The sequence below is a fragment of the Pseudomonas fulva genome (assembly GCF_023517795.1).
GTDB lineage: Bacteria > Pseudomonadota > Gammaproteobacteria > Pseudomonadales > Pseudomonadaceae > Aquipseudomonas > Aquipseudomonas fulva_D.
Map to the genome: position 1 here is coordinate 4,870,726 of NZ_CP082928.1, position 223,894 is coordinate 5,094,619.

Genomic DNA, 223,894 nt, shown 5'->3' on the forward strand with positions numbered 1-223,894 from the left:
ATTGGGCGTGGGGCGGTTTGGCTCGATCCTGGGACCGCTGTTCGGCAGCATGCTGCTGGCGATGCATATCCCGGTGGAGCAGATTTTCTTCTTCTGCGCGATACCGGCGGTGATCGCGGCATTGTTGATCATCCAGGTGCGCTCGCCGCAATAAAATAACCCCGAAAGTAGGTGTTCAATGCGCGACTGAATTGAGTGGCAGGTGCTAGGCGGCCGGAGGTGCTGGCATTGTCCAATTCCGGCACCGCCTCGGCGTCGACCAGTGCCGCGAGCCGGGTATCATTGGGAAGGTGCAATTGCCTCAATGTGCTAGAGCTGGCTAGTACGCGATCACCTGCTATGCGCCTTTCGCGCAAGCTCCTAGCTTTGCACGCTAAGATAGCTCTTCAAGCCGTGGAGAGGACATATGACACCTGACAAAGCGGAAGTCACCATCACCTATTGCACCCAGTGCCAATGGCTGCTGCGCGCCGCCTGGCTGGCTCAGGAGCTGCTTTCCACTTTCGCCGATGACCTGGCCAGGGTCAGCCTCGAGCCCGCCACGGGTGGCACCTTTCGCATCCAGTGCAATGGCGTGCAGATCTGGGAGCGCAAGGCCGATGGTGGCTTCCCCGAGGCCAAGGTGCTCAAGCAGCGGGTCCGCGACCAGATCGACCCGGCTCGCGATCTGGGCCATAACGATCGCTCGGCCGGTAGCTGAAGTCGAACAGCCCGGCACTGCAGCTCAGGCCAGGCGCGCGCCGTTGGGCAAGGGTTTGTCGAAGCTGGCCAGTACCACCTTGCCGTCGCTGTCATAGACACCCGTGACCAGCACTTCGGAGCGAACACCGGCGATGCGCTTGGGGGCGAAGTTGCATACGCACAGCACCTGGCGTCCCAGTAACTCCTCGACGCCGTAATGGGCGGTGAGTTGTGCGCTGGAGGTGCGGATGCCCAGCTCGCCGAGATCCACCTGCAGCACATAGGCGGGTTTCAGGGCTTTCTCGTTGGGTGCTGCGCTGACCAGGGTGCCGACGCGCAGCTCGACGCGTTCGAAATCCTGCCATTCGATGATCTGCATAGTGCTCTCCTGTTTAGGCCGCACTCTAACGGGCCAAAACGAGAGAAGCTGTCGCGCGATTGGCGTTATTTGTCGCCAGGCTGGCGCTCACGCAGCACCCGGGGCGTTTCGCCGAATTGCCGGGAGAGGGCGGCGGTGAAGGCGCTCTGCGAGGTGTAGCCGACCCGGGCGGCGATCTCGCCGACGCTCAGGCGGCTGTTGTGCAGCAGCTGACGGCCCAGACGCAGGCGTTTGTCGCGCACGTAGGCCATGGGCGTGAGCCCGGTTTCTTCGACGAAGCGGTGGTGGAAGCGCGCCGCGGAAAGCCCGGCGAGGCGGGCCAAGTCCGCCACCTGGATGGGGTGGGCCGCATGCCGCTCGATATAGGCGTTCAGCATGCTCAGCGGCAGGCCCAGAGTGGGACGGGGGGCCGCTTGTGCGTTGAGGCTGGCCAGCAGCAGGATGGAGCCCTGGCGGGCGATCAGCGGGTCGTTGAACGCGCTGGCGGCCAGCCAGTTGACCAGTCCGCTCTGGCTGGCCGACAGTTCGACCCTGAGCGGCGCCTCCAGCAGCCGGCGGCTAGCATCGGCATGATCTCCCAGGCTCCGCTCCAGCCAGTCGCCGGCCGGTACGTCGAGCACCAGGCATTCGCTGCCGTTGCGGCTTTCGCAGGCGTGGCGGGCGCCGGCCGGCACCACCGCCAGGCTTTGCCGGCTGACGTGGCTCCCCAGGCCCGCCACCTCGAACTGCAGGTGGCCGCTCAGGCCGAACACCAGCTGGGCGTGGTCATGTTCGTGGCAGACGATCTCCTGGTGGTAGTGGCGTACAGACAAGAGCGCTGACATGGCGAGTTCCTCGAGCAGTGAGGCCAGTTTACGCCGTGGATGGCTCTTTGCACGCACGGGCACTTCAGTGGGTGGCCAGAGTACGGTCGTCATCGAATTGCCATGGCCCGTTCACAATCATTTCACCGCCTTCGCGCATGCTCGGCCAAAATCTGCCGGAGACCGCCCGATGAGCATCGAACCCCTGGTAAGGCCGAGCCGCAAGCAGCGTGTACGCACACTGTGGATCTCCGACGTGCACCTGGGCACGCGCGACAGCCAGGCCGAACACCTGGCGGCGTTTCTCAAGCGCTACCAGGCCGAGCGGATCTACCTGGTGGGCGACATCATCGATGGCTGGAAGCTGCGCGGCGGCATCTACTGGCCCCAGGCGCACACCAACGTGATCCGCCGTCTGCTGACCATGAGCAAGCGCGGGACCGAAGTGATCTACGTCACCGGTAACCACGACGAATTCCTGCGCCGTTATTCGAAGCTGCTGCTGGGCAATATCCAGCTGGTCGACGAAGCCGAGCACGTGACCGCCGATGGCCGCAGGTTGCTGGTGATCCATGGCGACCAGTTCGACGTGATCACCCGCTACCACCGCTGGCTGGCGTTTCTTGGCGACTCGGCCTACACCGTGACCCTGGTGCTCAACCGCTGGCTCAACCACTGGCGGCGCCGTTACGGCTATGGCTACTGGTCGCTGTCGGCCTACCTCAAGCACAAGGTGAAGACGGCGGTGAACTTCATCAGCGACTTCGAGGAAGCCATCACCCACGAGTGCGCGCGCCGGGGGTTCAATGGCGTGGTCTGCGGGCATATCCACCATGCCGAAATCCGTAAGCTGGGCGACGTCGAATACCTCAACTGCGGCGACTGGGTCGAGTCCTGCACGGCGCTGATCGAGCACCCGGACGGGCGCATCGAACTCTACCGGCTGGCCGAGGAACAGCAGCGGCTGGCGCAGCTGCAGGCCGCCAAGGTGGCGGTCATCGAGCCGGCGGCGTGAGGCTGCTGATCGTCAGCGACGCCTGGGCGCCGCAGGTCAACGGTGTGGTCACCAGCCTGCAGGCGCTGGTCGGTGAGCTGCGCGCCATGGGGCATCAGGTCGAGGTGCTGTCGCCGCAAACCTTCCGCTGCATACCCTGTCCGGGCTATGGGGAAATTCCCCTGGCGTGGAACCTGTGGCGCGTCGGCCCGGCCATCGAAGCCTTCGCCCCCGACGGTGTGCACCTGGCCACCGAAGGGCCGCTGGGTTGGGCCGCCAGGCGCTGGCTGCTGCGTCGCGGCCTGGCGTTTTCCAGTGCGGTGCACACGCGCTTTCCCGAATACCTGACGGCGCGCTGCGCCTGGGTCGGGCTGGGCGTGGGCTATGCCTGCCTGCGGCTGTTCCATCGGCACAGTCAGGCGGTGCTGGTCAGTACCGAGCGGTTGCGCGCAGGGCTGGCCCAGCGTGGATTGAGGTGCCTGATGCTATGGCGCAAAGGAGTGGATACGAGGCTGTTCACGCCAGGACAAACCGTTGCCGTGCCGGTTAGTGCGGTGTTTCTCTATGTCGGGCGCCTTGCGCCGGAGAAGAACCTGCAGGCGTTTCTCGATCTGCAGCTGCCCGGTGAGAAATGGGTGGTGGGCGACGGCCCGCAGCGGCAGGTGCTGGAGCAGGCTTATCCGCAGGTGAAGTTCTTCGGCTACCAGCAGGGTGAGGCGCTCGTCGATTTCTACCGGCGCGCCAGTGTGCTGGTGTTTCCATCGCTCACCGACACCTACGGCCTGGTGATGCTCGAAGCCCAGGCCTGCGGCACGCCGGTGGCAGCCTTTGCCGTGGCCGGGCCCCTGGATGTGGTGGTGCCGGGCGTTACCGGCGTGCTGGCCGAGGATCTGCGTGATGCCTGCCTGGCCGCGCTGGAACTCGATCGCACGCGCTGTGCCGGGGAGGCCGCAAGGCAGTCGTGGCGGGCTTCGGCGGTGGAGTTTATCGCCAGCCAGCCGCTGCTCGATGGCGCCCCGGCCTGTAGCGAACGCCTGGCGACCGCGGCGCGCAGCTGCTGAGCAACCGCAGGCGTCACATGATGATCTTGTCGCGCAGCTTTTCGGCGGCCTGCTGCAGGGCCTGAATGACCCGCTCCTTGTCGAAGTTCTGGATACCATTGGTGTCCAGGTACATGGAGAAACCGGGCAGTTCGTGCTCGACGTAACTGGAGCTGGCACCCAGGTCGCGGCGGAAGTCCACCACCTGGTAGATCTGCACCGGACGGGTGAAGCCCTTGACGTTGATCTGGCCCTTGTCGCGGCACATGATCACGTCCTTGATCAGCGAATAGGTCTCGTGGGAGATCAGGATCTCCCCGGCCTCGGCGGCGCTTTCCAGGCGGCTGGCGAGGTTCACGTCGCGGCCGATGATGGTGTAGTCCATGCGCGTGTCGGCGCCGAAGTTGCCCACCGTGCAGTAGCCGGTATTGAGGCCCATGCGGATCTCCAGCGGCTTGGTGATGCCCTGGGCGCGCCAGTGCTGGCGCAGCACCTTCATGTGCTTGCGCATGGCGATGGCCATCGACACCGCGGCCATGGCGTCCTTCTTGGCGCCCTGGCTGCTCGGATCGCCGAAGAACACCATCACGCTGTCGCCGATGAACTTGTCGATGGTGCCGCCGAACTTCATGCAGATCTTCGACATCTCGTTGAGGTAGGTGTTGAGCAGGTCGGTCAGGGCTTCGGCTTCCAGCTCTTCGGACAGCTCGGTGAAACCGCGGATATCGGAAAAGAACACGGTGAGTTTCTTGCGCTGGGTCTCCAGGCGCACGTGTTTCTTGCCGCTGAAGATCGATTCCCACACCTGGGGCGACAGGTATTTGGCGAGGTTGCGGGCCAGGCGTGCGGCCTTTTCCTGCTCGCCCTTGATCTGGTTGCGCACCTGGGCGAGACGGATGCCCTGTTGATGCACGAAATAGGCGGATATGCAGATATACAGGATGGTGAACGCGATGCTCACCAGGGCCACCAGCGCCGGTGTTTCCGGGGCCACGTGCAGGTTGGTGAGCGAGGCGGTGAGCAAGGTACCGCTGAACGCGACCAGCAGCGCCAGGCCCATGTCGCGCAAGCCGCCGACGATCAGGGTGCTGAAGCTCAGGGTCAGCAGGAACATCAGGCTGGGCACCACCGAGAAGCCCAGCAGCGCGGCAAACGCGCCACAGTGCAGGGCATCGACGAACAGCAGGGTCATCAGGGTGCGGTGCCGGTGGCCGTCGCGAAACCGCTTGCTCAGCCAGTGGGCCAGGTGCGGGTAGAGCAGCGCATAGGGCACGATCCACAGCAGGCTGTGGCTGAACACCTGCACGTAGGTGCCGGCGGCGACGCTGGCGGCCACGGCGAGATAGGCCAGCATGCGCGAGTAGTATTCGCGGGTGAGCAGCGAGGGCAGGCCATTGGGGACGGCGGAAAGAGTGGTATTCATGCGCTAACGGCGACCCTGCTGAAAGTCCGACTGCATGACCGATCGCCAGGCTGCAAGCGGCGTGCGGACGGGGCCAGCGGAAAACTCGGATCATATACGCTGCAAGGCCGGGCGGCAAAGGCGCAATCCCTGTGACGCCGGCAATCGCGCTGGGCAGGCGTGGCAGGTGCCGCGCCTGAGAACCGATCAAAAACGGATGCGGCCGGTGAGCATGTCCTTGAGCATCACCCAGTCGCCCATCAGCGAGTACAGCGGATACTGGAAGGTGGCGGGGCGATTGCGTTCGAAGGCGAAGTGACCGACCCAGGCGAAACCATAGCCGATCACCGGTACGGCCAGCAGCCACAGCCATTGCCCGCTGATCAGGGCATAGCCGAGCACCATCAGCACCAGCAGGCTGCCTAGGTAGTGCAGGCGCCGACAGGTCGGGTGGCGGTGCTCCTCCAGGTAGTAGGGATAGAACTCGGCGAAGGAGTTGAAACGTTCACTGGGCTGGCTGCTCATCGGCGGTTTCCTGTTGTTATGTCAGCAGAGTCTAGGCCGGGATCCGCTGCAGCAACAGGGTCAGTGCCGCCAGAACGCCGGCATCAACAGCACCAGCACGGTGAGGATTTCCAGGCGGCCCAGCAACATGCCCAGGGTCAGCAACCATTTGGCCATGTCCGGCAGGCTGGCATAGGTGCCGGCCGGGCCGATGATCGGCCCCATGCCCGGGCCGACGCCGGCCACGGTACTGGCGGCGCCGCTCAGCGCGGTGATCCAGTCCAGACCGCAGAGGGTCAGGGCCAGGGCCAGCACGGCGATGATGATGGTGAAGAAGAACGAGAAGGTCAGGATCGAGCGGACGATATCCTCGTCCAGGCGGTGGCGGTTGTACTGCTGCTTGATCACCGCACGGGGGTGCACCAGTTGCATCAGGTTGGCCTTGAGCAGGATGTAGGCGACCTGGAAACGGAAGATCTTCAGGCCGCCCGCCGTGGAGCCCGAGCAGCCGCCGATGAAGCCCAGGTAGAAGAACAGCATGCCTGCGAAACCGCCCCACAGCGAGTAGTCGCCCAGGGCGAAGCCGGTGGTGGTCATCACCGAGGTGGCGTTGACCGCCACGTGGCGCAGGGCATCGAGCCAGTGCAGGTCGGTGGTGAAGTAATACCAGGTGCCCATGCTCAGCCAGACGCTCAGCAGGATGCCGAGAAAGCCGCGCACCTGCTGATCGCCCAGCACGGCGCCGTAGTTGCCACGCAAGGTCGAGACATAGAGCACGAACGGCAGGCTGCCGAGAATCATCAGCACCACGGCGACCCAGTGCACGGCCGGCTGCGTCCATTTGGCCAGGGACAGGTCCGAGGTGGAGAAGCCGCCCGTGGAAATCGCCGACATGCTGTGGTTGATCGCATCGAAGAAACTCATGCCGGCCAGCCAGAAGGCCAGGCAACCGAGCAGGCTGATGCCGAAATACGCCACCGCCATGTACTTGGCGACCATGTGCGAGCGCGGCATGACCTTGTCGGAGCGGTCCGAGGACTCGGTCTGGAACAGGCGCATGCCGCCGATGCGCAGCATCGGCAGAATCGCCACCGCCATGGCGATGAAGCCGATACCACCGAGCCAATGCAGCATCGAGCGCCAGATCAGGATGCCCGGCGACATGTTGTCCAGGCCGATCAGCACCGTGGCGCCGGTGGCAGTGATGCCCGACATGCTTTCGAAGAAGGCGTCGGTGTAGCTCATGTGCTGGGTGAACATGAACGGCAGGGCGGCGAAGATGCACACCATCAGCCAGCTCGACACCGTCAGCAGGTACATGTCGCGGGGGCGCAGGTGAACGTCCCTGGGCCTGCCGCGGGCGATCATCGACAGCCCGGCGATAAAGGTGATCAGGCTGGACCAGGCGAAGGGGCTCACCTGCTCGGCACGGTCGAAGACGAACAGGGTGAACATCGGGCCGATCATACCAATGGCCAGGGTGATCAGGAAAATCCCATTGATGAACGCGATGAGTCGTAGGGTCGGCCAGGCCATCGGTTTTATCCGCGAAAAAGTGGCGCCATTCTACCTGTGCCTGCACCGCTGTAAACCTGCCAGCACGCCCGTCGTCAGGCGCTTTCAGGCCTCTTTACAACGGGCTGGCAGTGCATAGAATACGCGGCCAGGTGCCGGCCCTTGCCGGTTTCTGAGCCCTCTCATCATGTCCGAAAGCAATCCTTGTCTCACGTGCGGCGCCTGCTGCGCGTATTTTCGTGTGTCCTTCTTCTGGGGCGAGTGCCAATCCGCCGGCGGCAGCGTGCCGGACGAGCAGGTCATCCAGATCACCCCCCATCGCGTTGCCATGCGCGGCACCGACGTCAAGCCGGCACGCTGCAACGCGCTGCTCGGCGATGTCGGCCAGGGCACGCGCTGCACGCTGTACGAGCAGCGCTCCAGCACCTGCCGCGAATTCGAGGCGTCCTGGGTCAATGGCGTACACAATCCGCGCTGCGACGATGCCCGCAAGGCCTATGGCCTGCCGCCGCTGACGCCGCCCTTGCAGCCGGAGCTGTCACCGGATCGGGTGGCCTAGGGTCTGTTGCCGTTTCACGCACGGCCGCGCCGGAGCCCGTTTTGCCGCGAGGCAAGGCACGAGCCGCGAAGTTTAGCGGGCTAAATGAGCCGGCGAGAAACGCCGCATCGCGACAAAACGGGCCCGGCCCTACGGGTTGTGCGGGAAATCTCGCCATGCGTCGTTGGAGGACTTGGCAAGGGAAAACGCGGACGGCTAGTCCATTACCTGCGTCCTCCGCCTAGCCTGGCGAGATTTCTCGCGGCAACGCGGCTCGCGTTGAAACGGCAACAGACCCTAGTGTGCTGGCTTCATTGCCTTGATCGCCGTTATTTGTAGCCCGGGTCGAGCGCAGCGACACCCGGGAAAACGTCCTGGGTATCGCTTCGCTCAACGTCAGGCTACGGGCGAGCTGTGGTGAGCGAGGCTGGCATGGCTGGTAGAATCCCGGTTCTTTTCCCTGGAGGTGAGCCGATGGATGCCCTCGAAGCGCTGATCAACCGTGTTTCCGCGCCGCGCCTGATCGAACCGGCGCCGACCGCCGAGCAGCGCGAGCGCCTGTTCCAGGCGGCACTGCGTGCGCCCGATCATGGTCAACTGCGCCCCTGGCGGTTTCTCACCGTCGAAGGGGACGCGCGCCATGCCCTTGGCGCGCTGTACGCCGAGGCGATAGCGAGCAAATATCCCGATGCTGACGAAGAGGCGCTGGCCAAGGCGCGCAACATGCCGCTGCGCGCGCCCTTGATGATCGTGGTCATCGCCCGCCTCCAGGAACACCCCAAGGTGCCGGCTCAGGAGCAGGTGCTGGCCGCCGGCTGCGCCGCCCACGGCATCCTGCTCGCCGCCTACGCCCAGGGCATCGGTGCGGTGTGGCGCACCGGCGAACTGTCCCACGATGCCGTGGTGGACGCCGGCCTGGGCCTGGCGGCCAACGAGCAGGTGATCGGCTATCTGTACCTGGGCACGCCGCAGCGCGAGTTGCGTGAGGCGCCGGCAGTGAATGTCGATGAGTTCGTCAGCGGCTGGGTGGCCAAGGCCCAGGCCTGATTTCCAGCCCGCTTTGTACCGGGTGAAATGCATTGGCGACCCTTTGTGGGCGCGCGCCATGCGCGCGAATTCGCGGGCATGGACTGGGCGTCCCCGCCCGCACCCACAGGGGGTGCCGAGCGGTAGCTACCTCTGCTAGCAGGCTATCGATAAAAGGTTAACCCGCTGCTTCCAACGGCAGGATCAGCTTGGCGCTGAAACCGCCGTCCGGGTGGTTTTGCAGCTGCAGGCGGCCGCCATGGCGTTCCGCGGCGCGGCGGGTGATCGCCAGCCCCAGGCCGTGGCCGGCTGCCGCCTGGCCGGGGGCGCGGAAGAACGGTTCGCCCAGTTGGTCGAGGTATTCGCCAGCCACGCCGGGGCCATGGTCGCGAACTTCCAGGTGCGCTTCGTTGCCGCGGCGCACGACATTCAGTTCGATCGGCTGGCCGTCCGGGTTGAAGCGCAGGGCATTGCGCAGCAGGTTATCCAGGGCGCGCTCGATCATCGCCGGCCAGCCGTGCAGGTGCATGCCCGGTTGCAGGCTGACATCCAGCTGCTGGGCGGGGTGGCTGAGGGTCATGTCCTCACGCAGCTTGGCGGCCAGTTGCGCCAGGTCGATGGGCTGGGCGCCGCCGGGCTCGGCGTCGAGTCGGGCGAGGGCGAGGATCTCGCTGATCAGGTCTTCCAGGCGGTCGCATTCACGGGTCAGCCGTGGCCACAGCCTCTCCCGTTCGGCGGGCTCGGCGCGCTCGGCCAGGGCCAGGGCGATGCGCAGGCGGGCCAGCGGCGAGCGCAGCTCGTGGGAAACGTCACGCAGCAACTGGCGCTGGCTGGCGATCAGGTCCTGCAGGCGGGCGCCCATGCGGTTGAAGTCATTGGCCAGCACCCCCAGCTCGTCGCGCCGGCTGGCCAGGCGTGCCAGGCTGTGCTGCTGGTAGGCGGTCTGTCCCAGGTCGTGCACCGCACCGCGCAGGCGATCCAGCGGGCGGGTGATGGACAGGGTCAGCAACAGGCTCAGCAGGGTCAGCACCACCAGGGCGATACCCAGGGCGCTGAGCGGCCACAGCAGGCTGCCGCGGTGCCAGGCATCCAGTTCCGGGTGCGGAATACGGTAGATGAACAGGTAGGTTTCGCCGCTTGTCGGGCTGGTGTAGTCGGTGGTCAGGCGCCGCCAGGGCAGGCGTTTGTCGCCTTTGTTACGTTCTTCCATGGCGGCGGCACGGGGCGGGAAGGTCCCGCGAATCGCCGGCTGGCCGGCGTCGGTCAGTACCTGGGTGTCGATACGAAAGCGCCGTTTGCGTTGCTCCAGCAGATCCTGCGCCGCCTTGGGGCCGGCTTTCTCGAAGGCCTGCACCCATTCGGCCGGCAGGCCTTCCAGGCCCGGGTGCTGGTTGAGGATCCAGGCATCCTGATTCAGGGCGCGGCCGAGCAGCATGGACAGGCCGGCGACCAGGGCGATCGCCAGCCAGAAACTGCCAAAGATTCGCCAGAACAATGAGCGCACAGGAGACTCCTCAAACGGCAAAAGCCTGCGCCAGGTGAATGGCGCAGGCGGGTAACGGGCTGGCCGCGATCACAGCCAGCGCCAGGGCAACAGACCCTAGGTCAGCCGGCTTTCTTGTGCTCGGCCTTCCAGGCTTCGAAGGCTTCGCGGTCGGCCTTGCGTTCCTTCATCTTGGCGACCTGCTCGTCGAAGGTCTTCTGCTGCTCGGGCGTCAGCACGGCGCGAATGGCGCTTTGCTGCTTCTCGCGGGAGGCCTTGCGCTCGCTTTCCAGGGCCTTCTTGTCGGCTTCGGGCAGCTTGTCCAAGTAGCGCTGGGTCAGTTCGCGGTCGTTCTTTCTCTGCTCGCCCATCAGCTTGTGAACCTGGCGTTGCTGTTCCTTGCTCAGGTCCAGCTCATGGAACATGCGTGGGCCGAGGCCCGGGCCGCCTGGGCGGTGATCGCCACCGGGAGCGGCCATGGCCAGGGTCGGCAGGGTCATGGCGAGGAGCAGGGCGGTCATGGTCTTGCGCATGGTGTTTCTCCTTGTCTCGAAACCGGCCAGTTGCCGGATGTGCCCAGATTAGGGCGTTCAAGGTAAGGCGCAGTCAGCCAAGGTAAAGGCAAGGTAAAGAGAGACCGTACTGTGTAAATGCTCAGCTCGCGTAGTAGTAGCCACGGCCACGCAGCGCCACGATACGCGGGCGACCATCGGCGTGCGGGCCGATCTTCTTGCGCAGGTTGCTGACGTGCATGTCCAGGCTGCGGTCGTAGAGGGTCAGCTTGCGGCCCAGGGCCAGTTGGGCGAGCGCCTGCTTGTCCACCGGCTCGCCGGGCTGCTTGAGCAGCGCTTCGAGCACCCGGCTTTCCGAGAGGGTCAGCACGATCTCCTGACCCTCGGCGCCCAACGCCGCCACGCCACGGGCCGGGCTGAAGCGCAGGTCGCCCAGCTCGATCTGGCTGGATACGGCCGGTGGCAGGCTGCGCCGTAGCACGGCGCGCAGGCGCGCGGTCAGCTCGCGGGGGTCGCAGGGTTTGGCCAGGTAGTCGTCGGCACCCAGCTCCAGGCCGAGAATGCGGTCCAGTGGCTCGCCACGGGCCGAAAGCATCAGCACCGGCAAGTCCGGGTGCTCGCTGCGCAGCTGCTTGAGCAGCTCCAGGCCGCTGCCATCGGGCAGCATCACGTCCAGCACCACGGCGTCCGGGGTGTTTTGTGCCAGTGCCTGGCGCGCGCCCTGGCCATCGTGACAGGCGGTGACCTGGAAGCCTTCCTGGGTCAGCCAGCTGGCCAGCAGGTCACAGAGTTCGACGTCGTCGTCGATCAGCAGCAGCTCATTCATGGCAGCGATGACGATTCCCGGTTACGGCAGTACGTGCTTGAAGGGCTTGACCACCACCTCGGCGTAAACCCCCGCGGTGCGGAACGGGTCGGCGTTGGCCCAGGCTCTGGCGGCTTCCAGCGACTCGAACTCGGCGACGATCAGGCTGCCGGTGAAACCCGCCGGGCCCGGGTCGTTGCTGTCGATGGCCGGGTTGGGGCCGGCCAGTACCAGGCGGCCTTCGCTTTTCAGCTGCTCCAGGCGGGCCAGGTGAGCGGGGCGAACGGAGAGGCGAAGCTCGAGGGAGTTTTCCACGTCGGTGGCGATGATGGCGTAAAGCATGTCGGTCCTTGTGGGCCAGGCGGTGAGCCGCGAGAAAAGAAGCGAGAAACAGCGCGATAGCGGGGCAGGAATCTGCCGGCCGCGGCATAATAACAAACATGAATCGTCGGGAAAGCGCCCCTTATGCAGGTTGATCTTCATTGCCACAGCACCGCTTCGGATGGCGCCCTGCCGCCTGCCGAGGTGGTCGCGCGGGCACACGGGCGCGGCGTCACCATGCTGGCGCTGACCGACCACGACACCCTCGAAGGGCTCGCTGAAGCGCGAGCCACGGCAAGCGAGCTGGGCGTGCAACTGGTCAATGGCATCGAGCTGTCCTGCACCTGGGGCGGCGCGACCATCCACGTATTGGGCTATGCCTTCGACAGCGAGGCGCCGGCCTTGCGCCAGGCCATCGCCGACCTGCACCAGGGGCGCTGGCTGCGCGCCGAGGAGATTTCCCGGCGCCTGGCGCTCAAGGGCATGGAGGGCGCATTGCAAGGGGCACGGGCCATCCAGCAGGCCCAGGGCGAAAGCGATAACGCGCCGGCGCGCCCGCATTTCGCGGAGTTCCTGGTGCGCGGCGGCTTCGTCAGGGATCGCGCCGACGCCTTTCGCAAATGGCTGGGCTCCGGCAAGCTCGGCGACGTCAAGCAGCACTGGCCCACATTAGATGAAACGCTCGAGACGCTGCGCCAGTCCAACGCATGGATCAGCCTGGCCCACCCCTGGCAGTACGATTTCACACGCAGCAAGCGCCGCAAACTGGTGGCCGCATTCGCCGCGGCAGGCGGCCATTCGCTGGAAGTGGTCAATGGCATGCAGCCGGCCGAGCAGGTCGGTGGCCTGGCGATCCTGGCACGTGAGTTCGGCCTGCTGGCCAGCGTCGGCAGCGACTTCCACGCCCCTGGCGACTGGTCGGAGCTGGGCTTGTACCGGCCGTTGCCCGATGACCTTTCCCCGTTATGGACGCGTTTCGGCTGCGCGCCCTCGTACGAAGCCGTTTGAGAGTGGTTAGCCATGAGCCAGTTTTTTCAGATCCACCCGGAAAGCCCCCAGGCCCGTCTGATCAAGCAGGCGGTCGACATCATCCGTAATGGCGGCGTGGTGGTCTACCCGACCGACTCGTCCTACGCGGTGGGCTGCCAGATGGGCGCCAAGAACGCCATGGAGCGTATCCGCCGCCTGCGTCAGCTCGATGACAAGCACAACTTCACCCTGGTGTGCCGCGACCTGTCGCAGCTCAGCACCTTCGCCAAGGTCGACACCGCCGCCTTTCGGCTGCTGAAGAACCACACGCCGGGGCCCTATACCTTCATTCTCAACGCCACCCGCGAAGTGCCGCGCATGCTGCTGCACCCCAAGCGGCGCACCATCGGCCTGCGTGTGCCCAGCCATCCGATCGCCGCGGCGCTGCTCGAAGAACTCGGCGAGCCGATGATGAGCGTCAGCCTGATCCTGCCCGGCGAAGACCTGCCGATGAGCGACCCTTACGAGATGCGCCAGATGCTTGAGCACCAGGTGGACCTGATCATCGATGGCGGCTTTGGCGGCCTGGAGGCCTCCACGGTGATCAGCCTGCTGGACGACGAGCCCGAGGTGATTCGCGTCGGTTGCGGCGATCCGTCGCCTTTCGAGTCGCGCTGATTCGATGGCCAGCGAGACCATCGACAGCCAGGCCGGCGCCCAGCAGGAGCTGCCGTTCGCCATGGTCTATGGCGAGGCGCTCACCGAGCTGCCCGTCGACCTGTACATCCCGCCGGATGCCCTGGAGGTGTTTCTCGAAGCCTTCGAGGGGCCGCTGGACCTGCTGCTCTACCTGATCCGCAAGCAGAACATCGACGTGCTGGACATCCCGGTGGCGGAGATCACCCGCCAGTACATGGGCTACGTCGAGCTGATGCACACGGTGCGCCTGGAGCTGGCTGCCGAGTACCTGGTGATGGCCGCCATGCTCGCCGAGATCAAGTCGCGCATGCTGCTGCCGCGCTCGGCCGAGGCCGAAGAAGAGGAGGACGACCCGCGCGCCGAGCTGATTCGCCGCCTGCTCGAGTACGAGCGTTTCAAGGCCGCCGCCGAAGGCATCGACGCTCTGCCGCGGGTCGGCCGCGACCTGATCGTGCCGCGGGTCGAGGCGCCCGAGGCGCGGGCACGCAAGCTGCTGCCGACGGTGGACCTGCAGGAATTGCTGGTCTCCATGGCCGAAGTGCTGCGCCGCGCCGACATGTTCGAAAGCCATCAGGTCAGCCGCGAGGCGCTGTCCACCCGCGAGCGCATGGGCGAGGTGCTCGACCGCCTCAAGGACGGCGCCTTCGTACCGTTCGTGCAGCTGTTCACCGCCGAGGAAGGTCGCCTTGGCGTGGTGGTGACCTTCATGGCGATTCTCGAACTGGTCAAGGAGTCGCTGGTCGAGCTGGTGCAGAACGAAGCCTTTGCCGCCGTGCACGTGCGCCTGCGCGTGGCAGGCGTGGAAGAGGGCGACAGCGCGTTCGAATGAACTGCTAGACTCGCCGCTTTTACGGCCGCGCTCGGTATGTCCCGTCCATGAATCTGTCCGATCCCAAACAACTCTCCACCTTGCTCGAAGGCCTGCTGCTGGCGTCCGGCAAGCCGCTGTCGTTCGAGCGGATCATGGAATTGTTCGAGGAAGCCGAGCGCCCCGAGGCCGATGTGTTTCGCAAGGCGCTGGCGATTCTCGGTGGCAGTTGCAAGGGGCGGGCCTTCGAGCTCAAGGAGGTGGCCTCCGGTTATCGCCTGCAGATTCGCGATACCTTCTCGCCCTGGGTCGGCCGCCTCTGGGAAGAGCGCCCGCAGCGCTACTCCCGAGCCATGCTGGAAACCCTGGCACTGATCGCCTACCGGCAGCCGATCACCCGCGGCGAGATCGAGGAGATCCGCGGCGTGGCGGTGAACAGCCAGATCGTCAAGACCCTGCAGGAGCGCGAGTGGATTCGCGTGGTCGGCTACCGCGACGTGCCGGGCCGGCCCGCCATGTTCGCCACCACCAAGGGCTTTCTCGATCACTTCAACCTGAAGAACCTCGACGAGCTGCCGCCCCTGGCGGCGTTGCGCGAGCTGGAGCCCGAGCCGATCCTGGCCCAGGACGACGATGACCCGGCCGTGCCACAGAGCCTGCAGGCGCGCGCCGATCTGGCCCTGGCGGACGAGGATTCAGAGCCTGAGACCGACGCCCAGGGCAAGGCCGAAACCAGCTTTGGCTCGCTGCTGGCCGAGCTCGATGCCATGGAGCAGGGCCTGAAAACCGACTTCGATGACCTGGCGCGCGAGGCCGATGAGTCGAACCCCGATGCGCCGGAAACGGTCTCTAACGCTGCGGATGACCCGTCCACCAGCGAGCGCGAATAGACTTCATGAAAGACCCCTGCATCAGCGTCTGCAAATTCGATGACGGCATCTGCCTGGGCTGCGGGCGCAGCAAGGCGGAAATCAAGGCCTGGAAGAAGCTCGACAAGGCCGAGCAGCGCCTGGTCGCCGCCGAGGCCGACATGCGCCTGCTGGCCATGGGCAGCAAAGCACGTCGCAAGCGCTAGCCGCCGACCAGCGGTCAGGCGCTAGACCGCTCGCCGGCTATGCTCTGCTGCCAGGTGCGTGCCGCGGCTGATCCGCGTATGATGCGCGCCCCTTCGACGACTTGGTCGTCCCATCACCAGAAAACACCGGGAGGTGCCCAGATGAGTGAAACCGAAGAATACAGCCCCGCTGGCGAAAAACTGCAGAAGGTCCTGGCTCGCATGGGCCTGGCCTCGCGCCGCGAAATCGAAGCCTGGATCGCCGCCGGTCGCGTCAAGGTCAATGGCAACGACGCCAGCCTTGGCCAGCGTGTCGATCTGCATGACGCCATTTCCGTCGATGGTCGTCTGTTGCGCCGCGAAGAAGCGACGGAGACCGTGCGCCGCGTGCTGATCTACAACAAGCCCGACGGCGAGATCTGCACCCGTGACGACCCGGAAGGTCGCCCCACCGTGTTCGACCGCCTGCCACGCCCGAAGGAGGGCCGCTGGATCAATATCGGCCGCCTGGACATCAACACCACCGGCCTGTTGATGTTCACCACCGACGGTGAGCTGGCCAATCGCCTGATGCACCCGTCCTACCAGATGGACCGTGAATACGCCGTGCGCGTACGCGGTGAGGTGGACGAGGAGATGATCGAGCGCCTCAAGGCGGGCGTGATGCTCGAAGACGGCCCGGCCAAGTTCACCGACATCAAGGAAGCGCCGGGTGGTGAAGGCTTCAACCACTGGTACCACTGCGTGGTCATGGAAGGCCGTAACCGCGAAGTACGCCGTCTGTGGGAATCCCAGGGGCTGGTGGTCAGCCGCCTGAAGCGCGTGCGCTTCGGCCCGGTGTTCATGACCTCCGACCTGCCCATGGGCCGTTGGCGCGAGATGAGCCAGCGTGAAGTCGACATCCTCAGCGAGGAGGTCGGCCTCAAGCCGGTCGCCCTGCCGGAAATGAAGGAAAAGACCCGCGACAAGCTCGACCGCCTGCAGCGCAAGGCCGCCAAGCCGGTTGGCCGTGGTGAGCGCCCGGCGCGCAGCCTGCGCCCCGCCAATGGCGGGCCGGCGCAGCGTAGTTCGCGTGACGAGCAGGGCGAGCGCCCCAGCCGTGCACCGCGCTCGCCACGCAGTGACTCGCCCCGTGGTACGCCGGTTGCCGAGCGCCCGCGCGATGTCGGCAGGAAGCCGGGCAAACCGCGTGGCGAGCGTGCCGAGCCCGCTGAGCGGGGGCCACGCAAGCCGGCCGGTGGCGACAATCGCCGGAGCCGCCCGGCAGGCGATGGCCAGCGTCCGGGCTTCGGTCGCGGCAGCCGCAAGCCGCAGTGAAACGCTGAAAGCTCGTGTAAACCCAGGGGGCAACCCCTTCGACAGGGGGAGCACACAGGTCAAGCTGGAGGAGCGGCTTTGGCCGCGATACCCTGCGAAGGGCTCGCGGCTGCAGTCGCTCCCACGGGTGCCATGCCACCAGCTAGCGGATAAAAAAGGGCCCCAGTCCTCACGGATGGGGCCCTTTTTCGTGGTTCGCTGCCGGGCCCGTCAGACGGCCATGGCCAGGCAGTTGCGGCCGCTGCGCTTGGCGCTGTACAGGGCCTTGTCGGCGCGGTTGAGCAGACCGTCCGCCGACTCGCCGCGTTCCAGGGTGGCACAGCCCAGGCTGATGGACATCTTCACCGTCCGGCCCTGTGCCACGCACTGCAAACCCAGTACCGCTTCACGCAGGCGCTCGCCGACCAGCTGCGCGCCTTCGCGCGGGGTGCCTGACAGCAGCACCAGGAACTCCTCACCGCCATAGCGAAACACCATATCAATGTTGCGCAACTGATCCTTGATGGTGGTGGCGACGGCCTTGAGCACTTCATCACCGGCGCTGTGGCCGTGCTCGTCGTTGATGCCCTTGAAGTGATCGATATCCAGCATCAGCAGCGACAGGGGCTGGCCATTACGACGCGCCAGTTCGATCTCGCGGCCCAGCACCTGATCCATGGCGATGCGGTTGCCGGTGTTGGTCAGCGGATCGCGCAGCGCGCTCTGAATCGCCACGCGGTAGAGCAGGGCATTGCGCAGCGGATACATGAGGCTGGCCAGCAGGGATTCGAGCTGCGCCAGTTCGTGATCGGAAAAGCGCTGGCGCCGCCGGAAGGTCAGCTCGCCCAGGTACTCGCTCTCGTGGCTGAGGCGGTAGGTGGCCGAGTGATTGGCCTGCTGGCCGAAGTCCAGGCGCAGGTCGCTGCTCGAGTGCTGATAGCCCAGCGCGTCCACCGGAACCAGGTGCTGCAGCTCGCGAAAGAAGAGGGCGAGGATGCGCTCGGCGTCCAGGCTGGTCTGCAGCTGCAGGCCAAGGCGCTGGCGCAGCTGTGCCAGGCTGACCGGGCGGGTCTGCTCCTTGCGGGGTGAGAAACCGAGGCGCTGTAGTTTGGCAGCGTCGAAATCGATCGTGTTTTTCTGGCTGGGTGGGACCATTTTTATAAACCTCTGGCGCTTCGTTGCAGCTTGTGAGCTACAGAGCTAATTTCGTGCCAGTCTTTTAGGCTCGCCTGAAAGCCTTCAGGTTCAATGGGTTGCGACGATTGGATGCAGGCAGAGAGCCAGTAGTGGCAAACGGCCGTCAGAATGACGGCAAGCAATTGCCGATTCCAAGGTGGCTGCGACAAATTAATGTCGCAGCCACCGTCGATGAAAAAAGGAATGCCAAAGCGGCTGCAGAGCACCAGCCGCAGCGGTTACTGCGCGTCGAATGCCTGGCCGTTGATGCCCTGGCTGTCCGGCCCCATCAGGTAGAGATAGACCGGCATGATGGCCTCCGGAGTCGGCCGGGTCTGCGGGTCTTCACCCGGGTAGGCCTGGGCGCGCATGTCGGTGCGGGTGCCGCCCGGGTTGACGCTGTTGGCGCGAATCGCGGTGATGCCCTCGATTTCATCGGCCATCACCTGCATCAGCCCTTCGGTGGCGAACTTGGACACCGCGTAGGCACCCCAGTAGGCGCGCCCCTTGCGGCCGACGCTGCTGGAGGTGAACACCACCGAGGCATCGGTGGACAGCTTGAGCAGCGGCAGCAGGGTGCTGGTCAGCATGAACATGGCGTTGACGTTGACCTGCATGACGCGCATGAAATTATCGCCCGACAGCTGCTCCAGCGGCGTGCGCGGGCCGATGATCGAGGCGTTGTGCAGCAGGCCGTCGAGCTTGCCGAATTCTTTCTCTACCATCGCCGCCAGCTCGTCGTACTGGTGCGGCAGCGCTGTTTCAAGGTCGAAGGGAATCACCACCGGCTGCGGGTGGCCCGCCTGCTCGATGGCGTCGTAGGTGCGCGCCAGGTTCTCTTCGCTCTTGCCCAGCAGCAGCACGGTGGCGCCGTGGGCCGCGTAGGTACGCGCCGCGGCGGCGCCGATTCCCCGGCCGGCGCCGGTCACCAGGATCACGCGATCCTTGAGCAGGTCGGGGCGGGCGCTGTAATCGAACATGGTAAGAGTCCTTCGGATTTCTGGGTGTGAGTTGGCGGACGAAGCCCGCCGTCACTCTGGCGGGATTAATCCTAAACAGCGGTGGGTGGTTGGCTGCTGATCGCTATCAATGAAGCAGCGGTGATCCCGGAACCTGCTCACGATTTTTATGTGCATTCAGCGGCAGCTACAAGACAGAAGAGGGCATCGGGCGCTTTTGTAGGGTGGACGACGCTTCATCCGTCCACCGCTTCGAAACCGCGATGGTGGATGAAAAAAGCGTCATCCACCCTACGTCCGCTTCCGTCCCTTAGCTGCCAAGATTGAAAGATTATGAGCAGGGCCTCAGCAGCTGCACAGCGCCTGATCGAGCACCTTGCGCAGCTCCAGCGGATGATCGACCACCACGTCGGCGCCCCAGTGGCGGGGGTTGTCGTCGGGGTGGATGTAGCCGTAGGTGACCGCCGCGGTCTTGGTGCCGGCGTCGCGGCCGGATTCGATGTCGCGCAGGTCGTCGCCGACGAACAGCACGCTGGCCGGGTCGAGCCTGAGGGTCGAGCAGGCCAGGAGCATCGGCTCGGGGTCCGGCTTGCTGCGCGTCACGTGGTCCGGGCAGATCAGGATCGAGGAGCGCTCGGCAAGATCCAGGCGCTGCATGATCGGCTCGGCGAAACGCAGCGGCTTGTTGGTCACCACGCCCCAGATCAGCTTGGCCCGCTCGATGTCCTCGAGCAGCGGCTCGATGCCCTCGTAGGGCCGGGTCAGCACCGCGCAATGGTCCTGGTAGCGCTCCAGGAATTCCAGGCGCAAGGCTTCGAAACCCGGGCTCATCGGGTCGATGTCGAAGGCATTGAGAATCATCGCCCGGGCGCCGCCGGAGACGTGGTCGCGAATCAGCTTTTCTTCCACCGGCGGCAGCCCGCGCTCGGCGCGCATGGCCTGGCAGATGGCGATGAAGTCCGGCGCGCTGTCGAGCAGCGTGCCATCCATGTCGAAAAGAACCGCGCGCAAGCGCATCAGGCCTCCTTGGAATTCGAGTCTAGCGTTGGCGTGTGCCCGCACTGGCGTGGGCAACGGGCATGAAGCGCATGTTGCCAGTTTACGATGCCCGATGGGGCGGCACAGGTGCTCCTACTGTATGTCAGTTTGTCGCAGCGTGCAGCCGCTCAGCTCATCAGGCTGACCTGGGCGGCAACGATGCGCCACCGGCCGTCCAGCTTCACCCAGCTCTGCTGCTGGCGGCCGATGCGCTGGCTGCCTTCGCGGGTGAACTCGGTGCTGCATACGGCGAAGTCCTCGCCGTAGGTGGTGATCACCGTATTACGCAGCTCGCGGTACAGGCCGGCGGCTGGTCGCGCGGCGCGGAATGCACGGATCTCGTCGATGCCGTAGAGGTTCTCGGCGGCCCCCAGGCGAACCGTGCGCGCATCGTGCCAGAACAGCTCGTCGAGCACGGCGATATCATTGCTGATCAACGCCTGTTCGTAGCGCTGGAAGGCAGCGGTGACTTCTGCCTGCACGGCGGGCAGGTCCAGTTGTTCAGGGTTCATGGCTTCACTCCAGATTCACGGCTTGGGCTTGCGCGATGCCCATGCGCTCCAAGGCTGCGGCAGCACGCAGGCATGCGTCTTCGCGAAAGGGCGCGGCGATCAGTTGCACGCCGATCGGCAGGCCGGCGGCTGTGCGCAGCGGCGCGCTGACCACCGGCAGGCCGAGAAAGGAAATCGGCTGCGCCAGCATGCCCATGCTGGCGCGGGTGGGCAGGTCGACGCCATTGAGGCGCAGGGTTTCCTGGCCAATGGGCGTCGCGCTGGTGGGCGTCGCCGGGGCGATCAGCACGTCGATATCGTTGAAAAGCGGCAGTACCTGATTCTGGAAATGCCGCCTGAAACGCTGCGCCTGGACGTACCAGGCGGCGGGAATCATCGCGCCGGCCAGGAGGCGCTCGCGCGACAGCGGCTCGAACACCTCCGGTGAGCTGCGCAGTGCCGGCAGGTAGGCGTTGCCGCCTTCGCTGGCGCTGATGATGAACGCCGACGTACGCGCCAGTTCGGCGTCGGCCAGGGTGATTTCTTCGCTGGCGTTCAGGGCCTTGGCGGCCCGGGCCACGGCGTCGCGGGCGCTGTCGTCGCACCACTGCTGGAAGTAGCCACCCAGCACGCCGACGCGCAGGCCACCCAGATCCTGCTCGAGACTCTCCGATACGGCTTGCGGCGGCTGGCTGGCCTGGAAACCGTCCGCCGGATCATAGCCCTGCAGCGCGTCGTAGACCGCGGCAAGGTCGGCGCTGCTGCGCGCCAGCGGCCCGATATGGTCGAGGCTGCCCACGAACGGGTGCGAGCCGCTGCGTGACAGCCGGCCGAAGGTGGGCTTGAGGCCGAAGATTCCGCAGAGCGAGGCGGGCACGCGAATGGAGCCGTTGGTGTCGCTGCCCAGGGAGAAGTTCACCAGGCCGGCTGCTACCGCCGCCGCCGAGCCGCCGGAGGAACCACCGGCGATGCGCGACAGGTCATGGGGGTTGCGGGTCGCGCCGAAGTGGGTGTTTTCCGTGGTGAACCCGTAGGCGTAGGCATCCATGTTCAACATCCCCGAGAGCAGGGCGCCACTGGCCGACAGCTGGCGCACGGCCCAGGCGTCGAGCTGCGCGGCCGGTCGGTTCTGGAACAGCCGCGCGCCGGCCAGGGTCGAGTAGCCGGCGACGTCGAACAGGTTCTTCACTGCATAGGGCACCGCTGCCAATGGCGGCAGGGGCGAGCCTTCCCGTCGCTGGCGATCCAGCCGCTCGGCCTCGTCGCGCATGCGCTGCCCGGTGATCTGCGTCCAGGCGTTGATCGCCGGATTCTGGCGCTCGATGGCTGCCAGGCTGTGCTCGGTAATTTCCCCGGCGCTGAGCTCGCCCGCCGCCAGGGCCTTACTGAGTTCGCTGATGGAAAGCAGGGCCGGATTCATGCCTGGTACACCCCGGCGACTTCCAGTCGATCATCGAGCGGGAAGGCCATCAGCGGCGCTGCCATCGCGGCGATGCGGCTGAACTGGGTAAGCAGCTCCTGGCGCCGGGCGTCGTCCAGCTCCAGGGCCAGAACCTGTTCCATCTGGGCGACATAGGCAGCGCAGTCGGGGGTGATCGGGGTCATGGTGTTCTCCTCGCGAAGGTGGCGGCTCGGCACCTCGGTGCGCTTTTAATGAATTGAGGCGTGGCGATTTCAGGCAGATGAGTACTTCCTATATCATCGACCGAATGAAACGAAAGTTACAAGGCGCCCTCCATGACTCGACTCGATGAACGTCTGCGCTGCCACTATGCACAGCTCGCGCCACAGGAGCAGCGCATCGCTGACTTCGTGCTCGACCACTACGATGACCTGGTCAGCTACAACAGCGCCGAGCTGGCTCGGCTCGCCGGGGTCTCCAAGGCCACCGTCAGCCGGTTGTTCAAGCGCCTGGGCTACGAGAAATACAAGGACATGCGCGAGGAACAGCGCAACCTGCGCCAGAGCGGGCTGCCGGTGGCCGACAACCGCGACGTGGTGCAGGGCAACACCCTGCTGGCCCGCCATTACAAGCAGGAGATGGCCAACCTTGCCCAGTGGGTAAATGCCATCGATGCCGAGCAATTCGGTGAGGTGGTCCGGGCGCTGGGCAGTAGCAGGCGGGTCTTCGTGGTCGGTATGCGCAATGCCTTTCCCGTGGCCCTGCACCTGCGCCAGCAACTGCTGCAGGTGCGCAGCGGGGTGCAGGTGTTGCCGCAGCCGGGACAGACGCTGGCCGAGGAACTGGTCGACCTGGCCGGCGACGACCTGGTGGTGGTGCTGGGCTTCAGGCGGCGCCCACGGGTCATTCGCCCGCTCCTGCAAGCCCTGCAGGCCCAACAGGTGCCCACCCTGGTGATCTGCGAGCCCCAGGCCCAGGGCGTCATCGAACTGGCCCGCTGGCATCTGTGTGCGCCGCTGGACAGCGTGTCGGCATTCGACAGCTATGCCAGCGCCAACAGCCTGATCAACCTGTTGGTCAATGCGCTGTTGCACGAGCAACTGAGCCACGGGCGTCAGCGCATTCACCAGATTGCCGGGCTGTATGGGCAGCTGGACGAATTGGAACAGCGTTAGTGCGCCTTTGTGGTGCGAAGCAGTATGAGGGCGCCAGATGGCGCCCTTTTTTGTGGCGTTCTATGCGCGTGTTTCGCCTCTTTATCGTGCTCGTGAAGCGCTAGCACTCGCTCGCAATGCCCATGGTGGTTGGCTTGCAGGCCGCTCTGGCAGGCGTTGTCAGGAAAAAGCATGGCCAGAAAATGCTCTGGCACGTTGGTTGCAGATTCGAAAATTACGAATCTTTTGTTTCATGACTGACGATGATGGGGTGAAGCCGATGAAGAAGGGATTGATTGCACTGCTGACCGCTGGCCTGCTGTTGACCCAGGCGGCCACCGCGCTGGCCGACCAGTTGCAAGAGATCGAAAAGCGCGGGGTGATCCGTGTCGCCGTGCCTCAGGATTTCCCGCCCTTCGGCTCCGTGGGCACCGACCTGCAGCCCCAGGGCTATGACATCGACATGGCCAGGTACCTGGCCAAGGAGATGAAACTTAAGTTGCAATTGGTGCCGGTCACCAGTGCCAACCGGGTGCCGTACCTGCAGACCGACAAGGTCGACCTGGTGATTTCCAGCCTGGGCAAGAATGCCGAGCGTGAACAGGTGATCGATTTCAGTGCGGCCTATGCGCCGTTCTTCCTTGGCGTGTTCGGCGCCAAGGACAGCACCCTGGAGAAGGCCGACGAGCTGGTCGGCAAGTCGATTGGCGTGACCCGCGGCGCCGTGGAGGACATGGTGCTCACCGAGGTGGCACCCGCAGGTGCCCAGGTCAGGCGTTACGAAGACAACAACACCACGCTGTCGGCGTACCTGTCCGGGCAGGTGGAGTATGTGGCCACTGGCAACCTGGTGGTCGCCGCCATCGAGCGCCAGAACGCTGCCCGCGCGCCCGTCGCCAAATTCATGCTCAAGGATTCGCCCTGCTACATCGGCCTGCGCAAGGGCGAAGCGGCGCTGAAAGCCAGGGTCGACGCGCTGATCGAGCAGGCCAAGGCCGATGGCACCCTCAATGGCCTCTCCGAACAGTGGCTGAAGGCGCCACTGCCGGCGAATCTGGGCGCGTAAGGGCTGACGATGATGGCGCAGCTGAATTTTTCCGCCCTGTGGCCCTACTGGCCGGAGCTGCTCTCCGGCCTGTGGGTGACCATCCAGCTCACGGTGATGGCGACCGTGGGCGGTGTGGCCCTGGGCATTCTTGGCGCGGCCCTGCGCAGCGGCCGGCCGAGCATGCTCGGTCGCCTCTGGGGCGTCTACGTCGAGCTGATTCGCAACACGCCGTTCGTGGTGCAGCTGTTCTTCATCGTCTTCGGCCTGCCCAACCTGGGGGTGAAGCTGACGGCGGGGGAGGCGGCGTTGCTGGCCATGCTGATCAACCTGGGGGCCTACAGCACCGAGATCATCCGCGCCGGTATCCAGGTCACGCCCCGTGGCCAGTGGGAGGCCGGCCGCGTGCTGGGCCTGAGCCGCACGCAAACCTTCGTGCGGGTGGTGTTGCCGCCATCGCTGAAGCGCATTTATCCGGCGCTGGTCAGCCAGTGCATCATCGTGATGCTTGGCTCGTCGGTGGTTTCCCAGGTGTCCCATGAGGAACTGACCTTCGCCGCCAACCTGATCCAGTCGCGTACCTTCCTGAGCTTCGAGGTGTATCTGGTGACCACCCTGATGTACCTGGCGCTGTCCATCGCCATGCGCCAGTTGCTGCTGGCGGTCGGGCGCAAGTGGTTTGGAGAGCAGCCATGATGACCACCTTCACCGACTGGGACATCCTGCGCAACCTGCTGCTGGCTGCGCGCTGGACCGTTCTGCTGTCTCTGACCGCATTCATCGGCGGCACCCTGGTGGCCATTCCGCTGGTCATGGCGCGACTGTCCAAGCGCGCCTGGCCGCACTGGCTGGTTCGCGGCTACACCGAGTTGTTCCAGGGCACGCCGCTGCTGATGCAGCTGTTCCTGGCATTCTTCGGCGTGGCCTTGCTGGGCATCGATGTGTCGCCCTGGACCGCAGCCTCGCTGGCGCTGACCCTCTATACCAGTGCGTTTCTGGTGGATATCTGGCATGGCAGCATCCGCGCGCTACCCCGTGGCCAGTGGGAAGCCTGTCGCTGCCTGGGGCTGGACGTCGGGCAGACCCTGTTTCGCGTCATCCTGCCCCAGGCGCTGCGCATCGGCATCGCGCCCACCGTGGGCTTCGCCGTGCAGGTGATCAAGGGCACCGCGCTGGCGTCGATCATCGGCTTCGTCGAGCTGACCAAGGCCGGCACCATCCTCAACAACGTCACCTACGAGCCCTTCAAGGTGTTCGGTCTGGTGGCGCTGGGCTACTTCCTGATGTGTTATCCGCTGTCGCGTTACAGCCAGTATCTGGAGAAGAAATTCAATGCCGCTCATCACCATTGATCAGGTACATAAGTACTACGGCGACAACCACGTGCTCAAGGGGGTCGATCTCGATATCGAGGTCGGCGAGGTGGTGTCGATCATCGGCCGCAGTGGCTCGGGCAAGAGCACCTTGTTGCGCTGCATCAATGGGCTGGAGGGCTACCAGGACGGCAGCATCAAGCTTGGCGGCATGACCGTCACCGATCGCGACTCCCAGGCCCGGGAGATCAGTCGCTCGGTGGGCATGGTGTTCCAGAGCTTCAACCTGTTCCCGCACATGACCGCCCGTGAGAACGTCATGCTGGCGCCACGCCGCGTGCTGAAGAAGAGCGATGCCGAGTGCCGTGAGCTGGCGGCGCGCATGCTCGAGAAGGTGGGCCTCGGTGATCGCCTGGACTATTACCCGGCGAGCCTTTCCGGCGGCCAGCAGCAGCGCGTCGCCATTGCCCGGGCGCTGGCCATGTCGCCCAAGGTGCTGCTGTGCGACGAAATCACTTCGGCGCTGGACCCGGAGCTGGTCGGCGAGGTGCTCAAGGTGCTCGAGCAACTGGCCAAGGAGGGCATGACCCTGATCCTGGTCACCCACGAAATGAACTTCGCCCAGGAAGTCGGCGACCGCGTGGTGTTCATGCACCAGGGGCGGGTATGGGAGCAGGGCCCCAGCCGCGAGCTGTTCGCCAACCCGCAGAGCGCCGAACTCAAGCAATTCATCTCGTCCGTACGCGGACTGAACTGAGCGTCACCAGAACGAGAACCAGCAGATGAACACGACTTTCCTGCCCGTCAATCCGCCCCAGCGCCTGCTCATGGGCCCTGGCCCGATCAATGCCGACCCGCGCGTGCTGCGCGCCATGTCCAGCCAGTTGATCGGCCAGTACGACCCGGCCATGACCGGCTATATGAACGAGGTGATGGCCCTGTATCGCGGCGTGTTCCGCACCGCCAACGCCGCCACCCTGCTGGTCGACGGCACCTCGCGGGCCGGCATCGAGGCGATTCTGGTGTCGGCGATTCGCCCGGGCGACAAGGTGCTGGTGCCGGTGTTCGGCCGCTTCGGCCATCTGCTCTGTGAAATCGCCCGGCGTTGCCGCGCCGAGGTGCACAGCATCGAGGTGCCCTGGGGTGAAGTGTTCACCCCAGGGCAGATCGAAGATGCCATCAAGCAGGTGAAGCCGCGCCTGCTGCTGACCGTACAGGGCGATACCTCGACCACCCTGCTGCAACCGCTGGCCGAGCTGGGTGACATTTGCCGCCGCCACGGCGTGCTGTTCTATACCGATGCCACCGCTTCCCTGGGCGGTAATGCCCTGGAGACCGATGCCTGGGGGCTCGATGCGGTGTCCGCCGGCCTGCAGAAGTGCCTGGGCGGGCCGTCCGGTACGGCGCCGATCACCCTGAGCGCGGCGATGGTGGAGGTGATCCGCCGCCGGGCCCATGTGGAGGCCGGCATCCGCACTGAGGCCCACCAGGACGGCGACGACGAGATGATCTACTCCAACTATTTCGACCTCGGCATGATCCTCGACTACTGGGGCCCCGAGCGCCTCAACCACCATACCGAAGCCACCTCGGCGCTGTTCGGTGCCCGTGAGTGCGCCCGTGTGTTGCTCGAAGAAGGCCTGGACGCCGCCATCGCGCGCCACAAGCTGCATGGCGACGCCCTGCTCAAGGGCATTCAGGGCATGGGCCTGGAGACTTTCGGCAACCTCGAGCACAAGATGAACAACGTGCTGGGCGTGGTGATTCCCGACGGCATACACGGCGAGCAGGTGCGCCAGATCCTGCTGCAGGACTTCGGCATCGAGATCGGCACCTCCTTCGGACCGCTGGCCGGCAAGATCTGGCGCATCGGCACCATGGGCTACAACGCTCGCAAGGATTGCGTGATGCAGACCCTCAGCGCCCTGGAAGCGGTGCTCAACCGCCTTGGCCTGCGCACCACCCAGGGTGCGGCCATGCAGGCGGCCTGGGATCACTATGGCGAGCGCGGCTGATGGGCGCCCTGGACAATCAGCAGGCCGCGGCGCGGGTCATGGCGCGCTGCGACGAACTGGCGGCGATCAGCGAGTCCGCCGAGGGCCTGACCCGGGTCTATCTGTCGACCGAGCACCAGCGCGCCAATGCGCTGGTGGGCGAGTGGATGCAGGCGGCCGGCATGCGCACCTGGCAGGACGCCGTCGGTAATATCTGCGGCCGCTATGAGGGCCAGCGTGCCGGCGCCCAGGCGTTGCTGCTCGGCTCGCACCTGGACACCGTGCGCAATGCCGGGCGCTACGACGGCATGCTCGGGGTGGTCGCCGCCATCGAGGTGGTGCAGCGCTTTCATGATTTGGGCATGCGCCTGCCGCTGGCCATCGAGATCGTCGGGTTCGGCGACGAGGAGGGCACGCGCTTCGGTATCACCCTGCTGGGCAGCCGCGGCCTGACCGGCCATTGGCCAAAGGAGTGGCTCACCCAGGCCGATGCGGATGGCGTCAGCGTCGCCCAGGCGATGACAGCCTGGGGGCTCGATGGCTCGGCTATCGCCAGCGCCGCCCGCCCGACCGGGGATTTCGCCGCCTATCTGGAACTGCATATCGAGCAGGGCCCGTGCCTGGAGCGCGAGGGCCTGGCGCTCGGTGTGGTCACGGCCATCAATGGCGCGCGCCGGCTCAATTGCCGCTTCGTCGGCCAGGCCGGGCATGCCGGCACCGTGCCGATGAGTCATCGCCAGGACGCCCTGGCCGCCGCCGCGCAGTGGATGGTGGCGATCGAGGCACGGACCCGGCAGCACGGCCCGCAGCTGGTGGCCACCGTGGGCCGCCTGCAGTGCCATCCGGGGGCGGTGAACGTCATTCCGGGGGAGGTCGAGTTGACCCTGGATGTCCGTGGCCCGGAGGATCGCGCCCTGGCCGAGCTGCTCGACGATCTGCTCGACGAGGGCGAGGCCATCGCCCGGCAGCGCGGGCTTGGCTTCGCTGCCAGCCAGTATTACGGCATTTGCGCGACCCGTTGCGATGCCGCCATGCAGGCGTCGCTGGCGCAGGTGTTGAGTGAGGTGCAGGGGCGCAGCCTGGCATTGCCCAGTGGCGCCGGCCATGACGCCATCGCCATGGCCGAGCGTTGGCCGGTCGGCATGCTGTTCGTGCGTTGTGCTGGCGGCATCAGCCATAACCCGGCCGAGGCGGTGGCCGTGGAGGACGTGGGGCTGGCGGTCGAGGCCTACGCGCGGTGGATCCAGGCGCTGGCCCAGCGGCCGCCCGTTTCGGCGGCCTGAGGCGAGGGCAGGTCGATCAGTCGGCCTTGCGGGTGTGCACCATGTAGTTGACGTCGACGTCGTTGGCCAGCTTGTAATGCTTGGTCAGCGGGTTGTAGGTCAGGCCGATGATGTCCTTGACCTGCAGGCCGGCGTCGCGGCTCCACGCGCCCAGCTCGGAGGGGCGGATGAATTTCTTGAAATCATGGGTGCCACGCGGCAGCAGGCGCAGGATGTATTCGGCGCCGATCACCGCGAACAGGTAAGCCTTGGGGTTACGGTTGATGGTGGAGAAGAACACCTGGCCACCGGGCTTGACCAGCTTGTGGCAGGCGCGAATCACCGAGGACGGATCCGGTACGTGTTCGAGCATTTCCAGGCAGGTGACCACGTCGAACTGGCCGGGCATCTCGTCGGCCATGGCTTCGGCGGTGATCTGCCGGTAATCCACTTCCACGCCCGACTCCAGCTGGTGCAGGCGGGCCACGGCCAGGGGCGCTTCGCCCATGTCGATGCCGGTCACGCTGGCACCACGCTGGGCCATGGCTTCGCTGAGAATGCCGCCACCACAGCCGACATCGAGCACCTTCTTGCCGGCCAGGCCAGCGCGCTCGTCGATCCAGTTGACGCGCAGCGGGTTGATCTCGTGCAGCGGCTTGAACTCGCTTTCCTTGTCCCACCAGCGATGGGCGAGGGCTTCGAATTTGGCGATTTCAGCGTGGTCGACGTTGCTCATGGTTTTCCCTGAATAAAGCGAATGCGTATGACAGGACGCGATAGGCGCCCATGTTGCCAGTTTTGCGCGCCCGCCGGGGCGGTTTGCTGGCCGTTGCCCTGTGACAGTTTGCCGGAGGTGGTGATCAATGTGCCGGACGTCCGGCTATTTTCGCGCCCCACTGCTGGGTGGTGGCAATGATGCGTTGTTCGTCCAGGCGCGTCAGCCGGCCCTCTTCGAGCAGCGGTTTGCCGGCCACCCAGAGGTGCTCCACGCAGTGCCGTGAGGTGGCGTAGATCAGTTGTGATACCGGGTCAAAGACCGGTTGCTGGGCCAGGCCGCGCAGGTCGAAGGCGACAATGTCGGCCGCCTTGCCGAGTTCCAGCGAGCCGATCTCGCCCTCCAGACCCAGGGCGCGGGCACCGTTGAGGGTCGCCATGCGCAAGGCACGGTGTGCATCCAGGGCGCTGGCCGAGCCGGCTACGGCCTTGGCCAGCAGGGCTGCGGTGCGGGTTTCGCCGAGCAGGTCGAGGTCGTTGTTGCTGGCCGCGCCGTCGGTGCCGATGGCCACGTTGACACCGGCCTGCCAGAGCTTCTCGACCGGGCAGAAACCACTGGCCAGCTTGAGGTTGGATTCCGGGCAGTGGATCACGCTGCTGTTGGTGGCCACCAGCAGGGCGATGTCCTCGTCATCAATCTGGGTCATGTGCACGGCCTGGAAGCGCGGGCCCAGCAGGCCCAGGCGGTTCAGCCGCGCCAGCGGGCGCTCACCGTGGTGTTCCAGGCTCTGCTGCACTTCGAAGGCGGTTTCATGGACGTGCATGTGGATGCCGGCGTCCACTTCCTCGGCGAGGATGCGCAGCTTTTCCAGATTCGCGTCGCTGACCGTATAGGGCGCATGGGGCCCGAAGGCCACGCTGATGCGCGGGTGATGCTTCATGTCGTCGAGCAAGGTCACGCCCTTGCGCAGGGCCTCGTCGGCATCCCGGGCACCGGGAATGGCGAAGTCCAGCACGGGGATGCTGATCTGTGCGCGCATGCCGCTGGCGTGCACCCGCTCGCAGGCCATCTCGGGAAAGAAGTACATGTCGGCAAAGCAGCTGATGCCGCTCTTAATCTGTTCGGCGATGGCCAGTTCGGTGCCGTCCTGCACGAACTGTTCATCGACCCATTTGGCTTCCGCCGGCCAGATGTGCTTTTCCAGCCAGGTCATCAGTGGCAGGTCATCGGCCAGGCCGCGGAACAGGGTCATGGCGGCATGCCCGTGGGCATTGACCAGGCCGGGGGTAAGCAGGCGGCCGGGCAGTTCGCGAATCTCCGTCGCGCCACGGCGCAGGGCTTCGGCGCGCGGTGCGATCAGTGCGATACGGCCGTCGCGAATACCCAGGCCATGGTCGTGCAGCACGACGCCGGCAGGCTCGACCGGCACCAGCCAGGTGGGCAGCAATAAAAGGTCGAGCGGGGCGTCGGCCATGGGGGGCTCCCTGAGCGAAAAACCCGAGTCTATAGAGGAACGCGGCAGTCTTGAAGGTGCTGGCGTGCGGCGCGTTGCCTGCCAGGCGTATACTGGCCGGCTTTCTTGGATGGAGTAGGTGATGCGCGAGCGTTTGCTGGCTGCCGAGCAGGTCGTGGGGTTCGTCTGGCGCAAGGGTGTGCTGCACGTGCTCGATCAGCGCCGCCTGCCTGGCGAGCAGGTCTGGCAGGCCTGTCATTCGGTGTCGGCGGTGGCCGCGGTGCTGGCTGAAGGCGCGCTGCTGGGCGCTGCCGCCCGGCTGATCTGCAGCGGCTACGCCCTGGTGCTCGGTGCCCGGCAGCGTGTGGACGAGGGCGCTGATTGGCGCGCCGGGCTGCAGGACGACCGCGATGCGCTGTGCGCGGCCGGTCTGCCACCGCAAGAGGGCGAGCGCCTGCTGGCGCGCATGCAGCAGCGCCTGGCGGTGATGAAGCCCGGTGCGCAGGCCCTGGCCGTGCTGGAGGATGAAGCCCGTGGTGCCCATCAGCGTGACCGCGAGGCCAATCTGGCCATGGCCCAGCTGGGCGTGGAGCTGATCCGCGGGTTTCAGGGCAACCTGCAGAACCTGGTGAGCTTCGGCTGTGCCGGCGCGCTGGCCGGTGGCGGCATCGGTACGGCCCTTGGGGTGGTGCGCGCGGCCCAGCTCGAAGGTCTGCTGGAGCGCTGCTACCTGGGCGAGAGCCGGCCGTCTCTCGAGGGCGCGCACCGGGCTGCCTGGGAACTGCAGCGCGAAGGCATCGCCGCCGCATTGAGTGCCGATGCGGCGCTCGCCCATGTGATGAAGGAACGGGGCATCACCTGGGCCGTCGTCGGCGCCGAGCGGATCGCCGCCAACGGCGATGTGTTGGCCGTGATCGGCACCTATCAGCTGGCCGTGGCGGCCATGCACCATGGTGTGCGGCTGATGGTGGTGGCGCCGAGCGCGCTCATCGACCTGCAGCAGGAGAGCGGCGAAGAGGGTTTTCACGACCTGGGCCACGGCCCGCTGGCCTATTCGCCCCATGAGCGCATCACGGGCGTGGATGAGGTGGCACCGCGCTACGACGTGACCCCGGGCGACCTGGTGGATTTCCTGGTCACCGAGCGCGGGGTGATCGAGCGCCCGGACGCGGCCAAGCTCACTCAGCTGATGTGCCGCAAACGGCTGCATTGAGCACCCGGCTTCATAAGCGGCGGGGATAGGTGCAGGGCGCGCTTTGTGGTAAGCTCCGGCAGTTTTCAGGGGCGCCGCCTGCGGTTGCCGTCACTGCTCGAATGCATGACATAACGTATTGATTTGTCGTGAGTCGTCGCTGGCCTGATGCCATTGCGACGCGCTTCGCCCGACTGCAGATGAGCCGGGCGGAGTTTCATCAGAAAAAAGGAATCAGGCTACTCATGGGCGAACTGGCCAAAGAAATCCTCCCGGTCAACATCGAAGATGAACTGAAACAGTCGTACCTCGACTACGCGATGAGCGTGATCGTCGGGCGTGCCTTGCCGGATGCGCGCGACGGCCTGAAGCCCGTGCATCGCCGGGTGCTGTTCGCCATGAGCGAGCTGGGCAACGACTGGAACAAGCCCTACAAGAAATCCGCCCGTGTGGTCGGTGACGTGATCGGTAAATATCACCCGCATGGTGACACCGCCGTCTACGACACCATCGTGCGGATGGCCCAGCCATTCTCGCTGCGCTACCTGCTGGTCGACGGCCAGGGCAACTTCGGTTCGGTGGACGGCGACAACGCCGCGGCCATGCGATACACCGAAGTGCGCATGACCAAGCTGGCCCACGAGCTGCTGGCCGACCTGCACAAGGAAACCGTCGACTGGGTGCCCAACTACGACGGCACCGAGCAGATCCCGGCGGTCATGCCGACCAAGATCCCCAACCTGCTGGTCAACGGCTCCAGCGGTATCGCCGTGGGCATGGCCACCAACATCCCGCCGCACAACCTGGGCGAAGTGATCGATGGCTGCCTGGCGCTGATCGACAACCCGGAGCTGACCGTCGATGAGCTGATGCAGTACATCCCGGGTCCGGATTTCCCGACCGCGGGCATCATCAACGGGCGCGCCGGCATCATCGAGGCCTACCGCACCGGCCGTGGCCGCATCTACATCCGCGCCCGCGCCGAAGTCGAGGACATCGACAAGGTCGGCGGCCGCCAGCAGATCGTCGTCACCGAACTGCCGTACCAGCTGAACAAGGCCCGCCTGATCGAGAAGATCGCCGAGCTGGTCAAAGAGAAGAAGATCGAAGGCATCACCGAGCTGCGCGACGAGTCCGACAAGGACGGCATGCGCGTGGTCATCGAGCTGCGCCGCGGCGAAGTGCCGGAGGTGATCCTCAACAACCTGTACGCCCAGACCCAGATGCAGAGCGTGTTCGGCATCAACGTGGTGGCGCTGATCGACGGCCAGCCGAAGATCCTCAACCTCAAGGACATGCTCGATGCCTTCATCCTGCACCGTCGTGAGGTAGTTACCCGCCGCACCGTGTTCGAACTGCGCAAGGCCCGCGAGCGTGGCCATATCCTCGAAGGTCAGGCGGTCGCGCTGTCCAACATCGACCCGGTGATCGCCCTGATCAAGGCCTCGCCGACGCCGTCCGAGGCCAAGGAAGCGCTGATCTCCACGGCCTGGGAATCCACCGCCGTGGAGGCCATGGTCGAGCGCGCCGGCGCCGACTCCTGCCGCCCGGAAGGCCTCGATCCGCAATACGGCCTGCGTGACGGCAAGTACTACCTGTCGCCGGAACAGGCCCAGGCGATCCTCGACCTGCGCCTGCACCGCCTGACCGGCCTGGAGCACGAAAAACTGCTGGCCGAGTACCAGGAGATCCTCAACCAGATCGGCGAGCTGATCCGCATCCTGACCAGCGCCGTGCGCCTGATGGAAGTGATTCGCGAGGAGCTGGAAGCGGTCAAGGCCGAGTTCGGCGACAAGCGCCGCACCGAGATTCTCGATTCGCGTCTGGACCTGACCCTGGGTGACATGATCCCGGAAGAAGAACGCGTGGTGACCATTTCCCACGGCGGCTATGCCAAGACCCAGCCGCTGACCGCCTACCAGGCCCAGCGCCGTGGCGGCAAGGGCAAGTCGGCCACCGGCATCAAGGACGAGGACTACATCGCGCACCTGCTGGTCGCCAACAGCCACGCCACGCTGCTGCTGTTCTCCAGCAAGGGCAAGGTGTACTGGCTCAAGACCTACGAAATTCCCGAAGCGTCCCGCGCCGCCCGCGGCCGCCCGTTGGTCAACCTGCTGCCGCTGGAGGAGGGTGAGTACATCACCACCATGCTGCAGATCGACCTCGAGGCCCTGCAGCAGCAGGCCGGCGCCGACGACGTGGACGACAGCGACGACGCCGTGCTCGAAGGCGAGATCGTCGAAGCCGAAGAAGTGGCTGAAGTGGCCGAGGTCGAGGAAGTCGAAGGCGAAACCGCCGAGCTGGTGGCCGAGCCGACTGGCGCCTACATCTTCATGGCCACCGCCTCCGGTACCGTGAAGAAGACCCCGCTGGTGCAATTCAGCCGTCCGCGTTCCAACGGCCTGATCGCCCTGAAGCTGAAGGAAGGCGACACCCTGATCGCCGCCGCCATCACCGACGGTTCCAAGGAAGTCATGCTGTTCTCCAGCGCCGGCAAGGTGATCCGTTTCGCCGAGAGCGTGGTTCGCGTCATGGGCCGTGGCGCCCGTGGTATCCGCGGCATGCGCATCGGCAAGGACCAACGCCTGATTTCCATGCTGATCCCGGAATCCGGTGCGCAGATCCTCACCGCTTCCGAGCGTGGTTTCGGCAAGCGTACGGCCCTCTCCAAGTTCCCGCGTCGTGGTCGTGGCGGCCAGGGCGTGATCGGCATGATCACCAAGGAACGTAACGGCCCGTTGATCGGCGCCATCCAGGTGCAGGACGGCGAGGAAATCATGCTGATTTCCGACCAGGGCACCCTGGTGCGCACCCGTGTCGACGAAGTCTCCAGTTCCGGCCGCAACACCCAGGGCGTGACCCTGATCAAGCTGGCCAAGGACGAGAAACTGGTCGGCCTGGAGCGTGTGCAGGAGCCGTCCGAAGAAGACATCGAAGTGGAGCTGGACGAAGAGGGCAACCCGATCGTTGTCGCCGAAGCCGATGAAGCTGTTGCAGGCGAGGAGCCGGCAGCGGAAGGTGACGAGCCAGCAGAAGAAGATCGCGACGCCTAACCGCGCCGCTCTGCCTGCGGTGTTACGGCACTGCAGGCAGCATTTCGCCAGATAGATGTAGCAGACAGTCAAGCGAGAGTGAATTGTGAGCAAGCGAGCCTTTAACTTCTGCGCCGGCCCGGCCGCGCTTCCCGAAGCCGTTCTGCAGCGTGCCCAGGCCGAGTTGCTCGACTGGCAGGGCAAGGGCCTTTCCGTCATGGAAATGAGCCACCGCAGCGACGACTACGTGGCTATCGCCGAAAAGGCCGAGCAGGATCTGCGCGACCTGCAGAGCATTCCCTCCGACTACAAGGTGCTGTTCCTGCAGGGCGGCGCCAGCCAGCAGTTCGCCGAGATTCCGCTCAACCTGCTGCCCGAAGACGGCACCGCCGACTACATCGACACCGGCATCTGGTCGAAGAAGAGCATCGAGGAGGCGCGCCGCTACGGCAACGTCAACGTCGCTGCCAGCGCCAAGCCCTACGATTACTTCGCCATTCCCGGCCAGAACGAGTGGCAGTTGTCGAAAGACGCCGCCTACCTGCACTACGCCAGCAACGAAACCATCGGTGGCCTGCAGTTCGACTGGATTCCGGAAACCGGCGACGTGCCGCTGGTGGTCGACATGTCCTCGGACATCCTGTCCCGTGAAGTGGACATCTCCAAGTTCGGCCTGATCTACGCCGGCGCCCAGAAGAACATCGGCCCCAGCGGCCTGGTGGTGGCGATCATTCGCGAAGACCTGCTTGGTCGTGCGCGCAGCAGCTGCCCGACCATGCTCAATTACAAGATCGCCGCCGATAACGGCTCGATGTACAACACCCCGGCGACCTTCAGCTGGTACCTGTCCGGCCTGGTGTTCGAATGGCTGAAGGAGCAGGGCGGTGTCGCCGCCATGGAGCAGCGCAACAAGGCCAAGAAGGACCTGCTGTACAAGGCCATCGATGCCAGCGAGTTCTACAGCAACCCGATCGCCAAGAACGCCCGCTCGTGGATGAACGTGCCGTTCCGCCTGGCGGACGAGCGCCTCGACAAGCCGTTCCTGGCCGGCGCCGATGCCCGCGGCCTGCTCAACCTCAAGGGCCACCGTTCGGTGGGCGGCATGCGCGCCTCCATCTACAACGCCGTGGGCCTGGACGCGGTCGAGGCGCTGGTCGCCTACATGGCGGAGTTCGAGAAGGAGCACGCCTGATGAGCAACGACGCCAATACCGACCAGGCCCTGCAGGCCCTGCGCCTGCGCATCGACAGCCTGGACGAGAAGATCCTCGAGCTGATCAGTGACCGTGCGCGCTGTGCCGAGGAAGTGGCGCGGGTGAAAATGGCCACTCTGGCCGAAGGCGAGGTGCCGGTGTTCTACCGCCCCGAGCGTGAGGCGCAGGTGCTCAAGCGCGTCATGGAGCGCAACCGCGGCCCACTGGGCAACGAGGACATGGCGCGGCTGTTCCGCGAGATCATGTCCTCCTGCCTGGCCCTGGAGAACCCGCTCAAGGTCGCCTACCTCGGCCCGGAAGGCACCTTCTCCCAGGCGGCGGCGATGAAGCATTTCGGTCACGCGGTGATCAGCCAGCCCATGGCGGCGATCGACGAAGTGTTCCGCGAGGTGGTGGCCGGTGCCGTCAACTTCGGCGTGGTGCCGGTGGAGAACTCCACCGAGGGCGCGGTCAACCACACCCTCGACAGCTTCCTCGAACACGATCTGGTGATCTGCGGCGAAGTGGAGCTGCGCATCCACCACCATCTGCTGGTCGGTGATGCCACCAAGACCGACCGCATCACCCGCATCTATTCCCACGCCCAGTCCCTGGCCCAGTGCCGCAAGTGGCTGGATGCCCATTATCCGAACGTCGAGCGCGTGGCGGTTTCCAGCAACGCCGATGCGGCGCGCCGGGTGAAGAGCGAGTGGAACTCGGCGGCGATTGCCGGCGACATGGCCGCCAACCTGTATGACCTGACCCGCCTGGCCGAGAAGATCGAGGATCGCCCGGACAACTCCACGCGCTTTCTGATCATCGGCAACCAGGAAGTGCCGCCCACCGGCGACGACAAGACCTCGGTGATCGTCTCGATGCGCAACAAACCCGGTGCCCTGCACGAGCTGCTGGTGCCGTTCCACCAGAACGGCATCGACCTGACCCGCATCGAAACGCGCCCGTCGCGCAGCGGCAAGTGGACCTACGCCTTCTTCATCGATTTCGTCGGCCACCACCGCGACCCGCTGATCAAGGACGTGCTGGAAAAAATCAATGGGGAAGCCGTGGCGCTCAAGGTGCTGGGTTCCTATCCCAAGGCAGTACTTTAACTGCGGCTCCAGGCCGCGGGTTGCGGGCGACAGGCAACAGGCTTGTGCTCGCTGCCCGGGCCTGCAGCCTGAGGCCTGACTATGAGTTGTGATTTCATCGCCCTGGCCCAGCCAGGCGTACAGAAGCTGTCCCCCTACGTGCCAGGCAAGCCGGTCGACGAGTTGGCCCGTGAGCTGAACATGGATCCGGCCAGCATCGTCAAACTGGCCAGCAACGAAAACCCCCTGGGCCCGAGCCCCAAGGCGCTGGCGGCGATCCGCGCCGAGCTGGATGAGCTGACCCGCTACCCCGACGGCAATGGTTTCGCCCTGAAGACCCTGCTGGCCGAGCGCTGCGGCGTGACCACCGCCCAGGTCACCCTGGGTAACGGCTCCAACGACATCCTCGAGCTGGTCGCCCGCGCCTACCTGGCACCCGGCCTGAACGCGGTGTTCAGCGCCCATGCGTTTGCCGTCTACCCGATCGCCACCCAGGCCGTCGGCGCCCAGGCCAAGGTCGTACCGGCGGTGAATTTCGGTCATGACCTGCCGGCGATGCTGGCGGCCATCGATGCCAATACCCGCGTGGTGTTCATCGCCAACCCCAACAACCCGACCGGTACCTGGTTCGGCAAGCAGGCGCTGGGCGACTTCCTCGCCGCCGTGCCGGAAAACGTGCTGGTGGTGCTGGACGAGGCCTATATCGAATACGCCGACGGCGACGAGTTGCCAGACGGCCTGGATTACCTGGCCGATCACCCCAACCTGCTGGTCTCGCGTACCTTCTCCAAGGCCTACGGCCTGGCTTCGCTGCGCGTCGGCTATGGCCTGAGCCGGCCGGACGTGGCCGACGTGCTGAACCGCGTCCGCCAGCCGTTCAACGTCAACAGCTTCGCCCTGGCCGCGGCCTGCGCAGCCTTCGACGATACCGAGTACCTGGCACGCAGCCGTGAAATCAACACCGCCGGCATGCTGCAGCTGCAGGAAGGCTGCCGTGAACTGGGCCTGAGCTGGATTCCGTCGAAGGCCAACTTCCTGGCCATCGACTTCGGCCGTGACACCGCGGCGATCAATCAGGGCCTGCTGCATGAAGGCGTGATCGTGCGCCCGGTCGCCGGCTACGGGATGCCCAACCACCTGCGCGTTTCCATCGGCCTGCCGGCCGAGAATGCCTGCTTCCTGGAAGCGCTGCGCAAGGTGCTGAACGCGTGACGCAACGCACTGCAGTCCTGCAGCCGCTGGTCGAGCGCCTGGTCGTCGTTGGCCTGGGGCTGATCGGCGGCTCCTTCGCCAAAGGCCTGCGTGCCCGTGGCGTGTGCCGTGAAGTGGTGGGCGTCGACCTGGATGCGCAGTCGCGGCGTCTGGCCGTCGAGCTGGGCGTGGTCGACCGTTGCGAAGAAGCACTGGCCGCCGCCTGTCAGGGCGCCGACGTGATCATGCTGGCCGTTCCCATCCTGGCCATGGAGCGCGTGCTCGGCGAACTGGCCAGGCTGGATCTGGGCGACGCCATCCTGACCGATGCCGGCAGCGCCAAGGGCAATGTAGTGCGCGCTGCCAGCGCGGCGTTCGGTGGCGTGCCGGCGCGCTTCGTGCCGGGCCACCCGATCGCCGGCTCCGAGCAGAGCGGGGTGGAGGCGGCCAATGGCGAGCTGTTCAAGCGCCACAAGGTGATCCTCACGCCCCTGGCGCAGACCGATGCGCGAGCGCTGCAACGTGTCGACCAGCTGTGGCGCGAGCTGGGCGCCGATGTCGAGCACATGCAGGTCGAACACCACGACCAGGTGCTCGCCGCCACCAGCCACTTGCCCCATCTGCTGGCCTTCGGCCTGGTCGACTCGCTGGCCAAGCGCAACGAAAACCTGGAGATCTTCCGCTACGCCGCCGGCGGCTTCCGCGATTTCACGAGAATCGCCGGCAGCGACCCGGTCATGTGGCACGACATCTTTCTCGCCAACCGCGAGGCCGTGCTGCGCACCTTGGATGTATTTCGCGACGACCTCGACGCCTTGCGCGACGCGGTCGACGCAGGGGACGGGCATCATCTGCTGGGCGTATTCACCCGCGCCCGGGTGGCCCGCGAACATTTCAGCAAAATACTGGCCCGCCGGGCCTATGTGGACGCTATGCACTCGAACGATTTGATTTTCCTGGCAAATCCTGGCGGCAAGGTCGCCGGTCGCATCCGCGTACCGGGCGACAAGTCCATCTCGCACCGCTCGATCATGCTCGGCTCCCTGGCCGAGGGCACGACCGAGGTCGAGGGTTTCCTGGAGGGCGAAGACGCCCTGGCGACCCTGCAGGCCTTTCGCGACATGGGCGTGGTCATCGAAGGCCCGCACCATGGCCGCGTGACCATCCATGGCGTCGGCCTGCACGGCTTGAAGCCGCCACCTGGTCCGATCTACGTCGGCAACTCCGGCACCTCGATGCGCCTGCTCTCCGGCCTGCTGGCCGGCCAGCCGTTCGACGTGACCATGACCGGCGACGCCTCGCTGTCCAAGCGCCCGATGAACCGTGTGGCCAACCCGCTGCGGGAAATGGGCGCCGTGGTCGAGACCGGCCCGGACGGCCGTCCGCCGCTGACCATCCGTGGCGGCAGCAAGCTCAAGGCGCTGACCTACACCCTGCCGATGGCCAGCGCCCAGGTGAAATCCTGCCTGCTGCTCGCCGGCCTGTACGCCGAAGGCGTCACCACCGTGACCGAGCCGGCGCCGACCCGCGACCATACCGAGCGCATGCTGCGCGGCTTCGGTTATGCGGTCGAGTCCAACGGCCCGGTGGCCTCCCTGCAGGCCGGCGGCAAGCTGACCGCCACCCGTATCGAAGTGCCGGCGGACATTTCCTCGGCGGCGTTCTTCCTGGTCGCGGCGTCCATCGCCGAAGGTTCCGACCTGCTGCTCGAGCATGTCGGCATCAACCCGACCCGTATCGGCGTGATCGAGATCCTGCGCCTGATGGGCGGCGACATCAGCCTGGAAAACCCGCGTGAAGTCGGCGGCGAGCCGGTGGCCGACCTGCGCGTGCGCGGCGCCAGGCTCAAGGGCATCGAGATTCCCGAGGAGCTGGTACCGCTGGCCATCGACGAATTCCCGGTGCTGTTCGTGGCGGCGGTCTGCGCCGAAGGCCGCACCGTGTTGCGCGGCGCCGAGGAGCTGCGGGTGAAAGAGTCCGACCGTATCCAAGTCATGGCCGATGGCCTCACCAGCCTGGGCGTCAAGGTCGAGCCGACTGCGGACGGCATCATCATCGACGGCGGCCAAAGCATCGGCGGCGGCGACGTGTACAGCCACGGCGATCACCGTATCGCCATGGCCTTCAGCGTCGCCTCGCTGCGCGCCACTGCGCCGATCCGCATCCACGACTGCGCCAACGTCGCCACCTCGTTCCCCAACTTCCTGGCCCTGGCCGAGCAGGTGGGCATGCGTGTCGCCGTGGAGGGCAAGCAATGAACCTGAATGCGCCGGTGATCACCATCGACGGGCCCAGCGGCTCGGGCAAGGGCACGGTAGCCGGCCTATTGGCCAAGCATCTGGGCTGGAACCTGCTCGACTCCGGCGCGCTGTATCGCCTGCTGGCGTTCTGCGCGGGTAATCATGGCGTCGATCTGAGCAACGAAGCGTCGCTGAAACTGCTGGCCGCCCATCTGGACGTGCAGTTCCTCGCCGCCGGCGACGGCAAGCCCCAGCGCATCATCCTCGAGGGCGAGGAGGTGACCGACGCCATCCGCAACGAGACCGTCGGTGCCGGGGCCTCCCAGGTTGCCGCACTGCCCGCCGTGCGCGAGGCCCTGTTGCAGCGCCAGCGCGCCTTTCGCGAAGCGCCGGGGCTAATCGCCGACGGGCGGGATATGGGCACGGTGGTTTTCGAAGACGCGCCGCTGAAGGTTTTTCTCACCGCCAGCGCCGAGGAACGTGCCAATAGGCGTTACCTGCAGTTGAAGGCCAAGGGCGATGATGTTAATCTCGCGAGTCTTCTCGATGAGATCCGGGCGCGCGACGAGCGTGATACCCAGCGTGCGGTGGCTCCGCTCAAGCCGGCAGCCGACGCAATCCAGCTGGATTCCACCCAGCTGTCTATCGAGCAGGTGCTGGAAAGAATCCTGAGCGAAGTCGCCAATCGCGACCTCGCCGGTTGAAAAGAGCCAATTTCGGCTCGCAAGGGAGGCATACGGGAGACCAGTCCCAGTCCCGTAGGCCTCTTTTTATATGAATAAACCCGCATTGTCTGGAATGCGGAGCAGGGCGAATCCCCGCCCGACCCTACAGGAATCAACATGAGCGAAAGCTTTGCAGAACTTTTTGAAGAAAGCCTGAAGTCCCTCGACATGCAGCCGGGTGCCATCATCACCGGCATCGTGGTCGACATCGACGGCGACTGGGTTACCGTTCACGCTGGCCTGAAGTCCGAGGGCGTCATCCCTCTGGAGCAGTTCTTCAACGAACAAGGCGAGCTGACCATCAAGGTCGGTGACGAAGTACACGTAGCGCTGGACGCGGTCGAAGACGGCTTCGGTGAAACCAAGCTGTCCCGCGAAAAAGCCAAGCGCGCCGAGTGCTGGATCGTTCTGGAAGCAGCTTTCGCCGCCGAGGAAGTGGTCAAGGGCGTTATCAACGGTAAGGTTAAGGGCGGCTTCACTGTCGACGTTAACGGCATCCGTGCGTTCCTGCCAGGTTCCCTGGTCGATGTCCGTCCGGTGCGTGATACCACTCACCTGGAAGGCAAAGAGCTCGAGTTCAAGGTCATCAAGCTGGACCAGAAGCGCAACAACGTTGTCGTTTCCCGTCGCAGCGTCCTGGAAGCCGAAAATAGTGCCGAGCGCGAAGCGCTGCTGGAATCGCTGCAGGAAGGCCAGCAGGTCAAGGGTATCGTCAAGAACCTCACCGACTACGGCGCATTCGTGGATCTGGGTGGCGTCGACGGCCTGCTGCACATCACCGACATGGCCTGGAAGCGTATCAAGCATCCGTCCGAGATCGTCAACGTTGGCGACGAGATCGACGTCAAGGTTCTGAAGTACGATCGCGAGCGTAACCGTGTTTCCCTGGGCCTGAAGCAACTGGGCGAAGACCCATGGGTTGCCATCAAGGCGCGTTACCCGGAAAGCACCCGCGTCATGGCGCGCGTGACCAACCTGACCGACTACGGCTGCTTCGCAGAGCTGGAAGAAGGCGTGGAAGGTCTGGTACACGTTTCCGAAATGGACTGGACCAACAAGAACATCCACCCGTCGAAAGTCGTTCAGGTTGGCGACGAAGTGGAAGTCATGGTTCTGGACATCGACGAAGAGCGTCGTCGTATCTCCCTGGGTATCAAGCAGTGCAAGACCAACCCATGGGAAGACTTCTCCGGTCAGTTCAACAAGGGTGACAAGATCTCCGGCACCATCAAGTCGATCACCGATTTCGGTATCTTCATTGGTCTGGACGGCGGCATCGACGGCCTGGTTCACCTGTCCGACATCTCCTGGAACGAAGTCGGCGAAGAAGCCGTACGTCGCTTCAAGAAGGGCGACGAGCTGGAAACCGTCATCCTGTCGGTCGACCCGGAGCGTGAGCGCATCTCCCTGGGCATCAAGCAACTGGAAGAAGATCCGTTCTCCGACTACGTTGCTGTCAACGACAAAGGCACCATCGTTCGCGGTACCGTGAAGGAAGTTGACGCCAAGGGCGCCATCATCACTCTGGCCGACGGCATCGAAGCCACTCTGAAAGCCTCCGAAATCAGCCGTGACCGCGTTGAAGACGCGCGCAACGTTCTGAAAGAAGGCGAAGAAGTAGAGGCCAAGATCATCAGCGTCGATCGCAAGAGCCGCGTGATCAGCCTGTCCGTCAAGTCGAAAGACGTCGAAGACGAAAAAGAAGCCATCAAGGAAATGCGTAAGCAGGAAGTTGAAACTTCCGGTCCGACCACCATCGGTGATCTGATTCGTGCGCAGATGGAAAACCAGAACTAAGTTCGGGTGATCCACAAAAAGGGCGACTTCGGTCGCCCTTTTTTATGCCTGTCATTTTGGGAAAAACGCCCCCCGCAAGCCGGATTCAATGACCGATTCTGGCGGTTTTCCGTGCTCGCCGAAACGCACTCAGCCTCGGACCTGCCGGCTGAACGAGCCGTGCAGAATCTGGATAGCGATCTGCAGTAAACGGCTATTGCCCATTCGTACCCGCTCTTAATCTGGCCCTGCCTGATACGCCCCCTGTGGCGTTGCCTGATAAGAACAACGGAGGGTACGACCCCATGACCGGCACACTCGATCGCCTTGCCCGGCAGCTCACTGAATCCGTTCAGGAGGATCCTGCCAAGGGTATTTTCCGCTGCCGCCGCGACGTCTTTACCGACCCGGATCTGTTCGAACTGGAGATGAAGCACATCTTCGAGAGCGGCTGGGTCTACCTGGCCCACGAGAGCCAGATCCCCGAGATCAACGATTACTTCACCACCCATATCGGCCGCCAGCCCGTGGTCATCACCCGCGACAAGGGCGGCGAGCTGCATGGCCTGATCAACGCCTGTGCCCACCGTGGTGCCGTGCTGTGCCGGCGCAAGCAGGGCAACAAGGGCTCGTTCACCTGCCCATTCCACGGCTGGACTTTCAGCAACGTCGGCAAGCTGCTCAAGGTCAAAGACGCCAAGACCGGCGGCTACCCCGACAGCTTCGACTGCGAAGGTTCCCACGACCTTACGCGCCTGGCGCGCTTCCAGAGCTACCGGGGTTTCCTGTTCGGCAGCCTCAGCGACGCGGTGCCGGCGTTGGAAGATTACCTGGGCGAAACCCGGGTGATCATCGACCAGATCGTCGACCAGGCGCCCGAAGGCATCGAAGTGCTGCGCGGCAACTCGTCGTACTTCTACGATGGCAACTGGAAGCTGCAGATCGAGAACGGCGCCGACGGCTATCACGTCAGCTCCGTGCACTGGAACTACTCGGCGACCATGCAGCGCCGCAACTACGAAGCCGAAGGCACCCGCACCGTGGATGCCAACGGCTGGTCGAAGAGCGTCGGCGGCTTCTATGCCTACGACCACGGCCACATCCTGTTGTGGACGCGGCTGATCAACCCCGAAGTACGCCCGGTATTCGAGCATCGCGACGAACTGGTGGCCAAGTTCGGTGAAACTCGCGCCGACATTATCGTCGGCCAGACCCGCAACCTGTGCCTGTACCCCAATGTGTACCTGATGGATCAGTTCTCCACCCAGATCCGAGTGGTACGCCCGATCGCCGTCGACAAGACCGAAGTGACCATTTACTGCTTCGCGCCCAAGGGCGAAAGCGACCAGGCCCGGGCGCTGCGTATTCGTCAGTACGAGGATTTCTTCAACGTCACCGGCATGGGTACGCCGGACGATCTGGAAGAGTTTCGCGCCTGCCAGACCGGCTATGCCGGCCAGGCCGCACAGTGGAATGACCTCAGTCGTGGCGCCAGCCACTGGATCGAAGGAGCTGACGACAACGCCAGGGCCATGGGCATGCAGCCCTTGCTCAGCGGCGTGAAGTCCGAGGACGAGGGGCTGTTCGTGCGTCAGCACGCCCACTGGGCGCAGGTGATGAGCAAGGCCATCGATAGCGAGCGTGCGAAGCTGATCGCCACCGACGGGGAGTGCGTAGCATGAGCGCCAATCGACAGCTGATCCTCGATTTCATCTACCGCGAAGCGCGCCTGCTCGACGACCGTCAATGGGACGAGTGGCTGGAGTGCTATTCGAGCAAGGCGGTGTTCTGGATGCCCGCCTGGGACGATAACGACGGGTTGACCGAAGACCCGCAGCGGGAAATCTCGCTGATCTACTACCCCAACCGCGAAGGGCTGGAGGACCGGGTGTTTCGCATCAAGACCGAGCGCTCCAGCGCCAGTACGCCGGAGCCGCGCACCGCGCACTTCATCGCCAACCTGGAGGTGCTCGAGGAGAGCGCCGAGCAGGTACAGGTGCGCTTCAACTGGCAGACCCTGAGCCATCGCTACAAGAGCACCGATGTCTACTTCGGCACCTCGTTCTACCACCTGGACATGCGTGGCGATCAGCCGTTGATCACCCGCAAGAAGGTGGTGCTCAAGAACGATTACGTGCACCAGGTGCTCGACATCTACCACATCTGAGTCGATGCGCTGCCGCTTAGCTTCCGTGCCCGGTGGCAGCGCCGAGGTATTGCCATGACGTACACCATCGCCCTGAGTTTCGAAGATGGGGTCACCCGCTTCATCGACTGCAAGGCCAACGAAAAGGTGCTGGATGCCGCCTACCGCAACCGCATCAACCTGCCCATGGACTGCTCCGACGGCGTGTGCGGCACCTGCAAGTGTCGCTGCGAAGACGGCGAGTATGACCAGGGCGAGGACTACATCGAGGACGCCCTCAGTGACGACGAGGCCGCCCAGGGCCTGGTGCTGACCTGCCAGATGGTGCCGGCCTCGGATTGCGTGATCGCCGTGCCGGTGCCGTCCACCGCCTGCAAGACCGGCACGGGCAGCTTCGAAGGCGAGTTGGTGTCGATCACCCCACACGCCGATGCGGCCCTGGAGGTCGCCTTCGATATTGCCAGCGGCGCAGTAGCGCCGAGTTTTCTGCCGGGGCAGTACGTGAATATCGGCGTACCTGGCGGTACTCAGACCCGTGCCTATTCGTTCAGCAACAAGCCCGGTGAGTCGCGCTTCGGTTTTCTGATCAAGCGTGTGCCGGGTGGGCTGATGAGCGCCTACCTGGATCAGGCGCAGCCGGGTGAGCGCCTGCAGTTCACCGGGCCGCTGGGCACCTTTTACCTGCGCGAAGTGCGTCGCCCGTTGCTGTTGCTGGCTGGCGGCACCGGCCTGGCGCCATTCCTGTCGATGCTCGAAGTGCTGGCCGAGCGCGGCTGCGAGCAACCGATCAGCCTGATCTACGGGGTCACCCGGGATCTCGATCTGGTACTGGTCGAGCGCCTCCAGGCCTTGGCCGAGCGCTTGCCGACCCTGGTGTTCATCACCTGTGTGGCCGAGCCGCAGTCCGGGCACCCACGCAAGGGCTACGTCACTCAGCACATGAGCGCGGCGATGCTCAACGACGGCGATGTCGACGTCTACCTGTGCGGGCCGCCGCCGATGGTCGATGCGGTGCGCCAGCACTTCACCGAGCAGGGCGTCACGCCAGCGAGTTTCCATTACGAGAAATTCACCCCGACCCAGGTGCTCAGCACCGATCGGCACGCCCTGACGGCCTGAGGAGAGCGCCATGCACAAGCGATTCGACAACAAGGTGGCATTGGTCACCGGGGCAGCGCAGGGCATTGGTCGGCGGGTGGTCGAGCGCCTGGCGACCGAGGGCGCGCGCATCGTCGCGGTGGACCGTGCCGAGCTGGTTCATGAACTCAACGGCGAGCTGGGGCAGGGCGCCGAGCTGCTGACGCTGGCCGCCGACCTGGAGCGCTACGAGGACTGCCAGCAGGTGATGAGGCAGGCCGTGGAGCGTTTCGGTCGACTGGACATTCTGATCAACAACGTTGGCGGCACCATCTGGGCCAAGCCCTTCGAGCATTATCGCGAAGCGGAAATCGAAGCCGAGGTGCGCCGCTCGCTATTCCCGACCCTATGGTGCTGCCACGCCGCCTTGCCGGTGATGCTGGAGCAGGGCAGCGGCGCCATCGTCAACGTGTCGTCCATTGCCACCCGCAGCCTCAATCGCGTGCCCTACGGCGCGGCCAAGGGCGGCATCAATGCGTTGACAGCCTGCCTGGCGTTCGAGAACGCGCAGCGGGGGATTCGCGTCAATGCCACCGCTCCGGGTGGCACCGAGGCGCCGCCGCGGCGCATCCCGCGCAATGCCGCCGAGCAGAGCGAGCAGGAAAAGGCCTGGTACCAGCAGATCGTCGACCAGACCCTCGACAGCAGCCTGATGAAGCGCTACGGCACGCTCGATGAGCAGGTCGGTGCAATCCTGTTTCTGGCCTCCGACGAGGCCTCCTACATCACCGGCGTGACCCTGCCGGTCGGTGGTGGTGATCTGGGCTGAAGGCTTCATAAGAGTTCAACAGGACGGCAACGCCGGCCACGGCTTCACAACAACAATAAGAGACCCATGCCATGCGTAACCTCGACGTCAACGACGTGATCGACAATGCCCGTTTCAATTCCTTCCACTGGCTGGTGATGTGCCTGTGCGCCTTGCTGCTGATCTTCGACGGCTACGACCTGTTCATCTACGGCGTGGTGCTGCCGGTGATCATGCAGGAGTGGGGGCTCACTCCGCTGCAGGCCGGTGCCCTGGGCAGCTACGCGCTGTTCGGCATGATGTTCGGCGCACTGCTGTTCGGCAGCCTGGCCGACAAGATCGGCCGCAAGAAGGGCATCGCCATCTGCTTCGCGCTGTTCAGCGTGGCGACCATCGTCAACGGCTTTGCCACCAGTCCCACCGAGTTCGGCATCTGCCGCTTTATCGCCGGCCTGGGCTGCGGTGGGCTGATGCCCAACGCCGTGGCGCTGATGAACGAATATGCGCCGAAGAAAATGCGCAGCACCCTGGTGGCGGTGATGTTCAGCGGCTATTCGTTGGGCGGCATGCTGTCGGCCGGTGTGGGTATCTTCATGCTGCCGCGTTTTGGCTGGGAGTCGATGTTCTTCGCCGCCGCGCTGCCGTTGCTGCTGTTGCCGGTGATTCTCTGCTACCTGCCCGAATCCATCGGTTTTCTGGTGCGCCGCGGCGAGCATGACAAGGCCCGCGCCTTGCTCAACCGTCTTGACCCCGCCCAGGGACTGGATGCCGATGTGCAGTTGACCATCAACGAGCGCAAGGGCGGCGGCGTCTCCGTGCTGGAACTGTTTCGCAACGGCCTGGCGGTGCGCACCCTGGCGATCTGGGTGGCGTTCTTCTGCTGTCTGCTGATGGTCTATGCGCTGAGTTCCTGGCTGCCGAAACTGATGGCCAGCGCCGGTTATAGCCTGGGTTCGAGCCTGTCGTTCCTGCTGGCCCTGAACTTTGGCGGTATGGCCGGAGCGATTCTCGGCGGCTGGCTGGGCGACCGCTTCAACCTGACCAAGGTCAAGGTCGGCTTCTTTATTGCCGCGGCGGTGTCGATCAGCCTGCTTGGCTTCAAGAGCCCGATGCTGATGTTGTACCTGCTGATCTTCATCGCCGGAGCAACGACCATCGGCACGCAGATCCTGTTGTACGCCGGCACCGCCCAGCTGTACGGCCTGTCGATCCGCTCCACGGGCTTGGGCTGGGCCTCGGGCATCGGCCGCAACGGCGCCATCGTCGGCCCGCTGCTCGGCGGTGCGCTGATGGGCATCGAACTACCGCTGCAGCTCAACTTCATGGCCTTTGCCATCCCGGGCGCCATCGCGGCCCTGGCCATGCTGGTGTTTGCCCTGAATAGCGCCAGTGTCGACAAGCTAGGCCTGCAACCCAGCAAAGCCTGATCGCTACCTCCCATCCGTACTCTGATCCATCCCTGTCCACCTCCTCGGTGGACGGGGAGCGGCTGCGGCCGCCTGCTTGATGGAGCGATGCAATGAAGTTGTTCAAGGACATGTCGCTATCGGCGCCCGTCGCCGGCTTTATCGCCACGGTGATTTCCTATGCCGGCCCGCTGGTAATTATCTTCCAGGCGGCGCGCACGGCCGGTCTGCCGGCCGAGCTGCTGTCGTCGTGGATCTGGGCGATCAGCATCGGCAGTGGCGTGCTGGGCATCGTGCTCAGCCTGCGCTACCGGGCACCAGTGGTGATCGCCTGGTCGGCGCCGGGCTCGGCGTTGCTGGTCAGCCTGTTGCCGCAGGTGAGTCTCGGCGAGGCGGTGGGCGCGTACCTGGTGGCCAACCTGATCGTGCTGGTGGTGGGCCTCAGCGGCGCCTTCGACAAGCTCGTCGCCCGCTTACCGCTGTCGGTATGCGCGGCGATGCTGGCGGGCATTCTGTTCAACTTCGGCAGTGCGCTGTTCACCTCGCTGCAGGAACAGCCGCTGCTGGTGCTGGCGATGTTCGTCACCTACCTGGTGTGCAAGCGCGTGTCGCCGCGCTACGCGGTGCTGGCAGTGTTGCTGGTCGGCGTTGGGCTGGTGATCGGCCGCGGCGAGCTGAGCGCCGACGCCTGGGTGATCGGTTTGGCGACGCCGGTGTGGATAACCCCGGAGTTTTCACCGATGGCGATGCTCAACATCGGCGTACCGCTGGCGGTGGTGGCGCTGACCGGGCAGTTCATACCCGGCATGGCTTTGCTGCGCAGCAGCGGTTACGGCGAGGTGCCGGCGCGGCCGTTGCTGGCAGGCTGTGGCCTGGGCAGCTTGCTGTTGGCGCCCTTTGCCTGCCATGGCCTGGCGCTGGGGGCGATTACCGCGGCGATCTGTACCGGCCGTGAGGCCCATGAACGGCCTGAGCGGCGCTACGTGGCTGGTGTGGTTGGCGGTGTTTTCTATCTGCTGTTCGGCCTGTTCGGGGCAACCCTGGTCAGCCTGTTCAGCGCCTTCCCTCAAGCGTTGGTGGCGGCATTGGCAGGGCTGGCGCTGTTCGGCGCTATCGCAGCTTCCCTGGCCGGGGCCATGGCCGTGCCGCAAGAGCGCGAAGCGGCGCTGGTGGCCTTTCTGGTTACCGCCTCGGGCATGTCCTTTCTCGGCCTGTCGGCGGCGTTCTGGGGACTGATCTTCGGGCTTTTCGCCCATTGGCTGCTGACCCATAAAACCGCGCCCGGCGTCGAGCAGGCCGTGCGTTCCAGACCCGATCAAGCGACTCGCTGAACGCCGATTTCCTGATCCGGCTCTCCGCGCTGCTTGGCGCGGGGCGCCGCTGTACCCATGCAATAACAACAAGAGCAGAGCAACCATGAGTAAACATCAGACTACCTTGTGCCTATTTTCCCTGGGCGTGCTGAGCCTGCCGGCTGCCGCGCAGGCCGCGGGCGAGGGCTTCGTCGAGGGCGCCAGCGCGACCCTGCAGGCGCGCAACTACTACTTCAGCCGGGATTTCTCCGACATCGTCGGCGCCAACCAGCAGTCCAAGGCCGAGGAGTGGGCCCAGGGTTTCATCCTCGACTTCAAGTCCGGCTACACGCCGGGTGTGGTCGGCTTTGGCCTGGACGCCCAGGGGCTGCTCGGCATCAAACTCGACAGCAGCCGGGATAGGGTCAATACCGGGCTGCTGCCGGTGCGCGACAATGGCGAAGCGGCCGATGAATACAGCCGTCTCGGCGTGGCAGTGAAGGCGCGCCTGTCGCAGACCGAACTGCGCATCGGTGAGCTGCAACCCAACCTGCCAGTGCTGACCTTCAGTGATATACGCCTGCTGCCGCCCAGCTACCAGGGCGCCTCGCTGCTGTCCCGGGAGATCGACGGCCTGACCCTGCAGGGCGGCCACCTGGGTTCCACCAGCCTGCGCAACGAAGCCGGCGACGACAAGTTGCAGGCCATGCTCGGCCATGTGCCGCAGCGCCAGGTCAGCAGCGACGCGTTCAACTACCTGGGCGCCGACTACGTCTTCAACGACAAACGCACCTCCGCCAGCCTGTGGTACGCGCAACTCGAGGACATCTACAACCAGCGCTTCGTCGGCCTCAAGCACAGCGAGCCACTGGGCGACTGGACCCTGGGCGCCAGCCTCGGCTATTTCGACAGCCAGGAAGATGGCGACAAGCTGCTCGGCGATATCGACAACCAGGCCTTCTACTCGCTGGTCTCGGCCAGGCACGGTGGCCATACCTTCTATGTCGGCTACCAGGCGATGTTCGGCGACAACCCGTTTCCGCGGGTGTTCGCCAACGTCACGCCGCTGGGCAACGAGGTGCCCACCTACGAGTTCGCCTACACCGATGAACGTTCCTGGCAGGCGCGCTACGACTACGACTTCGCCGCCCTCGGCGTACCCGGCCTGACCACCACGGTGCGCTATATCCGCGGCGACAACGTCGATACCGGCCGCGGTTTCGAAGGCAAGGATCGTGAACGCGATCTGGATATCGGCTACGTGGTGCAGAGCGGGGCGCTCAAGGGGTTGGGCGTACGGGTGCGTAACGTCGAGGCGCGGTCGAACTACCGCAGCGATATCGATGAGAACCGGCTGATTCTTTCGTATACCTGGACGTTGCTCTGAGGCGCTGCTGCTATTCCGGTAGCTCGTGGCTGGCAATCCTTCTGGAACTCCAGCCTCTTTTGCCGTAACTGTGAGAGCGGGCGGGGACACCCATTCCGCTCCCGAGATTTTCGCGCGCATGGCGCGCTCCCACGGGGATCGTGGGTGGCCGCTGCTCATTGGTAGGCCATGAGGCAGTTGACGCTTCCTCAAAGCTCATAGGAGAACAGCGGACATCTGTGGGAGCGGGCGGGGACGCCCAGTCCGTGCCCGCGATGCTTTTTGTGCGAATGGCCTATGTGGGCGTTGCCCGCCGATTCGCCCTTACTCGCTATCCAGATTCTTCACCAGCTTCAGGCAGCGCTTGAGCAGCGGGGAGTCATCGTCCTTGCGGTAGCTGATCACGATGGGCGAGGTGGCGCTGGCGTCGAGCAGCGGCGTATAGCCGATATCGTCGCGGTGCAGGCGCTGCACGGAGGCGGGCACCAGGCTGATGCCGATGCCGGCGGCGACCAGGCCGATGGCGGTCTGCAGCTCGTTGGTCATCTGCGCCACGCGAATCTTCAGGCCGTTACGGGCGAACAGGGCCAGCACATGGTCGGCGTAGCTGGGCCGTGGCGAGGCGGGGTAGAGCACGAACGGCTCGCGGGCCAGTTCCTCCAGTGAAGCCGGAGCGGCCAGCAGGCGGTGGCCGGCGGGCAGGGCTGCGACCAAGGGGTCCTGGCGAATCACTTCCTGAACGATGGCCGGGTCTTCGATATGGATGCGCCCGAAGCCGATATCGATACGGCCGCGTTTCAGCGCTTCGACCTGGGGCAGGGTGGTCAGCTCGGACAAGCCCAGTTCGATGGCGGCCTCGCCGCGCAGCTGGCGGATCAGCTCGGGCAGCGCGCCATACAGGGTCGAGGGCGCGAAGCCGATACCAAACCAGCGCCGTTGCCCTTCGGCGATACGCCGGGTGTCATCGCTGACGCGGCCCAATTGTTCGAGCAATTGGACGGAATGTTCATAGAAGAAACGCCCGGCTTCGGTCAGGCGCAGCGGCCTGCCGCGTTCGATCAAGGCGACACCCAATTCGTCTTCCAGTTGCTGAATCTGCCGGCTCAGCGGCGGCTGGGCGATATGCAGGCGTTGGGCTGCGCGGGTGAAATTCAGGGTTTCCGCGAGTACGCGGAAGTAGCGTAAATGGCGCAGCTCCATGATACCTCCAGGGTATGAAACCAGACCGATTCAATATTGGACTGCCTGATTTGCTGAGGTCAATCTGTGCCCAGACAAAAATAAAACCTGAAGGATATGCTCGTGCTCACTCGCATCCCTCGTTCTTCTCGCCCGCTGCTGGCCGACCTCGTGAATGGCGCGCCGCAGTGCGCCACTTCGCCGGCGACCGCCCGTGGCATTGCCCCGCACACGGATCATCGTCCATGAGCCTTCCGCTGATCGAAAGCCTCGACACCCTGATTGTCGACTTGCCGACCATTCGCCCGCACAAGCTGGCCATGCATACCCTGCAGCAGCAGACCCTGGTGATCCTGCGCCTGCGCTGCAGCGACGGTATCGAAGGGGTCGGCGAAGCCACCACCATCGGCGGTCTGGCCTATGCCGGGGAAAGCCCGGAAAGCATCAAGACCAATATCGATACCTATTTCGCACCGCTGCTGATCGGCCAGCCGGCCGGCAATATCAATGCCGCCATGCTGCGCATCGACCGCAGCGTACGCGCCAACACCTTCGCCCGCTCGGCCGTGGAAACCGCGCTGCTCGACGCCCAGGGCAAGCGCCTTGGCCTGCCGGTTGCCGAACTGCTCGGTGGCCGCGTTCGCGACGGTCTGGAAGTGGCCTGGACGCTGGCCAGCGGCGATACAGCCAAGGACATCGACGAAGCCGAGCGCATGCTCGACCTGCGTCGCCACCGGGTTTTCAAGCTGAAGATCGGCAGCCGCGAGGCCGCGCTGGATATCGCCCACGTGGCGGCGATCAAGCGCGCCCTGGGCGACCGCGCCAGCGTGCGGGTCGACGTCAACCAGGCGTGGAGCGAGGCGGTGGCCATTCGTGCCTGCCAGGCCCTCGGTGATGCCGGCGTCGACCTGATCGAGCAACCGATTCCGCGCCAGGACGTGCAGGCCCAGGCCCGCGTCAGCGCCCGCAGCCCGACGCCGATCATGGCCGACGAAGCCATCGAGAGCGTGGAAGACAGCTTCAACCTGGCCCGCGGCGGCGCCGCACCGGTGTTCGCCCTGAAGATCGCCAAGAACGGGGGGCCGCGCGCCGTGCTGCGCAGCGCCTATATCGCCGAAGCGGCGGGCATCGGCCTGTACGGCGGCACCATGCTCGAAGGCAGCGTCGGCACCCTGGCCTCGGCCCATGCCTTCGCCACCCTGAGCAAGCTGGAATGGCACACCGAACTCTTCGGCCCGCTGCTGCTGACCGAGGACATCCTCGTTGACGTGCCGGTGTACCGCGATTTCGAACTGAAGATTCCAACCACGCCGGGCCTCGGCGTGACCCTGGACGAAGAACGCCTGCAGCGCTTTAGCCGCCGCTGAACCGAACCCGAGAGGAGCAAGCCATGCTGTTTCACGTGCGCATGACCGTCAAACTGCCCACCGACATGCCGGCCGAGCAGGCCGCGCTTCTGAAGGCCGACGAAAAGGAGCTGGCCCAGCGCCTGCAGCGCGAAGGCACCTGGCGTCACCTGTGGCGTATCGCCGGGCTTTACGCCAATGTCAGCATTTTCGACGTGGCCGACGCCCAGGCCCTGCACGACACGCTGATGCAGCTGCCGCTGTACCCGTATATGGACATCGAGGTCATGGCGCTGTGTCGCCATCCGTCCTCGATCCACGCTGACGATCGCTGATCGGCGCCATCACTCGCCTGATCCGCTCCCCACAACAACAAGATGAGGAAACACGCCATGACCGTACGTATCGCCCAGACCGTCGACGTGCAGAAGTTCTTCGAAGACGCCGCCGGCTTCACCAATGACGGCGGCAACGCCCGCATGAAAACCGTGATCCACCGTGTGCTCAACGACACGGCGAAGATCATCGAAGACCTGCAGATCACTCCGGAAGAGTTCTGGAAGGCGGTGAACTACCTCAACGAACTCGGCTCTCGCCAGGAGGCGGGTCTGGTCGTCGCGGGCCTGGGTATCGAGCATTACCTCGACATGCTGATGGACGCCGAAGACGAGGAGGCAGGCCGCACCGGCGGCACCCCGCGCACCATCGAAGGTCCGCTGTACGTGGCCGGCGCCCCGCTGAGCAAGGGCGAGGCCCGCCTGGATGACGGCAAGGACGCAGGCACGCCGCTGTTCATGCAAGGCCGGGTGTTCGATACCGATGGCAAGCCGCTGGCTGGCGCCATCGTCGACGTATGGCACGCCAACACCGGCGGCACCTACTCGTACTTCGACCCTGTGCAGTCGGAATTCAACCTGCGCCGCCGTATCGAAACCGACGCCGAAGGCCGTTATCGTTTCCGCAGCATCGTGCCGTCCGGCTACGGCTGCCCGCCCGATGGCCCGACCCAGCAGCTGCTCGATCAGCTTGGCCGCCACGGCCAGCGTCCGGCCCACGTGCACTTCTTCATCTCCGCGCCAGGCCATCGCCACCTGACCACCCAGATCAACCTGGATGGCGACAAGTACCTGCACGACGACTTCGCCTACGCCACCCGCGACGAGCTGATCGCCAGGATCGACTTCTCTGACGATGTCGAACGCGCCAAAGCCCATGGTGTGGAAGGGCGCTTCGCCGAAATCGAGTTCGATTTCACCCTGCAGTCCACGGCCGAGCCCAAGGCTCAGCAGCGTCACGAGCGGGTTCGTGCGCTGGAGGTGTAAACCCGCGTTGCCCCCGCAGGGCACAGTGCCGCGCTGCCGTTCGTCTGCCTTACCGGGCAGGCGAAGGGCCGCGCGGCATCCTGCATTGAACGGTCACACTGAATTGCGGCGAGAGAGATGTAACCCTTTGTCACGCTGGCGTATCGCCTGCCAGGGGGATGGTTAGAATCGCCGGACGATTAGCGGATTGCCCGATGGCGGCGATTCAGCCTTATAAGAAAAACAACGAGGCCTGATGATGAGCGATTTCCTGCTGAGCGCGCGCAGCCAGGTGTTCGAGCGCGCCGACCCTTACGCGGTGTCCGACTACGTCAATCAGCATGTCGGCGCCCACTGCATCCGCCTGCCGACCACGGGCTTTCCCGAAGCGAGCCTCAATCACCGCAAGTTCGCCAGCCTCGACCTGTGCCGCATCAGTTATGGCGGCAGCGTGCGCGTCACCTCGCCGGCGCTGGAAACCATCTATCACCTGCAGGTGCTGCTCAAGGGCAACTGCCGCTCGCAGTGCCGCGGTCAGGAGCACTTCTTCGTGCCCGGCGAGCTGCTGCTGATCAACCCGGACGACCCGGTGGACCTGACCTATTCGGCCGATTGCGAGAAATTCATCGTCAAGCTGCCGGTCAGCCTGTTCGAGAACACCTGCCTGGAAAACCGCTGGATGCTGCCGCAAAGCGGTATCCGCTTTACCGCCGCACGTCATGACATGGGCGAGCTGGAGGGCTTTTCCAACCTGCTGATGCTGATCTGCCAGGAAGCCGAAGCTGCGTCCAGCATGCCCCAGGTGCAGGAGCACTACGTGCGCATCATCGCCAGCAAGCTGTTGGGCCTGCTGGGCAACAACGTGCAACGCGTGCAGCCACAGTCCCAGGGCGGCTCCTTCGAGCAGGTCGTCGATTACATCGAGCAGCACCTGACCCAGGACATCGGCATCGAGCAGTTGGTAACGGTCGCCCGGGTCAGCGAACGGTCGCTTTACGCCCTGTTCGAGCGCCATGCCGGCATCAGCCCCAAGGATTACATCCGCCAGCGCAAGCTCGAACGCATCCATGCCCAGTTGCTCGACCCCGCCTGCAAGGTGCGCAGCGTTACCGAAGTCGCCCTGGATCACGGCTTCCTGCATCTTGGCCGTTTCGCCGAAGCCTACCGCCGCCGCTTTGGCGAGCTGCCGTCGGATACCTACAGGCGCAACCGCTGAGAACCTGTACACGATCTTCGGCCTGACTTCAGCGCTTTGGCTGCAAAGCGGTGGCAGCGGATGTTCCCCGCTCCCACAATGGATCAGTGACGGCCGCTTCTACCTTGTGGCAGCCTCTTTCATGTCGCCTAAAAAGATCGTGAACAAGTTCTGAGAGCAGGTCTATAAGTCTTGTTCGATTATCGAACGGATAGTCGATTATCGGATTGTTAGCCGCCTACTGGATGAGTACCTTGTGACCATACGGCTAATCGCCGCCCACGGTATCCAGAGCAACAAGACGAGAACGACCATGGCTGAGATTCTCTCCCTGCGCGAAGCGGTCGAACGCTTCGTTCACGACGGCGACACCCTTGCCCTCGAAGGCTTCACCCACCTGATTCCGACCGCTGCGTCCCACGAGCTGATCCGGCAGAACAAGAAGGACCTGACCCTGGTGCGCATGACCCCCGATCTGGTCTACGACCTGCTGATCGGTGCCGGTTGCGCCAGGAAGCTGGTGTTCTCCTGGGGCGGGAACCCCGGTGTAGGTTCGCTGCACCGCCTGCGTGACGCCGTCGAGAAGCACTGGCCGCACAAGCTGGAAATCAGCGAGCACAGCCACGCCGCCATGGCCAACGCCTACGTCTCCGGCGCCTCCAACCTGCCGTTCGCCGTGCTGCGCGGCTACCAGGGTTCGGACTTGGTCAAGGTCAACCCGGACATCAAGTTCATCGACTGCCCGTTCACCGGCGAGAAGCTGGCAGCGGTGCCCAGTGTGCGCCCGGACGTCACCGTGATCCACGCCCAGAAGGCCGATCGCAAGGGCAACGTGCTGATCCAGGGCATCCTTGGCGTGCAGAAGGAGGCGGCCCTGGCGGCCAAGCGCTGCATCGTCACCGTCGAGGAAATCGTCGACGACCTGCAGGCACCGATGAACGCCTGCGTGCTGCCGACCTGGGCACTCACCGCGGTCTGCGTGGTGCCCGGTGGCGCCCATCCGTCCTATGCCCACGGTTACTACGAGCGCGACAACCGCTTCTACCAGGCCTGGGACCCGATTGCCCGAGACCGCGAAACCTTCACCGCATGGATCGATGAATACATCCGCGGCACCGAGGATTTTGCGCAGTACCAGGCGAAGGTTAACGGGGAGGCCAAGTGATGAGCGACTTCAACACCAACGAAATGATGACCGTGGCCGCCGCGCGCCGCCTCGGCAATGGCAGCGTGTGCTTCGTCGGCATCGGCCTGCCATCCAAGGCCGCCAACCTGGCGCGCCTGACCCATGCGCCGGAAGTGGTGCTGATCTACGAATCCGGCCCGATCGGCGCCAAGCCGAGCGTGCTGCCGTTGTCCATCGGTGACGGCGAGCTGGCCGAGACCGCCGACACCGTCGTGCCGACCGGCGAGATCTTCCGCTACTGGCTGCAGGGCGGGCGCATCGACGTCGGCTTCCTCGGCGCCGCCCAGGTCGACAAGTTCGGCAATATCAACACCACGGTGATCGGCGACTACCAGGCGCCGAAGGTGCGCCTGCCGGGCGCCGGTGGAGCGCCGGAGATCGCCGGTAGTGCCAAGAAGGTGCTGATCATCCTCAAGCAGGGTCACCGCACCTTCGTCGACAAGCTGGCCTTCATCACCTCGGTCGGTCATGGCGAGGGCGGCGATCACCGCAAGCGTCTCGGCCTGCCGGGCGATGGCCCGGTGGCGATCATCACCGACCTGTGCATCATGGAGCCGGAAGCCGGCACCAATGAGTTCATCGTCACTTCGCTGCACCCGGGCGTGACCCGCGAGCAGGTGATCGAGAACACTGGCTGGCAAGTTCGTTTCGCCGACGAGGTGACCACCACCGAGGCGCCGAAAGCCGAGGAACTGGCCGCGCTGCGCGACCTGGAAGCCCGCACTGCCGAGGCCCATGGCCAAAAAGGAGGTGACGAATGAGCCGCGAGGTATTCATCTGTGACGCCGTGCGCACGCCGATTGGCCGCCTCAACGGCGCGCTGTCGGCGGTACGCGCCGACGACCTGGCGGCGATCCCGCTCAAGGCGCTGGTCGAGCGTAACCCGCAGGTCGACTGGTCAGCGGTCGATGAAGTATTTATGGGCTGCGCCAACCAGTCCGGCGAAGACAACCGCAACGTTGCGCGAATGGCCCTGCTGCTCGCCGGCCTGCCGGAAACGGTGCCGGGCGTGACCCTCAATCGCCTCTGCGCCTCGGGTATGGAAGCGGTCGGTGCTGCGTTCCGCGCCATCGCCGCGGGCGAGATGGAGCTGGCCATCGCCGCTGGCGTCGAGTCGATGACCCGCGCGCCCTACGTGATGGGCAAGGCCGACAGCGCCTTCGGCCGTGGCCAGAAGCTGGAAGACACCACCCTGGGCTGGCGCTTCGTCAACCCGGCGATGAAGGAGCAGTACGGCGTTGACCCGATGCCGGTCACCGGTGACAACGTCGCCGAGGACTATGGCGTCAGCCGTGCCGACCAGGACGCCTTTGGCCTGCGCAGCCAGCAGCGTGCGGCTGCGGCTCAGCAGAGCGGTTACTACGCCGAAGAAATCGTCCCGGTGGTGATCAGGACCAAAAAGGGCGAGATCGTCGTCGACACCGACGAGCACCCGCGTGCCGATACCACGGCTGAAGGTCTGGCCAAGCTCAAACCGGTCAACGGCCCGGACAAGACCGTCACCGCCGGCAACGCCTCGGGCCTCAACGATGGCGCCTCGGCGATGATCCTGGCCTCGGCCGAAGCCGTTGAACAGTACGGCCTCAAGCCGCGCGCCAAGGTGCTGGGCATGGCCAGTGGCGGCGTTGCGCCGCGCATCATGGGCGTCGGCCCGGTGCCGGCGGTACGCAAGCTGCTGGCGCGCCTGAACCTGGAGATCGACGCCTTCGACGTGATCGAACTCAACGAAGCCTTCGCCGCCCAGGGCCTGGCCGTCACCCGCGACCTCGGTCTGCCGGACGACAGCCCCAAGGTCAACCCGAACGGCGGCGCCATCGCCCTCGGTCATCCCCTGGGCATGAGCGGCAACCGCCTGGTACTGACGGCCGTGCACCATCTGGAGAGAACCGGCGGCACGCTTGGTCTGGCCACCATGTGCGTGGGGGTGGGGCAGGGGCTGGCACTGGCCATCGAGCGGGTTTAGGGCCTGTTTGCGAAGTGGTGAAAACGGCCGTTCGCCTCGTAGGGTGGATGGCGATTTTTTTCATCCACCATTGCGATTGCGGCGGTGGACAGCTGAAGCGTTGTCCACCCTACTGCTAGGTTTTGAGGCCGGCCGCGTATTCTGTGGGAGGGCGCCATACGCCCGATTCGCGGGCATGGCCCGCTGCCACGATCATGACCAAGCTGTCAGCTCTATTGCTAAGGCGATTTTCGAAGTTTCGTTTGTCCTTACCCGGGCGCGGGCCACGATCCCGTGCCCTGGTGAGGATGGGCGACCCAAAATGACGAATCATTTGGTTACATATAGGGTCGGAGTAGGGACGGTTCCGTTTCCTACCAGTGAGTATCCATCATGAGTACCGAAGCCAGCGCGGCGTACCAAGCCCCCAACTACAGCCCCGAAGAGCGTCGCAAGCGCATCTTCGCCATCGTTGGCGCCTCCTCGGGCAACCTGGTCGAGTGGTTCGACTTCTACGTGTACGCCTTCTGCGCGATCTACTTCGCGCCGGCCTTCTTTCCTTCCGATGACCCCACCGTGCAGCTGCTCAACACCGCAGGGGTGTTCGCCGCGGGCTTTCTGATGCGGCCGATCGGTGGCTGGGTATTCGGCCGCATTGCCGACAAGTACGGCCGCAAGGTCTCCATGATGATCTCGGTGCTGATGATGTGCCTGGGCTCGCTGGCCATCGCCTGCATGCCCACCTACAGCAGCATCGGCACCCTGGCGCCGGTGCTGCTGTTGCTGGCGCGGTTGTTCCAGGGCCTGTCAGTGGGCGGCGAGTACGGCACCACCGCCACCTACATGAGCGAGGTGGCGCTCAAGGGCCAGCGCGGCTTCTTCGCCTCCTTCCAGTACGTCACCCTGATAGGCGGGCAACTGCTCGCGGTGCTGGTGGTAGTGATCCTTCAGCAGGCGCTGAGCGAAGACGAGCTGCGCGCCTGGGGCTGGCGCATCCCGTTCGTGATCGGCGCCATGGCCGCCGTGGTGGCCTTCTACCTGCGCCGCTCGCTGGACGAAACCGCAAAGCAGGACCAGATCGGCAACCAGGAATCGGGCAGCGTCGCCTACCTGTTCAAGCACCACAAGGCCGCTTTCTTCACCGTGCTGGGTTACACCGCCGGCGGCTCGCTGATCTTCTATACCTTCACCACCTACATGCAGAAGTACCTGGTCAACTCGGCGGGCATGAGCGCCAAGACCGCCAGCGGCATCATGACCGGCGCGCTGTTCCTGTTCATGATCATGCAGCCGCTGTTCGGCGCGCTGTCCGACCGTATCGGCCGGCGCACCTCGATGCTCTGGTTCGGCGCCCTGGGGGCGATCTGCACCTGGCCGATCCTGGCCTTGCTGCATACCGTGCAGAGCCCGGTGATGGCCTTTTTGCTGATCATCGCGGCGCTGGCCATCGTCAGCCTGTACACCTCGATCAGCGGCCTGGTGAAGGCCGAAATGTTCCCGCCGGAAGTCCGCGCTCTCGGCGTTGGCCTGGCCTACGCGGTGGCCAACGCACTGTTCGGCGGTTCGGCCGAGTATGTCGCCCTGGGTCTGAAGTCCATTGGTATGGAGCAGACCTTCTACTGGTACGTATCAGGCATGATGGTGCTGGCCTTTCTGGTCAGCCTGCGCCTGCCGCGCCAGGCCAGCTACCTGCACCACGATCATTGACCACGGAGTGTTCGCTGTATGAGTTCCAGGCCCGCTAGCCAGCTGTTCGATGCCTATTTCACGGGTGCGCCGATGCGCCAGGTGTTCAGCGACCAGGGTCGCGTGCAGGGCATGCTCGACTTCGAGGCGGCACTGGCCCGGGCCGAAGCGGCGGCCGGGGTGATCCCCCAGGCCGTGGTGGCCGATATCGAGGCAGCGTGCCGGGCCGAACTCTATGACTTCGATGCGCTGGCCATCGCCATCGGCAGCGCCGGCAACTCGGCGATTCCGCTGGTCAAGGCCCTTGGCAAACGCATCGCGGCGAGCAACCCCGAGGCCGAGCGCTATGTGCACCTGGGCGCCACCAGCCAGGACGCCATGGACAGCGGCCTGGTGCTGCAGCTGCGCGCCGCCATCGACCTGCTGGAGCGCGACCTCGATACCCTGAGCCGGCAACTGGCCGAGCAGGCCCAGCGCCACGGGGCAACGCCGATGGCCGGGCGCACCTGGCTGCAGCACGCCACGCCGGTCACCCTGGGCATGAAGATCGCCGGCTGGCTGGGCGCCATCGACCGCCACCGGCAGCGCCTCGACGAAATCAAGCCGCGCCTGCTGTGCCTGCAGTTCGGCGGTGCGTCCGGCAGCCTGGCAGCACTGGGCGACAAGGCCTGGTCGGTGGCCGGTGCACTGGCAGCCGAGCTGGACCTGCAACTGCCCGAGCAACCCTGGCATACCCAGCGTGATCGGCTGGTCGAGTTCGCCAGCCTGCTTGGCCTGATCGCCGGCAGCCTGGGCAAGATGGGCCGCGACCTCAGCCTGCTGATGCAGACCGAGGCCGGCGAGCTGTTCGAGCCCTCGGCACCCGGCAAGGGCGGTTCCTCGACCATGCCCCACAAGCGCAACCCGGTGGGCGCTGCGGTGCTGATCGGTGCCGCCACCCGCGCGCCCGGATTGGTCGCCACCATGTTCGCAGCCATGCCCCAGGAGCATGAGCGCAGCCTGGGGCTGTGGCATGCCGAGTGGGAGACGCTGCCCGAGCTGTGCTGCCTGGTCTCCGGGGCCCTGCAGCAGGCGCTGATCCTGGTGCCGGGCCTTGAAGTGGACGCCGAGCGCATGGCCGCCAACCTCGAACTGACCCGTGGCCTGGTACTCGCCGAGGCGGTGAGCATCGCCCTGGCGCAACGCATCGGCCGCGACGCCGCCCACCATCTGGTCGAGCAATGCTGCAAGCAGGCGGTAGAGGAGGGCGCTCACCTGCGCGAGGTACTCGGCGCCAATACCGAGGTCAGCGCGCAACTGTCCGACGAACAACTGGATCGACTGCTCGATCCCGCCCATTACCTGGGCCAGGCGCGACGCTGGGTCGAGCGCGCCGTGGCGCAGAGCCGTGAACTGAATTCGTAGATCATCTAGGAGATTGTCATGCCTGTGGTATCCCTCGCCGATGGCGACCTGAATTACCTGCTCGAAGGCCCGGCCGATGCACCGGTGCTGGTGCTCTCCAATTCCCTGGGCACCAACCTGCACATGTGGGACGCGCAGATCCCCACCTTCACCCAGCACTTGCGGGTGCTGCGCTACGACACCCGTGGCCACGGCCAGTCGCTGGTCACGCCGGGCTTCTACAGCATCGAGCAGAACGGCCGCGACGTGCTGGCGCTGCTCGATGCGCTGAACATCGACAAGGCGCATTTCTGCGGCCTGTCCATGGGCGGCTTGATCGGCCAATGGCTGGCGATCAACGCCGCCTCGCGCCTGGATCGCCTGGTGCTGTGCAATACCGGCGCCAAGATCGGTACCGACGAGGTGTGGAACACCCGCATCGACACCGTGCTCAAGGGTGGCGAGAAGGCCATGCGCGACCTGCGTGATGCCTCCATCGAGCGCTGGTTCACTGCGCCGTTCGCCAAGGCCCAGCCGGAGAAGGTCGAGCCGATCGTCACCATGCTGGCGCAGACCTCGCCCCAGGGCTATGCCGGTAACTGTGCAGCGGTGCGCGATGCCGACTACCGCGAGCAGATCGCCACGATCGACGTGCCGACCCTGATCGTATGCGGCACCGGTGATGCGGTGACCACGCCCGAACACGGTCGCTTCATGCAAGAGCGTATTGCCGGCGCCGAGCTGGTCGAGTTCGATGCTGCGCATCTGTCCAACGTGCAGGCTGGTGAGCTGTTCACCGGGCGCGTGCTGAGCTTTCTGCAAACCAATTGAGCGAGCTTTGCGTGGGCGTCGTTTGCCGCCCACGCCGTGAAGAAAAATGGAGCCACCGATGGACGAGAAACAACGCTACGACGCCGGCATGCAGGTGCGCCGTGCGGTGCTGGGCGATGCCCACGTCGACCGCAGCCTGGAAAAACTGACGCCGTTCAACGAAGAGTTCCAGGAGATGATCACCCGTCACGCCTGGGGCGATATCTGGACGCGCCCGGGGCTGCCACGCCATACCCGCAGCCTGGTCACCATCGCCATGCTGATCGGCATGAACCGCGAGGGCGAATTGAAGCTGCACCTCAAGGCCGCCAAGAACAACGGCGTGACCCGCGAGGAGATCAAGGAAGTGATCATGCAGAGCGCGATCTACTGCGGCATTCCCGCGGCCAACGCCACTTTCCACCTGGCCGAAGAGCTGTGGGACGAAGTCGGCGTCGAGTCGCTTAACAAGGCCTGACGTCGTAGCGGTCTGCAGAGCCCCGCCCAAGCGGGGCTTTTTGTTGTCCGGCGATTACTCGTACTCACTGACGCCTGCCGCATGCCGGGCCGCGACATAGCCGAAGGTCAGTGCCGGGCCCAGGTTGATGCCGCCGGAGGGATAGTGGCCGCCGAACGCGCTGGCCATGTCGCTTCCGGCGGCGTAGAGGCCGGGGATCGGCTGGCCATCGGCATCCAGCACCCGGGCACTGCCATCGGTCTTGAGGCCGGCGAAGGTGCCGAAGCAGCCGGGCTGCACCTTCACCGCGTAGAACGGGCCATGTTCGATGGGCGCCACGCAGGGGTTGGTGCCCGGGTGAAGTGGGTCGCCCTGCTTGCGGTTGAAGGCGGTGCTACCGCGACCGAACTGCGGGTCTTCGCCATTGCGGGCATGTCGATTGAAGGCGGCCAGCGTGGTCGTCAGGCCCATCGGGTCGATGCCGCAGTCGAGGGCCAGCTGCTCGATGGTCGCCGCACGTTGCAGGTAGCCGCTGCGCAGCATGGGCCACAGCGGCACGGGCGCCGGGCGGGCGAAGCCCAGGCCGTAGCGGCGCTGGAAACGATGATCGCAGATCAGCCAGGAACACACCGGCTGGCCCTCCGGCACCTGTTCGACCATCGCCGCCACGTAGTCGTAGTAGCCGTGGGCTTCGTTGACGAAGCGCTTGCCGCTGGCCAGCACGCCGATGATGCCGGGCTTGCCGCGTTCGATGATGTGTGGGAAGTGGCCGATGCTGCCGTCGCGGTGCGGCACCCGGGACACCGGTGCCCAGGCGACCGGCGATTTCAGCCGGGTATCGACCTGGGCACCCAGCGCTTCGCCCAGGCGCAGGCCATCGCCCGAGCAGGAGGTCGGCGGCAGGGCCAGGTTTTCGGTGCCGCTGGTATCGCGGGGAAACAGCTGCTGGCGCCGTTGCGGATCGTTGGCGAAACCGCCGGCCGCCAGCACCACGGCACGGGCTCCGATGAAGTGCTCGCCGTCCGCACGGCGCAGCGTGGCGCCGCTGATACGGCCCTCTTGTTGATGCAGGCTGATCACTGGCGCGGACTCGATCATCGTCACGCCCAGGTCGGCGGCCGAGCGGGCCAGCCGGGCGACCAGCGCGACGCCGTTGACCAGGTGCATGGCGCGGCCATAACGGGCCAGGTGATAGAGGTGGGTGGCGAAACGGCGGGTCACGTGCCACAGCGCTTTCGCTGAGCGGGTCATGCTCAGGAAGGCCGCCAGGTCGGCGCCGGCCATGATCGGCATGCCCATGAACGAGGTTTCGCGCAGGGTCCTGCGCAGGCGCGGCAGCAGGTCGAGCACTTCGCGGCCGTCATAGGGCGCGGCGATCACCTGATGGCCACCGGTGGCGGCGCCGGGCGTGTCGCCATGCATGTCGGGAATGCCGTTGCCGTCGGCGAACTGCAGTGCGGTATGCCGTTCGAAGAACGCCACCATCTGCGGGCAGGCGTCGAGAAAGGCCCTGAGGCGGGCTTCGTCGAAATGCTCGCCCAGCTCATGACGCAGGTAGGTAAGGGGCTGCTCGATGTCTTCGTGAATGCCGGCACGCTGCGCCAGCGGGTTGCGCGGCACCCAGGCCCAGCCGCCGGACCAGGCGGTGGCGCCGCCGAATACCGGGTCCTTTTCCACCAGTACCACGTGCTGACCATGCCAGGCAGCGGTTACCGCCGCGGCCAGGCCGGCGGCACCGGAGCCGACCACCAGCAGGTCGCAGTGTTGAGGCAGCGGGGTGGTGGGCGTGGCGGGCATGGAAGGCTCCTGAGGGATTATGATTATTTTTGGAATCGGGTTCCATATATTAAGTTGGCGCGCGGTTTGTCGCCAAGCTTCGGCCCGGCGCTTGATGTTTGCTCGCGCCGACCCCATCTGCTGGGCTGCAACCCTCTCGCCATCAGCCTTCGAGCCCGCCATGAAATCGTTTTTGTCCGTTCGCCAGCGCGATGCTCTGCGCACATCGTGGGCGTTTATCGCCCCTTATCGCGGGCGCGTGGCCGGTGCGCTGCTGGCGCTGATGTTCACCGCCGCCATCACCCTGTCCATGGGCCAGGGCATCAAGCTGCTGGTCGATCAGGGGCTGGCCACGCAATCGCCGGGGGCGCTACGTCATTCGATCCTGCTGTTCTTCGTGCTGGTGCTGGCCCTGGCGGTGGGTACCTACACACGCTTCTACCTGGTGTCCTGGTTGGGCGAGCGGGTAGTGGCGGACATCCGCAAGCGGGTGTTCGATCACCTGGTCGGCCTGCACCCCGGCTTCTACGCCCACAACCGCGCCTCGGAAATCCAGTCGCGGCTGACCGCCGATACCACCTTGCTGCAGTCGGTGATCGGCTCGTCGCTGTCGATGGCGCTGCGCAACCTGATCATGCTGGTCGGCGGCATGATCCTGCTGGTGGTCACCAACCCCAAGCTCAGCGCCATCGTGCTGGCCGCGCTGCCACTGGTGGTGGCGCCGATCCTGCTCTTCGGCCGCCGCGTGCGTGAGCTGTCGCGCCAGAGCCAGGATCGCATCGCCGATGTCGGCAGCTACGTCAGCGAAGTGCTCGGGCAGATCAAGACCGTGCAGGCCTACAACCACCAGGCCGAGGATCGCCGGCGTTTCGGCCTGTCCGCCGAGGCGGCGTTCGACACGGCGCGCAAGCGCGTGGCCCAGCGCGCCTGGCTGATCACCGTGGTGATCGTGCTGGTGCTCGGCGCGGTGGGCGTGATGCTCTGGGTCGGCGGCATGGACGTGATCGCCGGGCGGATCAGCGGCGGCGAGCTGGCGGCCTTCGTGTTCTACAGCCTGATCGTCGGTTCCTCGTTCGGCACCCTCAGCGAGGTGATCGGCGAACTGCAGCGCGCCGCCGGCGCCGCCGAACGGATCAGCGAACTGCTCGCAGCACGCAACGAGATCCATGCGCCGCTCGACGGCGCGCTGATTCCGGCGCAGCCCGCGGAAGGACGTATCGAGGTGCAGGGCCTGTCCTTCGCCTATCCGACGCGCCCCGACAGCCTGGCGCTGCAAGGCATCACGCTGGCGGTCGAGCCTGGTGAAACCCTGGCCATCGTCGGCCCGTCCGGGGCCGGCAAGTCGACGCTGTTCGACCTGCTGCTGCGTTTCTACGATCCGCTGCAGGGGCGCATCCTGATCGATGGCCTGCCGATCGAGCAGCTCGACCCGCACGCCCTGCGCGCGAACTTCGCGCTGGTCTCCCAACACCCGGCACTGTTCTTCGGCAGCGTGGAAGACAACATCCGCTACGGGCGCCTGGACGCCAGCAGCGCGGACGTGCAGGCCGCTGCCCGGGCGGCCCATGCCCACGAATTCATCGAGCGCTTGCCCCAGGGCTACCAGACCCACCTGGGTGACGCCGGCCTGGGGCTTTCTGGCGGCCAGCGCCAGCGCCTGGCGATCGCCCGGGCGCTGTTGGTGGATGCGCCGATCCTGCTGCTCGACGAAGCCACCAGCGCCCTGGATGCCGAGAGCGAGCACCTGATCCAGCAGGCGCTGCCCGAGCTGATGCGCGGGCGCACCACCCTGGTGATCGCCCACCGCCTGGCCACGGTAAAGAGCGCCGACCGCATCGCGGTCTTCGATCAGGGGCAGTTGGTGGCACTGGGCAAACATGCCGAACTGGTCGCCAGCAATCCGCTGTATGCGCGGCTGGCGCAGTTGCAGTTCGTGGAGAAGAGTTAGGGGAGGGCGCCGGTGGCGGCGTTTAGTGTGTGGTGGGTCGGTGAAGCGTTACGCAACTGATTAATCAGGCCGTGGGAGCGGGCGGGGACGCCTAGTCCATGCCCGCGATTCGCGCGTATGGCCCGCTCCCACAAAGCTGGTCGGACGGGAGCATCTGCCCAGCCTCGCTATTGCGAGGTATGGATCAAGAAGCTCTCCATGTGAGCAAGCTCGCCTTAGCCGTTGACCAGGCTCAAGAACTCGCTGCGGGTCGCGGCATTCGCGCGGAATTCGCCGAGCATCACCGAGGTGACCATGGAGGAGTTCTGCTTTTCCACGCCGCGCATCATCATGCACATGTGCTTGGCTTCGATGACCACCGCCACGCCCAGCGCACCGGTGACCTGCTGAACCGCTTCGGCGATCTGCCGGCTCAGGCTTTCCTGGATCTGCAGGCGGCGGGCATACATGTCGACGATGCGCGCGACCTTGGACAGGCCCAGCACCTTGCCATTGGGAATGTAGGCGACATGGGCCTTGCCGATAAAGGGCAGCAGGTGATGCTCGCACAGCGAATACAGCTCGATATCCTTGACCACCACCATCTCGCTGGCGTCGGAGCTGAACAGCGCACCGTTGGTGACTTCTTCCAGGGTCTTTTCATAGCCATTGCACAGGTACTGCATGGCCTTGGCGGCGCGCTTGGGCGTGTCGAGCAGGCCTTCCCGGGAAACGTCTTCGCCGAGCTGGCCGAGGATGGCGGTGTAATGCTGTTCGAGGGTGTTGCGGCTAGAGTCCATGCGGCTTCCAGTGGTTTGCGGATATCAATGAGCGGCTGCCTGGCCCCGCTGCCGGCATACTGCGCTTGGCATTGGGGGCGAGGCGGGCGGCAATTGTAATCCGCTCGCAGCGATTTACCGAGCCTTTATAGCGCCCGATGCATCGCTGCGTCTGTCAGCGCTGGCTTACTTGGCGGCGTGGGCTGCCAGGCAGGTGTCGAGCATGCGGTTGGAAAACCCCCATTCGTTGTCGTACCAGGCCAGGACCTTGACCAGCCGGCCATTCACCTTGGTGTGGTTGGCGTCGAAGATCGACGACAGCGGGTTGTGGTTGAAGTCGCAGGACACCAGCGGCAGCGTGTTGTAGCCCAGTACCGGGGATTGCTCGGCAGCCGCCTTGAGCAGGGCGTTGACTTCCTCGACGCTGGTATCGCGCTGCACCTGGAGGGTCAGATCGACCAGCGACACGTTGATCACCGGCACGCGCACCGCCATGCCGGTCAGGCGTCCGGCCAGTTCCGGCAGTACCAGGCCGACCGCTTCGGCGGCGCCGGTCTTGGTGGGGATCATCGACTGGGTGGCCGAACGCGCCCGGAAGGGGTCGCTGTGGTAGACGTCGGAGAGGTTCTGGTCGTTGGTGTAGGCGTGGATGGTGGTCATCAGCCCGCTGTCGATGCCCAGCTCGCGCTGCAGCACCTGGGCCACCGGTGCCAGGCAGTTGGTGGTGCAGGAGGCATTGGAGATGATCTGCTGATCGGCGCGCAGGCTGCCCTCGTTGACGCCGTAGACGATGGTCGCATCCGCGCCCTTGGCCGGTGCCGAGATAATCACCTTGCGTGCGCCGGCACTCAGGTGGGCGGCTGCCTTGTCGCGTTCGGTGAACAGGCCGGTGCATTCGAACACCACGTCGACGTCGAGATCCTTCCATGGCAGGTCGGCAGGATTACGGATCGCGCTGACCGCGATGCGGTCACCATTGATAAGCAGGTTCTGCCCGTCCACCTCGACGTCGGCGTCGAAAATGCCGTGTACGCTGTCGTATTTGAGCAGGTGGGCATTGATGGCGCTGTCGCCCAGGTCGTTGATGGCGACGACTTGCAGTTTTTCGCGGTAGCTCTGGGTATAGAGTGCCCGCAGCACGTTACGGCCGATACGGCCGAAACCATTGATGGCAATTCGCAATGTCATGAGCGTCGATCCTTATATGTTGTTTTAAAAACAAGATTATTCTCATGAAAGTAGAAATCAAGCGTTTTAGCTGTCAATATTTTGATAAAAATACAATTCGAAGTGCTACCTGTTAGCCGGAGTGGACACCATGCATCCCCGCATCCTCGAGGTAACCGACCGCCTGATCGCCCGCAGCCGCGCCACCCGTGAGCGTTACCTGGCGCAGATGGCCGCCGCCGACAGCCAGGGCCCGCACCGCGGCGCGCTGCAATGTGCCAATTTCGCCCACGGCGTGGCTGGTTGTGGTTCGGCCGAAGACAAGCAGCGCCTGCGCCTGATGAACGAAGCCAACGTTGGCATCGTCACCGCCTACAACGACATGCTCTCCGCCCACCAGCCCTACGAACATTACCCCGAACTGATCAAGCAGGCGTTGCGCCAGGTCGGCTCCGTGGGCCAGGTGGCCGGCGGCGTGCCGGCGATGTGCGACGGCGTCACCCAGGGTGAACCGGGCATGGAACTGAGCCTGGCCAGCCGTGAGGTGATCGCCATGTCCACCGCCGTGGCGCTGTCGCACAACATGTTCGATGCGGCGATGCTGCTGGGTATCTGCGACAAGATCGTGCCGGGGCTGATGATCGGCGCGCTGCGTTTCGGCCACCTGCCGATGATCTTCGTGCCGGGCGGGCCGATGCCCTCGGGCATTCCCAACAAGGAAAAGGCCGAGGTGCGCCAGCTCTACGCCGAGGGCAAGGCGACCCGCGAGGAGCTGCTCGAGTCGGAGATGAAGTCCTACCACAGTCCCGGCACCTGCACCTTCTATGGCACCGCCAACACCAATCAGGTGGTCATGGAAATCATGGGCCTGCACCTGCCGGGCTCGTCCTTCGTCAACCCGTACACGCCGCTGCGTGACGCGCTGACCGCCGAGGCGGCCCACCAGGTGGTGCGCCTGACCCGCCAGGGCGGCGAGTACACGCCGCTGTGCCGGATCATCGACGAGAAGGCCATCGTCAACTCGGTGGTGGCGCTAAACGCCACCGGCGGCTCGACCAACCATACGCTGCATATCCCGGCCTTCGCCCGTGCCGCCGGCATCCAGCTGACCTGGCAGGACATGGCCGATCTGTCCGCCGTCACCCCGACGCTGGCCAAGGTTTACCCCAACGGCCAGGCCGACGTGAACCACTTCCATGCCTGCGGCGGGGTGCCGTTCATGGTGCGCACTCTGCTCGACGCCGGCCTGCTGCACGAGGATGTCTACACCGTCGCCGGTCACGGGCTGTCGCGCTATACTCAGGAGCCGTTCCTCGAGGACGAGCGCCTGGTCTGGCGCCAGGGCCCGGAGCAGAGCCTGGATCGCAACATTCTGCGCAGCGTGCCGGAAGCCTTCTCGCCCGAAGGTGGGCTGCGGGTGCTGACCGGCAACCTCGGCAATGGCGTGGCCAAGGTCTCGGCGGTGGCGCCGGAGCATCGGGTGGTCGAGGCGCCGGCACGGGTGTTCGAGACCCAGGTCGAGCTGGCCGAGGCCTTTAAGGCCGGCGAGCTGGAGCGTGACTTCGTTGCCGTGGTGCGTTTCCAGGGGCCGAAGGCCAATGGCATGCCGGAGCTGCACAAACTCACGCCGTACCTGGGCATCCTGCAGGACCGCGGCTTCAAGGTGGCGCTGGTCACCGATGGGCGGATGTCCGGCGCGTCGGGCAAGGTGCCGGCAGCCATTCACGTCAGCCCCGAGGCCTGGGATGGTGGGCCGCTGGCGCGGGTGCGCGACGGTGACCTGATCCGTGTCGATGGCGTGACTGGGCATCTGCAGGTGCTGGTCGACGATATCGCCTGGAACGCCCGCGAGATCGCGCCGCGCCCGCAAGGCACCGGCGTCGGTTGTGGCCGTGAGCTGTTCGCCTTCATGCGCGCCGCGTTCAGCCCCGCCGAAGAGGGCGCCAGTGCCTTCACCGCCGAACTGGATTCGCTGCGATGAGCCTGGCCCTGGTTGGCGATATCGGTGGCACCAATGCACGTTTCGCCCTGTGGCGCGACGGTGGCCTGCATTCGGTACGGGTGTCGGCGACAGCCGATCACGCCACCGTCGAACAGGCCATCGCCGCTTATCTTGCAGCCGAAGGCCTGGCACTCGGCGAGGTGGAGACCATCTGCCTGGCCTGCGCCGGACCGGTGGAGGTCGATCCCTTTCGTTTCACCAACAATGCCTGGCGTATCGATCGCAAGGCGTTCCGTGCCGAACTGCAGGTGCGCGAGCTGCTGCTGATCAACGATTTTTCCGCCATGGCCCTGGGCATGACCTGCCTGCAGGACGATGAGTACATCACCGTCTGTCCGGGCGTGGCGCAGCCGGGGCGGCCGGCGGTGGTGATCGGTGCCGGCACCGGCCTGGGCGTCGGCACCTTGCTGAGCCTGCCCGATGGCAGCTGGCATGCCTTGCCGGGTGAGGGCGGCCACGTCGACCTGCCGGTGGGCAGCAACCGCGAGGCGTTGATCTGGCAGGCGCTGCACCGCCAGCTCGGCCACGTCAGCGCCGAGGCCGGCGCGCTCAGTGGCAATGGGCTGCTGGCACTGTACCGCGCCACCTGCGCGGTGGATGGTCAGCCGGCTTCCCTGCAGAGCGCGGCGCAGGTCACCCGCGCTGCGCTGGAGGGCGAGCCGCTGGCGGGCAATGTGCTGGAGCTGTTCTGCTGCCTGCTTGGCCGTGTGGCCGGCAACAACGTGCTGACCCTGGGGGCGCGAGGCGGGGTGTTTATCGCCGGTGGCATGGTGCCGCGCTTCGCCGACTTCTTCATGGCCAGCGGCTTTTCGCGCTGCCTGCGCGACAAGGGCTGCATGAGCGATTACTTTGACGGCCTGCCGGTATGGCTGGTGACGGCGCCCTACCCAGGCCTGGTCGGTGCGGGGGTGGCGGCTGAGCAACACCTGCAACGGAGCGATTAGGCCAATCCTTTGTCCAAGCGTCGCCCATAAGAACAACAAGGATTATCGATGTGAGCCCCACCGGAAAATCGATCCTGCTGGTCGACGATGACCAGGATATTCGTGAACTGCTGCAAACCTACCTCGGCCGCGCCGGCCTGCAGGTGCGGGCCGTGGCCGATGGTGCCGGGTTTCGCGAGGCCCTTTGCGAGGGCGGTGCGGACCTGGTGATTCTCGACGTGATGCTGCCCGACGAGGACGGCTTCAGCCTGTGCCGCTGGACCCGGGAACACCAGCGCTTCGCCCAGGTGCCGATCATCATGCTCACCGCCAGCTCCGACGAGGCCGACCGGGTCATCGGCCTGGAGCTGGGCGCCGACGATTACCTCGGCAAGCCGTTCAGCCCGCGCGAGCTGCTGGCGCGTATCAAGGCACTGCTACGCCGGGTGAATTTCGCCCAGGAGCGTGGTGCGGAGGTGCTGGTGTTCGACGACTGGCGCCTGGACATGGTCAGCCACCGGCTGTTTCATCTCGATGGCGAGGAGGTGCTGTTGTCGGGGGCCGACTTCGCGCTGCTCAAGCTGTTTCTCGATCACCCGCAACAGATCCTCGACCGCGATACCATCGGCAATGCCACCCGCGGGCGCGAAATGATGCCGCTCGAGCGCATCGTCGACATGGCGGTGAGTCGCCTGCGCCAGCGTTTGCGTGACACCAGCAAGCCGCCGCGGCTGATCCGTACCGTACGCGGCAGCGGCTACCAGCTGGCGGCCAGCGTTAGCGCCCAGGCCGGCAATGCGCGCTGACTGGCGTCGGCTGCTGCCGATTCCACGTTCGTTGCTGGGCCGCATGTTGCTGCTGACGCTGCTCTCGGTGCTGGCTGCGCAGACCCTGTCCAGCGCCATCTGGCTGTCGCAGCTGCGCGCCACCCAACTCGAGGGGCTGGTGACCGCCGCACGCAGCCTGGCCCATTCGATGTCCGCCAGCGTGCGTTATTTCCGTTCGCTGCCGGTGGCCTACCGGCCCATGGTGCTCGACCAGTTGCGCAGCATGGGCGGCACCCGTTTCGTGGTCAGCCTCAACGACCGGCCACTGGCCATGCAACTGTTGCCCGACACGCCGCGCAAGCTGGCGGTGACCGAGGCGGTGAGCGAGGTGCTGCGGGCATCCCTGGGCAACAGCGCGGATATTTCCGTGACCTTCGTCAGCCCCGACGACCTGCGCATCTTCAATGGTGGCCTGAAGCTCGACGAGCTGCCGCGTTCCTGGGCCCATTACGCGTTGACCCTGGAACCGGTCAACCCGCCGGTGCTGGTTACCCAGATCCAGTTGGCCCCCGGCGAGTGGCTGTATATCGCCTCGCTGTTGCCCGAGCCCTACACCAGCCTGGAGGAGCCGGTGCTGCCCACCCAGCAGCTGTGGTTCATCCTGCTCAGCAGCGGTTTCCTGCTGTTGTTCATCGGCATTCTGGTGCGCTGGCAGAGCCGCCCGCTCAAGCGCCTGGCGCGCGCGGCACGGCACTTGTCGCTGGGCGCCGATATCCAGCCGGTGGAGGAGACCGGCGGCAAGGAGGTAGTCGAAGTGGCGCGTGCCTTCAACGCCATGCGCGAGCGTATCAGCCGCTACCTGACCGAGCGCGCCCAGCTGTTCAGCGCCATTTCCCACGACCTGCGCACGCCGATCACCCGGCTGCGCCTGCGCGTCGAACTGCTCGACGACGACGCCCTGCAGACCAAGTTCGGCCGCGACCTCGACGAGCTGGAGTTGCTGGTCAAGGGCGCGCTGCAATGCGTCAAGGACACCGACATCCACGAGAACATCGAACCGGTGGACCTCAACCAGCTGTTGCACTGCCTGGTCGAGCCGTGCCTGGCGCCGGCAGGCAACGGCCGCGTGACCCTGCATGGCGAGGCCCAGGCGGCCTATCTCGGCAAGCCCCTGGCGCTGCGGCGCTGCATCGGCAACCTGATCGACAATGCGCTCAAGTACGGTCACCGCGCCCACCTGCATGTCGAGGATGACGACGAGGCCTACGTGCTGCACGTCGACGACGAGGGGCCGGGGGTGCCCGAGCAGCGCCTGGAGCAGGTGTTCGAGCCACACTTTCGCCTGGCCGGGCAGCAGCAGGGCTACGGCCTGGGGCTCGGCATCGCACGCAACATCGCCCACAGCCATGGCGGTGAGGTGAGCCTGCAGAACCTGCGCGAGGGCGGGCTGCGGGTGACCCTGCGGCTGCCGCGGATGCCGGATTGAATGTCACCGTCCGGTGACAAAGCTGCAGGCCTTCGTTACCTGGAGTGCCCTGGCGCGCCAGTAGACTCGGATCAGACAACGGCCCACGAGCCTGCCGGGCAGGTCGCCCCGGATGCAGGCGCGTTTGCATGGAATAACAATAATGATCACACCCCCATTACCCGCTGACAGCTGGCTGGTCGAGCCGGCTCATCTGGCCTGGCTGAATGCCGAAGGCCTGCGCCTGCTGCCATTTGCCCGTGCCGCCAAGGTCGAGGATGGTTTTGCCGCCCTCGATGAAAAAGGACAGCTACCGGCAAATGCCGTCGCCGAGCTGATCCACACCACCCGCATGACGCACTGCTTCGCCCTGGCGCACCTGCAGGGCATTGCCGGCCATGACGCGCTGGTCGACCACGGCGTTGCCGCGCTGCAGGGCAAGTTGCACGACGAAGTGGCCGGTGGCTGGTTCGCCGATGCCAGTCGCAGCGGCGACAAGAGCGCCTACCTGCACGCCTTCGTGGCCCTGGCTGCCAGCTCCGCCCAGGTGGCCGGTCGGCCCGGAGCCGATGCACTGCTGGCCGAGGCGATCAGGGTCCTCGAAGAGCATTTCTGGAGCGAGGAAGAGGGCGCCCTGCGCGAGAGCTTCAGCCGCGACTGGTCCCAGGAAGAAGCCTACCGCGGCGCCAACAGCAACATGCATGGCGTGGAGGCCTTTCTGGCCCTGGCCGACGCCACCGGCGACAGCATCTGGCTGCAGCGCGCGCTGCGTATCGCCGAGCGGCTGATCCACGAACATGCCGCCTCCCGAGGGCATGCCGTAATCGAGCATTTCGACCGCCAGTGGCAGGCGCTGCCGGCGTACAACGCCGACAACCGCGCCGATCCATTCCGGCCTTATGGCAGCACGCCCGGTCACAGTTTCGAGTGGGCACGCCTGCTGCTGCACCTGGAGGCCGCCTTGGCGCATGCGGGTCTCGCTGCGCCAGGCTGGCTGCTCGACGATGCCCGCGGCCTGTTCGCCAGTGCCTGCCGCGATGCCTGGCATGCCGATGGCGCACCTGGGCTGGTGTACACCCTCGACTGGCAGGCGCAGCCGGTGGTGCGCGCGCGTCTGCACTGGGTGCAGGCGGAAGCCAGCGCGGCAGCGGCGGCCTTGCTGCGGCGCACCGGGGAGACAGAGTACGAGCAGTGGTACCGGTGCTTCTGGGAGTTCACCGGCCGGCATTTCATCGACCTGCACCAGGGCAGCTGGCACCACGAGCTCGACACGGCTAACCGGCCGGCGGCCAGTATCTGGCCCGGCAAGCCCGACCTGTATCACGCCTACCAGGCCGTTCTGCTGCCGCGGATTGCACTGGCGCCGAGCCTGGCCACGGCCTGTTCGCGCATGTAACCAGGTGGTGACATTTATGCATCGCTTCGTTACCTGTGTGCCCGCGAACCCTGATTACACTCCCTGCAACGCAAGCGCCATGACTTGCCGCTAACAACAAGAAAGGTACTTCGATGAACGCGATCACCCGTCTCGCTACTGCCGTTTCTCTCGCCTCCCTGTTTCCCCTCACCGCGCTGGCGGCCGACTCCAAAGGTACGGTCGAAGTCGTGCATTGGTGGACCTCCGGTGGCGAAGCGGCAGCCGTGAAGGTTCTGCGTGAGCTGGTCGAAAAGGACGGCTACACCTGGAAGGACAGCGCCGTGGCCGGTGGTGCCGGCTCCGCCGCGATGACCGTACTCAAGACCCGCGTGGTCTCCGGCAACCCACCAGGCGCTGCACAGATCAAAGGGCCGGACCTGCAGGAGTGGGGCGCGCTGGATCTGCTCGCCCCGCTGGATGACGTGGCCAAGGCCAACAACTGGGATGGCCTGCTCTCGAAAACCGTTTCCAACACCGTGAAGTACGACGGCCACTACGTCGCCGTGCCGGTGAACATCCATCGCGTCAACTGGCTGTGGATCAACCCGGCGGTGTTCAAGAAGGCCGGTATCGACAAGGCGCCGACCACCCTGGACGAACTCTACGCCGCCGGCGACAAGCTCAAGGCCGCCGGCTTCACGCCCCTGGCCCACGGCGGCCAGCCGTGGCAGGACAGCACCGTGTTCGAAGGCCTGGTGCTCGGCATCATGGGCGCCGAGGGCTACCACAAGGCGTTCGTCGAGAACGACGAGGCGACCCTGACCAGCCCGCAGATGACCGAAGTGTTCACCGCGCTGAAGAAACTCTCCACCTACATGGACGACAACCGCGCCGGCCGTGACTGGAACCTGGCCACTGCCGAAGTCATTGACGGCAAGGCCGGCATGCAGATCATGGGCGACTGGGCGAAGAGCGAGTGGACCGCCGCCGGCAAGCTGGCCGGCAAGGACTACCAGTGCGTACCGATGCCGGGCACCGCGGGCAGCTACACCTACAACATCGACTCCCTGGCCATGTTCAGGCTGAAGAAAGAGGGCGACATCGCCGCTCAGCACGCCCTGGCACGGATCGCCCTGGAGCCCGAGTTCCAGTACGTGTTCAACGAGAACAAGGGCTCGATCCCGGTGCGTTCGGACCTGGACATGAACAAGTTCGACAGCTGCGCCCAGGCCTCCATGAAGGATTTCCAGGAGGCCGACAAGGCCGGCAAGCTGGAGCCGAGCATGGCCCACAGCATGGCCACCAACCTGGCGGTGCAGGGGGCGATCTTCGATGTGGTCACCAACTTCATGAGCGACAAGAACGCCGACCCGAGCAAGGCCGGTGCGCAGATCGCCGCGGCGATCAAGTCGGCGCAGTAGCGTGAGGCGGGCCGTCGTCCGGCGGCCCAGCTGATTTCACCATCCGTCCGTGCGCCAGGCACTGTGCCTGGCGTCGGCGGAGTTCGTCCCGAATTTCTCTACACAGGGTATGCCCGATGAGTGTCACGGCGGTAATCGGCAAGGCTTCACCCTTCGATGCGTTGCAGCGCTGGCTGCCCAAGCTGGTACTGGCGCCCACCATGCTGGTGGTGCTGGTGGGGTTCTACGGCTACATCCTGTGGACGGCGGTGCTGTCGTTCACCAATTCCAGCTTCATGCCCAGCTACAAGTGGGTGGGCCTGCAGCAGTACGTGCGTTTGCTGGACAACGACCGCTGGTGGGTCGCCAGCAAGAACCTGATGGTGTTCGGCGGCCTGTTCATCGGCATCAGCCTGGTGATCGGCGTGTTGCTGGCGGTGCTGCTCGATCAGCGCATCCGCCGCGAAGGCGTGATCCGCACCATCTACCTGTACCCCATGGCGCTGTCGATGATCGTCACCGGCACCGCCTGGAAATGGCTGCTCAACCCCGGCCTGGGCCTGGACAAGCTGCTGCGTGACTGGGGCTGGGAAGGCTTCCGCCTGGACTGGCTGGTGGACCCCGACCGGGTCGTCTACTGCCTGGTGATCGCGGCCGTGTGGCAGGCCTCGGGCTTCGTCATGGCGTTGTTCCTGGCCGGGCTGCGCAGCGTCGACCAGTCGATCATCCGCGCCGCCCAGGTGGACGGCGCGAGCTTGCCGACCATCTACCTGCGCATCGTGCTGCCAAGCCTGCGACCGGTGTTCTTCAGCGCGGTGATGATCCTCGCCCACATTGCCATCAAGAGCTTCGATCTGGTGGCGGCGATGACCGCAGGCGGGCCTGGCTACGCCTCCGATCTGCCGGCGATGTTCATGTACAACTTCACCTTCAGCCGCGGCCAGATGGGCATCGGCTCGGCCAGCGCGATGCTGATGCTCGGCGCGATCCTGGCCATTCTGGTGCCGTACCTCTACTCGGAATTGCGAGGCAAGCGCCATGACTAAGGCCTTCAGTCCAAGCCGCCTGGCGATTCACGCCACCCTGTTGTTCGCCGCCGCGCTGTACCTGGTGCCGCTGGTGGTGATGCTGCTGACCAGCTTCAAGACCCCCGAGGACGTGCGCGCCGGCAACCTGCTGTCGCTGCCCGACGTGTTCACCCTGATCGGCTGGGTCAAGGCCTGGGACGTGGTCGGCGGGCACTTCTGGAACTCGGCGAAGATGGCCATTCCCGCGGTGCTGATCTCCACGGCGATCGGCGCGCTCAACGGCTACGTGCTGTCGATGTGGCGCTTCCGTGGCTCGCAGCTGTTCTTCGGGTTGCTGCTGTTCGGCTGCTTCCTGCCGTTCCAGACCATCCTGCTGCCGGCCTCGTTCACCCTCGGCAAGTTCGGCCTGGCCAACACCACCGTCGGCCTGGTGCTGGTCCACGTGGTCTATGGCATCGCCTTCACCACGCTGTTCTTCCGCAACTTCTACGTCAGCGTGCCGGATGCCCTGGTCAAGGCGGCGCGCCTGGATGGCGCCGGGTTCTTCACCATCTTCGGGCGCATCCTGCTGCCCATGTCGGTGCCGATCATCATGGTCTGCCTGATCTGGCAGTTCACCCAGATCTGGAACGATTTCCTGTTCGGCGTGGTGTTCGCCAGTGGCGACGCCCAGCCGATTACCGTGGCCCTCAACAACCTGGTCAACACCAGCACCGGGGCCAAGGAATACAACGTGGACATGGCCGCGGCGATGATCGCCGGGCTGCCGACCCTGCTGGTGTACATCCTGGCGGGCAAGTACTTCCTGCGCGGCCTCACGGCTGGCGCGGTAAAGGGTTGAAAGCGGCTGCGCTCGCTCGCGGTGCTTTCGAAGTGGAGAGAAGTAAATGGCAACGCTCGAACTGCGCAACGTCAACAAGTCCTACGGCAGCGGCCTGACGGACACGCTCAAACGCATCGATCTGAAGATCGACGATGGCGAATTCCTGATTCTGGTCGGCCCCTCGGGCTGCGGTAAATCGACCCTGATGAATTGCATCGCCGGCCTGGAGAGCATCAGCAATGGCGCCATTCTGGTCGACGACGCCGATATCAGCGGCATGAGCCCCAAGGATCGCGACATCGCCATGGTGTTCCAGTCCTATGCGCTGTACCCGACCATGAGCGTGCGCGACAACATCGCCTTCGGCCTGAAGATGCGCAAGTTGCCCGCGGCGGCCATCGACGAGGAGGTGGCCCGGGTCGCCAAGCTGCTGCAGATCGAACACCTGCTGGCGCGCAAACCCGGCCAGCTCTCCGGCGGCCAGCAGCAGCGCGTGGCCATGGGCCGTGCGTTGGCGCGGCGGCCGAAGATCTACCTGTTCGATGAGCCGCTGTCGAACCTCGACGCCAAGCTGCGGGTGGAGATGCGCACCGAAATCAAGCTGATGCACCAGCGCCTGAAGACCACCACGGTGTACGTCACCCACGACCAGATCGAAGCCATGACCCTGGGCGACAAGGTGGCGGTGATGAAGGAGGGCGTGATCCAGCAGTTCGGCACCCCGCAACAGATCTACAACGACCCGGCCAACCAGTTCGTGGCCAGCTTCATTGGCTCGCCGCCGATGAACTTCATCCCCGTGCCGCTGCAGCGCCGCGACGGTCAGGTGTGGGCGCTGCTCGCGTCGTCCATCGGCCGCTGCGAGCTGCCCCTGGGCGAGCTGCCGGAAGGCACGGAGCAGCGTGCCATGCTGCTCGGCGTACGCCCGGAGCAGGTGCAGCTCGCCGCCGGTGCGGCACAGGCGACTGCGTTGCCTGCGCAGGTGGAAGTCACCGAGCCCACCGGGCCGGACACCCTGGTGTTCGTCACCGTCAACGACAGCAAGCTGTGCTGCCGCCTGGCGCCGGATCAGGCGCCGCCGGTCGGTCAGCACCTGGCGCTGCACATCGATGCCTCCCGGGCGCTGCTGTTCGACGCCCAGAGTGGCGAGCGGGTGCGGCCCCTGGCCCGTGCGGCACAGCCAGACAACGTCACCTCGTTAACGAATCGTTGAGAAGGAGTCGGCCTCGTAGTCCTGATGCCGGCATTGCAAAGCGGTAACAACAATAAAAAACTGCAGGAGAGGATATGAAACGATCAGCAGGTATCGGTCTGGCCATGGCGCTGGGCTCCCTGACACTGCCGGTTACGGGCATGGCGCTGGAGTTTTCCGGCTACGTGCGCAGCGGCGCCGGCACGGCCGATGGCAATGGCCGGCAGTCATGCTTCCAGCTGCCGGGTGCGCGTTCCAAGTACCGCTTGGGTAACGAGTGCGAGCACTACGCCGAGCTGGATCTGCGCCAGGATCTGTTCACGCTCGACGATGGCTCGGTGCTGAGCATCGAGGGCATGGCCCAGCTGTTCAACGAGTACGGCCACACGCCGAAATTCACCGGTGACCACGGCACCGCGCGGATGAACCAGATGTACGCCGAGTGGAGCAACATGCCGGCACTCAACGGCGGTTCGCTATGGGCCGGGCGACGCTTCTACAAACGTAACGACATTCATATCTCCGACTTCTACTACTGGAACCAGAGCGCCACCGGTTTCGGTATCGACGAGATGAAGATCGGTGACTACAAGTACAGCTACGTGTTCTCGCGCAAGGACAGCTACGACCAGAAGGAATACATCAACCGCCATGACTTCAACGTCGGCGGCTTCGTGACCAACCCCGGCGGCGAGATCGAGGTGGGCGTCAGCTACATCGACAAGCCATCCTCCGTCGAGGATTCGAACAGCGGCTGGGCGGTCACCGGCCAGCACGTGCAGAAGAACTTCCTCGGCCTGGGCGGCGACAACAAACTGGCCCTGCAGTACGGCGAAGGGCCGGGTACCGGCCTGGGCTACACCGGCGACCCGACCCTGGATCGCGGTGCCAAGAGCTGGCGCGTGGTCGAATTCTTCGACTTCCAGCTGACCCCGCGCCTGGGCGGCCAGGTGCAGGCGGTGTACCAGAAGGACAAACGTGAAGATGGCGGCGACCAGGACTGGTGGTCGGTGGGCGGACGCACCAGCTATGCCTTCACCCAGCAGTTCAAGCTGGTCGGCGAGATCGGCCATGACCAGGTGGATGCGTCCGGCGGTACCCGCAAACTGAGCAAGTTCACCGTGGCGCCCACCTGGTCGCCGAATGGCCCCGGCTTCTTCGAACGCCCGGAAATTCGCCTCTATTACACCTACGCCACCTGGAACAAGGCGGCGCAGGAGGCGGCGAACCTGCTGGCCGAGGGCTCGGCGCTGTCGGACACCGGTGCGTTCGGTAGCGCACGCAATGGCTCCAACTTCGGTGTGCAGGTGGAGTACTGGTGGAAATAAGCGGCAAGCTGCAAGTAGGGGCGTGGGCGCGGTGGCGACCATCGCTCTTGTAGCTCGCGGCTTGCGGCCCGCAGCTAAAGTGGCTCTTCGCTGGCCGGATAACGGCTGGCGTTGAGGCTCTCCTTGATCTTGCGCAGGTGCGGCTGGAAATCCGCGCCGCGGCGCAGGGTCATGCCGGTTGCCAGCACATCGAGCACGGTCAGCTGGATGATCCGCGAGGTCATCGGCATGTAGATGTCGGTGTCTTCGGGCAGCGGAATGTGCACGCTGAGGCTGCAGGCCTGGTCCAGCGGCGAGCCGGCAGCGGTCAGGCCGAGCACCGAGGCACCATTCTCCCGGGCCAGGCGCGCCACCTCGACCAGCTCGCGGGTGCGGCCGGTGTAGGAAATGATCACGAACAGATCGCCCGTATGCGCCACCGAGGCGAGCATGCGCTGCATCAGCACGTCGGCATGGGCCGATACCGCCAGGTTGAAGCGAAAGAACTTGTGCTGGGCGTCCAGGGCCACCGGTGCCGAGGCGCCGAGGCCGAAGAAGTGGATCTGCCGGGCCTGGATCAGCAGGTCGACGGCACGGCTGATCAGGTTGGCATCCAGGCTTTGCCAGGCGCTGTCCAGCGAGGCGATGGCACTGCCGAAGATCTTGCGGGTATAGGCCTCGGGGCCGTCATCGGCTTCCACCGCGCGGCTCACGTAGGCCGCGCCGCTGGCCAGGCTCTGGGCCAGCTGCATCTTCAGTTCCGGGTAACCGTTGACGCCGAACGACCGGCAGAAGCGGTTGACCGTCGGCTCGCTGACCTGGGCGGCCTGGGCGAGGGCGGCGATGCTCAGGCGGGTGGCCTGCTGCGGGTTGAGCAGGATCACTTCGGCGACCTTGCGTTCGGCCTTGTTGAGGCTCTCGAGGCGGCCCTGGATCTGTTCGAGAAGGTTGCGCACGCGATCCATTGTTGTCCTTGTCCGATGAAATGCCGGGTTATCCTAAGCCGGGGCTGGTCTACTGGCTACCCGCTCGACGCACTCTACGAATATGTTGTGTTTATTACTACATTTCCGGTTGCGAAATGGTGGATTACCCGCTATCAATAGGGCAACTTTAGAAGAACAAAGATCATGTCGATGATTCCTGTTGAGCCTTGCACCCTCGCTCTGTTCGGCGCCCTGGGCGACCTGGCATTGCGCAAGCTGTTTCCCGCCCTCTACCAGCTCGACCGCGCCGGGCTGCTGCACGAGGATACCCAGTTGCTCGCCCTGGCGCGCGACGGTGGCGACCCCGACAAGCACTTGAGCACCATCGATGCCCATCTGCGCCGCTACCTGCCGGCTCCGGAGCTCGATGAGGCGGTGATGCAACGCTTCCAGGCGCGCCTGCGCTACCTGAGCATGGAGTTCCTGCCGCCGGATAGTTATCCGCAACTGGCCGAAGCGGTGGGCAGCGGCCGTCAACTGATCGCCTACTTCGCCACGCCGGCCTCGGTGTACGGCGGCATCTGCGCCAACCTCGCGGCGGTCGGCCTGGCCGAGGGCACCCGGGTGGTGCTGGAAAAACCCATCGGCCACGACCTGCACTCGTCGCGCGCGGTCAACGATGCGGTGGCCGCCTATTTCCCGGAAACCCAGGTCTATCGGATCGACCATTACCTGGGCAAGGAAACGGTGCAGAACCTGATCGCCCTGCGTTTCGCCAACAGCCTGTTCGAAACCCAGTGGAACCAGAACCACATCACCCACGTGGAAATCACCGTGGCGGAGAAGGTCGGCATCGAAGGCCGCTGGGGCTATTTCGACAAGGCCGGCCAGCTGCGCGACATGATCCAGAACCACCTCTTGCAACTGCTCTGCCTGATCGCCATGGACCCGCCCGGCGACCTGTCGGCCGACGCCATCCGGGACGAAAAGGTCAAGGTACTCAAGGCCCTGGAGCCGATGACCGCCGAGCAGCTGTCACGCCACGTGGTGCGTGGCCAGTACGTGGCCGGCACCAGCGACGGCAAGCCGGTGCCCGGCTACCTGGAAGAAGAGAATTCCAACGCCCAGAGCGACACCGAAACCTTCGTCGCCCTGCGTGCCGACATCCGCAACTGGCGCTGGGCCGGGGTGCCGTTCTACCTGCGCACCGGCAAGCGCATGGCGCAGAAGCTGTCGCAGATCGTCATCCACTTCAAGGAGCCGCCGCATTACATCTTCGCCCCGGAACAGCGGCAGTTGATCGGTAACAAGCTGATCATCCGCCTGCAGCCGGACGAGAGCATTTCCCTGCAGGTGATGACCAAGGACCAGGGCCTGGACAAGGGCATGCAGCTGCGCAGCGGTCCGCTGCAGCTGAATTTCTCCGCGACCTACAAGAGTGCGCGGATCCCCGATGCCTACGAGCGCCTGCTGCTGGAAGTGATGCGCGGCAACCAGAACCTGTTCGTGCGCAAGGACGAAATCGAGCACGCCTGGCAGTGGTGCGATCAATTGATCGACGGCTGGAAAAAACTCGGCGACCCACCCAAACCCTATGTCGCCGGCACCTGGGGGCCGATGAGCTCCATCGCCCTGATCACTCGCGACGGGAGGGCCTGGTATGGCGATCTCTGACCTCGAATTCCCCGTGGGCGTGGTCGCCCGCAGCCACAGCGATTCGCAGCAACTGGCCCAGGCTCTGGCCGAGAACGTGGCCGGTGCGCTGCGCGATGCCATCGACAGCCATGGCCAGGCCACCCTGGTGGTCTCCGGCGGGCGCAGTCCGATCGCCTTTTTCCAGGCGCTCTCCCAGCAGCCCTTGTCCTGGGCCAAGGTGCTGGTGAGCCTGGCCGACGAGCGCTGGGTACCGACCAGCCACGAAGACAGCAACGAGGCACTGGTGCGCCGCCACCTGCTGCAAGGGCCGGCTGCCGCGGCGCAGTTGCTGGGGCTCTATCGGAGCGCCGCGACCCTCGAGCAGGCCGCGCAGCTTGCCGAGCAGGCGCTGCGCGACCTGCCGACTATCGACGTGCTGATCCTGGGCATGGGCACCGACGGCCATACCGCCTCGTTGTTTCCCGACAGCCCCAATCTGGACGAGGCACTCAGCGATGAATGCCCGCGCCGTTGCCTGCCGATGCTGGCACCGAGCGTACCCCACCAGCGCCTGACCCTGACCCTGCCGCTGCTCAAGGCGGCGCGCCTGCCGCTGCTGGCCATCGAGGGGCAGGGCAAGCTCGAGGTGCTCGAGCAGGCCCTGCAGCAAGACAATCACAAGAACATGCCGATCAGCGCGTTTCTGCGCGCGCCGCTCGAAATCTACTGGTGCCCCTGAGGCCCGAAAGGAACACGACCATGACACAAGCCATCAGCCGCCCAGCCCCGACCATGGCGGAGAAGATCGACAGCATCGACGCGCTTTGCGCCCGGGCGCGGATCATGCCGGTGATCACCATCGCCCGGGAGGAAGACATCCTGCCAATGGCCGATGCCCTGGATGCCGGCGGCCTGCAGGTGCTGGAAATCACCCTGCGCTCGCCCCACGGGCTGACCGCCATCCGCCGCCTGCGCGAGGAGCGCCCGCACCTGTGCGTGGGCGCCGGCACGGTGCTCGATCGCCATATGCTGGGCGCGGTGGAAGAGGCCGGTGCGCAGTTCGTGGTCAGCCCCGGCTGCACCGATGACCTGCTGCGCGCCGCGCTGGAGAGCCCGGTGCCGATGCTGCCGGGCGTGGCCAGCGCCTCGGAGATCATGGTCGGCTACGCCCTGGGCTATCGCCGCTTCAAGCTGTTCCCGGCCGAGGTCTGTGGCGGCACCGCCGCGCTCAAGGCGCTGGGCGGCCCGTTCGGCGATATCCGCTTCTGCCCGACTGGCGGCGTCGGCCCGGCCAACCTGCAGCGCTACATGGCACTGCCCAACGTGATGTGCGTGGGTGGCAGCTGGATGCTCGACAGCAGCCAAGGCTGGGACGCCGTGCGCCAGGCCAGCGCCGACGCGCTCGCTCTGCTGGACTGAATCGCGGCCCGCATGCCCTGAACATCCCTGTCGCCGGCTCGATGCCTCTGTCGAACCGGCGTCGTCATTTCCGAGGTTCGCGAATGACCCTGCGCATCAGCAAAGACACCCGCCTGTGCATGTCGCTGTCCGGGCGGCCAGGTAATTTCGGCACGCGCTTTCAGAATTATCTGTACCGCGAGCTGGAGCTGGATTACCTGTACAAGGCCTTCACCACCAGCGATCTGCCGGCGGCCATCGGCGGCATTCGCGCCCTTGGCGTTCGCGGCTGCGCGGTGTCGATGCCGTTCAAGGAAGCCTGCATCAGGCACCTCGACGGCCTGCACGAGTCGGCGGCGACGCTGCAGTCGGTCAATACCATCGTTGCCGATGACGGCCGCCTGACCGGTTACAACACCGACTACAGCGCGGTGGTGAAACTGCTGCACAAGCATGGCGTACCGACCAGCAGCCGCTACGCCCTGCGCGGCAGCGGCGGCATGGCCAAGGCCGTGGCCTGCGCGCTGCGCGACAGCGGCTTCGCCGACGGCTCTATCGTCGCCCGCAACGAGGCGGCGGGCAGGGCGCTGGCCGAGCAGTGCGGCGTGCATTGGCGCGAGGCATTGGGCGACGAGCCGGCAGCGTTGCTGGTCAACGTTACGCCCCTTGGCATGCGCGGCGCCGAGGCCGACCAGCTGGCGTTCGACGAGCAGGCGGTGGAGGCGGCGAACTGGGTATTCGATGTGGTGGCCGTACCGGTGGAAACCCCGCTGATTCGCCTGGCCCGCTCCCTGGGCAAACCGGTGATCACCGGCGGCGAAGTGATCGTGCTGCAGGCCGTCGAGCAATTCGTGCTGTACACCGGCGTACGCCCCGATGACGAGCTGATCGAGCGGGCGGCGCGCTTCGCCCTGGCCGACTAGCAAGGCCTCTCTCGATGCCGCGTTACGACCGGAATCCTGCCTCCGGTCACTTAAAGTTTGCACTTTCCCTTTCCCGGCCAAGTCGTAAAAGGTGTAGGGCATGGCGCTGCGTCGAGCGCTCTGCCAGACGCTGGCTTCGCCGCAGCGCCATGCCCTGCATCCGACCGGAACGCCTTATCCAGGCTTCCGATGCCAGGCGCGCCGCTAACCGGCGGCCGTCGACAGAAAAGCAAGGAGATAGCCATGGGCTTGGGAACCATACTGCTGATCATTCTGATCCTGATGCTGATTGGTGCCATCCCGGCATGGCCGCATAGCCGCAGCTGGGGCTACGGGCCTACCGGCGGTCTGGGACTGGTGCTGGTTATCGTGCTGGTGCTGCTGCTACTGGGCTACATATGAGCCAGCGCCTGCATCGCTGATGCAGGCGTAGCCGTCGGCGGCTCGAGCCGTCGACGGTGGCCCGCCCTCCACACCTCGCTACATCCCCCTCATTTCCCACCCGGAGGTCGCCTGCTTGGATCTGGTGATTGCACGGCCCGAAGGCCTGTATTGTCCTCCCGGAGATTTCTATATCGACCCCTGGCGCCCCGTCGAGCGCGCCGTCATCACCCATGGCCATGGCGACCATGCGCGTACCGGCAGCGCCCATTACCTGGCCGCCGCGCCGGGCGAGGGCATTCTGCGCACGCGCCTGGGACGTGACATCAACCTGCAGACCCTGGCCTATGGCGAGACCATCGACCATCACGGCGTCACCCTGAGTTTTCACCCCGCCGGCCACGTGCTGGGCTCGGCCCAGGTGCGCCTCGAGTACCGCGGCGAAGTCTGGGTCGCTTCGGGCGACTACAAGGTCGAGCCGGATGGCACCTGTGATCCCTTCGAGCCGGTGCGTTGCCATACCTTCATCACCGAGTCGACCTTCGGTTTGCCGATCTACCGCTGGCAGCCCCAGGCGCAGATCTTCGCCGGTATCAACGAGTGGTGGCGGCACAACCAGCAGGCCGGGCGGGCCAGCGTGCTGTTCTGCTACGCCTTCGGCAAGGCGCAACGCATCCTGCATGGCATCGATGAAGGCATCGGGCCGATCCTTGGCCACGGCTCCATGGAGCCGCTGCACCAGGTGTACCGCGATGCCGGCGTCTACCTGCCGCCAACCCGTTACGCCGGCGATGTGCCGAAAGGCGATCCGCTGCTGCGCCAGGCGCTGGTGCTGGCGCCGCCCTCGGCCGGTGGCAGCACCTGGATACGCCGCTTCGGTGACTACAGCGATGCCTTCGCCAGTGGCTGGATGCTGCTGCGCGGCACGCGTCGGCGCCGTGGCGTGGATCGCGGCTTCGTGCTGTCCGACCATGCCGACTGGCCGGGGTTGCTGTGGGCCATCGAGCAGACCGGCGCCGAGCGGGTCATGGTCACCCACGGCTCGGTGAATATCCTGGTACGCCATCTGCGCGAGCAGGGCCTGGATGCCCAGGCCTTCGCCACTGAATACGGTGAGGAAGACGACGCGGCCGTGGAGGCGAGTTCATGATCGCCTTCGCGCAGCTGTACGCGCGCCTCGACGCCACCACCTCGAGCAACGCCAAGCTGGCCGCGCTGCAGGACTACCTGCGCGATGCCGAGCCGGCCGATGCCGCCTGGGCCGTGTACTTTCTCGCCGGCGGCCGGCCGCGGCAACTGGTGCCTTCACGGCAGCTGCGCGAGCTGGCGATGCAGCGCGCCGGCCTGTCCGACTGGTTGTTCGAGGAAAGCTATTCGGCGGTGGGTGACCTGGCGGAAACCATCGCCCTGTTGTTGCCCGAAGCCACTTCCACCTCCCCGGACGGTCTCGCCGTATGGGTCGAGGACAAGCTGCTGCCGCTGCGCGGGTTGCCGCCCGATGAACTGGCGATGCGCCTCGATGCCCTGTGGGCGCAGCTGGACCGGCCATCGCTGATGGTCAGCATCAAGCTGATCACCGGCGCGTTCCGGGTCGGGGTTTCCAAGCTGCTGGTCACCCGCGCCCTGTCGGCCATCGCCGAGGTGGACGCCAAACGCGTCGCCCAGCGCCTGGTCGGTTATACCGATCTGTCGCATCGGCCTACGGCAGCGTCCTACGAGCGGCTGATCGCCGCCGAATCGGATGATGAACACGCCCAGCGTGGCGGCCAGCCGTACCCGTTCTTTCTTGCCCACCCGCTGCAGCGCCCCCTGGACGAGTTCGAGGCCAGCCTGGGCGCCCCGGCCGACTGGCTGATCGAATGGAAGTGGGATGGCATCCGTGCCCAGCTGGTCAAGCGTGACGGGCAGTTGTGGGTCTGGTCGCGGGGCGAGGAATTGATCAGCGAGCGCTTTCCCGAGTTGCAGGAATTGGCGCCCCTGTTGCCGGATGGCACGGTGATCGATGGGGAACTGGTGGTCTGGCGCCACGCGCCTGAGGCCACGGCTCAGCAGGGCGAGTTGATGGCCCAGGCTGCCGACGAGCCCGCCGAGCGCCTCAACGACCAGGTCGAGGCGCAGCTCGAGCGGTTCGGCATCCAGCCCTTCGCCCTGTTGCAGCAGCGCATCGGCCGCAAGACCCTGAGCCGCAAGCTGCTCGAGGAAGTGCCGGTGGCGGTGCTCGCCTACGACCTGCTGGAGTGGCAGGGCGAGGACTGGCGCAGCCGCCCGCAGCACCAGCGCCGCACGCAGATGGAAGAGGTAGTGGCGGGCTGCGCCAGCCCGCGGCTGATGCCGTCACCATTGCTGCATGGCGATACCTGGCAGACCCTGGCAGAGCAGCGCGAGGCCTCGCGCTCGCTGGGGGTCGAAGGCATGATGCTCAAGGGCCGTGAGGCGGCCTATGGCGTCGGGCGCAGCAAGGACGTCGGCGTGTGGTGGAAGTGGAAGATCGACCCCCTGAGCGTCGATGCCGTGCTGATCTACGCCCAGCGCGGCCATGGTCGCCGGGCCAGCCTGTACAGCGACTACACCTTCGCCGTCTGGGACGGCGCGCCGGGCGATCCCGAGCGGCGCCTGGTGCCCTTCGCCAAGGCCTATTCGGGGCTGACCGACGAGGAAATGCGCAAGGTCGACGCCATCGTGCGCAAGACCACGGTGGAGAAGTTTGGCCCGGTACGCAGCGTGACGCCCAGCCTGGTGTTCGAGTTGGGCTTCGAGGGCATCGCCCGTTCGCCCAGGCACAAGAGCGGCATCGCCGTGCGTTTTCCGCGCATGCTGCGCTGGCGTCACGACAAGGGCGTGGAGGAGGCCGACACCCTGGAGTTGCTGCAGGAACTCCTGCCATGACTCTGGCCAGCACCTGGCTGCGGCGTAACGGCTGGAAGGCCTTCGACTTTCAGAAAGAAGTCTGGCAAGCCGTCGCCGACGGGCAGAGCGGCCTCGTGCATGCCTCCACCGGCGCCGGCAAAACCTATGCGGTATGGCTTGCAGCGCTCAATCGATTCGCCGGTAAAGCACCGTCGAAAAAAACCGCAGGCAGCAAGCGAGCGCCGGCAGCGGCGCCGTTGACGGTGCTGTGGATCACCCCGATGCGCGCCCTGGCGGCCGACACCCAGCGGGCCCTGCAGGCGCCGATCGACGGCCTGGAACTGCCCTGGACGGTGGGCATGCGTACCGGCGATACCGGTAGCGCAGAACGCCAGCGCCAGGCGCGGCGCCTGCCCACGGCCCTGGTGACCACCCCCGAAAGCCTGACCCTGCTGCTGACCGGCGCCGATGCGAAAGCCCAGTTCGCCCAGGTCGGCATGCTGGTGGTGGACGAGTGGCACGAATTGCTTGGCAACAAGCGTGGCGTGCAGTTGCAGCTGGCCCTGGCGCGGCTGCGCCAATGGAACCCGGGGCTGATCGTCTGGGGCCTGTCGGCGACCCTGGGCAATCAGCCTCACGCCCTGGAGGTGTTGCTGCCCGACGGCAGCGGTCGCCTGGTGCGCGGCGAGCAGGGCGGCAAACCGCTGATCGACACCCTGTTGCCGCCGGCGGTGGAGCGTTTTCCCTGGGCGGGTCACCTGGGCTTGCGGTTGCTGCCCCAGGTGGTCGAGGAACTGGAAAACAGCAGCGTCAGCCTGGTATTCACCAATACCCGCTCGCAATCGGAGCTCTGGTACCAGGCCTTGCTCGGTGCACGGCCGGACTGGGCCGGGCTGATCGCCCTGCATCACGGCTCCCTGGCCCGGGAGGTACGCGACTGGGTCGAGAGCGGGCTCAAGCAGGGCAAGCTCAAGGCGGTGGTGTGCACCTCCAGCCTGGATCTGGGGGTTGACTTCCTGCCGGTCGAACGGGTCCTGCAGATCGGCTCGGCCAAGGGCGTCGCCCGCCTGCTGCAGCGCGCCGGGCGCTCCGGGCACGCGCCGGGGCGTATCTCGCGCGCCACCCTGGTGCCGACCCATGCCCTGGAGTTGCTCGAGGCCGCCGCCCTGCAGGATGCCGTGGCAGCGGGGCGTATCGAGGCGCGGGAATCGCCCCGTCAGCCCCTGGATGTATTGGTCCAGCACCTGGTCAGCGTGGCACTCGGTGGTGGCTTCCGGCCTGACGAGCTGCTGCGCGAGGTACGCAGCACTTGGGCCTATCGCCACCTCGATGAGGCGCAGTGGCGCTGGGCGCTGGCCTTCGTGCGCCAGGGCGGCGAGTCCCTCAGCGCCTACCCGGATTACCAGCGTGTCGAGCCGGACGACGAGGGCATCTGGCGGGTGCCCAGCCCGCGCCTGGCCCGTCGCCATCGGATGAGCGTGGGCACCATCGTCAGCGATGCCAGCCTGACCGTGAAATGGTGGAGCAAGGGCGGCGGTGGCGGCTCTCTGGGCAGCGTCGAGGAGGGCTTTATCGCCCGTCTGCGTCCTGGTGACGTGTTCCTGTTCGGCGGTCGCCCCCTGGAGCTGGTGCGGGTCGAGAACATGACTGCCTACGTCAAGCGCAGCGCCGCCGGCAAGGCCAGCGTGCCGCGCTGGAATGGCGGGCGCATGCCCCTTTCCAATACCTTGGCCGAAGCGCTGGTGGCACGTTTCGGCGAGGCCGCCCAGGGCCGTTTCGAGGGGCCGGAGATGCGCCTGCTGCAGCCATTGCTCGAGGTGCAGGCCAACTGGTCGGCACTGCCGGCGCCCGGCACGCTGCTGGCCGAGACCCTGCATTCGCGCGAAGGCTGGCACCTGTTTCTGTACCCCTTCGCGGGCCGTAACGTGCACCTGGGGCTGGCCAGCCTGCTGGCCTGGCGCCTGGGGCAGCGGCAGCCCCTGAGCTTTTCCATTGCCGTCAACGATTATGGCCTGGAATTGTTGTGCGCCAGCGAGGTGGATTGGCCACGGCTGCTCGATGCTGACCTGTTCGGTGACCACGACCTGCTGCATGACGTGCTCGCCAGCCTCAATGCCGGGGAGCTGGCGCAGCGGCGCTTTCGCGAGATCGCCCGGATCGCCGGCCTGGTGTTCGGCGGTTACCCCGGTGCGGGCAAGAGCCTGCGCCAGGTGCAGGCGTCCAGTGGGCTGTTCTTCGATGTGTTCCGCCAGTACGACCCGGACAACCTGTTGCTCATCCAGGCCCATGACGAAGTGCTCAGTCAGGAGCTGGACGTGCAGCAGCTGCGTCATACCCTGGCCGACATGCGCGCCGCGCAGCTCAACCTGCATGCCCTGCGCCGCGCCCCGCCGCTGGCGTTCCCGCTGATGGTGGAGCGTTTTCGCGAACGGCTCAGCTCGGAAAAGCTCGCCGATCGCATCGCCCGCATGCTCGGCGAACTGGAGCGCGCCGCCGGGCCCGGACCCCAGGTGGCGGAAGCGCCGCTGGTGGAAGTCGAGCCGCCGATCCGCCGTGGCGAGCGCAAGCGCAAGGATGGTCGGCCGACACGCAAGACCAGGACCGGGTCGGCATGAGTGCAGCCCACCTGGCAGTGGACATAGCCGGAGAAACGCTGTGGCTGCTGGCCGACAAGGCCCTGTACTGGCCGGCCAGGCAGGCGCTGCTGATCGCCGACGCGCACTTCGGCAAGGCCGCCACCTACCGGGTGCTTGGCCAGCCGGTGCCCCAGGGCACCACGGCGCGCAACCTGCAGCGCCTCGACCAACTGCTGCACGACTATCCCACCGGCCAGCTGATCTTCCTCGGCGACTTCCTGCACGCCAGGCCGGCCCGCAGCGGCAGCACCCTGGCCGCCTTGCAGGCGTGGCGCAGCCGACACCCCGACCTGCAGATCCTGCTGGTACGCGGCAACCATGATCGCAGTGCCGGCGATCCGCCGGCCGAGCTGGGCATCGAGGTGGTGGGCGAGCCCTGGCCGATGGGGCCGTTCGCGCTGTGTCACGAGGTACTGGAGTGCCCGGGACGCCACGTGCTAGCCGGGCACCTGCATCCGGTTTTCGTACTGCGCGGGCGAGGGCGGGACCGGCTGCGCATGCCGTGCTTCAGCATCGAGCCGGCAGTGACCCTGTTGCCGGCCTTCGGGGAATTCACCGGCGGCATGGCCATCGAGGCGACGATCAGGCGGGCCATCTATGGCGCTTTGGATGGCGCGGTATGGCGATTGGCCTGACTGACCATGCGACGGATCGTCACGCCTGAATTAGCCGGAGTACTGGCGAATCGCCGTTCTTCCACGCTATATCGTTGAACAATCGTGTTTTAGTTCCTCCACGGACGTCACTTCCCGCCCGTATCGTCGGTCATCAGCCGAAACATTCATCGATCTCTAGTTATTTATGGCTCTGCCGATAGAATGCGTGCCGCTCAAAAAAACAGCTCGGTCCAATAATAATTTTCCAGCTGCCTGAACCCGGTCACAAATTGGAGAATTATTATATGAACAGCTGGTTTTCGAACATCAGCGTCACCCTGAAACTCGCCTTGGGCTTCGGCCTCGTGCTCGCCCTTACCTGTGTACTCGCGCTGACCGGTTGGACCAGCCTTGGCAGCCTTATCCAGCGCAGCGACTGGACCAATGACATCGCTCGGCTCAACGACACGCTCACCGACCTGCGCGTCACCCGCCTGCAATACATGCTCACCAACGGCGACGAGCAAGCGGCCGCGACCGTGCAGAAGTCCCTCGACGGCTTCAAGACCCAGCACGCCCAGGTGCTGGCTTCGTTCAAGAGCCCTGCAAACATAAGCCTGCTGCAGGACCAGGGCGCGCAGATCGATGCCTATCAGGTGTCGCTGAACAAGATGCGCAGCGGCTATCGCGCCGTCAACCAGACGCGTCAGGACATGACCCGTCACGCCGTTGCTGCCAGCCAGGCCATGGAAGATATCAGCGCCGCGGTCATGGCGCTGCCTCCTTATGAAGAGGATCGTGCAGCCCAGTTTCAGGCCATCACCACGGCCAAGGAAAACCTGCAACTGGTGCGCTACAACGTGCGCATTTACACCTACACGCCGACGGCCGAGGCTGAACGTGATGCCATGGCGCAGATCGACAAAACCATTGGAGACCTACAAGCGTTCCGTCAGATTTTCGCAGCCGACCATGGCCCGCGGGTCGACCTGGTCACCACCGGCCTGGATAATTACCGTGCTGCGGTCATGGCCTTCAAAGCCGCCACCGAGACCATCGCCGTGGCGCGCAAGGAACTGACCGATGAAGGGTACGAGATCGTGCGGATCAGCAAGGAACTGACCGCCATCCAGATGGAGCGCCGCGACAGTGAAACGGCGTCGGCCCGTACCCTGCAGTTGAGCACCACGGTGATCGCGCTGCTGGTCGGTATCCTCGCGGCCTGGCTGATCACCCGCCAGATCACCCGCCCGCTGCAGGAAACCCTGGTGGCCGTCGAGCGCATCGCCGGTGGCGACCTGAGCCAGACCCTGCAGGTGACGCGCCGCGACGAGCTGGGCGTGCTGCAGCAGGGCATCCAGCGCATGGGCAGTACCCTGCGCGACCTCATCGGCGGCATCCGCGATAGCGTCACCCAGATCGCCAGTGCTGCCGAGGAACTGTCGGCCGTTACCGAGCAGACCAGCGCCGGAGTCAACAGCCAGAAGGTGGAAACCGATCAGGTGGCCACCGCCATGCACGAGATGTCCGCCACCGTGCAGGAAGTGGCGCGCAACGCCGCCGACGCCTCGCGCGCTGCCGCCGACGCCGACCGCGAAGCCAACCTGGGTGACCGGGTAGTGGGCGAGGCCATCGCGCAGATCGAACGCCTGGCGGCCGAAGTGACCCGTTCCACCGAAGCGATGAGCCATCTGCAGCAGGAAAGCAACAAGATCGGCAGCGTGATGGACGTGATCAAGGCGGTGGCCGAGCAGACCAACCTGCTGGCGCTCAACGCGGCCATCGAAGCCGCTCGCGCTGGCGAGGCCGGTCGTGGCTTTGCCGTGGTCGCCGACGAAGTGCGTGGCCTGGCCCAGCGCACGCAGAAATCCACCGAGGAGATCGAGGAACTGGTCGCCGGTCTGCAGCATGGCACCCAGCAGGTGGCCAGCATCATGCACAGCAGCCGCGAGCTGACCGACAGCAGTGTAGAGCTGACCCGCAAGGCCGGGGGTTCGCTGGAAAGCATCACCCGTACGGTGTCGAACATCCAGTCGATGAACCAGCAGATCGCCGCCGCCGCCGAGCAGCAGAGCGCGGTAGCCGAGGAGATCAGCCGCAGCGTGATCAACGTGCGCGACATCTCCGAGCAGACCGCGTCCGCCAGTGAGGAGACCGCTGCCTCCAGCGTCGAGCTGGCCCGTCTGGGCAGCCAGCTGCAGCAGATGGTCAGCCACTTCCGCGTCTGATCACGAAGGTGCGCTGAAACGAAAAGGCCGTTGCTCTCCGAGCAACGGCCTTTTTTTGGTTCTTTGCATTTTTGCGGGGAGGATGGGCCTGACACCGGACTGGCAAGTTAGTGTGAGTACGCGGGTGGTTTTGCCGCTCAAGCTGCTTGCGTGGGTTTGCTGACATCTCCCGTTTCGCCCTGTCGGGCGAGTCAATTTTGCGGGCAAAAGTAACCAAAACCCTCCGCCCGATCATACGGCCCCGGCTGCGCTGGGGTTCGCTCACTCCATCGCCCTCCTGGACGGGCTCTGCGCGCCCCCTGAATCGCAGGCAGTTCACCAGTTCGTAGGGTGGATGACGCTCTTTTCATCCACCGTGCGATCACGGGGCGGTGGACGGGTGAAGCGTCGTCCACCCTACGAACTGACGGGACCGGAGCGCGGGCTTGCAAGATTTCCACGGACTCAAGTTAGGCAGCGTCTGTTTTTGCTGTTGCTCTCGAGTTGCGATCTCACAGACGACGCCCAAGTCCCCTTCAGGAGGCCGAGTGGAATCGCCACGTAAGGGGTTGAGCGACATGGATGTCGCGAGAGCCGTGAAGGGCCAGGGATGGCCCTTCACGGCGTGCCCCTGGAGTGGTGATGGAACGAGGGAACCGCGGCGCAGCCGGGGCCGGATGTAGGGGTGTGTTTCTTTGCTTACTTTCTTTGCACAAGCAAAGAAAGTAAGGCGCCCGTAAGGGGCGAAAACCATTCGGCCAGGCGGCGGGCCAATGGAGAGTGCCAAGTCACCGACAGCTAACACGTAATTGCCAGTCCGGTATCAACCAGACATTCCCGCTAAAATGCGAAGAACCCTTTTTGCGCGGGCCTCGCGAGGGCGATCAGTGAGTCGCAATCCAGATCAGCAAACCGGCCTGGAACAGACAGAAGGCCACCAGGCAGGCGATGGTGAAGCGCAGGCCGCCATCCTCGCGCTTGAGCTGCTCCAGGCGCTCACGCTGCTTGCGCAACTGGACGTCCTGTTCCTGCAGGTTCTGGTCGGCCAGCTGCAGCATCTGCGCAGCGTCCAGCTGCTCGATGAACTGTACCTTGTCGGCGTTCCAGTCGCCGTGCAGGGCGCTGACCCGTGCGGCGCTGTACTGCGCCTTGAGTTGGTTTTCCTGGTAGTCGACGCTGAAGCCCTGCGCCTTGAGGCAGTGGTCGCGGCGTGCGCGGGCCTCGTCGTTGAGCGCATCGCGGCTGGGCAGCGGGCCGCTTTCCAGGCTGTAGTGGGCGCAGTGCTGCTTCGCCCAGGCCGCCGCCTGGGCCAGCAGAAAGCGGCCAAGTCCGCGGTTGTGCGGCTCCAGGCTGAGGCCGCTGTCGGGGCCGAAGCGCGCCTCCTTGGTGCGGTGATCGAGCCACAGCTCCAGCACGTTCTGTTCCTTGCGCACCTTCTGGCCGGGCAGTTGCAGGCTCAGGCGCAGCAGGCTCTGTTCCTTGCTGTGCCGCTCGACGCGGCCGAGCTGCACGAAACGTAGCGGGCGGGCGCCGGTGTGGCGGTCGACGGGCAGCGGCGACAGGCGCAGCAGACGGAAATGCTCCGGCTGCAGGTTCGCCCAGGGGTGCGACGATTCGGGCTGCTCGCCTTCCGGCGCGGCGACGGCGGTGGTTTCGCTGTCGGTCATCTGGCGTTCCTCGAGAAGCCGCCCTGCAGCTGGCAGGGCGGTCGGGACGGACTCATGATCCCAAGGGGCAGCCAGTGGTCGCTGCGCAGCAGGTCATGAAGGGTTCTAGGGGTTATCGGCAGCGTTGGCCGTCTCTGCAGCTGGCAGCGCCTTGATGAAGCTCGCCAGGCGAGCGGTCAGGCCGCGGGCCAGGGGCAGGTCGGGGTTGTCATAGGACGCCAGTTGCGCGTCCATGTCCATGGGCACGATGCGCAGCACGTGGTTCATGCCGCTGACGATCTGCAATTCGGCCCGTGGGTTGGCGGCGTGCAGCGCCTCGGCGTCCTGCACGCTGACCTGGATATCGTGATCGCCCTGCAGGATCAGTGCCGGCACCTTGACCTGCGCGAAGGCCGCCGCCGGATCCTGGCGGAACAGGGAAATCAGGTAGGGCTGCACGCTGGTGCGAAACAGTACGGTCAGCTCGTCCGACACCTGGGGCACCTGGCGGCCTTCATGCAGCGCTTCGAGCAGCGCCTCGGCCTCGCCACGCAGACGCGGCGGCAGGCGGTTGCGCAGTTGCTCGCGCAGCAGCTGGTCGATGGGCCGCGCACTGCCGGCGATCGACACAAGAGCATCCGCGTCTGCCTGGTTGGCCGCCAGGGTGGCGATCAGCGCGCCTTCGCTGTGGCCAACCAGAATCACCTGGCTGAAGCGTTTGTCCTGGCGCAACTGATGGACCCAGGCCACCACGTCGGCCACGTAGCGCTCCACGCTGAGGTCGCGTTCGTGCGGCGTGGCGGCAAAGCTGGCGGCGATGCCGCGCTTGTCGTAACGCACGCTGGCGATGCCTTGCTGGGCGAGGGCCTGGGCCAGCTTGCGGTGCGCGTCGTTATGCCCGCCGCCGGGGTTGTTGCCGTTACGGTCGGTCGGCCCCGAGCCGGCCACCAGCACCACCACGGGCACCGCTTCGCTGCGCTGCGGCAGCACCAGCGAGCCGTGCAACACGCCCTGGCCGGTATCCAGGCTGACCGGTTCACGCAGGATGGGGGCGGCCTGGACCAGGCCGGTGAAGAGGGAAAGGGTCAAAAGCAAGGCTCGCAGCATGATGGAGACGGGTCTGTGATGGGCTCTGTTGGACGCTGGCAAATGGCCAAAGGTTCGCGCACGGGTGATCTCGGCGGTTGGCTGGGAGTATACTCAGCGGCTTTCTCTATGGGCCTGCCTTTTCGCCGCAGGCTGCAGATCGAACGTCTCTGGAGTCTCGCGCAATGTCCGGCAATACCTTCGGCAAGCTGTTCACCGTCACCACGGCAGGCGAGAGCCATGGCCCGGCGCTGGTCGCCATCGTCGACGGCTGCCCACCGGGCCTGGAGATTTCCCTGGACGATCTGCAGCGCGACCTGGATCGCCGCAAGCCCGGTACCAGCCGTCACACCACCCAGCGCCAGGAAGCCGACGAGGTGGAAATCCTTTCCGGGGTGTTCGAGGGCAAGACCACCGGTTGCGCCATCGGCCTGCTGATCCGCAACATCGACCAGAAGTCCAAGGACTACTCGGCGATCAAGGACCTGTTTCGCCCGGCCCACGCCGACTACACCTACCACCACAAGTACGGCATCCGCGACTACCGTGGCGGTGGCCGCAGCTCGGCCCGCGAGACCGCCATGCGCGTGGCGGCCGGGGCCATCGCCAAGAAGTACCTGGCGGGCCAGGGCATCGTCATTCGCGGCTACATGAGCCAGCTCGGCCCCATCGAAATCCCTTTCAAGACCTGGGATTCGGTAGAGCAGAACGCCTTCTTCAGCCCTGACCCGGACAAGGTGCCGGCGCTGGAGGCGTACATGGATCAGCTGCGCCGCGACCAGGATTCGGTGGGTGCGAAGATCACCGTGGTTGCCGAGGGGGTGATGCCGGGCCTGGGCGAGCCGATCTTCGACCGCCTGGACGCCGAGCTGGCCCATGCGCTGATGAGCATCAACGCGGTCAAGGGCGTGGAAATCGGTGATGGGTTCGCCGCGGTGGCCCAGCGCGGCACCGAGCACCGTGACGAGCTGACCCCGGCGGGCTTCGTGTCCAACCATGCCGGCGGCATTCTCGGCGGCATTTCCAGCGGCCAGCCGATCGTCGCCCATCTGGCGCTCAAGCCGACCTCCAGCATCACCACGCCAGGGCGCTCGGTGGACGTCGATGGCAACGCGGTGGACATGATCACCAAGGGCCGCCACGACCCCTGCGTCGGCATCCGCGCCACGCCGATCGCCGAAGCGATGATGGCCATGGTGCTGATGGATCACCTGTTGCGCCACCGTGGGCAGAACGCCGATGTGCGCGTGAATACGCCGGTACTGCCGCAGCTTTGAGCGAGCCTGCAAGGCGAGGGTGGTATGAGCGAATTTCCCGAGGTGCTACGCAGCGTGACCGGCAAGCGCATCTCGGCGGTTCGCGATGCGCTGTTCGCGCTGGAGCCGGCGCAGATCGACGAGCAGGGCGCTGGCTACCTCGTTGAGCTCTACACCAGCAGCAAGCAGCTCGATGTGCGCAAGCAGGTACTCAGGCTGCTGTATGACCTGGATTTCCAGACGCTCGATGAGTTTTTCGCCCTTGCCTATCGCAAGGAGCGCTACCTGGACATGAAGGTCTATGCCCTTCGTGGCCTGGCGCGCCGCTCGGAAGAGAAGCAGTTGCAGCGATTGCTCGAAGGCTTTCGCCAGACCCTGGCGAAAAGGCAGCAGTCCACGCCATACAACTATCAGGAGTACGAGCTGCTCAGGGGGCGTAACGCATTGCCGTATCTGGTCGAGCGTTATGGCTACGCCTGCCTGCGCGATACCCTCGAGCAGGTCAACCGGCAGTACGAAGCCATGCCGGAGGCCTTCAAGGGGCACTTCACCGTGGATGACAACGGCACGTTGGTCACCCTGCGTGATCCGGGCGCAAGCAGTGCAATGATTCGGCAGTTCTTCGACAGCAAGGGTGTTCAGGTTTGACGCCGACAGTCCCGTACTGGCGCCTGTCCGGTTTCTACCTGTTCTACTTCGCGCTGCTCGGTGCCACGGCGCCGTTTCTCGGCCTGTACTTCGCGCACCTGGGTTTTTCGCCAGCACGCATCGGCGAGCTGGTGGCCATTCCCATGCTGATGCGCTGCATCGCCCCGAACCTGTGGGGCTGGCTGGGCGATTACAGCGGTCGGCGCCTGCTCATCGTGCGCTTGGGCGCCTTGTGCACCCTGCTCAGCCTGAGCCTGATCTTCGTCAGCCAGAGCTATGCCTGGCTGGCCCTGGTGATGGCCTTGCATGCCTTCTTCTGGCATGCGGTGCTGCCGCAGTTCGAGGTCATCACCCTGGCGCACCTGCGCGAGCAGTCGGCGCGCTATGCGCAGATTCGCCTGTGGGGCTCGATCGGCTTCATTCTCAGCGTGGTCGGCCTGGGCAAGGCCTTCGATCTGCTCGGCCTGGATGTCTATCCCTGGGCGCTGCTGCTGATCATCACCGGTATCGCCCTGAGCAGCTTCTGGGTGCCGGATGCCCAGCCGCTGGCGTCGTCGCAGGCGGCGGGTCAGGGTGGTTTCCTGAGGCAGCTCAGGCGGCCCGGTGTGCTGGCTTTCTATCTCTGTGTGGCGCTGATGCAGCTGTCCCACGGGCCGTACTACACCTTCCTGAGCATCTATCTGGAGCAGCTCGGCTACAGCCGCGGATTGATCGGCATGCTCTGGGCCCTGGGCGTGGTTGCCGAGGTGCTGGTGTTCATGGCCATGGCGCGGTTGCTCAGGCATTTCAGCCTGCGCCAGGTGCTGGTCGCCAGTTTTGCCATCGCCGCGGTGCGCTGGGTATTGATGGGTTTTTTCGCCGATCACTTGGCCGTGTTGCTGTTCGCCCAACTGCTGCACGCCGCCACCTTCGGCAGTTTCCACGCCGCATCCATCGCCTTCGTGCAGCGCAGCTTCGGCGCCCGCCAGCAGGGCCAGGGGCAGGCGCTGTACGCCTCGCTGGCCGGCATCGGCGGCGCGCTGGGTGCCCTGTACGCCGGCTATAGCTGGAACGGCCTTGGTCCGCAGTGGACATTCGCCCTGGCGGGGCTGGCCGCCTTGGTCGCAGCCGTTATCATGGCCCGACGCACGGCCGAGCCGACATGACCCAATCAGGTCGCCGCAAGGTGGCCGACACCAGACAGGAATTACCCATGAGTCGCCTGAGCGTTCACCACCAGTCCAGCCCGCAGATCCCCAACAAGGTGCTGGGCCATGCCGAAGACATCGCCAGCACCCTGGCGGCGGTCGGTATCGAATATCGCGAGTTGCCGCTCCAGGCGCGGGTGCAGGCTGGGGATGCCGGCGAGGCCGTCCTCGCCGCCCTGGGCGAGTCGCTGGAGCAATTCAAGCGTGACGGCGACCTGAGCCAGGTCGAGGTGATCAGCATCGACCAGCGTCACTGGCCCCGCGAGGGCGACCAACCGGTTCAGGCGCCAGTCGAAATGGTGGCCGACGGCGCGCAGCTGTACCTGTTCCTGGCCGGGCAGGGCCTGCTGAGCCTGCATGTCGATGACTACGTCTATGCCTTGGCTGGTGAGCGCAATGCGCTGATCAGCGTGCCGGCCGGCACGCGCCACTGGTTCGATCTGGGCGAATTTCCCCACTGTGCGGCGATTCGTCTGTCTGCCGCCAACGCCGCGGTGGCGCGGCCAAGTGGTGATGCCATCGCCGCGAGCTTTCCGCGCCTGGAAGACTAATCGAACAGGCTGGCCTGGGGCCGCGGCACCGCGCCCTCGAGTTCCAGCAGCAGCTGTTTGCGCGGCAGGCCGCCGGCAAAGCCGGTCAGGCTGCCGTCGCGGCCGATCACCCGGTGGCAGGGGATGATGATGCAGATCGGGTTGGCGCCATTGGCGGCGCCCACGGCGCGTACGGCGTTGGGCCGTTCGATGCGCTGGGCCAGGGCGCTGTAGCTGTCGATCCTGCCGAACGGGATCTGCTGTAGCGCCCGCCACACTGCCTGCTGGAAGGGCGTGCCTTGCGGGTTGAGGCGCAGCTCGAAGCGCTGCCGGTCGCCCTCGAAATATTCGTCGAGCTGGCGGCTGGCATCATCGAGCTGCGAGCCGGCCGCCTGCCAGCCGTCACCGATCTGCCAGGGCGTACGCTCCACGTCCATCAACAGCTGCTGCAGGCCGTGCTCGTCGCCGACCATGAACAGACGGCCGATGGGGCTTTCCTGATAGCGATAGAACATCCTCAGCCTCCCGAATAGTTGTGCCACAGGTGCGCGGCGGCATAGGCGCGCCAGGGCCGCCAGGCTTCGGCGTGCAGCTGCAGTTGCCGGGCGGTGATGCCGGTGGGGCCCCAGATCGGTGCCTTGAGCAGGCCCAGGTCGCTGGCGGGAAAGGCATCGGCGTCGCCGAAGGCGCGCAGGGCGATGTACTCGGCCGTCCATGGGCCGATGCCGGGCAGGGCGCAGAGGCGCCCGATCAGCTCGCTCGCCCCCTGGCTGATATCCAGGCGCAGCGTGCCGCTGGCGACCTGGGAGGCGAAGTGCTGCAGGGTCTGCACGCGCTTGCCGGGCATGCCGATGCCGTCGAGGTTGGCAGCCGCCAGTGCATCGGGTGTCGGAAACAGCCGATCGATGCCTGCAGGTGCGTCGGCCAGCGGTTCGCCGAGCCGTTCGACCAGGCGCCCGGTGATGGTTACCGCGGCCTTGACCGTGACCTGCTGGCCAACGATGGCACGTACCGCCTGTTCGAAGGCATCGAAGGCGGTTGGCAGGCGCAGGCCGGGGTGGCGGGCGAGCATCTGTGCCAGATGCGGGTCGGCGGCGAAATGGGCGGCGATCAGCGCCGGGTCGGCATCCAGGTCGAACATGCGCCGCACCCGCTGGGTGAGTTCCGCCAGGCAGGCGCTGGCCGAGGCGCTGTGCTCCAGCCTCAGGGCATGCTGATCGGGCAGGGCGGTGACGCGAAACCAGCCGCTTACATCACCAAGGCGAAAGCTGCGGCAGTAGTCGTGCTCGCCCAGGCACTCCTGCCCCGCGATGGCGCGCAGCTTGAAGTGAGCGTGGAACTGCTGCCAGTCCCAGGGCGCCTGGTAGGGCAGGGTGAGAAATTCAGTGCTTGGCATGGCGTGACGATAACGCCGAGGTGGCGCCTTGTCAGCGTGAAAAATGACTTTCAAAGCCGAACGGTGTGCCCCGCCGCGGAGTATTGAGAATGCGTCGCGACAAATTTTTCACATCCGACCCTCCAGACTGCCGCGGCGCCGCTCGCCGTGACAGGGCGGGCCTGCAGTTCCAGGCCGTTGAAAAACGTAGGCGAGGTCGCTGATGCGAGGCAAAAACAGGCGAAAAAGCGGAGTTTACGTGTTGTAAATGAGCATTTTGAGCCTGGTTTTAACGAAGCAGCGGCAACGCAGGTAGTTTTTTCAACAGCCTGGTAAACGTCTTTTGTGGATGATCGAACATGACCCCTACAGCAGTTCAGGGCACCCCTTCCAACACCCCCCATTCCCTGCAGGCGATACGCAGCCAGTTGCTCTTCACCCTGTACAGCGGCCTGGCCTTGCTGGTGATGTACACCCTGCTGCGCGTCGCCTTGCTGGTCTACAACCGCGAGCTGATCGGCGACACGCCGGGCGCCGCATTCGTCGAGGCCTTCTACAACGGCCTGCGTTTCGACCTGCGGGTGGTGGTCTACGCCTGCGCGCCGCTGCTGATCGCCTTGCTCAGCACCCGCGCCATGCTGGCCCGCGGCTGGCAGCGCCTGTGGCTGACGGTCTTCGCCAGCGTGACGCTGTTTCTCGGCCTGGCCGAGCTGGATTTCTACAAGGAATTCCACCAGCGCCTGAACAGCCTGGTGTTCCAGTACCTGCAGGAAGACCAGGCCACGGTGATGAGCATGCTGTGGAATGGGTTTCCGGTGGCGCGCTACCTGGTCGCCTGGTTCGTCATCACCGGCCTGTTGTGGTGGATGTTCAGCCGCTTCGATCGCGCCAGCCGCCCCCAGGTGGCGGCCCGTGCTGGCGGCGCACGGCCCGCGGTGGCCTGGTACTGGCGGGTGTCGGTGTTCTTCCTGTGCCTGCTGATCGCGGTGATCGCCGCCCGCGGCCACCTGCGCCAGGGCCCGCCGCTGCGCTGGGGCGATGCCTATACCACCGAATCGATGTTCGCCAACCAGCTGGGCCTCAATGGCACCCTGACCCTGTTCACCGCGGCCCAGGCGAGCTTCGGCCCGCACCGTGACAACACCTGGCAATCGACCCTGGACGACCAGCAGGCCCGGCAGATCACCCGCGACATGCTGCTGACCGTGGACGACCAACTGGTCGATGCCGACAGCGCTGCCATCCGCCGCGTCTATACGCCGCCGGGCGACAAGACCCTGCCGATCCGCAACGTGGTGGTCATCCTGATGGAGAGCTTTGCCGGGCATTCGGTCGGCGCCCTTGGTGCGCCCGGCAATATCACCCCGTATTTCGACAAGCTGAGCCGGGAGGGGCTGCTGTTCGACCGTTTCTTCTCCAACGGCACCCACACCCACCAGGGCATGTTCGCCACCATGGCGTGCTTCCCGAACCTGCCCGGCTTCGAATACCTGATGCGCACGCCTGAAGGTGCCCACAAGTTCTCCGGCCTGCCGCAGCTGCTGGGCGCCCGTGGCTACGACAACCTGTACGTCTACAACGGCAACTTCCAATGGGACAACCAGTCCGGCTTCTTCAGCAACCAGGGCATGACCCGCTTCATCGGCCGTGAGGACTTCGTCGACCCGGTGTTCATGGACCCCACCTGGGGGGTGTCCGACCAGGACATGTTCGACCGCGGCGCCCTGGAACTGAAGACCAACTACGGCGAGAAGCCTTTCTATGCGCTGTTGCAGACGCTTTCCAACCACACGCCCTATGCCCTGCCGAAAGACCTGCCGGTCGAGCCGGTGATGATCAACGGCAAGGAAGATCTGCACCGCACCGCCATGCGTTATTCGGACTGGGCGCTGGGGCAGTTCTTCGAGAAGGCGCGCAGGGAGCCGTATTTCAAGCAGACGCTGTTCGTGGTCGTGGGCGACCATGGTTTTGGCGGCTTCGACCAGGTCACGGAGATGGATCTGCAGCGCTTCAACGTGCCGCTGCTGCTGATCGCCCCGGGCATTCAGGAGAAATTCGGCAAGGTCAGTCATACCGTCGGCACCCAGGTGGATATCGTGCCGACCATCATGGGCCGCCTGGGTGGCGAGGTACGCCATCAGTGCTGGGGACGCGACCTGCTCAATCTGCCTGAGGGCGATGGTGGCGTGGGCGTGATCAAGCCGTCCGGCGGCGATCAGACCGTGGCCATCGTCACCGCCGAGCACGTGCTGGTACAGCCCAAGGATTTCGAACCACGTTTCTATCGCTATCGGCTGGGGGCGAAACCCACCGCCACGCGGATAGACGGGCCCGTGGACGAAGCGCTGAAAAAACGTATGGAAGGCTTCCTGCAAACCGCTACCAAGAGTTTGCTGGATAACACGGCTGGGGTGGTGGACGGCATGCCGGATAAACCCAAGCCCTGAAACGCAAAAAAAAACCGGCGCCTGGCGCCGGTTTTTTATGGGTGGAGCGATTTAGCTGCAGCCTTCGACGTAGAACACCGCCGGAGGCAAACCGATGCGCCAGCGCGTTACCACGCCGTCGGGATCGGTCTCGAACACCATCCGCGCTTCGCTATCGATATAGGGCGTGACGATAAAGTCCGTCGCACCTTGGACATACTTGTTGGGCTGCTCTTCGAAGCGCCCTGGGTAGGTGGCGCGGATCTGCTGGGCGCTGCTGCCCACCTGCAGGCCGCGGGGTGCCTTGCGCTCGCGGCTGTCGATGTCGTAACGCACGAACTGGCCGTTCTCGAGCATGAACGAGGAGCCGAAACCCTTGGCCGGACGCGGATCCTGGAACAGCTGGCGGCAGCTGTCCGAGCCGCCACCGTCACGCAGCGAGCCCTTCCAGGCGGCGCGCACGGCCGTTTCGTCGCTGCCGAAACGGGCACTGGCAAAGCCGGCGAAGGGACTGAGATCCTCCTTTTCCTGCAGCTTGGGCGGGCTGCTCTGGGCGGCGGAGGCGGTCTTGGCGGGGGTATTGCTGGCGTCGCTGCAGGCGCTCAGCGCCAGAATACTGGTCATTACAACAGCGGAAATTGAAAGCGTACGGTTCGCCATGAAAATCCAACCTTCGTCTCGAATGGGAACGGCCGCACCTGAGCGCGGCCGAATCGGTGAGGCATGAGACCGGTCGAATCGAGGCATTTGCATGCCGGAATATCAGTCCAAAGGCCCGCTGCGTATGCAGGCTTTTTGCCGCAGTCTCATGCTGCGTGGCGTTTGGCCACATTTTCCGAAAAAAGATCCCGGCTTTTATCCAGATGTTGATCGACCAGCCACTTGCCGTGGGCAATAGAGGCCTGCTGGGCCTTGGTCAGGTCATCGAGAAAGGCTCCGTTGACCGGCAGCGACAGACGTCGCGTGGTGCGACCGTCCGGTGTGGTGATACGGCAACCGCCGGCCCAGGGTGTGGGGATGCCGGGGTGCTCCATGACTTCGGCACTGATGTAGTGGTCGCGGTAAGTGCACTGCAGCGTACTCATGGTGTGTACCTCGTGGGTCTGGCCCAGGCGGCAGGGTGATCATGGCGCTGCCGTCAGGGCGTGGCTTCACCCTCGTGTATAGCACGGCGTTGCCGGCCGGCGAGGCGGGCCGACGAGCTGCGGGGGCAAAGATAGTTGGATGACCGCAGGCCACCTGCGGTCTATCCTTGAGAGGCGTGCTGCGCGATTCGGGCACGCGTCTTCAGACCAGTTCGTACCCGCGAGTGTCATCACGGTGCGCCGTGTGTTGCATGTTGAGACAGATCGCCGGTTCCACGGCGTATCAATTTCCTCGTCCGATGGAGATCAACTATGAGCACGATTCTGCACGAAGATGTTGGTAGCGGCATTCTGCGCCGTATGAAGGAAGGCGGATTCGATTTCGCCAGCGTCCATCCCATCGAGTTCTACGCCATCTTTCCCGACCGCGCCCGGGCCCTCAAGGCCACCCACAACTTTCGCGGCGAAAGCCTGCATGCCCAGGTCACCGAGCGTGACGAGGGCGACTGGTACCTGCAGGTCAGCAAGGTGATGCACGTCACGCCTGCCGGCATCGGCGATTTCGCCCAGGATCTGGAGTCGGTGGTGATTCCCCTCGGCGGCGAACTCGATGGCTGGGGCGTGACCCAGCAGCTGAACCCGGTCAGCCGCCAGGGGTAACCGCAGAGGCCGACAGGCCGTTGAAAGCCTACCTACGTTGCCATTGCGGCGTTGAAAACAACCTCGAAATGCTCATGTACAACTCGTACACGCCGCTTTTTCGGTTGCCTTCGCCTTGCACCGGCTGCCTCGCCTAGGTTTTTCAACGCCCCTGCTAAAGGCCATTTTTCCAGAGCGTCACCAGATCCCGGGGGGCCTGCTCCTCGGGAACGTTCAGCACCAACTCCTCCTGCGCGCGCTGTGCGCAGGTCTGCAGCTCGATCCGGTAGAAGCGCTGGTCACTGCGGCCGGCCTCCCTGCTGGCAACCGGCAGGCAGGCTTCCAGCAACGAACACACCTGCCCACGCTGGTCCGGGTCGCACTGGGCAAAGTCGATCTCGCGGGGGCGACTGAGCGTGGCGATGGCCGCGAAGCCGCCTTGCCGGGAAATGCGCACCAACGCCTGGTCGGTCAGCGGAGGCAGCTTGTTCATGATGCGCCGCCCTCTACGCCCACGTCACGCCAGGCCTGCGCCACTGCGGCGGCCTCCGTGGAGCCCTGGCCGAAACGCCGTGCGGCGCGATCCACGCACAGGCGGGCGAATTCGCTGAAGTCGGCATCGTTGGCCAGGCGTTCATCGCACAGCGTGTCGTACCAGATCAGCCCGGCTTTCTCCCAGGCATGGCCTCCCAGCGCCTTGGCGGCCAGATAGAAGGCGCGGTTGGGAATGCCCGAATTGATGTGCACGCCGCCGTTGTCCTCGCGGGTCTGCACGAAATCGCGCATGTGCCCGGGCTGCGGATCCTTGCCCAGCAATGGGTCGTCGTAAGCGCTGCCGGGTGCCGACATCGAGCGCAGCCCCTTGCCGTTCACCGACTCGGTGAGCAGGCCGGCACCGATGATCCAGTCCGACGCCTCGACCGTCTGCTGCAGTGCGTACTGCTTGGTAAGGATGCCGAACACGTCGGAAAGCGATTCGTTGAGCGCGCCGGACTGGTTGACGTAGACCAGCGCCGCCTCGCTGTCGATCACCCCATGGGTCAGTTCGTGAGCGACCACGTCGAGGGCGATGGTGAAACGGTTGAAGATCTCGCCGTCACCGTCGCCGAAGACCATCTGCTCGCCGTTCCAGAAGGCGTTCTCATAGCGTTGGCCATAGTGCACGGTGCCGATCAGCGGCAGGCCGTTGCCGTCGATGGAATGGCGGCCGAGCACCTCGTGGAAGAACCGGTAGGTGGCGCCCAACGCGTCGTAGGCTTCGTCGACGGCGTCGTCGCCGGTGGCCGGCTGGCCCTCGCTGCGGGCGAGCTGGCCAGGCAGCTGCATCTGCTGCTGCGCGTCGAAAATGCTGCGCTCGGGTTGGCCGGCGGGCAGCAGCTGGCGCGCTTGCACGTTGCTCGGGCGCGGCCTGCCGTTGTTGTGCCTGAGGGAGCTGACGTGCTGCAGGGTGTTGCGCGCACAGTCGCGCTGGCGCTCGGAGCCGTGGCCGATGATACGGTCGAGGATGTAGGGCGGTATCAGGCTGTTCATCGTGCGTTCCTTGTCCGGAGAAGCGTGGCGGCCAGGTCGATACCTGACCTCTCACAGGTGGGAACGCATTGCGCCGGCAATGTTTCTGTCGCACCGACATTTCTGGACAAAAGGGCATGACAGAAAAGTGCAATCCTTTGCCGCCTCGCCTGTCAGAGATTCCATGGGGGCAGCCATGCCCCCGCCAGCCTGATTGATCGTGATGCCTGCGGATCGCGCACGCCCTTGCCTGGGCCTGTCGCTCGCGCTTCAAGATGGTGCAAGGCGCGTTCGGTTTTAAAATAAGTAATTGATATTAAAGGAATAAAACCGCTGGCTCGGCGCTTGCAGTGTACGGGTCGAACAGGGCTGCAAGGAGTACAGCATGACCCGCACCTTTTACGACGAAATGCACCTGCCCGACGGTAGCTGCCGCACCCATTATCAGGCCTTTTCCCGCTGGCTGCAGGAAACCCCCCAGGATCTGCTCGACCAGCGCCGCCGTGAGGCGGACCTGCTCTTCCACCGTGCCGGCATCACCTTCACCCTGTATGGCGATGCCCAGGGCACCGAGCGCCTGATTCCCTTCGACATCATTCCGCGCAGCATCCCGGCCAGCGAGTGGCGCATCGTCGAGCGTGGCTGCATCCAGCGCGTGCAGGCGCTGAACATGTTCCTCGCCGACCTGTACCACGACCAGCGCATCATCAAGGCCGGCCTGATCCCCGCCGAGCAGGTGCTGGCCAACGAGGGTTACCAGCTGGCGATGCAGGGCCTCGACCTGCACCGCGACCTCTATGCGCACATCGCCGGGGTCGACCTGGTGCGTGACGGCGACGGCACCTATTACGTGCTCGAGGACAACCTGCGTACACCCAGCGGCGTGAGCTACATGCTCGAAGACCGCAAGATGATGATGCGCCTGTTCCCCGAGCTGTTCGCCAACCAGCGCATCGCGCCCATCGACCATTACCCCAGCCTGCTGCTCGATACCCTGAAGAGCGCCAGCCCGCTCGACAACCCGACCGTGGTGGTGCTGACCCCCGGGCGCTTCAACAGCGCCTATTTCGAACATGCCTTCCTGGCCCGGGAGATGGGCGTCGAGCTGGTGGAGGGCGCCGATCTGTTCGTGCGCGACGACAAGCTGTTCATGCGTACCACCGCCGGGGCCAGGCAGGTCGATGTGGTCTATCGTCGCCTCGACGACGCCTTCCTCGATCCGCTGGCCTTCAACCCGGAGTCCATGCTCGGCGTGCCCGGGCTGTTGTCGACCTATCGCTCGGGCAACGTGGTGCTGGCCAATGCCATCGGTACCGGGGTGGCGGACGACAAGTCGATCTACCCCTATGTCGGCGAGATGATCCGCTTCTACCTGGACGAGGAGCCGATTCTCAAGAACGTGCCGACCTGGCAATGCCGCAAGCCGGCGGAGCTGTCCCACGTGCTGGCCAACCTCAAGGACCTGGTGGTCAAGGAAACCCAGGGCTCGGGCGGCTACGGCATGCTGGTCGGCCCGGCGGCCAGCAATGCGGAGATCGAGGCCTTTCGCCTGCGCCTGATCGCCCGGCCGGGAGCCTATATCGCCCAGCCGACCCTGTGCCTGTCGACCTGCCCGACGTTCGTCGAGAACGGCATCGCGCCGCGCCACATCGACCTGCGTCCCTTCGTGCTGTCCGGCAAGGAAACGCGCATCGTGCCGGGCGGCCTGACCCGGGTGGCGCTGCGCGAAGGCTCGCTGGTGGTCAATTCGTCGCAAGGCGGCGGTACCAAGGACACCTGGGTGGTGGAGGACTGAGACATGTTGAGTAGAACCGCCTCCGATCTGTACTGGATGTCCCGCTACCTGGAACGTGCGGAAAACCTGGCACGCATGCTGGACGTCAGCTACTCGCTGTCGCTGATGCCCCAGGACGGGCGCCGTGACGGCCTCGACGAACTGGCGATGCCGCTGCTGATCACCGGCACCCTGGAGGATTACCAGCAACGCCACGGTGCGCTGCACGCCGAGCGCATCCTGCATTTCTTCGCCCTGGACGCGCAGAACCCGGCGAGCATCTACAGCTGCCTGGGCGCGGCGCGCAGCAATGCCCACGCCGTGCGCGGACGCATCACCGCCGACATGTGGGAAAACATCAATGCCACCTGGCTGGAGATCCGCGGCATCGCCGAGCAGGGCCTGGGCCGTTATGGCATCAGCCGTTTCTGCGAGTGGGTCAAGGAGCGCTCCCACCTGTTTCGCGGCGCCACCTTCGGTACCATCGTGCGCGGCGAGGCCTACCGTTTCATTCGCCTGGGTACCTTCATCGAGCGCGCCGACAATACCTTGCGCCTGCTCGACTCACGCTACGAGCTGCTCGGCGAGGACGTCGACGATGCCGATGGCCGGCCCGCCCACAGCTACTACCAGTGGAGCGCCTTGCTGCGCGCACTGTCGTCGTTCGAGGCCTTTGCCGAGGTCTATCGAGGCTCGCCGGGCGCCCGCAAGGTCTCGGAATTGCTGCTGCTGCGCGGCGAGGTGCCGCGCTCGCTGAGCGCGTGCATGGACGAGCTGTACCAGATGCTCGCCGGCCTGCCCGGCGACAACGGTCGACCCGCGCAGCGCCTGGCGGCCGAACTCAATGCGCGGCTGCGCTACACCAGCATCGATGAAGTGCTGGAGGAAGGGCTGCACGTCTGGCTGACCGAGTTCATCGAGCAGATTCACGAGCTCGGCAGCGCCATCCACACGTCCTATCTGGAGGTCGCATGAGACTGTCCATCCGTCACAACACCACCTATCACTACGAGGATCAGGTGCGGGCCAGCATCCAGTACCTGCGCCTCACGCCCCACGACAGCGCCCGCCAGCAGATACTCGACTGGCAGCTGGATTTGCCGCGGCCCGTTCGCGCACAGCGTGACCCCTACGGCAACATCCTCCACGTGCTGACCCTGGACGAGCCCCACGAGTCGATCGTCATCGGCGCCCGGGGCCTGGTGGAGATCGACGAGTCGAGCGATGCCGAGCACGAAAGCCAATCGGCGCTGCCGTTCCTGCGCTTCACCCGGCTGACCGATGCCGATGCGGCGTTGCGCGACTTCGCCTGGACGCAGTGCGCCCAGCGTCGCGATCGCCATGCGCTGATCGACCTGATGCACGGCCTCAATGCGCATATCCGCTATCAGCCCGGTTCGACCGCCGTGGAGACCAGCGCGGCCGAAGCCTTCGCCGGGCGTCAGGGCGTTTGTCAGGACCACGCCCATGCGTTCATCGCCTGCACGCGCAGCCTGGGCATCCCGGCGCGTTACGTATCCGGCTATCTGGTCGCCGACAACCAGGATCACCTGGCCAGCCATGCCTGGGCCGAAGCCTGGCTGGACGGCGCCTGGTACAGCTTCGACGTGACCAACTGCCTGGCCCGGCCCGAGCGGCATCTGAAGCTGGCGATCGGCCTGGATTACCTGGATGCCTGCCCGGTACGCGGCATGCGCCGCGGCGGTGGTAGCGAGCGGATGATGGCGCGGGTCGACGTCGAGCCACTGATCAGCGTACAGGTGCAGTGATCCACGGGCATCTTCGTCCCTGGTCGGCGCCATCCCGGCATGGCTTGCGGTCATGGGGGGATGGCTTCTAGCATGGCCGCTTTGCCCGAAGGGGGAGGCCATGCTGGCCGAGTTGTTTGCTGTATTGGCGCCGGTGATCATCGTCTCCGGCGTCGGCTATGCCTGGGCCCGTAGCGGTCAGGCCTATCCCACCGATTTCATCGCCCGCCTGGTATTGACCATCGGTACGCCGAGCCTGGTGCTGGCCACCCTGAGTCGTGCGGATATCGATCCCAAGGCATTTACCAGCATGGCCCTGGGCTGCGTACTGGTAACCGCCTGCATGGGCCTATTCGGGGCGCTGTTCAGCCGTTTGTTCCGCCAGCAGTGGAAGGTACTGGTCCCGGCGTTCCTGTTTCCCAATACCGGCAATATGGGCCTGCCCATCAGCCTGTATGCCTTTGGCGAGCATGGCCTGGCACTGGCCGTGGCCTTTTTCCTGACCCTGTCGATCATGCAGTTCAGCGTCGGCATCGCCCTGTCGGGCAATGCCGCTTCCATCAAGGATTTGCTGCGCAACCCGATTCTGGTCAGCCTGTTGCTGGCGCTGCCGATGATTTTCATGGACCTGCAACTGCCGCGCTGGCTGGCCAATACCGTCGGTCTGGTGGGTGGCATGACCATTCCGCTGATGCTGCTGACCCTGGGCGTTTCGCTGGCCAGTATCCGCCTGCACCACCTGGGCTCCGGGCTGGTGCTGGGCGCGCTGCGTATCGTTCTGGGGGCGGGCGTCGGCTGGGGCATCGGCGCGGCGATGGGGCTGGAGCCGCTGACCCACGCCGTGCTGGTGGTACAGTCGGCCATGCCGGTGGCGGTGTTCAACTATCTGTTCGCGGTGCGCGCCAATCGCTCACCCGAACAGGTCGCCAGCCTGGTGATGTGCTCGACGCTCCTGGCGATCGCCTGGTTGCCGCTGATCCTGGCGTGGTGGATGCCGCGGGTCAACTGAGCGGCCTAGCCGATCATGCGGCTCAGGTTGGGAAGAATCAGCAAGACGGCGGTGGCAAAGAGAATCAGCCCCGCCTGGCGGAATTTCGGTTTGTTGAACATGGCCGTTCGCCTTTTGATTGTTGTGATGGGCCGTGATTACCGCTTCGTCCCCAGTGCCTCGGCAAAACCCGACGGCGTATGTATTGACTGTAGAGGGAGCGGCTGGGTTTTTTAGATCGCTTGTTTCTAACGAAATGCGAGAGGGCATCTGCAAGGATATGGAACCCTTTCGCGCTTGCGTATAGCCCCGGCGCCAGACGCTATGGGGCTCGCAACGCATTGCCGACAGCCACTGACCGTTCGTCCGGACCTTTTCACCACCATAAAAAAACCGGCCACTTGGGCCGGTTCTCCTGGCTGGTCGATCAATTGTCCAACTGCTCACGAATGACCTTGCCGCTCTTGCCATCCACGCGGAATTCGTAAAGGCGGTTGTCCTGCTTGGTGCCTTCACCTTCCCAGTAGCCGGCGTCGTCCGCCTCGATCTTGTGGATCTGGGTGAAACCGGCCTGCTTGGCGCTGTTCAGCGCCTGCTCGATGCTGATCCAGTCGGCGCCCGGGCGGTCGGCCATGGCGAAGCCGGCGCTCATGGCGGCAGCGGCGGTGAGGGCAGTCAGGGTCTTCTTGAGCATCGTGGAACTCCTTTACTGGTTGGAATGAACGCGCCCGAATTCAGGCACTGCAGATTTGGAGTCTGACGCTTCGCTTCGGGTTCAGGTAAAACTGCCCTGGTTCGGTGCAGGCGCTGCTGCCTGGCTCGCCGTCGCAGAGGACAGAGCCGGGTGCTGCATGCTCGCTGCCAGCAGGGGCAGGGCGATAGCCAGGTAAAGGCCGATGGCGCCCAGGGCACCGTTGCGTGCGTATCGAATGGTCTGGCTGTGCATGGCGTTTGCGCTCGTCGGTGGCCCCGGGGGCCGATTGGCCAATCATCGGTCCGCTGGCGCGGGCGCAGAAGTAAATGCTGCTTATGGCGGTTATCGAATCGGCTGATGACTCCAATAGCGGCATGCCTCTTGCCTTGATGGAGCCGCCAAGGCAGGCTTTGACTGCTCCATCATTTTTTCAGGTACCGTCATGTCGCTGCAGATCTGCATTCTGGAAACCGACATCCTGCGCCCCGAGCTGGTCGACCAGTACCAGGGCTACGGCAAGATGTTCGAACGTCTCTTCACTGGCCAGGCCATTGCAGCCAGCTTCCATGTATTCAACGTGATGCAGGGCGACTACCCGCCCAGCGAAGCGCGCTTCGATGCGTACCTGGTCACCGGCAGCAAGGCCGATTCGTTCGCCACCGATCCCTGGATCGAAACGCTCAAGCGCTATCTGCTCGAACGCTATAGGGCGGGCGACAAGTTGCTGGGCATCTGCTTTGGTCACCAGTTGCTGGCCCTGCTGCTCGGCGGCAAGGCCGAGCGCGCCAGTGGCGGTTGGGGCGTGGGCGTCCATCGCTACCAACTGACCGAACAGCCGGACTGGATGACGCCGGCACTGGATGAATTGACGCTGTTGATCAGCCATCAGGATCAGGTCACCCGGTTGCCGGAAAACGCCACGCTGCTGGCCACCAGCCCGTTCTGTGCCCATGCGGCCTACCGCATCGGTGACCAGGTGCTGTGCTTCCAGGGCCACCCCGAGTTCGTGCCCGAGTATTCCCGCGCGTTGCTGGACATTCGTCAGCAGCACATCGGCGAAGCCACCTACCGTGCAGCGGTCGATACCCTGAACCAGGATCACCACGGGCGTACCGTTGGCGAGTGGATGCTGCGCTTCGTGGCCCATGGCAAGGCGGCTCAGCCGGCCTGATCGCCCCAAAAGCGGCGCATAAAAAAACGGCCCTTGCGGGCCGTTTTCCGTTCCGGCATGGCGCCTTGCGTGGAGGCGCCTGCCGACATGCTTACAGCGCTTCGGCTGCAGCCTCTGCTTGCGGGGCATCTTCGGCCTGGGGCTGTTCCGGCTTGACCTCGACGAAAGTCAGCTGCAGACGCTCGCTGCTCCAGGCGCGGGTCTTGTTGGTCAGCTCCAGGTTGTTGTTCAGGGTCTGGCCGTAGGAGGGGATGATCTCTTTCAGCTTGGCCTGCCACTCGGGCGTATTGATCTTGTCCTTGAAGGTACGCTCCATCAGGTGAAGCATGATCGGCGCGGCAGTGGAGGCGCCTGGCGAGGCACCCAGCAGTGCGGCGATGGAGCCGTCCTCGGAACTGACCACTTCGGTGCCGAACTGCAGGATGCCGCCTTTCTCGGGATCCTTCTTGATGATCTGCACGCGCTGGCCGGCCTGGATCAGTTCCCAGTCCTTGTCCTGCGCTTCGGGGAAGTATTCGCGCAGCGAGTGCATGCGGTCTTCCTGGCTGAGCATCAGTTGGCCGATCAGGTAGGTGCTGAGCGAGAAGTTGTCGATACCCGCATTGATCATCGGCGAAATGTTGTGGGTGGTGATGGTGCCGAACATGTCCAGCAGCGAACCCTTTTTCAGGAACTTGGTGGAGAAGGTGGCAAACGGCCCGAACAGGATGACTTTCTCGCCATCGATCACCCGGGTATCCAGGTGCGGAACCGACATGGGTGGCGAGCCTACCGATGCCAGACCATACACCTTGGCCTGGTGCCTGGCGGCGATTTCCGGGTTACGGGTAACCAGGAACGAGCCGCCAACCGGGAAGCCGGCGTAGCCTTCCGCTTCCGGAATGCCGGATTTCTGCAGCAGCTTGAGCGCGCCGCCGCCTGCACCGATGAACACGAACTTGGCATTGACGGTGCTCAGCTTGTCGCCGTTGGCCAGGTCGGCCATGGTGACGTTCCAGGTGCCGTCGTCGGCGCGAGTGATATCGCGTACTTCCTGCTGCACATGGACATTGAACACGTCCTTTTTCTGCGACAGGTTGTTCAGCAACTGGTTGGTGATTTCACCGAAATTGACATCGGTGCCTGTCTGTACCCGAGTCGCGGCGATTTTCTGGCCGGGCTCGCGGCCTTCCATCACCAGCGGGATCCACTCCTGGATCTGAGCGGGGTCGTCGGAAAACTCCATGTTGCGGAACAGCGAGCTGTGCTGCAGGGCGTCATAGCGCTTCTTCAGGAACTCGGTGTTCTTGTCGCCCCACACGAAACTCATGTGCGAAACGTTGTTGATGAAGGACTTCGGGTTTTTCAGCACGCCCTGGTCGACCTGGTAGGCCCAGAACTGCTTGGAGATCTCGAACGATTCGTTGATCGCCACGGCCTTGCTGATGTCGATGGTGCCGTCGGCCTTTTCCGGTGTGTAGTTCAGCTCGGCGAGCGCCGAGTGACCGGTACCGGCGTTATTCCAGGCGTTGGAGCTCTCGCTGGCGACCTCGGGCAGGCGCTCGTACAGGTCGATTTTCCAGGTTGGCTCCAGCTCGTTGAGGTAGGTGCCGAGGCTCGCACTCATGATGCCCCCGCCGATCAGCAGGACGTCCACGGATTTTTCCGGTTCGGGTTGCTTGGCGCAGCCGAGCGCACTCAAGCACAGTAGGGACAGCAGGAGTTTCTTCATTAGACAGACCATTTCCAGTGATGTAATTGCATGGCCGCAAGACCGACGTTGGTGCCGCTCCGGATGATGGAGTGGCAGCGCCTGTTGCATGCGGCCAGGTTTCGTTCTGCGAAACCGATCAGTCCCGGTGATTTTTTGAAGCGCCGGGCATTTACCTTTCATGTGCGCGCTTTCGTCGCAGGCTGGCCCCGAAAAGCAATATGCATGCCTAAATCCTTGGCCATCACTGAGCTAGTGATCTGTATCAATTTCCCTATGACGTTTCTGTGAGTGGGTGGCGAAATCCCGCCTCTGAATCGCTGTATAGCGCTCCGTGGGTGGCGGGTTCTCGCCTAATTGCTCATCACCGCACCACCAGTGCCCTGGCTGCCGCCCCCGGTGCCCGGCGTAGCCGGAGCAGTGGAACCGCCAGGCGAACCCGTTTGTGGAGCAGAGCCGCCCTGGGGGCCGGCTCCCGGCGTGGTGGAGGAGGGCTGACGTTGAAGATTCTGTTCTGCCGGCCGCTGCCCCGCGTCGTTCCGCCTGGCGGGGGAGTTGAGGGTGCTGCGGGGCGCCTGCTGCCCAGGCTGCTGTTGGGGATCCATCGCCTGGCCCGTGCCGCTTTCGCTGGCAGGCGGTGCGCCGGTGCGCTCACGAACCATTTCGTCGCCGATTCTGTCGCGTTGCTGTTGCAACGACATGCCGTTGTCATCTGCCTGTACGCCAGCGCTGAGCGAAGCTGCGAGCAGCAGCGCCAATCCCGTGAGTTTGTTCATGACCGTCTCCAGAGGGTTGCCGTGTGATCAGGTGACTGCCCATGCTCTGGCAATGTTCAGGGAATCTTCCCGCAGGACCGCGCAGCGGCTGAATGGAGGCCCGATGCCGAGGCTGGACGCGCCGGCGGCGAAAATCAGGGAAGGGGTCTACCCTGATAGCAGCTCGGCAGCCGCGGGCTCTGCCATGCCGGTTGACGGCGATTCGGTGGCAGGCGGCGGGCTGTCGACTCTGCAGAATCGAACCCCGGCCGTTCTCTGGCCTCAGAGGACAGGTCTCAACAACAAAGAGGTCGTTCACATGATCTATGCCAAACCCGGTACCGCAGGCGCCGTCGTTACCCTGAAATCGCGCTACGGCAACTACATCGGCGGCGAGTTCGTCGCGCCGGTGGGCGGTCAGTACTTCACCAACACCAGCCCGGTGGATGCCTCGGCCATCGGTGAATTCCCACGCTCCGACGCCAAGGACATCGACAAGGCCCTGGACGCCGCCCATGCCGCTGCCGAGGCCTGGGGCAAGGCGTCGGTGCAGGAGCGCGCGCTGATCCTCTTGAAGATCGCCGACCGCATCGAGGCCAACCTCGAGCTGCTGGCCGTGGCCGAGACCTGGGACAACGGCAAGGCGGTGCGCGAGACCCTGAATGCCGACGTGCCCCTGGCTGCCGACCACTTCCGCTACTTTGCCGGCTGCATCCGCGCCCAGGAAGGCACCTCGGCGGAAATCAACGAGCACACCGCCTCCTACCACTTCCACGAGCCCCTGGGCGTGGTCGGGCAGATCATCCCCTGGAACTTCCCGCTGCTGATGGCCGCCTGGAAGCTGGCGCCGGCCCTGGCGGCGGGCAACTGCGTGGTGTTGAAACCCGCCGAGCAGACGCCGCTGTCGATCACCCTGCTGGCCGAGATCATCGGCGACCTGCTGCCAGCGGGCGTGCTCAATATCGTCCAGGGTTATGGCCGTGAAGCCGGCGAGGCCCTGGCCACCAGCACCCGCATCGCCAAGATCGCCTTTACCGGCTCCACGCCGGTGGGCTCGCACATCATGAAATGCGCCGCCGCCAATATCATCCCGAGCACCGTGGAGCTGGGCGGCAAGAGCCCGAACATCTTCTTCGAAGACATCATGAACGCCGAGCCGGCGTTTATCGAAAAGGCCGCCGAAGGGCTGGTGCTGGCCTTCTTCAACCAGGGCGAGGTGTGCACCTGCCCGTCCCGGGCGCTGGTGCAGGAGTCGATATTCGAACCGTTCATGAACGAGGTGATGAAGAAGATCAAGGCCATCAAGCGCGGCAACCCGCTGGACACCGACACCATGGTCGGCGCCCAGGCCTCGCAGCAGCAGTACGACAAGATCCTCTCCTACCTGGAGATCGCCCAGCAGGAAGGCGCCGAGCTGCTGGCCGGCGGCGCCACCGAGAAGCTCGAGGGTGATCTGGCCGGCGGCTATTACATCCAGCCGACCCTGCTCAAGGGCACCAACACCATGCGTGTGTTCCAGGAGGAAATCTTCGGCCCGGTGGTCGGCGTGACCACCTTCAAGGACGAAGCCGAAGCCCTGGCCATCGCCAACGACACCGAGTTCGGCCTGGGCGCCGGCGTGTGGACGCGCGACATCAACCGCGCCTACCGCATGGGCCGCGGCATCAAGGCCGGCCGCGTCTGGACCAACTGCTACCACCTGTACCCGGCGCACGCTGCCTTTGGCGGCTACAAGAAGTCCGGGGTCGGGCGCGAAACCCACAAGATGATGCTCGACCACTATCAGCAGACCAAGAACCTGCTGATCAGCTACGACATCCATCCGCTGGGCTTCTTCTAAAGCGCCCAGGCGTTACGGAAAACGCGGCCTCGGCCGCGTTTTCTTTTAGTTGCCGGCGCCGCGCTGCAAGGCGCCTTGCAGCGGCAAATCCCAGGGGGGAATGGGGCCGAAGCGGTTTTTCAGGAACTCCAGCAGCAGGCGGCTGCGTGAGTCGGTGTCGCGCTCCAGGCGCAGCGCGTAGATGCCGCTGGGCTCCGGCGCCGGCAGGCCGTTATCGCAGAACAGCGCCACCAGTTCGCCACGCACCAGGTATTCGCTGACCAGCCAGGTCGGCAAATGCGCCACGCCCAGGCCCGCCAGCACGCTGAACACCAGGGTCTCGGCATTGTTGGCGGTCATGCGCAGGCGGCGAGGGCGGTACACCGCCAGCTTGCCCCCGTTCTCGAAGCGCCAGGCGTAGGCGGGGGCGAGGCCATCCCAGTCCAGTCCATCGTGCTCCAGCAGTTCTGCCGGGGTTCGCGGCACACCCCGGCGTTCCAGGTAGGCCGGGCTGGCGCACACCACGCGGACCATCGGCGCCAGCGGCGTCGCCACCAGGCGGGTATCGGCCAGGGGGCCGATGCGCAGCACCAGATCCACTTCGCCCAAATGGGTGCCATGCAGATCGATAAAGCTGTCGATCAGCCTGAGTTGCACGTCCAGCCCTGGATAGGCAGTGAGAAAGTCGGCAATCGCCGGCGCCAGGTGACGACGACCAAACGGCGCAGGGGCGTCGATGCGGATCAGCCCCTCCGGGGCGCTGCTCAACGACACCGCCTCGGCACGCGCCAGGTGCAATTCGGCGAGAATCCGCCGGGCCCGTTCGGCGAATGCCAGCCCGGCCGGGGTGGCGCGCACCGCATGGGTGCTGCGGCTGAACAGGCTGCAATCGAGGGAGCGTTCCAGGGCATCGATGCGCCGTGACACGGCCGACGGCGTGAGCGGATGCAGCCTGGCGGCGGCGGAAAAGCTGCCGCTCTCCAGTACGTCGAGAAACAGGCTGAGCTGGTCGGTCAGGGCATCGGGATTCATGCAGGGCTCGTTGTGCGCATTTTGCATAGCCATTATGCCGGGCTGTGCGTTACCCATCCAGCGGGTGATGGGTAGCATGCGCTCACCCTGTTTGAACGAGATGAACCATGGATCTGCTCGCGTTTGCCCTGAATATCCTGCTCGGCCTGGCACTTGGCACCCTTGGGGGGCTGTTCGGAATTGGCGGCGGTCTGATCGCGATTCCGGCACTGGGCGTGTTGTTCGGGCTGGATCAGCAACTTGCCCAGGGCACGGCACTGGTGATGGTGGTGCCCAATGTGTTGCTGGCGCTGTGGCGTTATCACCAGCGCAATCGCATCGACCTGCGCCATGCCCTGGCCCTGGCCCTGAGCAGCTTCGTGTTTGCATTGTTCGGGGCGAGCTGGGCGGTCAATCTCGACCCCGAGTCGATGCGCCTGGCCTTCGTGGGCTTTCTAATCGCCCTGGCGTTCTACAACCTGCTGCGCATGTTCCTGCGTTCACCGGCGGCGTCGGGCCAGTTGCGCCATCCCTGGCCGTGGCTGAGCGTGCTGGGCAGTGGCTCGGGCTTGCTGGGCGGGCTGTTCGGTGTCGGCGGCGCGGTGATCGCCACCCCGATTCTCACCAGCGTATTCGGCACCTCCCAGGTGGTGGCACAAGGTTTGTCGTTGGCACTGGCAGCACCCAGCACCGGGGTGACCTTGGCTACCTACGCCCTGCATGACCACGTGCAGTGGGCGTTGGCCATTCCTTTGGCGATCGGCGGGCTGCTCAGCATCAGCTGGGGCGTACGCCTGGCTCATGCCCTGCCGGAGCGCCAGTTACGCGTGCTGTTTACCGCGTTCCTGCTGGTCTGCGCGTTGGTGCTGGGCCTCAAAGCCTGAAGCCTTCGAGAATCTGTTCGGCCAGCGCCTCGCTGGCCGGTGAACGGGTGCGCTCGTTGCGCAGCAGCATCACGCTGGCCATCGGCAGTTCCGGCATGCCTTCAGCGTGGCCGAGAATGCGCAGGTCGGCGGTGATCAGGCTGCGCAGCTGGGCGGTGATCGCCAGCCCGGCGCTGACAGCTGCCATGATCGCCGACAGGCTCGGGCTGCTGTAGGCGATTCGGTAGCTGCGCGACTGCGCCTCCAGTGCGTTACAGGCCCAGGTACGGCAAAAACACTGGGTGTTGAACATCGCCAGCGGCAGCGGATCGGCCTCGTGCAGATTGGCCGTCGAGGCCTGGGCCCAGACCAGATGTTCCTGGCGCAGCAACTCACCGATCTCCGAACCGGGCTCGCGCGTGACGATGGTCAGATCCAGGTCGCGGCGCTGCAACAGGGCGAACGAGGGTTCGCAGTGCAGCTCTACCTGAACCAGCGGATAGGCCTGGGCGAAGCGGATCAGGATGCCCTGCATGAAACGCATCACGTAGTCATCCGGCGTGCCGATGCGCAGGGTACCGACCATGTCGGGTTGGCACAGAATGTTGAGCGCCTCGGTGTGCAGCTGAAGAATGCGCCTGGCATAGCCCAGCAGCATTTCGCCCTCGGCGGTCAGGCTGAGCTGGCGGCCCTCACGCTGAAACAACGGCCGGCCGATCACATCGTCCTCGAGGCGCTTCATCTGCATGCTCACCGCCGACTGCGTGCGGTTGACCGCGTCAGCGGCCCGGGTGAAGCCACCGTAATCGGCTATCGCGACAAAGGTGCGCAGCAATTCGCTGTCGATAGTAGGGGCCTGCGCCATTCATCAATCTCCGAGATGTATCGCATAAGAAACATTCGTTGGATTGATCTTATCCCTGGGCCGACACTGAAATCCATCCCTTCAGGAGGAAGAACAGATGGATCATCAGCTATGTGTCGAACTGGCCGGTCAGCGTCAGCCCCTGAGTCTTGTCGGCTGGTTGAAAAATCGTGTCGCACGGGTGCGCCGTTGGCAGCAGCTGGCGTCACTCAGCGACGCGGCGTTGAAGGACCTGGGGCTCAACCGCAGTGAGGTGTTCAAAGAGATACAGCGGCCGTTCTGGGACGACCCGCTGTGCAAGTAGGCGGCCTGCGGTTGGTCGATTCGGCGCGATGGGTTACCGTATTTTTTTCATTCGTCGTTGGGTGCAGCCATGTCGATCACCGCCAGCTTGTCTGCCGCCCAGGCACGGCGCGCGGTGCTTGCCGCGCAAGGGTTCGTGCCGCGCCCGCGATCGGGGCCGCCTGGCAGCCGCGCGGTCAATGGCGTGATCGAGCGGCTGGGCCTGCTGCAGATCGACTCGGTGAATGCCGTGGTGCGCTCGCATTACCTGCCCCTGTATTCACGCCTCGGCCACTACGATCCGCAGTTGTTGCAGCTGGCCGCCTGGAGCAAGGGCCGGCAGCGCACGCTGTTCGAATACTGGGGGCATGAGGCCTCCCTGCTGCCATTCGACTATTACCCGCTGCTGCGCTGGCGCATGCAGCGAGCGAAGGAGGGGCGCGGGATCTACAAGGCGCTGGCAGCGCTGGGGCGCGAGCAGCAACCGTTGATTCGCGAGGTGCTGCAGGCGGTCGTAGAACGCGGCGCACTGGGCGCCGGCAGCCTGGCCGGGGAGCGCTCGCGCAGCAGCCCCTGGTGGGGGTGGACGGCGCAAAAGCAGGCACTGGAATGGCTGTTCGCCGCAGGTGAAGTGACGGTAGCCGGTCGTCGCGGCTTCGAGCGGCTATACGATCTGCCGGAGCGGGTGCTGCCGGCATCCCTGCTGGCACAGCAGCTTGGCGAGGCCGATGCACAACGTTCGCTGGTGCTGCAGGCGGCCAGGGCGCTGGGCGTGGCGACCGAGCGAGACCTGCGCGATTACTTTCGTCTGCAGCCGGGTGACTGCCGGGCACGCTTGCAGGAGCTGCTCGAGGATGGCGCCTTGAGCCTTGTCCGCGTGCAGGGCTGGGCGCAGCCGGCGTACTGCGTCGCGCCCTTGAAAGTGCCGCGTCGGGTGGCGGCCTGCACGCTGCTGTCGCCCTTCGATTCGCTTATCTGGGAGCGCTCGCGGACCGAGCGGCTGTTCGATTTCCGCTATCGGCTGGAAATCTACACCCCACAACACCAGCGCGTGTATGGCTACTACGTGCTGCCGTTTCTGTTCGGCGAGCGGATCGTCGCGCGGCTGGACGTGCGTGCCGAGCGGAGCCAGGGCTGCCTGGCGATCCATGGGGTGCATGAGGAGCACCCCGGGTTGGACGAGGACGGCATCGCGGCGCTGGCAGGCGCGGTAAGGCGCCTGGCCGACTGGCTGGGCCTGAGTGCCATCCGCATCGCCTGCCAGCGTGGCGAAGGCTTGCGCCTGGCGGCGCAGTTCTAATCGCCGCAACCCCCATCGGCAATCGCTTGCGCTACAATGCGCGGCGAATTTGGCCCGCTCGAGAGTTACCCCATGTCCGTTTGTCAGACCCCCATCATCGTCGCCCTGGATTTCCCGACCCGGGAGGGGGCACTGGCTCTGGCCGATCAGCTCGATCCGAAACTGTGCCGGGTGAAGGTGGGCAAGGAACTGTTCACCAGCTGCGCATCGGACATCGTCGCCACCCTGCGTGACCGCGGCTTCGAGGTGTTTCTCGACCTGAAATTCCACGACATCCCCAATACCACGGCCATGGCCGTCAAGGCCGCCGCGGAAATGGGCGTATGGATGGTCAACGTGCACTGCTCCGGCGGCCTGCGCATGATGAGCGCCTGCCGCGAGGTGCTGGACAGGTTCAACGGCCCGGTGCCGCTGCTGATCGGTGTCACGGTGCTGACCAGCATGGAGCGCGAGGACCTGGCCGGTATCGGTCTGGATATCGAGCCCCAGGAGCAGGTGCTGCGCCTGGCTGCCCTGGCACAAAGGGCCGGCATGGACGGCCTGGTCTGTTCGGCCCTCGAAGCGCCGGCACTCAAGGCCGCGCAGCCGGCGCTGCAGCTGGTAACGCCAGGCATTCGCCCGGCCGGCAGCGCCCAGGACGATCAACGCCGTATTCTCACCCCACGCCAGGCACTGGATGCCGGGTCCGATTACCTGGTGATCGGCCGCCCGATCAGCCAGGCGGCCGATCCTGCCGCTGCGCTGGCCAAGCTGGTCGCCGAGCTGGGCTGATCAGCCCCTTCATTTACGTGCGGCGCCGCTCGCCGGCGCACCCGTTGCACTGCAGGTAACGCCTCATGAATTCCGTGGAACATTCGCCGCTGGGCAAGAGCAGCGAGTACATCGCGACCTACTCGCCCGAACTGCTGTTTCCCATTCCCCGTGCCACCAAGTGGGCCGAGCTGGGCTTGAGCGCCGAGGCGCTGCCCTACCGCGGCGTGGATTACTGGAATTGCTTCGAGCTGTCCTGGCTGCTGCCCTCCGGCAAGCCGGTGGTGGCCATTGGCGAGTTCGCGGTTCCCGCCGACTCTCCGAATATCATCGAGTCCAAGTCGTTCAAGCTGTACCTCAACTCGTTGAACCAGTCGGTGTTCGCCACTGCGCAGGCACTGGTCTCCGTGCTGGAGAAAGACCTTTCGGCTACCGCCGGCAAGCCGGTGGCGGTGCGCGTGCGCAGCCTGGACGAAGCCGCCCGGGAAGGGCTGACGGCGTTGCCGGGTAGCTGTATCGACGATCTGGATGTCAGCATCAGCAACTACACCGCGCCACAGCCGGAGCTGCTCGACTGCGATCCGACGCGGATCGTCGAGCAACGCCTGCACAGCCATCTGCTGAAGTCCAACTGCCCGGTCACCGGCCAGCCGGACTGGGGCAGTGTGGTGGTCGAGTACCGCGGCGCGGCGCTGGCCCCGGCAAGCCTGTTGGCCTATCTGGTGAGCTTCCGCCAGCACGCGGATTTTCACGAGCAGTGCGTGGAACGGATTTTCCTGGATCTGCAGAAATGCCTGCAGCCCGAGTATCTGACCGTCTACGCGCGCTACGTGCGCCGCGGCGGCCTGGATATCAACCCGTACCGCACCACGCTGGCCGAGGTGCCGGCGAACCGGCGTCTGGTCAGGCAATAGGCGCATCCTCCATCACCCACGCGGCCCGGTCAGAAAGGCCGTGCTTAAAAAACCAGCCTGATGGCTGGTTTCGTTTGCGCGGCGCCTGGGTCAGATCCCGATATTGGCCAGGGTCTGCATGATGTTGCGAAGGCTCGCGGCGAGATTCGGGTGGCTCACTTCGAAACGTTCCACCGCCAGATTGACCCCATCGACCAGCGAGGCATCAGGCGTGGTCACCGGTTGCGCCGCCAGTTGCAGCTCGATGTCGCGGGCGATCAGCTCGAGCGACTCGCGATCTTCTTCGTTTTCTGGCGGATGTTCGACCAGTTGCTTGCGCAGCTCTTCCAGTTGCTGCTGCAGATGGTTCGCAGGCATGGGATTCTCCCTCTCTTGATAGGCAAGACAATTGACCATGGGGCGCGACGAAAGGTCAGTACTTCTTGCTTGTCCAGGCCCGACGCAAGCGTGCTGGCTCAGGGCTTCTCGCCCTTGCTGCGGCGAATCTGCAGGTGGTCGAGGCAGGCGGGCAGGTCGGTAAGCTGGTCGATTACCGAATGGGCGCCGAGCCGGTAGAGCGCCAGCGTGGCGTCAGCGCGCAGGCGCTCGCGTTGCAGTTCGTCGAGCAGCTGCCAGTCAGCCAGTGTATGGCCTGCCAGTGAGCCGCAGGCGGCGAGGCCCACGGTCCATAACCCGGCATTCAGGCCGGCCTGCACGAGGCGCGGCTCGCCGCTGACCAGCACGCAGCCTTCCAGGCGCTCGATCTGCAGCGCCGCCAGGGCGTGCCAGCAGGCATCCGGTGCGGGCCAGGTACGCTGGGTGCAGTTCGGGGAGGCTGCCAGCCAGTCGGGCAGACGGCTGGCCAGTCTCTGGGTCAAGGCCTCTGGCAGTTCATCCAGCCAGGCGCAGGGCACCTGCTGTTCATGCAGGCTGCGCAGGGTGCTCAGCGCGCCGGGGGTCGGTTCGGCGCAGCCGTCCAGCTCCAGGCTGGCGACGGCATGACGAGCCGGACTGCCGCCTTCGCGCACCAGGGCCAGGTGGCGCTGGCCGCTCAAGGACGCACTGCGTGCGCCGAAATCCACCAGGCAGCCGGACAGGCCGAACAGGATGGCCGTGAAGGAGGATGAGGCGGCGCAAAAGGCTGGCTGAGGCATGCGATGTCGATCCCTGGCGATTATCGCTGCAACCTTGCCAAGTCAATATGACGAAGACGTGACGCGGCGCACTCTCCAGACCTGCGGTCGCCTGTGGCGGCTCCCGGATGTCGCGGTGCGCTGCCTATTGGCGGCGGACGGCTTTATACTACGCCGCTGCCGCCGGACAGGCCGCGCTCATTAGCCTAGGAGAACAGCAATGCGCTTGATTGGACCCGATTGGATCGCAAGCCTCGGTCGGATGCTGGCCTGTGCCGGCTTGATGGTACTGCCGCTGGCAGGCCAGGCGGCAACGGAAGACCCCTGGGAGTCGTTCAACCGTCCCGTCTTTCGCTTCAACGATACCGTCGATACCTACGCCCTCAAGCCACTGGCCCAGGGGTACCGGGCGGTGACACCGCAGTTCCTGGAAACCGGTGTGCACAATGTATTCCGCAACGTCGGCGATGTCGGCAACCTGGCCAACAATCTCCTCCAGGGCAAGGCGCACGACGCCGGCGTGGACACCAGCCGCCTGTTGCTCAACACTACCATCGGTGTGCTGGGCTTGTTCGACGTGGCGAGCAACATGGGCCTGCAACGCAGCGATGAAGACTTCGGCCAGACCCTGGGCGTCTGGGGCGTGCAGAGCGGCCCGTATCTGGTGCTGCCGCTGCTCGGCCCAAGCTCGCTGCGCGACGCGCCGGCCAGGATCCCGGACAGCTTCCTGACGCCCTATCCCTACATGGACCATGTGCCGACGCGCAACGTCACCCGCGGGGTCAATATCGTCGATACCCGTGCCAGCCTGCTGGACGCCGAGCGCATGATCAGCGGCGACAAGTACATCTTCATCCGCAATGCCTATCTGCAGAACCGCGAATTTCGCGTGCGCGATGGCGATGTGGAAGACGATTTCTAGGAATCGGGGAGGGCGGTTGCCTGGTGGCCGAACGGCCTGAGCGAGGCGTGATGGAGGCTGGCTCCATCACGTAACCCGGTGTTTCAGTTCATCGAGGTCACGGCGACGCCGAGAACCTGCCGGCCATCACCCAGATCCGTTACGCGTACCACTTCCGCGTCGGTTTCCAACCCCTTGAGCGAATCGTGAGTGGACGGAATCAGCACGCTCACCCTGTCACCCACCTTCGCCTGACATTGCGCTTCGAGCTGCATGCCGGTGCTCGACAGGTCCCGGCACAACGCAGGAACGCTCTGGCCGCCATGAGTGAGCGTTACCTGGGTCTCCAGGCGCATGCGAATGTAATCGCGCTTTTCCGTGTAATCACGATCATTCTGACTCATCGGGCTATCCTCATTGTAGGTCGGGGCTGTGCTGCGATTCTTATAACCCCCGCCCATTTGAGGTGTAAAGCTGCTCGGCGGCTAACGGCGCCTGTTGAATCGCGCTGAGGATGGGAGTACCGTCTGCGCCTTGACGCGAACCGTGTACCCGCGCAGGTCGTTGGCTGCGTTTACGCTAACCATCCCCGGCGCAGTTTGCCTGGAAACCCCATGCACAAAACCAGTGCCACATTGCTGCTGATCGATGATGACGAAGTCGTCCGCGCCAGCATTGCAGCCTACTTGGAAGACAGCGGCTTCAACATCCTGCTGGCCAGCAACGGCCTGCAAGGTCTCGAAGTGTTCGAGCGCGAACGGCCCGATCTGGTCATTTGCGACCTGCGCATGCCCCAGGTCGATGGTCTCGAACTGATCCGCCGTATCAACGCGCTGGAAGTCTCCGCGCCGATCATCGTGGTCTCCGGCGCCGGGGTGATGACCGATGTGGTGGAGGCGCTACGCCTTGGCGCGGCCGATTACCTGATCAAGCCCCTCGAGGACCTGGCCGTGCTCGAGCACTCGGTGCGTCGTGCGCTGGATCGCGTGCACCTGCGCCAGGAGAACGAGCGCTACCGCGAGAAGCTGGAAACCGCCAACCGCGAGCTGCAGGCCAGCCTGCACCTGCTGCAGGAAGACCAGAACGCCGGGCGCCAGGTGCAGATGAACATGCTGCCGGTCACCCCCTGGGAAGACGAGGGGCTGTCGTTCGCCCACCAGATCATCCCCTCGCTGTACCTGTCCGGTGATTTCGTCGACTACTTCCGGGTCGACGAGCGCCGCGTGGCGTTCTACCTGGCGGACGTTTCCGGCCACGGCGCCTCGTCGGCCTTCGTCACCGTGCTGCTCAAGTTCATGACCACGCGCCTGCTCTACGAGTCGCGGCGCAACGGCATGCTGCCCGAGTTCAAGCCGTCGGACGTGCTCAGCCATATCAACCGCGGCCTGATCAACTGCAAGCTGGGCAAGCACGTGACCATGCTCGGTGGGGTGATCGACGAAGCATCCAACCGGCTGACCTACAGCATCGGCGGCCACTTGCCGCTACCGGTGATGTACACCGGTGGCCAGGCCTATTACCTGGAAGGCCGCGGCCTGCCGGTCGGCCTGTTCAAGGAGGCCGATTACCACAACCTGGAAATCGACCTTCCCGAATCATTCAGCCTGACCTTGCTGTCCGACGGCATTCTCGATTTGCTCGACGGCGACAATCTGCAGGAAAAAGAAGCCTTGCTGCCCAAGCTGGTCAGCCAGGCAGGTGGAACCCTGGACGGGTTGCGTAGCGTGTTTGGACTGGCCAATCTGGCGGAGATGCCGGATGATATCGCCTTGCTGGTGTTAAGCAGGAACCTTGCATGAATCCTGGGATAAGCCCCGGTAGAATCCAGTTCGCCGAGCAGGATGGTACCTTCGTCCTCAAGTTCATCGGCGAAGTGCGCCTGACCCTGTGTTCGGCTCTGGATTCCACGATCGAGAAGATTTTCACTGCGCTGAACTTCTCCGCCATCGTCATCGACCTGACGGAAACGCGCAGCATCGACAGCACCACCCTGGGGCTGCTGGCCAAGCTGTCGATTCTGTCACGACAGAAGGTGGGCCTGTTGCCGACCGTGGTGACCACCCACGCCGACATCACGCGGCTGTTGCAATCGATGGGCTTCGATCAGGTGTTCAACATCATCGACCAGCCCTACGAGTGCCCGAATTGCCTGGCCGACCTGCCGTCCCAGGATCAATCGGAAGACGTGGTGCGCGCCCACGTGCTGGAGGCGCATCGCATCCTGATGGGCCTGAACGAGTCGAACCGCGCGGCCTTCCATGACCTGGTCAGTGCCCTCGAACAGCATCCCTGAAGCCCGGCCATAAAAAAACGGGGCGCCGACAGCATCGGCGCCCCGTTTTGCATTTCAGGGTCAGCTGTTGGCGGCGAGCAGCTTTTCCAGTTTTTCCTGATCGCGGGCGAACTGACGGATGCCCTCGGCGAGTTTTTCGGTGGCCATGGCGTCTTCGTTCATGTCCCAGCGGAACTGGGTTTCACTGATGCGCGCTTCACTCTGCCCGGACACCTCGGTATCGAGCTTGCGCTCCAGGGTGCCGTTGTCGTCGGCCAGTTGCTGCAGCAGCTCGGGGCTGATGGTCAGGCGGTCGCAGCCAGCCAGCTGTTCGATCTGGCCGATATTGCGGAAGCTTGCGCCCATCACCACGGTCTTGTGGCCCTGGGCCTTGTAGTAGTCGTAGATGCGCGCCACCGACTGCACCCCAGGGTCTTCCGCGCCCACGTAGTCACGGCCTTCGGCCTTCTTGTACCAGTCGTAGATTCGCCCCACGAACGGCGAGATCAGGAAGGCGCCGGCATCGGCGCAGGCACGGGCCTGGGCGAAGGAGAACAGCAGGGTGAGGTTGGTCTGCACGCCGGATTTTTCCAGCTGCTCGGCGGCGCGGATGCCTTCCCAGGTCGAGGCGATCTTGATCAGGATGCGCTCGCGGCTCACGCCGGCTTCTTCATACAGCTCGACCAGGCGCTTGGCACGGCTCAGGGTGGCCTGGGTGTCGAAGGACAGGCGCGCATCCACCTCGGTGGAAATGCGCCCGGGGATCACCTGCAGGATTTCCCGGCCCACGGTCACGCCAAAACGGTCACTGGCCAGGTCTACATCACCCTTGCTGACCGCCACCGCCTGCTTGAGCAGGTCGGCGTAGCGGGGCAGCGCGGCGGCCTTGAGCAGCAGGGACGGGTTGGTGGTGGCGTCGACCGGCTTGAGGCGGGCGATGGCGTCGATGTCGCCGGTGTCGGCAACCACGGTGGTGAACTGCTTGAGTTGATCCAGCTTGGAGGTCATGTCACGGCCTTGTCGATTCGGGGTGTCACGACCTTACCTGAGCCTCGGTTGCCGCTCAACTGGTGGCACGGCCGTTGAGCGGCCGTGCTGCCTCAGCGGCCCTGCAGCAGCTCGGCCGCCTGGTCGAAAATGGCCAGCGGCTGGTCGCTCTTGTGGATGTCTGCAGACAATAATTGACGGAAGCGCCGCGCCCCGGGGAAGCCCTGGGCAAGGCCCAGCATATGGCGCGTGACGTGGTGCATCAGGCCGCCAGCGGCCATATGCCGCTCGATATAAGGGCGCATGACCAGCATCGCCTGGTGCCGACTGACTGGCTGGCGTTCGCTGCCGAACAGTTGCCCGTCGACCTCCGCCAGCAGATACGGATTGTGGTAGGCCTCGCGGCCGAGCATCACCCCGTCGAAGGTCTGCAGGTGCTGCCTGCATGCCTCGAGCGTCTTGATGCCGCCATTGAGGACCAATTCGAGATCAGGAAAGTCCTGCTTCAATTGCGCGGCGATATCGTAGCGCAGCGGCGGAATCTCGCGGTTTTCCTTCGGCGACAGACCCGAGAGAATGGCGATGCGTGCATGCACGGTAAAGCTGCGACAGCCGGCATCGCGCACCTGGCCGACGAAATCGCAGAGCTCTGCGTAGCTGTCGCGCCCGTCGATACCGATGCGGTGCTTGACGGTGACGGGGATGCTCACCGCATCGCGCATCGCCTTGACGCACTCGGCCACCAGCGCCGGATGGGCCATCAGGCAGGCGCCGATCATGTTGTTCTGCACCCGGTCACTGGGGCAGCCGACGTTGAGGTTCACCTCGTCGTAGCCCGCCTGCTCGGCAAGCCGTGCACAGGCCGCCAGGTCGGCCGGGTTGCTGCCGCCCAATTGCAGCGCCAGGGGATGCTCGGCCTGGTCGTAGTGCAGAAACCGCTGGGTATCGCCATGCAGCAACGCGCCGGTGGTGACCATCTCGGTATAGAGCAGCGCGTGCTGCGACAGCTGGCGCAGGAAGTACCTGCAGTGGTGGTCTGTCCAATCCATCATCGGCGCCACGGAGAAGCGGCGGGATAGCGCGTGGCCGGTATCGGCGGGCAGTGAGGATAATTCTGGGGGCATTTTGCTCAAGTCTGTTCGATGCTTAATAAGGCTGGGCTGCCGTTTTTAGCCTGGGGCATCAGGAAGGTGGCAGATGCAAACATTCGCCGGCATGAGTGGCGAGCGGGGCGGTAACGCCATGGTCTGGGTTGGGTAACGAGTGTGAATTCGGCTGCGCCGTGAGGTCAGTTTACCAAGAAAGCTGCCCCTGCGATCGAAATGGCCTGCTGCGCTCAAGGCCAGCAGCCAGGGGCAATGGCTTCTCGGCGCCGGGGGCGGGGGCAGATACGCTTGCCTGGCCGTTTGTCGAACGGCGGGCACTTCGCGCCGCCGGTTTCAACCAATCTAATACGCGCAGACGCTCTGCGCCTGACAGTGGAAGACAAGAACGGCCCGGCAGCACCCTATCAAGGGCCATCCGTTAACAGCTCGACGCAGGGGCATGGTTCGAAGCAGGAGCAGGATGCCGTCAAATCGGAAGCAGAGCATGACGGCGATTCAACGCCGCCTGCAGACGGCCAGGGTACGCCTGACGATGACCGGCAAGGCGATGACAGAGTCGATTGTTCGATGTTGCAGCTGAATTCCTGAAGCCCAGCGCTAGCGCTGGGCTCTTTCAACCCTGTCCTGGTTCCTCTGGCCGTCGTCCTTCTGCTCGCAAGCGCAGCGTTTCGGCAACCCGTGGCGCGTCATCAAAGCGCTGAGGCCGATGCCTGTTTCGCTCACCGGGGAGTGGCGCAGATGGCCGGGAAGTGGGCTGGCAGCCGGCGTTATGCTTGGGGGAGGATGCATGAGCTCGTTGATGCCGGGCGTTGCGCAGAGCAGGCGCGGCCATCGCCGACAGGGTGAGCGCATGCTGGATCCATATGGCGCATGGCTTGGTGGCAACGAGCGACTATCCCAATCACAAGGAGCGTGCTATCGAAGCGCCCCGCATACGGTCTGACGCCGACCCAGGCTTAAAGCTGTTGAATGCCGCACAGCGGATCAACACCTCTTGCCCGCATGGGCACACCATCATTGTTTATGTAATCGCTAAATACTTGTTATTAAAGAAAATATCAGTTGGCATGGATTCTGTTGGTAAGTGATTAAACAGTGCCACGACAAGGTGCTGGCCTTATCGACCAGGAGTCCCCATGTCACGTGAAATTCGTTTGAACGCCTTCGAGATGAACTGTGTCGGCCATCAGTCACCTGGCCTGTGGCGGCACCCCAAGGATCGCGCCTGGCAGTACAAGGATCTGGAGTACTGGACGGATCTGGCCAGGTTGCTGGAGCGCGGCAAGTTCGACGGCATCTTCATCGCCGACGTGATCGGTATCTACGACGTGCTGGGCGGCAATGGCGACGCGGCCATCCGCCAGGCGACCCAGGTTCCGGTCAACGATCCGCTGGCGCTGATCACGCCAATGGCCCTGGTTACCGAACACCTTGGTTTCGGCCTGACTGCTTCGCTGACCTTCGAGCATCCGTATCCCTTCGCCCGGCGCCTGTCGACCCTGGACCACCTAACCAAGGGGCGCATCGGCTGGAACATCGTCACGTCCTACCTCGACAGCGGTGCGCGCAACCTCGGGCAGAAGGCCCTGAGCGATCACGATGCGCGCTACGACTACGCCGATGAATACCTTGAAGTGCTCTACAAGCTGTTCGAAGGCAGCTGGGAGGAGAGGGCGGTGGTGCGTGATCGTGAACGCGGGATCTTCACCGACCCGAGCAAGGTTCATGAAATCCGTCACCAGGGAGAGCATTTCCAGGTGCCTGGCATCCACCTCTGTGAACCGTCGCCGCAGCGCACGCCGGTGCTCTACCAGGCTGGCGCATCGAGCCGCGGCAAGGACTTCGCGGCCGGGCACGCCGAGTGCGTGTTCGTCGCCGCACCGTCCAAGGCGATCCTGAAGAAAACCGTGGCAGACATCCGCCGTCGGGCTGCCGAAGCCGGGCGCGATCCACGCAAGGTGCTGATCTTCAACCTGCAGACGGTGATCGTCGACGAGACCGACGCCAAAGCCCAGGCCAAGTGGCAGGAGCTGAAATCCTATAGCAGCTACGAGGGGGCGCTGGCGCTGATTTCCGGCTGGACCGGTATCGACTTTGGCCAGTACCAGCCGGATCAGGTGCTCAAGCACATCCACACCAACGCCATTCAATCGGCAGTAGAAACCTTCTCTACCGCCGACCCGGACAAGCAGTGGACGGTCCAGGAACTGGCTGACTGGGTTGGCATTGGCGGCTTCGGTCCGCTGATCGTCGGCAGTGCGCAGACCGTTGCCGACGAGCTGCAGGCCTGGGTCGAGGAGACCGACGTGGACGGCTTCAACCTGGCATATGCCCTGGCCCACGAAACCTTCCGTGATGTGGTCGAGCTGCTGGTGCCCGAGTTGCAGGCACGCGGCGTGTACAAGACCGATTATCGCTCCGGAACCCTGCGCGAGAAATTGTTCGGTGATGGCCCGCGACTGCCCGCCAACCATCCGGGCGCCGGTTATCGCGACCTCAGCCAGCAGCGTAAAGCTGCCAGTGTCAGCCTGGCCGAGCCGGCCTGACTCGGCAGAGGAGCCGTCGCATGAGCATTCATGAGTTCTACCCGCCATTGCCTGAGGTGGTGGCCGACAGCGCACTGACGGCGCTGCAACGTTGGGCTCGGGAGCGGCCGACGCAGATCGCTCTGCGCCACCGCCGCCTTGGCGCCTGGAAGGCCTGGCGCTGGATCGATGTGCAGCGCGAGGTCGAGCGAGTCGCCGATGGCTTGCGCCAGCAGGGTTTCACCCCTGGGGCGCGACTGGCGTTGAGCGGTGCCTTCGAGCCGAGCCTGCTGATTCTGGCGTTGGCTGCCCAGCAGCTTGGTGGCCAGAATCTGGTGATCGGCCGCGATAGTCGTGGCGATGAGCTGCAACGGCTGCTGCGCCATGGGCGTCCGGCGTTTGCCTTCGTCCAGCGCCGTGAGAACGTGTCGCACTGGTTAGGCAGCGGCCTTGTCGAGTATTGGCCGCTGCGCCTGTTTTCCGCCCAGGCCAATGCCGTGAGCAATGGCTTGTGGCAGGTGCAGCCACTGTCGACGCTGTTTGTCGGCGAGGCGCCGGTAGCGCAGCGTCAGGGTTGGGCGCAGGTGGCCGAGGATGATGTGCTATGGGTCGATGAGGGCACCGAATGGCGTGAGGGATTGAGTTATTTGCTGAGTCGCTGGCTGGAACATGGTGAGGGTCTGGCCTTCCCGGAAACCAGCGAGTCAGCCGGTCGCGATCGCCGCGAAATTGCCCCGACCGGATTGTTGCTGTCTGCCGCGCGGGTCGAGGCGCTGGCTGGCGAGATCGAGGCCCGTCTACCCCCAGCGGGCAGTTGGCGGCGGCGCCTGTGTGACTGGACGCTGGCGAATCCGCACCAAGGCATGCGCCGCTGGCTGAAGGAGCGGGTGCGGCGCTTGCTCGGTTTCCACCGGCTGCGCCGGATCGAGGTGCCGGGTGCGCCTGCCGGTGCAGTGCTACGAGGCCCGTGGCTGGATGAATATCTGGAGCGGGCGGCATGAGCGCCTTGCTGGAGATACGCAACGTGTCACTGTCGTTCAAGGGCGTGAAGGCGATTTCCGATCTGTCGTTCAGTGTCAGGCGTGGTGAGATTTGCGCCCTGATCGGCCCGAACGGGGCTGGCAAGAGCTCGCTGCTGAATATCCTCAATGGGGTCTACCAGGCCGATGCCGGGCAGCTGTACTTTGCCGCCAAACCGTTGCGCCGGCCACACCCGCTGAAGGCTGCTCGGCTCGGGATTGGCCGCACCTTCCAGAACAATGCCCTGTTCAAGAAGATGAGTGTGCTGGACAACCTGCTGACGGGGCTGTCGCGCTTCCAGCGCAGCTTCTTTCTCGAGCAGGCGCTGGGCCTGCCACGTGCCCGGCGTGAAGCGCGCGCTTTCGCTGAACGCGCCGAGAGCGTGCTCGAGTTCCTCGAGCTGCAGCCCTGGCGCGACGTTGCCGTGGGCAGCCTGGCCTACGGCCTGCAAAAGCGCGTGGAGCTGGGCCGCGCACTGATCGCGCAGCCGACTCTGTTGCTGCTCGATGAGCCGATAGCGGGGATGAACGCCGAAGAGAAACGGGACATGAGCCGCTTCATCGCGGACATCAACCGCGACCTCGGCACCACGGTGATTCTCATCGAACACGACATTCAGGTGGTCATGGGGTTGTCCGGCCACGTGGTGGTGCTGGACTACGGGCGCAAGGTCGGTGATGGCACACCGGCCGAGGTTCAGGTCAATCCCGATGTGATCGCCGCTTATCTGGGGACGCCAAACGGATGATCTTTTTTCTGGAAACCCTGATCGGCGGGTTGCTCGCCGGCACTCTGTATTCGCTGGTGGCCATCGGCTTCGTGCTGATCTACAAGGCCAGCGGTGTGTTCAATTTCGCCCAGGGCGCGATGCTGCTGTTTGCCGCGCTGACTTTCGTCAGCCTGCACGAGCAGGGGCTGCCTTTCGCCTTGGCGCAGGCTGTGACGGTGCTGGTGATGATCATCGGCGCGCTGTTGATCGAGCGGCTGGTGCTGCGGCCGCTGGTCAATCGCTCGCAGATCACCCTGTTCATGGCCACCCTCGGCCTGTCGTTCATCATCGAGGGCCTGGCCCAGGGGCTGATGGGCGCCCAGGTGCGTGCGCTGGATCTGGGTATCGAGGACATTCCGCTGTTCGTTGGCGAGATCATGATCAGCCAGTTCGACCTGGTCGCCGCGAGTGTTTCGGCCCTGCTGGTGGTGGTGTTGGCTTTGCTGTTCAACCAGACTCGTATCGGCGTGGCGCTGCGGGCGGTGGCCGACGATACCCGTGCCGCGCTGTCGCTGGGCATCAACCTGAATCGCATCTGGCAAATCGTCTGGGCCGTAGCGGGAGTGGTCGGTCTGGTTGCCGGGCTGCTCTGGGGCGCGCGCCAGGGCGTGCAGTTCTCGCTCTCGCTGGTGGTGCTCAAGGCGCTGCCGGTGCTGATCATCGGCGGCTTCACCTCGATTGGCGGGGCCATCGTCGGCGGGCTGATCGTCGGCGCAGCGGAAAACCTTGCCGAGGCCTACATCGGCCCGCTGATCGGTGGCGGCATCACGCCCTGGTTCGCCTATTTCCTCGCCCTGATCTTCCTCTACATTCGTCCGACCGGCCTGTTTGGCGACCGGGCCATCGAACGGGTATGACGCCATGATCGCTTCCGTTTCACGCCTGCGCACCCGCTTCGACGAAGCGCCTCTGATCCTGGTACGCCATCGCTGGCCGCTGGGGTTGTGGCTGTTGCTGCTGCTGGCTTTCATCGCGCTGCCCTTGCTGGGCAACGACTATTGGCTCAACGCGATCCTGATTCCCTTCCTGGTGTTGTCGCTGGCCGGGCTGGGGCTGAACCTGCTGACCGGCTACACCGGGCAGACCTCGGTCGGTGCCGCCGGCTTCATGGCGGTGGGGGCTTTCGCGACCTACGGTCTGCTGCTGCGTGTGCCTGGGCTGCCTTTGCCGCTGGCGCTGATCGGCGGCGGGCTGATCGCCGGCCTGGTCGGCTTGCTGTTCGGCATTCCCAGTTCGCGGATCAAGGGTTTCTACCTGATGGTCACCACGCTGGCTGCGCAGTTCTTTCTGGAGTGGGTGTTCGCCAAGTTTCCCTGGTTCTACAACTACGCCTCGTCCGGAACCATCAGTGCGCCGCGCCTGGAATTGTTCGGCTACAGCCTGGCCACGCCGGTCGGCCGTTACCTGCTGACCCTGAGTTGCGTGGTGCTGCTGACCTGGGTGGCGGTCAACCTGGTGCGTAGTCAGGTCGGCCGCAACTGGATGGCGATCCGCGACATGGATACCGCCGCGGCAGTGATCGGCATTCCGGTGGATCGCTACAAGCGCCTGGCCTTCGCGGTCAGCTCCTTCTACCTGGGCATCGCCGGGGCGCTTTGGGCCTTCGCCTACCTGGGCACCGCCAGCGCCGGGAGTTTCGATATCAACCGGTCGTTCCAGATCCTTTTCATCATCATCATCGGTGGCATGGGCAGCATCGCCGGCAACTTCATCGGCGCCGCCTTCATCAGCTTTACACCGATCTTGCTCAACCACGCCGGGCAATGGCTGTTCGACGGCAGCGTCGATGCCGGGCAATTGCAGAACCTGCAGAAGATCCTCTTCGGCAGCCTGATCATCTGGTTTCTGATCAAGGAGCCGGAAGGGCTGGTACGCCTGCTCGGCGACCTGCGCGAACGCATCAGGGTGTGGCCGCTGAGATTCTGAGCCCCACGATTTGAACGCTACCACGAACCTTGACCCGACCCCGGGAAAGGAGGTTTCCAGCACTGCACAAGAAGTACACATCATGCGCAAAACCTTGCATCGCCACCTGCTCGCCAGCCTTTTCGTGCTCGGCGCTCAGGTCTTGTCACCGGCCATCGCCCAGGCCGCCGATAACCAGCAGTTCATTCCCATGGCCACCTACCGGGTCGGCGCCTATGCGTCCAGTGGCATTCCCTGGTGGGCCGGGGAGATCGACTACTTCCGCTACATCAACGAGGTGGAAGGCGGCATCAACGGCGTCAAGCTGGTGTGGCAGGAGTGCGAGACCGAGTGGAACGTCGATCGCATCGTCGAGTGCTATGAGCGCTACAAGGATGGCAAGGATGGCGCGCCGACGGCGTTCTTCTTCACCCACAGTACCCCAGGCTCCTATGCGCTGATGGAGAAGGGCGCGGCCGACCGCATCCCGTTGATCGATGGCGCGGGCGGACGTACCGAGTCCACCGACGGCAGCGTGTTCCCCTATGCCTTTCCGCTGCTGTTGAACTACTACAGCCAGGCCTCGGTGGGCATCAACTACATTGCCGAGCGCGAGGGTGGTTTCGACCAGCTCAAGGGCAAGAAGATCGTCACCGTCTACCACGACTCGGCCTACGGTCGCGAAACCCAGGCGCCGATGAAGCTGCTCGCGGAAAAGTACGGATTCGAGAACATCCAGATCCCGGTGGCCGATCCGGGCAACGAGCAGTCCGCGCAATGGCGCCAGGTGCGGCAGATCAAGCCGGACTGGGTGTTCCTGCGTACCTGGGGCGTGTCCACTCCGGTGGGCATCAAGACCGCTGCGCGCTTTGGCATTGCGGTGGATCGGATCATCGGCGACGTCTGGGCCGGTTCAGAGGCTGACGTGATCCCTGCTGGCACGGCGGCCAAGGGTTACCAGGCCCTGGCGCCGTTCCCCGGTGGCGACGGTTTCGAGATTCACCAGCGCCTGCGCCAGCATATCCTCGATGCCGGCAAGAGCGACCTCAAGGACAAGCGCTACTTCGGCAAGGTGTACTACAACATCGGCCTGATCAACGCCGCGATTGCCGTCGAGGCACTGCGCACTGCCCAGGGCAAATTTGGTAACCGCCCGCTCACCGGCGAGGAAGCACGCTGGGGCTTCGAGCATCTGGACATCGATGCAGCGCGTCTCAAGGCCAGCGGTTTCGAAGGGCTGTTGCCACCGCTGAAACTGTCCTGCTCTGACCACGAGGGCGGCGGTGCTGCCCGTGTGCAGCAGTGGGATGGCGATAAGTGGGTGCTGGTGACCGACTGGGTCCAGGCCGACCGCGCCACCCTGCGTCCGCTGATCGAAACCAAGTCCGCTGCCTACGCCAAGGAAAAAGGCATCACCCCACGCGACTGCGCCAACGAGCAATAAGACCCTATCGACAACCAGCGCCTGGCCGCCGTTGTGCAGATCGGGCGCGTGAGTAGAGAAAACAGCATGAATGCAACCCTGAAACGTAGCTTCGCCGCCTTCGGCCTGGCGCTCGCAACCTGCGCCGCGCTGCCGGTGACGGTCCAGGCGGCCAATGAACAGTTCTTCCCGCTGGCCACCTACCGGGTCGGTGCCTATGCCTCCAGCGGCATTCCAGTGTGGGCCGGGATGATCGACTACCTGCGCTACATCAACGAGGTGGAAGGTGGCATCAATGGCGTCAAGCTGGTCTGGCAGGAGTGCGAGACCGAGTGGACGGCGGAGAAGGGCATCGAGTGCTACGAGCGCTTCAAGAATGGTCTGGGTGGCGCACCGGTGGCGGTCTACCAGCCCAATGGCGCGCCGGCTGCCTATGCCCTGGCGGACAAGGCTGCGGCCGACAAGATCCCGCTGATCACCCTCGGCTACGGCCGCACCGAAGCCACCGACGGCAGCGTGTTCCCCTACAACTTCCCGGTGATGCTGACGTTCTACAGCGAGGCTTCGGCGTTCATCAATTACGTGGCCGAGCGCGAAGGCGGGCTGGACAAGCTCAAGGGCAAGAAAATCGCCACCGTCTACCACGACTCGGCCTACGGTCGGGAAACACAGGGGCCGTTGAAGCTGCTGGCAGAAAAGTACGGTTTCGAGAACATCCAGATTCCCGTCGCCGATCCGGGTAATGAACAGGCTTCGCAATGGCGCCAGGTACGGCAGCTCCAGCCGGACTGGATATTCCTGCGCACCTGGGGCGTGTCTACTCCGGTGGCGATCAAGACCGCCGCACGTTTCGGCTTTCCGGTCGATCGCATCATCGGCGACATCTGGGCCAGCTCCAACGAAGACGTGCTGCCGGCCGGCGAGGCGGGTAAGGGCTACCTGGCGCTGACGCCCTATCCGGGCGGTGCCGACTTCGACATTCACCAACGCATCAAGGAACACATCCTCGACAAGGGCAAGAGCGACCTCAAGGATCCGAAGAGTTTCGGCAGCGTGTACTACAACTCCGGTCTGGTGAACGCCGCCATCGCCGTCGAAGCGATTCGCGCCGGGCAGAAGAAATTTGGCAACCGGCCACTCAACGGCGAGGAAGGTAGCTGGGGCCTCGAGCACCTCGATCTCGACGATGCGCGCCTCAAGGAGATCGGTTTCCTTGGCCTGATGCAGCCACTGAAGCTTTCGTGCAGCGACCACGAGGGTGGCGGGGCCGCCAAGGTTCAGCAGTGGGATGGGCAGCAGTGGAAGCTGATCACCGACTGGGTTCAGGCCGACCGTGTCACCCTGCGTCCGTTGATCGACGCCAAGTCGGCCGAGTACGCGAAAGAGAAGGGTGTGACGCCTCGCGATTGCAATGCGCAATAGCCGCCTGCCGCGAACAGGCAGCGGGGTTCAAACGTGCGACATACAACCGGGCGCGAGTGTGCCCACGGAGGATACAGATATGAGCAGTGCGCCCCAAACGACTGCCGCGAGCCGGGAGCTACTTGCGGTAGACGATATCGAAGTGATCTACGACGGCGCGATCCTCGCCGTGGCCGGGGTTTCTCTGCGGGTCGGGCAGGGCGATATCGTCGCGCTGCTCGGCGCCAACGGCGCTGGCAAGAGCACCACGCTCAAGGCCATTTCCGGTTTGGTGCAGGCCGACCGGGCGCAGGTCAGCCGTGGCCAGATCCGGTTCCAGGGACAGAGCACCGCAGGCGTTGCAGCCAACCTGCTGGCGCGCCAGGGTATCGTCCATGTGCTGGAGGGGCGGCATGTATTCGCCCACCTGACCATCGAGGAGAACCTGCGCAGCGGCGGCTTCCTGCGCAAACCCACGCGACGCCAACTGGAGCAGGATCTGGAGCGCATCTACGCCTGGTTCCCGCGCTTGAAGACCAAGCGCAAGGCCCAGTCAGGGCTGACTTCCGGCGGCGAGCAGCAGATGCTTGCCATCGGCCGTGCGCTGATGACCAAGCCGCGCCTGGTGCTACTCGATGAGCCCTCGATGGGCCTGGCGCCGATCATCGTCGAGGAGATCTTCGCCATCGTCGCCCAGCTCAATGCCCAGGAGGGCGTGAGCTTTCTGGTCGCCGAGCAGAACATCAACGTCGCCCTGCGCCATGCCAGTTACGCCTATATCCTGGAGAACGGTCGGGTGGTGGGAGAGGGCGGCGCTGCCGAGTTGGCAGCGCGGGAAGATATCCAGCATTTTTACCTGGGCGGCAAGGCAGATCGATGAGCAAGCGTATCAAGTGACCTGCATTACCAAGCAGTCGCCAGAGCAAACGCTTCGCGGATGAATCCGCTCCCACAAGAGCAACTGTGGGAGCACTGGTCGGCACTCCGATTGTCCGCGAAGAATCTTCGCTTCACAGCACTGTTCACTGCTGTTCGATCCAGCAAAAAAACGCCGCGATTCTGCAATGCAGTCGCGGCGTTTTTCTTGGCTGATCGGTTCAAGCCCAGACCCGGTTTTTCCGCCCTGAAGAAACTGCTGTGGCACCGGCAACAGCAGTTGCACAGATTGCCCTGAAGGCACATTGCCTTGATGTTGAATTGTTAATGCAAGTAATTGATTAATATTGATTTAATGCCTTGGCATGGTTGTTGGCATAGCGGTTGTACAACGCCTAGAAAGGCGCCGACCCTGTCACTCCAAGGACCTCTGCCATGCGCCCTACAACTTGCTACAGAGCAGCTCTTTCTCTGGCCATCCTGCTGGCCAGCCCTGCCTTTGCCGACAACGATGAGGATGAAGGTTTCATCGACGGTGCGCAGATCCACGTGCTCAACCGAAACTTCTTTTTCAGCCAGGACTATCGCCACGGCGACTTCACTCGCAACCCAAATAATGGCGAGCGGCAAAGTCTGCATCGCGAATGGGGCCACGGCATCATCGCCAACCTGCAATCCGGCTTCACCCATGGCACTGTAGGCTTCGGCCTGGACGCGCAGGGGTTGGTCGGCCTCAAGCTCGATGGCGGTAACGGTACGGTCGGCAATGGTGTCGGCGTGCCCGGTATCGTGTCGCGCTCGGGGAGCAACTTCGACGGCGAGCCCAAGGACAGCTCCGGCAAGGTTGGTGCAGCACTCAAGGTGCGCGCCTTCGACACCGAGCTGCGCTATGGCGACGTCAGCCCGAGCAGCCCGGTATTGCACGCCAGCGACATTCGCCTGCTGCCGCAGACCCTGCGCGGCTTCATCTTCAACAACGAGTCGCTGGATGGCCTGAGCCTGCAGGGTGGCAAGCTCGAGTCGAGCAGTGACCGCAACGCCAGCAGCCACCGTGGCGACCTCGGCACCGTGTATGCCGGGCGCATCAAGGGTGCCAATGATGTGGTGTACCTGGGCGGCGATTACCGGTTCAACGACCAACTCACCTTGCGCCTGCACAGCAGCCGCCTCGACGACGTCTGGAGCCAGTCGTTCTTCAACGTCGAGCATGTGCAGCCGCTGGGTAGCCAGTTGAGTCTGAAGACCGGGCTCAATTATTACCGCACCCGTGACAGCGGCCAGGCGCTGGCCGGAGAGATCGACAACGACTCCTGGAGCGTGCATGCCGGGCTGGCTGCCGGCTCTCATGGCCTCAAGCTGTCCTACACGCGCATCGATGGCGACACGCCGTTCGACTATGTGTGGAATACCTATGACCTGCAGCTCGATGCCGCTTCGCAGGTATCGGACTTCAACAATCCCAACGAGCGTGCCTGGGAGGCCCGTTACGACTACGACTTTGCCGCACTTGGCGTCCCTGGGCTGAGCCTGACTGCGCGTTATGTGCGCGGCAGCGACATCGATGGCAGGCGCGCCAGTGGTGCCTACAGCTACTTCAATGGCATCGAGGATGGCCGCCACTGGGAACGCAATCTGTGGCTCTCGTACGTGGTGCAGAGTGGGTCGGCCAAGAACCTGTCCTTCAACCTGCTGCAAGCCACCCACCGCGTGGGTGGCGATCACAGTGCTGAATCGAACGTCGACGAGTTGCGCCTGATCGTTCAGTACCCGCTGGATATCAGCCTCTGAGCCAGCTGTTCGCTGGGCAACAGCTGATCCGCAGTTTGTCCCGTGGGCGCTTTGCCGATAACCGGGAAGGTTCGCCAAATAGCTGAATCAACAGGGTTGCCCAGGTTGGTACGGGCTGTGCTGTAGCCCTGGGGAACCCGTCACTCATGGAGTAGCACATGACCCAGTCACCGTCAGCCGACCTGCCTGCGCAGGTTCGCTCGGCGCCGCAGCGTGCGGCCCATATCATCCGTAACGACGCCGAAGCCATCGAGGTGGCGCAGCGCCTGGCCGAGGATTTCGCCCGCGACGCGGCCTTGCGTGACCGCGAGCGACGCTTACCCTGGGAGGAGCTGGAACGCTTCTCCGAAAGCGGCCTGTGGGCGATCAGCGTGCCCGAGGCCTACGGTGGCGCGGGGGTGTCTTACGTCACCCTCAGCGAGGTGATCGCGACCATCTCTGCCGCCGATTCGTCGCTTGGCCAGTTGCCACAGAACCACTTCGGCGTGCTCAGCAACCTCGGCCTGACCGGCAGCGAGGAGCAGAAGCGCCACTACTACGCCAAGGTGCTGCAGGGCTACCGTTTCGGCAATGCCTTCTCCGAAGCGCGCAGCCAGTACGTCACCACCTTCCAGACGCAGATCCGCTTCGAAGGCGACAGCGCCGTGCTCGACGGCGAGAAGGCCTACTGCACCGGTGCGTTGTTCGCCCACATCGTCCCGGTCGCGGGTGTCGACGAGGAGGGTCGCCCACACATCGCCTTCGTGCCACGCGACGCCGTCGGCCTCACGGTGATCGACAGTTGGGACGGCTTCGGCCAGCGCATCACCGCCAGCGGCCAGGTGCGTATCGACGGCGTACGGGTGCCCGCGAGCGACGTGATACCGGCCTGGAAGGCCTACGACCAGCCCACCGCCGATGGCCCGATTTCGCAGATCATCCAGGCGGCGGTGGACACCGGCATCGCCCGTGGCGCCTTCGCCGAAACCCTGCGCGTGGCGCGTCAGGCACGCCCCTGGGTGGACAGCGGGTTGCAGCACGGCTGGCAGGACCCGCTCGGCCAGGCGCTGATCGGCGAGCTGGCCTGGCGCCTGCAGGCGGCCGAGGCGATCTTGCAGCGCGCTGCCGAGGCGGTCGATCGCGCCGTCGCCGAGCCCAGCGAAACGCACGTTGCCGACGCCTCGGTGGTGGTCGGCCAGGCCAAGGTGCTGTCCACCGAGATCTCCCTCGAGGCGTCCAGCCGCCTGCTGGAGCTGGGTGGCACGCGCAGCGTCTCGGTCAGCCAGGGGCTGGATCGCTTCTGGCGCAACGCACGCACCCACACCCTGCATGACCCGGTGCGCTGGAAGTACCACCTGGTCGGCAACCAATTGCTCAACGGCATCCGGCCGCAACGTCATTCCTGGAACTGAGGTCACGTCATGTCCAACACCCATTCCCAAGGCCGGGGCGACCTGGCCCATGCCCGTCATGTCGAGGCCGCTCTGCTCGACTACCTGCGCGGGCAGAGTGCCCGTCATGAAGCGCTGGTAATCGCTGCAGTCGGCGAGTTGCGCATCCGTATCGACGCCGCCGACGCGTTGCTGGCACGCGCCGATGCCTCGCAGTCGGCCGCCATCGCTTTTCGTCTGGCCGCCGCCGAGGCCGCGCGCCTGGCCGGGCAGACGCATTTCGAGCTGACCGGAAGCAGCCTGCCGCGTCCACAGCCGGGCAGCGCCGAGCCGGCACTGCTCACTCAACGGCGGCTGCTCGGCGACCACTACCTCAACGGCGCCGCCTTGGCCGACCAGCAAGGGGCGCAGGCATGAGTCGAATCCTGACGTTGCTCACCGCTCTGCTGCTGGCACTGGCGGGCGGCCTGGCGCAAGCCGAGGAGGGCGATGCCGTGCCGTCGCTGGCCGGCAAGCGCATTGCCGTGAGCATGACCGGCACCAGTCATTACTTCGATATCAAGGCGTTCCAGGCGCAGGTCGATGAGATCAAGCGCCTGGGCGGCACGCCGATCACCCTCGACGCCGGACGCAACGACCGCAACCTGGTCAGGCAACTGCAGACGGTGGTGACACAGAAGCCCGATGCGGTGATCCAGACCCTCGGCACCCTGAGCGTTATCGACCCCTGGCTCAAACGCATCCAGGTGGCGGGCATCCCGCTGTTCACCATCGATGCACCGTCGCAGTACAGCCTCAACAACACCACGTCGGACAACGTCGCGGCCGGCCGAGCGCTGGCCGAACAACTGGTGCGCGACACCGGCGGCAAGGGCCGCATCCTGGTGTTCAACGGCTTCTACGGGGTGCCGGTCTGCGCGATCCGCTATGACGAGTTGAAGAAGGTGCTGGCCGCGCATCCGCAGCTGCAGATCATCGAGCCGGAGCTGCGCGACGTGATCCCCAACACCGTGCAGGATGCGCGCAGCCAGATCGCCGCGCTTCTGAACAAGTATCCCAAGGGCGAGATCGCCGCCATCTGGTCGGCCTGGGACATTCCTCAGCTCGGCGCCAGCCAGGCGCTGATCGACGCCGGGCGCACCGAGATCCGCACCTACGGTGTGGACGGCACGCCTGAAGTGCTGGAGCTGATCGCCCGTAGCGATTCGCCCATCGGCGCGGTGGTGGCGCAGCAGCCTGACCTGATCGGCCGTACCGCGGTGCGCAACGTGGCCCGTTACCTGGCCGGACAGCGTGATCTGCCGAAGGAGAGCCATGTCGCCACACTGTTGACGACCCGCGACAACCTGGATCAGGTCAAGAACCTGCGAGGTGATCAATGAGCGACCACCCATTCGCCGGCATTTCCCGGCGCCACCTGCTCGGCGCTTGTTCGGCAATGCTCGCTCTCGGGCTTGCCGCACCGTTAAGCCGCGCTGTGGCGAACGACGCCGATAGCGGCGCCGAGGCGAGCGCTACAGTGCCTTCGCTGAACGGCAAGCGCGTCGCCATCAGCACCGTGGGCACCAGTATCTATTTCGACAGCCGGGCCTTCAAGGCGCAGGTCGAGGAGGTGCAACGCCTCGGTGGCACGCCGATCACCCTGGACGCCGGGCGCAACGACAAGGCCATGGTGACCCAGTTGCAGAACCTGGTGACCCAGAAGCCCGATGCGGTGATTCATAACCTCGGTACACTGAGCATCATCGACCCATGGTTCAAGCGCATCAGCGCCGCCGGCATCCCGCTGTTCACCATCGAGGTGCCATCGCAGTACGCGATCAATACGATTTCCGCCGACAACTGGAGCACGGGATTGCTACTGGCCAAGCAGTTGGTGGCCGATCTGCGCGGCAAGGGCAGGGTGCTGCTGTTCAATGGTTTTTATGGCGTACCGAGCTGCGGCATTCGTTACGATCAGTTGAAGCTGGTTAGCAAATTCTACCCGCAAATCGAATTCATCCAGCCGGAGCTGCACGACGTGATTCCCAACACCGTGCAGGACGCCCGCAGCCAGGTTGCCGCCTTGCTCAACAAGTACCCCAAGGGTGAACTCGACGCGATCTGGGCGGCCTGGGATCTGCCGCAGCTCGGGGCCAGCCAGGCGTTGATCGAAGCCGGGCGCAATGAAGTGCGCACCTATGGCGTCGACGGTACGCCCGAGGTGCTGGACCTGCTGCGCCAACCGGGTAGCCCGGTGGCGGCGGTAGTGGCGCAGCAGCCGGCGCTGATCGGCCGTACGGCGGTACACAACGTTGCCCGTTACCTGGCTGGCGAGCACGATCTGCCGCGCGAGACGTTCGTCGAAACCCTGCTGACCACGGCGGGTAACGTCGATGAAGTCCGACGTATCCGGGGCGACGCATGAGTACGCCGGTGCTGGAGCTGCGCGGCATCGTCAAGACCTTCGGCGCCACCCGTGCACTCGATGGCGCGAGCCTGCGCGTGGCGGCGGGCAGCGTGCACGGCCTGGTAGGCGAGAACGGTGCCGGCAAGTCGACGCTGATCAAGGTGCTGGCCGGCATCCACCGCCCGGACGCCGGCAGCCTGCTGCTCGACGGCCAGCCTTACGGGCATTTCAGCCCGCGCCAGGTGGAGCGCCTGGGCATCGGCTTCATCCATCAGGAGCGCTTGTTGCCGGCCAGTTTCACGGTTGGTGAAGCTTTGTTCTTAGGCCATGAACGGCGGCGCGGCCCATTGCTCGATCGACGTAGCCAGCAGTGCGAGGCTGCACATTTGCTGGACGATTACTTCGGCCTGCGTCTGCCGGCCGATGCGCTGATCGGTGAACTGAGCAGCGCCGAGCAACAGGTGGTGCAGATCGTCCGTGCGCTGCTGGTCAAACCCCGTGTGCTGGTGTTCGACGAGCCCAGTGTGGCTCTGGTGCAGCGTGAAGTGGAGCGTTTGCTGCGGATCATCCAGCGCTTGCGCGATGATGGCCTGGCGATCATCTACATCTCTCATTACCTGCAGGAAATCGAGGCCCTGTGCGACCGCGTGACGGTGCTGCGCAACGGTCGCGATGTCGCCGAAGTCGACCCACGAAACACGTCGCTGGAGCAGATCACGCGGCTGATGGTCAACCGAGAAGTCGGCGAGCTGTATCCCAAGGTGACGGTGCCTGCCGGTGCGCCGTTGCTCGAGGTGCGCGGGTTGAGCCGGGCACGGGCTTACCTGGATGTCGACCTGCAGGTGCGCCGCGGCGAGATCGTCGGCCTCACCGGGTTGGTGGGTTCGGGCGCCAAGGAGCTGCTGCGCAGCCTGTTCGGCCTGGCACCACCGGACGTCGGCGAGGTACGCCTGGAAGGGCGTCCGTTGTCCCTGCGCAGCCCGCGCGAGGCGGTCGGCGAGGGCATCGCGCTGCTGCCCGAAGAGCGCCGCCGACAAGGCGTGGCGCTCGACCTGAGTGTGCAGGAGAACACCACCCTGGCAGCCCTGTCGCGCTTCGTCCGCGTGGGGCTGTTGTCGCCGGTGCGCGAGCGTCGTACCACCCTCGAGTTGATCGAGCGCCTGAGTATCAAGACCCCGGGCGCGCATGCTGCGGTGCGCCAGCTCAGCGGCGGCAACCAGCAGAAGGTGGCGCTGGCGAAGTGGTTCGCGCGGCGCTCCAGCCTGTACCTGCTGGACGAGCCCAGCGTTGGCATCGATGTCGGCGCCAAGGTGGAGATCTATCGGCTGATCGGCGAACTGGTGAAGGAGGGCGCCGGGGTGCTGATCCTGTCCTCCGACCTGCCGGAGTTGATCGGTCTCTGCGACCGCATTCATGTCATGCACCGCGGCGCCATCGCCGCACGTTTCGCCGCTGGCGAAGCGAACAGTGACCGCCTGTTGGCGGTGGCCAGCGGCGCGCAACGCGCACCGCACGAGGAACGACCTTTCTATGCCTACGCCATCGCTATCTGAGGCCTTGCGCCCGCAGTTCGTGCAATTCTTAAGGCGGCGCGGGGCGCTGTTGGCCTTTGCCGCGATCCTGCTGGCCTTCGCCTTCAGCGCGCCGAACTTCCTCACCCCGGGCAACCTGGTCAATGTCCTCGCCCAGTCGGCGATCCTTGGCATCCTTGCCTTCGGCCTGACCACGGTGATCATCGGCGGTGGCTCGAACGTGGTGTCCGGTGGGCTCGATCTGTCGCTGGCGGCCAATCTCGGCTTGTCAGCGGCGGTCTATGCCAGCCTGAACAATGCCGGTGTCGGTGATTTCGCCAGTATTGCCGCGACCCTTGGCACCGGCCTGGCCATCGGCACGCTGAATGCGCTGGTGGTGGTCGGTTTCCGTTTGCCGCCGCTGCTGGCGACCCTGGCGACCTTGAACCTGGTGGCCGGGCTGGAACTGGTGCTGACCGAGAACACCGTGCTGCCCAGCACTTCGCCGTTGCTGGAATGGCTGGCCTTCGGCAGCTGGCTCGGCGTGCCAGCCTTGGCCTGGGTGCTGGCGGCGGTCGGCGGCGTGCTGATTCTGTTGATCCAGCACACGCCCTTCGGCCTGCGCCTGTACGCCGTCGGCGAGTACCCGGAAGCGGCCAATGCCGCCGGCCTGTCGGTACGCGGCTACGTGTTCGCCAGCTACCTGATCAGTGGCCTGTGCGGCAGTCTGGCGGCGTTCTGCTCGGCGGCCTGGTTCAGCGGCAGCACCACCGGCTCCGGCGAGATGCTGCTATCGGTGGTGGCCATCGCGTTTCTCGGGGTGATCTTCTCCCGGCGCCTGCAGCCAAGCATCGGCGGCGCACTGCTGGCCACGTTGCTGGTCGGGGTGCTGATCAACGGCTTCCAGCTTCTGAATATTTCCAGCTTCTGGGTCGACGGCGTGCAGGGCGTGCTGATCCTGCTGGTGGTCGCCCTGTCCGGTTTGCGCAACAAGGAGGCCTGAGATGTCCGATTCGTTATCCGCACCGCAACCCGCTCGCCTGAGCGGGCTCTCGCGCCAGGCGCTATTGCGCCTGGTCATGCCGACGCTGTTCGCTGGCGTGCTGCTGTTCTTCGCCCTCGAGGCGCCTGGCTTTCTTACCGCCGGCAACCTGTCCAGCCTGCTGCTGAACAACTTTGTGCTGCTGGCCATCGTCGCCATCGGCATGACCTACGCCATCGCCGCTGGCGGCATCGACCTGTCGGTAGGCACGGCGCTGGATTTTTCGGCGCTGGCCTTCGTCTTGCTGCTCAATGCCGGTTTCGGGCTGTATGTGGCGATTCCCGGAGCGCTGTTGGCTGGCAGCCTGGCCGGGCTGTTCAATGCCGGGCTGATCGCCGGGCTGGGCATTTCACCGTTCCTTGCCACCCTCGGCACACTGTTCATCGGCAGCAGCGTGCAAAAGCTGCTCTCCGATGGTGGGCAGCCGATCTACCTGGAGGCGCAGGTGCGCAGTGGCCTGGCCAGCGAGCGCCTGCTTGGCGTGCCGCTACCCATGCTGTTGGTGGTACTGCTGGCGTTGGTGTACGGCCTGTTGCTGGCGCGTGGGCGCTTTGGCCGGGAGATGCTTGCCGTTGGCAGCCAACCGCTGGTAGCGCGTTATTCGGGCCTGGCGCAGCGGCGTATCGCGGCTTTGGTGTTCATCGCCAGTGCCTTTGCCTGCGCGCTGGCCGGCATCCTGCTCCCGGCCACGGTGAACGCCTACGTGCCGATGTCTGGCAACGCTTTCCTGATGAATGCCATCGGTGCGGTGTTCATTGGCGCCACGCTGAGCCGACACAACCGGGTCAACGTGCCCGGTACGTTGCTTGGCGTGCTGTTTCTCAACGTCACCGCCAACGGCCTGCTGCTGATCGGCTGGAATTTCTTCTGGCAGCAGGTGGCCACTGGCGTTCTGATTCTGGCGGTTCTGCTGTTCAGCTTTGCCAGTCGGCGGCTGGCAAGCAACTAACGCGGGCGTTTCGTGTGAAACGCTGTGTAAGGGCCTGGGCACGATAGGTCTAGGTCAGTTTTTCTGGATACTCCAAGCCATTGGCCGGAATGTGGCACATTACCTGTGGGAGCGGGCCATGCCCGCGAAACAATCACGGAAAGGCGGCCTATCTCTTGGTTTCCTGAACGAGCGTGATCAGGTTCCAAGGCCTGGAGATGACTCTCCAGGCCAGGCATCGCCATCAGGCCTGCTTGGCACCGCCGCCGATCTGCCAGACGTAGGGCGGCTCGGTGCCGTTCACATGCCAGTCGCCGATGATGCGTTCCTTGTAGATCACCGGGTTGTGCGAGGCGGCGGTACGGGCGTTGCGCCAGTGGCGATCGAGCTGTTTGACGGTGCTGGTGCCGGAAGCGCCGAGCGTGTTGAACAGGTCGCTGGTGGCACGCAGCACCAGTTCCACGGCGGCCACCTGGGCCTGGGCTGATTCCAGTTCGGCGGCGCTGTTGGCCTGCTGCTCGGCCGTTTCATCGCGGTTAAAGCGTGCCAGGTAGGCCCGTTGAGCCGCTTCGGTGGCGCGCAGGGTGCCCGCTTCGGCGGCGTAGACCAGGCCACTGGCCTTGCCGATCACCTGCAGCACTTGTGGGTCCTGACTCACGGCCGGGGCGTTGCCATGGCTGAACACCCGCGTGCGCTCGCTGGTTTCCTGGCTGAAGTCGCGCACGGCGGCGCGGCCTGAGCCAACGATGACGGCCAGCAGAACCAGTTGGTAGAACGCCGTCTGGTATTTGAAGCGGGTGGCGAAATCGATGATGTTCTCTTCCTCGACCACCGCGTTCTCGAACACCGAGGTACCGCTGCCAGTCGTGCGTTGGCCGAAACCGTCCCAGTCGTCGCTCTGGGTGATGCCGGGCTGCTGGGTGCGGATTGCCGCGATCACGTCGGCGCCGGTGTCATCGCGACGGGCGAAGAGGTCGATCCAGTCGGAGAAGAGGCTGCCGGTGCTGTAGTACTTGGTGCCGTTGACCACCCACTGCTCGCCCTGGCGTGAGACTCGGGTGATGACGTCGCCGATCTTCACCGCGCCAACCTCCGTCCAGGCGCAGCCGACCAGGTCACCCTCTGTGAAGCGTTTGAACCACACATCCTGCGGCGCGCTGGCATGGGCATTGAGGCGATCCTCAACGAAGGCGAAGTGCCCGCGCAGCGCCTGCGGCAGGTTGGAGTCGGCCTCGGCCAGTTCGATCAGCAGTTGGAACAGTTGCGGCAGTGATGCGCCCGCGCCACCGTGTTCGACCGGCACGCGCACGGCACCGAAGCCGGCCTCCTTCAGCCAGTGGATGGGTTCGAACGGCAGGCTGCGGGTGCGCTCACGTTCGACACTGCCTTCGGCGATGCGCGCAAAGATCGGCCGGAAGCGGGCGGCAAGGGATTCATAGTCGGTGCCGGTAGACAGGTGTGGCACATGGGCTTGAGCGGTCATCGCAGTTCTCCTCGATTGATGCGATTGCTGACGGCTGATCCTTCGCAAACTCCATGCCCTGTATATAAATCCTTATAAATCAATTAATTGTGATTTATCCGGGCAGATGAGCTGTACCGCCACCAACAGCTTGTTGAACGACTGTTGGAAGGCGGGCAGTACTGCTGCCGGCGCTACTGTTTCTCCAGGGTCAGTGCTTCAACAGCTTGCGCGCGGCTGAGCAGCTGCAGCTGTTGCTGGATGACCACAACTAGTTGAATTAAATGGATTTAATTCATTGGCACGGTTGCTGCTCAAGCGCTCTTGAACAATGCCCGAGGGGCAGGAGGGATGAGCATGAGCGCAAGCGTTATCAAGGTTGTGGTGGTGTCGGGCAGTCTGCGTACGCCATCGCGTACTCATGGCCTGCTGGAGGCGCTGGTGCAAAGGCTGCAGGCAAGGCTGCCGAACCTGCACGTGCATTGGGTTCGTGTCGCCGAGCTGTCCAACACGCTGTCCGGCTCGCTTGAGCGCGACACGGCCTCTGCCGATCTGCGACCTCACCTGCACGCCATCGAGCAGGCTGACTTGCTGCTGGTTGGCAGCCCGGTCTATCGCGCGTCCTACACGGGGTTGTTCAAGCACCTGTTCGATCTGGTCGACCATCAGTCGCTCAAGGGTGTGCCCGTGGTACTGGCCGCTACCGGTGGCAGCGAACGCCATGCACTGATGATCGATCACCAGTTGCGCCCGCTGTTCGCCTTCTTCCAGGCCCACACCCTGCCGTATGGACTGTATGCCAGCGTCGAGGCCTTCGATGACTACCGCCTCGCCGACGCAGCGCAGTTCGAACGGATCGAGCGGGTGCTCGACACCGTTGCGGCGTTCTTTCATATCCCGGTCGCCAGTGCGGCCTGACCTTCCGAGCTACAGGAGCCATCGTCATGAGCCAACCGATCAAATTCGCCTACTGGGTACCCAACGTCAGCGGCGGCCTCGTCGTCAGCAAGATCGAGCAGCGCACCAGTTGGGATATCGATTACAACCGCAAGCTGGCGCAGATCGCCGAGCGTTCCGGGTTCGAATACGCGCTGTCGCAGATTCGTTTCACGGCTGGTTATGGCGCTGACAACCAGCATGAGTCGGTGACCATCAGCCACGCCCTGCTGGCCGCCACCGAGACGCTCAAGGTGATCGCCGCGATCCTGCCCGGGCCGTGGACACCGGCGCTGGCGGCCAAGCAGCTGGCGACCATCGACCAGTTCACCGGTGGTCGCGTCGCCATCAACGTGGTGTCCGGCTGGTTCAAGGGCGAGTTCCGCGCCATCGGCGAGCCGTGGCTGGATCATGATGAGCGCTATCGCCGTTCCGAGGAGTTCATCCGCGCCCTGAAGGGCATCTGGACGCAGGACAACTTCAGCTTCCACGGTGATTTCTACCGCTTCAACGACTACACCCTCAAGCCCAAGCCGCTGCAGCAACCGCACCCGGAAATCTTTCAGGGCGGCAGCTCGCGAGCCGCACGCGACATGGCTTCACGGGTTTCCGACTGGTACTTCACCAATGGCAACAGCGTCGAGGGCATCAAGGCCCAGGTCGACGATATCCGTGCCAAGGCGGCCGCCAACGGTCATTCGGTGAAGGTCGGCGTGAACGCCTTCATCATTGCCCGCGACACCGAGGAAGAGGCCCGTGCGGTGCTGGCCGAGATCATCGCCAAGGCTGACCCGGAGGCCGTCAACGGCTTCGGCAGCGAAGTGAAGAATGCCGGTGCAGCCAGCCCGGAAGGCGAGGGCAACTGGGCCAAGTCCACTTTCGAAGACCTGGTGCAGTACAACGACGGCTTCAAGACCAACCTGATCGGCACGCCACGCCAGATCGCCGAGCGCATCGTCGCGCTCAAGGCCGTCGGGGTCGACCTGATCCTCTCCGGTTTCCTGCACTTTCAGGAAGAGGTCGAGTACTTCGGCAAGCATGTACTGCCGCTGGTGCGCGAACTGGAGCAGGCGAAGGTCGCTTCCCTGGCCGTGGCCTGAGGCACGCCGTCATGCGCGAGGAAGCTGCCGACAACCTGCCGGCCAGCCTGCTTGCCCGCGCGCGCCAGCGTGGGGGCGAGGTAGCGCTGCGGCACAAGCGACGGGGGCTATGGCAGCAACGCACCTGGGCGCAGCTGCTGGCCGAGGTACAGGGGCTGGCCAGTGGTTTGCGCGAGGCCGGTTTCGCTGCTGGCGACAGCCTGGTGATCCTCAGCCGGCCGCGCCCCGAGGCGCTGCTGGCCAGCTTGGCGGCGCAGTGGCTGGGCGGCATCGCGGCATTGCTCGATCCACTGGCCGCGGCCGAGCAACAGCTGGCGCTGCTGCATGAACTCGAAGCCGGTTTCGTGCTTGCCGAAGGCCAGGAGGAGGTCGAGCGGGTACGCCAGGCAGGCCATGTGCCGCGGCTGCTGTTCTATGCAGATGGCCGTGGCCTGGCCGATTCCGGCGTGCAGAGTTACGCCCGGCTTGCGGCGCAGTTGCCTGATCCGGCCTTGTCGAGCATCGCCAGTGGCGAGCGGCCGGCCTTCAGCTTTCATCGTCTGGACAGTGATGGGCAGGCTCAGCAGCAGTGGCTCAGCCATGCCGAGCTGCTTGAGGAGGGGCGCCGGCTGATCTTGCAGGAACGCCTGACGGCAGCCGAGGAGGCCTTGGCTGCGCGTACCTTCGCCGCCAGCGGCCAGGCTCGCTATCTGCTGGCGCCCTGGTTGCTGGCCGGCTTTCGGCTGAATTTCCCGGAGAGCCTGGCGACCCGCGACAACGACCGCCGTGAACTGGGACCGACCCTGGTGCTCGGCACCCACGACAGCTACGGGCGCCTGTATGCCCTGGCGCAGCAGCGTCTACCGCTGCCCGGCAGCCTGCTGCGGCGCTGGCTGGATCGGGCGCTCACCACACGCGGCGCAATAGTGCGCCGCAGCGTCAGCTACTGGTTGCTGCTCAGGCCGCTGCGCGATGTGCTGGGCCTGAGCCGTACCCGTGTGCCGTTGCTGGTCGACGAAGCGCTGCCGGGCGAAGTGCAGGCGTTCTTCGCCGCCCTCGGCGTTGCGCCACGGGCCTGGTCGGAGGCGCCCCGTTGGCAGGCTGCGCGCAGTCTGCGTCCATCCATCGCTGCCTGGCCGCAGGGCCATTCGCAGCCTGCCTGAGGCCTCGTCATGTCGAATTCTCCCTTGCTGGAGCTGGAAGGCATCAGCTTGTCGTTCAAGGGCGTCAAGGCCATCAGCGATATCGGTTTTCGCGTCGCCGAAGGCGAGATCTGCGCGCTGATCGGCCCCAATGGTGCCGGCAAGAGCTCGCTGCTGAACATCATCAATGGTGTCTACCGGGCGCAGCAGGGACGCATTCGCTTTGCCGGCAAGGAGCGCCGCGTGATGCGCCCGCATGCGGCGGCGCTGGGCGGCATTGCGCGCACCTTTCAGAACATTGCGTTGTTCAAAGGGATGAGTGTGCTCGACAACGTGCTCACCGGGCGCAACCTCAAACGCCGTAGTTCCTGGCTGGAGCAGGCGCTGCGTATCGGCCGCGCGCCGGGCGAGGACGACCGGCAGCGCGCCGCAGCGGAGCGGGTGATCGAGTTTCTGCGCCTCCAGCCCTGGCGGGACGAGCTGGTCGGCACCTTGCCCTACGGCCTGCAAAAGCGCGTCGAGCTGGCCCGTGCGCTGGCCGCCGAGCCACGTCTGCTGTTGCTCGATGAGCCGATGGCCGGGATGAATGCCGAGGAGAAGCGCGAGATGAGTCGCTTCATCGTCGAGATCAACCGCGAGCTCGGCACCACGGTGGTGTTGATCGAGCACGACATCGGCGTGGTCATGGGCATTTCCCACCATGTGGTGGTACTCGACTACGGCCGCAAGATCGGCGATGGCCCACCCGATCAGGTTCGCCATGACCCCGATGTTATTGCCGCCTACCTGGGCACCCGCCCGGTAGCTGCCTGAATCGCCTGCAGGAGCGCTGAATGGAATTCTTTCTCGAGGTATTGATCGGCGGTCTGCTGGCTGGGGTGATGTATTCCCTGGTGGCCATCGGCTTCGTGCTGATCTACAAGGCCAGCGGCGTATTCGACTTCGCCCAGGGGGCCATGGTGCTGTTCGCCGCCCTGACCTTCGTCAGTTTGCTGGAACGCGGCGTACCGTTCTGGTTGGCGTTCGTCGTCACCCTGGCGATCATGGTGGCCCTTGCCTTGGTCATCGAGCGGGCGGTGTTGCGGCCGCTGGTCGGGCGTTCGCCGATCACCCTGTTCATGGCCACCCTGGGCCTGGCCTACATCATCGAAGGCGCCGCCCAGGCGCTGTGGGGCGCCCAGGTGCATGGTCTGGAGCTGGGCATCAGTGACGAGCCGCTGGAAGTGGGCGGCCTGCTGCTGTCGCAGTTCGACCTGTTTGCCGCCGCCACGGCGGCAACGCTGGTACTGCTGCTGTCGTTGTTGTTCAACCGCACGCGCATGGGGCTGTCACTGCGCGCGGTCGCCGACGATCCGCGTGCGGCGTTGGCCATCGGCATTCGCCTGCCAAGGGTGTGGGCGCTGGTCTGGGCGGTCGCCGGCTTCGTCGGGCTGGTCGCCGGGCTGCTCTGGGGTGCGCGCCTGGGCGTGCAATTCTCGCTCTCGCTGGTGGTGCTCAAGGCTCTGCCGGTGCTGATCATCGGCGGCTTCACCTCGATCAGCGGGGCGATCGTCGGCGGGCTGATCGTCGGCGCCTCGGAAAAAGTCGCCGAGGTCTACCTGGGGCCGATCATCGGCGGCGGCATCGAAAACTGGTTCCCCTATGTGCTGGCCCTGCTGTTTCTGCTGGTGCGCCCGGCGGGGCTGTTCGGCGAACGCGCCATCGAACGGGTCTGAGGAGAGTCGATCATGCTGTACCAAGAAGCTGGCCAGTTCAGCGTGCGCTACGCTAACGACCGCCGATTCTTCCGCCTGCGTCAGGATCGCCTCGGCCTGGCCGCGTTGCTGGCATTCGCCTTCATCGCTGTGCCGCTGCTGGGTAACGACTACTGGTTCAGCGCCATCCTGATTCCATTCCTGGTGCTGTCGCTGGCCGGTCTCGGGCTCAATCTGCTGACCGGTTACGCCGGGCAATTGTCGCTGGGCTCGGCGGCGTTCATGGCAGTTGGCGCCTTCGCTGCCTACAACTTCGAGCTGCGCATTGCCGGGCTGCCGCTGATTGTCAGTCTATTGCTGGGTGGCCTGGTGGCAGCGCTGGTGGCCATCGTCTTCGGCCTGCCGAGCCTGCGTATCAAGGGTTTCTATCTGCTGGTATCGACCCTGGCGGCGCAGTTCTTCGTGCAATGGGCGCTGACCCGCTTCAGCTGGTTCAGCAACGACAGCGCTTCTGGCGTGATCAGCGCGCCGCCGTTACGGGTGGCCGGGTATGACTTTTCATCACCGGCGGGGCGCTACCTGCTGACCCTGGCGGTGGTCAGCGCGCTGTTCTGGCTGGGGGCCAACCTGGTACGCAGCGAACTGGGACGCAACTGGATGGCGGTGCGCGACATGGACACCGCCGCCGCGGTGATCGGCATTCCCTTGCTCAAGACCAAGCTGCTGGCCTTCGCCATCAGTGGCTTCTTCCTCGGCGTTGCCGGCTCCCTCTGGGCCTTCACCTACCTGGGCACGGTGGAGCCCCACGGCTTCGACCTGAACCGCTCGTTCCAGATCCTGTTCATCATCATTATCGGCGGCCTGGGCAGCATCCTCGGCAACTTTCTGGGCGCCGCCTTCATCGTACTGTTCCCGGTGCTGCTGTCGAACCTGGCGTCCTTGTTGCCGGCCGGGTTGATCGACGCCGGGCAGGTGGAGAACCTGCAGAAGATCGTGTTCGGCACGCTGATCATCCTGTTCCTGATCAAAGAGCCGGAGGGCCTGGCGCGCCTCTGGCACCGTTTTCGCGAGCGCGCGCGGCGGTGGCCGTTGCGCTACTGAGCGAACCCCTGAAGCGGACGCCCGTCCGCCACAAAAACTGCCTTCTGATTTGCAAAGGATAACCACGATGTCGACCCGATCCGTCCTCGGCCGCCTTGCGCTGGCCGTTACCCTTGCCACTGGCGCACTCACCGTGCAGGCGGCCAACGAACAGTACTTCCCGCTGCAAAGCTACCGCGTCGGGCCTTATGCCGCCGGCGGCACCGGCTTCTTCGGCGGTTTCATCGACTACCTCAAGTACGTCAACGCCAATGGCGGCGTGAATGGGGTCAAGCTGACCTGGAGCGAGTGCGAAACCGAATACGTGGTGGAGAAGGGTGTGGAGTGCTACGAGCGCCTCAAGGGTGGGCTCAACGGCGCGCCGGCGGCGGCCACCAATCCGCTGTCGGTGGGCATCGCCTACGCCACGCTGGATCGCTCCACGGCCGACAAGTTGCCGCTGATCACCATCAACCACGGGCGTACCGACTCCACCGACGGCAGCGTGTTTCCCTATGCCTTCCCGCTGCAGCTCAATCCGTATTCCGAGGTCTCGGCCATCGTCAACTGGATCGGCCAGCAGGCCGGCGGCGAGCAGGGCCTCAAGGGCAAGAAGATCGTCACGCTTTACCACGGCTCGCCCTACGGCAAGGAAACCAACGAGGTGCTGCAGACCCTGGCCGACAAATACGGCTTCGAGCTGACCCTGCTGGAAGTGCCACACCCAGGCAACGAACAGCAATCGCAGTGGCTGAACATCCGCCGACTGAAACCGGACTGGGTGATCCTGCGCGGCTGGGGCGTGATGAACCCGGTGGCATTGAAAACCGCGCAGAAGGTCGGTTTCCCGGCTGACCACATCATCGGCAACATCTGGAGCAACTCCGAAGAGGACGCCGCACCTGCCGGCGCCGCCGCCAAGGGTTTCATCTCCATCACCACACACCCGTCCGGCACCGACTTCCCGGTGCTGCAAGGCATCAAGCAGGACGTGGTGGACAAGGGGCAGGGTGACCTGGCCGATCCCAGGCGCTTCGGCACCGTGTACTACAACCTGGGGGTGGTCAACGGCATCCTCAACGTCGAGGCGCTACGCCTGGCCCAGGAGAAGTTCGGCAAGCAGCCGCTCAGTGGCGAGCAGGTGCGTTGGGGCTTCGAGAATCTTAACCTGGATGATGCACGCCTGCAGGCACTCGGTGCCAAGGGCTTGGTGCAGCCGCTGAAACTGTCCTGTTCTGACCACGAAGGTGGCGGCGCGGTGCGTTTCCAGCAGTGGGACGGGCAGAAATGGAACCTGATCAGCGACTGGGTGCAGGCCGACCGCGCGCTGTTGCGGCCGATCATCGAGGCCTCTTCGCAAAAATACGCCAAGGAGAAGGGTATCACCCCGCGTGACTGCAGCCAGGAAGGCTGATGGGATAGGGCTGGCCGAGGCGGATGCCTCGGCCAGTTCATTTCATCAAGAGCTTGTCGTAGAGTGCCTAGACAAGTTTGAACAAGCGCTCGGCATTGCCGCTGAAGAACTTCTCCACCACCTCATCCTTCAGCCCCAGGCGCTGGGCATCCTCGATGCTCTGGCGGATTGGGCGGAAGGTGTAGGACGAGCCGAACAGTAGCTGCTCGGCGAGGAAGCCATTGGCGGCCTGTACGTAGCCTTCGCTGCCGGGCAGGAACAGGTACATGTCCGGCACCAGGTGGATGTTCTCGTAGCGGAAGGCCACGCCAATGGCCTGCTGAACGTTGGGCCAGTAGCCGTGGTAGACCACGATCTGCAACGCCGGGAACGCACGGGCGACGGCGGCCAGGCGCGCGGGGTCGTTGTAGCTCGGATCCGGCGTGGTCGGGCCACTCATCAGAAACAGCGGGATGCCGCGCTTCTGCAGGTGCTCGTAGATCGGCCAGTACAGCGGATCGTCCGGGTGCCGCGCCGGGTCGCCGAAGCCGGGTTCCAGGTCGATGCCGGCCAGGCCAAGCACGTCGATGGCGTGGTCGATTTCCTTCAGGGCGCCGTCGATACCTTGCAGCGCCGGCTCCACCGCGCCGATACCGAGCAGTTCGTCGTGGCCATGGACGATGCCGTGGATCGTATCGTTGGGCAGGTGCTGGCTCGGCGTGTGCCGGCCAACCACCACGGCCTTGTGCAGGCCGGCCTCGCGCACTTCGGCCAGGAAACCTTCAGGCGTTAGCGAGCGCTCGAAGTGATCGTCCGCGCCGCGGGTGCCGACGCGGCGGTTGAGCCAACGGGCGACGTCATGTTCGGGCGAGCCCGGTGCGCCACCGAAGAAGGGGTGCAGGTAGGCTGGGCGACAGCGCAGATCGATGACCTTCATGCGACGTTCTCCTTGCCGGCACGCACGTCGAAGGCACCGCCGGTGAACGCGCCTTCGACGGTGACCTTGCCCTTGCCGGGCAGCAGCGGGAACACCAGTTCGGCGAAGCGGTAGGCTTCCTCCAGATGCGGGTAGCCGGACAGCACGAAGCTGTCGACGCCCAGATCCGCATATTCCCGCAGGCGTGCAGCGACCGTTTCCGGATCGCCCACCAGGGCGGTACCGGCGCCGCCGCGCACCAGGCCGACGCCGGCCCAGAGGTTGGGTGCGACCTCCAGCTTGTTGCGGTCGCCGCCGTGCAGCGCGGCCATGCGCCGCTGGCCTTCGGAGTCCATCTTGGCATAGTTGGCCTGGGCGGCGGCGATGGTGGCTTCGTCCAGATGGCTGATCAGCTCGTCGGCAGCGGCCCAGGCCGCATCAACGGTTTCGCGCACGATCACGTGCAGGCGCACGCCGAAGCGCACGGTACGGCCCTGTTTGGCGGCGCGGGCGCGAACGTCGGCTATCTTCTCGGCCACGGCGGCCGGTGGTTCGCCCCAGGTCAGGTAGGCGTCGACGTGCTTGGCCGCCAGTTCATGGGCGGCAGGTGAAGAGCCGCCGAAGTACAGCGGCGGGTAGGGTTTCTGTACCGGCTCGAAGAAGTTCTGTGCGCCGCGTACCTTGAGGTGCTTGCCGTCGAAGTCGACTTTCTCGCCCTGCAGCAGGCGACGCCAGATGCTCAGGAACTCATCGGAGGCTTCATAGCGCTCGTCGTGGGCGAGGAACACGCCGTCGGCTTCCAGTTCGGTGGCATCGCCGCCGGGCACCACGTTGAGCAGCAGACGACCGCCGCTGGCCTGATCCAGGCTGGCGGCCTGGCGGGCTGAAGCAGTGGGGTTGCCCAGCGACGTGCGCAGCGCCACCAGCAGTTTGATGCGCTGGGTGACCGGTACCAGGCTGGCAGCGGTGACCCAGGGATCGAGGCAACTGGCGCCGGTGGGAATCAGCAAGCCGTCGTAGCCGAGCTGGTCGGCAGCTACCGCGATCTGCCGCATGTAGGCGTTGGTGGCCGGACGGCCGCTGCCGGAGTGACCCAGGTAGCGGGTGTCGCCAGAGGTGGGCAGGAACCAGAATATGTCGAGACTCATCATGTTTTCCTCGTTGCTGTGGTTGAGGCAACGCAAGGTAGGTAGTGAGCCGATGGGCGCCGGCTTCTTATATCGATAGCTGTACCGCCCGATTGGGGTGTGTGGGGGTGTCCGGCCTGCGTCGGTTGACCACCAGTTCGCCGATGGCGATCAGCCGCGCGCGGGTGACGTTGCGGCTCAGGCCCAGCAGGCTGGCGGTGTGCACCTGGTTGCAGTGGCAGAAACGGTAGGCGGCACGCAGCAGGCTGTCCTCGACCTTTTCGTGCAGGCCACCGGCCTGCTCTTCGAACAGACGGTGGAGGGCACGCAACAACTGCTCGTCGGCACTTTCAGCGGCGGCTTGCGGCTGGTCCTGGCGCTCGATGCGCAGGTGCGACAAGCGCAGATCGTCGTCCTGTACCAGGCCGTTACGGCACACCAGCAAGGTGTGGTGGATGACGTTCTCCAACTCGCGGATATTGCCCGGCCAGTCGTAGCTGACCAGCTTGCGCTCGGCCTCGGGCGTCAGGCATACCTCGCCGTAACCCAGGCGGTTGCAGTAGGTTTTGATGAAGTGCCGGGTCAGCGGCATGATGTCGCCAGGCCGCTCGCGCAGCGGGTAGAGCTGCAGGCTGACGACGTTGAGGCGGTAGTACAGGTCCTCACGGAAATTGCCGGCGCCGATGGCTTTGTCCAGTTGCACGTTGGTGGCAGCGACCACGCGCACGTTGATCGGGATGCTCTTGCGTGAGCCCAGGCGCACGACCTCGCGCTCCTGCAACACGCGCAGCAGCTTGACCTGGATGGCCATGGGCAGATCGCCGATCTCGTCGAGAAACAGCGTGCCGCCATTGGCCTCTTCGAACCAGCCAGCCTTGGCCGCCAGGGCGCCGGTAAAGGCGCCTTTCTCATGGCCGAACAGCTCTGCCTCGACCAGCGACTCGGAAAAGGCGCCGCAGTTGACCGCGACGAAGGGGCCGTTGCGCCGGCCGCTGAGGTTATGGATATGGCGGGCGACCAACTCCTTGCCCGTGCCGGTCTCGCCAATGATCAGGACACTGGCTTCGCTGGGTGCGACCTGTTGCAAGTGGGCGAGCAGCGCCTGCGATCTAGGGTCTTCGAAGACCTGCGCGGTTGCCCGGATCGAGGTAGCCAGTGTCGGCGAGGGGGGCAGAGTCAGCAGTTGCATGGGCATCCCTATGAGTAGAAAGAGGGTGTAGGGCGCGTCTGGTTCAGTGCCCACTCACCCAGTTCGTGGAGCTTGTAGTCCACCGGGTCGTGCAGGCTCTGGGTACGCAGGTTGCGCCAGTAGCGGTCCAGCCGCAGTGAGGCGTGGGTGGCACGGGCGCCGGTCACGTCGAACAGGCGGCTGCAGATATCCAGGCCGGTGCGTATCGCCGCGACCTTGGCCGTGGCGATGGCCAAGGCCAGCTGTGCACGTTCTTCGGCGCCCAATGCGTGCTCCTTGTGCCAGGCCTCATCGAGTAGCGCTGCGGCGCGCTCCACCAGCAACCGAACGCCTTCCAGGCCCACCCAGAACTCGCCGTAGTGGCGCAGCACGTAAGGATCTTCGCTGACGTGCTGCGCCTTGGAGCGAAACCAGGGCCGGCCTTCCTTGAGGGTGTACTGGCGGGCTTCTTCCAGGGCGCCTTCGGTGACGCCAAGAAAAATGTGGGCGAAATGCAGCTGGGCGATCAGCGGGCGCAGGCAGGCGAACGGCGTGCTCAGCGGGCCGGGGTCGAGCAGCAGTTCGTTCTCTTCCACACGCACCCGCTCGAAGCTGGCGCTGCCACTGTCCGTCTGGCGCTGGCCGATGTTGTTCCAGTCGCCGTGCAGGGTGATGCCGGTGCGGCCGCTGGGAATGGCGGCGATCAGCAGCTTGCCGCCGGCACTCTCGTCGACGGCCGAAGCGATGAGCATTTCCGAGTCGCTGGCGCCGGAGCAGAAGCTCTTCTTGCCGGAGAACTCACGCCAGCCATCGAAGGTCTTGACCACGGTGCGGGTATCCAGCGGGTTGAGCGCATTGCCCCAGAACCAGTTCTTGCGGGCTGTCTGTTCGAACCAGGGCTGCCACTGATCCGGGCGGGAAAACAGGCGCACGGTGGCCAGCATCAGGTGCTGGAAACCGAAGACATGGGCGATGGAGCTGTCCACCTTGGCGAATTCGCGTACCACACCGAGGGTTTCGCTCCAGCTTGCGCCAAGGCCGCCGAATTGCGTGGGAATGCTCAGCGACAGCAGGCCGCTCTGGCGAATGGCGTCGCGCTGTTGCTTGGGCGTGCCACCGGCTTCGTCTCGCTCGACGGCGGTTTCGGCGAACTCGGCAGCCAAGCGGCGGGCGGTCTGCAACGGACTGAGTACGGCGGGTTGTATGCTGGTTCTCACGCGATGTCCCTCGCTGGCTGGCCTTCCTGGCAAATGCTGTGCGGGCTCATGGCTGCGCTCGTGACGACTTTTGATCTAGTGCTCATCAGCTATCCCTTTAGAGTGGTTACTTGCGGTAGAGCACCTGAGCAATCGCTATACCAAGCGCCCGAACGTGCGGTGCTGGCGGGTAGGGCAGTTGAGCTGTAATAGCGGGCTGCTGCCGAGACGGGCAATTTGTTGAACGCCTGTTTGCTCGGCAACAGTTGGGCCGCTGTTGCTCCAGGGGCATTTCCCGGCGTCGTGATGGCGGCGCTGATGCAAAGCGCACTTGAACAACTGATACGGCGTGTGGATGGCTGGGCGTCGAACATCGTGGAGTCGCTTTATGTGTTTGCTGTAAGGCACTTATAAGACCAAGGCTGACTTGTAAAAAATAATAATAAATCCTATTTATAGTTCATTTTGGTATATATGATGTTCGACACGTCACCTGTGTTGCGCGGCGGTCAGCGGGCATTAACCAGGGACAAGTCAATCCACGAAATGGATTTTCCTTTCGCAGGTGCCTTGCCTGTTCTTCACGTAGGGAACACGCGCTTACCGGAACTTCTAACCGGGCAGGGTTGGTATGCCGCGAGCCGGCCATTGACCCATCGAAACAGTTGAACGCGCGCGTTTAATGCCCTGGCTCGGATGGCGGCGGATTGCTGAATCTGTAATTTTCATCCGGTGGCGTACGCTGAGCCGTTCGATATCCGGGGCCATCAACGAAGCCATACTCAGCGCGAAGCGTATTGCCGAGAGCGATCTGACCAAAACCATTAGCGTCAGTGGCAAGGACGAAGCCAGCCGTTTGCAGCCGCCCGGGCGATCACGCAAAGCAATCGTGTGATGCAGAACCGGAACGCGGCGATCGAAGCGGCAAGTGCCGGCAGCATGGCCGCGATTTCTCGATGGTTGCCGATGAAATGCGCGGCCTGGCGCACCGTATTTAGGTGCCAACCCAGGAAATCGAGCCAATGATCGGGGCCTACAGACCGGCACCGAAAGCGCGGTGCCGGCCATGCGGTTCTGGGCGAGCCTGCCTGGTTAGTACCACCAACAGTACCCAGGCGCTGCTGGAGGCGAACCCTATCAGGCCTCGGAACAGGCGATCGCCAGCTTGCGGGTCTTGCTGGCGGGGTTGCTGCGCTAGCGGCAGCGGTCCATCCATGTGAAGCGCCTACGGCCCGCACTCCCACTTGCCTCGCTCCGAGCGCAACGCGCTGTCGTTGCGAATGTAGGTGAGCGTGGCGGACGGATAGGCAGAAGCGCCATCACCCTCGGCCTTGCCAGGCTGCTCGGTGAGTTTCACCTCGACTACCAGTCGTTCACCCTTGAATGTCGTGCCATGCAGCATCTGATCGAAGCCACCGGGCGCCTGCACCGCCATCACCTGATCGGCGAATTTCACGATTGCCTCAGCGTCAGCCTGGGAGGCGACGTTGCCTGCGGCGTATAACAGCGTGTTGCGCCCCACCGAAAAGGCGCATATCAGCTCCCCCTTCAAGGGGTAAGCGGCGATGTCCCGTTCATCGAGCGGGGCCAGCTTGGTACTGGTCGAGACGAGGGGCGAATCGTTCGAAACCGCCTCGTCCTGGCTGTCCTCATTGGCTGCGCAGCCGGCGAGGAGCACAAGGCTGACGGCCACTGCAAGCGCGGTAGCGGGGCCGCGGCAAAACCGGCCGACTGTGGCGAGCGGGCAAAACGTTGCGTACTTCATGGGTCCCCAGGGTCCTGGTGGGTGGCGCTGAGGTGTCAGGCGCCGGAATCTAGATCGACCATGAACGCCGGGATACATTGCGGTTAATTCACCACCCTAGGGTCTGTTCCGGTTTCAGCGCGAGCCCATCTATGGCTCCATGGTGCCTGACCGAAAAGGCGCGGTGGCTGACCGGCCAACGTTGCGGCGTACGCCCCACCGACCACACGAGGCGTTAACGGCGTAGTATCGAGGCAGGGCCAACGGCAGGAGTCGGCGATGATCATTCAAGGCAACTGGTTCGACCATGTGACCCTCTGGATCTGCGTGGGGGTATTGGCCGCGCTTGCCCTGCGTTTTCTGTATGGGTTCTTGCGCAAGAAGCGCCCCTCCCGGCACCGCGAGGCTGGCAACTCGAGCTGTTCCAGCGGCCCCGGCAACACCATCATCAATGATCACCGTGCCTGTGGTGATTTCGGCTGTGAAGGTGGCGACGGTGGCGGTGGCGGTGGCGGTGGCGGTGGCGGTGGCGGAGATTAGACGGAGGCTGCCGTCGCGGGGCGATATCGGCACCCGGTGACGGCAGCTGCCGGCAGGCAGGCGAGGGGGCCTGGTGGTCGCCTGGAGAGCGGTAAGCGATAGCGAACGGTTTGTATTTTTCGCGCCCTCTACTAGAACAGTAAGTGGGGTCTCCCGGCATAGTTCCTGCTTTCCAGGCATGGCTGCCGTTGATGCCTGCCCGCCCCATGGCGGGTAATGACTGCAGATGACAATGCGCGCCAACCGCGCCTGCAAGCTGCCGCCCACTCGACAAGGAACGATCATGACCAAGCTGCTGTTCGCCAGTCTCAGCCTCGTCGCCTGCACCTTCGCCCAGGGTAACGACAAACAGGTGCATTTTTACAACTGGTCCGACTACATGGGCCCCGACACCCTGAAGAATTTCGAGAAGGAGACGGGCATCGCCGTCGCCTACGATGTTTTCGAAACCAACGAGATGCTCGAAGCCAAGCTGCTCTCCGGGCATTCGGGCTATGACCTGGTGGTGCCATCCAGCCAGTTCCTGTCCAAGCAGATTCGCGCCCAGGTGTATCAGCCCCTCGATCGCGCCAAGCTGACAAATTGGCCGCACCTCGACCCGCGCCTGATGCAGCGGCTGGAGGCTGCCGACCCGGGCAACAAGCATGCGGTGCCGTACATGTGGGGCACGGTCGGCATCGGCTACAACGTCGAGAAGGTCAGGGCGGTACTGGGCGAGGGCGCCCCGGTGGACTCCTGGGAGCTGGTGTTCAATGCCGACAACCTGGCCAAGCTGCGCAGCTGCGGCGTGGCCTTTCTCGATGCGCCGGTAAAGATCATCCCCCAGGCGCTGCATTACCTGGGTCTCGATCCCAACAGCCACCAACCCGACGACTACACCAAGGCCTCGGCGCTGTTGCAGAAGCTGGCCCCTTCGGTGACCTACTTTCATTCGTCGCGCTATATTTCCGACCTGGCCAACGGCGACATCTGTCTGGCGGTGGGCTATTCCGGTGATGTGATGCAGGCCCAGAGTCGTGCCAGCGATGCCGGTAAATCCGTGGATATCCGCTACGTGATCCCGAAAGAGGGCGCCAACCTGTGGTTCGACATGCTCGCCATTCCCCGCGATGCCCGTAACGCCGAGGGCGCCCACGCGCTGATCAACTACCTGCTGCGCCCGGAGGTCATCGCCCCGGTGAGCGACTACGTGGGCTATGCCAATCCCAACAAGGATGCCACCGCGCTGCTGGAGCCCAGCGTGCGGGACAATCCGGGCATCTACCCGGCGGATGACGTGATCGCCAAGCTGTACGTATCTGCCGACCTGCCCGCAGCGATCCAGCGGATCATCACCCGCGAATGGACGCGGATCAAAACCGGCCGCTGACCCGCCCTGGCGGCGCGGGGCAAGCGCCGCAAGACCAGGCCCGTGCAGCGGCCATTTCATGGCCGTCGGGGCTGGTGCGCGAAGCGGACTCCTGTGTAGGATGGCGGCCGGGTGTCAGCCGCATGGTGCGGCGAGACAGGTTTACTAGCGTTGGTCGGGCCGCCACGCGGAGCCTTTTCGCCCATGAAATCACGCCCGTCTTTTCAGGATGTTCCCCGTGCCCAGCGTTTGGCTGAGCATGCCTTCGCCTGCATTCGCAACCTGCTTCATCGTGAAGCCTTCAGTGGCGTGGTGCTGCTGCTGGCTACCGCCGCCGCGCTGATCTGGGCCAACTCGCCCTACGCCGAGAGCTACCACGCGCTCTGGCATGCGCCGGTGTCGTTCGGTTTCGGCAGCTTCGGCTTCTCCCAGTCGCTGCACTTCTGGATCAACGATGGCCTGATGACCCTGTTCTTCCTGGTCGTCGGCATGGAGATCCGCCGCGAGATGCATGACGGTGCCCTGGCCGATCTGCGTCAGGCGTCGTTGCCCATTGCTGCCGCCTGCGGCGGCGTCATCATGCCAGCACTGATCTACGCCAGCCTCAATCTCAAGGGCGCCGGCTTGCACGGCTGGGCGATTCCGGCGGCAACCGATATCGCCTTTGCCGTTGGCCTGCTGGCGTTGCTGGGCAAGGGCATTCCCTCGGGCGTGCGCATTTTCCTGCTGACCCTGGCGGTGATCGACGATGTGATCGCGGTGATCCTGATCGCGCTGTTCTATTCCGACGGCCTCAACTACAGCGGTTTTGCCCTGGCCGGTGTGGGTGCGCTGGCAGTGCTGGGGCTGCAGCGCATCGGCATCGGCTCGGCCTATGCCTACGTGCTGCCAGGTGCGCTGATGTGGGGCGGCTTGTTGATGACCGGTGCGCACCCGACGCTCGCCGGGGTGATTCTCGGCCTGATGACGCCGGTGATGTGCCTGCCGACCCGCGAGCTGCCCCGTGATGCCGTCGGCCGTATCGCCCGCGAGCTGGAGGATGACAGCGGCACGGCGGTGGCCTCCAACGAGGCCGCCCAGGCGCTGCGCGAGTTGCGCCTGGCCCAGCGCGAACTGCTGCCGCCGGTGGTGCGCGTGCAACTGGCGCTGCATCCCTGGGTCACCTTCGGCCTAATGCCGTTGTTCGCTCTGGCCAACGCCGGGGTGAGCCTGGGTGGCACCGACCTGTCGTCGAGTACCTCGCACTGGGTGATGATGGGCGTGGCCGTCGCGTTGCTGGTGGGCAAGCCGGTCGGGGTGATCAGCGTCAGCTGGCTGGTGGTCAAACTCGGCCTGTGCCGCTTGCCAGCCGACGTGTCCTGGCGCGGTGTGGCCCTGATCGGCCTGTTGGCGGGGATCGGCTTCACCATGTCGATCTTTATCGCCAACCTGGCCTTCAGCGATGCCAACCTGCTGGCTGCCGCCAAGCTGGGCGTGCTGCTGGGGTCGCTGGCCTCGGCGCTGCTGGGGCTGACCTGGGGCGTGCTCTACGTACGCCATCTGCGCATCGCCCAGGCGGCCAGCGCCACCTAGTCGGTAAAGGGGATCTGCGGCGTGTCCGGGTTCAGTTGCTGGCGACGGAACTGGCCGGGCGGCAGGCCGTGGATCTGCCGGAAGCGCCTGGAAAAGTAGGCCTCGTCGGCGAAGCCACACAAACGCGCCACTTCGCCCACGGGCTTGCTGCCGTTGAGCAGGTGGTTGCGCGCGGCGTGCATGCGCCGCTCCAGCACCATGTCGCTGAAGGTCTTGCCGACTTCCTTGCGCAGCCAGTGAGTCAGGTAGCTTGGTGACAGGTAGGTGGCGGCCGCCACCTTCTTCAGGTTCAGGTCCGGGTCGGCGATATTGCGGCGCAGGTATTCGGACATCCGGCCCAGGGCGTCACGCCGGCTCGCCTGGGCGGCGTTGCTTTCCGCCAGTTGCTTGAGTGGCTCGGCGTAGAGCCGGCACACCAGACCGATCAGTTGCAGCATCAGACCCTTGAGGATTTCCCGCACGCCGAACTGGCGGCTGACGTCCAGCTCGCGCATCTGTTCGATCAGCGTGCGGACCTGGGCGAAATGGGCATCGTCCAGGGTGAAGTCCAGGTGCTGCTGGAAGCGGAAGGGCGACAGCTCGGGGGCGAGGAGAATGGACACGTCTTCCAGATCCATCGGGTCGCACTGCAAGTGCGGCAGCAGAAAGGTCTGGGAAAAATTGATGACGATGAAACTGCTTTCCGGCGGGTGGGGGATCACGTGCACCCGGTGCGGCAGGATGAAGGCCAGGGTGTTGCGTGGGAAGGGCCGTTCGACGTTGCCGATGTGCTGCACGGTATCGCCGCCGAGGTTGATCTGCACCTGGAAATACTCGTGGCGGTGGGGCGCGGTTTCCGCGCGGCGGCCTTTCTTGTCACGGATATAGAAGTCCGTCAGCTCGCTACGCTGCTGCATGAAATAGGTAGGAACCTGACCCAGTGACGACATCGACCTGCTCTCTATCGCGAATGTTTCGCGTCATATTGGCTGCCGGCCGAGGGCTCTGGCAAGGATGTTGTACGATGATCTGCCGTCCTGCTGCCGATAAGTTGCCTGCCCCTGGCTATCAGCCTCTGTCCAAAAGGTGGGAAACCGGTCGATCGGCCTTGGGCCGCTCTGCAATGGTATTTTCAGGGCTTAATGGTGGATTTCATGAGCGCTGCGTGGCGGCAGGATTTTTTGGACTGGTTCATTCGGGATGTAACGCACCGGAAAAATCGATCTAACGACTATATTGATTTAAGTAAGTTGTACGATCACCTTGTGGGCATGCACAGCGACATCCCATCCAAAAACAAGCACAGGTGCAGCTCGATGATCCCGCGTCCCGCTTCATGGCCAAGTGCCCATCCACCTCCATGCTTGACGTCGTGCCCAGCGCGCACGAGCTGACTTTGCACGAAAGCGTCTTCTAACCCTCGTCCCCGACCACGCCCACCCCGGTTACCCGCGGGTGCAGGACGTGCTCACCCGAAAAACTCGATATTCCAATTACAAGAGGTCACCCATGTCGAGCATTCCCACCTCCCAGGCCGCTCCTGCCGAGCACCCCGGTGCCATCGGTGCCGCCGTACCGCGCCGTCTGCCGACCCGGCGGCGCTGGTTCATGCTGTCGCTGCTGCTGATCGCGACCATCATCAACTACGTCGACCGGGTGAACATCTCCATCGCCGCGCCATTCATGGCCGAGGACCTCGGCCTGGACAAGATCCAGATGGGCCTGATCTTTTCGGCGTTCGCCTGGACCTATGCCCTGGCCCTGGTACCGGCGGGCTTCGTCGCCGACCGTTTCGGCTCGCGGCTGACCTATGGCGTGTCGCTGATCAGTTGGTCGGCGGTCACCGTCTGCCAGGGCCTGGTGAGCAGCTTCGGTGCGCTGTTCGGCCTGCGCCTGGCGGTCGGCGCCATGGAGGCGCCGGCCTTCCCTGCCAATAGCCGGGCGGTGACGGTGTGGTTCCCGGCTCGCGAGCGGGGCATGGCCAGCAGCATCTACGTATGTGGCCAGTACCTGGGCACCGCGTTGTTCACCGGCGCGCTGCTGTGGCTGGCGACCACCTACGACTGGCGGCACATCTTCTACACCACCGGCGCGGCGGGCATCGTCTTCGGGGTGATCTGGCTGTACCTGTACCGCGACCCGATGAACTGCAAGAAGGTCAGCAAGGAGGAGCTGCAGTACATCGAGGAGGGCGGCGCCCTGGCCAAGAGCAGCCAGCAGCGCACCAAGTTCAACTGGCGGCAGGTCGCCGAGCTGTTCCGCTACCGCCAGGTATGGGCGATCTGCATCGGCAAGTTCGCCAGTACCTCGGCGCTGTACTTCTTCCTGACCTGGTTCCCGACCTACCTGATCGAGGAGCGCAACCTGACCATCATAAAGGTCGGCATCTTCGCGGTCATGCCGTTCATTGGGGCCACGGTGGGCATCCTGCTGGCGGGGATCGTTTCCGATCTGCTGATTCGCCGCGGCTACTCGCTGTCCTTCGCCCGCAAGCTGCCGCTGGTGGTGGGCTCGATGCTCGGCATGTCGATCGTGCTGGTCAACTTCACCGACTCCAACGTGCTGTGCATCGCCATCCTCACCCTGGCGTTCTTCGCCCAGGGCATCGCGTCCTCTTCCTGGGCCGCGGTATCCGAGGTCGCGCCCAAGGAGCTGATCGGCCTCACCGGCGGCGTCACCAGCCTGGCGGCCAACATCGGCGGCATCGTCACGCCCATCGTGATCGGCGCCATCGTGCAGGCTACCGGCTCGTTCGCCATGGCCTTCTGGTTCATCGGCGGTGTGGCGCTGATGGGCACGCTGTCGTACTCGCTGCTGCTGGGCCGGCTGTATCGCATCCAGTTGCAGGCGCGCTGAGCGGCAATTGGCCGGTTTTCTCCAAGACGAAGCGGCTTTCGTCCAACTTCTCGCGCTCAGCCGGCTTTAGGCTGAGCGCTCCAGACAGGAGTCCAACAACAATGACTTGCACTTCCTATGTGTTTACCCCCGAACCCCAGGTGAGCCTGCCGGTCGCCGGCAGCGCCGAGCGCTTTCCGGTGGGCCGCGTGTTCTGCGTGGGGCGCAACTACCCCTGGCCGGGCGCCAGCGACGTAAAACCCGATGCACCGGTGTTCTTCATGAAGCCGGCCAGCGCCGTGGTCGAAGCGGTGGGCGAGGTGATCTACCCGCCAATGACGGACGAGTTCTGCCATGAGATCGAATTCGTGGTGGCGATCGGCAAGGCCGGCGCCGCCATCGACCAGGCCGATGCCCTGCAGCACGTGTGGGGCTACGCCGCCGGCCTCGACCTGACCCGCCGCGATATCCAGATGCGCGTGAAGAACGCCGGCATGGCCTGGGAAATGGCCAAGGTGTTCGAAGGCGCTGCGCCGATCAGCGCCGTGGTACCGGTCACCCAGGTTGGCCACCCGGAGCAGGGCGCTGTGTGGCTGAGCATCAATGGCCAGGAACGCCAGCGCAGCACGCTGCAGGCGCAGATCTTCTCGGTCAGCGAGGTGATCAGCCTGCTGTCACGCCTGGTGCCGCTGCGCGCCGGTGACCTGATCATGACCGGCACGCCCCATGGCGTCGGGCCGCTGAATCCGGGCGATGTGATCAGTGCCGGTATCGACGGCGTGGCCGAGCTGGACATGCGCGTGGGCAGTCGTCCTTAGAGTTTGCTCAATCGATACCTGTGGGAGCGCGCCATGCGCGCGAAATCACGGTCATGGCCCGTTCCCCCATGGGTTCTCAGCATTTCGTATCGGCATGACTACAGGTCGTGAACCGTTCACCGAGGAGATCCACCCATGTCCCCACAATCCCTGAACAAGGTAGCCCTGGTCACCGGGGCCGGCAGCGGCATCGGCAAGGCCGTGGCTGAAGCGCTGATGGCCGATGGCTTTTCCCTGGTGCTGGCCGGGCGCCGGCCCGAGCCGCTGCTGGCGATGGTCGAGGCGGCCCGCAGCCGCGGCCAGGCCGCCATCGCGGTGCCGACCGATGTGCGTGACCCGGCCAGCGTCGACGCCCTGTTCGCCAGCGTCGAGGAGGTCCATGGCCGGCTCGACGTGATCTTCAACAACGCCGGCGTCAACACGCCGGCCGTGACGCTGGACGAGCTGGATGTCGAGCAGTGGCGCAACGTCATCGACACCAACCTCAATGGCGTTTTCCTCTGCGCCCGTGGCGCGTTCCGGCTGATGCGCAAGCAGTCGCCCCAGGGCGGCCGGATCATCAACAACGGCTCGATCTCGGCGCACACGCCGCGCCCCCTTAGCAGCGCCTACACCACCAGCAAGCATGCGGTGCTGGGGCTGACCAAGTCCCTGGCGCTGGATGGTCGCGAATTCGGCATCGCCTGCAGCCAGATCGACATCGGCAATGCCCTGACCGAGCTGTCGGTGCGCATGACCAGGGGCGTGCGCCAGGCCAATGGCGAGATCGCCGTCGAGCCGATGGTCGACGTCGGCCACGTCGCCGATGCGGTGCGCTACATCGCTGCGCTGCCGCTGTCGGCCAACGTGCTGAACATGACCGTGATGGCCACCAACATGCCCTTTGTCGGGCGTGGCTGAACGACCTGCCCAAGACACCAATCGAGGTACCCATGAAACCAGAAGTCCTGCAGCTCAGCCCCATTCTGATTCCCGAGATCCGCGCCCAGCTCGATGAGCTGTTCACCATTCGCCGTTACCACGAGCAGGCCGACAAGGCCGCCTACCTGGCGCAGCACGGCGCCACTATCCGCGGGGTGATTACCGGCGGGCATACCGGCATCAGCCAGGCGCTGATGGCGCAGCTGCCGAAGCTCGAAGTGGTGGCGGTCAACGGCGTGGGCACCGATGCGATCGATCTGGCCTATGCCCGTGACCGTGGCATTCAGGTCACCGCCACCATTGGCGCACTGACCGAAGACGTCGCCGACCTGGCCATCGGCCTGCTGATCGACCTGTGTCGCGGCATCAGCACCGGCGACCGCTACGTGCGCAGCGGCCAATGGGCGAAAAGCGCCACGCCGCTGGTGCCGCTGCCCCTGGCCCGGCAGGTTTCCGGCATGCGTATCGGTATCGTCGGCATGGGCCGGGTGGGGCGCGCGGTAGCCGCCCGCGCGGCGGCCTTCGGTTGCCCGATCAGCTACACCGACCTGCACGCGATGGGCGACGTGCCGCACACCTTCGTGGCCGATCTGCCGAGCCTGGCCCGTGACAGCGATGCACTGATCCTGGCGGCGGCGGCCGACAAGGGCGAGGCCATCGTCAATGCCGAGGTGCTGCAGGCCCTGGGGCGCGACAGCTACCTGATCAATATCGCCCGCGGCAAGCTGGTCGACGAGCCGGCCCTGGTCGCCGCGCTGCAGAGCGGGCAGATCGCCGGGGCCGGGCTGGACGTGTTCGCCGACGAGCCCCGGGTACCGGGCGAGCTGTTCGAGCTCGAGCGGGTGGTGCTGCAGCCGCACCGCGCCAGCGCCACGGTGCAGACGCGCACGCGCATGGGCGAGATGGTTGTCGCCAGCCTGGTCGAGGTGTTCGCCGGGCGCAAGCCGAACGGCTGCGTCACCGGCTGACTCTTGCGGATGGCGGCTCGTCGAGCCGCCCCTTGGGGCCGTGCGGCCCCTGTTTTATCCTGCGCTGGCCCGTCGACAGCGTGCACGCCTGTCCCGGACAAGCCTTGCCCGCCCTGGCAAGCGATTTCCCGGCAGAAAAAATGGTTTTTTCGCGCTGCGCTTTTGAGTAAAGTGCGGGCCTCTTTGGGGAGTAGCCTGCTTCCGGGTTCGCTCGGCAGCGTTCGTATCAACATTCTCGGCAGCAGCCGTGGTACGAACACCTTTCGGTTGGTGAGACCAATGACTGATACGTGCCTGAGGTCGGGCGCGTGTATCCGTCATTGACTCATAGCCCGACCGAGACGTAACCGTGAGTTTCCTTTCTCTTGTCTTGCTGGCCTTCGCCATGTCCACCGATGCCTTCGCCGCGGCTGTCGGCAAGGGCGCCTCCCTGCACAAACCCAGGTTTCTCGATGCCCTGCGCACCGGTCTGATCTTCGGTGTGATCGAAGCCATCACGCCTGTGGTCGGCTGGTTCATCGGCCAGGCCGCGGCGGGCTATGTGGAGCAGTGGGATCACTGGATCGCCTTTACCTTGTTGCTGGTGCTCGGCGGCCACATGATCTACGCAGGCTTGCAGCCCGAGAGCGGCGACGGCGAAGCAGACAAACCCACCTCGCATTCCTTCTGGCTGCTGGCCGCCACGGCGTTCGCCACCAGCATCGACGCGCTGGCCGTGGGCGTCGGCCTGGCTTTCGTCGATGTGAACATCTGGGTTGCGGCGCTGGCCATCGGCCTGGCAACCATGACCATGGTCACCATTGGCGTGATGCTCGGGCGCCTGATCGGCACCGCGATCGGCCGCAAGGCGGAAATCCTCGGTGGCCTGGTTCTGATCGGCGTGGGCGCGGCGATTCTCTATGACCACACGTTGTGATGGAAGCCGGGCTTGATCCAGCGAGTTGCAGCGGGTTTGTCTAGCACCATCAAGCGGACCTCCATCGGCTGACGCATGGCTCCGGTGTCCAGACCATACCCCGCTGGCGTCGCCTGTGATCAACCGGCATTCTGCCGAACCGCGGCGACTACGCAGGCTAGAACCGCGCCTTGTGCGTAAGCGTTGTTGGCACTTTCACCTTACAGGTCTTCGCGGTGCGATCTCGCACCGCTGTCCGCCGGGGAAAGGCTTGTTTCCAACTGCTGGCGTCCATACCGGCTGCCATATGCTTATTCGATATCAATATTTCCTGAGCTTGGGCTTTTTCGTTATTTTCTTGTCACTACTTGTTATGACAAGTCGATCAAAAAGGATACAGATGTCTCAGCTCATCCCTCTATCGCCCGTTCCCCTTTACAGCCAGCTCAAGGAATTGCTGCGTGCGCGCATTCTTGATGGCAGCTACGCGCCCCACAGCCGCATGCCCTCGGAAGCCGAACTGGGCCAGACCTATGGCGTCAGCCGCATTACCGTGCGCCAGGCACTGGGCGACCTGCAGAAGGAAGGGCTGATCTTCAAGATCCATGGCAAGGGCACCTTCGTGGCCAAGCCCAAGGCCTTCCAGAACGTCAGCACGCTGCAGGGGCTGGGCGAGTCGATGAAACAGATGGGCTACGAGGTACTCAACAAGCTGCGCAGCCTGCGCCATGTCCCGGCCTCGGCCCTGGTGGCCGAGCGCCTGCAAGTGGCGGAGGGCCGCACCGTCACGGAAATCCGCCGGGTGCGGCTGATCAACCGCGAGCCGATCTCCCTGGAGATCACCTGGCTGCCCCATGCCGTCGGCGAAAGGCTCGAGAAGGCGGATCTGGTGACCCGTGACATCTTCCTGATTCTGGAAAACGACTGTGGCATCGCTCTCGGCCATGCCTATCTGGCCATCGACGCGGTGCTTGCCGACAGTGACCTGACCCAGGCGCTGAATGTGGAAGAGGGCGCGCCGATCATGCGTATCGAGCGCCTGACCCACACCGCCGACGGCACACCACTGGATTTCGAACACCTCTATTACCGCGGCGATGCCTTCCAGTATCGCCTGCGCATCGACCGACAGAAGGGCGCCCAGTCATGAGCATCGACACCCTGGAGCAGGAATACGACATCGTCGTCATCGGCGGCGGCACGGCTGGCCCGATGGCGGCGATCAAAGCCAAGGAGCGCAACAAGAACCTGCGCGTGCTGCTGGTCGACAAGGCCAACGTCAAGCGCAGCGGTGCCATCAGCATGGGCATGGATGGCCTCAATAACGCGGTGATCCCCGGCCACGCTACGCCGGAGCAGTACACCAAGGAAATCACCGTAGCCAACGACGGCATCGTCAACCAGGCCGCCGTTTACGCCTATGCCACCCATAGCTTCGAAACCATCGAGCAGCTCGACCGCTGGGGCGTCAAGTTCGAGAAGGACGAGACAGGCGACTATGCGGTGAAGAAGGTTCACCACATGGGCGCCTACGTGCTGCCGATGCCTGAAGGGCACGACATCAAGAAGGTGCTGTATCGCCAGCTCAAGCGTGCCCGGGTAGACATCACCAATCGCCTGGTGGCCACGCGTTTGCTGACCGCTGCCGACGGTTCGGTCAACGGCCTGATGGGTTTCGACTGCCGCACCGCCGATTTTCACGTGATCAAGGCCAAGGCAGTGATTCTCTGTTGTGGTGCCGCGGGGCGTCTCGGCCTACCGTCGTCAGGCTACTTGATGGGCACCTATGAGAACCCGACCAATGCCGGCGATGGCTACGCCATGGCCTATCATGCTGGTGCCGAACTGGCCAATCTGGAGTGCTTCCAGATCAACCCGCTGATCAAGGATTACAACGGCCCGGCCTGCGCTTACGTGACCGGCCCGCTGGGGGGCTATACCGCCAACAACAAGGGCGAGCGCTTCATCGAATGCGACTACTGGAGCGGCCAGATGATGTGGGAGTTCCATCAGGAACTTGAAGGCGGCAACGGCCCGGTGTTCCTCAAACTCGATCACCTGGCCGAGGAAACCATCCAGAACATCGAGGAAATCCTCCATAGCAACGAGCGCCCCAGCCGCGGGCAGTTCCATGCTGGGCGGGGCACCGACTACCGCTCCAGCATGGTCGAGATGCATATCTCCGAGATCGGTTTCTGCAGTGGCCATAGTGCTTCCGGGGTGTGGGTCAACGAGCGTGCCGAGACCTCGGTCAAGGGTTTGTACTCGGCCGGCGATATGGCAGCGGTGCCGCACAACTACATGCTCGGCGCTTTTACCTACGGCTGGTTCGCGGGCAACAACGCCGCCGACTTCGTCGCCGAGCGCGACTACAGCGCACTGGATCAGGCGCAGATCGACGCCGAGCGGGCGCGGGTCTACGCGCCGCTGAACCGCGAGCACGGCCTGCAGCCGGCCCAGGTGGAGTACAAGCTGCGCCGTTTCGTGAATGACTACCTGCAGCCGCCCAAGGTGACCAGGAAGATGGAGATCGGCCTGCAGCGCTTTGCCGCCATCGAAGCGGATCTGAGCGAGCTGAAGGCCAACAACGCCCACGAGCTGATGCGCGCCATGGAAGTCAGCGTGATCCGCGACTGCGCCGAGATGGCCGCCCGCGCCTCGCTGTTTCGCAAGGAAAGCCGCTGGGGTTTGTACCACCACCGGGTCGATCATCCCGAGCGCAACGACGCCGAGTGGTTCGTGCATTGCCACCTGAAAAAGGACGAGCACGGCCAGATGATCAGCTTCAAGAAGCCGGTCGAGCCTTACCTGATTCCGCTGGATGACGAAGAGCAGCAGGCCTACAACCGCCTGCGGGTGAAGACCGAAGCGGCGTGATGAGTCGCTGATCAGACGCAGAAAAATACGAGAGCCGCAGGCTCCGAGGACACCGTGATATGAGCTTCCAGCCCCAGGAAATCCTGTTCCGCAGCAATGCCCCCGTGACCATCGACGAAGACAAGTGCATCGCCCACAAGGGCTGCACCGTGTGCGTCGACGTCTGCCCGATGGACCTGCTGGCGATCAATCCGGCGACCCAGAAGGCCTACATGGCGTTCGACGAGTGTTGGTACTGCATGCCGTGCGAGAAGGATTGCCCGACCGACGCGGTGCGCGTCGAGATTCCGTATTTGTTGCGCTGAGTTGCCATTCATCTGGGTATCGCTGCGTTCAACCCAGGCTACGGATGCACAACCAAACATAAGAAAAAGCAACACGCCATCCGGCCAACCACCGGACGCCTGATCACCACACCCCCTCGTTTCCCACCACCGACCGGCTGGCGGAGACGATTCCAAACCTATTGATTCGAGGGGAGACACCCATGCACTTGCGTACTACCATCGCCGGCCTCGCGCTGGCCATCGCTGCCGCTTCCGCTCAGGCGCAGACCATCCGCATCGCTATCGGCACCCAGGACACCACCATCAACTGCGCCACCGGCGGCCTGCTGATCCGCGAGCTCGGCCTGCTCGACAAATACCTGCCGCGCGACGGCAAGTACAAGGACGCCAAGTACGAAGTAGAGTGGAAGAACTTCACCAGCGGCGCGCCGCTGACCAATGAAATGGTCGCCGGCAAACTGGACTTCGGCGCCATGGCCGATTTCCCCGGTTCGTTCAACGGTGTGGCTCATCGTGACGCCGGCAAGCAAAGCCTGTTCATCACCGTGCTCTCGGGCAGCACCAAGGGCAGCGGTAACGGCATCGTGGTGCCGGCGGCATCCAGCGTGCAGTCGCTGGCCGAACTCAAGGGCAAGACCATTTCCGTGCCGTTCGCGTCCACTGCCCACGGCATGCTGCTGCGCGCCGTCGCCGCCCAGGGTTGGGACCCACAGAAAGACGTGCGCATCATCGCTCAGGCGCCGGAGATCGCCGGCTCGGCGCTGCGCAGCAATCGCATCGAAGCCCACGCCGACTTCGTGCCGTTCGCCGAACTGTTCCCCAATCGTGGTTTTGCCCGCAAGATCTACGACGGCTCCCAGGCCGACGCGCCGACCCTGCACGGCGCACTGGTGGACGCCGACTATGCCAAGAAGTACCCGGAGATCGTCACGGCCTATCTGCGCGCCGGCCTGGAGGCCGATCGCCTGTTCGCTGCCGAGCCGGAGAAGTACAGTGAGCTGATCGAAAAGGTCACCGGCATCGAGGCAGAGGTGAACTACCTGTTTCACGGTCCGCTGGGTTTGCAGACCCGCGATTTCACCTGGAAGCCTGAATACCGTCAGGCGGTTGCCACCTCCATCGACACCCTCAAGTTGCTGAAGAAGACCGACCGCGGCCTGAACGTCGAGCAATTCATCGATGACCAGTACATCAAGGCCGCCTTCGAGGCCGAGGGGCGGGATTATGGCCAGGCGCTGGCCAACTACGCGCAACTGCCGTTAGAGGCCAACGATGCAGTGACCGGCCAGCCGATCACCGACTTCAAGCGTGTGGCGCAGATCTGGGTGCGTGGCGAGAGCAAAGTGCGCCACTACGCCTCGCCGGAGGCTGCCTTCAAAGCCCTGGCGCAACTTGAGGAAGAGGGCAAGGACATCCGCGCCATCTACGCCCAGGCCGCTGATAGCGGCATCAAGCTGCTGGCCAACCAGGCCTGGTTCGTGCGTAACGGCAAAGGTGAACTCAGCGCCTTCCTGCTCAAGGATCAGGCCCAGGCCTATGCCAAGGCTCACGGCGGTGAAGCGCTGGACTTCGGCAGCGCCAACCAGCGCCAGATAGCCGCCCGCTGATCGGCCTGCTGCGCCATGCCCCATGTGGCGCAGCATTTCACTGGAGCCTGATGATGACTTCTCTACACCGCTGGCCCTTGCGTCTGGCTTCGCTCGCCCTGTGCCTGCTTTTCTGGCAGGTGGCGACGCAATCGCGCCTGGATTTCGGTTTGCTGACCTTTACCTACGTGCCCACGCCAGCCTCGGTGGTAGACGCTGCCGTGGCGCTGGTCGAATCCAGCAGGCTCTGGGATCACGTCGGCAGCAGCCTCGGCCGGGTGTTTTCCGGTTACCTGATCGCCGCCGTGCTGGGCGTCGCCCTGGGCATCGCCATTGGCCGTTCTCGCTGGGCCGAAGACAGCCTGCTACCGCCGCTTGAAGTGCTGCGGCCGATTCCCGCGGTGGCCTGGATTCCTCTGGCGATCCTGATGTTTCCTTCCTCTGAATTGTCGATGATCTTCATCACCTTCACCGGCGCGCTGTTCCCGGTGCTGCTCAACACCATCCATGGCGTGGAAGGCGTCGACGCCCGCCTGGTCGCCTCGGCGCGCAGCCTCGGGGCAGGGCGCCTGGCGATCCTTCGTGAGGTGATCCTGCCGGGCGCTGCGCCGAGCATCGTCACCGGCCTGGCGATCGGCATGGGTACTTCGTGGTTCTGCCTGGTCACTGCGGAAATGATCTCCGGGCAGTTCGGTATCGGCTATTACACCTGGGAGTCCTACACCATCCAGAACTACCCGGACATCATCGTCGGCATGCTGCTGATCGGCCTGCTCGGCATGGGCAGCAGCCTGTTGGTCAAGCGCCTCGGCAGTCTGCTGACGCCCTGGTACCGCGCGGGAGGGCGTCACTGATGAGCATCCATGAAACGGTGCTGTCGGCCGGACGGATCGACATCGAAAAACTGACCATCCGTCTCGGCGAAGGCGCCCAGGCATTCGACGCCGTGCAGGCGCTGGATTTCTCCATCGCCGCGGGCGAGTTCGTGTGCATTCTCGGCCCGTCCGGTTGTGGCAAATCAACCTTGCTTGGCGCCCTGGCCGGGCACCTGACGCCCAGCGCTGGCGCCTTGCGGGTGGACGGCCAGGCCGTTGCAGGGCCGTCGCCGCAGCGCGGCATAGTGTTCCAACATCACACCCTGTTGCCCTGGAGCAGCGTGCTCGACAATGTCGCCTTCGGCCTGAAGATGCAGGGCGTCGGCAAGGCGGAACGGCGGCAGCGGGCACGGGAATTCCTCGGCCTGGTTGGCCTGCAGGATTTCGCCTCGCGCTGGCCCAATCAGCTCTCCGGCGGCATGCAGCAGCGCGCCGAAATCGCCCGGGTGCTGATCAACCGGCCACGCCTGCTGTTGATGGACGAGCCCTTCGGTGCCCTGGACGCCCAGACGCGCAGCAAGATGCAGGAGTTGTTGTTGGATATCTGGGGCCGGGTTCGCACCACGGTGGTGTTCGTCACCCATGACATCGACGAAGCCCTGTTCCTGGCCGATCGCATTTTGGTGATGAGCCCGCGACCGGGCCGCTTTATCGAAGACTTGCGCCTGGACTTCCGTCGCCCACGCCACGCCGGCCTGTTGACCAGTCCCGACTTCGTGCAACTCAAGCGCCACTGTCTGGAATTGCTGCGCCATGAAGAAGGCCGTGAGCTGCCGCGCCTGACGCCGCTCGGCCTGCCTACCGAACATCCGCCATTGCGAGTAGCGCTATGACCAACCCGAACAACGATATAAGCACCGACAACCCCGACATTCTCGACCTGCTGCCGCGCCTGCAGGATGGCGACGCCGGGGTGCGACGCATCGCTCTGATCGAACTGGCCGACCTGGAAGAACCAGAGGCGTTGCCCTGGTTGACCCAGGCGCTGACCCGGGACAGCTCTGCCGATGTGCGGGCCGAAGCGGCGCGGCTGCTGGAAGCCTGGGAGGAGCCCGAGGTGGTCGACGCGCTCTGTGCGGCGCTGACCGATGCCGACGCCCGGGTACGCGGCGCGGCGGCGCAGAGCCTCAGCGAACTGAAGAGCGCTGAGGCGGGCCGTGTGGTGTTGCCCTGGGCCGTTCATGCCGACGCCTTCGTACGCGCCAGCGCGTTGCGTGCCTTGCGTGAGTTGCGCCTGATCGACAGCGTACCCACCGCTGTTGCGGCGCTGCAGGATAGCGATGCCTTCGTGCGTCGCGAGGCGGTGGGCATTCTTGGCTGGCTCAAGCAAAGCGATGCCTTGCCCCTGTTGGCGCGCCTGGCCAGTGACGATAGCGATACCGAAGTACGCCGTGCGGCAACCGGCGCTTTGGGCCTGGCCAGCGACGACAGCGTGCTGCCGGCTCTAAAGGCGGCGCTCAAGGATCGTGAATGGCAGGTGCGCGAAGAAGCAGCCACCACGCTGGGTAAGGTCGGCCAGGCGACGGCCGGCCCCGCGCTGCTGGAGGCGCTGAGCGACAGCTACTGGCAGGTGCGCCTGCGCGCGGTGCGCTCGCTCGGTCGCTTGCGCTTCGCAGCGGCGCATGACGGGCTGGTGGAATTGCTCGGGCACGCCATCAGCAACCTGCGCAAGGAGTCCGCGCTGGCGCTTGGCGAACTGGGCGACGATCAGGCACTGCCCGCACTGCTGGCTGTCGAGCACGATGCCGACCCGGAAGTGCGCAAGGCCGTGCGGATCGCCATCGGCCAGTTGCGCCTGCAAAAAGCATGAACCAGGCGCCCGTCGCAGTACGCAACAGTGCCACACAAGCCACGCTGACCGTGGATTGGGGGCAAGGGCAGGTTCTGGTGCTCGGCCATGGCCGCCTGCGTGCTGCGTGCCCATGCTCGAAATGCCGGGCGGCCCGGTTGGCGCAGCGTATCGATGTGGTGCCGGATGGCATACGCATCACGGCGATCCATGCCCAGGGCTATGGTGTGCAACTGATGTTCGACGATGGTCACGACCGCGGTATCTATCCCTGGCGTTATTTGCGTGAGCTGGGGGAGGTGGCAGGTTGAGTTGGCCATGCTTGTCGCATGGCCTGGTCGTCGCGGTGCCATCTGCGGGATGACCGAAAATCGCTTCGCGCCGAGGGCGATGCTCCTACCGACATGGCGTCGAACCGTCGATATTGCAGGCTCCTCGATACTGTAGGAGCCTGCTTGCGGGCGAATGGTTGTCGCGCCGCAGATGTTGAGAACGGCCACCATCGCATTCGCGCCGAGGGCGACGCTCCTACCGGCATGGTGTCGAACCGTCGATTTTGCACACGCCTCGATACTGTAGCCGCGCCCTGCGGCGAGTGCTTGTTGCGACGCGGCCTTGGAAAGATGGCTGCAATCGCGCCGCGATGGCGATGCAGGCACTTATCCCTTGTTCTTGCGTTGTGGCTTGGGCCGGCCCTGCACGCACTTGAAGCGCGGCTCGGTCTTGCAGATCACGTAGATGCGGCCGCGACGTTTGACGATCTGGCAGTCGCGATGACGCAACTTGGCCTGTTTAAGCGAGGCGACTACTTTCATGCCTTGGCTCCTGCGAAGCCTGCAAAGCGCTTGTTGAAGCCAGCCACACGGCCTTCGCTGGTGACCTGGCGCTGCTGGCCGGTATAGATGGGATGGGAGGCGCTGGACACGTCCAGGGTGACGTAGGGATAGGTGTTGCCATCGCTGTGTTGACGAGTCTTGTCGGTGTCGACCGTCGAGCCGATCAACCAGTAGGCGTCAGCAGCGACGTCGTGGAACAGAACAGGGCGATAGGTGGGGTGAATACCTGGTTTCATGAGAGCTCCGATAATTACGTTATAAGATAACATTTATAGTGTTGTTGATTATGATTCCCATTGCAAGTTCTGGGTCGATAATTTCAGGGGCCATGCGTGGCCGGGCATCAAGAGCTGATTCGGCTTGCTAAAATGTTATGTTGTAACAATAATGGCCGCGCTTTTGCGCAGGGCACTGCGTGGGCTTGGCTGGATCCGATTGCAGTCGGTGAACGGAAACTGCGGCAAAGCGCTGCAGGCGGATCACTTAATCGTTTAAGATGCCGCCGCCGGTTTCCGCGAGGAATTAATAGGGAATCCGTCGCCGCCTCTGGTGGCCAAACGGAACTGCCCCCGCAACTGTAGGTACCGAGCAGCGCTGCATTCGTGTCACTGGAATCGCTTCCGGGAAGGCCGCCGCGCTGCATGGACGTACCAGTCAGGAGACCTGCCGGCATGGGTCTGATTCCGCTTCTGCGGGCAGGGCCAGTAATCGAACCGCCGGCGGGGTGTCCGGGAGGGGCATCCGTGATCACTTCCCGCAAGGGACAGGTGCGGCCATGGTCGCGCAGCGTGATGTGTTCTCCAGCCTACGCACTGCCGTTATGCGTATTTGTTGATTAGGAGATCACCCGCATGTTCGTACCACGCCTTGCCGTCATCGGCGCCGCCCTGGCGCTGTCTTCCATGGCCCATGCCGCCGGCCCGACCCAATACCCGCTCACCCTGGAAAACTGCGGCCAGTCGCTAACGTTCGCAAAAAGCCCCGGCAACGCCGTGACCATCGGCCAGGCAGGTACCGAAATCCTTTATTCCCTGGGCCTGGGCGAACGCCTGGCCGGCACCTCGCTGTGGTTCAGCCACGTGTTGCCCGAATTCGAGGAGCAGAATGCCAAGGTGCCGCGCCTGGCCGACAACGACCCAAGCTTCGAATCGGTGATCGGCAAGCGCCCGGGCCTGGTAGCGGTGCAGTTCGAGTGGATGGTGGGCGAGCAGGGCGTGGTGGGTACGCGCAAGCAATTCCACGACCTGAACATTCCCACCTACATCATGCCGACCGACTGCGAAGGCAAGGACAACCTGGTCGGCGCAGACGGCACCCGCCTGCAGCCGTTCCAGATCGACAGCCTGTACAAGAGCATCAACCAGCTGGCGCAGATCTTCGACGTGCAGGACAAGGGCGACGCCCTGGTCGCCGACCTGCAGAAGCGCCTGGCCGCGGCGGTGGCCGGTGCCGAGCAGCGCCAGGCCCAGGATATTTCCGCGCTGTTCTGGTTCTCCAGCCCGGACATGGATCTGGACCCGTACGTGGCTGGCCAGAAGGGCGTGGCCGACTACATGATGAAGTCCCTGGGGCTGCGCAACGTGGTCGAGTCCAGCGAGGAGTGGCCGAGCGTCGGCTGGGAAACCCTGGCCAAGGCCAATCCCACGGTGCTGGTGCTGGCGCGCATGGACCGTCGCCGCTTTCCCGCCGACGACGTGGAGAAGAAGCTCGAGTTCCTGCGCAACGACCCGGTCGCCAAGCACATGGACGCCGTCAAGAACGGGCGCATCGTGATCATCGACGCCGATGGCATGCAGGCCTCGCTGCGGATGATCACCGGCATCGAAACCCTCGCCAAGGCCGTTGACGAATTCCAATGATCGCGCGCAGTTCTCGCCTGTTCCTGCTGACCATCGCCTGCCTGCTGCTTCTTGGTGTGGCGGTGATCGCCGGAGTCGCCCTGGGCGAAACCCGCATTGCGCCCTCGGTGGTGTTCCAGGTGCTGGCCAACAAGCTGTTCGCGGCAGGCTTCGTGCTCGACCCGATCGATGAGGGCATCGTCTGGAATTACCGCCTGACCCGCGCCCTGGTCGCTGCCAGCTGCGGGGCCGGGCTGGCGGTGTCCGGCGTGGTGCTGCAGGCATTGCTGCGCAACCCCCTGGCCGATCCCTACCTGCTGGGTATATCTGCCGGCGCCTCGACCGGCGCGGTTTCCGTGGCATTGCTCGGCTTGGGCGCCGGCATGCTGACGCTGTCCATGGGCGCCTTTCTCGGCGCGGTCGCCGCCTTCGCCCTGGTCGCGCTGCTGGCCCGTGCTGCGGGTGGCGGGGCGATCAGCGGCAGTGCTCAGATCATTCTGGCCGGTATCGCCGGTTCCCAGCTGTTCAATGCGCTGACCTCGTTTCTGATCACCAAGTCGGCCAGCGCCGAGCAGGCCCGCGGCATCATGTTCTGGCTGCTCGGCAACCTCAGCGGGGTCGACTGGCAGGACGTACTGCTGGCCGTGCCCATGGCGCTGGCCGGGGTCCTGCTGGTCGCCTGGCACACCCGGGCGCTGGACGCCTTCACCTTCGGCGCCGAGTCGGCGGCCTCCCTGGGCGTGCCGGTGCGCCGGGTACAGGCCACCTTGATCGCCTGCACCGCCCTGGTCACGGCGGTGATGGTGTCGATCGTCGGCTCCATCGGTTTCGTCGGCCTGGTGATCCCCCACGCCGCGCGGCTGCTGGTCGGTGCGCGGCATGGCCGGCTGGTGCCGGTCTCGGCACTGATCGGTGCGGTGTTCCTGATCGCCGCCGATGTGCTGTCGCGCACGGCGATCAATGGCCAGGTGCTGCCGATCGGCGTGGTCACCGCTCTGGTCGGCGCGCCGGCGTTCGCGGTGATTCTGGTGCGCGGGAGGCGAGCGCGATGAGCACCGTGTTGCAGTGCAGCGACCTGGGCTGGTCGGTAAAGGGCAGGGCGATCGTGGCGGGGGTCGACCTCGAGGTGCGCCGGGGCGAAACCCTGGGGCTGATCGGGCCCAACGGCTCGGGCAAATCGACCCTGCTCAAGCTGCTCTCCGGCATTCGTGCGCCGGGCAATGGCCAGGTGCAGCTCGATGGCAGGCCGCTGGCGAGCCTGGGCCGCCGCGACGTGGCCCGGCAGCTGGCGTTCGTCGAGCAACAGGCCGATACCAGCGACGCGGTGACGGTGCGCGACGCCGTCGAACTGGGGCGCACGCCCTGGTTGTCGGCGCTGCAGCCGTGGTCGGACGATGACGAGCGCATCGTCATGCAGGCCCTGGCCGACGTGGACATGGCCCACATGCACGAGCATGCCTGGAGCACCCTGTCCGGCGGTGAGCGCCAGCGCGTGCACATCGCCCGGGCGCTGGCCCAGCAACCCCAGGTGCTGCTGCTCGACGAGCCGACCAACCACCTGGACATCCAGCATCAGCTGTCGATCCTCAACCTGGTGCGCGCGCTGCCGGTCACCACCCTCATCGCCCTGCACGATCTCAACCAGGCCCTGGAATGCGACCGCCTCGGGGTCATGGAACATGGCCGCCTGGTGGCACTGGGCGAGCCCGGCGAAGTGCTCACCACCGAACGCCTGCGCGACACCTTCGGGGTGCGCGCCCGCTACCTGACCGACCCGGAAGATGGCGCCCGGGTGCTGCGTTTTCATCCTGCCTGACACGGACGGTTTCCATGCCCATTCGCTACGCCATCACGCTTCTGACGACCCTGTTCTGCACCGCGGCCCTGGCCGAGGTGCACGAAGTGAAAATGCTCAACCGCAGCGCTGGCGGGGCCATGGTCTACGAGCCCGATTACCTGGCCATCGCGCCAGGGGATAGGGTCAAGTTCATCGCCACCCAGCCGAGCCACAATGCCGCCAGCCTGCCAGGCTTCCTGCCCGAAGGCGCCGAGCCGTTCAAGGGCAGGATCAACGAGGAAGTCGAGGTGACGTTCGAGGTGCCGGGCTTCTACGGCATCCAGTGCATTCCGCACCTGGCCATGGGCATGGTGATGCTGATTCAGGTTGGCGAGCGCCCGAGCAGCGCGGTGCAGATTCCGGCGTCGCTGCCGACCCGGGCCAGGCAGCGCTTCGAGCAGATCCTCGAACAGGCCGATTCGGCATACTGAATGCCCCTTCCTTCGATGAGTGTCGTGCCCTGATGCCCCCTGTCCTGACCACCCTGGGCTCGCTGTCGCCGGCAGCGCGCGTGCTGATCCTCAATGGGCTGACGTTCAACTTCGGCTTCTACATGCTGATGCCGTACCTGGCCGGGCACCTCAGCGAGAACCTCGGCCTGGCCGGCTGGGCCGTGGGCCTGGTGCTCGGCATCCGTGTGTTCAGCCAGCAGGGGCTGTTCCTGCTCGGTGGCTTGCTGGGCGATCGCATCGGGTACCGGCGCGCCATTCTGATCGGCTGCGCGGTGCGTTGTGTCGGGTTCGCTGTGTTCGGCTTTTCCGAGAGCCTTACGGTGCTGCTGCTGGCCGCCTGCCTGAGCGGTTTCGCCGGCGCGCTGTTCACCCCCTGCGCCCAGGCCTATCTGGCGGACGAATGCCAGGACGCACAGCGGCGCAAGCAGGCGTTCGCCCTGCACAACATGGCTAGCACCGCCGGCATGCTGCTCGGGCCGCTGGCTGGCCTGCTGTTCATCAGCGTGGATTTTTCGGTGACCGGCAGCGTATCGGCGGCGCTGTTCGGGGTGATGACGCTGGTGCAGTGGCGCTTCCTGCCGCTCAAGGATCTGCTCTCGGGCGAAGAACCGGTGACCATGCTGCGCCAGTGCCTGGACATGCTCCGGCAATGGCCGTTCCTGCGCTTCGCCTTGCTGGCCGCCGCCTATCCGCTGCTGTTTCACCCGTTGTACCTGGCGGTGCCGGCCTATAGCCACGCCTATGGCGGCGGTCAGGAGTGGATCACCCGGGTGTTCGTGATCACCGCCGTGGTCGGTGTGCTGCTGCAGATGCCCGTCAGCAGCCTGCGCCAACGCTGGATCAGCGAAGGGCAGGGCATGGGCGCAGGCCTGGCGCTGATGGCGGCCAGCTACGGCCTGCTGGCCGAGCCGCTGGTCAGCCTGTTCGGCGCGCAGCTGGCCGTGCAGCTCATGGCTGCGCTGTTCAGCCTCGGCAGCCTGCTGGTGCTGCCGCTGCTCTCGGCCCATGTGCCCCATTACGCCAAACGCGGCCAACTGGCGGCCTATTACGGATTCTTCGCGGGTGTGGGCGGCTTGGTCGCGCTGCTCAGCAACGTGTTGATCGGCCGCTTCCTGCCGGCCGATCAGGCGCCGCCACAACTGTTGTGGTGGGCATTGATGGGCATCGGCATGGCGGCAGCAGTCAGCCTTTGCTGGCATATGGGTTCAATCAAGGAGCAATCGTGAACAGGTCGTATCTAGGTTTGCTTGCCGTAACGGCATGCTGCGTTTCACCCCAGGCACTGGCAGCTGGCGACGAGCAGGCGAAAAGCGCCGGCTTTATCGGCGACGCCACCTGGAGTCTGCTCAATCGCAGCGTGTACGAGAATCGCGACTATCGAAATGGCGGGCGCAGCAATGGCGCACGCAACGCTTACAAACCCCGTGACAGCCGTAACGGTTATGCCGAGGAGTGGGGCTACGGCATGCAGGGCGAGGTGAAGTCCGGATTTACCCAGGGCACCGTGGGTTTCGGGCTCGATGGCCATCTGTACCTGTCGCAGAAGCTCGATGGCGGCGGCGGGCGTGCGGGCAAGATGCGGCACATGCCGGTGGACAACGATGGCTACGATCAGAACGACGCGGCCCGCGGTGGCGCAGCCGTCAAGGCGCGCCTGTCATCGACCTGGGTGCGCTACGGCGAGCAACGGGTCAAGACGCCGATCTTTTCCTCGTCGGACAGCCGCCTGCTGCCGGAAACCCATACCGGCTGGTTCCTCGACAGCCGCGAAATCGATGACCTGGTGCTGACCGGCGGGCACTTCACCGGCTCGGCGGATCGCAATTCGCGCAGCAACAACAATCCACTGATCATCAACTACGCGGACCCCGGCCGGCCACTGGGCAACGCGTTCAGCTTCGTGGGCGGCACCTATACGGGCGTGCCGGCGCTGTCGCTGAGCCTCTACGCTGGTGAGCTGGAAGACAGCTGGCGCACGGGTTACCTGGGCGTCAGCTACATCCAGGCCTTCGATGACGAGCGAGCGCTGAGCGCCGATCTCAACCTCTACCGCAGCAGCGACACCGGTCAGGCCCTGGCGGGGCGGGTATCCAACACCACCGCCAGTCTGCTGCTGAGCTACAGCGAGGGCTTTCACAAGATCGCCTTGGGCTACCAGAAGGTCGATGGCGACAGCCCCTTCGACTACGTGACCCGCGGCGCCATCTGGCTGGGCAATGCCGTGCAGCTCTCCGACTTCAACGCCCCCAATGAGCAGTCCTGGCAGCTGGCCTACACCTACGACATGGCCGCTGTCGGCATCCCTGGGCTCAGCGCCGGCGCCGCCTATGTGCGCGGCAGCGGCATCGATGGCAGCGACGTGGACCCCAACGGCAGCTACGCCTGGCTGGGCTACGGCAAGGGTGGCAAGCACTGGGAACGCGATCTCAACCTGCGCTATGTGGTGCAGACCGGTACCCTGAAAGGGCTCAACGTGCTGTTGCGCCAGAGCGTGCATCGCGGCAACGCGGCGCAGGCGGAAGGCGACACGGATCAGCTGCGGCTGGCGGTCGAGTACCCGCTGACTGGCCGATTCTGAGCGATCTGATAGGCTGGCGAACCTGATTGGGAGTGGATACCCCGTTGCGCTCGATTACCACCGTCCTGCTGTTCTGCCTGAGCCTGCCGGCCCAGGCCGCCTTTACCTTGCCGGGCGACGCCATGCGCTGTACGCGCAGCGCGACTGTGCTCAACTGCACGGATCGTTTCGGCAACCACTACGGCATCGTCCAGCAGGGCAACGACACCCTGATGCGCGGCTTCGACGTGATCAGCGGGCTCAGTTGGTCACAGACCAGCACCACCTATGGCCGGCTGCAGCTGTTCACCGGCGTCAGCGCCGACGGGCAGGTGTGGTTCGGTTCCAGCCGGCGAATCGGCTGGAACGTGGTCAGTCGGCTGTCCAGCTCCCAGGGGGATCGCGACCGGGTCAACTGCAACCGCCTGAGCGGTTGCCGCTGACACCCTGTCGCGCCGGCTCAGCTGAAGCGTGGCAGGCGCTGCTCCTGGTCGTCCGTCTCATGCTCGGCCTGCTGCGGCAAGCCCGCCACCTTCAGGGTCGGCATGCGCTCGCCGACCAGGCGCAGGTCGCGGCGCGGCAGGGCGAAGCGCACATCCAGTTCGCGTAGCGCATCGAGCAGTTGCAGATTGATCTCCTGCTGGATGTCCATGTACTGGTTGTAGTCCGAGCTCTGCACGATATACACCACCTCGAAGGTCAGCTGGCTCTCGTCGAAGCCGAGGAAATGGGCACGGTCGAACTTGGTTTTCGGGGTGGCGCGGATGATCTCGCCGACCCGTTCCGACACCTGGCGCACCTTGTCACTCGGCGTGTCGTAGCTGATGCCGAACTTGAACACGATGCGCCGGGTGTCCATGCGCTTGTAGTTGTGCACGATCTGGCGCAGCAGGTCGGCGTTGGCGCAGACCACCTGCTCGCCGCTGAGGCTGCGGATCCGCGTGGTCTTCAGGCCGATATGCTCGATGCTGCCGGCCACCTCGCCGAACACCACGAAGTCGCCGATCTCGAAGGGTTTGTCGACACCGATCGACAACGAGGCGAACACGTCGCTCAGCACCGTCTGCACCGCCAGCGCCACGGCGATACCACCGACCCCGAGGCTGGCCACCAGGGCGGTGATGTCCACGCCCAGGTTGGCGAGAATCGACAGCAGCATGACCGACCAGACGACGATCAGCACCATGATGCTGATGATGGTGGTCATCACCGGGTTGTAGCCGCTGGCACCGTGCTTGCCGACCACCAGGCTGCGCGACCACAGGCGCACGCCGGTATCCACCCAGAGGGCGATCTGCAGCGCCAGGGCGACGAACCAGGTGTGGCTCAGCGCGGCCTGCCAGCTGCCGGGCAGGTCCGGCAGGCGCAGGGCCAGCAGCAGCGAGAACGCCAGGAGCAGGGTGCGGTTGGTCCGTCCGATCACCACGGCGACGAAATGCTGCCAGTTGCCGTCCTGCCCCTTGGACCAGGTGATCAGCCGCTTGTGAACGATGCCGACCAAGGTGCGCAGCACGGTATAGATCGCGGCGGTCGCCGCCACCACGATACCGATGGCGATCCACAGGTCGCGATCTAACCAGATGTTCCACTGTTCCATTGGGGTCTCCTGAAAAAGCCAATACAGTTTTCTGTAGGCCTCAGGGCGCAGAAGTTCCGGTCAATGGCCTGACGGAGAGGCCAGAGGGTCGCTTGCATGCGGTAGCTTGTCGCATGCCGGCATGCCAGTGGGCGATAGCTGAGCTATGGTGGTGGGGTGATCCGAAGTCCTGCGCTCATCAGCCATGGCGCGCAACCGGGTAGTGGTCACTGGCCTCTATCGCCGCAAACGATGCGGCGCGGGTAACCCTGATGCGGGCACCAAGCCTGTCCGCCTGGAGAATGACGTGACCTTCTATAGCCTTGATCTGCTGCTGATTCTTTTCGTGGTTACGCTGTTGTTCACGGCCTTGCCGATCATCCTGATGCGCAGCCTCTAGGCCCATCGAAGCCCTGTACCGCCTTCAACTGGTGACGGCCTGGCCCAGCAGCGTACGAAAGCGCTCCGGTTGCACGTCGCGTATCAGCAACAGGGCGCCCACCGTGCGCGCGGGGGTATTGGGCAGGGCATGGGCGGGAATCGCGATGGGCAGCTGCGCTTGCCAGGCACGGATCAGCTCGATGGGGTCGCCACCGGCCGGCAGCAATTCGTCGAGGTAGACCTCGACGCCCATTTGCGAGGCCAGTTCGGCCGATTGGCGCAGCAGCGCCTCGGCCATCTCGTGTTGCTCGACCGGCGCGGCCGCGTCGAAGCGCGCCAGCCACTCACTCATCTGCTTGCGGCATTGCGTTGCCGGGCTGCGCGTTCGCTGCACCAGGAAATACACCGCGCCGACCAGCACGAGGGTTGTGACAGTGAAGAACAGTTCCATCCTGACTCCGGCGCGTGAAGACGTTCAGCCGTCTGGCTGCATGGCGGCGAAACTAACCGAACGGTCATGCGGGCTCAAGCAATTTAATGGCCAGTGGCCATCTTCGTTGCGGGGTCTGCCAGCGGGCAGGCGACCAGGAACTGTTGCATCGGGGTGCGCGCCGGGCGGCCTGAGGGCCGCCCGGTCGACGGTCAGACCTTGAGCACCAACTTGCCGAAGTTCTCGCCCTTGAACAGCTTGAGCAGGGTTTCCGGGAAGGTTTCCAGGCCCTCGACGATGTGCTCCCTGGACTTGACCTTGCCTTCGGCCAGCCAGCCGCCGATTTCCGCCGCAGCGCTGGCGAAGTTGGCGGCGTGATCCATGACCACGAAGCCTTCCATGCGCGCACGGTTGACCAGCAGCGACAGGTAGTTGGCCGGGCCCTTGACCGCCTCCTTGTTGTTGTACTGGCTGATCGCGCCGCAGATGACGATGCGCGCCTTGGGTGCCAGGCGGCCGAGTACGGCGTCCAGGGTGTCGCCACCGACGTTATCGAAATACACGTCGACGCCCTTGGGGCATTCGCGCTTGAGGGCTTCAGGTAAATCTTCGCTTTTGTAGTCGATGGCCGCATCGAAACCCAGCTCGTCGGTCAGGTAGGCGCATTTCTCCTTGCCGCCGGCGATACCAATCACCCGGCAGCCCTTGAGCTTGGCGATCTGCCCGGCAATGCTGCCCACTGCGCCGGCGGCGCCGGACAGCACCACGGTGTCCCCGGCTTTCGGCGCGCCGACATCGAGCAGGGCGAAGTAAGCGGTCATGCCGGTCATGCCGAGGGCCGACAGGTACACCGGCAGCGGTGCGCGCTTGGGGTCGACCTTGTAGAAGCCCTTGGGCTCGCCGAGGAAATAGTCCTGCACGCCAAGGGCGCCGTTGACGTGATCACCCACCTTGTAATCCGGGTGGTTGGAGGCCACCACCTCGCCGACGCCAAGGGCACGCATCACGTCGCCCAGGCCCACCGGCGCGATATAGGACTTGCCCTCGTTCATCCAGCCGCGCATGGCCGGGTCCAGCGACAGGTAGAGGTTCTTGACCAGGATCTGCCCATGGCCCGGTTCGCCGAGCGGTTTTTCCACGTAATCGAACGTATCGCGGCTGACCATTCCGCTGGGGCGTTTGGCGAGCAGGAACTGACGGTTGAGCTGAGTGGACATGGAGAGCCTCCGTTGAAATAAGCTGTGGTGATAATCCCCGGCCTGGGATTGGACAAGGATGTCGCAGTGGCCGAATGTTTGCCGATCCATCGAACTGATGGGGCCATTGCCCACGCCCAAGGCGTCGATAGCCCGCTACAGTGTGGATCACGATCACGGAAGTCTGACCACGCCGAGGTAGCGATGACTGCAAGTCCCTTGCTGAGTGTGTTTCTTCCCCTGGCCCTGGGCATCATCATGCTCGGCCTGGGCCTGTCGCTGACCCTGGCGGATTTCGCCCGGGTGGTGAAGTACCCCAAGCCGGTGTTGATCGGGCTGTTCTGTCAGTTGTTGCTGCTGCCGGTGGCCTGTTTCTTCCTGGTTCAGGCGTTCGGCCTGGCCCCCGCCCTGGCGGTGGGCATGATGCTGCTGGCCGCCTCGCCCGGCGGCACCTCGGCCAACCTGTACAGCCACCTGGCCCATGGCGACGTGGCGCTGAACATCACCTTGACCGCGGTGAACTCGGTGGTCGCGGTGTTGACCATGCCCTTTATCGTCAACCTGTCACTGGCCTACTTCATGGAAGGCGATCAGGCGATCCCGCTGCAGTTCGCCAAGGTGGTGCAGGTGTTCGCCATCGTGCTGGGGCCGGTGGCGATCGGCATGTTCCTGCGCAGCCGCTTTCCCAGTTTCGCCATGCGCATGGAAAACCCGGTGAAAATCATCTCGGCACTGTTCCTGCTGCTGATCATCATCCTGGCGCTGGTCAAGGACTGGCAGACGGTGCTCGATTACGCGCCGGTAGTCGGCGCTGCAGCGCTGGCCTTCAATCTGCTGAGTTTGGCGGTGGGCTACTTCGTGCCGCGCCTGCTCAAGCTCAGCCTGCGCCAGGCCATCGCCATCGGCATGGAGATCGGCATCCACAACGGCACCCTGGCCATCGCCCTGGCGCTCAGCCCGGTGCTGCTCAACAACAGCACCATGGCAATTCCCGCGGCGCTGTACAGCATCATCATGTTCTTCACCGCCGCAGCCTTCGGCTGGTGGGTGAATGCGGCCCATGGCAAGCAGTTGAGGGCCGAGGTCTGAGATGTCGCCGCGTAACGACTGATTCAAGAAAGTAGCGGCCATTCAATTTTTGGTGGGCTGAAGCCCACCAATTGGTGCCTGCAGCCAATGGCCGCTATCGCCATACCACTGCCTTCAGGCACCGCGCTTCCCGCCATTGAGCAGCATCAGCGTCAGCAATCCCGCGACGATACCCCAGAACGCCGAGCCGACCCCGAACAGGGTCATGCCCGAGGCAGTGACCAGAAAGGTGATCAGCGCTGCTTCGCGCTCTTTCGGCTCGCCCATGGCCTGGGTCAGGCCGCCGATGATCGAGGCGAACAGCGCCAGGGCGGCGACTGACAGGATCAGCGCCTTGGGCAGGGCGGCGAACAGGGCGGCGAGGGTGGCGCCGAACAGCCCGGCAATCCCATAGAAAACCCCGCACCAGACTGCTGCCGTGTAGCGCTTGCGCGGATCCTCGTGGGCTTCCGGGCCGGCGCAGATCGCCGCGCTGATGGCGGCCATGTGGATGCCATGGGAGCCGAAGGGCGCCATCAGGATCGACACCAGGCTGGTGGTGTTGAGCAGCGGCGAGGCCGGAATGTCATAGCCGTTGGCGCGCAGCACCGCCATGCCCGGCAGGTTCTGCGAGGCCATGGCGACGATGAACAGCGGGATGCCGATACTGATCGCCGCGGCGATGGAGAAACTCGGCGTGGTCCACTCAGGCGTTGCCAGTTGCAGCTCGAACTGAGAGAAGTTCAGCAGCCCCAACACGCCGGCCAGCACGCAGCCCACCACCAGCGCACCGAGCACGGCGTAACGTGGCTGCAGGCGCTTGCCCAGCAGGTAGGTGAACAGCATGGCGATCACCAGCAGCGGTTGCTGTTCGGCGGCCACGCAGATCTCCAGGGCGATCTTGAACAGCACGCCGGCCAGCAGCGCCGCGGCGATGGAGCCGGGAATGCGGCGCATGATGCGGTCGAAGCTGCCAGTCAGCCCGCACACCAGAATCAGCGCCGAGCAGAGGATATAGGCGCCGATCGCCTCGCCGTAGGGCACGCCGGGCAGGCTGGTGATCAGCAGTGCCGCGCCCGGCGTCGACCAGGCGACCATCACCGGGGCGCGGTAGCGCAGCGACAGGCCGATGCAGGTCACCGCCATGCCGATCGACAGGGCCCAGATCCACGAGGAAATCTGCCCGGCGCTGAGCCCGGCAGCCTGGCCGGCCTGGAACATCAGCACCAGGGAACTGGTATAGCCGGTGAGCATGCCGATGAAGCCGGCAACCACCGCAGAGGTGGAGGTGTCGGCCAGTGGACGCAGGCGCGGTTGGCTGCTGTCGCGCATTACAGCACTCCTTTGATGTCGGCCAGTATCGGGTACAGCGAGACCACCAGTAGCACGGCCATGCCGATATTGAAGACGCGCAGCACCGTGGCGTTACGCAGCCAGTTGCGCAGCAGGCTGCCGGCCACCGTCCACAAGCCGACGCAGGGCCCGCCGACGACCGCGAACAGAGCGGCGATCAGCAGCACGTTGACCAGGAAATTCTCCTGCGGGGTGTAGGTGGCGATGGCACCGATGGCCATGACCCAGGCCTTGGGATTGACCCACTGGAACGCCGCGGCCTGCAGGAAGGTAAAGGGCTTGCCGCGCTCGCCGCCGGTGCTGTCCGGCGCGCCGGAGCCGGCGATCTTCCAGGCCAGGTAGAGCAGGTAGGTGGCGCCCAGGTAGCGCAGCAGCGTGTACAGCACCGGCAGTTGCTCGAACAGCTGCCCCAGCCCTAAGCCCACGCAAATCACCAGCACCATGAAACCGAGGCTGATGCCCAGCATGTGCGGCACGCTGCGGCGCAGGCCGAAGTTCACGCCGGAGGCCAGCAGCATCATGTTGTTGGGGCCTGGCGTGATCGAGGTGACGAAAGCGAAGGCGACGAAGGCGAGCAGCAGTTCCGGAGTCATGACGAGTTCTCTTGAATGAACGATGACGATAAGGGCTGCCGCCGGGATCGTCGCCATACAGAGCACGCGATAAGTGACCGTACAGTTGTGTCGGGGCTACTCTGGTGGGCGAGCTGTACCGCAAAGCGCCTTGTTAACCGCCAGCCAGCCCTCGACCGCTTGCCTGCCGCTCTCATCGAACGCCCGCTGCAGCAGCTTGACCTGCTCGCGGCGCAGGGCGCGCTCCAGTCTGGCGCCTTCGACGGTCAGGCCGAGCAGGCGCTTGCGCTTGTCGTCCTCGGCGGTGACGCTCTGGGTCAGGTGCATTTCCATCAGCTGGCGCAGCGGAATGCTCAAGGCCTGCTTGCTCACCCCCAGATAACCGAGCAGTTCGCTGACGCTGAGCCCCGGATGTCGCGCGATGAAGAACAGGATGCGCTGATGCACTCGCGACAGGCCGCGGCGCGCGAGCATCTCGTCGGCCTTGGTGGTGAACGCCTGGTAACCAAAGAAGAAGGCGGCCATGGCGGCTTGCTGGTCGGCTGAGTTTTTAAGGTCAATCATGTTGACGTATATGTCTCGGGCGGCGTACTTTCGATCAAGCAGTTTGACCTAGGGTCTGTTGACGTTTCAACGCGAGCCGCGTTGCCGCGAGAAATCTCGCCAGGCCGGGCGGCGATCCGCGAGGCGGAGGAGGCAGGGAATGGCGTTCCCTTTTCAAGTCCTCCAACGACGCATGGCGAGATTTCCCGCGCAACCCGTAGGGCCCCGGCGCGGCCGTGCGTGAAACGTCAACAGACCCTCGTTTCATGACTTATCACCTGGTGACCCCATGGCCTTCTCCGAACGCGTCTCCCGCCTGAAAAGCTCCCTGATCCGCGAAATCCTCGCGGCCGCCCAGCGCCCGGAGGTGATGTCGTTCGCCGGTGGTCTGCCGGCCGAGGAGATGCTGCCCAAGCTTGACTGGTCGCAGATGCCCGCCAGCATGGGGCAGTACGGCATGAGCGAGGGCGAGCCGGCACTGCGCGAAGCCATCGCTGCCGAAGCCCGCCTGCTGGGTGTGCCCTGCGAGGCCAGCCAGGTGCTGATCGTCAGTGGCTCGCAGCAGACCCTGGACCTGGCCAGCAAGCTGTTCATCGACCCCGGCACCAAGGTGTTGCTCGAGGCGCCGACCTACCTGGCAGCGCTGCAGGCGTTCCAGCTGTTCGGCGCCGACTGCGTGGCCGTGCCCCAGGAGGCCGACGGCCCGCAGTTGCAAGCCCTCGAAGCGCAGCTGGACCGCCAGCGCCCGGCCTTCGCCTACCTGATTCCGACGTTCCAGAACCCCAGCGCCGTGCGCTACAGCGAAGCCAAGCGCGATGCCGTGGCGGCTCTGCTGGATCGCTATCAGGTCACGCTGATCGAAGATGAGCCGTACCGCGAGCTGGTGTTCGATGCCGGCAGCGCCACGCCCATCGTCAGCCGCCTGCGCAAGGCCAGCTGGATCTACACCGGCACGGTTTCCAAGACCCTGTTGCCGGGGCTGCGTGTCGGCTACCTGATCGCCACGCCGGACCTGTTCCCCCATCTGCTGCGCCTCAAGCAGTCGGCAGACCTGCACACCAACCGGGTCGGCCAATGGCAGGCGCTGCAGTGGCTGGGCAGCGAGCAGTACCGTGAGCACCTGGCGCAGCTGCGTGATTTCTATCGCCTGCGACGTGATGCGATGCAGGCGGCGCTCGTCGAACACTTCAGCGACCTGGCCGACTGGCAGATTCCCCAGGGCGGCCTGTTCTTCTGGCTGAAGCTCAAGCAGCCCCAGGATACGCGCCTGCTGCTCGATGCGGCGCTGGCGCAGAACGTGGCCTTCATGCCGGGCGAACCTTTCTTCATCGACCCGGATCGCGAGCCTGGTTACCTGCGGCTCAACTTCAGCCACGTGGCGCCGGAGCGTCTGGGGGAAGGGCTGCGCCGGCTGGCGGATGTGGTGCGGCAAGGGCTGGCTGCGAACGCGGCGTGACTATCGGTAAAAGGGGGTGAACATGTACAAGGTTTATGGCGATTACCGCTCGGGCAATTGCTACAAGGTCAAGCTGATGCTGACTCTGCTCGGCAAACCCTTCGAGTGGGTACCGATCGATATCTTCAAGGGCGAAACGCAAAGCCCTGAATTTTTGGCCAAGAACCCCAATGGCAGGATCCCGGTGCTGGAGCTGGAAGACGGCACCTGCCTGTGGGAGTCCAACGCCATCCTCAATTTCCTCGCCGATGGCAGCGAGTTCCTGGCCAGCGAACCGCGCCTGCGTACCCAGGTGCTGCAGTGGCAGTTCTTCGAGCAGTACAGCCATGAGCCCTACATTGCCGTGGCGCGCCGCATCCAGTGGCTCGAAGGCATGCCTGCAGCGCGCGCCGAGGAATACAAGGTCTGCCAGGTGCGTGGTCACAAGGCACTACGGGTCATGGAACGGCAGCTGCAACAGACGCCGTATCTGGTGGGGGATCGCTACACCATCGCCGATATCGCCCTGTACGCCTACACCCATGTCGCTCACGAAGGCGGCTTCGACCTCAGCGGTTATCCGGCCGTCAATGCCTGGCTGGAGCGGGTCGCCAGCCACCCGAAGCATGTGACCATGCTGGGCTGATCGGCTTTGCGGAGGAGGGGGCGCAACCCATCGTCCATCCTACGTTTTGAGCGGCCTCGCGGCGGACAATATCCTGTGGGAGCGGGCGGGGACGCCCAGTCCATCCCCGCGAATCGGGCCCATGGCGCCTTCCTACAATGGACACCTGGAGTGGGCAGGAGGCTGCTACTTGCGCAACAATCGCAGCCCGTTGAACACCACCAGCAGACTGACGCCGACATCGGCGAACACCGCCATCCACATGGTGGCGTGGCCGGTGACGGTCATGGCCAGGAAGATCGCCTTGATGCCCAGGGCCAGCAGGATGTTCTGCTTGAGGATCGCGGCCGTCTGCTGCGACAGGCGAATGAACGCGGGAATCTTGCGCAGGTCGTCATCCATGATCGCCACGTCGGCGGTTTCGATGGCCGTGTCGGTGCCGATCGCCGCCATGGCGAAGCCGACATCGGCACGCGCCAGGGCAGGGGCGTCGTTGATGCCATCGCCGACCATGGCCACCATGCCTTGCTGCTCGAGCAGTTTCTCCACGGTCGCCAGCTTGTCGGTGGGCAGCAGGTCGCCGCGGGCCTCGTCGATGCCTGCCTGGGCGGCGATGGCCTGGGCGGTGTGCTGGTTGTCGCCGGTGAGCATCAGGGTCTTGATGCCCATGCCATGCAGGCTGGCGATCGCTTCGCGGCTGCTGTCCTTGAGCGTGTCGGCAACCGCGAACAGGGCCAGGGCGCGGCTTTCGTCGCTGAGCACGATCACCGTCTTGCCCTGCCGCTCGAGTTCGTCGAGGCGGTGTTCGATCTCCGCCGAGCCCAGGCCGAGCTCCTCGAGCAGGCGGTGGTTGCCCAGCTGGTAGCGCTGGCCATCGATCACACCACGCACACCGCGCCCAGGTAGCGCTTCGAAGCTCTGTACGTCCGCGAGCGCGATACCCTGCTCCTGCGCCGCATTGGCCACCGCCAGGGACACCGGGTGATCGGAGCGGGCCGCCAGGCTGGCCGCCAACTGGCGATAGCCCTCGGCATCATCGGCGAGCGCCAGGTAGTCGGTCTGTACCGGTTTGCCGTGGGTGAGGGTGCCGGTCTTGTCCAGCGCCAGGTGGGTGATGTGCCGGCCGTTCTCCAGGTGCACGCCGCCCTTGACCAGGATGCCCTTGCGCGCCGCTGCGGCCAGGCCGCTGACGATGCTGACCGGCGTGGAGATCACCAGGGCACAGGGGCAGGCGACCACCAGCAGCACCAGGGCGCGATACACCCAATCGAACCAGCTGCCGTTCAGCAGCAGTGGCGGCACCACGGCCACGGCCAGGGAGAGCAGGAATACCAGCGGGGTGTAGATTCGCGCGAAGCGGTCGACGAAACGCTGGGTTGGCGCCCGCGCGCCTTGCGCCTCTTCCACGGCCTTGATAATGCGCGACAGCGCGCTGTTGCCCGCGGCGGCGCTGACCTGGTACTGCAGCGCGCCACCCTGGTTGAGGGTGCCGGCGAACAGGGTGTCGCCCACGTTTTTCTCCACCGGCAGGCTTTCCCCGGTGATCGGCGACTGGTCCACCGTCGAGTTGCCCTCGGTGACCTGGCCATCCAGGCCGATGCGCTCACCGGGGCGCACCCGTACCAGGCTGCCGATGGCCACCTGGGTGACCTCCTGCGCCTGCCAGCTGCCGTCGGCCTGGCGCACCGTGGCCTGTTCCGGGGTCATCGCCATCAGACCGCGGATGGCATTGCGGGCGCGATCCAGGGATTTCGCCTCGATCCGCTCGGCGATGGCGAACAGCACCATGACCATGGCCGCCTCGGGCCACTGGCCGATCAGCACGGCGCCGGTCACGGCGATGCTCATCAGCGCGTTGATGTTCAGGTTGAAGTTCTTGAGGGCTATCCAGCCCTTCTTGTAGACGTCGAGGCCGGCGGTGAGGATGGCCCCCAGGGCGATCAGCGCGACCACCCACTCCGGCGCGCTGTCGGTGAAGTGCACCAGTTCGGCCACGAACGCTGCCACGCCAGCGCCGATCAGGCGCCACGACAGGCCCTCAGTCACGGGCTCGGCGGGCACGTGCTGGCCGTCACCGCTTTCGAGTTGCGGGGTGAAGCCCAGTTCACGGATCGCCTGCAACGCCGGTTCGAGGCCATCCGGGCGGTGACGAATGGTCAACACCCGTTGCATCAGGTTGAATTGCAGCGCCTCGATACCAGGCTGCCGGGCCAGCTTGTCGGTGATCAGGCGTTCTTCGGTGGGGCAATCCATCTGCTCGATGCGCACCCGGGTCTCGGCGGCCAGGGGCTGGGCCTGCATGCCCAGGTTGGCGATGGCGGCGATCAACTGCGGTGCGGCGCCGGCCTGATGCTCGATGAGCAGGGTGCGGTCGAGCAGGTTGAACTGCAGCTTGCGCACCTCGGGCAGGGTCTGCAATTTATCGCGGATCAGACGCTCTTCGGTCGGGCAGCACATCTGCTCGATCCGCAGCGCGCTGCTTTCAGTAGTGAGATCCGTCTGGCTGCCTGCCGGCTCACTGATCCCCGCGATCAAATGGCTTGCCGACGCGCAGCACGACGGCGTGGTATCGCTCGTACAGCAGGTTGCCTGGGGTCGGGCAGGTTTCGGCGTACGGTCATGATCACAGCAATTCGACATGGGGGCTCTCCCAACTATCCTGTTGCAGAGTGAACACCCTGTAGCCACTATAGGGTCAAGCACTGGAGGAGAGGTGATCATGAAAATTGGCGAATTGGCGGCGGTTACGGGCTGCCAGGTCGAAACCATCCGCTATTACGAGCGCGAGGGATTGTTGCCCGCGCCCCAGCGTAGCGAAGGCAACTACCGCCTGTACCTGCCGGAGCATGTCGAGCGGCTGACCTTCATCCGCAACTGCCGCACCCTGGACATGACGCTCGACGAGATTCGCGAGCTGCTCAGCCTGCGCGGCCGGCCGGCGGAAAATTGCGAGGCCATCAACACCCTGATCGACGAGCATATCGAGCACGTCAACGCGCGCATCGCCAGCCTGCAGTCGTTGCAGGGGCAACTGGTCGAGCTGCGCAACAGTTGCCTGGCCGATCAGCAGTCGTCGCCCTGCGCGATCATTCGCCAGCTCAGCACCAGTGACAGCCTGCATGCCGACAAGGATGTATCCCATGTCGGGCGTAGCCATCAGCATTGAGAGCCTGTTCATAATCTTTCAGCCCAGATTGCCGATTTTGGCAGCTAAGTGGCGCAAGCAGCCGGTGAGCAAAGGTTGTGGGAGAGGCTTTAGCCTCGAGTTCTTTGCGCCTAGTCAGGCACATCGGGGCTAAAGCCCCTCCCACAAAAGCAGCCGCTTCGAATGGCCGCTTCTGCCTTGTAGCTGCTACTTCAGGCGCATAAAGATCGTGAACAGGTATCTAAGATGCCGCTCAGGAACGCCTGCGTTTCAGCCGCCTAGGGCGCTTCACACCGCGAAGCGCTGCTCCAGGTAGGCGGCAATGGCCTTGGATTCGTACAGCCAGGTGCTCTGGCCATTTTCGTCGATACGCAGGCAGGGCACCTGGATCTTGCCGCCCTGGCTCTCCAGCTCGCTGCGCGAGGTGGCGTCGTTCCTGGCGTCACGCAGGGCGACGGGCACGTTCAGGGTATGCAGCTTGCGGCGAATCTTCACGCAGAACGGGCAGGCCTTGAACTGATAGAGGACCAGATTGCCCGCGGCCTGGTCGACGGCAGCCTGTGCCTCGGGCGTGCGCTTCATCTTCGCCGGGCGGGTGGCGAGGTCGCCGAGAACGATCAGTTGGCCGAGGCCCAGGCGCAGTGCCTTGATAATCATGATGAGTACCTGCAAGTGTGAACGGCGGGCAGCTTACCCGAGTCGGGCGGCCGGCCCAACCGCCCGGCGCTTGCGGCATAATGACCCGCCCACACAAACCTGACGGCAATGTGATGAAACCCGAAGACCTGAAATTGTTGGTGAGCCGAGAAATGCCCTTTGGCAAATACAAGGGCCGGCTGATCGCCGACCTGCCGGGGCATTACCTGAACTGGTTCGCCCGTGAAGGCTTTCCGAAGGGGGAGATCGGTCAGTTGCTGGCGCTGATGCAGGAGATCGATCACAACGGTCTGTCGTCGTTGCTCGATCCCTTGCGCAGCAAGCCAAGGCAGCCGTTTCGCGAGTGATCAGCCTTCGCCGAGTCGCTGCTCCAGATGCTCGATGATGCTGTCTGGCTTGAGCACCAGAACGTCACTTTCCAGGCTGTCGAGAATCACCTCGGCGGTGTTGCCGATCAGCGCACCACTGAACCCCGTGCGCGCCACGGTGCCGATCACCGTGACGGCCGCGTGCAACTGGTGGGCGAAGTGCGGGATCAGCACATCGGCCGGGCCTTCGGCGATATGCAGGTGCCCGTCATCGATGTCATAGGCCGCCTGAAATGCCCGGCATTGCTGGCGGTAGCCGTCCTCGAGGGTGTCACGCAGCTGGAAGGTCGGATCGGCAGCAGCCAGCACGGGCGATGGATGGGCGCTGAGCACGTGCAGTTCGGCTTTCGCCAGGTTGGCGATGTCGAAGCCGTGCTCGACGATGCGGGTGTGCAGCGCGCGATGCTCGCCGTCCACATTGCCCACGTCCACGGCGGCCAGTACCGTGCCGCCGGTCCACGGCGTCTGGGTTTTCACCAGTAGCACCGGGCAGGGGCAGTAGCGCAAGAGCTTCCAGTCGTCGGGGGTCAGCAGGGCCTTTTTCAGTGGGTTGTCAGGCATGTGCTGCTTGATCACCAGGCCGCAGCCCTCGGCCTGCTGCACCGTACTGACCGTTTCATGCAGGCTGCCATGCCAGGCCTGTTCGCTGCTGACGCTGTAGCCATCCTGCTGCAAGGTATTACTCAGCAGGCGCAGGTAGCCGTTGTGTTCCCCCGACGCATCGCAGATGAGCAGGTGCAGATGGGACTGGGTCACGCCAGCGATCAGCCTGGCGCGTTTCAGGGCCAGGGCCTCCAGATGATCCGGCGGGATGACGACGAGAATGCTGCGGACGGCTTGCATGGTGGGTTCCTCTGCGTGTGGCTGCCTACTCACTATAGATGGCCTGTTGCGCCTGCAATCCTGGGCCCGGTGGTTCGATGCCGCAGCGGCAGGTCTCGGCTTGACCTTGCCGTCGTGGCAAGGTGTAGGTTCTGACCTTCCATCAATGGTCGAGGATCGTCAATGAAAGCCCAAACCCTAGGTGTACTTCTGTTAGCCGGCACATCGCTGCTGACCGCCGGCCTGGCCGCCGCCCAGGATGCCGCCACTGGTCATGCCGGCGGGCATGCCGCGCACTCGGCCGAGGGCAACTCGGCGAAGACCAGTGCCTCGACGACCGCCTACCGGGCCATCAACGAGAGGATGCACAAGGCCATGGCCGTCAGCCTGACGGGCAGTGCCGACGTGGATTTCATGCGCGGCATGATTCCTCATCATCAGGGCGCCATCGAGATGGCCAGGGTCGTGCTGCAGTACGGTAGCGATGCTAAGGTGCGTGCCTTGGCCAACGAGGTGATCGCCGCCCAGGATCAGGAGATCGGCCTGATGAACACATGGTTGGCCACCGAGGCAGCGCGCCATGAGGCGGCTGTCGACCCCGCCAGGAGCGCTGAAGTCAAGGCTGCATTCGAGGCGGTCAACCATCGCATGCACGGCGCCATGGCCGTCGATTTCAGCGGTAACGCCGATCAGGACTTCATGCGCGCGATGATTCCTCACCACCAGGGCGCCATCGATATGGCCAAGGTCGCGCTGGCTTACGGCTCCGACCCGCAAGTGCTGAAGCTTGCCAGGCAGGTGATCGCCGCCCAGGAGCAGGAAATCGCCCAGATGAACGCCTGGCTGGAAAACCACTGAGCCGCTCGACCCCGCCGCGCGCTGGGCGGGCCGATAGACAGGACGCGCCGCGCTGGCGGCCCTATAATGGCCGGCTTATCGACCACCCAGCGCCAGAGCCCATAGCCGTGTTGTTTCCAGCCACTGCCCCCGATCAGCCATTGCCCAGCCGCCGCAGCACCACGCCGAGCCTGCCGGAAATCCACGAGTTTCTTGGTTGCCGCACGCCCCAGGCCTGGGTCGAGGCGGCACTGGCCAATCAGGACATCATGCTGATCGACCACAAGAACTGCGAATTCAAGGCCGCCAGCACCGCGCTGAGCCTGATGGCCAAGTACAGCTGCCATGTCGACCTGATCAACATGATGTCGCGCCTGGCCCGTGAGGAGCTGGTGCACCACGAGCAGGTGCTGCGCATCATGAAGCGCCGCAAGATCGGCCTGCGCCCGGTGTCGGCGGCGCGTTATGCCTCGGGGCTGCGCAAGGTGACGCGCAACCACGAACCCTACAAGCTGGTCGACACCCTGGTGGTCGGCGCCTTTATCGAGGCGCGTAGCTGCGAGCGCTTCGAGGCAGTGGTGCCGCACCTGGACGACGAGCTGGGCAAGTTCTACTTCGGCCTGCTGAAAAGCGAGGCGCGGCACTTTCAGGGCTACCTGAAGCTGGCCTACCAGTACGGCGATGCGGCAGATGTCGACCAGGTGATCGAGCGGGTGAGGGCGGTCGAGCGCGAGCTGATCGAATCGCCCGATACCGAGTTTCGCTTTCACAGCGGCGTTCCGCAGGCTTGAACGGGACAATTCCCGGGTATCGCTGCGCTCAACGCCGGGCTACCTGGTGTTTCAATCCAGGGCGAAGGCGCTCTGGTTGAAGCCGTTTTCATCGACCTGCAGAGCCCAGCCCTGCTTGTCCCAGTCGCCCAGCACGATGCGTCTGGCCGGCTGACCGTCGACCAGCAGCTCATGGACGGCAGGACGGTGGGTGTGGCCGTGGATCAGCGTCTTCACGCCATGGCGTGCCATTACCCGCTGCACTTCATCGGGCGTGACGTCGACGATATCGCTGGCCTTCATGCGCGTCTGTGAGCGGCTTTCCGAGCGCAGCTTGCGCGCCAGCTTGTGGCGGGTGCTCAGCGGCAGATTGCGCAGGATGAACAGGCTCAGCGGGTTGCGCAGCAGGCGGCGCATCTTCTGGTAGCCGATATCCAGGGTGCACAGGCTGTCGCCGTGCATCAGCAGGACCTTTTCGCCATTCAGGCTCACTACGTGGGGATCGCTGAGCAGGGTACAGCCCGCCTCGCGGCAGAACGCCTTGCCGAGCAGGAAGTCGCGGTTGCCGTGCATCAGGTAGATGCGCGTGCCGCTGTCGCTCAGGCGCCGCAGGGCCGCGGCGATGTCGTGCTGGAAGGGCGTCATGGCATCGTCGCCGATCCATACTTCGAAAAAATCGCCGAGGATGTACAGCGCCTCGGCCTGGCGCGCCCGGGTGTCGAGAAAATGCAAGAACGCCCGGGAAATGTCCGGGCGCTCCTGTTCAAGATGCAGGTCGGAGATCAGCAGGATCACTCGACGATCTCGGCCTTCTCGATGATCACGTCGTCTGCGGGAACGTCCTGGTGGCCGGACTTCATGGTGGTGGATACGCCCTTGATGGCTTCGACCACGTCCATGCCTTCGACCACTTCACCGAACACCGCGTAGCCCCAGCCCTGTACGGTCTGCGCGCTGTGGTCGAGGAAGGTGTTGTCGGCGACGTTGATGAAGAACTGCGCGCTGGCCGAATGCGGCTCCATGGTGCGGGCCATGGCAACGGTGCCGGTCTTGTTGGAGAGGCCGTTGTTGGCCTCGTTCTTGATTGGCGAGCGAGTCGGCTTCTGCTTCATGCCCGGCTCGAAACCGCCGCCCTGGATCATGAAATTGCCGATCACGCGGTGGAACACGGTGCCGTCGTAATGGCCGCTCTTCACGTATTCCTTGAAGTTGGCGACGGTTTCCGGCGCCTTGTCTTCGAACAGGTTGAGGGTGATGACGCCGTGGTTGGTGTGCAGCTTGATCATGTGCTTAATCGCTCTGTCGAGAAAAACGCGGGCCGCTTCAGGCTGACCGGGGCATTAATGCTGCCCGAAGGTCAGTGAGCAGGCACCAAGGCCTGTCAGGGGGTTGACAGCTTGGGCTATGATAAGCGCTTTGTTTTAGCCGGCCTACCCTGTGCCGCAATCCGCATGCGCTAAGGACACCATGAGCAAGCCCACCGTCGAAAAAGCCGCCAACTTCCTGCTGCCCATCGTTCAGGCCGACCTGGACGCTGGCAAGCACGCCAAGATCATCACCCGTTTCCCGCCGGAGCCCAACGGCTACCTGCACATCGGCCATGCCAAGTCGATCTGCCTGAACTTCGGCCTGGCCCAGGAATTCGGTGGCGAGTGCAACCTGCGTTTCGACGACACCAACCCGGCCAAGGAAGACCAGGAATACATCGATGCCATCAAGACCGATGTCCAGTGGCTGGGCTTCACCTGGGCCGGCGAGGAGCGTTATGCCTCCAATTACTTCGACCAGTTGCATGACTGGGCCGTCGAGCTGATCAAGGCCGGCAAGGCCTATGTGGACGACCTGACGCCGGACGAGGCGCGCGAATACCGCGGCACCCTGAATACCCCCGGCAAGGACAGCCCGTACCGCGAGCGCAGCGTGGAGGAGAACCTCGACCTGTTCGCCCGCATGAAGGCCGGTGAATTCCCGGACGGCGCCCGTTCCCTGCGCGCCAAGATCGACATGGCCTCGCGCAACATGAACCTGCGCGACCCGATCCTCTACCGCATCCGCCATGCCCATCACCACCAGACCGGCGACAAGTGGTGCATCTACCCGAGCTACGACTTCACCCATGGCCAGTCCGATGCCATCGAAGGCGTGACCCACTCGATCTGCACCCTGGAATTCGAGGATCACCGCCCGCTGTACGAGTGGTTCCTGGCCAACCTGCCGGTGCCGGCGCAGCCGCGTCAGTACGAATTCGCCCGTCTGAACCTGAACTACACCATCACCAGCAAGCGCAAGCTCAAGCAACTGGTCGACGAGAAGCACGTCAACGGCTGGGACGACCCGCGCATGTCGACGCTCTCGGGCTACCGCCGCCGTGGATATACCCCGGCGTCGATCCGCACCTTCTGCGACATGATCGGCGTCAACCGCGCCGGCGGCCTGGTGGATATCGGCATGCTGGAATTCGCCATTCGCGAGGACCTGGACGCCAACGCCTCGCGCGCCATGTGCGTGCTCAAGCCGCTCAAGGTGGTGATCACCAACTACCCCGAGGGCCAGGTCGAGAACCTGGAGCTGCCGCGCCATCCCAAGCAGGACATGGGCACCCGCGTGCTGCCGTTCAGCCGCGAGATCTACATCGACGCCAGCGACTTCGAGGAAACCCCGCCGGACGGTTTCAAGCGCCTGATCCCGGGCGGTGAAGCGCGCCTGCGTGGGAGCTACGTGATTCGTGCCGACGAAGCCATCAAGGACGCTGCCGGCAATATCGTCGAGCTGCGTTGCTCCTATGACGAGAACACCCTGGGCAAGAACCCGGAAGGCCGCAAGGTCAAGGGCGTGATCCACTGGGTGCCGGCTGCAGGCAGCGTCGAGTGCGAAGTGCGCCTGTACGATCGCCTGTTCAAGTCCGCCAACCCTGAGAAGAGTGAGGAGGGCGGCAGCTTCCTCGACAACATCAACCCGGATTCGCTGGTGGTGCTCAGTGGCTGCCGCGCCGAGCCGTCGCTGGCCAAGGCCGCCGCTGACGACCGCTTCCAGTTCGAGCGCGAGGGCTACTTCTGCCTGGACAAGGATTCGACCGCCGATGCCCTGGTGTTCAACCGGACCGTCACCCTGCGCGACTCGTGGGGGCAGTAATGGCACTGTCGATCTACAACACGCTCAGCAAGGTCAAGGAACCGTTCCAGCCGCTGGTCGGTAACAGCGTACGCATGTACGTGTGCGGCATGACCGTGTACGACTTCTGCCACATCGGCCACGCCCGGGTGATGGTCGCCTTCGACGTGGTCACCCGCTGGCTGCGCCATCGCGGCTATGACGTGACCTACGTGCGCAACATCACCGACATCGACGACAAGATCATCAAGCGTGCCAGGGAGAACGGCGAGCCGTTCGAAGCACTGGTCGAGCGCATGATCGCGGCGATGCACGAGGACGAAGGCCGTCTCAACGTGCTGCGCCCGGACATCGAGCCGCGTGCCACCGGCCATATCGCCGGCATGCACCAGATGATCCAGACCCTGATCGACAAGGGCTATGCCTATGCCCCGGGCAATGGCGACGTCTACTACCGCGTCACCCGGTTCGAGACCTACGGCAAGCTGTCGCGCCGCAAGATCGACGAGCTGAAGATCGGTGCGCGCATCGAGGTCGACGAAATCAAGGAGGACCCGCTCGACTTCGTGCTCTGGAAGGGTGCCAAACCGGGTGAGCCGAGCTGGGAATCGCCTTGGGGCAAGGGCCGGCCGGGCTGGCATATCGAGTGTTCGGTGATGTCCACCTGCTGCCTGGGCGAGACCTTCGACATTCACGGCGGCGGCCCTGACCTGGTGTTCCCGCACCACGAGAACGAAATCGCCCAGAGCGAGGCGGCCACCGGCAAGCAGTACGCCAATGCCTGGATGCACGCCGGCGCGGTGCGCGTGGACGGCGAGAAGATGTCCAAGAGCCTGGGCAACTTCTTCACCATCCGCGAGGTGCTGGAAAAGTATCACCCGGAGGTGGTGCGCTACCTGCTGGTGTCCAGCCACTACCGCAGCCCGATCAATTACTCCGAAGAAAGCCTGCGCGAGGCCAAGGGCGCCCTGGAGCGTTTCTACAACGGTCTCAAGGGCCTGCCCCAGGCTCGGCCTGCCGGTGGCGAGGGCTTCGTCGAGCGCTTCAGCGCGGCGATGGACGACGACTTCAACTCGCCGGAAGCCTGCGCCGTGCTGTTCGAGATGATTCGCGAGGTCAACCGCCTGCGTGAATCCGACCTGCAGGCGGCTGCTGGCCTGGCCGCGCAGCTCAAGGCGCTGGCCGGTCTGCTTGGCGTGCTGCAGCTCGAGCCTGAGGCATTCCTTCAGGCCGGTGCTGCCGGCAAGGTCGATGCAGCCGAAGTCGAGGCCCTTATTGCCGCGCGCCTGCAGGCACGCGCCGAGAAGAACTGGGCGGAAAGCGACCGCATCCGCGATCAGATCACCGCGCTCGGTGTGGTGCTCGAAGATGGCAAGGGCGGCACCACCTGGCGCCTCGCCGAGTAATCGCCCACCTCGATGAAAAGGCCGCTGATGCGGCCTTTTCATTTCCAGATGCACACACCGAAACCGCTACGGAAACCCCATGCTGACCCGCTACAAACTGCTGCTCTCCAACACCCTGGCTCGTTACTTCCCGCGTACCGCGGCGTACCTCGAGGCCGAGAAGCATGCCGCCGCCGAGCGCGCAAAGGCAGCGGCGAAAAAACCGGCAGCGAAGAACAAGCCTGCAGCGGCAAGGCGCGGAGCCAAGGGGGCGAGTGGCGGCAAGAACAAAGGAGAGCCAGCCCCAAAAAAGCCCGTAAGGCGCGCTAGCGCCGGTATCTACTCGGCGGCGGCAATCAAGGTGACGGCAGCCCAGGAACAGGCGATGCGCGAAACGGTGGTGCGGGCTGTCGCGGCCGGCGTCATCGGCGCGCCGTCCGACGAGCAGTGGGCAATGATCCTCTGTCGCCAGCCGCTGACCCGCATCTTCGCCGGGGCCGGCTCAGGCAAGTCGACGACCCTGGTGCTGCGGGTGGTGTTCATGCTCTGCCACCTGAATGTCGAGCCTGAGCGGCTGACGGTGATTTCCTTCACCAACGCCTCCTGCGCCGAGTTGCGCGAACGACTGATCAAGGTGCTCGAGTTCTGGCAGTCGCCCGTCGATGCGCAGGCGGTCCGCCAACGCGTACGCACCTTCCATTCGGCCATGGGCGTGCTGGCGCGCGAGGTGCTGGGTAATCCCGCCTGGTTCGAGCAAGTGGGCGACAAGCAGGCATTGGCGAACGAGCCGGACAACCCCCTGGCCGGCGGACGCCTGGGGCCTGCGCAAACGCGTTTGCTGAAGGACGCCTACCAGGCCTGCTACGCCGCTGATCCGGCGTTTCGCGGCTGGGTTCACGAGCTGCTCGGTTCGCCGCCGCCCGATCCGCAAAAGACGCTGCCCAAGGCGCCGATGCAACCCTTCAGGTTGCCGGGCGAGCTGCACGCCGCGCCCTTGTTCGAGGTGTTTTACGGGCAGGCGGGCTTTATCGAAAGCATCGGCATTGGTATCGAGCAGATGAGGGTGGCGGCGCTGGCCTGCTCACCAGTCGAGCGGACCTTCCTGCTGGCACTGCAGGCGTTCTGGAAGGCCTTCGATCAGCAACTGAGTCAGCAGGGGCTGATGACCTTCAATGGTGCCTTCCAGCAACTGACGCGAATGCTCGATGAGGTTGATGGGCGCCTGGATGGGGCGGTGCTGCAGGGCTTTTCCCATCTGCTGATCGACGAGTTCCAGGACGTCTCGCCGCAGATCGTGCAGTGGTTGCAGGCGTTGCACCGGCGGTTGGCCGGCATGGGCGCCGCGGTCAGCCTGATGGCCATCGGCGACGACTGGCAGTCGATCTATGGCTGGCGGGGCAGTTCGCCCGAGCTGTTCATGGCCTTCGACCGGCACTTCCCCAGCAAAGGCAAGGGCAAGAGTGCGCTGCTGATGCTGCAGGCCAATTACCGCTCCATCGAGCCGGTGATCCGCGATGCCGAATCCATACTCGGCGAGGTGGCCTTCAAGCAGGACAAGACGACGACGGCGATCCGCAGCGCGCCGCCAGGCAGTCATGGCGTGAAGCTGGTGACGCCGTTCGAGCTGGCCCGTGATATGGCCGAGTTGCACAGGCAGATCGCGGCGCAATGCGACTATGCCCGCGACATCGACTCGAGGGAGCGTACCGCGGTGCTGCTGCTGGGGCGGCGCAACGACACCCTCAAAGACATCCAGGCCGGGCTCGACCGCAAGCTGCCGGTCAAGGCCTATACCATCCACCGTGCCAAGGGCCTGCAGGCCGAGGTGGCGATCATCGTCGACGACTGCCTGCCAACCACGTCCCATCCGCTGCGTAATGCGCTGTACGCCTACTGCGGTTTCTTCGCCAACAGCTATGACCAGGCGATGGCCGACGAAAGCCTTCGCCTGGGTTATGTGGCCGTTACCCGGGGCGTCAGCCGTGTGCTGTGGTTCGTGCGCAAGCCCCAGGGCGCCACCCGCTCATTGGGCTGAAATGAAAACGGCGCCACAAGGGCGCCGTTCATACAGTGCAGCGGCCGTCAGTCGTGCAGGTGCTCTGCGGCGTGCAGGGTGTTTTCCAGCAGGCAGGCGCGGGTCATCGGGCCGACACCGCCGGGTACCGGGGTGATCCAGCCGGCGCGGGGCAGGGCGGTTTCATAGACCACGTCGCCGATCAGCTTGCCATCGGCCTGGCGGTTGATGCCGACGTCGATGACGATCGCCCCCTCCTTGACCCACTCACCCTTGACCAACCCCGGCTTGCCAGCCGCGACCACGACGATATCGGCCTGGGCCACATGGCCGGCCAGGTCCTTGGTGAAGCGGTGGGTGATGGTCACGGTGCAGCCGCCGAGCAGCAGCTCCAACGCCATCGGTCGGCCAACGATATTCGAGGCGCCCACTACCACGGCGTGCATGCCATAGAGATCCTGGCCTGTGCTGGCCAGCAGGGTCATGATGCCCTTGGGGGTGCAGGGGCGCAGCAGTGGCATGCGCTGGGCCAGGCGGCCGATGTTATACGGGTGGAAACCGTCCACGTCCTTGTCCGGGCGAATGCGCTCGAGCAGCAGCGAAGCGTCCAGGTGGGCCGGCAGTGGCAACTGCAGCAGAATGCCGTCGATGCTGGCATCTTCGTTCAGCGAGTCGATCAGGTCGCGCAACTCATCCTGGCTGGTTTCGGCGCCGAGGTCGTAGGCGCGGGAGATGAAGCCGACTTCCTCGCAATCCTTGCGCTTGTGCGCGACGTAAACCTGAGAGGCGGGGTCGCTGCCGACCAGGATCACTGCCAGGCCGGGAGCGCGCAGCCCCTGCTCGCGTCGTTCGGCGACGCGCTGGGCGATCTGCTGGCGGATATTGGCGGCAATCGCTTTGCCATCTATCAGTTGTGCGGTCATTGCGCTTGGTTAACCATCGAAAGGGAGAAAAAAGGACGCGCATTCTCGCATGGCATTAAGGAAGGGCAAAGGCGGCAGAACGCAGATTTGGTGTAACTCCTTTATCTAGCTGAATTTTTTTCGATTTGGGTGTTGACGCCTCAGGGGCGCCTCTATAAGATGCGCACCACTTGGCGAGCACAGCAAGTGACAGGGTGAAGCGGCAAAGGCAGCAACGAAAGTAGCCGCACTAGCCGAAGCTTGAAGTCTGCTCTGGTGGATGGATAAGTGCCCGTAGCTCAGCTGGATAGAGCATCCGCCTTCTAAGCGGATGGTCGCAGGTTCGAGTCCTGCCGGGTGCGCCACTAGGTGTGTCGGCACAAGTGAAAGCAGCAAAGCAATATGGTGGGCGTAGCTCAGTTGGTAGAGCACAGGATTGTGGCTCCTGGTGTCGAGGGTTCGATCCCCTTCGTCCACCCCATATTCTGAAAACGCCAGGCCCTTAAAAGCCTGGCGTTTTTGTTTGTAAAACGTATTACCACGCGGACGTGGTGGAATTGGTAGACACACTGGATTTAGGTTCCAGCGCCGCAAGGCGTGAGAGTTCGAGTCTCTCCGTCCGCACCATCTTTACGCCCCTCCCGCTTGCCACCTGCATCTAGGGTGACTTCTGCAAGACCTCCCTCTAGAATGCATGCCCTTGAATGGGGCCGGTAAGCGGCCGGCATACGTCTGTGCAACGAGGAATATCCATGCAAGTTTCTGTTGAAAGCACTTCCGCTCTCGAGCGCCGCATGAGCATCACTGTGCCGGCCGAGCGCATCGAGACCCAGGTCAACAAGCGTCTGCAGCAGACTGCCCAGAAAGCCAAGATCCCTGGCTTCCGCCCCGGCAAGGTGCCGATGAGCGTGATTCGCCAGCGTTTCGAAGCGGACGCGCGCCAGGAAGCGGTAGGCGACGTCATCCAGTCTTCCTTCTATGAGGCGGTGGCCGAACAGAAACTCGCACCGGCCGGTCAGCCTTCGGTCGAGCCGAAAGTGCTGGAGAAGGGCAAGGACCTGGAGTTCGTCGCGACCTTCGAAGTGTTCCCGGAAATCAAGGTCAGCGGCCTCGAAGGCATCGCCATCGAGCGTCAGCAGGCTGAAGTGGCCGATTCCGACGTCGACAACATGCTGGACATCCTGCGCAAGCAGAACACCCGTTTCGAAGCCGTGGACCGCGCTGCCGAGAAAGACGACCAGCTGAACATCGATTTCGTCGGCAAGATCGACGGTGAGGCCTTCGCGGGCGGTTCCGCCACCGGCACCCAGCTGGTGCTGGGCTCCGGCCGCATGATCCCGGGCTTCGAAGATGCCCTGATCGGTGCCAAGGCCGGTGAAGAGCGGGTGATCAACCCGACTTTCCCCGAGGACTACCAGAACCTCGATCTGGCTGGCAAAACCGCTGAGTTCACCGTCAAGGTCAACAGCGTTTCCGCCCCGCAACTGCCGGAGCTGAACGACGAGTTCTTCGCCCTGTTCGGTATCAAGGAAGGTGGTCTGGAAGGTTTCCGCGCCGAAGTTCGCAAGAACATGGAGCGTGAGCTGCGTCAGGCCATCAAGTCCAAGATCAAGAACCAGGTCATGGAAGGCCTGCTGGCCGCCAACCCGGTCGAAGTGCCCAAGGCGCTGATCGCCAGCGAAGTGAACAACCTGCGTGTGCAGGCCGTTCAGCAGTTCGGTGGCAACATCAAGCCGGATCAACTGCCGGCCGAGCTGTTCGAAGAGCAAGCCAAGCGCCGCGTATCGCTGGGCCTGATCGTCGCCGAAGTGGTCAAGCAGTTCGAGCTCAAGCCCGACGACGCCCGCGTACGTGAGCTGATCCAGGAAATGGCCTCGGCCTACCAGGAGCCGGAGCAGGTCGTGGCCTGGTACTACAAGAACGACCAGCAACTGAACGAAGTGCGTTCGGTTGTACTGGAAGAGCAAGTTGTAGATACTGTTTTGCAGAAGGCCAATGTGACTGACAAATCGGTCTCTTACGAAGAAGCAGTCAAGCCGGCAGAAGCTCCACAAGCCGCCTGATTTCTTCGCCTCGTTCGAGAACACCATAAGCCAGCCTCAGTGCTGGCTTATGCGTATTCGAGACATGACTTTTATTAGGGAGCGAATGCTGGAAATGTCGCACAATCCTTTCATGCAGCAAATGTCCGATATCCAGGCCGCTGGCGGTCTGGTTCCCATGGTCGTCGAGCAGTCCGCTCGTGGCGAGCGCGCCTACGACATCTATTCGCGTCTGCTCAAAGAGCGCGTGATCTTCCTGATCGGCCCGGTCGAAGACTACATGGCCAATCTGGTGGCCGCGCAGCTGCTGTTTCTCGAAGCCGAGAACCCGGACAAGGACATCCACCTGTACATCAACTCGCCAGGTGGTTCGGTAACCGCCGGCATGTCGATCTACGACACCATGCAGTTCATCAAGCCGGACGTGTCGACCACCTGTATCGGTCAGGCGTGCAGCATGGGTGCGCTGCTGCTGGCTGGCGGCGCCGCGGGCAAGCGTTACTGCCTGCCGCATTCGCGCATGATGATTCACCAGCCGCTGGGCGGCTTCCAGGGCCAGGCCTCGGACATCGAGATCCATGCCAAGGAAATCCTGTTCATTCGCGAGCGCCTGAACCAGGTCCTGGCCAACCACACCGGCCAGCCGATCGAGGTGATCGCCCGTGACACCGACCGTGACCGCTTCATGAGCGGTGAGGAAGCGGTCAACTACGGCCTGATCGACAAGGTACACAGCCGTCGCGAGCAAATCGGCTGAAGCGTGACGCCGCAGGCCGACAATAGTCGGTCCGCGGCACATCGGGCTTGAAAATGCCCCGGTTTGGCTCCATCTTGTGTTTTAAGCCTACGGTATTGGATTGATCGAATGACTGACACCCGCAACGGCGAGGACAACGGCAAGCTGCTCTATTGCTCCTTCTGCGGCAAAAGCCAGCATGAAGTACGCAAATTGATTGCTGGCCCCTCGGTATTTATCTGCGACGAGTGCGTCGACCTGTGCAACGACATCATCCGCGAGGAGGTGCAGGAAGCCCAGGCCGAGAGCAGCGCGCACAAGCTGCCGGCTCCCAAGGAGATCAGCGCGATCCTCGATCAGTACGTGATCGGGCAGGAGCGCGCAAAGAAGATCCTGGCGGTCGCGGTCTACAACCATTACAAGCGCCTCAACCAGCGCGAGAAGAAGGATGACGTCGAGCTCGGCAAGAGTAACATCCTGCTGCTCGGCCCGACCGGTTCGGGCAAGACGCTGCTGGCTGAAACCCTGGCGCGCCTGCTCAACGTTCCGTTCACCATCGCCGATGCGACCACCCTTACCGAGGCTGGCTATGTGGGTGAAGACGTCGAGAACATCATCCAGAAGCTGCTGCAGAAGTGCGATTACGATGTCGAGAAGGCCCAGATGGGTATCGTCTACATCGACGAGATCGACAAGATCTCCCGCAAGTCCGACAACCCGTCGATCACCCGTGACGTATCGGGCGAGGGCGTGCAGCAGGCCTTGCTGAAGCTGATCGAAGGCACCGTTGCCTCCGTTCCGCCCCAGGGCGGTCGCAAGCATCCGCAGCAGGAATTCCTGCAGGTCGACACGCGCAACATCCTGTTCATCTGCGGCGGTGCCTTCGCGGGCATCGAGAAGGTGATCCAGGGGCGCTCGACCAAGGGTGGCATCGGCTTCAGCGCCGAGGTGCGTACCAAGGACGTCGAGAAGAAGATCGGCGAATCGCTGCGTGAAATCGAGCCTGACGATTTGGTCAAGTTCGGCCTGATTCCCGAGTTCGTGGGCCGCCTGCCGGTCATCGCGACCCTGGAGGAACTCGACGAGGCGGCACTGGTGCAGATCCTCACCGAGCCGAAGAACGCGCTGACCAAGCAGTACGGCAAGCTGTTCGAGATGGAAGGCGTGGATCTGGAGTTCCGCCCCGACGCACTCAAGGCGGTTGCCCAGAAGGCCCTGGAGCGCAAAACCGGCGCACGCGGGCTGCGTTCGATTCTCGAAGGCGTGCTGCTCGACACCATGTACGACATTCCCTCGCAAACGGATGTCAGCAAGGTGGTCATCGATGAAAGCGTGATCGACGGCAGCTCCAAGCCGCTGCTGATCTACGAAAACAGCGAGCCGCCTGCCAAGGTGGCGCCTGACGCGTAACGCGTTCGTCATACGTTGTAAGCAAGGGGCCTGCGGGCCCCTTTGCTTTTACAGCCGGCAACGCTTGTTTTTTCGTGGGGCTACCCCCATCTTAGGGTCAAGGGTAATCCCACCGTTTACGGCCGCAAGGCCGCCGTAGAGCTCAAAATCATGAAGACAACCATCGAATTGCCTCTCCTGCCTTTGCGCGATGTCGTGGTCTATCCGCACATGGTCATCCCGCTTTTCGTAGGCCGTGAGAAATCCATCGAAGCGCTCGAAGCGGCGATGAATGGTGAGAAGCAGATCCTGCTGCTCGCCCAGAAAGATCCCGCGGACGATGAACCGAGTGAAGAAGGGCTCTACCGAGTCGGCACCGTCGCCACGGTGCTGCAACTGCTCAAGTTGCCCGATGGCACCGTCAAGGTGCTGGTCGAGGGCGAGCAGCGCGGCGAGATCGAGCAGTTCATCGAGGCCGACGGCTACAGCGCCGCTGAAGTGCAGCTGCTCGACGAGGTCGAAGCTCCCGAGCGTGAGAGCGAGGTGTTCACCCGCAGCCTGCTCAGCCAGTTCGAGCAGTACGTGCAACTGGGCAAGAAGGTGCCGGCCGAGGTGCTTTCCTCGCTCAACAGCATCGATGAGCCCAGCCGCCTGGTCGATACCATGGCCGCGCACATGGTGCTCAAGATCGAGCAGAAGCAGGAAATCCTTGAGATCGTCGACCTGCCGACCCGGGTCGAGCACGTGCTGGCCCTGCTGGACGCGGAGATCGACCTGCTGCAGGTCGAGAAACGCATCCGTGGCCGCGTGAAGAAGCAGATGGAGCGCAGCCAGCGTGAGTACTACCTGAATGAGCAGATGAAGGCCATTCAGAAAGAGCTGGGCGACAGCGAAGAGGGCCATAACGAGCTCGATGAGCTCAAGCGCCGCATCGAAAACGCCGGGCTCACCAAGGAAGCCTATGGCAAGGCCCAGGCCGAGCTGAACAAGCTCAAGCAGATGTCGCCGATGTCTGCCGAAGCCACCGTGGTGCGCTCCTACATCGACTGGCTGGTGAACGTGCCATGGAAAGCGCAGAGCAAGGTGCGCCTGGACCTGGCGCGCGCCGAGAACATCCTCGATGCCGATCACTACGGCCTCGAGGAGGTCAAGGAACGCATCCTCGAGTACCTCGCCGTGCAGAAGCGCGTGAAGAAGCTCAAGGGCCCGGTTCTGTGCCTGGTCGGCCCGCCTGGCGTGGGCAAGACCTCGCTGGCCGAGTCGATCGCCAGCGCGACCAATCGCAAGTTCGTGCGCATGGCCCTGGGCGGGGTGCGCGACGAAGCGGAAATCCGCGGTCACCGCCGTACCTACATCGGCTCCATGCCGGGTCGCCTGATCCAGAAGATGACCAAGGTCGGCGTGCGCAACCCCCTGTTCCTGCTCGACGAAATCGACAAGATGGGCCAGGACATGCGCGGCGATCCGGCTTCGGCGCTGCTCGAGGTGCTCGACCCGGAGCAAAACCACAACTTCAACGACCACTATCTGGAAGTCGACTACGACCTGTCCGACGTGATGTTCCTGTGCACCGCCAACTCCATGAACATTCCAGCCGCGCTGCTGGACCGCATGGAAGTGATTCGCCTGCCGGGTTACACCGAAGACGAGAAGGTCAATATCGCCACCAAATACCTCGCACCAAAGCAGATTCAGGCCAACGGTTTGAAGAAGACCGAGCTGGAATTCGAGGAAGCGGCGATCCGTGACATCATTCGTTACTACACGCGCGAGGCGGGCGTACGCAGCCTCGAGCGGCAGATCGCCAAGGTTTGCCGGCGTGCGGTGAAGAAGCACGCCAAGGAAAAACGCTTCCATGTCGTGGTCACCGCCGACTCGCTCGAGGATTTCCTGGGCGTGCGCAAGCACCGCTATGGTCTCGCCGAACAGCAGGATCAGATCGGTCAGGTGACCGGGCTGGCCTGGACCCAGGTGGGCGGCGAATTGCTGACCATCGAGGCTGCCGTGGTGCCCGGCAAGGGCAATCTGATCAAGACCGGCTCGCTGGGCGATGTCATGGTCGAATCGATCACGGCCGCGCAGACCGTGGTTCGCAGCCGTGCCCAGAGCCTCGGCGTGGCGCCGGATTTCTACGAGAAACGCGACATCCACATCCACATGCCCGAGGGCGCCACGCCCAAGGATGGCCCGAGTGCCGGTGTGGGCATGTGCACCGCTCTGGTGTCGGCGCTGACGCAGATTCCGGTGCGCGCCGATGTCGCCATGACCGGGGAAATCACCCTGCGTGGTCAGGTATTGGCAATCGGCGGCCTGAAGGAAAAACTGCTGGCCGCACACCGGGGTGGAATCAAAACCGTGATCATTCCCCAGGAGAATGTTCGCGATCTCAAGGAAATTCCCGAGAACATCAAGCAGGACCTGCAGATTAAACCGGTTAAATGGATTGACGAGGTCCTGCAAATTGCGCTGCAATACGCGCCGGAGCCCTTGCCAGACGCGGCTCCGGAGTTGGTTGCAAAGGATGAAAAACGCGAGTCTGATTCCAAGGAGCGAATCAGCACGCATTAGCCGGATGCCTTCCTTGACACTTTTTTGGAGCCCTTGATATAAAGCGGCTCTTACCGTGTCGGCAGGCCATCCAGCACCCGATTCGCTTCCATTAAAATCAAGAAACAACCTAAACCGAAATTAAGGGGACTTAGAGTGAACAAGTCGGAACTGATCGATGCCATCGCCGCATCTGCTGATATCCCGAAAGCTGTTGCTGGCCGTGCGCTGGACGCAGTGATTGAATCCGTTACTGGCGCTCTGAAGGCTGGTGATTCCGTTGTACTGGTTGGTTTCGGTACTTTCGCTGTCAAAGAGCGCGCTGCTCGCACTGGCCGCAACCCGCAGACTGGCAAGCCGATCAGCATCGCCGCTGCCAAGATCCCAGGTTTCAAAGCTGGTAAAGCACTGAAAGACGCCGTCAACTAAGCGTCTTCGGGCCTTTGCCCGCCGGGTCGGCTAATCCCGGCTCGGTTGTGGGGCGGCAATAAGACCATGCGGTCTGTCACGCCGGGGATTGTAGAGTCGTGATCCCGATCCGCTTCGCACGTTACGAGAAGGCGCATCCCAGGATGCGCCTTTCTTCTATCCGGATTTTACCCACGCTGCGCGGCCATTTTTAGTACGTGGCCGTTCTGGGGGAAGCATGCTGCAAAATATCAGGGACAATTCACAGGGTTGGATTGCCAAAACCATCATCGGCCTGATCGTCGTTCTCATGGCGTTGACGGGCGTTGACGCGATCATCACCGGCACCGGCAACAGCCAGAACGCCGCCGACGTGAATGGCGAGAAGATCAGCCAGAACGAGCTCAACCAGGCTGTGGAAATGCAGCGCCGCCAGTTGCTGCAGCAACTGGGCAAGGAATTCGACCCGGCCATGCTGGATGAGCGTCTGCTGCGCGAGGCCTCCCTCAAAGGGTTGATCGAGCGTTCGCTGCTGTTGCAGGGCGCCAAGGACTCCAAGTTCGCCTTTTCCCAGGCCGCACTCGACCAGGTGATCGTGCAGACGCCCGAGTTCCAGGTGGAGGGGCGCTTCAATGCCGACCGCTTCGACCAGGTGATTCGTCAGCTTGGCTACACCCGCATGCAGTTCCGTCAGATGCTCGAGCAGGAAATGCTGATCGGCCAGCTGCGCGCCGGTATCTCCGGTAGCGGTTTCGTCACCGATGAAGAAGTGACGGCCTTCGCGCGCCTCGAGAAGCAGACCCGTGACTTCGCGACCCGCACCCTCAAGGCGGATCCTGCCGCGGTGAAGGTCAGCGATGATGACGTGAAGGCTTATTACGATGCCCAGCAGTCTCAGTTCATGAGCCCGGAGCAGGTGGTCATCGAGTACGTCGAACTGAAGAAGGACGCCTTCTTCTCGCAGGTTTCCGTTGGCGACGACGAAATGAAGGCTGCCTACGAGTCGGAAATCGCCAACCTGGCCGAACAGCGTCAGGCCGCTCACATCCTGATCGAGGTGGGCGGCGACGTCAGCGACGAGCAGGCCAAGGCCAGGATCGAAGAGGTTCAGAAGCGCTTGCAGGGCGGTGAGGACTTCGCAGCCCTGGCCAAGGAGTTCTCTCAGGACCCGGGCTCGGCCAGCGAAGGCGGTGACCTGGGCTATGCGGGCAAGGGCGTTTACGACCCGGCCTTCGAGGATGCCCTGTACGCGCTGAAGCAGGATGAAGTATCGGCACCGGTGCGCACCGAGTTCGGCTGGCACCTGATCAAGCTGCTCGGCGTCCAGGCCCCTGACGTGCCATCTTTCGACAGCCTGAAGGAAAAACTCGAGACCGACCTCAAGGCGCAACGCGTCGAGCAGCGTTTCGTGGAAGCTACCAAGCAGCTCGAAGACTCCGCCTTCGAATCCTCGGACCTGGCGCAACCCGCCCAGGAACTGGGCCTGAAGGTGCAGACCAGCGAGCCGTTCGGTCGCCAGGGTGGTGAAGGCATTGCCGCCAACCGTCAGGTCCTGCAGGCCGCTTTCAGCCAGGAAGTGCTGGAAGATGGCAGCAACAGCAGCGCCATCGAACTCGACCCGAATACCCTGGTGGTCATCCGCGTCAAGGAACACCGCAAGCCGCAACAGCTGGAGCTCGATCAGGTCAGCGACAGCATCCGTGCCCAGCTGACCAAGACCCGCGCCAGTGAGGCCGCCAAGGCCGCTGGCGAGCAGATGGTCGCCGAGCTGCGTGATGGCAAGGTAAAGCCCGAAGGCGCCGAATGGCAGGTCGTCGAGGCCGCCACTCGCAACCAGGACGGCGTCGATCCGGCTGTGCTGCAGGCGCTGTTCCGGATGCCCAAGCCGACCGGCGAGAAGTCCGAGTTCAGCGGCATTGTACTGGCCAATGGTGACTTCGTGGTGATTCGCCTGAAGGGCGTCAGCGAGCCGGAGCAGGCCCTGAGCGACGAGGAGAAGGCCATGTACCGCCGTTTCCTCGCCTCGCGCAGCGGCCAGGAGGATTTCGCCGCCTACCGCAAGCTGTTGGAAAGCAAGGCGGATATCGAGCGTTATTAAGGCCCGTATCCGCTGCAACGACAAAGGCCCCGATTTCGGGGCCTTTGTGTATCTGCAGACTTTCCAGCGCGGACGATCCCGTTGGCGCCGTGTTGAACCGGCGCCGCAGGCTCAGGCACCGGCTCAGGCTGTTTCAGGTTTGACGTCGGTGAGAAATGCCGCTTCCAGAAGCTGCTGGGTATAGGGATGTTGCGGCGCCTGAAAGATTGCCCTGGCGTCGCCTTGCTCGACGACCTGGCCCTGTTTCACCACCATCAATTGATGGCTGATCGCGCGGACCACCGCCAGGTCATGGCTGATGAACAGGTAGCTCAGGTTGTACTTGGCCTGCAGCGAGCGCAGCAGGTCGACCACCTGGCGCTGCACGGTGCGGTCCAGGGCCGAGGTCGGCTCGTCAAGGAGGATCAGCGCCGGCTTGAGCACCAGGGCGCGGGCGATGGCGATGCGCTGACGCTGCCCACCGGAAAACTCGTGGGGGTAACGATGGCGGCTTTGCGGATCCAGGCCGACTTCCTGCAGCGCATCGATGATCGCCTGCTCCTGTTCGGCCGCGGTGCCGATGCGATGGATGCGCAGCCCTTCACCGACGATCATGCCCACCGTCATGCGCGGGCTGAGGCTGCCGAAGGGGTCCTGGAAGACCACCTGCATTTCACGGCGTAGTGGGCGCACGTCGCCCTGGGACAGGCCGTCCAGGTGGTGATCGCCGAAGCGGATGCGGCCCTGACTGCCGATCAGGCGCAGGATCGCCAGGCCCAGGGTCGATTTCCCCGAGCCGCTCTCGCCCACGATGCCAAGGGTCTGGCCACGTTGCAGGCTGAAGTTGATGCCGTCCACGGCCTTGACGTGGTCGACCGTGCGGCGCAGCAACCCTTTCTTGATCGGGAACCAGACCCGCAGGTCCTCCACGGCCAGCAGCGTCTGCGCGTCTTCGCTGGCGACCGGGTCGCCGTCCGGCTCGGCGGCCAGCAGCTCGCAGGTGTAGGGGTGCTGCGGCGTGGTGAACAGCGTTTCGCAATCCGCCTGCTCGACCAGCTCGCCGTTCTGCATCACGCACACGCGTTGCGCGATACGGCGTACCAGCTTGAGGTC

211 protein-coding genes, 3 tRNA genes, 1 pseudogene and 2 riboswitches (2 of these 217 running past the window's edge) are annotated in these 223,894 nt (G+C 64.6%); of the genes and pseudogenes, 152 read left to right on the forward strand and 63 right to left on the reverse strand.

Annotated features, from left to right (window positions below):
• Positions 1-154, forward strand: partial view of an MFS transporter gene (locus K8U54_RS22485; RefSeq protein ID WP_249907885.1) — the final stretch only. 1,160 nt of this gene lie to the left of the window's left edge; only the last 154 of its 1,314 coding nucleotides appear in the window; the start codon falls outside the window, past its left edge; it ends in the stop codon at positions 152-154.
• A 252-nt stretch (positions 155-406) separates the two neighbouring features.
• On the forward strand, positions 407-700 hold the full coding sequence (locus K8U54_RS22490) for a SelT/SelW/SelH family protein (protein ID WP_249907886.1): 294 nt from the start codon (positions 407-409) through the stop codon (positions 698-700).
• Between the two features lie 24 nt (positions 701-724).
• Here the strand turns inward: K8U54_RS22490 and K8U54_RS22495 are convergent, their stop codons facing one another.
• Both K8U54_RS22495 and K8U54_RS22500 read right to left on the reverse strand, forming a co-directional pair.
• Positions 725-1,060, reverse strand: coding sequence for a tRNA-binding protein (locus tag K8U54_RS22495; protein ID WP_249907887.1), 336 nt, complete (start codon positions 1,058-1,060; stop codon positions 725-727).
• Between the two features lie 65 nt (positions 1,061-1,125).
• Positions 1,126-1,884 (reverse strand): helix-turn-helix transcriptional regulator, encoded by a 759-nt coding sequence (locus K8U54_RS22500; RefSeq protein WP_249907888.1) that lies wholly within the window; start codon positions 1,882-1,884, stop codon positions 1,126-1,128.
• A 169-nt stretch (positions 1,885-2,053) separates the two neighbouring features.
• On the opposite strand from K8U54_RS22500, the gene K8U54_RS22505 reads away from it, so the two are divergent.
• Positions 2,054-2,878 carry a UDP-2,3-diacylglucosamine diphosphatase gene (locus tag K8U54_RS22505; RefSeq protein ID WP_249907889.1) on the forward strand — a complete coding sequence of 275 codons (825 nt, stop codon included), beginning with the start codon at positions 2,054-2,056 and terminating at the stop codon, positions 2,876-2,878.
• Positions 2,875-3,918 carry a glycosyltransferase family 4 protein gene (locus tag K8U54_RS22510; RefSeq protein ID WP_249907890.1) on the forward strand — a complete coding sequence of 348 codons (1,044 nt, stop codon included), beginning with the start codon at positions 2,875-2,877 and terminating at the stop codon, positions 3,916-3,918. The genes K8U54_RS22505 and K8U54_RS22510 overlap by 4 nt, the downstream gene beginning before the upstream one ends.
• Positions 3,919-3,931: 13 nt before the next feature.
• Here the strand turns inward: K8U54_RS22510 and K8U54_RS22515 are convergent, their stop codons facing one another.
• The 3 genes from K8U54_RS22515 to K8U54_RS22525 form a co-directional block, all read right to left on the reverse strand.
• The gene (locus K8U54_RS22515) at positions 3,932-5,320 is read right to left on the reverse strand and encodes an adenylate/guanylate cyclase domain-containing protein (protein WP_249907891.1); all 1,389 of its coding nucleotides are present in this window, start codon (positions 5,318-5,320) and stop codon (positions 3,932-3,934) included.
• 186 nt (positions 5,321-5,506) lie between these two features.
• Entirely contained in the window at positions 5,507-5,824 is a 318-nt protein-coding gene (locus tag K8U54_RS22520; protein WP_249907892.1) for an Mpo1-like protein, read from the reverse strand.
• 60 nt (positions 5,825-5,884) lie between these two features.
• A complete protein-coding gene (locus tag K8U54_RS22525; protein ID WP_249907893.1) occupies positions 5,885-7,339 on the reverse strand; it encodes a TrkH family potassium uptake protein in 1,455 nt (484 codons plus the stop codon).
• Positions 7,340-7,505: 166 nt separating this feature from the next.
• Between K8U54_RS22525 and K8U54_RS22530 the strand changes: the two genes are divergently transcribed.
• Positions 7,506-7,877, forward strand: a complete 372-nt coding sequence (locus K8U54_RS22530; protein WP_249907894.1) for a YkgJ family cysteine cluster protein — start codon at positions 7,506-7,508, stop codon at positions 7,875-7,877.
• A 453-nt stretch (positions 7,878-8,330) separates the two neighbouring features.
• Complete coding sequence (locus K8U54_RS22535; protein ID WP_249907895.1) at positions 8,331-8,903, forward strand: NAD(P)H nitroreductase; 573 nt, start codon at positions 8,331-8,333, stop codon at positions 8,901-8,903.
• A 157-nt stretch (positions 8,904-9,060) separates the two neighbouring features.
• On the opposite strand, the gene K8U54_RS22540 is transcribed toward K8U54_RS22535, so the two are convergent.
• The 4 genes from K8U54_RS22540 to K8U54_RS22555 all read right to left on the reverse strand — a co-directional run bounded on the left by K8U54_RS22540 (position 9,061) and on the right by K8U54_RS22555 (position 12,024).
• Positions 9,061-10,386, reverse strand: coding sequence for a sensor histidine kinase (locus K8U54_RS22540; RefSeq protein WP_249907896.1), 1,326 nt, complete (start codon positions 10,384-10,386; stop codon positions 9,061-9,063).
• A 101-nt stretch (positions 10,387-10,487) separates the two neighbouring features.
• Positions 10,488-10,898 (reverse strand): Spy/CpxP family protein refolding chaperone, encoded by a 411-nt coding sequence (locus K8U54_RS22545; RefSeq protein WP_249907897.1) that lies wholly within the window; start codon positions 10,896-10,898, stop codon positions 10,488-10,490.
• A 121-nt stretch (positions 10,899-11,019) separates the two neighbouring features.
• A complete protein-coding gene (locus K8U54_RS22550) occupies positions 11,020-11,703 on the reverse strand; it encodes a response regulator transcription factor (protein WP_249907898.1) in 684 nt (227 codons plus the stop codon).
• 21 nt (positions 11,704-11,724) lie between these two features.
• Complete coding sequence (locus K8U54_RS22555; RefSeq protein ID WP_249907899.1) at positions 11,725-12,024, reverse strand: YciI family protein; 300 nt, start codon at positions 12,022-12,024, stop codon at positions 11,725-11,727.
• A 123-nt stretch (positions 12,025-12,147) separates the two neighbouring features.
• On the opposite strand from K8U54_RS22555, the gene K8U54_RS22560 reads away from it, so the two are divergent.
• The 6 genes from K8U54_RS22560 to rluB all read left to right on the forward strand — a co-directional run bounded on the left by K8U54_RS22560 (position 12,148) and on the right by rluB (position 16,850).
• Positions 12,148-13,011 (forward strand): PHP domain-containing protein, encoded by an 864-nt coding sequence (locus K8U54_RS22560; RefSeq protein WP_249907900.1) that lies wholly within the window; start codon positions 12,148-12,150, stop codon positions 13,009-13,011.
• Between the two features lie 12 nt (positions 13,012-13,023).
• Entirely contained in the window at positions 13,024-13,650 is a 627-nt protein-coding gene (locus K8U54_RS22565; protein ID WP_249907901.1) for an L-threonylcarbamoyladenylate synthase, read from the forward strand.
• A 121-nt stretch (positions 13,651-13,771) separates the two neighbouring features.
• On the forward strand, positions 13,772-14,500 hold the full coding sequence (locus K8U54_RS22570; RefSeq protein ID WP_249910498.1) for a segregation and condensation protein A: 729 nt from the start codon (positions 13,772-13,774) through the stop codon (positions 14,498-14,500).
• Between the two features lie 47 nt (positions 14,501-14,547).
• Positions 14,548-15,369, forward strand: a complete 822-nt coding sequence (gene scpB, locus K8U54_RS22575) for an SMC-Scp complex subunit ScpB (RefSeq protein ID WP_249907902.1) — start codon at positions 14,548-14,550, stop codon at positions 15,367-15,369.
• Positions 15,366-15,554 carry a DUF1289 domain-containing protein gene (locus K8U54_RS22580; RefSeq protein ID WP_249910499.1) on the forward strand — a complete coding sequence of 63 codons (189 nt, stop codon included), beginning with the start codon at positions 15,366-15,368 and terminating at the stop codon, positions 15,552-15,554. Before scpB ends, K8U54_RS22580 begins: the two co-directional genes overlap by 4 nt.
• 141 nt (positions 15,555-15,695) lie before the next feature.
• Positions 15,696-16,850 (forward strand): 23S rRNA pseudouridine(2605) synthase RluB, encoded by a 1,155-nt coding sequence (gene rluB / locus K8U54_RS22585; RefSeq protein WP_249907903.1) that lies wholly within the window; start codon positions 15,696-15,698, stop codon positions 16,848-16,850.
• A 210-nt stretch (positions 16,851-17,060) separates the two neighbouring features.
• On the opposite strand, the gene K8U54_RS22590 is transcribed toward rluB, so the two are convergent.
• The 6 genes from K8U54_RS22590 to hpxX all read right to left on the reverse strand — a co-directional run bounded on the left by K8U54_RS22590 (position 17,061) and on the right by hpxX (position 22,098).
• Entirely contained in the window at positions 17,061-17,984 is a 924-nt protein-coding gene (locus tag K8U54_RS22590; protein WP_249907904.1) for a GGDEF domain-containing protein, read from the reverse strand.
• 260 nt (positions 17,985-18,244) lie between these two features.
• Positions 18,245-18,985, reverse strand: a complete 741-nt coding sequence (locus K8U54_RS22595; protein WP_249907905.1) for a YciK family oxidoreductase — start codon at positions 18,983-18,985, stop codon at positions 18,245-18,247.
• A gap of 324 nt (positions 18,986-19,309) precedes the next feature.
• Complete coding sequence (gene mupP / locus K8U54_RS22600) at positions 19,310-19,981, reverse strand: N-acetylmuramic acid 6-phosphate phosphatase MupP (RefSeq protein ID WP_249907906.1); 672 nt, start codon at positions 19,979-19,981, stop codon at positions 19,310-19,312.
• Between the two features lie 149 nt (positions 19,982-20,130).
• The gene (hpxZ, locus tag K8U54_RS22605) at positions 20,131-20,514 is read right to left on the reverse strand and encodes an oxalurate catabolism protein HpxZ (protein WP_249907907.1); all 384 of its coding nucleotides are present in this window, start codon (positions 20,512-20,514) and stop codon (positions 20,131-20,133) included.
• Between the two features lie 4 nt (positions 20,515-20,518).
• The gene (locus K8U54_RS22610; RefSeq protein WP_249907908.1) at positions 20,519-21,913 is read right to left on the reverse strand and encodes an AtzE family amidohydrolase; all 1,395 of its coding nucleotides are present in this window, start codon (positions 21,911-21,913) and stop codon (positions 20,519-20,521) included.
• Positions 21,910-22,098 (reverse strand): oxalurate catabolism protein HpxX, encoded by a 189-nt coding sequence (hpxX, locus tag K8U54_RS22615; RefSeq protein WP_249907909.1) that lies wholly within the window; start codon positions 22,096-22,098, stop codon positions 21,910-21,912. Before hpxX ends, K8U54_RS22610 begins: the two co-directional genes overlap by 4 nt.
• Positions 22,099-22,230: 132 nt before the next feature.
• On the opposite strand from hpxX, the gene K8U54_RS22620 reads away from it, so the two are divergent.
• The 7 genes from K8U54_RS22620 (at position 22,231) to hpxK (ending at position 28,684) form a co-directional block, all read left to right on the forward strand.
• The gene (locus K8U54_RS22620) at positions 22,231-23,070 is read left to right on the forward strand and encodes a MurR/RpiR family transcriptional regulator (RefSeq protein WP_249907910.1); all 840 of its coding nucleotides are present in this window, start codon (positions 22,231-22,233) and stop codon (positions 23,068-23,070) included.
• 232 nt (positions 23,071-23,302) lie between these two features.
• On the forward strand, positions 23,303-24,115 hold the full coding sequence (locus K8U54_RS22625; protein ID WP_434059970.1) for a transporter substrate-binding domain-containing protein: 813 nt from the start codon (positions 23,303-23,305) through the stop codon (positions 24,113-24,115).
• Positions 24,116-24,124: 9 nt separating this feature from the next.
• The gene (locus tag K8U54_RS22630; RefSeq protein ID WP_074884968.1) at positions 24,125-24,790 is read left to right on the forward strand and encodes an amino acid ABC transporter permease; all 666 of its coding nucleotides are present in this window, start codon (positions 24,125-24,127) and stop codon (positions 24,788-24,790) included.
• Complete coding sequence (locus tag K8U54_RS22635) at positions 24,790-25,446, forward strand: amino acid ABC transporter permease (RefSeq protein ID WP_249910501.1); 657 nt, start codon at positions 24,790-24,792, stop codon at positions 25,444-25,446. Before K8U54_RS22630 ends, K8U54_RS22635 begins: the two co-directional genes overlap by 1 nt.
• On the forward strand, positions 25,427-26,164 hold the full coding sequence (locus tag K8U54_RS22640; RefSeq protein ID WP_249907911.1) for an amino acid ABC transporter ATP-binding protein: 738 nt from the start codon (positions 25,427-25,429) through the stop codon (positions 26,162-26,164). Before K8U54_RS22635 ends, K8U54_RS22640 begins: the two co-directional genes overlap by 20 nt.
• 25 nt (positions 26,165-26,189) lie before the next feature.
• Positions 26,190-27,422, forward strand: coding sequence for a pyridoxal-phosphate-dependent aminotransferase family protein (locus K8U54_RS22645; RefSeq protein ID WP_249907912.1), 1,233 nt, complete (start codon positions 26,190-26,192; stop codon positions 27,420-27,422).
• Entirely contained in the window at positions 27,422-28,684 is a 1,263-nt protein-coding gene (gene hpxK, locus K8U54_RS22650) for an allantoate amidohydrolase (protein WP_249907913.1), read from the forward strand. Before K8U54_RS22645 ends, hpxK begins: the two co-directional genes overlap by 1 nt.
• A 16-nt stretch (positions 28,685-28,700) precedes the next feature.
• Here the strand turns inward: hpxK and ubiG are convergent, their stop codons facing one another.
• Together ubiG and K8U54_RS22660 are read right to left on the reverse strand one after the other, a co-directional pair.
• On the reverse strand, positions 28,701-29,399 hold the full coding sequence (gene ubiG / locus K8U54_RS22655; RefSeq protein WP_249907914.1) for a bifunctional 2-polyprenyl-6-hydroxyphenol methylase/3-demethylubiquinol 3-O-methyltransferase UbiG: 699 nt from the start codon (positions 29,397-29,399) through the stop codon (positions 28,701-28,703).
• Between the two features lie 124 nt (positions 29,400-29,523).
• Positions 29,524-30,852 carry a TRZ/ATZ family hydrolase gene (locus tag K8U54_RS22660; RefSeq protein WP_249907915.1) on the reverse strand — a complete coding sequence of 443 codons (1,329 nt, stop codon included), beginning with the start codon at positions 30,850-30,852 and terminating at the stop codon, positions 29,524-29,526.
• Positions 30,853-30,973: 121 nt separating this feature from the next.
• Between K8U54_RS22660 and K8U54_RS22665 the strand changes: the two genes are divergently transcribed.
• The 15 genes from K8U54_RS22665 to K8U54_RS22735 all read left to right on the forward strand — a co-directional run bounded on the left by K8U54_RS22665 (position 30,974) and on the right by K8U54_RS22735 (position 51,383).
• On the forward strand, positions 30,974-32,044 hold the full coding sequence (locus K8U54_RS22665) for a s-methyl-5-thioribose-1-phosphate isomerase (RefSeq protein WP_249907916.1): 1,071 nt from the start codon (positions 30,974-30,976) through the stop codon (positions 32,042-32,044).
• Between the two features lie 224 nt (positions 32,045-32,268).
• Positions 32,269-35,076, forward strand: a complete 2,808-nt coding sequence (gene gyrA, locus K8U54_RS22670) for a DNA gyrase subunit A (RefSeq protein WP_249907917.1) — start codon at positions 32,269-32,271, stop codon at positions 35,074-35,076.
• An 85-nt stretch (positions 35,077-35,161) separates the two neighbouring features.
• Entirely contained in the window at positions 35,162-36,247 is a 1,086-nt protein-coding gene (gene serC, locus K8U54_RS22675) for a 3-phosphoserine/phosphohydroxythreonine transaminase (RefSeq protein WP_249907918.1), read from the forward strand.
• The gene (gene pheA, locus K8U54_RS22680) at positions 36,247-37,356 is read left to right on the forward strand and encodes a prephenate dehydratase (protein ID WP_070886259.1); all 1,110 of its coding nucleotides are present in this window, start codon (positions 36,247-36,249) and stop codon (positions 37,354-37,356) included. Before serC ends, pheA begins: the two co-directional genes overlap by 1 nt.
• An 81-nt stretch (positions 37,357-37,437) precedes the next feature.
• Positions 37,438-38,547, forward strand: a complete 1,110-nt coding sequence (gene hisC / locus K8U54_RS22685) for a histidinol-phosphate transaminase (RefSeq protein ID WP_249907919.1) — start codon at positions 37,438-37,440, stop codon at positions 38,545-38,547.
• Positions 38,544-40,784, forward strand: coding sequence for a bifunctional prephenate dehydrogenase/3-phosphoshikimate 1-carboxyvinyltransferase (locus tag K8U54_RS22690; protein ID WP_249907920.1), 2,241 nt, complete (start codon positions 38,544-38,546; stop codon positions 40,782-40,784). The genes hisC and K8U54_RS22690 overlap by 4 nt, the downstream gene beginning before the upstream one ends.
• The gene (gene cmk / locus K8U54_RS22695) at positions 40,781-41,470 is read left to right on the forward strand and encodes a (d)CMP kinase (RefSeq protein ID WP_249907921.1); all 690 of its coding nucleotides are present in this window, start codon (positions 40,781-40,783) and stop codon (positions 41,468-41,470) included. Before K8U54_RS22690 ends, cmk begins: the two co-directional genes overlap by 4 nt.
• A 138-nt stretch (positions 41,471-41,608) precedes the next feature.
• Positions 41,609-43,288 carry a 30S ribosomal protein S1 gene (rpsA, locus tag K8U54_RS22700; RefSeq protein ID WP_013791124.1) on the forward strand — a complete coding sequence of 560 codons (1,680 nt, stop codon included), beginning with the start codon at positions 41,609-41,611 and terminating at the stop codon, positions 43,286-43,288.
• 284 nt (positions 43,289-43,572) lie between these two features.
• Positions 43,573-44,949 carry a Rieske 2Fe-2S domain-containing protein gene (locus K8U54_RS22705; RefSeq protein WP_249907922.1) on the forward strand — a complete coding sequence of 459 codons (1,377 nt, stop codon included), beginning with the start codon at positions 43,573-43,575 and terminating at the stop codon, positions 44,947-44,949.
• Positions 44,946-45,434 (forward strand): benzoate 1,2-dioxygenase small subunit, encoded by a 489-nt coding sequence (benB, locus tag K8U54_RS22710; RefSeq protein WP_249907923.1) that lies wholly within the window; start codon positions 44,946-44,948, stop codon positions 45,432-45,434. The genes K8U54_RS22705 and benB overlap by 4 nt, the downstream gene beginning before the upstream one ends.
• 54 nt (positions 45,435-45,488) lie before the next feature.
• Entirely contained in the window at positions 45,489-46,532 is a 1,044-nt protein-coding gene (gene benC, locus K8U54_RS22715) for a benzoate 1,2-dioxygenase electron transfer component BenC (RefSeq protein WP_249907924.1), read from the forward strand.
• A gap of 10 nt (positions 46,533-46,542) precedes the next feature.
• A complete protein-coding gene (locus K8U54_RS22720) occupies positions 46,543-47,319 on the forward strand; it encodes a 1,6-dihydroxycyclohexa-2,4-diene-1-carboxylate dehydrogenase (protein WP_249907925.1) in 777 nt (258 codons plus the stop codon).
• 71 nt (positions 47,320-47,390) lie between these two features.
• A complete protein-coding gene (locus K8U54_RS22725; RefSeq protein WP_249907926.1) occupies positions 47,391-48,725 on the forward strand; it encodes an MFS transporter in 1,335 nt (444 codons plus the stop codon).
• 92 nt (positions 48,726-48,817) lie between these two features.
• On the forward strand, positions 48,818-50,035 hold the full coding sequence (locus K8U54_RS22730) for a benzoate/H(+) symporter BenE family transporter (protein ID WP_249907927.1): 1,218 nt from the start codon (positions 48,818-48,820) through the stop codon (positions 50,033-50,035).
• An 85-nt stretch (positions 50,036-50,120) separates the two neighbouring features.
• On the forward strand, positions 50,121-51,383 hold the full coding sequence (locus tag K8U54_RS22735) for an OprD family porin (RefSeq protein WP_249907928.1): 1,263 nt from the start codon (positions 50,121-50,123) through the stop codon (positions 51,381-51,383).
• A 303-nt stretch (positions 51,384-51,686) separates the two neighbouring features.
• On the opposite strand, the gene K8U54_RS22740 is transcribed toward K8U54_RS22735, so the two are convergent.
• Complete coding sequence (locus K8U54_RS22740) at positions 51,687-52,562, reverse strand: LysR family transcriptional regulator (RefSeq protein ID WP_249907929.1); 876 nt, start codon at positions 52,560-52,562, stop codon at positions 51,687-51,689.
• Between the two features lie 224 nt (positions 52,563-52,786).
• Between K8U54_RS22740 and K8U54_RS22745 the strand changes: the two genes are divergently transcribed.
• The 11 genes from K8U54_RS22745 to pcaC all read left to right on the forward strand — a co-directional run bounded on the left by K8U54_RS22745 (position 52,787) and on the right by pcaC (position 63,868).
• Positions 52,787-53,908 (forward strand): muconate cycloisomerase family protein, encoded by a 1,122-nt coding sequence (locus tag K8U54_RS22745; RefSeq protein ID WP_249907930.1) that lies wholly within the window; start codon positions 52,787-52,789, stop codon positions 53,906-53,908.
• 23 nt (positions 53,909-53,931) lie between these two features.
• Positions 53,932-54,222: a muconolactone Delta-isomerase gene (gene catC, locus K8U54_RS22750; protein WP_249907931.1), complete on the forward strand. Its 291-nt coding sequence runs from the start codon at positions 53,932-53,934 to the stop codon at positions 54,220-54,222.
• A gap of 57 nt (positions 54,223-54,279) precedes the next feature.
• Entirely contained in the window at positions 54,280-55,209 is a 930-nt protein-coding gene (gene catA, locus K8U54_RS22755) for a catechol 1,2-dioxygenase (RefSeq protein ID WP_249907932.1), read from the forward strand.
• 235 nt (positions 55,210-55,444) lie between these two features.
• A complete protein-coding gene (locus K8U54_RS22760) occupies positions 55,445-56,404 on the forward strand; it encodes an AraC family transcriptional regulator (protein WP_283939388.1) in 960 nt (319 codons plus the stop codon).
• A gap of 292 nt (positions 56,405-56,696) precedes the next feature.
• A complete protein-coding gene (locus K8U54_RS22765; protein ID WP_249907934.1) occupies positions 56,697-57,548 on the forward strand; it encodes a CoA transferase subunit A in 852 nt (283 codons plus the stop codon).
• Entirely contained in the window at positions 57,548-58,330 is a 783-nt protein-coding gene (locus K8U54_RS22770; protein WP_249907935.1) for a CoA-transferase subunit beta, read from the forward strand. Before K8U54_RS22765 ends, K8U54_RS22770 begins: the two co-directional genes overlap by 1 nt.
• Positions 58,327-59,532, forward strand: coding sequence for a 3-oxoadipyl-CoA thiolase (gene pcaF / locus K8U54_RS22775; RefSeq protein ID WP_249907936.1), 1,206 nt, complete (start codon positions 58,327-58,329; stop codon positions 59,530-59,532). Before K8U54_RS22770 ends, pcaF begins: the two co-directional genes overlap by 4 nt.
• Before the next feature lie 372 nt (positions 59,533-59,904).
• Positions 59,905-61,218 (forward strand): MFS family transporter, encoded by a 1,314-nt coding sequence (locus K8U54_RS22780; RefSeq protein WP_249907937.1) that lies wholly within the window; start codon positions 59,905-59,907, stop codon positions 61,216-61,218.
• Between the two features lie 18 nt (positions 61,219-61,236).
• Entirely contained in the window at positions 61,237-62,601 is a 1,365-nt protein-coding gene (locus K8U54_RS22785) for a 3-carboxy-cis,cis-muconate cycloisomerase (RefSeq protein ID WP_249907938.1), read from the forward strand.
• Positions 62,602-62,619: 18 nt separating this feature from the next.
• A complete protein-coding gene (gene pcaD, locus K8U54_RS22790; RefSeq protein WP_249907939.1) occupies positions 62,620-63,411 on the forward strand; it encodes a 3-oxoadipate enol-lactonase in 792 nt (263 codons plus the stop codon).
• A gap of 58 nt (positions 63,412-63,469) precedes the next feature.
• The gene (pcaC, locus tag K8U54_RS22795; protein WP_249907940.1) at positions 63,470-63,868 is read left to right on the forward strand and encodes a 4-carboxymuconolactone decarboxylase; all 399 of its coding nucleotides are present in this window, start codon (positions 63,470-63,472) and stop codon (positions 63,866-63,868) included.
• A gap of 54 nt (positions 63,869-63,922) precedes the next feature.
• Here the strand turns inward: pcaC and K8U54_RS22800 are convergent, their stop codons facing one another.
• On the reverse strand, positions 63,923-65,644 hold the full coding sequence (locus K8U54_RS22800) for an FAD-dependent oxidoreductase (protein WP_249907941.1): 1,722 nt from the start codon (positions 65,642-65,644) through the stop codon (positions 63,923-63,925).
• 160 nt (positions 65,645-65,804) lie between these two features.
• On the opposite strand from K8U54_RS22800, the gene K8U54_RS22805 reads away from it, so the two are divergent.
• A complete protein-coding gene (locus K8U54_RS22805; RefSeq protein WP_249907942.1) occupies positions 65,805-67,571 on the forward strand; it encodes an ABC transporter transmembrane domain-containing protein in 1,767 nt (588 codons plus the stop codon).
• 215 nt (positions 67,572-67,786) lie between these two features.
• Here the strand turns inward: K8U54_RS22805 and folE are convergent, their stop codons facing one another.
• Complete coding sequence (folE, locus tag K8U54_RS22810; protein ID WP_070886249.1) at positions 67,787-68,350, reverse strand: GTP cyclohydrolase I FolE; 564 nt, start codon at positions 68,348-68,350, stop codon at positions 67,787-67,789.
• 165 nt (positions 68,351-68,515) lie between these two features.
• A complete protein-coding gene (gap, locus tag K8U54_RS22815; RefSeq protein ID WP_249907943.1) occupies positions 68,516-69,517 on the reverse strand; it encodes a type I glyceraldehyde-3-phosphate dehydrogenase in 1,002 nt (333 codons plus the stop codon).
• 130 nt (positions 69,518-69,647) lie between these two features.
• Between gap and edd the strand changes: the two genes are divergently transcribed.
• The 10 genes from edd (at position 69,648) to K8U54_RS22865 (ending at position 81,781) form a co-directional block, all read left to right on the forward strand.
• Complete coding sequence (edd, locus tag K8U54_RS22820; protein ID WP_249907944.1) at positions 69,648-71,477, forward strand: phosphogluconate dehydratase; 1,830 nt, start codon at positions 69,648-69,650, stop codon at positions 71,475-71,477.
• Positions 71,474-72,442 (forward strand): glucokinase, encoded by a 969-nt coding sequence (locus K8U54_RS22825; RefSeq protein WP_249907945.1) that lies wholly within the window; start codon positions 71,474-71,476, stop codon positions 72,440-72,442. The genes edd and K8U54_RS22825 overlap by 4 nt, the downstream gene beginning before the upstream one ends.
• A gap of 50 nt (positions 72,443-72,492) precedes the next feature.
• Positions 72,493-73,227, forward strand: a complete 735-nt coding sequence (locus K8U54_RS22830) for a response regulator (RefSeq protein ID WP_249907946.1) — start codon at positions 72,493-72,495, stop codon at positions 73,225-73,227.
• Entirely contained in the window at positions 73,217-74,674 is a 1,458-nt protein-coding gene (locus K8U54_RS22835) for an ATP-binding protein (protein ID WP_283939389.1), read from the forward strand. The genes K8U54_RS22830 and K8U54_RS22835 overlap by 11 nt, the downstream gene beginning before the upstream one ends.
• A gap of 142 nt (positions 74,675-74,816) precedes the next feature.
• Complete coding sequence (locus K8U54_RS22840; protein ID WP_249907947.1) at positions 74,817-76,049, forward strand: AGE family epimerase/isomerase; 1,233 nt, start codon at positions 74,817-74,819, stop codon at positions 76,047-76,049.
• Between the two features lie 113 nt (positions 76,050-76,162).
• Positions 76,163-77,431 (forward strand): ABC transporter substrate-binding protein, encoded by a 1,269-nt coding sequence (locus tag K8U54_RS22845; RefSeq protein WP_249907948.1) that lies wholly within the window; start codon positions 76,163-76,165, stop codon positions 77,429-77,431.
• Between the two features lie 116 nt (positions 77,432-77,547).
• On the forward strand, positions 77,548-78,456 hold the full coding sequence (locus K8U54_RS22850) for a carbohydrate ABC transporter permease (RefSeq protein WP_249907949.1): 909 nt from the start codon (positions 77,548-77,550) through the stop codon (positions 78,454-78,456).
• Complete coding sequence (locus K8U54_RS22855; protein WP_027905187.1) at positions 78,449-79,279, forward strand: carbohydrate ABC transporter permease; 831 nt, start codon at positions 78,449-78,451, stop codon at positions 79,277-79,279. The genes K8U54_RS22850 and K8U54_RS22855 overlap by 8 nt, the downstream gene beginning before the upstream one ends.
• Before the next feature lie 46 nt (positions 79,280-79,325).
• The gene (locus tag K8U54_RS22860) at positions 79,326-80,474 is read left to right on the forward strand and encodes an ABC transporter ATP-binding protein (protein ID WP_249907950.1); all 1,149 of its coding nucleotides are present in this window, start codon (positions 79,326-79,328) and stop codon (positions 80,472-80,474) included.
• Positions 80,475-80,548: 74 nt separating this feature from the next.
• Positions 80,549-81,781 carry a maltoporin gene (locus K8U54_RS22865; RefSeq protein ID WP_249907951.1) on the forward strand — a complete coding sequence of 411 codons (1,233 nt, stop codon included), beginning with the start codon at positions 80,549-80,551 and terminating at the stop codon, positions 81,779-81,781.
• 74 nt (positions 81,782-81,855) lie between these two features.
• Here K8U54_RS22865 and K8U54_RS22870 read toward each other — a convergent pair whose 3' ends face one another.
• Positions 81,856-82,716 (reverse strand): MurR/RpiR family transcriptional regulator, encoded by an 861-nt coding sequence (locus K8U54_RS22870; protein WP_249910503.1) that lies wholly within the window; start codon positions 82,714-82,716, stop codon positions 81,856-81,858.
• A 174-nt stretch (positions 82,717-82,890) separates the two neighbouring features.
• Between K8U54_RS22870 and zwf the strand changes: the two genes are divergently transcribed.
• The 11 genes and pseudogenes from zwf (at position 82,891) to K8U54_RS25490 (ending at position 95,330) form a co-directional block, all read left to right on the forward strand.
• Positions 82,891-84,360 (forward strand): glucose-6-phosphate dehydrogenase, encoded by a 1,470-nt coding sequence (gene zwf / locus K8U54_RS22875; RefSeq protein ID WP_249907952.1) that lies wholly within the window; start codon positions 82,891-82,893, stop codon positions 84,358-84,360.
• Complete coding sequence (pgl, locus tag K8U54_RS22880; RefSeq protein WP_249907953.1) at positions 84,347-85,060, forward strand: 6-phosphogluconolactonase; 714 nt, start codon at positions 84,347-84,349, stop codon at positions 85,058-85,060. The genes zwf and pgl overlap by 14 nt, the downstream gene beginning before the upstream one ends.
• Before the next feature lie 20 nt (positions 85,061-85,080).
• Positions 85,081-85,740, forward strand: a complete 660-nt coding sequence (locus K8U54_RS22885) for a bifunctional 4-hydroxy-2-oxoglutarate aldolase/2-dehydro-3-deoxy-phosphogluconate aldolase (protein WP_249907954.1) — start codon at positions 85,081-85,083, stop codon at positions 85,738-85,740.
• Positions 85,741-85,823: 83 nt separating this feature from the next.
• Positions 85,824-86,642: a shikimate 5-dehydrogenase gene (locus K8U54_RS22890; protein WP_249907955.1), complete on the forward strand. Its 819-nt coding sequence runs from the start codon at positions 85,824-85,826 to the stop codon at positions 86,640-86,642.
• Positions 86,643-86,885: 243 nt separating this feature from the next.
• Positions 86,886-87,044, forward strand: a complete 159-nt coding sequence (locus tag K8U54_RS22895; RefSeq protein WP_004373322.1) for a DUF3309 family protein — start codon at positions 86,886-86,888, stop codon at positions 87,042-87,044.
• Between the two features lie 115 nt (positions 87,045-87,159).
• Complete coding sequence (locus tag K8U54_RS22900; RefSeq protein ID WP_249907956.1) at positions 87,160-88,173, forward strand: ligase-associated DNA damage response exonuclease; 1,014 nt, start codon at positions 87,160-87,162, stop codon at positions 88,171-88,173.
• Entirely contained in the window at positions 88,170-89,909 is a 1,740-nt protein-coding gene (locus K8U54_RS22905; RefSeq protein WP_249907957.1) for an ATP-dependent DNA ligase, read from the forward strand. Before K8U54_RS22900 ends, K8U54_RS22905 begins: the two co-directional genes overlap by 4 nt.
• On the forward strand, positions 89,906-92,485 hold the full coding sequence (locus tag K8U54_RS22910; protein WP_249907958.1) for a ligase-associated DNA damage response DEXH box helicase: 2,580 nt from the start codon (positions 89,906-89,908) through the stop codon (positions 92,483-92,485). Before K8U54_RS22905 ends, K8U54_RS22910 begins: the two co-directional genes overlap by 4 nt.
• Complete coding sequence (pdeM, locus tag K8U54_RS22915) at positions 92,482-93,141, forward strand: ligase-associated DNA damage response endonuclease PdeM (RefSeq protein WP_249907959.1); 660 nt, start codon at positions 92,482-92,484, stop codon at positions 93,139-93,141. The genes K8U54_RS22910 and pdeM overlap by 4 nt, the downstream gene beginning before the upstream one ends.
• A gap of 266 nt (positions 93,142-93,407) precedes the next feature.
• Positions 93,408-94,427 (forward strand): annotated as a pseudogene (locus K8U54_RS25485) (methyl-accepting chemotaxis protein); the annotation flags it as partial.
• Positions 94,428-94,625: 198 nt separating this feature from the next.
• Positions 94,626-95,330, forward strand: a complete 705-nt coding sequence (locus K8U54_RS25490; protein ID WP_434060044.1) for a methyl-accepting chemotaxis protein — start codon at positions 94,626-94,628, stop codon at positions 95,328-95,330.
• Between the two features lie 863 nt (positions 95,331-96,193).
• On the opposite strand, the gene K8U54_RS22925 is transcribed toward K8U54_RS25490, so the two are convergent.
• Together K8U54_RS22925 and K8U54_RS22930 are read right to left on the reverse strand one after the other, a co-directional pair.
• Complete coding sequence (locus tag K8U54_RS22925; RefSeq protein ID WP_249907961.1) at positions 96,194-96,976, reverse strand: hypothetical protein; 783 nt, start codon at positions 96,974-96,976, stop codon at positions 96,194-96,196.
• Positions 96,977-97,081: 105 nt separating this feature from the next.
• The gene (locus K8U54_RS22930; RefSeq protein WP_249907962.1) at positions 97,082-98,062 is read right to left on the reverse strand and encodes an alpha/beta hydrolase family protein; all 981 of its coding nucleotides are present in this window, start codon (positions 98,060-98,062) and stop codon (positions 97,082-97,084) included.
• Between the two features lie 164 nt (positions 98,063-98,226).
• Here K8U54_RS22930 and aroC point away from each other — a divergent pair, with 164 nt between their 5' ends.
• The 4 genes from aroC to K8U54_RS22950 are packed head-to-tail and all read left to right on the forward strand — an operon-like array spanning position 98,227 to position 101,683.
• Entirely contained in the window at positions 98,227-99,318 is a 1,092-nt protein-coding gene (gene aroC / locus K8U54_RS22935; RefSeq protein ID WP_249907963.1) for a chorismate synthase, read from the forward strand.
• Between the two features lie 24 nt (positions 99,319-99,342).
• The gene (locus K8U54_RS22940) at positions 99,343-99,945 is read left to right on the forward strand and encodes a hypothetical protein (RefSeq protein WP_249907964.1); all 603 of its coding nucleotides are present in this window, start codon (positions 99,343-99,345) and stop codon (positions 99,943-99,945) included.
• Positions 99,942-101,090, forward strand: coding sequence for an MFS transporter (locus K8U54_RS22945; RefSeq protein ID WP_249907965.1), 1,149 nt, complete (start codon positions 99,942-99,944; stop codon positions 101,088-101,090). The genes K8U54_RS22940 and K8U54_RS22945 overlap by 4 nt, the downstream gene beginning before the upstream one ends.
• Before the next feature lie 47 nt (positions 101,091-101,137).
• Positions 101,138-101,683: an acireductone dioxygenase gene (locus K8U54_RS22950; protein ID WP_249907966.1), complete on the forward strand. Its 546-nt coding sequence runs from the start codon at positions 101,138-101,140 to the stop codon at positions 101,681-101,683.
• Here K8U54_RS22950 and K8U54_RS22955 read toward each other — a convergent pair.
• Both K8U54_RS22955 and K8U54_RS22960 read right to left on the reverse strand, forming a co-directional pair.
• Positions 101,680-102,177 (reverse strand): methylated-DNA--[protein]-cysteine S-methyltransferase, encoded by a 498-nt coding sequence (locus tag K8U54_RS22955; RefSeq protein ID WP_249907967.1) that lies wholly within the window; start codon positions 102,175-102,177, stop codon positions 101,680-101,682. The two genes, K8U54_RS22950 and K8U54_RS22955, sit on opposite strands and share 4 nt — an antisense overlap.
• Positions 102,178-102,179: 2 nt before the next feature.
• Positions 102,180-103,058, reverse strand: a complete 879-nt coding sequence (locus K8U54_RS22960; protein ID WP_249907968.1) for a DNA-3-methyladenine glycosylase family protein — start codon at positions 103,056-103,058, stop codon at positions 102,180-102,182.
• 338 nt (positions 103,059-103,396) lie between these two features.
• On the opposite strand from K8U54_RS22960, the gene K8U54_RS22965 reads away from it, so the two are divergent.
• Entirely contained in the window at positions 103,397-105,484 is a 2,088-nt protein-coding gene (locus K8U54_RS22965; protein WP_249907969.1) for an LTA synthase family protein, read from the forward strand.
• Between the two features lie 51 nt (positions 105,485-105,535).
• Here K8U54_RS22965 and K8U54_RS22970 read toward each other — a convergent pair whose 3' ends face one another.
• Positions 105,536-106,087 carry a hypothetical protein gene (locus K8U54_RS22970; protein WP_249907970.1) on the reverse strand — a complete coding sequence of 184 codons (552 nt, stop codon included), beginning with the start codon at positions 106,085-106,087 and terminating at the stop codon, positions 105,536-105,538.
• 182 nt (positions 106,088-106,269) lie between these two features.
• Entirely contained in the window at positions 106,270-106,548 is a 279-nt protein-coding gene (locus K8U54_RS22975; protein WP_249907971.1) for a hypothetical protein, read from the reverse strand.
• Between the two features lie 312 nt (positions 106,549-106,860).
• On the opposite strand from K8U54_RS22975, the gene K8U54_RS22980 reads away from it, so the two are divergent.
• Positions 106,861-107,208: a ribonuclease E inhibitor RraB gene (locus tag K8U54_RS22980; RefSeq protein WP_249907972.1), complete on the forward strand. Its 348-nt coding sequence runs from the start codon at positions 106,861-106,863 to the stop codon at positions 107,206-107,208.
• A gap of 154 nt (positions 107,209-107,362) precedes the next feature.
• Here the strand turns inward: K8U54_RS22980 and K8U54_RS22985 are convergent, their stop codons facing one another.
• Entirely contained in the window at positions 107,363-107,680 is a 318-nt protein-coding gene (locus K8U54_RS22985; RefSeq protein WP_249907973.1) for a protealysin inhibitor emfourin, read from the reverse strand.
• On the reverse strand, positions 107,677-108,717 hold the full coding sequence (locus tag K8U54_RS22990) for a M4 family metallopeptidase (RefSeq protein WP_249907974.1): 1,041 nt from the start codon (positions 108,715-108,717) through the stop codon (positions 107,677-107,679). Before K8U54_RS22990 ends, K8U54_RS22985 begins: the two co-directional genes overlap by 4 nt.
• A gap of 364 nt (positions 108,718-109,081) precedes the next feature.
• Between K8U54_RS22990 and K8U54_RS22995 the strand changes: the two genes are divergently transcribed.
• From K8U54_RS22995 to K8U54_RS23010, 4 genes are all read left to right on the forward strand, one after another.
• Complete coding sequence (locus K8U54_RS22995; RefSeq protein ID WP_249907975.1) at positions 109,082-110,491, forward strand: circularly permuted type 2 ATP-grasp protein; 1,410 nt, start codon at positions 109,082-109,084, stop codon at positions 110,489-110,491.
• Between the two features lie 3 nt (positions 110,492-110,494).
• Positions 110,495-111,445, forward strand: a complete 951-nt coding sequence (locus K8U54_RS23000; RefSeq protein ID WP_249907976.1) for an alpha-E domain-containing protein — start codon at positions 110,495-110,497, stop codon at positions 111,443-111,445.
• Complete coding sequence (locus tag K8U54_RS23005) at positions 111,442-112,239, forward strand: transglutaminase family protein (RefSeq protein WP_249907977.1); 798 nt, start codon at positions 111,442-111,444, stop codon at positions 112,237-112,239. The genes K8U54_RS23000 and K8U54_RS23005 overlap by 4 nt, the downstream gene beginning before the upstream one ends.
• Positions 112,240-112,339: 100 nt before the next feature.
• Positions 112,340-113,227, forward strand: coding sequence for an AEC family transporter (locus K8U54_RS23010; RefSeq protein WP_249907978.1), 888 nt, complete (start codon positions 112,340-112,342; stop codon positions 113,225-113,227).
• 406 nt (positions 113,228-113,633) lie between these two features.
• On the opposite strand, the gene K8U54_RS23015 is transcribed toward K8U54_RS23010, so the two are convergent.
• Positions 113,634-113,900: a PepSY domain-containing protein gene (locus tag K8U54_RS23015; protein WP_249907979.1), complete on the reverse strand. Its 267-nt coding sequence runs from the start codon at positions 113,898-113,900 to the stop codon at positions 113,634-113,636.
• Positions 113,901-113,981: 81 nt separating this feature from the next.
• Positions 113,982-114,152 (reverse strand): hypothetical protein, encoded by a 171-nt coding sequence (locus tag K8U54_RS23020; RefSeq protein ID WP_249907980.1) that lies wholly within the window; start codon positions 114,150-114,152, stop codon positions 113,982-113,984.
• Between the two features lie 190 nt (positions 114,153-114,342).
• On the opposite strand from K8U54_RS23020, the gene K8U54_RS23025 reads away from it, so the two are divergent.
• Entirely contained in the window at positions 114,343-115,071 is a 729-nt protein-coding gene (locus tag K8U54_RS23025; protein WP_249907981.1) for an amidotransferase, read from the forward strand.
• A 91-nt stretch (positions 115,072-115,162) separates the two neighbouring features.
• On the opposite strand, the gene mqo is transcribed toward K8U54_RS23025, so the two are convergent.
• Both mqo and K8U54_RS23035 read right to left on the reverse strand, forming a co-directional pair.
• Positions 115,163-116,782 carry a malate dehydrogenase (quinone) gene (gene mqo / locus K8U54_RS23030; RefSeq protein WP_249907982.1) on the reverse strand — a complete coding sequence of 540 codons (1,620 nt, stop codon included), beginning with the start codon at positions 116,780-116,782 and terminating at the stop codon, positions 115,163-115,165.
• A 332-nt stretch (positions 116,783-117,114) separates the two neighbouring features.
• A complete protein-coding gene (locus K8U54_RS23035) occupies positions 117,115-117,537 on the reverse strand; it encodes a hypothetical protein (protein WP_249907983.1) in 423 nt (140 codons plus the stop codon).
• Positions 117,538-117,835: 298 nt separating this feature from the next.
• Between K8U54_RS23035 and exaC the strand changes: the two genes are divergently transcribed.
• Entirely contained in the window at positions 117,836-119,356 is a 1,521-nt protein-coding gene (gene exaC, locus K8U54_RS23040; protein WP_249907984.1) for an acetaldehyde dehydrogenase ExaC, read from the forward strand.
• Positions 119,357-119,401: 45 nt separating this feature from the next.
• Here exaC and K8U54_RS23045 read toward each other — a convergent pair whose 3' ends face one another.
• Positions 119,402-120,367: a LysR family transcriptional regulator gene (locus K8U54_RS23045; protein WP_249907985.1), complete on the reverse strand. Its 966-nt coding sequence runs from the start codon at positions 120,365-120,367 to the stop codon at positions 119,402-119,404.
• 107 nt (positions 120,368-120,474) lie between these two features.
• Here K8U54_RS23045 and K8U54_RS23050 point away from each other — a divergent pair, with 107 nt between their 5' ends.
• The gene (locus K8U54_RS23050; RefSeq protein ID WP_249907986.1) at positions 120,475-121,230 is read left to right on the forward strand and encodes a sulfite exporter TauE/SafE family protein; all 756 of its coding nucleotides are present in this window, start codon (positions 120,475-120,477) and stop codon (positions 121,228-121,230) included.
• Here the strand turns inward: K8U54_RS23050 and K8U54_RS23055 are convergent.
• On the reverse strand, positions 121,220-122,074 hold the full coding sequence (locus K8U54_RS23055; protein ID WP_249907987.1) for a LysR substrate-binding domain-containing protein: 855 nt from the start codon (positions 122,072-122,074) through the stop codon (positions 121,220-121,222). The two genes, K8U54_RS23050 and K8U54_RS23055, sit on opposite strands and share 11 nt — an antisense overlap.
• A gap of 97 nt (positions 122,075-122,171) precedes the next feature.
• On the opposite strand from K8U54_RS23055, the gene K8U54_RS23060 reads away from it, so the two are divergent.
• From K8U54_RS23060 to queF, 4 genes are all read left to right on the forward strand, one after another.
• The gene (locus K8U54_RS23060; RefSeq protein WP_249907988.1) at positions 122,172-122,378 is read left to right on the forward strand and encodes a DUF1127 domain-containing protein; all 207 of its coding nucleotides are present in this window, start codon (positions 122,172-122,174) and stop codon (positions 122,376-122,378) included.
• Positions 122,379-122,447: 69 nt separating this feature from the next.
• Positions 122,448-123,656 carry a winged helix-turn-helix domain-containing protein gene (locus K8U54_RS23065; RefSeq protein ID WP_249907989.1) on the forward strand — a complete coding sequence of 403 codons (1,209 nt, stop codon included), beginning with the start codon at positions 122,448-122,450 and terminating at the stop codon, positions 123,654-123,656.
• Positions 123,657-123,728: 72 nt separating this feature from the next.
• The gene (pyrF, locus tag K8U54_RS23070; protein WP_249907990.1) at positions 123,729-124,427 is read left to right on the forward strand and encodes an orotidine-5'-phosphate decarboxylase; all 699 of its coding nucleotides are present in this window, start codon (positions 123,729-123,731) and stop codon (positions 124,425-124,427) included.
• Between the two features lie 65 nt (positions 124,428-124,492).
• On the forward strand, positions 124,493-125,320 hold the full coding sequence (gene queF, locus K8U54_RS23075) for an NADPH-dependent 7-cyano-7-deazaguanine reductase QueF (RefSeq protein WP_249907991.1): 828 nt from the start codon (positions 124,493-124,495) through the stop codon (positions 125,318-125,320).
• A gap of 90 nt (positions 125,321-125,410) precedes the next feature.
• Here the strand turns inward: queF and K8U54_RS23080 are convergent, their stop codons facing one another.
• Both K8U54_RS23080 and K8U54_RS23085 read right to left on the reverse strand, forming a co-directional pair.
• Entirely contained in the window at positions 125,411-125,677 is a 267-nt protein-coding gene (locus K8U54_RS23080) for a DUF4404 family protein (RefSeq protein WP_070888129.1), read from the reverse strand.
• A 98-nt stretch (positions 125,678-125,775) separates the two neighbouring features.
• Positions 125,776-126,453 carry an HAD family phosphatase gene (locus tag K8U54_RS23085; RefSeq protein WP_249907992.1) on the reverse strand — a complete coding sequence of 226 codons (678 nt, stop codon included), beginning with the start codon at positions 126,451-126,453 and terminating at the stop codon, positions 125,776-125,778.
• Between the two features lie 199 nt (positions 126,454-126,652).
• Between K8U54_RS23085 and K8U54_RS23090 the strand changes: the two genes are divergently transcribed.
• Entirely contained in the window at positions 126,653-127,354 is a 702-nt protein-coding gene (locus K8U54_RS23090) for an MlaA family lipoprotein (RefSeq protein ID WP_249907993.1), read from the forward strand.
• A gap of 83 nt (positions 127,355-127,437) precedes the next feature.
• Here K8U54_RS23090 and K8U54_RS23095 read toward each other — a convergent pair whose 3' ends face one another.
• Positions 127,438-127,737, reverse strand: a complete 300-nt coding sequence (locus tag K8U54_RS23095) for a PilZ domain-containing protein (protein WP_249907994.1) — start codon at positions 127,735-127,737, stop codon at positions 127,438-127,440.
• Positions 127,738-127,947: 210 nt separating this feature from the next.
• Here K8U54_RS23095 and rssB point away from each other — a divergent pair, with 210 nt between their 5' ends.
• Positions 127,948-129,132, forward strand: coding sequence for a two-component system response regulator RssB (gene rssB / locus K8U54_RS23100; protein ID WP_249907995.1), 1,185 nt, complete (start codon positions 127,948-127,950; stop codon positions 129,130-129,132).
• A gap of 8 nt (positions 129,133-129,140) precedes the next feature.
• Positions 129,141-129,626 carry an anti-sigma factor antagonist RssC gene (gene rssC, locus K8U54_RS23105; RefSeq protein WP_074888670.1) on the forward strand — a complete coding sequence of 162 codons (486 nt, stop codon included), beginning with the start codon at positions 129,141-129,143 and terminating at the stop codon, positions 129,624-129,626.
• 60 nt (positions 129,627-129,686) lie between these two features.
• On the opposite strand, the gene tal is transcribed toward rssC, so the two are convergent.
• Positions 129,687-130,613 (reverse strand): transaldolase, encoded by a 927-nt coding sequence (tal, locus tag K8U54_RS23110; RefSeq protein WP_249907996.1) that lies wholly within the window; start codon positions 130,611-130,613, stop codon positions 129,687-129,689.
• A 92-nt stretch (positions 130,614-130,705) separates the two neighbouring features.
• On the reverse strand, positions 130,706-131,716 hold the full coding sequence (gene dusA / locus K8U54_RS23115) for a tRNA dihydrouridine(20/20a) synthase DusA (protein WP_249907997.1): 1,011 nt from the start codon (positions 131,714-131,716) through the stop codon (positions 130,706-130,708).
• Positions 131,717-132,834: 1,118 nt separating this feature from the next.
• Here dusA and K8U54_RS23120 point away from each other — a divergent pair.
• The 16 genes from K8U54_RS23120 to K8U54_RS23195 all read left to right on the forward strand — a co-directional run bounded on the left by K8U54_RS23120 (position 132,835) and on the right by K8U54_RS23195 (position 150,666).
• Positions 132,835-134,244 carry an LLM class flavin-dependent oxidoreductase gene (locus K8U54_RS23120; RefSeq protein ID WP_249907998.1) on the forward strand — a complete coding sequence of 470 codons (1,410 nt, stop codon included), beginning with the start codon at positions 132,835-132,837 and terminating at the stop codon, positions 134,242-134,244.
• A gap of 20 nt (positions 134,245-134,264) precedes the next feature.
• The gene (locus K8U54_RS23125; protein WP_249907999.1) at positions 134,265-135,224 is read left to right on the forward strand and encodes an AMP-binding protein; all 960 of its coding nucleotides are present in this window, start codon (positions 134,265-134,267) and stop codon (positions 135,222-135,224) included.
• Positions 135,221-135,991: an ABC transporter ATP-binding protein gene (locus tag K8U54_RS23130; protein WP_249908000.1), complete on the forward strand. Its 771-nt coding sequence runs from the start codon at positions 135,221-135,223 to the stop codon at positions 135,989-135,991. The genes K8U54_RS23125 and K8U54_RS23130 overlap by 4 nt, the downstream gene beginning before the upstream one ends.
• Complete coding sequence (locus K8U54_RS23135) at positions 135,988-136,869, forward strand: branched-chain amino acid ABC transporter permease (RefSeq protein ID WP_249908001.1); 882 nt, start codon at positions 135,988-135,990, stop codon at positions 136,867-136,869. Before K8U54_RS23130 ends, K8U54_RS23135 begins: the two co-directional genes overlap by 4 nt.
• A 4-nt stretch (positions 136,870-136,873) precedes the next feature.
• Positions 136,874-137,938 (forward strand): branched-chain amino acid ABC transporter permease, encoded by a 1,065-nt coding sequence (locus K8U54_RS23140; protein WP_249908002.1) that lies wholly within the window; start codon positions 136,874-136,876, stop codon positions 137,936-137,938.
• Between the two features lie 82 nt (positions 137,939-138,020).
• Positions 138,021-139,361, forward strand: a complete 1,341-nt coding sequence (locus tag K8U54_RS23145) for an ABC transporter substrate-binding protein (protein ID WP_249908003.1) — start codon at positions 138,021-138,023, stop codon at positions 139,359-139,361.
• A gap of 66 nt (positions 139,362-139,427) precedes the next feature.
• The gene (locus K8U54_RS23150) at positions 139,428-140,762 is read left to right on the forward strand and encodes an ABC transporter substrate-binding protein (RefSeq protein ID WP_249908004.1); all 1,335 of its coding nucleotides are present in this window, start codon (positions 139,428-139,430) and stop codon (positions 140,760-140,762) included.
• Between the two features lie 79 nt (positions 140,763-140,841).
• Positions 140,842-141,621 carry an ABC transporter ATP-binding protein gene (locus K8U54_RS23155; protein ID WP_249908005.1) on the forward strand — a complete coding sequence of 260 codons (780 nt, stop codon included), beginning with the start codon at positions 140,842-140,844 and terminating at the stop codon, positions 141,619-141,621.
• A gap of 431 nt (positions 141,622-142,052) precedes the next feature.
• Positions 142,053-143,405 carry an OprD family porin gene (locus K8U54_RS23160; RefSeq protein ID WP_249908006.1) on the forward strand — a complete coding sequence of 451 codons (1,353 nt, stop codon included), beginning with the start codon at positions 142,053-142,055 and terminating at the stop codon, positions 143,403-143,405.
• A 158-nt stretch (positions 143,406-143,563) separates the two neighbouring features.
• Positions 143,564-144,796 (forward strand): SfnB family sulfur acquisition oxidoreductase, encoded by a 1,233-nt coding sequence (locus K8U54_RS23165; RefSeq protein WP_249908007.1) that lies wholly within the window; start codon positions 143,564-143,566, stop codon positions 144,794-144,796.
• A 9-nt stretch (positions 144,797-144,805) separates the two neighbouring features.
• The gene (locus tag K8U54_RS23170; protein WP_249908008.1) at positions 144,806-145,192 is read left to right on the forward strand and encodes a hypothetical protein; all 387 of its coding nucleotides are present in this window, start codon (positions 144,806-144,808) and stop codon (positions 145,190-145,192) included.
• Positions 145,189-146,157, forward strand: coding sequence for a sugar ABC transporter substrate-binding protein (locus K8U54_RS23175; protein ID WP_249908009.1), 969 nt, complete (start codon positions 145,189-145,191; stop codon positions 146,155-146,157). Before K8U54_RS23170 ends, K8U54_RS23175 begins: the two co-directional genes overlap by 4 nt.
• A complete protein-coding gene (locus tag K8U54_RS23180; RefSeq protein WP_249908010.1) occupies positions 146,154-147,182 on the forward strand; it encodes a sugar ABC transporter substrate-binding protein in 1,029 nt (342 codons plus the stop codon). Before K8U54_RS23175 ends, K8U54_RS23180 begins: the two co-directional genes overlap by 4 nt.
• On the forward strand, positions 147,179-148,717 hold the full coding sequence (locus tag K8U54_RS23185; protein WP_249908011.1) for a sugar ABC transporter ATP-binding protein: 1,539 nt from the start codon (positions 147,179-147,181) through the stop codon (positions 148,715-148,717). Before K8U54_RS23180 ends, K8U54_RS23185 begins: the two co-directional genes overlap by 4 nt.
• Positions 148,695-149,678 carry an ABC transporter permease gene (locus tag K8U54_RS23190; RefSeq protein ID WP_249908012.1) on the forward strand — a complete coding sequence of 328 codons (984 nt, stop codon included), beginning with the start codon at positions 148,695-148,697 and terminating at the stop codon, positions 149,676-149,678. Before K8U54_RS23185 ends, K8U54_RS23190 begins: the two co-directional genes overlap by 23 nt.
• A 1-nt stretch (position 149,679) precedes the next feature.
• The gene (locus K8U54_RS23195) at positions 149,680-150,666 is read left to right on the forward strand and encodes an ABC transporter permease (RefSeq protein ID WP_249908013.1); all 987 of its coding nucleotides are present in this window, start codon (positions 149,680-149,682) and stop codon (positions 150,664-150,666) included.
• 223 nt (positions 150,667-150,889) lie between these two features.
• Here the strand turns inward: K8U54_RS23195 and K8U54_RS23200 are convergent, their stop codons facing one another.
• Entirely contained in the window at positions 150,890-152,128 is a 1,239-nt protein-coding gene (locus tag K8U54_RS23200; protein WP_249908014.1) for an acyl-CoA dehydrogenase family protein, read from the reverse strand.
• Positions 152,129-152,464: 336 nt separating this feature from the next.
• On the opposite strand from K8U54_RS23200, the gene msuE reads away from it, so the two are divergent.
• The 7 genes from msuE to K8U54_RS23235 all read left to right on the forward strand — a co-directional run bounded on the left by msuE (position 152,465) and on the right by K8U54_RS23235 (position 159,452).
• Complete coding sequence (gene msuE, locus K8U54_RS23205) at positions 152,465-153,025, forward strand: FMN reductase (protein ID WP_249908015.1); 561 nt, start codon at positions 152,465-152,467, stop codon at positions 153,023-153,025.
• A gap of 26 nt (positions 153,026-153,051) precedes the next feature.
• Positions 153,052-154,143: a dimethylsulfone monooxygenase SfnG gene (gene sfnG, locus K8U54_RS23210; protein ID WP_249908016.1), complete on the forward strand. Its 1,092-nt coding sequence runs from the start codon at positions 153,052-153,054 to the stop codon at positions 154,141-154,143.
• A gap of 11 nt (positions 154,144-154,154) precedes the next feature.
• On the forward strand, positions 154,155-155,285 hold the full coding sequence (locus K8U54_RS23215; RefSeq protein ID WP_249908017.1) for an AMP-binding protein: 1,131 nt from the start codon (positions 154,155-154,157) through the stop codon (positions 155,283-155,285).
• 9 nt (positions 155,286-155,294) lie between these two features.
• Entirely contained in the window at positions 155,295-156,077 is a 783-nt protein-coding gene (locus K8U54_RS23220) for an ABC transporter ATP-binding protein (protein WP_249908018.1), read from the forward strand.
• A 20-nt stretch (positions 156,078-156,097) separates the two neighbouring features.
• The gene (locus K8U54_RS23225; RefSeq protein WP_249908019.1) at positions 156,098-156,979 is read left to right on the forward strand and encodes a branched-chain amino acid ABC transporter permease; all 882 of its coding nucleotides are present in this window, start codon (positions 156,098-156,100) and stop codon (positions 156,977-156,979) included.
• 12 nt (positions 156,980-156,991) lie between these two features.
• Positions 156,992-158,059, forward strand: coding sequence for a branched-chain amino acid ABC transporter permease (locus K8U54_RS23230; RefSeq protein WP_249908020.1), 1,068 nt, complete (start codon positions 156,992-156,994; stop codon positions 158,057-158,059).
• Between the two features lie 67 nt (positions 158,060-158,126).
• Positions 158,127-159,452 carry an ABC transporter substrate-binding protein gene (locus K8U54_RS23235; RefSeq protein WP_249908021.1) on the forward strand — a complete coding sequence of 442 codons (1,326 nt, stop codon included), beginning with the start codon at positions 158,127-158,129 and terminating at the stop codon, positions 159,450-159,452.
• 67 nt (positions 159,453-159,519) lie between these two features.
• Here the strand turns inward: K8U54_RS23235 and K8U54_RS23240 are convergent, their stop codons facing one another.
• The 5 genes from K8U54_RS23240 to K8U54_RS23260 all read right to left on the reverse strand — a co-directional run bounded on the left by K8U54_RS23240 (position 159,520) and on the right by K8U54_RS23260 (position 165,603).
• A complete protein-coding gene (locus K8U54_RS23240) occupies positions 159,520-160,368 on the reverse strand; it encodes an amidohydrolase family protein (protein WP_249908022.1) in 849 nt (282 codons plus the stop codon).
• Entirely contained in the window at positions 160,365-161,495 is a 1,131-nt protein-coding gene (ssuD, locus tag K8U54_RS23245; RefSeq protein ID WP_249908023.1) for an FMNH2-dependent alkanesulfonate monooxygenase, read from the reverse strand. Before ssuD ends, K8U54_RS23240 begins: the two co-directional genes overlap by 4 nt.
• A gap of 67 nt (positions 161,496-161,562) precedes the next feature.
• Positions 161,563-162,663, reverse strand: coding sequence for a sigma-54 interaction domain-containing protein (locus K8U54_RS23250; protein WP_249908024.1), 1,101 nt, complete (start codon positions 162,661-162,663; stop codon positions 161,563-161,565).
• 8 nt (positions 162,664-162,671) lie between these two features.
• Positions 162,672-163,859, reverse strand: a complete 1,188-nt coding sequence (locus tag K8U54_RS23255; protein ID WP_249908025.1) for an acyl-CoA dehydrogenase family protein — start codon at positions 163,857-163,859, stop codon at positions 162,672-162,674.
• A 1,204-nt stretch (positions 163,860-165,063) separates the two neighbouring features.
• Complete coding sequence (locus tag K8U54_RS23260) at positions 165,064-165,603, reverse strand: hypothetical protein (RefSeq protein ID WP_249908026.1); 540 nt, start codon at positions 165,601-165,603, stop codon at positions 165,064-165,066.
• A 258-nt stretch (positions 165,604-165,861) separates the two neighbouring features.
• Here K8U54_RS23260 and K8U54_RS23265 point away from each other — a divergent pair, with 258 nt between their 5' ends.
• The 3 genes from K8U54_RS23265 to nhaA all read left to right on the forward strand — a co-directional run bounded on the left by K8U54_RS23265 (position 165,862) and on the right by nhaA (position 169,042).
• Positions 165,862-166,122: a hypothetical protein gene (locus K8U54_RS23265; protein ID WP_249908027.1), complete on the forward strand. Its 261-nt coding sequence runs from the start codon at positions 165,862-165,864 to the stop codon at positions 166,120-166,122.
• Between the two features lie 283 nt (positions 166,123-166,405).
• Positions 166,406-167,491, forward strand: a complete 1,086-nt coding sequence (locus K8U54_RS23270; protein WP_249908028.1) for a polyamine ABC transporter substrate-binding protein — start codon at positions 166,406-166,408, stop codon at positions 167,489-167,491.
• Positions 167,492-167,674: 183 nt separating this feature from the next.
• Entirely contained in the window at positions 167,675-169,042 is a 1,368-nt protein-coding gene (gene nhaA, locus K8U54_RS23275; protein ID WP_249908029.1) for a Na+/H+ antiporter NhaA, read from the forward strand.
• Here nhaA and K8U54_RS23280 read toward each other — a convergent pair.
• Positions 169,039-169,971: a helix-turn-helix transcriptional regulator gene (locus K8U54_RS23280; protein ID WP_249908030.1), complete on the reverse strand. Its 933-nt coding sequence runs from the start codon at positions 169,969-169,971 to the stop codon at positions 169,039-169,041. The two genes, nhaA and K8U54_RS23280, sit on opposite strands and share 4 nt — an antisense overlap.
• 559 nt (positions 169,972-170,530) lie before the next feature.
• Here K8U54_RS23280 and K8U54_RS23285 point away from each other — a divergent pair.
• From K8U54_RS23285 to K8U54_RS23345, 13 genes are all read left to right on the forward strand, one after another.
• Positions 170,531-171,877: an MFS transporter gene (locus tag K8U54_RS23285; RefSeq protein ID WP_249908031.1), complete on the forward strand. Its 1,347-nt coding sequence runs from the start codon at positions 170,531-170,533 to the stop codon at positions 171,875-171,877.
• Between the two features lie 101 nt (positions 171,878-171,978).
• Positions 171,979-172,674, forward strand: coding sequence for a fumarylacetoacetate hydrolase family protein (locus K8U54_RS23290; protein ID WP_249908032.1), 696 nt, complete (start codon positions 171,979-171,981; stop codon positions 172,672-172,674).
• 135 nt (positions 172,675-172,809) lie between these two features.
• Complete coding sequence (locus K8U54_RS23295) at positions 172,810-173,574, forward strand: SDR family oxidoreductase (protein ID WP_249908033.1); 765 nt, start codon at positions 172,810-172,812, stop codon at positions 173,572-173,574.
• 32 nt (positions 173,575-173,606) lie between these two features.
• On the forward strand, positions 173,607-174,563 hold the full coding sequence (locus tag K8U54_RS23300) for a 2-hydroxyacid dehydrogenase (RefSeq protein WP_249908034.1): 957 nt from the start codon (positions 173,607-173,609) through the stop codon (positions 174,561-174,563).
• 178 nt (positions 174,564-174,741) lie between these two features.
• A riboswitch (yybP-ykoY riboswitch) is annotated at positions 174,742-174,908 on the forward strand.
• A gap of 40 nt (positions 174,909-174,948) precedes the next feature.
• On the forward strand, positions 174,949-175,479 hold the full coding sequence (mntP, locus tag K8U54_RS23305; protein ID WP_434060045.1) for a manganese efflux pump MntP: 531 nt from the start codon (positions 174,949-174,951) through the stop codon (positions 175,477-175,479).
• Between the two features lie 379 nt (positions 175,480-175,858).
• Positions 175,859-176,608, forward strand: a complete 750-nt coding sequence (locus K8U54_RS23310; protein WP_249908036.1) for a GntR family transcriptional regulator — start codon at positions 175,859-175,861, stop codon at positions 176,606-176,608.
• Between the two features lie 2 nt (positions 176,609-176,610).
• Positions 176,611-178,335, forward strand: a complete 1,725-nt coding sequence (locus tag K8U54_RS23315; protein ID WP_249910504.1) for a fumarate reductase/succinate dehydrogenase flavoprotein subunit — start codon at positions 176,611-176,613, stop codon at positions 178,333-178,335.
• Positions 178,336-178,394: 59 nt separating this feature from the next.
• Positions 178,395-178,640: a 4Fe-4S dicluster domain-containing protein gene (locus K8U54_RS23320; RefSeq protein ID WP_075961002.1), complete on the forward strand. Its 246-nt coding sequence runs from the start codon at positions 178,395-178,397 to the stop codon at positions 178,638-178,640.
• A gap of 182 nt (positions 178,641-178,822) precedes the next feature.
• Complete coding sequence (locus K8U54_RS23325) at positions 178,823-180,229, forward strand: ABC transporter substrate-binding protein (RefSeq protein ID WP_218548301.1); 1,407 nt, start codon at positions 178,823-178,825, stop codon at positions 180,227-180,229.
• Positions 180,230-180,279: 50 nt separating this feature from the next.
• On the forward strand, positions 180,280-181,062 hold the full coding sequence (locus K8U54_RS23330) for an ABC transporter permease (protein WP_249908037.1): 783 nt from the start codon (positions 180,280-180,282) through the stop codon (positions 181,060-181,062).
• Positions 181,062-181,916 (forward strand): ABC transporter ATP-binding protein, encoded by an 855-nt coding sequence (locus K8U54_RS23335; protein WP_249908038.1) that lies wholly within the window; start codon positions 181,062-181,064, stop codon positions 181,914-181,916. The genes K8U54_RS23330 and K8U54_RS23335 overlap by 1 nt, the downstream gene beginning before the upstream one ends.
• Positions 181,913-182,893: a HEAT repeat domain-containing protein gene (locus K8U54_RS23340; RefSeq protein WP_249908039.1), complete on the forward strand. Its 981-nt coding sequence runs from the start codon at positions 181,913-181,915 to the stop codon at positions 182,891-182,893. The genes K8U54_RS23335 and K8U54_RS23340 overlap by 4 nt, the downstream gene beginning before the upstream one ends.
• A complete protein-coding gene (locus tag K8U54_RS23345) occupies positions 182,890-183,183 on the forward strand; it encodes a DUF971 domain-containing protein (protein WP_249908040.1) in 294 nt (97 codons plus the stop codon). Before K8U54_RS23340 ends, K8U54_RS23345 begins: the two co-directional genes overlap by 4 nt.
• 348 nt (positions 183,184-183,531) lie before the next feature.
• On the opposite strand, the gene ykgO is transcribed toward K8U54_RS23345, so the two are convergent.
• Together ykgO and K8U54_RS23355 are read right to left on the reverse strand one after the other, a co-directional pair.
• Entirely contained in the window at positions 183,532-183,687 is a 156-nt protein-coding gene (gene ykgO / locus K8U54_RS23350) for a type B 50S ribosomal protein L36 (protein WP_042552546.1), read from the reverse strand.
• On the reverse strand, positions 183,684-183,944 hold the full coding sequence (locus tag K8U54_RS23355) for a type B 50S ribosomal protein L31 (protein WP_249908041.1): 261 nt from the start codon (positions 183,942-183,944) through the stop codon (positions 183,684-183,686). The genes ykgO and K8U54_RS23355 overlap by 4 nt, the downstream gene beginning before the upstream one ends.
• A gap of 253 nt (positions 183,945-184,197) precedes the next feature.
• Positions 184,198-184,393: riboswitch (cobalamin riboswitch) on the forward strand.
• Between the two features lie 166 nt (positions 184,394-184,559).
• Here K8U54_RS23355 and K8U54_RS23360 point away from each other — a divergent pair.
• From K8U54_RS23360 to K8U54_RS23390, 7 genes are read left to right on the forward strand one after another with little or no spacing between them, the layout of a single operon-like run.
• Complete coding sequence (locus K8U54_RS23360; protein ID WP_249908042.1) at positions 184,560-185,567, forward strand: ABC transporter substrate-binding protein; 1,008 nt, start codon at positions 184,560-184,562, stop codon at positions 185,565-185,567.
• The gene (locus K8U54_RS23365) at positions 185,564-186,598 is read left to right on the forward strand and encodes a FecCD family ABC transporter permease (protein WP_249908043.1); all 1,035 of its coding nucleotides are present in this window, start codon (positions 185,564-185,566) and stop codon (positions 186,596-186,598) included. The genes K8U54_RS23360 and K8U54_RS23365 overlap by 4 nt, the downstream gene beginning before the upstream one ends.
• The gene (locus K8U54_RS23370) at positions 186,595-187,362 is read left to right on the forward strand and encodes an ABC transporter ATP-binding protein (protein ID WP_249908044.1); all 768 of its coding nucleotides are present in this window, start codon (positions 186,595-186,597) and stop codon (positions 187,360-187,362) included. The genes K8U54_RS23365 and K8U54_RS23370 overlap by 4 nt, the downstream gene beginning before the upstream one ends.
• A 14-nt stretch (positions 187,363-187,376) precedes the next feature.
• Entirely contained in the window at positions 187,377-187,814 is a 438-nt protein-coding gene (locus K8U54_RS23375) for a pseudoazurin (protein WP_249908045.1), read from the forward strand.
• 32 nt (positions 187,815-187,846) lie between these two features.
• On the forward strand, positions 187,847-189,061 hold the full coding sequence (locus K8U54_RS23380) for an MFS transporter (RefSeq protein WP_249908046.1): 1,215 nt from the start codon (positions 187,847-187,849) through the stop codon (positions 189,059-189,061).
• Positions 189,058-190,413 carry an OprD family porin gene (locus tag K8U54_RS23385; RefSeq protein ID WP_249908047.1) on the forward strand — a complete coding sequence of 452 codons (1,356 nt, stop codon included), beginning with the start codon at positions 189,058-189,060 and terminating at the stop codon, positions 190,411-190,413. Before K8U54_RS23380 ends, K8U54_RS23385 begins: the two co-directional genes overlap by 4 nt.
• A 44-nt stretch (positions 190,414-190,457) precedes the next feature.
• Positions 190,458-190,835 carry a hypothetical protein gene (locus tag K8U54_RS23390; protein WP_249908048.1) on the forward strand — a complete coding sequence of 126 codons (378 nt, stop codon included), beginning with the start codon at positions 190,458-190,460 and terminating at the stop codon, positions 190,833-190,835.
• A gap of 17 nt (positions 190,836-190,852) precedes the next feature.
• On the opposite strand, the gene K8U54_RS23395 is transcribed toward K8U54_RS23390, so the two are convergent.
• From K8U54_RS23395 to K8U54_RS23405, 3 genes are all read right to left on the reverse strand, one after another.
• Positions 190,853-191,989: a mechanosensitive ion channel family protein gene (locus K8U54_RS23395; protein WP_249908049.1), complete on the reverse strand. Its 1,137-nt coding sequence runs from the start codon at positions 191,987-191,989 to the stop codon at positions 190,853-190,855.
• A gap of 403 nt (positions 191,990-192,392) precedes the next feature.
• Positions 192,393-192,800: a hypothetical protein gene (locus tag K8U54_RS23400; protein WP_249908050.1), complete on the reverse strand. Its 408-nt coding sequence runs from the start codon at positions 192,798-192,800 to the stop codon at positions 192,393-192,395.
• 191 nt (positions 192,801-192,991) lie between these two features.
• Positions 192,992-193,996 (reverse strand): NADP-dependent oxidoreductase, encoded by a 1,005-nt coding sequence (locus K8U54_RS23405; RefSeq protein WP_249908051.1) that lies wholly within the window; start codon positions 193,994-193,996, stop codon positions 192,992-192,994.
• A gap of 183 nt (positions 193,997-194,179) precedes the next feature.
• Between K8U54_RS23405 and K8U54_RS23410 the strand changes: the two genes are divergently transcribed.
• A complete protein-coding gene (locus K8U54_RS23410) occupies positions 194,180-195,064 on the forward strand; it encodes a bile acid:sodium symporter family protein (protein ID WP_249908052.1) in 885 nt (294 codons plus the stop codon).
• 114 nt (positions 195,065-195,178) lie between these two features.
• On the opposite strand, the gene K8U54_RS23415 is transcribed toward K8U54_RS23410, so the two are convergent.
• From K8U54_RS23415 to K8U54_RS23425, 3 genes are all read right to left on the reverse strand, one after another.
• Positions 195,179-196,375, reverse strand: a complete 1,197-nt coding sequence (locus K8U54_RS23415) for a benzoate/H(+) symporter BenE family transporter (RefSeq protein ID WP_249908053.1) — start codon at positions 196,373-196,375, stop codon at positions 195,179-195,181.
• Positions 196,375-196,989: a LysE family translocator gene (locus K8U54_RS23420; RefSeq protein ID WP_249908054.1), complete on the reverse strand. Its 615-nt coding sequence runs from the start codon at positions 196,987-196,989 to the stop codon at positions 196,375-196,377. The genes K8U54_RS23415 and K8U54_RS23420 overlap by 1 nt, the downstream gene beginning before the upstream one ends.
• Before the next feature lie 96 nt (positions 196,990-197,085).
• A complete protein-coding gene (locus K8U54_RS23425; protein WP_249908055.1) occupies positions 197,086-197,532 on the reverse strand; it encodes a MarR family winged helix-turn-helix transcriptional regulator in 447 nt (148 codons plus the stop codon).
• 268 nt (positions 197,533-197,800) lie between these two features.
• Between K8U54_RS23425 and K8U54_RS23430 the strand changes: the two genes are divergently transcribed.
• Together K8U54_RS23430 and K8U54_RS23435 are read left to right on the forward strand one after the other, a co-directional pair.
• Positions 197,801-198,967, forward strand: coding sequence for a PLP-dependent aminotransferase family protein (locus tag K8U54_RS23430; RefSeq protein WP_249908056.1), 1,167 nt, complete (start codon positions 197,801-197,803; stop codon positions 198,965-198,967).
• A 22-nt stretch (positions 198,968-198,989) separates the two neighbouring features.
• Complete coding sequence (locus tag K8U54_RS23435; protein WP_249908057.1) at positions 198,990-199,592, forward strand: glutathione S-transferase family protein; 603 nt, start codon at positions 198,990-198,992, stop codon at positions 199,590-199,592.
• A 165-nt stretch (positions 199,593-199,757) separates the two neighbouring features.
• On the opposite strand, the gene K8U54_RS23440 is transcribed toward K8U54_RS23435, so the two are convergent.
• The gene (locus K8U54_RS23440) at positions 199,758-201,872 is read right to left on the reverse strand and encodes a heavy metal translocating P-type ATPase (protein ID WP_249910505.1); all 2,115 of its coding nucleotides are present in this window, start codon (positions 201,870-201,872) and stop codon (positions 199,758-199,760) included.
• 418 nt (positions 201,873-202,290) lie between these two features.
• On the opposite strand from K8U54_RS23440, the gene cadR reads away from it, so the two are divergent.
• Positions 202,291-202,737, forward strand: coding sequence for a Cd(II)/Pb(II)-responsive transcriptional regulator (gene cadR, locus K8U54_RS23445; RefSeq protein ID WP_249908058.1), 447 nt, complete (start codon positions 202,291-202,293; stop codon positions 202,735-202,737).
• Positions 202,738-203,004: 267 nt separating this feature from the next.
• Here cadR and K8U54_RS23450 read toward each other — a convergent pair whose 3' ends face one another.
• Positions 203,005-203,373 (reverse strand): glutaredoxin domain-containing protein, encoded by a 369-nt coding sequence (locus K8U54_RS23450; protein ID WP_249908059.1) that lies wholly within the window; start codon positions 203,371-203,373, stop codon positions 203,005-203,007.
• A gap of 113 nt (positions 203,374-203,486) precedes the next feature.
• Between K8U54_RS23450 and K8U54_RS23455 the strand changes: the two genes are divergently transcribed.
• Entirely contained in the window at positions 203,487-203,720 is a 234-nt protein-coding gene (locus K8U54_RS23455) for a DUF3820 family protein (protein WP_042552673.1), read from the forward strand.
• Here the strand turns inward: K8U54_RS23455 and K8U54_RS23460 are convergent, their stop codons facing one another.
• Positions 203,721-204,584 carry a universal stress protein gene (locus K8U54_RS23460; protein WP_249908060.1) on the reverse strand — a complete coding sequence of 288 codons (864 nt, stop codon included), beginning with the start codon at positions 204,582-204,584 and terminating at the stop codon, positions 203,721-203,723.
• Positions 204,585-204,746: 162 nt separating this feature from the next.
• On the opposite strand from K8U54_RS23460, the gene copM reads away from it, so the two are divergent.
• Both copM and K8U54_RS23470 read left to right on the forward strand, forming a co-directional pair.
• Positions 204,747-205,421, forward strand: a complete 675-nt coding sequence (gene copM / locus K8U54_RS23465; protein ID WP_249908061.1) for a CopM family metallochaperone — start codon at positions 204,747-204,749, stop codon at positions 205,419-205,421.
• Positions 205,422-205,591: 170 nt separating this feature from the next.
• Positions 205,592-206,191, forward strand: coding sequence for a tRNA-(ms[2]io[6]A)-hydroxylase (locus K8U54_RS23470; protein WP_249910506.1), 600 nt, complete (start codon positions 205,592-205,594; stop codon positions 206,189-206,191).
• 51 nt (positions 206,192-206,242) lie between these two features.
• Here K8U54_RS23470 and lpxH read toward each other — a convergent pair whose 3' ends face one another.
• Together lpxH and K8U54_RS23480 are read right to left on the reverse strand one after the other, a co-directional pair.
• A complete protein-coding gene (gene lpxH, locus K8U54_RS23475; protein WP_249908062.1) occupies positions 206,243-206,965 on the reverse strand; it encodes a UDP-2,3-diacylglucosamine diphosphatase in 723 nt (240 codons plus the stop codon).
• Complete coding sequence (locus tag K8U54_RS23480; RefSeq protein ID WP_070888082.1) at positions 206,962-207,456, reverse strand: peptidylprolyl isomerase; 495 nt, start codon at positions 207,454-207,456, stop codon at positions 206,962-206,964. The genes lpxH and K8U54_RS23480 overlap by 4 nt, the downstream gene beginning before the upstream one ends.
• A gap of 181 nt (positions 207,457-207,637) precedes the next feature.
• Here K8U54_RS23480 and K8U54_RS23485 point away from each other — a divergent pair, with 181 nt between their 5' ends.
• The 3 genes from K8U54_RS23485 to K8U54_RS23495 all read left to right on the forward strand — a co-directional run bounded on the left by K8U54_RS23485 (position 207,638) and on the right by K8U54_RS23495 (position 212,701).
• Positions 207,638-209,302, forward strand: coding sequence for a glutamine--tRNA ligase/YqeY domain fusion protein (locus tag K8U54_RS23485; RefSeq protein ID WP_249908063.1), 1,665 nt, complete (start codon positions 207,638-207,640; stop codon positions 209,300-209,302).
• A complete protein-coding gene (gene cysS / locus K8U54_RS23490) occupies positions 209,302-210,687 on the forward strand; it encodes a cysteine--tRNA ligase (RefSeq protein WP_249908064.1) in 1,386 nt (461 codons plus the stop codon). The genes K8U54_RS23485 and cysS overlap by 1 nt, the downstream gene beginning before the upstream one ends.
• Before the next feature lie 79 nt (positions 210,688-210,766).
• Complete coding sequence (locus K8U54_RS23495) at positions 210,767-212,701, forward strand: DEAD/DEAH box helicase (RefSeq protein WP_249908065.1); 1,935 nt, start codon at positions 210,767-210,769, stop codon at positions 212,699-212,701.
• A 47-nt stretch (positions 212,702-212,748) separates the two neighbouring features.
• Here K8U54_RS23495 and folD read toward each other — a convergent pair whose 3' ends face one another.
• The gene (folD, locus tag K8U54_RS23500) at positions 212,749-213,603 is read right to left on the reverse strand and encodes a bifunctional methylenetetrahydrofolate dehydrogenase/methenyltetrahydrofolate cyclohydrolase FolD (protein ID WP_192291038.1); all 855 of its coding nucleotides are present in this window, start codon (positions 213,601-213,603) and stop codon (positions 212,749-212,751) included.
• Between the two features lie 267 nt (positions 213,604-213,870).
• Between folD and K8U54_RS23505 the strand changes: the two genes are divergently transcribed.
• The 9 genes from K8U54_RS23505 (at position 213,871) to K8U54_RS23545 (ending at position 222,802) form a co-directional block, all read left to right on the forward strand.
• Positions 213,871-213,947, forward strand: a tRNA-Arg gene (locus K8U54_RS23505).
• Between the two features lie 40 nt (positions 213,948-213,987).
• A tRNA-His gene (locus K8U54_RS23510) sits at positions 213,988-214,063 on the forward strand.
• Between the two features lie 61 nt (positions 214,064-214,124).
• Positions 214,125-214,209: transfer RNA gene (locus K8U54_RS23515), tRNA-Leu, on the forward strand.
• A gap of 125 nt (positions 214,210-214,334) precedes the next feature.
• Entirely contained in the window at positions 214,335-215,645 is a 1,311-nt protein-coding gene (gene tig / locus K8U54_RS23520) for a trigger factor (protein WP_249908066.1), read from the forward strand.
• A gap of 94 nt (positions 215,646-215,739) precedes the next feature.
• Positions 215,740-216,381 (forward strand): ATP-dependent Clp endopeptidase proteolytic subunit ClpP, encoded by a 642-nt coding sequence (gene clpP / locus K8U54_RS23525; RefSeq protein WP_070887516.1) that lies wholly within the window; start codon positions 215,740-215,742, stop codon positions 216,379-216,381.
• Positions 216,382-216,489: 108 nt separating this feature from the next.
• Positions 216,490-217,770 (forward strand): ATP-dependent Clp protease ATP-binding subunit ClpX, encoded by a 1,281-nt coding sequence (gene clpX / locus K8U54_RS23530; protein WP_249908067.1) that lies wholly within the window; start codon positions 216,490-216,492, stop codon positions 217,768-217,770.
• Positions 217,771-217,920: 150 nt separating this feature from the next.
• Entirely contained in the window at positions 217,921-220,317 is a 2,397-nt protein-coding gene (gene lon, locus K8U54_RS23535) for an endopeptidase La (protein WP_070887476.1), read from the forward strand.
• A gap of 135 nt (positions 220,318-220,452) precedes the next feature.
• On the forward strand, positions 220,453-220,725 hold the full coding sequence (gene hupB / locus K8U54_RS23540; protein WP_003239952.1) for a nucleoid-associated protein HU-beta: 273 nt from the start codon (positions 220,453-220,455) through the stop codon (positions 220,723-220,725).
• Between the two features lie 217 nt (positions 220,726-220,942).
• On the forward strand, positions 220,943-222,802 hold the full coding sequence (locus K8U54_RS23545) for a SurA N-terminal domain-containing protein (protein ID WP_249908068.1): 1,860 nt from the start codon (positions 220,943-220,945) through the stop codon (positions 222,800-222,802).
• A 123-nt stretch (positions 222,803-222,925) separates the two neighbouring features.
• Here the strand turns inward: K8U54_RS23545 and K8U54_RS23550 are convergent, their stop codons facing one another.
• Positions 222,926-223,894 carry the 3' portion of an ABC transporter ATP-binding protein gene (locus tag K8U54_RS23550; RefSeq protein ID WP_249908069.1) on the reverse strand. The gene runs 651 nt beyond the window's last position, so 969 of the gene's 1,620 nt are visible here — the last part of the coding sequence; its start codon lies off the right edge, out of view; it ends in the stop codon at positions 222,926-222,928.

Excerpts from the sequence above, each read along its gene's own strand:
- K8U54_RS23395 (WP_249908049.1), bottom strand. The coding sequence starts at position 191,989 with ATGGAACAGTGGAACATCTGGTTAGATCGCGACCTGTGGATCGCCATC.
- gyrA (WP_249907917.1), top strand. The coding sequence starts at position 32,269 with ATGGGCGAACTGGCCAAAGAAATCCTCCCGGTCAACATCGAAGATGAA.
- K8U54_RS22955 (WP_249907967.1), bottom strand. The coding sequence starts at position 102,177 with ATGTTCTATCGCTATCAGGAAAGCCCCATCGGCCGTCTGTTCATGGTC.
- scpB (WP_249907902.1), top strand. The coding sequence starts at position 14,548 with ATGAATCTGTCCGATCCCAAACAACTCTCCACCTTGCTCGAAGGCCTG.
- K8U54_RS23035 (WP_249907983.1), bottom strand. The coding sequence starts at position 117,537 with ATGAACAAACTCACGGGATTGGCGCTGCTGCTCGCAGCTTCGCTCAGC.
- K8U54_RS23145 (WP_249908003.1), top strand. The coding sequence starts at position 138,021 with ATGCGCAAAACCTTGCATCGCCACCTGCTCGCCAGCCTTTTCGTGCTC.
- K8U54_RS23125 (WP_249907999.1), top strand. The coding sequence starts at position 134,265 with ATGAGCATTCATGAGTTCTACCCGCCATTGCCTGAGGTGGTGGCCGAC.
- K8U54_RS23335 (WP_249908038.1), top strand. The coding sequence starts at position 181,062 with ATGAGCATCCATGAAACGGTGCTGTCGGCCGGACGGATCGACATCGAA.
- K8U54_RS22835 (WP_283939389.1), top strand. The coding sequence starts at position 73,217 with ATGCGCGCTGACTGGCGTCGGCTGCTGCCGATTCCACGTTCGTTGCTG.
- K8U54_RS23175 (WP_249908009.1), top strand. The coding sequence starts at position 145,189 with ATGAGTCGAATCCTGACGTTGCTCACCGCTCTGCTGCTGGCACTGGCG.
- K8U54_RS22770 (WP_249907935.1), top strand. The coding sequence starts at position 57,548 with ATGAGCGACTTCAACACCAACGAAATGATGACCGTGGCCGCCGCGCGC.
- K8U54_RS22805 (WP_249907942.1), top strand. The coding sequence starts at position 65,805 with ATGAAATCGTTTTTGTCCGTTCGCCAGCGCGATGCTCTGCGCACATCG.
- sfnG (WP_249908016.1), top strand. The coding sequence starts at position 153,052 with ATGAGCCAACCGATCAAATTCGCCTACTGGGTACCCAACGTCAGCGGC.
- K8U54_RS22850 (WP_249907949.1), top strand. The coding sequence starts at position 77,548 with ATGAGTGTCACGGCGGTAATCGGCAAGGCTTCACCCTTCGATGCGTTG.
- K8U54_RS23460 (WP_249908060.1), bottom strand. The coding sequence starts at position 204,584 with ATGCAAGCCGTCCGCAGCATTCTCGTCGTCATCCCGCCGGATCATCTG.
- K8U54_RS23345 (WP_249908040.1), top strand. The coding sequence starts at position 182,890 with ATGAACCAGGCGCCCGTCGCAGTACGCAACAGTGCCACACAAGCCACG.
- K8U54_RS22625 (WP_434059970.1), top strand. The coding sequence starts at position 23,303 with ATGACTGACGATGATGGGGTGAAGCCGATGAAGAAGGGATTGATTGCA.
- K8U54_RS23290 (WP_249908032.1), top strand. The coding sequence starts at position 171,979 with ATGACTTGCACTTCCTATGTGTTTACCCCCGAACCCCAGGTGAGCCTG.
- pheA (WP_070886259.1), top strand. The coding sequence starts at position 36,247 with ATGAGCAACGACGCCAATACCGACCAGGCCCTGCAGGCCCTGCGCCTG.
- K8U54_RS22530 (WP_249907894.1), top strand. The coding sequence starts at position 7,506 with ATGTCCGAAAGCAATCCTTGTCTCACGTGCGGCGCCTGCTGCGCGTAT.
- K8U54_RS22590 (WP_249907904.1), bottom strand. The coding sequence starts at position 17,984 with ATGGTCCCACCCAGCCAGAAAAACACGATCGATTTCGACGCTGCCAAA.
- K8U54_RS22860 (WP_249907950.1), top strand. The coding sequence starts at position 79,326 with ATGGCAACGCTCGAACTGCGCAACGTCAACAAGTCCTACGGCAGCGGC.
- K8U54_RS23015 (WP_249907979.1), bottom strand. The coding sequence starts at position 113,900 with ATGCTCAAGAAGACCCTGACTGCCCTCACCGCCGCTGCCGCCATGAGC.
- K8U54_RS23190 (WP_249908012.1), top strand. The coding sequence starts at position 148,695 with ATGCCTACGCCATCGCTATCTGAGGCCTTGCGCCCGCAGTTCGTGCAA.
- K8U54_RS22765 (WP_249907934.1), top strand. The coding sequence starts at position 56,697 with ATGGCTGAGATTCTCTCCCTGCGCGAAGCGGTCGAACGCTTCGTTCAC.
- K8U54_RS23180 (WP_249908010.1), top strand. The coding sequence starts at position 146,154 with ATGAGCGACCACCCATTCGCCGGCATTTCCCGGCGCCACCTGCTCGGC.
- K8U54_RS23425 (WP_249908055.1), bottom strand. The coding sequence starts at position 197,532 with ATGATTGACCTTAAAAACTCAGCCGACCAGCAAGCCGCCATGGCCGCC.
- K8U54_RS22960 (WP_249907968.1), bottom strand. The coding sequence starts at position 103,058 with ATGCCAAGCACTGAATTTCTCACCCTGCCCTACCAGGCGCCCTGGGAC.
- K8U54_RS22940 (WP_249907964.1), top strand. The coding sequence starts at position 99,343 with ATGAGCGAATTTCCCGAGGTGCTACGCAGCGTGACCGGCAAGCGCATC.
- K8U54_RS23120 (WP_249907998.1), top strand. The coding sequence starts at position 132,835 with ATGTCACGTGAAATTCGTTTGAACGCCTTCGAGATGAACTGTGTCGGC.
- hpxZ (WP_249907907.1), bottom strand. The coding sequence starts at position 20,514 with ATGAACCCTGAACAACTGGACCTGCCCGCCGTGCAGGCAGAAGTCACC.
- K8U54_RS22910 (WP_249907958.1), top strand. The coding sequence starts at position 89,906 with ATGACTCTGGCCAGCACCTGGCTGCGGCGTAACGGCTGGAAGGCCTTC.
- ubiG (WP_249907914.1), bottom strand. The coding sequence starts at position 29,399 with ATGAGCAACGTCGACCACGCTGAAATCGCCAAATTCGAAGCCCTCGCC.
- K8U54_RS23370 (WP_249908044.1), top strand. The coding sequence starts at position 186,595 with ATGAGCACCGTGTTGCAGTGCAGCGACCTGGGCTGGTCGGTAAAGGGC.
- copM (WP_249908061.1), top strand. The coding sequence starts at position 204,747 with ATGAAAGCCCAAACCCTAGGTGTACTTCTGTTAGCCGGCACATCGCTG.
- K8U54_RS23045 (WP_249907985.1), bottom strand. The coding sequence starts at position 120,367 with ATGAATCCCGATGCCCTGACCGACCAGCTCAGCCTGTTTCTCGACGTA.
- K8U54_RS22520 (WP_249907892.1), bottom strand. The coding sequence starts at position 5,824 with ATGAGCAGCCAGCCCAGTGAACGTTTCAACTCCTTCGCCGAGTTCTAT.
- K8U54_RS23340 (WP_249908039.1), top strand. The coding sequence starts at position 181,913 with ATGACCAACCCGAACAACGATATAAGCACCGACAACCCCGACATTCTC.
- K8U54_RS23480 (WP_070888082.1), bottom strand. The coding sequence starts at position 207,456 with ATGATCAAGCTGCACACCAACCACGGCGTCATCACCCTCAACCTGTTC.
- rpsA (WP_013791124.1), top strand. The coding sequence starts at position 41,609 with ATGAGCGAAAGCTTTGCAGAACTTTTTGAAGAAAGCCTGAAGTCCCTC.
- edd (WP_249907944.1), top strand. The coding sequence starts at position 69,648 with ATGCATCCCCGCATCCTCGAGGTAACCGACCGCCTGATCGCCCGCAGC.
- pcaD (WP_249907939.1), top strand. The coding sequence starts at position 62,620 with ATGCCTGTGGTATCCCTCGCCGATGGCGACCTGAATTACCTGCTCGAA.
- mntP (WP_434060045.1), top strand. The coding sequence starts at position 174,949 with ATGTCCACCGATGCCTTCGCCGCGGCTGTCGGCAAGGGCGCCTCCCTG.
- K8U54_RS23250 (WP_249908024.1), bottom strand. The coding sequence starts at position 162,663 with ATGCAACTGCTGACTCTGCCCCCCTCGCCGACACTGGCTACCTCGATC.
- K8U54_RS23135 (WP_249908001.1), top strand. The coding sequence starts at position 135,988 with ATGATCTTTTTTCTGGAAACCCTGATCGGCGGGTTGCTCGCCGGCACT.
- K8U54_RS23485 (WP_249908063.1), top strand. The coding sequence starts at position 207,638 with ATGAGCAAGCCCACCGTCGAAAAAGCCGCCAACTTCCTGCTGCCCATC.
- K8U54_RS22565 (WP_249907901.1), top strand. The coding sequence starts at position 13,024 with ATGAGCCAGTTTTTTCAGATCCACCCGGAAAGCCCCCAGGCCCGTCTG.
- K8U54_RS22525 (WP_249907893.1), bottom strand. The coding sequence starts at position 7,339 with ATGGCCTGGCCGACCCTACGACTCATCGCGTTCATCAATGGGATTTTC.
- rssB (WP_249907995.1), top strand. The coding sequence starts at position 127,948 with ATGCACAAAACCAGTGCCACATTGCTGCTGATCGATGATGACGAAGTC.
- K8U54_RS23220 (WP_249908018.1), top strand. The coding sequence starts at position 155,295 with ATGTCGAATTCTCCCTTGCTGGAGCTGGAAGGCATCAGCTTGTCGTTC.
- K8U54_RS22640 (WP_249907911.1), top strand. The coding sequence starts at position 25,427 with ATGCCGCTCATCACCATTGATCAGGTACATAAGTACTACGGCGACAAC.
- K8U54_RS23300 (WP_249908034.1), top strand. The coding sequence starts at position 173,607 with ATGAAACCAGAAGTCCTGCAGCTCAGCCCCATTCTGATTCCCGAGATC.
- K8U54_RS22780 (WP_249907937.1), top strand. The coding sequence starts at position 59,905 with ATGAGTACCGAAGCCAGCGCGGCGTACCAAGCCCCCAACTACAGCCCC.
- nhaA (WP_249908029.1), top strand. The coding sequence starts at position 167,675 with ATGAAATCACGCCCGTCTTTTCAGGATGTTCCCCGTGCCCAGCGTTTG.
- K8U54_RS23090 (WP_249907993.1), top strand. The coding sequence starts at position 126,653 with ATGCGCTTGATTGGACCCGATTGGATCGCAAGCCTCGGTCGGATGCTG.
- exaC (WP_249907984.1), top strand. The coding sequence starts at position 117,836 with ATGATCTATGCCAAACCCGGTACCGCAGGCGCCGTCGTTACCCTGAAA.
- K8U54_RS22660 (WP_249907915.1), bottom strand. The coding sequence starts at position 30,852 with ATGGCCGACGCCCCGCTCGACCTTTTATTGCTGCCCACCTGGCTGGTG.
- K8U54_RS22630 (WP_074884968.1), top strand. The coding sequence starts at position 24,125 with ATGATGGCGCAGCTGAATTTTTCCGCCCTGTGGCCCTACTGGCCGGAG.
- K8U54_RS23420 (WP_249908054.1), bottom strand. The coding sequence starts at position 196,989 with ATGACTCCGGAACTGCTGCTCGCCTTCGTCGCCTTCGCTTTCGTCACC.
- K8U54_RS22800 (WP_249907941.1), bottom strand. The coding sequence starts at position 65,644 with ATGCCCGCCACGCCCACCACCCCGCTGCCTCAACACTGCGACCTGCTG.
- pcaF (WP_249907936.1), top strand. The coding sequence starts at position 58,327 with ATGAGCCGCGAGGTATTCATCTGTGACGCCGTGCGCACGCCGATTGGC.
- K8U54_RS22635 (WP_249910501.1), top strand. The coding sequence starts at position 24,790 with ATGACCACCTTCACCGACTGGGACATCCTGCGCAACCTGCTGCTGGCT.
- catC (WP_249907931.1), top strand. The coding sequence starts at position 53,932 with ATGCTGTTTCACGTGCGCATGACCGTCAAACTGCCCACCGACATGCCG.
- K8U54_RS23060 (WP_249907988.1), top strand. The coding sequence starts at position 122,172 with ATGGATCATCAGCTATGTGTCGAACTGGCCGGTCAGCGTCAGCCCCTG.
- K8U54_RS22930 (WP_249907962.1), bottom strand. The coding sequence starts at position 98,062 with ATGCTGCGAGCCTTGCTTTTGACCCTTTCCCTCTTCACCGGCCTGGTC.
- K8U54_RS22620 (WP_249907910.1), top strand. The coding sequence starts at position 22,231 with ATGACTCGACTCGATGAACGTCTGCGCTGCCACTATGCACAGCTCGCG.
- hpxK (WP_249907913.1), top strand. The coding sequence starts at position 27,422 with ATGGGCGCCCTGGACAATCAGCAGGCCGCGGCGCGGGTCATGGCGCGC.
- K8U54_RS23165 (WP_249908007.1), top strand. The coding sequence starts at position 143,564 with ATGACCCAGTCACCGTCAGCCGACCTGCCTGCGCAGGTTCGCTCGGCG.
- hpxX (WP_249907909.1), bottom strand. The coding sequence starts at position 22,098 with ATGACCCCGATCACCCCCGACTGCGCTGCCTATGTCGCCCAGATGGAA.
- K8U54_RS23085 (WP_249907992.1), bottom strand. The coding sequence starts at position 126,453 with ATGCCTCAGCCAGCCTTTTGCGCCGCCTCATCCTCCTTCACGGCCATC.
- K8U54_RS23415 (WP_249908053.1), bottom strand. The coding sequence starts at position 196,375 with ATGCGCGACAGCAGCCAACCGCGCCTGCGTCCACTGGCCGACACCTCC.
- K8U54_RS23375 (WP_249908045.1), top strand. The coding sequence starts at position 187,377 with ATGCCCATTCGCTACGCCATCACGCTTCTGACGACCCTGTTCTGCACC.
- K8U54_RS23325 (WP_218548301.1), top strand. The coding sequence starts at position 178,823 with ATGCACTTGCGTACTACCATCGCCGGCCTCGCGCTGGCCATCGCTGCC.
- pdeM (WP_249907959.1), top strand. The coding sequence starts at position 92,482 with ATGAGTGCAGCCCACCTGGCAGTGGACATAGCCGGAGAAACGCTGTGG.
- K8U54_RS23355 (WP_249908041.1), bottom strand. The coding sequence starts at position 183,944 with ATGAAACCAGGTATTCACCCCACCTATCGCCCTGTTCTGTTCCACGAC.
- K8U54_RS23215 (WP_249908017.1), top strand. The coding sequence starts at position 154,155 with ATGCGCGAGGAAGCTGCCGACAACCTGCCGGCCAGCCTGCTTGCCCGC.
- K8U54_RS23005 (WP_249907977.1), top strand. The coding sequence starts at position 111,442 with ATGAGACTGTCCATCCGTCACAACACCACCTATCACTACGAGGATCAG.
- K8U54_RS23150 (WP_249908004.1), top strand. The coding sequence starts at position 139,428 with ATGAATGCAACCCTGAAACGTAGCTTCGCCGCCTTCGGCCTGGCGCTC.
- K8U54_RS23160 (WP_249908006.1), top strand. The coding sequence starts at position 142,053 with ATGCGCCCTACAACTTGCTACAGAGCAGCTCTTTCTCTGGCCATCCTG.
- gap (WP_249907943.1), bottom strand. The coding sequence starts at position 69,517 with ATGACATTGCGAATTGCCATCAATGGTTTCGGCCGTATCGGCCGTAAC.
- aroC (WP_249907963.1), top strand. The coding sequence starts at position 98,227 with ATGTCCGGCAATACCTTCGGCAAGCTGTTCACCGTCACCACGGCAGGC.
- K8U54_RS22865 (WP_249907951.1), top strand. The coding sequence starts at position 80,549 with ATGAAACGATCAGCAGGTATCGGTCTGGCCATGGCGCTGGGCTCCCTG.
- K8U54_RS22980 (WP_249907972.1), top strand. The coding sequence starts at position 106,861 with ATGAGCACGATTCTGCACGAAGATGTTGGTAGCGGCATTCTGCGCCGT.
- K8U54_RS22495 (WP_249907887.1), bottom strand. The coding sequence starts at position 1,060 with ATGCAGATCATCGAATGGCAGGATTTCGAACGCGTCGAGCTGCGCGTC.
- K8U54_RS22500 (WP_249907888.1), bottom strand. The coding sequence starts at position 1,884 with ATGTCAGCGCTCTTGTCTGTACGCCACTACCACCAGGAGATCGTCTGC.
- K8U54_RS22785 (WP_249907938.1), top strand. The coding sequence starts at position 61,237 with ATGAGTTCCAGGCCCGCTAGCCAGCTGTTCGATGCCTATTTCACGGGT.
- ykgO (WP_042552546.1), bottom strand. The coding sequence starts at position 183,687 with ATGAAAGTAGTCGCCTCGCTTAAACAGGCCAAGTTGCGTCATCGCGAC.
- K8U54_RS22740 (WP_249907929.1), bottom strand. The coding sequence starts at position 52,562 with ATGGAGCTGCGCCATTTACGCTACTTCCGCGTACTCGCGGAAACCCTG.
- queF (WP_249907991.1), top strand. The coding sequence starts at position 124,493 with ATGAATTCCGTGGAACATTCGCCGCTGGGCAAGAGCAGCGAGTACATC.
- K8U54_RS22950 (WP_249907966.1), top strand. The coding sequence starts at position 101,138 with ATGAGTCGCCTGAGCGTTCACCACCAGTCCAGCCCGCAGATCCCCAAC.
- K8U54_RS23435 (WP_249908057.1), top strand. The coding sequence starts at position 198,990 with ATGTACAAGGTTTATGGCGATTACCGCTCGGGCAATTGCTACAAGGTC.
- K8U54_RS23130 (WP_249908000.1), top strand. The coding sequence starts at position 135,221 with ATGAGCGCCTTGCTGGAGATACGCAACGTGTCACTGTCGTTCAAGGGC.
- K8U54_RS22535 (WP_249907895.1), top strand. The coding sequence starts at position 8,331 with ATGGATGCCCTCGAAGCGCTGATCAACCGTGTTTCCGCGCCGCGCCTG.
- K8U54_RS23450 (WP_249908059.1), bottom strand. The coding sequence starts at position 203,373 with ATGATTATCAAGGCACTGCGCCTGGGCCTCGGCCAACTGATCGTTCTC.
- cysS (WP_249908064.1), top strand. The coding sequence starts at position 209,302 with ATGGCACTGTCGATCTACAACACGCTCAGCAAGGTCAAGGAACCGTTC.
- K8U54_RS23095 (WP_249907994.1), bottom strand. The coding sequence starts at position 127,737 with ATGAGTCAGAATGATCGTGATTACACGGAAAAGCGCGATTACATTCGC.
- K8U54_RS22845 (WP_249907948.1), top strand. The coding sequence starts at position 76,163 with ATGAACGCGATCACCCGTCTCGCTACTGCCGTTTCTCTCGCCTCCCTG.
- K8U54_RS22925 (WP_249907961.1), bottom strand. The coding sequence starts at position 96,976 with ATGACCGACAGCGAAACCACCGCCGTCGCCGCGCCGGAAGGCGAGCAG.
- folD (WP_192291038.1), bottom strand. The coding sequence starts at position 213,603 with ATGACCGCACAACTGATAGATGGCAAAGCGATTGCCGCCAATATCCGC.
- tig (WP_249908066.1), top strand. The coding sequence starts at position 214,335 with ATGCAAGTTTCTGTTGAAAGCACTTCCGCTCTCGAGCGCCGCATGAGC.
- K8U54_RS23285 (WP_249908031.1), top strand. The coding sequence starts at position 170,531 with ATGTCGAGCATTCCCACCTCCCAGGCCGCTCCTGCCGAGCACCCCGGT.
- pyrF (WP_249907990.1), top strand. The coding sequence starts at position 123,729 with ATGTCCGTTTGTCAGACCCCCATCATCGTCGCCCTGGATTTCCCGACC.
- msuE (WP_249908015.1), top strand. The coding sequence starts at position 152,465 with ATGAGCGCAAGCGTTATCAAGGTTGTGGTGGTGTCGGGCAGTCTGCGT.
- K8U54_RS22985 (WP_249907973.1), bottom strand. The coding sequence starts at position 107,680 with ATGAACAAGCTGCCTCCGCTGACCGACCAGGCGTTGGTGCGCATTTCC.
- K8U54_RS23185 (WP_249908011.1), top strand. The coding sequence starts at position 147,179 with ATGAGTACGCCGGTGCTGGAGCTGCGCGGCATCGTCAAGACCTTCGGC.
- K8U54_RS23360 (WP_249908042.1), top strand. The coding sequence starts at position 184,560 with ATGTTCGTACCACGCCTTGCCGTCATCGGCGCCGCCCTGGCGCTGTCT.
- K8U54_RS23400 (WP_249908050.1), bottom strand. The coding sequence starts at position 192,800 with ATGGAACTGTTCTTCACTGTCACAACCCTCGTGCTGGTCGGCGCGGTG.
- K8U54_RS22890 (WP_249907955.1), top strand. The coding sequence starts at position 85,824 with ATGACCCTGCGCATCAGCAAAGACACCCGCCTGTGCATGTCGCTGTCC.
- K8U54_RS23430 (WP_249908056.1), top strand. The coding sequence starts at position 197,801 with ATGGCCTTCTCCGAACGCGTCTCCCGCCTGAAAAGCTCCCTGATCCGC.
- K8U54_RS22745 (WP_249907930.1), top strand. The coding sequence starts at position 52,787 with ATGAGCCTTCCGCTGATCGAAAGCCTCGACACCCTGATTGTCGACTTG.
- ssuD (WP_249908023.1), bottom strand. The coding sequence starts at position 161,495 with ATGAGTCTCGACATATTCTGGTTCCTGCCCACCTCTGGCGACACCCGC.
- K8U54_RS23000 (WP_249907976.1), top strand. The coding sequence starts at position 110,495 with ATGTTGAGTAGAACCGCCTCCGATCTGTACTGGATGTCCCGCTACCTG.
- K8U54_RS23410 (WP_249908052.1), top strand. The coding sequence starts at position 194,180 with ATGACTGCAAGTCCCTTGCTGAGTGTGTTTCTTCCCCTGGCCCTGGGC.
- K8U54_RS23200 (WP_249908014.1), bottom strand. The coding sequence starts at position 152,128 with ATGACCGCTCAAGCCCATGTGCCACACCTGTCTACCGGCACCGACTAT.
- K8U54_RS22515 (WP_249907891.1), bottom strand. The coding sequence starts at position 5,320 with ATGAATACCACTCTTTCCGCCGTCCCCAATGGCCTGCCCTCGCTGCTC.
- K8U54_RS22545 (WP_249907897.1), bottom strand. The coding sequence starts at position 10,898 with ATGCGCAAGACCATGACCGCCCTGCTCCTCGCCATGACCCTGCCGACC.
- K8U54_RS22885 (WP_249907954.1), top strand. The coding sequence starts at position 85,081 with ATGACACAAGCCATCAGCCGCCCAGCCCCGACCATGGCGGAGAAGATC.
- K8U54_RS23225 (WP_249908019.1), top strand. The coding sequence starts at position 156,098 with ATGGAATTCTTTCTCGAGGTATTGATCGGCGGTCTGCTGGCTGGGGTG.
- mupP (WP_249907906.1), bottom strand. The coding sequence starts at position 19,981 with ATGCGCTTGCGCGCGGTTCTTTTCGACATGGATGGCACGCTGCTCGAC.
- cmk (WP_249907921.1), top strand. The coding sequence starts at position 40,781 with ATGAACCTGAATGCGCCGGTGATCACCATCGACGGGCCCAGCGGCTCG.
- K8U54_RS23545 (WP_249908068.1), top strand. The coding sequence starts at position 220,943 with ATGCTGCAAAATATCAGGGACAATTCACAGGGTTGGATTGCCAAAACC.
- K8U54_RS22595 (WP_249907905.1), bottom strand. The coding sequence starts at position 18,985 with ATGTTCGATTACAGCGCCCGCCCCGACCTGCTCAAGGATCGCGTGATC.
- K8U54_RS23010 (WP_249907978.1), top strand. The coding sequence starts at position 112,340 with ATGCTGGCCGAGTTGTTTGCTGTATTGGCGCCGGTGATCATCGTCTCC.
- K8U54_RS23065 (WP_249907989.1), top strand. The coding sequence starts at position 122,448 with ATGTCGATCACCGCCAGCTTGTCTGCCGCCCAGGCACGGCGCGCGGTG.
- K8U54_RS22720 (WP_249907925.1), top strand. The coding sequence starts at position 46,543 with ATGCACAAGCGATTCGACAACAAGGTGGCATTGGTCACCGGGGCAGCG.
- K8U54_RS22560 (WP_249907900.1), top strand. The coding sequence starts at position 12,148 with ATGCAGGTTGATCTTCATTGCCACAGCACCGCTTCGGATGGCGCCCTG.
- K8U54_RS22550 (WP_249907898.1), bottom strand. The coding sequence starts at position 11,703 with ATGAATGAGCTGCTGCTGATCGACGACGACGTCGAACTCTGTGACCTG.
- K8U54_RS23195 (WP_249908013.1), top strand. The coding sequence starts at position 149,680 with ATGTCCGATTCGTTATCCGCACCGCAACCCGCTCGCCTGAGCGGGCTC.
- K8U54_RS22490 (WP_249907886.1), top strand. The coding sequence starts at position 407 with ATGACACCTGACAAAGCGGAAGTCACCATCACCTATTGCACCCAGTGC.
- K8U54_RS22555 (WP_249907899.1), bottom strand. The coding sequence starts at position 12,024 with ATGCTTTACGCCATCATCGCCACCGACGTGGAAAACTCCCTCGAGCTT.
- K8U54_RS23330 (WP_249908037.1), top strand. The coding sequence starts at position 180,280 with ATGATGACTTCTCTACACCGCTGGCCCTTGCGTCTGGCTTCGCTCGCC.
- K8U54_RS22855 (WP_027905187.1), top strand. The coding sequence starts at position 78,449 with ATGACTAAGGCCTTCAGTCCAAGCCGCCTGGCGATTCACGCCACCCTG.
- K8U54_RS23455 (WP_042552673.1), top strand. The coding sequence starts at position 203,487 with ATGAAACCCGAAGACCTGAAATTGTTGGTGAGCCGAGAAATGCCCTTT.
- K8U54_RS25490 (WP_434060044.1), top strand. The coding sequence starts at position 94,626 with ATGTCCGCCACCGTGCAGGAAGTGGCGCGCAACGCCGCCGACGCCTCG.
- K8U54_RS22505 (WP_249907889.1), top strand. The coding sequence starts at position 2,054 with ATGAGCATCGAACCCCTGGTAAGGCCGAGCCGCAAGCAGCGTGTACGC.
- K8U54_RS22965 (WP_249907969.1), top strand. The coding sequence starts at position 103,397 with ATGACCCCTACAGCAGTTCAGGGCACCCCTTCCAACACCCCCCATTCC.
- K8U54_RS22730 (WP_249907927.1), top strand. The coding sequence starts at position 48,818 with ATGAAGTTGTTCAAGGACATGTCGCTATCGGCGCCCGTCGCCGGCTTT.
- K8U54_RS23365 (WP_249908043.1), top strand. The coding sequence starts at position 185,564 with ATGATCGCGCGCAGTTCTCGCCTGTTCCTGCTGACCATCGCCTGCCTG.
- benB (WP_249907923.1), top strand. The coding sequence starts at position 44,946 with ATGAGCGCCAATCGACAGCTGATCCTCGATTTCATCTACCGCGAAGCG.
- K8U54_RS22665 (WP_249907916.1), top strand. The coding sequence starts at position 30,974 with ATGCGCGAGCGTTTGCTGGCTGCCGAGCAGGTCGTGGGGTTCGTCTGG.
- K8U54_RS22825 (WP_249907945.1), top strand. The coding sequence starts at position 71,474 with ATGAGCCTGGCCCTGGTTGGCGATATCGGTGGCACCAATGCACGTTTC.
- K8U54_RS23020 (WP_249907980.1), bottom strand. The coding sequence starts at position 114,152 with ATGCACAGCCAGACCATTCGATACGCACGCAACGGTGCCCTGGGCGCC.
- K8U54_RS22705 (WP_249907922.1), top strand. The coding sequence starts at position 43,573 with ATGACCGGCACACTCGATCGCCTTGCCCGGCAGCTCACTGAATCCGTT.
- pgl (WP_249907953.1), top strand. The coding sequence starts at position 84,347 with ATGGCGATCTCTGACCTCGAATTCCCCGTGGGCGTGGTCGCCCGCAGC.
- K8U54_RS23440 (WP_249910505.1), bottom strand. The coding sequence starts at position 201,872 with ATGCAGGCCCAGCCCCTGGCCGCCGAGACCCGGGTGCGCATCGAGCAG.
- mqo (WP_249907982.1), bottom strand. The coding sequence starts at position 116,782 with ATGAAGAAACTCCTGCTGTCCCTACTGTGCTTGAGTGCGCTCGGCTGC.
- K8U54_RS23495 (WP_249908065.1), top strand. The coding sequence starts at position 210,767 with ATGCTGACCCGCTACAAACTGCTGCTCTCCAACACCCTGGCTCGTTAC.
- K8U54_RS23140 (WP_249908002.1), top strand. The coding sequence starts at position 136,874 with ATGATCGCTTCCGTTTCACGCCTGCGCACCCGCTTCGACGAAGCGCCT.
- tal (WP_249907996.1), bottom strand. The coding sequence starts at position 130,613 with ATGACCTCCAAGCTGGATCAACTCAAGCAGTTCACCACCGTGGTTGCC.
- zwf (WP_249907952.1), top strand. The coding sequence starts at position 82,891 with ATGTCGATGATTCCTGTTGAGCCTTGCACCCTCGCTCTGTTCGGCGCC.
- rluB (WP_249907903.1), top strand. The coding sequence starts at position 15,696 with ATGAGTGAAACCGAAGAATACAGCCCCGCTGGCGAAAAACTGCAGAAG.
- K8U54_RS22610 (WP_249907908.1), bottom strand. The coding sequence starts at position 21,913 with ATGAATCCGGCCCTGCTTTCCATCAGCGAACTCAGTAAGGCCCTGGCG.
- K8U54_RS22840 (WP_249907947.1), top strand. The coding sequence starts at position 74,817 with ATGATCACACCCCCATTACCCGCTGACAGCTGGCTGGTCGAGCCGGCT.
- clpP (WP_070887516.1), top strand. The coding sequence starts at position 215,740 with ATGTCGCACAATCCTTTCATGCAGCAAATGTCCGATATCCAGGCCGCT.
- pcaC (WP_249907940.1), top strand. The coding sequence starts at position 63,470 with ATGGACGAGAAACAACGCTACGACGCCGGCATGCAGGTGCGCCGTGCG.
- clpX (WP_249908067.1), top strand. The coding sequence starts at position 216,490 with ATGACTGACACCCGCAACGGCGAGGACAACGGCAAGCTGCTCTATTGC.
- K8U54_RS23080 (WP_070888129.1), bottom strand. The coding sequence starts at position 125,677 with ATGCCTGCGAACCATCTGCAGCAGCAACTGGAAGAGCTGCGCAAGCAA.
- K8U54_RS23235 (WP_249908021.1), top strand. The coding sequence starts at position 158,127 with ATGTCGACCCGATCCGTCCTCGGCCGCCTTGCGCTGGCCGTTACCCTT.
- K8U54_RS23260 (WP_249908026.1), bottom strand. The coding sequence starts at position 165,603 with ATGAAGTACGCAACGTTTTGCCCGCTCGCCACAGTCGGCCGGTTTTGC.
- K8U54_RS23280 (WP_249908030.1), bottom strand. The coding sequence starts at position 169,971 with ATGTCGTCACTGGGTCAGGTTCCTACCTATTTCATGCAGCAGCGTAGC.
- K8U54_RS22905 (WP_249907957.1), top strand. The coding sequence starts at position 88,170 with ATGATCGCCTTCGCGCAGCTGTACGCGCGCCTCGACGCCACCACCTCG.
- folE (WP_070886249.1), bottom strand. The coding sequence starts at position 68,350 with ATGGACTCTAGCCGCAACACCCTCGAACAGCATTACACCGCCATCCTC.
- K8U54_RS22975 (WP_249907971.1), bottom strand. The coding sequence starts at position 106,548 with ATGAGTACGCTGCAGTGCACTTACCGCGACCACTACATCAGTGCCGAA.
- K8U54_RS22970 (WP_249907970.1), bottom strand. The coding sequence starts at position 106,087 with ATGACCAGTATTCTGGCGCTGAGCGCCTGCAGCGACGCCAGCAATACC.
- K8U54_RS22735 (WP_249907928.1), top strand. The coding sequence starts at position 50,121 with ATGAGTAAACATCAGACTACCTTGTGCCTATTTTCCCTGGGCGTGCTG.
- K8U54_RS23155 (WP_249908005.1), top strand. The coding sequence starts at position 140,842 with ATGAGCAGTGCGCCCCAAACGACTGCCGCGAGCCGGGAGCTACTTGCG.
- K8U54_RS23320 (WP_075961002.1), top strand. The coding sequence starts at position 178,395 with ATGAGCTTCCAGCCCCAGGAAATCCTGTTCCGCAGCAATGCCCCCGTG.
- K8U54_RS23230 (WP_249908020.1), top strand. The coding sequence starts at position 156,992 with ATGCTGTACCAAGAAGCTGGCCAGTTCAGCGTGCGCTACGCTAACGAC.
- dusA (WP_249907997.1), bottom strand. The coding sequence starts at position 131,716 with ATGCCCCCAGAATTATCCTCACTGCCCGCCGATACCGGCCACGCGCTA.
- K8U54_RS23170 (WP_249908008.1), top strand. The coding sequence starts at position 144,806 with ATGTCCAACACCCATTCCCAAGGCCGGGGCGACCTGGCCCATGCCCGT.
- K8U54_RS22990 (WP_249907974.1), bottom strand. The coding sequence starts at position 108,717 with ATGAACAGCCTGATACCGCCCTACATCCTCGACCGTATCATCGGCCAC.
- K8U54_RS23050 (WP_249907986.1), top strand. The coding sequence starts at position 120,475 with ATGGATCTGCTCGCGTTTGCCCTGAATATCCTGCTCGGCCTGGCACTT.
- K8U54_RS22995 (WP_249907975.1), top strand. The coding sequence starts at position 109,082 with ATGACCCGCACCTTTTACGACGAAATGCACCTGCCCGACGGTAGCTGC.
- K8U54_RS23295 (WP_249908033.1), top strand. The coding sequence starts at position 172,810 with ATGTCCCCACAATCCCTGAACAAGGTAGCCCTGGTCACCGGGGCCGGC.
- K8U54_RS22895 (WP_004373322.1), top strand. The coding sequence starts at position 86,886 with ATGGGCTTGGGAACCATACTGCTGATCATTCTGATCCTGATGCTGATT.
- K8U54_RS23025 (WP_249907981.1), top strand. The coding sequence starts at position 114,343 with ATGTCGCTGCAGATCTGCATTCTGGAAACCGACATCCTGCGCCCCGAG.
- lon (WP_070887476.1), top strand. The coding sequence starts at position 217,921 with ATGAAGACAACCATCGAATTGCCTCTCCTGCCTTTGCGCGATGTCGTG.
- K8U54_RS23270 (WP_249908028.1), top strand. The coding sequence starts at position 166,406 with ATGACCAAGCTGCTGTTCGCCAGTCTCAGCCTCGTCGCCTGCACCTTC.
- K8U54_RS23055 (WP_249907987.1), bottom strand. The coding sequence starts at position 122,074 with ATGGCGCAGGCCCCTACTATCGACAGCGAATTGCTGCGCACCTTTGTC.
- hisC (WP_249907919.1), top strand. The coding sequence starts at position 37,438 with ATGAGTTGTGATTTCATCGCCCTGGCCCAGCCAGGCGTACAGAAGCTG.
- K8U54_RS23405 (WP_249908051.1), bottom strand. The coding sequence starts at position 193,996 with ATGTCCACTCAGCTCAACCGTCAGTTCCTGCTCGCCAAACGCCCCAGC.
- K8U54_RS22725 (WP_249907926.1), top strand. The coding sequence starts at position 47,391 with ATGCGTAACCTCGACGTCAACGACGTGATCGACAATGCCCGTTTCAAT.
- K8U54_RS23310 (WP_249908036.1), top strand. The coding sequence starts at position 175,859 with ATGTCTCAGCTCATCCCTCTATCGCCCGTTCCCCTTTACAGCCAGCTC.
- K8U54_RS23380 (WP_249908046.1), top strand. The coding sequence starts at position 187,847 with ATGCCCCCTGTCCTGACCACCCTGGGCTCGCTGTCGCCGGCAGCGCGC.
- K8U54_RS23265 (WP_249908027.1), top strand. The coding sequence starts at position 165,862 with ATGATCATTCAAGGCAACTGGTTCGACCATGTGACCCTCTGGATCTGC.
- cadR (WP_249908058.1), top strand. The coding sequence starts at position 202,291 with ATGAAAATTGGCGAATTGGCGGCGGTTACGGGCTGCCAGGTCGAAACC.
- K8U54_RS22645 (WP_249907912.1), top strand. The coding sequence starts at position 26,190 with ATGAACACGACTTTCCTGCCCGTCAATCCGCCCCAGCGCCTGCTCATG.
- K8U54_RS22760 (WP_283939388.1), top strand. The coding sequence starts at position 55,445 with ATGATGAGCGATTTCCTGCTGAGCGCGCGCAGCCAGGTGTTCGAGCGC.
- catA (WP_249907932.1), top strand. The coding sequence starts at position 54,280 with ATGACCGTACGTATCGCCCAGACCGTCGACGTGCAGAAGTTCTTCGAA.
- benC (WP_249907924.1), top strand. The coding sequence starts at position 45,489 with ATGACGTACACCATCGCCCTGAGTTTCGAAGATGGGGTCACCCGCTTC.
- K8U54_RS23240 (WP_249908022.1), bottom strand. The coding sequence starts at position 160,368 with ATGAAGGTCATCGATCTGCGCTGTCGCCCAGCCTACCTGCACCCCTTC.